The organism is Burkholderia sp. HI2500 (assembly GCF_002223055.1).
Classification (GTDB): Bacteria; Pseudomonadota; Gammaproteobacteria; order Burkholderiales; family Burkholderiaceae; genus Burkholderia.
This window is the reverse complement of the sequence record NZ_NKFL01000002.1, coordinates 1-228,432: the sequence shown is the minus strand read 5'-3', so window position 1 is coordinate 228,432 and position 228,432 is coordinate 1. Positions and strand designations below refer to the sequence as shown.

Annotated in this window: 214 protein-coding genes, 2 tRNA genes, 1 rRNA gene and 2 riboswitches (1 of these 219 only partly in view); of the genes, 116 read left to right on the top strand and 101 right to left on the bottom strand. The window is 67.3% G+C overall.

What is annotated here, in order from left to right:
* Positions 1-91, bottom strand: the 5' portion of a protein-coding gene (locus CFB45_RS01150) for a DUF805 domain-containing protein (protein WP_089424243.1). It extends 290 nt beyond the left edge of the window; the window shows 91 of its 381 coding nt (coding positions 1-91); it begins with the start codon at positions 89-91; the stop codon falls past the left edge of the window.
* 380 nt (positions 92-471) lie between these two features.
* Here CFB45_RS01150 and CFB45_RS01145 point away from each other — a divergent pair, with 380 nt between their 5' ends.
* Positions 472-876 carry a hypothetical protein gene (locus tag CFB45_RS01145; protein ID WP_089424242.1) on the top strand — a complete coding sequence of 135 codons (405 nt, stop codon included), beginning with the start codon at positions 472-474 and terminating at the stop codon, positions 874-876.
* Positions 877-954: 78 nt separating this feature from the next.
* Here CFB45_RS01145 and CFB45_RS01140 read toward each other — a convergent pair whose 3' ends face one another.
* The 16 genes from CFB45_RS01140 to flhD form a co-directional block, all read right to left on the bottom strand.
* On the bottom strand, positions 955-1,452 hold the full coding sequence (locus CFB45_RS01140; protein ID WP_089424241.1) for a VOC family protein: 498 nt from the start codon (positions 1,450-1,452) through the stop codon (positions 955-957).
* Positions 1,453-1,618: 166 nt separating this feature from the next.
* A complete protein-coding gene (locus tag CFB45_RS01135) occupies positions 1,619-2,863 on the bottom strand; it encodes a DUF3443 family protein (RefSeq protein ID WP_089424240.1) in 1,245 nt (414 codons plus the stop codon).
* A 16-nt stretch (positions 2,864-2,879) separates the two neighbouring features.
* Positions 2,880-3,383: a DUF2844 domain-containing protein gene (locus CFB45_RS01130; RefSeq protein ID WP_089424239.1), complete on the bottom strand. Its 504-nt coding sequence runs from the start codon at positions 3,381-3,383 to the stop codon at positions 2,880-2,882.
* A 261-nt stretch (positions 3,384-3,644) separates the two neighbouring features.
* On the bottom strand, positions 3,645-4,376 hold the full coding sequence (gene cheZ, locus CFB45_RS01125) for a protein phosphatase CheZ (RefSeq protein WP_089424238.1): 732 nt from the start codon (positions 4,374-4,376) through the stop codon (positions 3,645-3,647).
* A 1-nt stretch (position 4,377) separates the two neighbouring features.
* Positions 4,378-4,773, bottom strand: a complete 396-nt coding sequence (gene cheY / locus CFB45_RS01120) for a chemotaxis response regulator CheY (protein ID WP_039346818.1) — start codon at positions 4,771-4,773, stop codon at positions 4,378-4,380.
* A gap of 67 nt (positions 4,774-4,840) precedes the next feature.
* The gene (locus CFB45_RS01115) at positions 4,841-5,932 is read right to left on the bottom strand and encodes a protein-glutamate methylesterase/protein-glutamine glutaminase (RefSeq protein ID WP_089424237.1); all 1,092 of its coding nucleotides are present in this window, start codon (positions 5,930-5,932) and stop codon (positions 4,841-4,843) included.
* Complete coding sequence (gene cheD / locus CFB45_RS01110; RefSeq protein ID WP_089424236.1) at positions 5,929-6,654, bottom strand: chemoreceptor glutamine deamidase CheD; 726 nt, start codon at positions 6,652-6,654, stop codon at positions 5,929-5,931. The genes CFB45_RS01115 and cheD overlap by 4 nt, the downstream gene beginning before the upstream one ends.
* Entirely contained in the window at positions 6,651-7,634 is a 984-nt protein-coding gene (locus CFB45_RS01105; RefSeq protein ID WP_089424235.1) for a CheR family methyltransferase, read from the bottom strand. The genes cheD and CFB45_RS01105 overlap by 4 nt, the downstream gene beginning before the upstream one ends.
* A gap of 3 nt (positions 7,635-7,637) precedes the next feature.
* Positions 7,638-9,605 carry a methyl-accepting chemotaxis protein gene (locus CFB45_RS01100; protein WP_089424234.1) on the bottom strand — a complete coding sequence of 656 codons (1,968 nt, stop codon included), beginning with the start codon at positions 9,603-9,605 and terminating at the stop codon, positions 7,638-7,640.
* Between the two features lie 37 nt (positions 9,606-9,642).
* The gene (cheW, locus tag CFB45_RS01095; protein ID WP_043185043.1) at positions 9,643-10,158 is read right to left on the bottom strand and encodes a chemotaxis protein CheW; all 516 of its coding nucleotides are present in this window, start codon (positions 10,156-10,158) and stop codon (positions 9,643-9,645) included.
* Positions 10,159-10,209: 51 nt separating this feature from the next.
* Positions 10,210-12,453: a chemotaxis protein CheA gene (gene cheA, locus CFB45_RS01090; protein ID WP_089424233.1), complete on the bottom strand. Its 2,244-nt coding sequence runs from the start codon at positions 12,451-12,453 to the stop codon at positions 10,210-10,212.
* A 33-nt stretch (positions 12,454-12,486) separates the two neighbouring features.
* On the bottom strand, positions 12,487-12,864 hold the full coding sequence (locus CFB45_RS01085) for a response regulator (RefSeq protein ID WP_011350594.1): 378 nt from the start codon (positions 12,862-12,864) through the stop codon (positions 12,487-12,489).
* 24 nt (positions 12,865-12,888) lie between these two features.
* Entirely contained in the window at positions 12,889-13,914 is a 1,026-nt protein-coding gene (gene motB / locus CFB45_RS01080; RefSeq protein WP_039346832.1) for a flagellar motor protein MotB, read from the bottom strand.
* 13 nt (positions 13,915-13,927) lie between these two features.
* Positions 13,928-14,788 carry a flagellar motor stator protein MotA gene (gene motA / locus CFB45_RS01075; protein ID WP_011350592.1) on the bottom strand — a complete coding sequence of 287 codons (861 nt, stop codon included), beginning with the start codon at positions 14,786-14,788 and terminating at the stop codon, positions 13,928-13,930.
* Positions 14,789-14,956: 168 nt separating this feature from the next.
* On the bottom strand, positions 14,957-15,511 hold the full coding sequence (gene flhC / locus CFB45_RS01070; RefSeq protein WP_011350591.1) for a flagellar transcriptional regulator FlhC: 555 nt from the start codon (positions 15,509-15,511) through the stop codon (positions 14,957-14,959).
* Between the two features lie 92 nt (positions 15,512-15,603).
* Positions 15,604-15,924 (bottom strand): flagellar transcriptional regulator FlhD, encoded by a 321-nt coding sequence (gene flhD / locus CFB45_RS39325; RefSeq protein WP_254600254.1) that lies wholly within the window; start codon positions 15,922-15,924, stop codon positions 15,604-15,606.
* A gap of 663 nt (positions 15,925-16,587) precedes the next feature.
* On the opposite strand from flhD, the gene CFB45_RS01055 reads away from it, so the two are divergent.
* Complete coding sequence (locus CFB45_RS01055) at positions 16,588-17,652, top strand: glycosyltransferase family 4 protein (protein ID WP_046547453.1); 1,065 nt, start codon at positions 16,588-16,590, stop codon at positions 17,650-17,652.
* Positions 17,653-17,757: 105 nt separating this feature from the next.
* On the opposite strand, the gene CFB45_RS01050 is transcribed toward CFB45_RS01055, so the two are convergent.
* Positions 17,758-18,054 (bottom strand): H-NS histone family protein, encoded by a 297-nt coding sequence (locus CFB45_RS01050; protein WP_021162849.1) that lies wholly within the window; start codon positions 18,052-18,054, stop codon positions 17,758-17,760.
* Between the two features lie 300 nt (positions 18,055-18,354).
* On the opposite strand from CFB45_RS01050, the gene aqpZ reads away from it, so the two are divergent.
* A complete protein-coding gene (gene aqpZ, locus CFB45_RS01045) occupies positions 18,355-19,098 on the top strand; it encodes an aquaporin Z (RefSeq protein ID WP_089424232.1) in 744 nt (247 codons plus the stop codon).
* Positions 19,099-19,216: 118 nt separating this feature from the next.
* Here aqpZ and CFB45_RS01040 read toward each other — a convergent pair whose 3' ends face one another.
* Together CFB45_RS01040 and CFB45_RS01035 are read right to left on the bottom strand one after the other, a co-directional pair.
* Positions 19,217-20,041, bottom strand: coding sequence for a Cof-type HAD-IIB family hydrolase (locus CFB45_RS01040; protein ID WP_089424231.1), 825 nt, complete (start codon positions 20,039-20,041; stop codon positions 19,217-19,219).
* A 142-nt stretch (positions 20,042-20,183) separates the two neighbouring features.
* A complete protein-coding gene (locus CFB45_RS01035) occupies positions 20,184-21,065 on the bottom strand; it encodes a BadF/BadG/BcrA/BcrD ATPase family protein (RefSeq protein ID WP_089424230.1) in 882 nt (293 codons plus the stop codon).
* Positions 21,066-21,207: 142 nt separating this feature from the next.
* On the opposite strand from CFB45_RS01035, the gene CFB45_RS01030 reads away from it, so the two are divergent.
* Positions 21,208-21,810 (top strand): DNA-3-methyladenine glycosylase I, encoded by a 603-nt coding sequence (locus CFB45_RS01030; RefSeq protein ID WP_089424229.1) that lies wholly within the window; start codon positions 21,208-21,210, stop codon positions 21,808-21,810.
* Positions 21,811-21,940: 130 nt separating this feature from the next.
* On the opposite strand, the gene CFB45_RS01025 is transcribed toward CFB45_RS01030, so the two are convergent.
* Positions 21,941-23,176, bottom strand: coding sequence for a PepSY-associated TM helix domain-containing protein (locus CFB45_RS01025; RefSeq protein WP_089424228.1), 1,236 nt, complete (start codon positions 23,174-23,176; stop codon positions 21,941-21,943).
* Between the two features lie 226 nt (positions 23,177-23,402).
* On the opposite strand from CFB45_RS01025, the gene CFB45_RS01015 reads away from it, so the two are divergent.
* A complete protein-coding gene (locus CFB45_RS01015; RefSeq protein ID WP_089424226.1) occupies positions 23,403-25,526 on the top strand; it encodes a TonB-dependent siderophore receptor in 2,124 nt (707 codons plus the stop codon).
* Between the two features lie 164 nt (positions 25,527-25,690).
* On the opposite strand, the gene rpsU is transcribed toward CFB45_RS01015, so the two are convergent.
* The gene (rpsU, locus tag CFB45_RS01010) at positions 25,691-25,903 is read right to left on the bottom strand and encodes a 30S ribosomal protein S21 (RefSeq protein ID WP_006401410.1); all 213 of its coding nucleotides are present in this window, start codon (positions 25,901-25,903) and stop codon (positions 25,691-25,693) included.
* 544 nt (positions 25,904-26,447) lie between these two features.
* On the opposite strand from rpsU, the gene CFB45_RS01005 reads away from it, so the two are divergent.
* The 3 genes from CFB45_RS01005 to CFB45_RS00995 all read left to right on the top strand — a co-directional run bounded on the left by CFB45_RS01005 (position 26,448) and on the right by CFB45_RS00995 (position 29,207).
* Entirely contained in the window at positions 26,448-27,266 is an 819-nt protein-coding gene (locus tag CFB45_RS01005) for a flagellin domain-containing protein (RefSeq protein ID WP_011350581.1), read from the top strand.
* A 192-nt stretch (positions 27,267-27,458) separates the two neighbouring features.
* The gene (fliD, locus tag CFB45_RS01000; RefSeq protein ID WP_089424225.1) at positions 27,459-28,877 is read left to right on the top strand and encodes a flagellar filament capping protein FliD; all 1,419 of its coding nucleotides are present in this window, start codon (positions 27,459-27,461) and stop codon (positions 28,875-28,877) included.
* Between the two features lie 33 nt (positions 28,878-28,910).
* On the top strand, positions 28,911-29,207 hold the full coding sequence (locus CFB45_RS00995; RefSeq protein WP_089424224.1) for a flagellar protein FliT: 297 nt from the start codon (positions 28,911-28,913) through the stop codon (positions 29,205-29,207).
* Positions 29,208-29,465: 258 nt separating this feature from the next.
* On the opposite strand, the gene CFB45_RS00990 is transcribed toward CFB45_RS00995, so the two are convergent.
* From CFB45_RS00990 to CFB45_RS00980, 3 genes are all read right to left on the bottom strand, one after another.
* Positions 29,466-31,952 carry a tetratricopeptide repeat protein gene (locus tag CFB45_RS00990; protein ID WP_089424223.1) on the bottom strand — a complete coding sequence of 829 codons (2,487 nt, stop codon included), beginning with the start codon at positions 31,950-31,952 and terminating at the stop codon, positions 29,466-29,468.
* The gene (locus CFB45_RS00985; RefSeq protein ID WP_089424222.1) at positions 31,949-34,147 is read right to left on the bottom strand and encodes a tetratricopeptide repeat protein; all 2,199 of its coding nucleotides are present in this window, start codon (positions 34,145-34,147) and stop codon (positions 31,949-31,951) included. Before CFB45_RS00985 ends, CFB45_RS00990 begins: the two co-directional genes overlap by 4 nt.
* Before the next feature lie 241 nt (positions 34,148-34,388).
* The gene (locus CFB45_RS00980; RefSeq protein ID WP_089424221.1) at positions 34,389-36,176 is read right to left on the bottom strand and encodes an O-linked N-acetylglucosamine transferase, SPINDLY family protein; all 1,788 of its coding nucleotides are present in this window, start codon (positions 36,174-36,176) and stop codon (positions 34,389-34,391) included.
* 406 nt (positions 36,177-36,582) lie between these two features.
* Here CFB45_RS00980 and CFB45_RS00975 point away from each other — a divergent pair, with 406 nt between their 5' ends.
* Genes CFB45_RS00975 through CFB45_RS00950 form a run of 6 tightly spaced genes read left to right on the top strand, consistent with a single transcriptional unit; the run spans position 36,583 to position 44,715 of the window.
* Entirely contained in the window at positions 36,583-37,368 is a 786-nt protein-coding gene (locus CFB45_RS00975; RefSeq protein ID WP_089424220.1) for a TylF/MycF/NovP-related O-methyltransferase, read from the top strand.
* The gene (locus CFB45_RS00970) at positions 37,365-38,750 is read left to right on the top strand and encodes an NAD(P)/FAD-dependent oxidoreductase (protein ID WP_089424219.1); all 1,386 of its coding nucleotides are present in this window, start codon (positions 37,365-37,367) and stop codon (positions 38,748-38,750) included. Before CFB45_RS00975 ends, CFB45_RS00970 begins: the two co-directional genes overlap by 4 nt.
* A complete protein-coding gene (locus CFB45_RS00965; RefSeq protein WP_089424218.1) occupies positions 38,747-39,469 on the top strand; it encodes a WbqC family protein in 723 nt (240 codons plus the stop codon). The genes CFB45_RS00970 and CFB45_RS00965 overlap by 4 nt, the downstream gene beginning before the upstream one ends.
* A 10-nt stretch (positions 39,470-39,479) precedes the next feature.
* Positions 39,480-40,127 (top strand): class I SAM-dependent methyltransferase, encoded by a 648-nt coding sequence (locus CFB45_RS00960; RefSeq protein ID WP_089424217.1) that lies wholly within the window; start codon positions 39,480-39,482, stop codon positions 40,125-40,127.
* Positions 40,128-40,186: 59 nt separating this feature from the next.
* Entirely contained in the window at positions 40,187-41,344 is a 1,158-nt protein-coding gene (gene rffA, locus CFB45_RS00955) for a dTDP-4-amino-4,6-dideoxygalactose transaminase (RefSeq protein ID WP_089424216.1), read from the top strand.
* 2 nt (positions 41,345-41,346) lie between these two features.
* Complete coding sequence (locus CFB45_RS00950; RefSeq protein ID WP_089424215.1) at positions 41,347-44,715, top strand: glycosyltransferase; 3,369 nt, start codon at positions 41,347-41,349, stop codon at positions 44,713-44,715.
* Between the two features lie 70 nt (positions 44,716-44,785).
* Here CFB45_RS00950 and CFB45_RS00945 read toward each other — a convergent pair whose 3' ends face one another.
* The gene (locus tag CFB45_RS00945) at positions 44,786-46,330 is read right to left on the bottom strand and encodes a TIGR04222 domain-containing membrane protein (protein ID WP_089424214.1); all 1,545 of its coding nucleotides are present in this window, start codon (positions 46,328-46,330) and stop codon (positions 44,786-44,788) included.
* Between the two features lie 266 nt (positions 46,331-46,596).
* Here CFB45_RS00945 and CFB45_RS00940 point away from each other — a divergent pair, with 266 nt between their 5' ends.
* From CFB45_RS00940 to CFB45_RS00835, 21 genes are all read left to right on the top strand, one after another.
* Positions 46,597-48,504, top strand: a complete 1,908-nt coding sequence (locus tag CFB45_RS00940; protein WP_089424213.1) for a beta-galactosidase — start codon at positions 46,597-46,599, stop codon at positions 48,502-48,504.
* An 843-nt stretch (positions 48,505-49,347) separates the two neighbouring features.
* Positions 49,348-49,554 (top strand): tail protein X, encoded by a 207-nt coding sequence (locus tag CFB45_RS00930; protein WP_069246838.1) that lies wholly within the window; start codon positions 49,348-49,350, stop codon positions 49,552-49,554.
* A gap of 16 nt (positions 49,555-49,570) precedes the next feature.
* Positions 49,571-49,915: a putative holin gene (locus tag CFB45_RS00925; protein ID WP_069246837.1), complete on the top strand. Its 345-nt coding sequence runs from the start codon at positions 49,571-49,573 to the stop codon at positions 49,913-49,915.
* A gap of 1 nt (position 49,916) precedes the next feature.
* On the top strand, positions 49,917-50,183 hold the full coding sequence (locus CFB45_RS00920; protein WP_089424212.1) for a phage holin family protein: 267 nt from the start codon (positions 49,917-49,919) through the stop codon (positions 50,181-50,183).
* Positions 50,184-50,186: 3 nt separating this feature from the next.
* A complete protein-coding gene (locus CFB45_RS00915) occupies positions 50,187-51,032 on the top strand; it encodes an N-acetylmuramidase domain-containing protein (RefSeq protein WP_089424211.1) in 846 nt (281 codons plus the stop codon).
* Positions 51,029-51,469, top strand: a complete 441-nt coding sequence (lysB, locus tag CFB45_RS39320; protein ID WP_089424210.1) for an Rz-like lysis system protein LysB — start codon at positions 51,029-51,031, stop codon at positions 51,467-51,469. Before CFB45_RS00915 ends, lysB begins: the two co-directional genes overlap by 4 nt.
* A complete protein-coding gene (gene lysC / locus CFB45_RS39250) occupies positions 51,357-51,593 on the top strand; it encodes an Rz1-like lysis system protein LysC (RefSeq protein WP_226207559.1) in 237 nt (78 codons plus the stop codon). Before lysB ends, lysC begins: the two co-directional genes overlap by 113 nt.
* Complete coding sequence (locus CFB45_RS00900) at positions 51,586-52,035, top strand: phage tail protein (RefSeq protein ID WP_089424209.1); 450 nt, start codon at positions 51,586-51,588, stop codon at positions 52,033-52,035. The genes lysC and CFB45_RS00900 overlap by 8 nt, the downstream gene beginning before the upstream one ends.
* 581 nt (positions 52,036-52,616) lie before the next feature.
* Entirely contained in the window at positions 52,617-53,303 is a 687-nt protein-coding gene (locus CFB45_RS00895) for a phage baseplate assembly protein V (protein WP_089424208.1), read from the top strand.
* Complete coding sequence (locus CFB45_RS00890) at positions 53,300-53,662, top strand: GPW/gp25 family protein (protein WP_089424207.1); 363 nt, start codon at positions 53,300-53,302, stop codon at positions 53,660-53,662. The genes CFB45_RS00895 and CFB45_RS00890 overlap by 4 nt, the downstream gene beginning before the upstream one ends.
* Positions 53,659-54,573 carry a baseplate J/gp47 family protein gene (locus CFB45_RS00885; RefSeq protein ID WP_089424206.1) on the top strand — a complete coding sequence of 305 codons (915 nt, stop codon included), beginning with the start codon at positions 53,659-53,661 and terminating at the stop codon, positions 54,571-54,573. Before CFB45_RS00890 ends, CFB45_RS00885 begins: the two co-directional genes overlap by 4 nt.
* Positions 54,566-55,108, top strand: coding sequence for a phage tail protein I (locus CFB45_RS00880; protein ID WP_089424205.1), 543 nt, complete (start codon positions 54,566-54,568; stop codon positions 55,106-55,108). The genes CFB45_RS00885 and CFB45_RS00880 overlap by 8 nt, the downstream gene beginning before the upstream one ends.
* Before the next feature lie 6 nt (positions 55,109-55,114).
* Entirely contained in the window at positions 55,115-57,673 is a 2,559-nt protein-coding gene (locus tag CFB45_RS00875) for a phage tail protein (RefSeq protein WP_089424204.1), read from the top strand.
* Positions 57,674-57,688: 15 nt separating this feature from the next.
* Positions 57,689-58,375 (top strand): tail fiber assembly protein, encoded by a 687-nt coding sequence (locus CFB45_RS00870; protein WP_089424203.1) that lies wholly within the window; start codon positions 57,689-57,691, stop codon positions 58,373-58,375.
* A gap of 60 nt (positions 58,376-58,435) precedes the next feature.
* Positions 58,436-59,608, top strand: coding sequence for a phage tail sheath protein (locus tag CFB45_RS00865; RefSeq protein WP_089424202.1), 1,173 nt, complete (start codon positions 58,436-58,438; stop codon positions 59,606-59,608).
* Positions 59,609-59,636: 28 nt separating this feature from the next.
* Positions 59,637-60,146 (top strand): phage major tail tube protein, encoded by a 510-nt coding sequence (locus CFB45_RS00860; protein WP_048251463.1) that lies wholly within the window; start codon positions 59,637-59,639, stop codon positions 60,144-60,146.
* Positions 60,147-60,228: 82 nt separating this feature from the next.
* Positions 60,229-60,600: a phage tail assembly protein gene (locus CFB45_RS00855; protein ID WP_179255030.1), complete on the top strand. Its 372-nt coding sequence runs from the start codon at positions 60,229-60,231 to the stop codon at positions 60,598-60,600.
* Positions 60,601-60,608: 8 nt separating this feature from the next.
* Positions 60,609-60,722, top strand: a complete 114-nt coding sequence (locus tag CFB45_RS00850; RefSeq protein WP_006484104.1) for a GpE family phage tail protein — start codon at positions 60,609-60,611, stop codon at positions 60,720-60,722.
* Between the two features lie 15 nt (positions 60,723-60,737).
* On the top strand, positions 60,738-63,299 hold the full coding sequence (locus CFB45_RS00845; RefSeq protein WP_089424200.1) for a phage tail tape measure protein: 2,562 nt from the start codon (positions 60,738-60,740) through the stop codon (positions 63,297-63,299).
* Between the two features lie 24 nt (positions 63,300-63,323).
* Positions 63,324-63,755 (top strand): phage tail protein, encoded by a 432-nt coding sequence (locus CFB45_RS00840; RefSeq protein ID WP_069246823.1) that lies wholly within the window; start codon positions 63,324-63,326, stop codon positions 63,753-63,755.
* Positions 63,752-64,822, top strand: coding sequence for a phage late control D family protein (locus CFB45_RS00835; RefSeq protein WP_089424199.1), 1,071 nt, complete (start codon positions 63,752-63,754; stop codon positions 64,820-64,822). The genes CFB45_RS00840 and CFB45_RS00835 overlap by 4 nt, the downstream gene beginning before the upstream one ends.
* 173 nt (positions 64,823-64,995) lie before the next feature.
* Here the strand turns inward: CFB45_RS00835 and CFB45_RS00830 are convergent, their stop codons facing one another.
* Both CFB45_RS00830 and CFB45_RS00825 read right to left on the bottom strand, forming a co-directional pair.
* Complete coding sequence (locus tag CFB45_RS00830) at positions 64,996-65,292, bottom strand: hypothetical protein (protein WP_089424198.1); 297 nt, start codon at positions 65,290-65,292, stop codon at positions 64,996-64,998.
* Between the two features lie 314 nt (positions 65,293-65,606).
* Entirely contained in the window at positions 65,607-66,026 is a 420-nt protein-coding gene (locus CFB45_RS00825; protein ID WP_089424294.1) for a transcriptional regulator, read from the bottom strand.
* Between the two features lie 162 nt (positions 66,027-66,188).
* Between CFB45_RS00825 and CFB45_RS00820 the strand changes: the two genes are divergently transcribed.
* The 7 genes from CFB45_RS00820 (at position 66,189) to CFB45_RS00790 (ending at position 71,899) form a co-directional block, all read left to right on the top strand.
* Positions 66,189-66,404: a hypothetical protein gene (locus CFB45_RS00820; RefSeq protein WP_089424197.1), complete on the top strand. Its 216-nt coding sequence runs from the start codon at positions 66,189-66,191 to the stop codon at positions 66,402-66,404.
* Positions 66,405-66,584: 180 nt separating this feature from the next.
* Positions 66,585-66,833, top strand: coding sequence for an ogr/Delta-like zinc finger family protein (locus CFB45_RS00815; protein WP_048251455.1), 249 nt, complete (start codon positions 66,585-66,587; stop codon positions 66,831-66,833).
* A gap of 189 nt (positions 66,834-67,022) precedes the next feature.
* Positions 67,023-67,289, top strand: coding sequence for a hypothetical protein (locus CFB45_RS00810; protein WP_089424196.1), 267 nt, complete (start codon positions 67,023-67,025; stop codon positions 67,287-67,289).
* A gap of 7 nt (positions 67,290-67,296) precedes the next feature.
* Positions 67,297-70,089: a toprim domain-containing protein gene (locus CFB45_RS00805; protein WP_089424195.1), complete on the top strand. Its 2,793-nt coding sequence runs from the start codon at positions 67,297-67,299 to the stop codon at positions 70,087-70,089.
* Positions 70,086-70,457: a hypothetical protein gene (locus CFB45_RS00800; RefSeq protein ID WP_089424194.1), complete on the top strand. Its 372-nt coding sequence runs from the start codon at positions 70,086-70,088 to the stop codon at positions 70,455-70,457. Before CFB45_RS00805 ends, CFB45_RS00800 begins: the two co-directional genes overlap by 4 nt.
* A 9-nt stretch (positions 70,458-70,466) precedes the next feature.
* Positions 70,467-70,916, top strand: a complete 450-nt coding sequence (locus CFB45_RS39315) for a helix-turn-helix domain-containing protein (protein WP_089424193.1) — start codon at positions 70,467-70,469, stop codon at positions 70,914-70,916.
* Complete coding sequence (locus CFB45_RS00790; RefSeq protein ID WP_244115267.1) at positions 70,829-71,899, top strand: tyrosine-type recombinase/integrase; 1,071 nt, start codon at positions 70,829-70,831, stop codon at positions 71,897-71,899. The genes CFB45_RS39315 and CFB45_RS00790 overlap by 88 nt, the downstream gene beginning before the upstream one ends.
* Positions 71,900-71,914: 15 nt before the next feature.
* Here CFB45_RS00790 and CFB45_RS00785 read toward each other — a convergent pair.
* Positions 71,915-71,990 (bottom strand) — tRNA-Arg (locus CFB45_RS00785).
* A 251-nt stretch (positions 71,991-72,241) separates the two neighbouring features.
* On the opposite strand from CFB45_RS00785, the gene CFB45_RS00780 reads away from it, so the two are divergent.
* Entirely contained in the window at positions 72,242-73,132 is an 891-nt protein-coding gene (locus CFB45_RS00780) for a c-type cytochrome (protein ID WP_089424191.1), read from the top strand.
* Positions 73,133-73,243: 111 nt separating this feature from the next.
* On the opposite strand, the gene CFB45_RS00775 is transcribed toward CFB45_RS00780, so the two are convergent.
* On the bottom strand, positions 73,244-75,331 hold the full coding sequence (locus CFB45_RS00775; protein ID WP_046547468.1) for a UvrD-helicase domain-containing protein: 2,088 nt from the start codon (positions 75,329-75,331) through the stop codon (positions 73,244-73,246).
* A 287-nt stretch (positions 75,332-75,618) separates the two neighbouring features.
* Here CFB45_RS00775 and CFB45_RS00770 point away from each other — a divergent pair, with 287 nt between their 5' ends.
* From CFB45_RS00770 to CFB45_RS00735, 8 genes are all read left to right on the top strand, one after another.
* Positions 75,619-76,326 carry an SGNH/GDSL hydrolase family protein gene (locus CFB45_RS00770; RefSeq protein ID WP_089424190.1) on the top strand — a complete coding sequence of 236 codons (708 nt, stop codon included), beginning with the start codon at positions 75,619-75,621 and terminating at the stop codon, positions 76,324-76,326.
* 237 nt (positions 76,327-76,563) lie between these two features.
* Positions 76,564-77,616, top strand: coding sequence for an oxidoreductase (locus CFB45_RS00765; RefSeq protein ID WP_089424189.1), 1,053 nt, complete (start codon positions 76,564-76,566; stop codon positions 77,614-77,616).
* A 158-nt stretch (positions 77,617-77,774) separates the two neighbouring features.
* Complete coding sequence (locus CFB45_RS00760; RefSeq protein WP_011350564.1) at positions 77,775-78,137, top strand: hypothetical protein; 363 nt, start codon at positions 77,775-77,777, stop codon at positions 78,135-78,137.
* A 117-nt stretch (positions 78,138-78,254) separates the two neighbouring features.
* Positions 78,255-78,355: riboswitch (glycine riboswitch) on the top strand.
* Positions 78,356-78,389: 34 nt separating this feature from the next.
* Positions 78,390-78,523, top strand: a riboswitch (glycine riboswitch).
* A gap of 84 nt (positions 78,524-78,607) precedes the next feature.
* On the top strand, positions 78,608-79,726 hold the full coding sequence (gene gcvT, locus CFB45_RS00755) for a glycine cleavage system aminomethyltransferase GcvT (RefSeq protein ID WP_089424188.1): 1,119 nt from the start codon (positions 78,608-78,610) through the stop codon (positions 79,724-79,726).
* 117 nt (positions 79,727-79,843) lie between these two features.
* The gene (gcvH, locus tag CFB45_RS00750; RefSeq protein ID WP_089424187.1) at positions 79,844-80,224 is read left to right on the top strand and encodes a glycine cleavage system protein GcvH; all 381 of its coding nucleotides are present in this window, start codon (positions 79,844-79,846) and stop codon (positions 80,222-80,224) included.
* Positions 80,225-80,367: 143 nt separating this feature from the next.
* On the top strand, positions 80,368-83,295 hold the full coding sequence (gene gcvP, locus CFB45_RS00745; RefSeq protein ID WP_089424186.1) for an aminomethyl-transferring glycine dehydrogenase: 2,928 nt from the start codon (positions 80,368-80,370) through the stop codon (positions 83,293-83,295).
* A gap of 151 nt (positions 83,296-83,446) precedes the next feature.
* Positions 83,447-84,583, top strand: coding sequence for an alginate lyase family protein (locus CFB45_RS00740; RefSeq protein ID WP_089424293.1), 1,137 nt, complete (start codon positions 83,447-83,449; stop codon positions 84,581-84,583).
* A gap of 30 nt (positions 84,584-84,613) precedes the next feature.
* Positions 84,614-86,002 carry an L-serine ammonia-lyase gene (locus CFB45_RS00735; RefSeq protein ID WP_089424185.1) on the top strand — a complete coding sequence of 463 codons (1,389 nt, stop codon included), beginning with the start codon at positions 84,614-84,616 and terminating at the stop codon, positions 86,000-86,002.
* 10 nt (positions 86,003-86,012) lie between these two features.
* Here CFB45_RS00735 and CFB45_RS00730 read toward each other — a convergent pair whose 3' ends face one another.
* Both CFB45_RS00730 and CFB45_RS00725 read right to left on the bottom strand, forming a co-directional pair.
* Entirely contained in the window at positions 86,013-86,297 is a 285-nt protein-coding gene (locus CFB45_RS00730) for a type II toxin-antitoxin system RelE/ParE family toxin (RefSeq protein ID WP_089424184.1), read from the bottom strand.
* Positions 86,294-86,755, bottom strand: a complete 462-nt coding sequence (locus tag CFB45_RS00725) for an antitoxin PaaA2 family protein (protein ID WP_089424183.1) — start codon at positions 86,753-86,755, stop codon at positions 86,294-86,296. The genes CFB45_RS00730 and CFB45_RS00725 overlap by 4 nt, the downstream gene beginning before the upstream one ends.
* Before the next feature lie 326 nt (positions 86,756-87,081).
* Between CFB45_RS00725 and CFB45_RS00720 the strand changes: the two genes are divergently transcribed.
* Entirely contained in the window at positions 87,082-88,785 is a 1,704-nt protein-coding gene (locus CFB45_RS00720; protein ID WP_089424182.1) for a thiamine pyrophosphate-binding protein, read from the top strand.
* 7 nt (positions 88,786-88,792) lie between these two features.
* Positions 88,793-89,878, top strand: a complete 1,086-nt coding sequence (locus CFB45_RS00715; RefSeq protein ID WP_089424292.1) for an ADP-heptose--LPS heptosyltransferase — start codon at positions 88,793-88,795, stop codon at positions 89,876-89,878.
* Positions 89,879-90,012: 134 nt separating this feature from the next.
* Here the strand turns inward: CFB45_RS00715 and CFB45_RS00710 are convergent, their stop codons facing one another.
* The 3 genes from CFB45_RS00710 to exaC all read right to left on the bottom strand — a co-directional run bounded on the left by CFB45_RS00710 (position 90,013) and on the right by exaC (position 93,669).
* Complete coding sequence (locus CFB45_RS00710) at positions 90,013-91,047, bottom strand: helix-turn-helix domain-containing protein (RefSeq protein WP_089424181.1); 1,035 nt, start codon at positions 91,045-91,047, stop codon at positions 90,013-90,015.
* Positions 91,048-91,269: 222 nt separating this feature from the next.
* Positions 91,270-91,824 carry a hypothetical protein gene (locus CFB45_RS00705; RefSeq protein ID WP_089424180.1) on the bottom strand — a complete coding sequence of 185 codons (555 nt, stop codon included), beginning with the start codon at positions 91,822-91,824 and terminating at the stop codon, positions 91,270-91,272.
* 318 nt (positions 91,825-92,142) lie between these two features.
* Positions 92,143-93,669 (bottom strand): acetaldehyde dehydrogenase ExaC, encoded by a 1,527-nt coding sequence (exaC, locus tag CFB45_RS00700; protein ID WP_089424179.1) that lies wholly within the window; start codon positions 93,667-93,669, stop codon positions 92,143-92,145.
* 322 nt (positions 93,670-93,991) lie between these two features.
* Here exaC and CFB45_RS00695 point away from each other — a divergent pair, with 322 nt between their 5' ends.
* Positions 93,992-94,420: a pyridoxamine 5'-phosphate oxidase family protein gene (locus CFB45_RS00695; protein WP_089424178.1), complete on the top strand. Its 429-nt coding sequence runs from the start codon at positions 93,992-93,994 to the stop codon at positions 94,418-94,420.
* 112 nt (positions 94,421-94,532) lie between these two features.
* Here the strand turns inward: CFB45_RS00695 and CFB45_RS00690 are convergent, their stop codons facing one another.
* Positions 94,533-96,146 carry an MFS transporter gene (locus tag CFB45_RS00690; protein ID WP_089424177.1) on the bottom strand — a complete coding sequence of 538 codons (1,614 nt, stop codon included), beginning with the start codon at positions 96,144-96,146 and terminating at the stop codon, positions 94,533-94,535.
* Positions 96,147-96,301: 155 nt separating this feature from the next.
* Here CFB45_RS00690 and CFB45_RS00685 point away from each other — a divergent pair, with 155 nt between their 5' ends.
* A complete protein-coding gene (locus CFB45_RS00685) occupies positions 96,302-97,186 on the top strand; it encodes a LysR family transcriptional regulator (protein WP_089424176.1) in 885 nt (294 codons plus the stop codon).
* A 63-nt stretch (positions 97,187-97,249) separates the two neighbouring features.
* Here the strand turns inward: CFB45_RS00685 and eutC are convergent, their stop codons facing one another.
* From eutC to CFB45_RS00665, 4 genes are all read right to left on the bottom strand, one after another.
* Positions 97,250-98,044, bottom strand: a complete 795-nt coding sequence (gene eutC / locus CFB45_RS00680) for an ethanolamine ammonia-lyase subunit EutC (RefSeq protein ID WP_089424175.1) — start codon at positions 98,042-98,044, stop codon at positions 97,250-97,252.
* On the bottom strand, positions 98,041-99,438 hold the full coding sequence (locus CFB45_RS00675; protein ID WP_089424174.1) for an ethanolamine ammonia-lyase subunit EutB: 1,398 nt from the start codon (positions 99,436-99,438) through the stop codon (positions 98,041-98,043). Before CFB45_RS00675 ends, eutC begins: the two co-directional genes overlap by 4 nt.
* Before the next feature lie 89 nt (positions 99,439-99,527).
* Complete coding sequence (eat, locus tag CFB45_RS00670) at positions 99,528-100,940, bottom strand: ethanolamine permease (protein WP_039351387.1); 1,413 nt, start codon at positions 100,938-100,940, stop codon at positions 99,528-99,530.
* Positions 100,941-101,264: 324 nt separating this feature from the next.
* The gene (locus tag CFB45_RS00665) at positions 101,265-102,728 is read right to left on the bottom strand and encodes a mechanosensitive ion channel (protein WP_089424173.1); all 1,464 of its coding nucleotides are present in this window, start codon (positions 102,726-102,728) and stop codon (positions 101,265-101,267) included.
* Positions 102,729-103,005: 277 nt separating this feature from the next.
* Here CFB45_RS00665 and CFB45_RS00660 point away from each other — a divergent pair, with 277 nt between their 5' ends.
* A complete protein-coding gene (locus CFB45_RS00660; RefSeq protein WP_089424172.1) occupies positions 103,006-103,884 on the top strand; it encodes an AraC family transcriptional regulator in 879 nt (292 codons plus the stop codon).
* Between the two features lie 85 nt (positions 103,885-103,969).
* On the opposite strand, the gene CFB45_RS00655 is transcribed toward CFB45_RS00660, so the two are convergent.
* Together CFB45_RS00655 and CFB45_RS00650 are read right to left on the bottom strand one after the other, a co-directional pair.
* Complete coding sequence (locus tag CFB45_RS00655; RefSeq protein ID WP_089424171.1) at positions 103,970-104,341, bottom strand: zinc ribbon domain-containing protein; 372 nt, start codon at positions 104,339-104,341, stop codon at positions 103,970-103,972.
* 10 nt (positions 104,342-104,351) lie between these two features.
* A complete protein-coding gene (locus CFB45_RS00650; protein ID WP_256978053.1) occupies positions 104,352-106,460 on the bottom strand; it encodes a heavy metal translocating P-type ATPase in 2,109 nt (702 codons plus the stop codon).
* A gap of 27 nt (positions 106,461-106,487) precedes the next feature.
* Here CFB45_RS00650 and CFB45_RS39310 point away from each other — a divergent pair, with 27 nt between their 5' ends.
* The 3 genes from CFB45_RS39310 (at position 106,488) to CFB45_RS00640 (ending at position 108,162) form a co-directional block, all read left to right on the top strand.
* Entirely contained in the window at positions 106,488-107,030 is a 543-nt protein-coding gene (locus CFB45_RS39310; protein ID WP_256978052.1) for a hypothetical protein, read from the top strand.
* 59 nt (positions 107,031-107,089) lie between these two features.
* On the top strand, positions 107,090-107,521 hold the full coding sequence (gene cadR / locus CFB45_RS00645; RefSeq protein ID WP_011350541.1) for a Cd(II)/Pb(II)-responsive transcriptional regulator: 432 nt from the start codon (positions 107,090-107,092) through the stop codon (positions 107,519-107,521).
* A 68-nt stretch (positions 107,522-107,589) separates the two neighbouring features.
* A complete protein-coding gene (locus tag CFB45_RS00640) occupies positions 107,590-108,162 on the top strand; it encodes a PadR family transcriptional regulator (RefSeq protein WP_089424169.1) in 573 nt (190 codons plus the stop codon).
* Positions 108,163-108,207: 45 nt separating this feature from the next.
* Here CFB45_RS00640 and CFB45_RS00635 read toward each other — a convergent pair whose 3' ends face one another.
* The 4 genes from CFB45_RS00635 to CFB45_RS00620 all read right to left on the bottom strand — a co-directional run bounded on the left by CFB45_RS00635 (position 108,208) and on the right by CFB45_RS00620 (position 112,533).
* Entirely contained in the window at positions 108,208-109,638 is a 1,431-nt protein-coding gene (locus CFB45_RS00635) for an FAD-binding oxidoreductase (protein WP_089424168.1), read from the bottom strand.
* Positions 109,639-109,653: 15 nt separating this feature from the next.
* Positions 109,654-110,442, bottom strand: coding sequence for an ABC transporter substrate-binding protein (locus CFB45_RS00630; protein ID WP_089424167.1), 789 nt, complete (start codon positions 110,440-110,442; stop codon positions 109,654-109,656).
* 57 nt (positions 110,443-110,499) lie between these two features.
* Positions 110,500-111,654, bottom strand: coding sequence for a pyridoxal phosphate-dependent aminotransferase (locus tag CFB45_RS00625; protein ID WP_089424166.1), 1,155 nt, complete (start codon positions 111,652-111,654; stop codon positions 110,500-110,502).
* Positions 111,655-111,864: 210 nt separating this feature from the next.
* Positions 111,865-112,533: a TetR/AcrR family transcriptional regulator gene (locus tag CFB45_RS00620; RefSeq protein WP_089424165.1), complete on the bottom strand. Its 669-nt coding sequence runs from the start codon at positions 112,531-112,533 to the stop codon at positions 111,865-111,867.
* A 120-nt stretch (positions 112,534-112,653) separates the two neighbouring features.
* On the opposite strand from CFB45_RS00620, the gene CFB45_RS00615 reads away from it, so the two are divergent.
* The 7 genes from CFB45_RS00615 (at position 112,654) to CFB45_RS00590 (ending at position 118,947) form a co-directional block, all read left to right on the top strand.
* Complete coding sequence (locus tag CFB45_RS00615) at positions 112,654-114,306, top strand: acyl-CoA dehydrogenase family protein (protein WP_089424164.1); 1,653 nt, start codon at positions 112,654-112,656, stop codon at positions 114,304-114,306.
* 57 nt (positions 114,307-114,363) lie between these two features.
* Complete coding sequence (locus CFB45_RS00610) at positions 114,364-115,872, top strand: class I adenylate-forming enzyme family protein (RefSeq protein ID WP_089424163.1); 1,509 nt, start codon at positions 114,364-114,366, stop codon at positions 115,870-115,872.
* A gap of 241 nt (positions 115,873-116,113) precedes the next feature.
* The gene (locus tag CFB45_RS00605; RefSeq protein WP_089424162.1) at positions 116,114-116,773 is read left to right on the top strand and encodes a PAAR domain-containing protein; all 660 of its coding nucleotides are present in this window, start codon (positions 116,114-116,116) and stop codon (positions 116,771-116,773) included.
* Between the two features lie 10 nt (positions 116,774-116,783).
* On the top strand, positions 116,784-117,329 hold the full coding sequence (locus CFB45_RS00600) for a hypothetical protein (protein ID WP_089424161.1): 546 nt from the start codon (positions 116,784-116,786) through the stop codon (positions 117,327-117,329).
* 4 nt (positions 117,330-117,333) lie between these two features.
* The gene (locus CFB45_RS00595) at positions 117,334-118,059 is read left to right on the top strand and encodes a M35 family metallo-endopeptidase (RefSeq protein WP_089424160.1); all 726 of its coding nucleotides are present in this window, start codon (positions 117,334-117,336) and stop codon (positions 118,057-118,059) included.
* Between the two features lie 4 nt (positions 118,060-118,063).
* Complete coding sequence (locus CFB45_RS38115; RefSeq protein WP_144025151.1) at positions 118,064-118,543, top strand: hypothetical protein; 480 nt, start codon at positions 118,064-118,066, stop codon at positions 118,541-118,543.
* Positions 118,540-118,947, top strand: a complete 408-nt coding sequence (locus CFB45_RS00590; protein ID WP_089424159.1) for a hypothetical protein — start codon at positions 118,540-118,542, stop codon at positions 118,945-118,947. The genes CFB45_RS38115 and CFB45_RS00590 overlap by 4 nt, the downstream gene beginning before the upstream one ends.
* A gap of 226 nt (positions 118,948-119,173) precedes the next feature.
* Here the strand turns inward: CFB45_RS00590 and CFB45_RS00585 are convergent, their stop codons facing one another.
* From CFB45_RS00585 to hemE, 4 genes are all read right to left on the bottom strand, one after another.
* Entirely contained in the window at positions 119,174-120,313 is a 1,140-nt protein-coding gene (locus CFB45_RS00585; RefSeq protein WP_089424158.1) for a branched-chain amino acid ABC transporter substrate-binding protein, read from the bottom strand.
* Positions 120,314-120,397: 84 nt separating this feature from the next.
* Complete coding sequence (gene putA, locus CFB45_RS00580) at positions 120,398-124,330, bottom strand: trifunctional transcriptional regulator/proline dehydrogenase/L-glutamate gamma-semialdehyde dehydrogenase (RefSeq protein ID WP_089424157.1); 3,933 nt, start codon at positions 124,328-124,330, stop codon at positions 120,398-120,400.
* A 383-nt stretch (positions 124,331-124,713) separates the two neighbouring features.
* Entirely contained in the window at positions 124,714-126,975 is a 2,262-nt protein-coding gene (locus CFB45_RS00570; RefSeq protein WP_089424155.1) for a primosomal protein N', read from the bottom strand.
* Positions 126,976-127,429: 454 nt separating this feature from the next.
* On the bottom strand, positions 127,430-128,524 hold the full coding sequence (hemE, locus tag CFB45_RS00565) for a uroporphyrinogen decarboxylase (RefSeq protein ID WP_278190121.1): 1,095 nt from the start codon (positions 128,522-128,524) through the stop codon (positions 127,430-127,432).
* A gap of 149 nt (positions 128,525-128,673) precedes the next feature.
* Between hemE and CFB45_RS00560 the strand changes: the two genes are divergently transcribed.
* On the top strand, positions 128,674-129,474 hold the full coding sequence (locus tag CFB45_RS00560; protein WP_089424153.1) for a transporter substrate-binding domain-containing protein: 801 nt from the start codon (positions 128,674-128,676) through the stop codon (positions 129,472-129,474).
* Between the two features lie 12 nt (positions 129,475-129,486).
* Entirely contained in the window at positions 129,487-129,783 is a 297-nt protein-coding gene (locus CFB45_RS38895; RefSeq protein WP_179255028.1) for a hypothetical protein, read from the top strand.
* Between the two features lie 414 nt (positions 129,784-130,197).
* Here the strand turns inward: CFB45_RS38895 and CFB45_RS00550 are convergent, their stop codons facing one another.
* The 19 genes from CFB45_RS00550 to CFB45_RS00455 all read right to left on the bottom strand — a co-directional run bounded on the left by CFB45_RS00550 (position 130,198) and on the right by CFB45_RS00455 (position 151,396).
* On the bottom strand, positions 130,198-131,925 hold the full coding sequence (locus tag CFB45_RS00550) for an AMP-binding protein (protein WP_089424152.1): 1,728 nt from the start codon (positions 131,923-131,925) through the stop codon (positions 130,198-130,200).
* 252 nt (positions 131,926-132,177) lie between these two features.
* Positions 132,178-132,603 carry a F0F1 ATP synthase subunit epsilon gene (locus tag CFB45_RS00545; protein WP_006477288.1) on the bottom strand — a complete coding sequence of 142 codons (426 nt, stop codon included), beginning with the start codon at positions 132,601-132,603 and terminating at the stop codon, positions 132,178-132,180.
* A 151-nt stretch (positions 132,604-132,754) separates the two neighbouring features.
* Complete coding sequence (atpD, locus tag CFB45_RS00540; protein ID WP_039322510.1) at positions 132,755-134,149, bottom strand: F0F1 ATP synthase subunit beta; 1,395 nt, start codon at positions 134,147-134,149, stop codon at positions 132,755-132,757.
* Between the two features lie 66 nt (positions 134,150-134,215).
* Positions 134,216-135,091, bottom strand: a complete 876-nt coding sequence (atpG, locus tag CFB45_RS00535) for a F0F1 ATP synthase subunit gamma (RefSeq protein ID WP_039351431.1) — start codon at positions 135,089-135,091, stop codon at positions 134,216-134,218.
* 69 nt (positions 135,092-135,160) lie between these two features.
* Positions 135,161-136,702: a F0F1 ATP synthase subunit alpha gene (gene atpA / locus CFB45_RS00530; protein WP_021160444.1), complete on the bottom strand. Its 1,542-nt coding sequence runs from the start codon at positions 136,700-136,702 to the stop codon at positions 135,161-135,163.
* Positions 136,703-136,746: 44 nt separating this feature from the next.
* Positions 136,747-137,286, bottom strand: coding sequence for a F0F1 ATP synthase subunit delta (locus tag CFB45_RS00525; protein ID WP_011350524.1), 540 nt, complete (start codon positions 137,284-137,286; stop codon positions 136,747-136,749).
* A gap of 2 nt (positions 137,287-137,288) precedes the next feature.
* Positions 137,289-137,759, bottom strand: a complete 471-nt coding sequence (locus CFB45_RS00520) for a F0F1 ATP synthase subunit B (RefSeq protein ID WP_039351436.1) — start codon at positions 137,757-137,759, stop codon at positions 137,289-137,291.
* A gap of 129 nt (positions 137,760-137,888) precedes the next feature.
* On the bottom strand, positions 137,889-138,158 hold the full coding sequence (atpE, locus tag CFB45_RS00515) for a F0F1 ATP synthase subunit C (protein WP_006482730.1): 270 nt from the start codon (positions 138,156-138,158) through the stop codon (positions 137,889-137,891).
* 75 nt (positions 138,159-138,233) lie between these two features.
* Positions 138,234-139,085: a F0F1 ATP synthase subunit A gene (gene atpB / locus CFB45_RS00510; protein WP_039351439.1), complete on the bottom strand. Its 852-nt coding sequence runs from the start codon at positions 139,083-139,085 to the stop codon at positions 138,234-138,236.
* Positions 139,086-139,194: 109 nt separating this feature from the next.
* Positions 139,195-139,719 (bottom strand): ATP synthase subunit I, encoded by a 525-nt coding sequence (locus CFB45_RS00505; protein ID WP_089424151.1) that lies wholly within the window; start codon positions 139,717-139,719, stop codon positions 139,195-139,197.
* A 567-nt stretch (positions 139,720-140,286) separates the two neighbouring features.
* Positions 140,287-141,417, bottom strand: coding sequence for an SLC13 family permease (locus CFB45_RS00495; protein WP_089424150.1), 1,131 nt, complete (start codon positions 141,415-141,417; stop codon positions 140,287-140,289).
* A gap of 10 nt (positions 141,418-141,427) precedes the next feature.
* Positions 141,428-142,321, bottom strand: a complete 894-nt coding sequence (locus CFB45_RS00490) for a ParB/RepB/Spo0J family partition protein (RefSeq protein ID WP_027788713.1) — start codon at positions 142,319-142,321, stop codon at positions 141,428-141,430.
* Between the two features lie 31 nt (positions 142,322-142,352).
* Positions 142,353-143,132: a ParA family protein gene (locus tag CFB45_RS00485; RefSeq protein ID WP_089424149.1), complete on the bottom strand. Its 780-nt coding sequence runs from the start codon at positions 143,130-143,132 to the stop codon at positions 142,353-142,355.
* Positions 143,133-143,188: 56 nt separating this feature from the next.
* Positions 143,189-143,875: a 16S rRNA (guanine(527)-N(7))-methyltransferase RsmG gene (gene rsmG, locus CFB45_RS00480; RefSeq protein ID WP_089424148.1), complete on the bottom strand. Its 687-nt coding sequence runs from the start codon at positions 143,873-143,875 to the stop codon at positions 143,189-143,191.
* Positions 143,872-145,842: a tRNA uridine-5-carboxymethylaminomethyl(34) synthesis enzyme MnmG gene (gene mnmG, locus CFB45_RS00475; protein WP_089424147.1), complete on the bottom strand. Its 1,971-nt coding sequence runs from the start codon at positions 145,840-145,842 to the stop codon at positions 143,872-143,874. The genes rsmG and mnmG overlap by 4 nt, the downstream gene beginning before the upstream one ends.
* A gap of 589 nt (positions 145,843-146,431) precedes the next feature.
* Entirely contained in the window at positions 146,432-147,187 is a 756-nt protein-coding gene (locus tag CFB45_RS00470; RefSeq protein ID WP_089424146.1) for an ABC transporter ATP-binding protein, read from the bottom strand.
* On the bottom strand, positions 147,187-148,971 hold the full coding sequence (locus CFB45_RS00465) for a branched-chain amino acid ABC transporter ATP-binding protein/permease (RefSeq protein ID WP_089424145.1): 1,785 nt from the start codon (positions 148,969-148,971) through the stop codon (positions 147,187-147,189). Before CFB45_RS00465 ends, CFB45_RS00470 begins: the two co-directional genes overlap by 1 nt.
* 4 nt (positions 148,972-148,975) lie before the next feature.
* On the bottom strand, positions 148,976-150,031 hold the full coding sequence (locus tag CFB45_RS00460; RefSeq protein ID WP_089424144.1) for a branched-chain amino acid ABC transporter permease: 1,056 nt from the start codon (positions 150,029-150,031) through the stop codon (positions 148,976-148,978).
* Between the two features lie 207 nt (positions 150,032-150,238).
* Positions 150,239-151,396 (bottom strand): ABC transporter substrate-binding protein, encoded by a 1,158-nt coding sequence (locus CFB45_RS00455; RefSeq protein ID WP_089424143.1) that lies wholly within the window; start codon positions 151,394-151,396, stop codon positions 150,239-150,241.
* Between the two features lie 335 nt (positions 151,397-151,731).
* Between CFB45_RS00455 and CFB45_RS00450 the strand changes: the two genes are divergently transcribed.
* Complete coding sequence (locus tag CFB45_RS00450) at positions 151,732-152,016, top strand: hypothetical protein (protein WP_089424142.1); 285 nt, start codon at positions 151,732-151,734, stop codon at positions 152,014-152,016.
* Positions 152,017-152,522: 506 nt separating this feature from the next.
* Here the strand turns inward: CFB45_RS00450 and CFB45_RS00445 are convergent.
* From CFB45_RS00445 to CFB45_RS00420, 6 genes are all read right to left on the bottom strand, one after another.
* On the bottom strand, positions 152,523-153,497 hold the full coding sequence (locus CFB45_RS00445; protein ID WP_179255027.1) for a branched-chain amino acid ABC transporter permease: 975 nt from the start codon (positions 153,495-153,497) through the stop codon (positions 152,523-152,525).
* Complete coding sequence (locus CFB45_RS00440; RefSeq protein ID WP_089424140.1) at positions 153,497-154,381, bottom strand: branched-chain amino acid ABC transporter permease; 885 nt, start codon at positions 154,379-154,381, stop codon at positions 153,497-153,499. Before CFB45_RS00440 ends, CFB45_RS00445 begins: the two co-directional genes overlap by 1 nt.
* Before the next feature lie 128 nt (positions 154,382-154,509).
* Entirely contained in the window at positions 154,510-155,709 is a 1,200-nt protein-coding gene (locus tag CFB45_RS00435) for an ABC transporter substrate-binding protein (RefSeq protein ID WP_089424139.1), read from the bottom strand.
* Positions 155,710-155,786: 77 nt separating this feature from the next.
* Positions 155,787-156,542 (bottom strand): ABC transporter ATP-binding protein, encoded by a 756-nt coding sequence (locus tag CFB45_RS00430; RefSeq protein ID WP_089424138.1) that lies wholly within the window; start codon positions 156,540-156,542, stop codon positions 155,787-155,789.
* Complete coding sequence (locus CFB45_RS00425; protein ID WP_021160426.1) at positions 156,539-157,318, bottom strand: ABC transporter ATP-binding protein; 780 nt, start codon at positions 157,316-157,318, stop codon at positions 156,539-156,541. The genes CFB45_RS00430 and CFB45_RS00425 overlap by 4 nt, the downstream gene beginning before the upstream one ends.
* Positions 157,319-157,787: 469 nt before the next feature.
* Positions 157,788-159,473 carry a GMC family oxidoreductase gene (locus CFB45_RS00420; RefSeq protein ID WP_089424137.1) on the bottom strand — a complete coding sequence of 562 codons (1,686 nt, stop codon included), beginning with the start codon at positions 159,471-159,473 and terminating at the stop codon, positions 157,788-157,790.
* A 169-nt stretch (positions 159,474-159,642) separates the two neighbouring features.
* Between CFB45_RS00420 and CFB45_RS00415 the strand changes: the two genes are divergently transcribed.
* Positions 159,643-160,542 carry a LysR family transcriptional regulator gene (locus CFB45_RS00415; protein WP_089424136.1) on the top strand — a complete coding sequence of 300 codons (900 nt, stop codon included), beginning with the start codon at positions 159,643-159,645 and terminating at the stop codon, positions 160,540-160,542.
* Positions 160,543-160,778: 236 nt separating this feature from the next.
* On the top strand, positions 160,779-161,312 hold the full coding sequence (locus CFB45_RS00410) for a class IV adenylate cyclase (RefSeq protein ID WP_069246759.1): 534 nt from the start codon (positions 160,779-160,781) through the stop codon (positions 161,310-161,312).
* A 66-nt stretch (positions 161,313-161,378) separates the two neighbouring features.
* Here the strand turns inward: CFB45_RS00410 and CFB45_RS00405 are convergent, their stop codons facing one another.
* On the bottom strand, positions 161,379-161,864 hold the full coding sequence (locus CFB45_RS00405) for an Lrp/AsnC family transcriptional regulator (RefSeq protein WP_006408082.1): 486 nt from the start codon (positions 161,862-161,864) through the stop codon (positions 161,379-161,381).
* Positions 161,865-162,003: 139 nt separating this feature from the next.
* On the opposite strand from CFB45_RS00405, the gene phhA reads away from it, so the two are divergent.
* A complete protein-coding gene (phhA, locus tag CFB45_RS00400) occupies positions 162,004-162,897 on the top strand; it encodes a phenylalanine 4-monooxygenase (RefSeq protein ID WP_089424291.1) in 894 nt (297 codons plus the stop codon).
* Positions 162,898-163,044: 147 nt separating this feature from the next.
* On the top strand, positions 163,045-163,353 hold the full coding sequence (locus CFB45_RS00395) for a 4a-hydroxytetrahydrobiopterin dehydratase (protein WP_089424290.1): 309 nt from the start codon (positions 163,045-163,047) through the stop codon (positions 163,351-163,353).
* 92 nt (positions 163,354-163,445) lie between these two features.
* Here the strand turns inward: CFB45_RS00395 and CFB45_RS00390 are convergent, their stop codons facing one another.
* Entirely contained in the window at positions 163,446-163,676 is a 231-nt protein-coding gene (locus tag CFB45_RS00390; RefSeq protein ID WP_039351485.1) for a DUF3717 domain-containing protein, read from the bottom strand.
* A gap of 122 nt (positions 163,677-163,798) precedes the next feature.
* Here CFB45_RS00390 and CFB45_RS00385 point away from each other — a divergent pair, with 122 nt between their 5' ends.
* Both CFB45_RS00385 and CFB45_RS00380 read left to right on the top strand, forming a co-directional pair.
* Positions 163,799-164,491, top strand: a complete 693-nt coding sequence (locus CFB45_RS00385; RefSeq protein WP_006401494.1) for a response regulator — start codon at positions 163,799-163,801, stop codon at positions 164,489-164,491.
* Between the two features lie 118 nt (positions 164,492-164,609).
* Positions 164,610-166,094 carry a sensor histidine kinase gene (locus tag CFB45_RS00380; RefSeq protein WP_089424135.1) on the top strand — a complete coding sequence of 495 codons (1,485 nt, stop codon included), beginning with the start codon at positions 164,610-164,612 and terminating at the stop codon, positions 166,092-166,094.
* Between the two features lie 128 nt (positions 166,095-166,222).
* Here CFB45_RS00380 and CFB45_RS00375 read toward each other — a convergent pair whose 3' ends face one another.
* From CFB45_RS00375 to mnmC, 7 genes are all read right to left on the bottom strand, one after another.
* Positions 166,223-166,753 carry an SET domain-containing protein gene (locus CFB45_RS00375; RefSeq protein WP_089424134.1) on the bottom strand — a complete coding sequence of 177 codons (531 nt, stop codon included), beginning with the start codon at positions 166,751-166,753 and terminating at the stop codon, positions 166,223-166,225.
* Positions 166,754-166,933: 180 nt separating this feature from the next.
* On the bottom strand, positions 166,934-168,046 hold the full coding sequence (locus CFB45_RS00370) for an NADH:flavin oxidoreductase/NADH oxidase (RefSeq protein ID WP_089424133.1): 1,113 nt from the start codon (positions 168,044-168,046) through the stop codon (positions 166,934-166,936).
* A gap of 215 nt (positions 168,047-168,261) precedes the next feature.
* Positions 168,262-168,972, bottom strand: coding sequence for a glutamine amidotransferase (locus CFB45_RS00365; protein ID WP_089424289.1), 711 nt, complete (start codon positions 168,970-168,972; stop codon positions 168,262-168,264).
* A gap of 28 nt (positions 168,973-169,000) precedes the next feature.
* Positions 169,001-169,639 carry a MarR family winged helix-turn-helix transcriptional regulator gene (locus CFB45_RS00360; RefSeq protein WP_027788730.1) on the bottom strand — a complete coding sequence of 213 codons (639 nt, stop codon included), beginning with the start codon at positions 169,637-169,639 and terminating at the stop codon, positions 169,001-169,003.
* Positions 169,640-170,147: 508 nt separating this feature from the next.
* Positions 170,148-171,263 carry a YbdK family carboxylate-amine ligase gene (locus CFB45_RS00355; protein ID WP_006490006.1) on the bottom strand — a complete coding sequence of 372 codons (1,116 nt, stop codon included), beginning with the start codon at positions 171,261-171,263 and terminating at the stop codon, positions 170,148-170,150.
* A gap of 14 nt (positions 171,264-171,277) precedes the next feature.
* Entirely contained in the window at positions 171,278-172,492 is a 1,215-nt protein-coding gene (locus tag CFB45_RS00350) for a cation:proton antiporter (protein WP_089424132.1), read from the bottom strand.
* Between the two features lie 671 nt (positions 172,493-173,163).
* On the bottom strand, positions 173,164-175,110 hold the full coding sequence (mnmC, locus tag CFB45_RS00340; RefSeq protein WP_089424130.1) for a bifunctional tRNA (5-methylaminomethyl-2-thiouridine)(34)-methyltransferase MnmD/FAD-dependent 5-carboxymethylaminomethyl-2-thiouridine(34) oxidoreductase MnmC: 1,947 nt from the start codon (positions 175,108-175,110) through the stop codon (positions 173,164-173,166).
* Between the two features lie 388 nt (positions 175,111-175,498).
* Here mnmC and CFB45_RS00335 point away from each other — a divergent pair, with 388 nt between their 5' ends.
* Complete coding sequence (locus tag CFB45_RS00335) at positions 175,499-175,777, top strand: HU family DNA-binding protein (protein ID WP_006401505.1); 279 nt, start codon at positions 175,499-175,501, stop codon at positions 175,775-175,777.
* Positions 175,778-175,895: 118 nt separating this feature from the next.
* Here the strand turns inward: CFB45_RS00335 and CFB45_RS00330 are convergent, their stop codons facing one another.
* Positions 175,896-177,209 carry a GTP-binding protein gene (locus CFB45_RS00330; RefSeq protein ID WP_089424129.1) on the bottom strand — a complete coding sequence of 438 codons (1,314 nt, stop codon included), beginning with the start codon at positions 177,207-177,209 and terminating at the stop codon, positions 175,896-175,898.
* 159 nt (positions 177,210-177,368) lie between these two features.
* The gene (locus CFB45_RS00325; RefSeq protein ID WP_069246751.1) at positions 177,369-177,818 is read right to left on the bottom strand and encodes a lytic transglycosylase domain-containing protein; all 450 of its coding nucleotides are present in this window, start codon (positions 177,816-177,818) and stop codon (positions 177,369-177,371) included.
* A 366-nt stretch (positions 177,819-178,184) separates the two neighbouring features.
* Here CFB45_RS00325 and gspD point away from each other — a divergent pair, with 366 nt between their 5' ends.
* Genes gspD through gspF form a run of 3 tightly spaced genes read left to right on the top strand, consistent with a single transcriptional unit; the run spans position 178,185 to position 183,233 of the window.
* Positions 178,185-180,515 carry a type II secretion system secretin GspD gene (gene gspD / locus CFB45_RS00320; protein WP_089424128.1) on the top strand — a complete coding sequence of 777 codons (2,331 nt, stop codon included), beginning with the start codon at positions 178,185-178,187 and terminating at the stop codon, positions 180,513-180,515.
* Positions 180,512-182,011 carry a type II secretion system ATPase GspE gene (gene gspE / locus CFB45_RS00315; protein WP_039351516.1) on the top strand — a complete coding sequence of 500 codons (1,500 nt, stop codon included), beginning with the start codon at positions 180,512-180,514 and terminating at the stop codon, positions 182,009-182,011. Before gspD ends, gspE begins: the two co-directional genes overlap by 4 nt.
* Before the next feature lie 4 nt (positions 182,012-182,015).
* Positions 182,016-183,233 (top strand): type II secretion system inner membrane protein GspF, encoded by a 1,218-nt coding sequence (gspF, locus tag CFB45_RS00310; RefSeq protein WP_069246748.1) that lies wholly within the window; start codon positions 182,016-182,018, stop codon positions 183,231-183,233.
* A gap of 35 nt (positions 183,234-183,268) precedes the next feature.
* Here gspF and CFB45_RS00305 read toward each other — a convergent pair whose 3' ends face one another.
* Entirely contained in the window at positions 183,269-183,679 is a 411-nt protein-coding gene (locus CFB45_RS00305; protein WP_039351532.1) for a type II secretion system protein N, read from the bottom strand.
* A 175-nt stretch (positions 183,680-183,854) separates the two neighbouring features.
* Between CFB45_RS00305 and gspG the strand changes: the two genes are divergently transcribed.
* Genes gspG through CFB45_RS00265 form a run of 8 tightly spaced genes read left to right on the top strand, consistent with a single transcriptional unit; the run spans position 183,855 to position 189,831 of the window.
* Positions 183,855-184,307 carry a type II secretion system major pseudopilin GspG gene (gene gspG, locus CFB45_RS00300; protein WP_011350483.1) on the top strand — a complete coding sequence of 151 codons (453 nt, stop codon included), beginning with the start codon at positions 183,855-183,857 and terminating at the stop codon, positions 184,305-184,307.
* Between the two features lie 38 nt (positions 184,308-184,345).
* Positions 184,346-184,915 (top strand): GspH/FimT family pseudopilin, encoded by a 570-nt coding sequence (locus CFB45_RS00295; protein ID WP_089424127.1) that lies wholly within the window; start codon positions 184,346-184,348, stop codon positions 184,913-184,915.
* A gap of 2 nt (positions 184,916-184,917) precedes the next feature.
* Entirely contained in the window at positions 184,918-185,319 is a 402-nt protein-coding gene (gene gspI / locus CFB45_RS00290; RefSeq protein WP_046550081.1) for a type II secretion system minor pseudopilin GspI, read from the top strand.
* 7 nt (positions 185,320-185,326) lie between these two features.
* On the top strand, positions 185,327-185,986 hold the full coding sequence (locus CFB45_RS00285) for a PulJ/GspJ family protein (protein ID WP_039351910.1): 660 nt from the start codon (positions 185,327-185,329) through the stop codon (positions 185,984-185,986).
* 2 nt (positions 185,987-185,988) lie between these two features.
* Entirely contained in the window at positions 185,989-187,119 is a 1,131-nt protein-coding gene (gene gspK, locus CFB45_RS00280; RefSeq protein WP_089424288.1) for a type II secretion system minor pseudopilin GspK, read from the top strand.
* 26 nt (positions 187,120-187,145) lie between these two features.
* Entirely contained in the window at positions 187,146-188,507 is a 1,362-nt protein-coding gene (gene gspL / locus CFB45_RS00275) for a type II secretion system protein GspL (protein ID WP_089424126.1), read from the top strand.
* A complete protein-coding gene (gene gspM / locus CFB45_RS00270) occupies positions 188,504-189,010 on the top strand; it encodes a type II secretion system protein GspM (protein WP_069249188.1) in 507 nt (168 codons plus the stop codon). The genes gspL and gspM overlap by 4 nt, the downstream gene beginning before the upstream one ends.
* 32 nt (positions 189,011-189,042) lie before the next feature.
* Positions 189,043-189,831 (top strand): type II secretion system protein N, encoded by a 789-nt coding sequence (locus CFB45_RS00265; protein ID WP_089424125.1) that lies wholly within the window; start codon positions 189,043-189,045, stop codon positions 189,829-189,831.
* 22 nt (positions 189,832-189,853) lie between these two features.
* On the opposite strand, the gene CFB45_RS00260 is transcribed toward CFB45_RS00265, so the two are convergent.
* Together CFB45_RS00260 and CFB45_RS00255 are read right to left on the bottom strand one after the other, a co-directional pair.
* On the bottom strand, positions 189,854-191,425 hold the full coding sequence (locus CFB45_RS00260) for an efflux transporter outer membrane subunit (protein ID WP_089424124.1): 1,572 nt from the start codon (positions 191,423-191,425) through the stop codon (positions 189,854-189,856).
* A gap of 276 nt (positions 191,426-191,701) precedes the next feature.
* Entirely contained in the window at positions 191,702-191,986 is a 285-nt protein-coding gene (locus tag CFB45_RS00255; protein ID WP_011350474.1) for a multidrug ABC transporter ATPase, read from the bottom strand.
* A 174-nt stretch (positions 191,987-192,160) separates the two neighbouring features.
* Between CFB45_RS00255 and CFB45_RS00250 the strand changes: the two genes are divergently transcribed.
* Both CFB45_RS00250 and CFB45_RS00245 read left to right on the top strand, forming a co-directional pair.
* A complete protein-coding gene (locus tag CFB45_RS00250) occupies positions 192,161-192,652 on the top strand; it encodes a MarR family winged helix-turn-helix transcriptional regulator (protein WP_089424123.1) in 492 nt (163 codons plus the stop codon).
* Positions 192,653-192,829: 177 nt separating this feature from the next.
* A complete protein-coding gene (locus CFB45_RS00245) occupies positions 192,830-194,392 on the top strand; it encodes a DHA2 family efflux MFS transporter permease subunit (protein ID WP_089424122.1) in 1,563 nt (520 codons plus the stop codon).
* 39 nt (positions 194,393-194,431) lie between these two features.
* Here CFB45_RS00245 and CFB45_RS00240 read toward each other — a convergent pair whose 3' ends face one another.
* Positions 194,432-195,358 carry a LysR family transcriptional regulator gene (locus CFB45_RS00240; protein WP_089424121.1) on the bottom strand — a complete coding sequence of 309 codons (927 nt, stop codon included), beginning with the start codon at positions 195,356-195,358 and terminating at the stop codon, positions 194,432-194,434.
* 140 nt (positions 195,359-195,498) lie between these two features.
* On the opposite strand from CFB45_RS00240, the gene CFB45_RS00235 reads away from it, so the two are divergent.
* From CFB45_RS00235 to fliR, 9 genes are all read left to right on the top strand, one after another.
* Complete coding sequence (locus tag CFB45_RS00235) at positions 195,499-195,975, top strand: CidA/LrgA family protein (RefSeq protein ID WP_089424120.1); 477 nt, start codon at positions 195,499-195,501, stop codon at positions 195,973-195,975.
* Positions 195,976-195,988: 13 nt separating this feature from the next.
* A complete protein-coding gene (locus CFB45_RS00230; RefSeq protein WP_069246735.1) occupies positions 195,989-196,711 on the top strand; it encodes an LrgB family protein in 723 nt (240 codons plus the stop codon).
* Between the two features lie 293 nt (positions 196,712-197,004).
* Positions 197,005-197,541 (top strand): flagellar basal body-associated protein FliL, encoded by a 537-nt coding sequence (gene fliL / locus CFB45_RS00225; RefSeq protein WP_089424119.1) that lies wholly within the window; start codon positions 197,005-197,007, stop codon positions 197,539-197,541.
* A 22-nt stretch (positions 197,542-197,563) separates the two neighbouring features.
* The gene (fliM, locus tag CFB45_RS00220) at positions 197,564-198,562 is read left to right on the top strand and encodes a flagellar motor switch protein FliM (RefSeq protein WP_069246733.1); all 999 of its coding nucleotides are present in this window, start codon (positions 197,564-197,566) and stop codon (positions 198,560-198,562) included.
* Positions 198,555-199,046, top strand: coding sequence for a flagellar motor switch protein FliN (gene fliN / locus CFB45_RS00215; protein ID WP_069246732.1), 492 nt, complete (start codon positions 198,555-198,557; stop codon positions 199,044-199,046). Before fliM ends, fliN begins: the two co-directional genes overlap by 8 nt.
* Entirely contained in the window at positions 199,043-199,606 is a 564-nt protein-coding gene (gene fliO, locus CFB45_RS00210) for a flagellar biosynthetic protein FliO (RefSeq protein ID WP_089424118.1), read from the top strand. Before fliN ends, fliO begins: the two co-directional genes overlap by 4 nt.
* A gap of 36 nt (positions 199,607-199,642) precedes the next feature.
* Positions 199,643-200,404, top strand: a complete 762-nt coding sequence (fliP, locus tag CFB45_RS00205; protein ID WP_046550042.1) for a flagellar type III secretion system pore protein FliP — start codon at positions 199,643-199,645, stop codon at positions 200,402-200,404.
* A gap of 20 nt (positions 200,405-200,424) precedes the next feature.
* Complete coding sequence (gene fliQ, locus CFB45_RS00200; protein ID WP_039351961.1) at positions 200,425-200,697, top strand: flagellar biosynthesis protein FliQ; 273 nt, start codon at positions 200,425-200,427, stop codon at positions 200,695-200,697.
* A 23-nt stretch (positions 200,698-200,720) separates the two neighbouring features.
* Complete coding sequence (gene fliR / locus CFB45_RS00195; RefSeq protein ID WP_089424117.1) at positions 200,721-201,503, top strand: flagellar biosynthetic protein FliR; 783 nt, start codon at positions 200,721-200,723, stop codon at positions 201,501-201,503.
* A 132-nt stretch (positions 201,504-201,635) separates the two neighbouring features.
* Here fliR and CFB45_RS00190 read toward each other — a convergent pair whose 3' ends face one another.
* Both CFB45_RS00190 and CFB45_RS00185 read right to left on the bottom strand, forming a co-directional pair.
* Complete coding sequence (locus tag CFB45_RS00190) at positions 201,636-202,100, bottom strand: CPBP family intramembrane glutamic endopeptidase (RefSeq protein ID WP_256976493.1); 465 nt, start codon at positions 202,098-202,100, stop codon at positions 201,636-201,638.
* A gap of 19 nt (positions 202,101-202,119) precedes the next feature.
* Complete coding sequence (locus CFB45_RS00185) at positions 202,120-202,371, bottom strand: response regulator transcription factor (protein ID WP_179255026.1); 252 nt, start codon at positions 202,369-202,371, stop codon at positions 202,120-202,122.
* 316 nt (positions 202,372-202,687) lie between these two features.
* Here CFB45_RS00185 and CFB45_RS00180 point away from each other — a divergent pair, with 316 nt between their 5' ends.
* The 8 genes from CFB45_RS00180 to CFB45_RS00145 all read left to right on the top strand — a co-directional run bounded on the left by CFB45_RS00180 (position 202,688) and on the right by CFB45_RS00145 (position 214,445).
* Entirely contained in the window at positions 202,688-203,692 is a 1,005-nt protein-coding gene (locus CFB45_RS00180) for an ABC transporter substrate-binding protein (RefSeq protein ID WP_089424287.1), read from the top strand.
* Between the two features lie 121 nt (positions 203,693-203,813).
* Positions 203,814-204,611 carry an ABC transporter ATP-binding protein gene (locus CFB45_RS00175; RefSeq protein ID WP_039351969.1) on the top strand — a complete coding sequence of 266 codons (798 nt, stop codon included), beginning with the start codon at positions 203,814-203,816 and terminating at the stop codon, positions 204,609-204,611.
* A gap of 37 nt (positions 204,612-204,648) precedes the next feature.
* Positions 204,649-205,506, top strand: a complete 858-nt coding sequence (locus tag CFB45_RS00170) for an ABC transporter permease (protein WP_089424115.1) — start codon at positions 204,649-204,651, stop codon at positions 205,504-205,506.
* 88 nt (positions 205,507-205,594) lie between these two features.
* On the top strand, positions 205,595-206,962 hold the full coding sequence (locus CFB45_RS00165; protein ID WP_089424114.1) for a sensor histidine kinase: 1,368 nt from the start codon (positions 205,595-205,597) through the stop codon (positions 206,960-206,962).
* 13 nt (positions 206,963-206,975) lie between these two features.
* Positions 206,976-207,653 carry a response regulator gene (locus CFB45_RS00160; RefSeq protein ID WP_041492705.1) on the top strand — a complete coding sequence of 226 codons (678 nt, stop codon included), beginning with the start codon at positions 206,976-206,978 and terminating at the stop codon, positions 207,651-207,653.
* A gap of 281 nt (positions 207,654-207,934) precedes the next feature.
* The gene (locus CFB45_RS00155; protein WP_089424113.1) at positions 207,935-209,065 is read left to right on the top strand and encodes a porin; all 1,131 of its coding nucleotides are present in this window, start codon (positions 207,935-207,937) and stop codon (positions 209,063-209,065) included.
* 335 nt (positions 209,066-209,400) lie between these two features.
* Positions 209,401-211,419 carry a site-specific DNA-methyltransferase gene (locus CFB45_RS00150; RefSeq protein WP_089424112.1) on the top strand — a complete coding sequence of 673 codons (2,019 nt, stop codon included), beginning with the start codon at positions 209,401-209,403 and terminating at the stop codon, positions 211,417-211,419.
* Positions 211,419-214,445 carry a type III restriction-modification system endonuclease gene (locus tag CFB45_RS00145; RefSeq protein ID WP_089424111.1) on the top strand — a complete coding sequence of 1,009 codons (3,027 nt, stop codon included), beginning with the start codon at positions 211,419-211,421 and terminating at the stop codon, positions 214,443-214,445. The genes CFB45_RS00150 and CFB45_RS00145 overlap by 1 nt, the downstream gene beginning before the upstream one ends.
* A 256-nt stretch (positions 214,446-214,701) precedes the next feature.
* On the opposite strand, the gene CFB45_RS00140 is transcribed toward CFB45_RS00145, so the two are convergent.
* The 5 genes from CFB45_RS00140 to egtB form a co-directional block, all read right to left on the bottom strand.
* Positions 214,702-215,085: a hypothetical protein gene (locus tag CFB45_RS00140; RefSeq protein ID WP_089424110.1), complete on the bottom strand. Its 384-nt coding sequence runs from the start codon at positions 215,083-215,085 to the stop codon at positions 214,702-214,704.
* A 188-nt stretch (positions 215,086-215,273) separates the two neighbouring features.
* The gene (locus tag CFB45_RS00135) at positions 215,274-215,474 is read right to left on the bottom strand and encodes a hypothetical protein (protein ID WP_089424109.1); all 201 of its coding nucleotides are present in this window, start codon (positions 215,472-215,474) and stop codon (positions 215,274-215,276) included.
* Between the two features lie 43 nt (positions 215,475-215,517).
* The gene (locus tag CFB45_RS00130; RefSeq protein ID WP_046550033.1) at positions 215,518-215,820 is read right to left on the bottom strand and encodes a hypothetical protein; all 303 of its coding nucleotides are present in this window, start codon (positions 215,818-215,820) and stop codon (positions 215,518-215,520) included.
* Positions 215,821-216,116: 296 nt separating this feature from the next.
* Positions 216,117-217,130 (bottom strand): L-histidine N(alpha)-methyltransferase, encoded by a 1,014-nt coding sequence (gene egtD / locus CFB45_RS00125; RefSeq protein ID WP_089424108.1) that lies wholly within the window; start codon positions 217,128-217,130, stop codon positions 216,117-216,119.
* Positions 217,114-218,337, bottom strand: a complete 1,224-nt coding sequence (gene egtB / locus CFB45_RS00120; RefSeq protein ID WP_089424107.1) for an ergothioneine biosynthesis protein EgtB — start codon at positions 218,335-218,337, stop codon at positions 217,114-217,116. Before egtB ends, egtD begins: the two co-directional genes overlap by 17 nt.
* A 562-nt stretch (positions 218,338-218,899) precedes the next feature.
* Between egtB and CFB45_RS00115 the strand changes: the two genes are divergently transcribed.
* Together CFB45_RS00115 and CFB45_RS00110 are read left to right on the top strand one after the other, a co-directional pair.
* Complete coding sequence (locus CFB45_RS00115; protein WP_089424106.1) at positions 218,900-219,376, top strand: carboxymuconolactone decarboxylase family protein; 477 nt, start codon at positions 218,900-218,902, stop codon at positions 219,374-219,376.
* A complete protein-coding gene (locus tag CFB45_RS00110) occupies positions 219,376-220,257 on the top strand; it encodes a sigma-70 family RNA polymerase sigma factor (protein ID WP_089424105.1) in 882 nt (293 codons plus the stop codon). The genes CFB45_RS00115 and CFB45_RS00110 overlap by 1 nt, the downstream gene beginning before the upstream one ends.
* 108 nt (positions 220,258-220,365) lie before the next feature.
* Here CFB45_RS00110 and CFB45_RS00105 read toward each other — a convergent pair whose 3' ends face one another.
* Both CFB45_RS00105 and CFB45_RS00100 read right to left on the bottom strand, forming a co-directional pair.
* Positions 220,366-220,869, bottom strand: a complete 504-nt coding sequence (locus CFB45_RS00105; protein WP_089424104.1) for a DUF2628 domain-containing protein — start codon at positions 220,867-220,869, stop codon at positions 220,366-220,368.
* Positions 220,870-221,177: 308 nt separating this feature from the next.
* Positions 221,178-221,254 (bottom strand) — tRNA-Val (locus CFB45_RS00100).
* 588 nt (positions 221,255-221,842) lie between these two features.
* Here CFB45_RS00100 and CFB45_RS38100 point away from each other — a divergent pair.
* The 4 genes from CFB45_RS38100 (at position 221,843) to CFB45_RS00085 (ending at position 224,451) form a co-directional block, all read left to right on the top strand.
* Positions 221,843-222,028: a hypothetical protein gene (locus tag CFB45_RS38100; RefSeq protein ID WP_144025148.1), complete on the top strand. Its 186-nt coding sequence runs from the start codon at positions 221,843-221,845 to the stop codon at positions 222,026-222,028.
* 70 nt (positions 222,029-222,098) lie between these two features.
* A complete protein-coding gene (locus tag CFB45_RS00095) occupies positions 222,099-222,815 on the top strand; it encodes a hypothetical protein (RefSeq protein WP_144025147.1) in 717 nt (238 codons plus the stop codon).
* Between the two features lie 76 nt (positions 222,816-222,891).
* The gene (locus tag CFB45_RS00090) at positions 222,892-223,209 is read left to right on the top strand and encodes a hypothetical protein (RefSeq protein ID WP_089424102.1); all 318 of its coding nucleotides are present in this window, start codon (positions 222,892-222,894) and stop codon (positions 223,207-223,209) included.
* Positions 223,210-223,890: 681 nt separating this feature from the next.
* Positions 223,891-224,451 carry a hypothetical protein gene (locus tag CFB45_RS00085; protein ID WP_256978047.1) on the top strand — a complete coding sequence of 187 codons (561 nt, stop codon included), beginning with the start codon at positions 223,891-223,893 and terminating at the stop codon, positions 224,449-224,451.
* A 247-nt stretch (positions 224,452-224,698) separates the two neighbouring features.
* On the opposite strand, the gene CFB45_RS00080 is transcribed toward CFB45_RS00085, so the two are convergent.
* Together CFB45_RS00080 and CFB45_RS00075 are read right to left on the bottom strand one after the other, a co-directional pair.
* Complete coding sequence (locus CFB45_RS00080; RefSeq protein ID WP_089424100.1) at positions 224,699-225,457, bottom strand: anti-sigma factor family protein; 759 nt, start codon at positions 225,455-225,457, stop codon at positions 224,699-224,701.
* Positions 225,454-225,975: a sigma-70 family RNA polymerase sigma factor gene (locus CFB45_RS00075; protein ID WP_089424099.1), complete on the bottom strand. Its 522-nt coding sequence runs from the start codon at positions 225,973-225,975 to the stop codon at positions 225,454-225,456. The genes CFB45_RS00080 and CFB45_RS00075 overlap by 4 nt, the downstream gene beginning before the upstream one ends.
* Positions 225,976-226,131: 156 nt before the next feature.
* Here CFB45_RS00075 and CFB45_RS00070 point away from each other — a divergent pair, with 156 nt between their 5' ends.
* The 4 genes from CFB45_RS00070 to CFB45_RS00060 form a co-directional block, all read left to right on the top strand.
* Complete coding sequence (locus CFB45_RS00070; protein WP_089424098.1) at positions 226,132-227,226, top strand: catalase family peroxidase; 1,095 nt, start codon at positions 226,132-226,134, stop codon at positions 227,224-227,226.
* Positions 227,226-227,756 carry a cytochrome b gene (locus CFB45_RS00065; protein ID WP_174974674.1) on the top strand — a complete coding sequence of 177 codons (531 nt, stop codon included), beginning with the start codon at positions 227,226-227,228 and terminating at the stop codon, positions 227,754-227,756. The genes CFB45_RS00070 and CFB45_RS00065 overlap by 1 nt, the downstream gene beginning before the upstream one ends.
* A 213-nt stretch (positions 227,757-227,969) precedes the next feature.
* On the top strand, positions 227,970-228,152 hold the full coding sequence (locus CFB45_RS38095; protein WP_144025146.1) for a hypothetical protein: 183 nt from the start codon (positions 227,970-227,972) through the stop codon (positions 228,150-228,152).
* A 176-nt stretch (positions 228,153-228,328) separates the two neighbouring features.
* Positions 228,329-228,432 (top strand): 16S ribosomal RNA (locus CFB45_RS00060); the annotation flags it as partial.

The window sequence follows — 228,432 nt, the reverse complement described above, 5'->3', positions numbered from 1 at the left end:
GCACGAAATACCAGTATTCGGCACGACGCGCACGGCCTTCGAATGTCGCGTATTTATTGAGTACGGCACGAACGGCTTCGGAAAAATTCATTTTATTACCCTCCTGTTTTATATAGACGACCCCGGAAACAACGCCGGCATTATATGTTTGAATTTAGACGGACTCCATCTCTTTTCACATACCGGTAGTGCGCGCACCGGCCGTCTTGCCGGCCCGCACGGTGCGGGAATGGCTGCAATAGCGGAATCCGGCGCCATCGGCTTGCATGCCGCGTCATTTTAATAATCTTGAAGACCTGACAGAAACGACAGCCCCCGGATAATCCAGCATTTGATTACATCCGAATGAAATCGAGTGCGATCGATAATCGGCCGCGAGTGTGCCGCATTCGATTAACCGGCCGGCATTACGCGGGCGTGCAAAGCGCGCTACGCTTCGCCATGATTTGCCGATTCCGGTCGAACCGCACCATGCTCGGTCATCCGCTCGTTCCGTTGCTGTCGCTTGCCTGCGCGCTGGCCGCCGGATGCGCGGGCACGCCGGCCCTGCCGCCCGGCGCGCAGGCGCCTGATGCGCCGCATCCCGGCACGATCGCCCTGCGCGATGCATGGAACGGATCGACGCAACCCCTGCGCGCGCAGGATTTCCCCGCGAGCTTCATCTTCCGCTGCGTCGACACGCGCGGCGAGCCGGCGGAACGCGCCCGCGCGGCCTGGTGCGTGCCGGTCGTCGAGATCGAATCGGTGCCGGTCGATGCCGCCGGGCGCCCGGTCGCGCCGGCCGACGCCGTCCGGATCGAAAGCACCGCGTACGGGCCCGACCACCGCTTCCTCGACCACACGCGCCTGATGCGCGACGGCCGGCCGCCGGCCTAGCGCCCATTCCGGCCGCCCACGGGGCTTGCGCGGCCCGCCGGTTCGCCGGTTCACGCCTGCACCCCGCCACCCGGCCCCCTAACCCGCCGCCGCCCGCTGCAACGCGTCGAGATCGAGCTTCTTCATCGTCATCACCTGCGCCATCACGCGCTCCGCGCGCGCCGGATCGCCCGTCATCAGCTCGCTCATCTGCGCCGGCACGACCTGCCACGACACGCCGAAGCGGTCGCGCAGCCAGCCGCACTGCTGCGCACGCTCGTCGCCGCCTTCCGACAGGCGCGCCCAGTAGCGGTCGATTTCGTCCTGGTCCCGGCAGTTGACGACGAACGACACGGCCGGCGTGATCTGGAACACGGGGCCGCCGTTCAGCGCGACGAAGGCCTGCCCGTCGAGCTCGAACGCGACGGTCATCACCGCACCCTCCGCGCTGCCGGACGCATGCGCGCCGGCCTTGCCGTAGCGCGCGACATGCACGATGCGCGCGTTGTCGAACACCGATACGTAGAAACCGGCGGCCGCCTCGGCGTCGCGGTCGAACCACAGGAACGGCGTGATGCGTTGTATGCGCGGGTTCATGGCGCTGCCTCCTCGATGTCGTGCCGGCATGGGTGCCGGTATTACATCGTAGGCGCTGTGCCCGCGCGCGGCGGCGCGCCGGTCGGACCCGTCGTGCCGCGCACGGCCGTCGAATAAAAAAGGGGGCGATCGCTCGCCCCCTGGTCCTGCGTGTCGCCGTGCCGCGTCAGAACGCGACGAAAGGCGCCGCGCCGCCGCTCGCGGTCTTGTCCATCCCGAAGTAGATCGTCCGGTTGTAGAAGTGCGGCATGCCGATGTCGAGCCAGCTGGACGAACCAAACGGGCCCGCGATGTCGTTGAACGCGAACGTCGACGGGTTCGAGAACAGTGAATCCGCGTTCACGACGGGCATTGTCACCGTGCCGCTCACGCCGTTCTGGCCGGTCAGCGTCGCCGAATTGCTGGTCGTCGTCGACGGGCAGTAGAACTGCGTATTCTTCGGGCAGGCCGGCAACGTGCCCGACGTATCGTTGAAGAAGTACGCATTCGAACCCGTATCGAAGAACGCGGTCACGTTGCGCCCCTGGAACGTCGCGCTGACGTCGCCCGTCGTGGTCGACGTCATCACGGTCTTCCCGGTCAGGTCGGGCAGGCCGAACGTCAGCGTGCCGGTTGCGCTGGCCTGCCCGCTGTCCGAAATTTTCGGCATGCTCACGCTCACCCCGCTGCTGTCGGCGAAGCGATGCACCGGGTTGGCGACCTGCTGCGCCACCGGCACGAGCGCGACCGTGCAGTTCGCGTTGTTGCCGTTCGGGCACGCGTAATAGTTGTTGTTCGTCGACGTCGACGTCGCGCAGGTCGTGCCGCAGTCGACCGGCGCCGGCCCGATGCCGAGGATCCCGTTCGCGCCGAGCGCGCTTGCCGAGTTGGCCGACGCGCCGCCGTTCGTGCACGAGCTCGGCACGTTGGTCGTGCCGAGGTCGCCGATGATCTGCACGGGCAGCGAACTCGCCTGCTCGGAGCCGATCGACAGGTCGACCGTGCGCACCGACCCCCACGTATAGCTCGACACGAACTTGCCGCACTCGGCGACCGGCGCGCCGCCGCTCGTCACCTGCGGGAGGCTGCCGAGCACGCCCGACACGGCGCTGCCGACGAGCCGCAGCCCGTAGGACGCGGTATCGACGAGCACGTTGTTGACCACCTGGCAGTTCGACGTGCCCGGCGCGCAGACCTTCAGGCTGACGGTCGGGATGTTGATCACGTTCGCGACGCCGGCATTGACGGTGATGACGGCCGTGTTCCCGGAATTGCCGTCCGAGCCGCCGTTACCGTTGTTGCCGCCGTTGCCGTTGTTGCCCGAGCTGCTGCCGCCGCCGTCTCCGCCGCCGCATGCCGTCACGAGGACGGCCGTTGCCGCCGCAAGGCCCAGCACGCCGAGCCAGCGCTTGAATGTACGAGGAATTCTCAAGATCGCTCTCCCGCTGTCACTGGATGTCGGTGCCGGTCAGGCCGGCAGGCAGCGCCGCCGGCAGCCACGCCTGGCCCGAGAAGGCGCCCATGTGGCCGCCTGTCCGGATCACGAGGCCGCTGGTGTCGACGGACACGGGCGCGCGCCAGCCGCGCGCCTGGTGCGCCGCCTGGACGCCTGCGGTGTACTGCGGGAAATAGCTGCCGAGCAGCGACGCGAGATCCGGCATCGTCGGCCCTTGCCATGCGAGGCCGAACACGCTGCCGGCGGCCGACGTGTATTCGTGGATGACGGTGCCCGATCCGAGCGTGATCTCGCGGACGGTATAGGCGGCCGTGCTCGTCTGCATGCCGTCTGCCGAACGCATCGCGCGCTGCAGTGCGCGCACGGTTGCGGCCCGATCGTCCGCCGGCGGCGACATCGGCGCGCCGCCCAGTTCAGCGTATGCGTGGACACTCCACAGCACACCCATTGCAGCCGTCGCGTGCGCGACGGCCCAGCCCAAGCGTTTCAGCTTCACGTTCCCCCCAAGGGACTGGCTTCGTCGACGGCGGTGCGGCCATCGCGCCCGCGCCACCAGCCAACATATGAAATCGTACGATTGACGCTACGTTGCTGCTGACGCGTAGTATGCCTGCTGAGTGTGTCGAAGTGTCAATTTGACGCAGGATCGCGCTGCGCCACGCGGGGGCCGCGTGCGCGGTGAAGGAGTGCGGGGGACGGTGTGACGCGGGCATCGGGCGCCGCTGCGAGACGCGGCGCGCCGATGCCCGCGGCAGGGTCAGAAGCCCAGGCTGGCGAGCAGGTCGTCCACCTGCCCCTGGTCCTGGACCACGTCGGTCTTGCCTTCCGGCGCGATCTGCGGGCCGTTCAGCAGCGACTCGGGGCTGCCGGTCGGGCTGATCTGCTCGGCCGCGAGCAAAGCCGCGGTGGCCGCGAACTGCTCGCGCCGCTCGGGCGCGATGTTCTCGACGAGCACCGTGAGGAGCTGCTGCTCGATCAGGTAGACCATGTCCATGATCTTCTTGATCACCTGCCCGGTCAGGTCCTGGAAATCCTGCGCGAGCATGATCTCGAGCAGTTGCGCGCGGGTGGCCGAAGCCGATTCGGGCAGCGTGCGCAGGAACGTGCGCGTATCGTCCATCAGCTCGCGCACTTCCGCGTGCTCGATCGGTGCCGCATACCACTGGGCCCAGCGCGCGTCGAGCGCCTCGGCCTCGTTCTGGATGCGCTCCTGCATCGGCTTCGCGACCTCGATCGCGTTCAGCACGCGCACGGCGGCCTGCTCGGTCATCGTCGCGACGTAGCGTAGCCGGTCGCGCGCATCGGGCACGGCTTCCGCCGCCCGCTCGACATGCTTGTCGAGCCCGAGCTCGCGCATCGAATCGCGCAGCGTGCGCGTGACATGGCCGATGCGCGCGAGGATGCGGTCGCTCGCGAAATCGGCGCCTTCGGCCTGGCCGTCGGCGCTGAACCCGGCGCCGGTCAGCGCGGCATGGATCGGCTCGTTCACGTCAGCTCCCGGTCTTCGCCATCTTGTCGATGATCTTGTTCAGCTTCTCGTCGAGCGTCGCGGCCGTGAACGGTTTCACGACGTAGCCGCTCGCGCCGGCCTGCGCGGCCGCGATGATGTTCTCCTTCTTCGACTCGGCCGTGACCATCAGCACCGGCAGGTGCGTGAGCGTCGCGTCCGCGCGGATTTCCTTCAGCATCGCGAGGCCGTCGAGGTTCGGCATGTTCCAGTCGGAGATCACGAAGTCGAAACCGCCGCCGCGCAGCCGCGCCAGGCCGGCCGCGCCGTCCTCGGCCTCGTCGACGTTCGAATAGCCCAGTTCCTTGAGCAGGTTGCGGACGATCCGGCGCATCGTCGGGAAATCGTCCACCACCAGGATTTTCATGCTCTTGTCCATCGTCGTTCCTTTCCAGATTCGTTTCCGTCGGGACGCGTATCGTGGCACGCGCCCCGTGACATTCCATTCAAACGCGCTGCACGCGGTCGCCCATCGTCGCCAGGCGCGCCATCACGCGACGGCTCATCTCGGCGAGCGGCACGATCTCGTCCGCGCCGCCGAGCGCGATCGCCTCGCGCGGCATCCCGAACACGATGCAGCTTGCTTCATCCTGCGCGAACGTGTGAGCGCCCGCGCGTTTCATTTCCAGCAGGCCGGCCGCGCCGTCGCGGCCCATCCCGGTCAGGATCACCCCGAGCGCGTTCTTGCCCGCGTGCGTCGCCGCCGAGCGGAACAGCACGTCGACCGACGGGCGGTGCCGGTTCACCGGCGGCTCGTCCGACAGTTGCGCAATATAGTTCGCCCCGCTTCTCGCAAGCAACAGGTGCGCGTGGCCCGGCGCAATATATGCGTGGCCCGGCAGCACGCGCTCGCCGTGCTCGGCTTCCTTCACCGCGATCCGGCACAGGCCGTTCAGCCGCTGCGCGAACGACTTCGTGAAGCCCGGCGGCATGTGCTGCGCGATCAGCACGGCCGGCGCATCCGGCGGCAGCGGCGTCAGCACTTCGCGGATCGCCTCGGTGCCGCCCGTCGACGCGCCGATGATGATCAGCTTCTCGGTACTGACGAGCGGGTTGTTGATCATCGGCGCGGCCGGGTGGCTGTCCGTCGCGCGCGCGGCGGCCTGCGGCTGCGGCGCCTGGCGCACGCGCGCCCGCGACGCCGCGCGGATCTTGTCGGCGAGCTTTTCCGCGTAGTCGAGCATGCCGTCGCGAATCCCGACGCGCGGCTTCGTGACGAAATCGACCGCGCCGAGTTCGAGCGCACGCAGCGTGATTTCCGAGCCGCGCTCGGTCAGCGACGACACCATCACGACCGGCATCGGCCGCAGGCGCATCAGCTTCTCGAGGAAGTCGAGCCCGTCCATGCGCGGCATTTCGACGTCGAGCGTGAGCACGTCGGGGTTGTGCTGCTTGATGAGCTCGCGCGCGACGAGCGGATCGGGCGCGGTCGCGCACACCGTCATGTCGGGCTGGCTGTTGATGATCTCGGTCATCAGGCTGCGGATCAGCGCCGAATCGTCGACGCACAACACTTTGATCTTCTGCACTGCGGTCATGCCTCCTGCTTTCTTGATAGGTTCGCCGCCCGCACGCCGCCGGCCGGCGCCGCGCTGCGCGCGCCGAACAGCTCGATGCGCGGGCGCGCCGGTTGCGGCGGGGCCGGACGCTTGGCCGCGAACAGCTCGACCTGCGGACGCGGCCGTGCGGCGCGGGCGCGATCGGCCTCGCGGGCGAGCGCGGCTTCGCGCTCGGTGACGCCCGGCACCTGCAGCCGCAGCTTCTTCACCGCCGCGCGCCCCGTGGCCGCCATGAACGCGACCTTGCGCGGGTGCACGCCCTGCAGGTCTTCCGCCGTGATGCGGATGCGTTCGAGCGCGAGGTAGCGGCGCACGAAATCCGCGTTGCGGTCGCCGATGTTGATCGTCGTCATCCCGGCCAGCACGGCGGCGCCCCCGAACACCTTCGCCTCGAAGCGTTCGCGGCGCCCGCCGGCCTTGATCATCTCGTTGATCAGCACTTCCATCGCATACGCGCCGTAGCGCATCGATTCCGACGCGGCCGCGCCCGGGTCGGCGCCGTCGTCGGGCAGCATGAAGTGGTTCATCCCGCCGATGCCCGCGTACGGATCGTGCAGGCACGCGGCGACGCACGAGCCGAGCACGGTCATCAGCACCATGTCCTCGGACGTCGTGTAGAACTCGTTCGGCAGCAGCTTCACGCCGGGACGGCCGAAGTGGTTGTCGAAGTAGCGATTGGTGGCGATCGGCAAGGCGCTCATCCGCGCTCTCCCAGAGCGGATGCGGCGCCCGCGGCATGCATGCGCGCGGGAGACGGCATCGCGCTCGCCTGCGCGCCCCGCGGCCGCGCGCCCTGGGCGGCGTCGCGGGTCAGTTCGTACACCGTCTGCCCGCGCAGCCGGAACGCCTGCGTGACATACGTGAAGTTCTCCGAATGGCCGGCGAACAGCAGCCCGCCCGGCTTCACGAGCGGCTCGAAGCGCGACAGCACCTGCCCCTGCGTCGGCTTGTCGAAATAGATCATCACGTTGCGGCAGAAGATCGCGTCGAACGGCTTCGCGATCCCGTAATCCGCATCGGTCAGGTTCAGCTGCTCGAAGCGGATCATCGCGCGCAGCTCGGGGCGCACCTTCACGCGGCCGGCCTGCGCGCCCGTGCCCTTCAGGAAGAAGCGCTTCAGCCGCTCCGGCGCCAGGTGCTTGACCTGGTCGTACGTGTAGATGCCGGCCTCCGCCTTCGCGAGCACCTGCGTGTCGAGGTCGGTCGCGAGGATCGACGCGCCGCGCGCGGCCGATTCGCCGAGCGCCTCGATCAGCGTGATCGCGATCGAGTAAGGCTCTTCGCCCGTCGACGCCGCCGAGCACCAGACCGAGACCGGCGCCGGCCGCCCTTTCACGAAATCCGACAGGATCGGGAAATGGTGAGCCTCGCGGAAGAACGCGGTCAGGTTCGTCGTCAGCGCATTGGTGAACGCTTCCCACTCGAGCGGATCGTCTTCCTGCTCGAGCAGGTCGAGGTAGTCGCGGAACGTGTCGAGGCCGCGTGCCCGCAAGCGGCGCGCGAGACGGCTGTACGCCATGTCGCGCTTGTGCTCGGACAGCGAGATTCCCGCGCGTTGATGGATCAGCGCGCGAATGCGTGCGAAATCCGCGCTGGTGAACGCGAAATCGCGCCCCGGCTCGCCCGCGCGAGGCGAGGCATCCGGTGCATCGGGTCGAAACGGCGCGCGCGCATGCGGCATGGTTTAGAAGGTCTCCCAATCGTCGTCGGACGTGCCGGCCGTGGCCGCCGCCGGCTTCTCGCCGTTCAGCGCCGGGCGCACGAGCGCGGGCTTCGCGGCCGGCTTGTCGGCCGGTGCGGCGGTTTTCGCCAGACGCGGCCCGTAGCCGCCCGCGGCCGTGCCGCGGGAAGCCGGTGCATCCTTGTGCGCGTGCGCGCCCGTATCGGCTGCACGCTTCGTTTCATGGCCCGCACCCGATGCAGCCGCGGCGGCGGCACGCGGCGCCGGCGCGGCGCGCCGTGCCGGTTGTGCGGCAGCCTGCGGAGCCGGCAGCGCGGCGACCGGCGCCGCGTCGAAACGCGGCTCCGACGTCAGCGCCGGCGCGGGCTCGTGTGCGACCGGCCGCGCGACACCACGCGACGGCGCGAGCACGATGCCGCCCATCACGCGCCAGCCCGACACGATCGCCTTCATCTGGCGCGTCTGCTCCTCGAGCGACGCCGCCGCGGCGGCCGCCTGCTCGACGAGCGCGGCGTTCTGCTGCGTGACCGAATCCATCTGGCCGACCGCGCGGTTGACCTGCTCGATGCCGGTCGACTGCTCGTCCGACGCGGCGCTGATCTCGCCCATGATGTCGGTCACGCGGCGCACGGCCTGCACGATCTCGTCCATCGTCGAACCGGCGCGCGACACGAGCGCCGACCCGCTTTCGACCTTCTCGGCCGAATCGCCGATCAGCTGCTTGATTTCCTTCGCGGCGCTCGCGCTGCGCTGCGCGAGCGAGCGCACCTCGCCGGCGACCACCGCGAAGCCGCGGCCCTGTTCGCCCGCACGCGCGGCTTCGACCGCCGCGTTCAGCGCGAGGATGTTGGTCTGGAACGCGATGCCTTCGATCGTGCCGATGATGTCGACGACCTTGCCCGAGCTGGCCGCGATGTCCTGCATCGTCGACACGACCTGGCCGACCACTTCGCCGCCCTGCGTCGCGATGTCCGATGCGTTCACCGCGAGCTGGCTGGCCTGCCGCGCGTTTTCCGCGTTCTGCCGCACGGTGCCCGTCAGCTGCTCCATGCTCGACGCGGTTTCCTGCAGCGATGCGGCCTGCTCCTCGGTGCGCTGCGACAGGTCGGTGTTGCCGGTCGAGATCTCGCGCGCGCCGACGTCGATCGACTCGGTACCGCGATGCACGGCCTGCACCATCGTCGTGACGGCGTCCTGCATCCGCTTGATGCCGCCGAACAGGCGGCCGATCTCGTTGGTGCTGAACACGTTGACCGGCTGCGTGAGGTCGCCGCCGGCGATGCGCTCGAAGTGCGCGATCGCGTCTTCCAGCGGCTGCACGATCAGCCCGCGCAGCGCGAAGCGGATCGCGATCACGACGACGAACGCGATCGCGATGCCCGCCGCGATCAACCCGATCATCAGCGAGATCTGCGATTGCGTCGTGGCCTGGCGATCTTCCGCGCGCTTCTGCAGCGACGCGACCACGGCCGCCGCGGCCTGGTCGTACGCGACGAACATCGGGCTGATCTTGGTATCGGCGACCGCGTGGTACGCGGCCATGTCGCCCGCGCGCGCGGCCGCGAACTCGGGCTCGACGCCTTCCTTCACGATCGTCGCGTAGCGGGCGGCCAGGTCGTCGACGAGCGCCTGCTCGATACCGAGCTTCGGCGTCGCCTGGAACGCCTGCCAGTTCTGGTTCGACTTTGCGTACAGCTCCTGCGCGCGGTCGAGCACCTTGGCCGCTTCGGCCGTGTTGCCGGCTTCCGTCAACGAGCGGAAGCGGTCGAGCGACACGCGTGCGCGCAGCAGGTACGACGACGTATCGTCGAGCGAGTGGATCGCCGGCAGGTCGACGTGCGCGATCGCGTCGAGCGAGCGGCTCGCGTGATTCAGCGCGACCAGGCCGAGCCCGCCGACGGCTGCGGCCAGCGCCACGAGGATGAGTCCGACCGCCGTGAGCGTCGTGCGGATCGACCAGTTTTGCAACATTGCAGATTCTCCCGAAATTCCTGCGCGCGCGGCGCGCTTACCCGCCGAGCGTCTCGATCAGCGCCATTTCACGGCTCGACATCAGCTTCTCGATGTCCATCAGGATCAGCATGCGGCCGTCGACCGTGCCGAGGCCAGTCAGGTACTCGGTCGTCAGCGTCGCGCCGAATTCCGGCGCCGGCATGATCTGGTCGGTCTGCAGCGTCAGCACGTCCGACACGCCGTCGACCACCATCCCGACCACGCGATGCGCGACGTTCAGGATGATCACGACGGTCTGGTGGTCGTACTCGACGCGGCCGAGATGGAACTTGATCCGCATGTCGACGATCGGCACGATGATCCCGCGCAGGTTGATCACGCCCTTGATGAACTCCGGCGCGTTCGCGATGCGCGTGACGCTGTCGTAGCCGCGGATTTCCTGCACCTTCAGGATGTCGATCCCGTATTCCTCGTCGCCGAGCGTGAACACGAGGAATTCCTGGCCCGTCGCGTCGCCTTGTTCCGCGTCGCGGCGGCTCGTCGCCGCGTTCGCCGCGGCCGGATTGATCATTTGGACTTCAGCAGACACGTTTGCCCCCAATCGGTTGAATGGCGAGTGACATCAGAACATCGCGAGCTCGGCGCCGGCACGGGCGCCGTGCATCGCACGGGTTTCGCGGTTCAGCGCCGCGACGTCGACGATCAGCGCGACGCTGCCGTCGCCGAGGATGGTCGCCGCCGAGATGCCGTGCACCTTGCGGTAATTGGTTTCGAGGTTCTTCACGACCACCTGCTGCTGGCCGACCAGCTCGTCGATCAGCATCGCGAAGCGGCGCCCCTCGGTTTCCATGATCGTGACGATCCCTTGCGTCGGGTCGGTGCGCGCGTCGTCGACCGAGAACACCTCGTGCAGCGCGACCAGCGGCAGGTATTCGCCGCGCACGCGCACCACGCGCTCGCCGTTGCCGACCGTGTAGATGTCGTCGTTCGACGGCTGCAGCGACTCCATCACGAAGTTCAGCGGCAGGATGAAGATCTCGTTGCCGACCTTCACCGACATCCCGTCGAGGATCGCGAGCGTCAGCGGCAGCACGATCCGCGTGGTCGTGCCGCGGCCGGCCACCGACGTGATTTCCACGTGGCCGCCCATCGACTGGATGTTGCGCTTCACGACGTCCATCCCGACGCCGCGGCCCGACACGTCGGTCACCGTCTCGGCGGTCGAGAAGCCCGGCGCGAAGATCAGCTGCCAGACTTCGTCGTCACTGATGTTGTCGGACACCTGCATGCCCTGTTTCGCGGCCTTCGCGAGGATCCGCTCGCGGTTCAGGCCCGCGCCGTCGTCGCTCACCTCGATCACGATGTTGCCGCCGTGATGCGCGGCCGACAGCACGAGCTGGCCCACGGCGTCCTTGCCGGCGGCCACGCGCTTGTCGACCGTCTCGATCCCGTGGTCGAGGCTGTTGCGCACGAGGTGGGTCAGCGGATCGATGATCCGTTCGATCAGGCTCTTGTCGAGCTCGGTCGCCTGGCCGAACGTGACGAGCTCGACCTGCTTGCCGAGCTTGCCGGCGAGGTCGCGCACGAGACGCGGGAAGCGGCTGAACACGTAGTCCATCGGCATCATGCGGATCGACATCACCGCTTCCTGCAGGTCGCGCGCATTGCGCTCGAGCTGCGCCATCCCGTTGAACAGGCGGTCGTGCAGCGCCGGATCGAACGCGCTCGCGGTTTCCGCGAGCATCGCCTGCGTGATCACGAGCTCGCCGACCAGGTTGATCAGCTGGTCGACCTTCTCGACACCGACGCGGATCGAGCTGCCTTCGGCGCCCGATGCCGCCGCGGCGGCCGGGCGGGCGCGCTTGTCGTCGTGATGCGCGGCGGCCTGCGGCGCGTGGTCGGCGTGCGCCGCCGGCTGGGCCGGCTGCGGCGCTTGCGCGGCGGCGGCGGCCGGCTCGGCGGGCGCGGCCGGTGCCGATGCCGCCGGTTGCGGTGCCGCGGCCTGCGGCGCGAATACCTCGGCGCGCGCCGGTTGCGCGGCGGCGGCCGGTTCCGCGGCCGGCACCGCGGCGTCCTGCGCGGCCGCCGGTGCAGCCGGCGCCGTGCCGCGCCCGACGCGGATCTGGCTTTCGTCGATCACGAAGCAGCACACGGCGACGATGTCGTCGGACGGCACGTCCGATTCGACCCACAGCGTCAGGTCGGCGCCCACTTCCTCGCGGCCGACGATCCGGCCGAGGTTGCCGAGTTCTTCGGTGAGCAGTTCGCGATCCTTTGCATCGACGCCCACGAGCGTGATCTTCAGGTGCGGGCCGCCTTCGCCTGCGTCGCCCGCCGGATGCGCAGCCGCGACGGCCTGCTCGATCACGTGGTCGGGCACACGATCGTCGGCGGCAGCCGGTTCCACGGCCGGCGCAGCCGGTGCGACGACAGCCGCGACCGGCGCCACGGCGGCGGCAGCCGGCGCAGCCGCGCCGCTCTCGGCCTTCAGCCGTTCGAGCTTCGCGCAGATCGTCGCGGCGGCGGCCGCGTCCGGTTCGGCGCTCGCGCGGTAGTCGACGAGCTGGTCGGACAGCACGTCCTTGGTCTCCAGGAACGCGTCGACCATTTCCTTGGTCAGCGTCAGCTCATGGTTGCGGGCGCGGTCGAGCAGCGATTCGAGGATGTGCGTCGTATCGGTCAGCGCGGAAAAGCCGAACGTCGCCGCGCCGCCCTTGATCGAATGCGCGGCGCGGAAGATCGCGGCCAGATCCTCGGGGTCGGGCGAACCGACGTCGAGGTTCAGCAGCAGCTGCTCCATCTGTGCGAGCAGCTCGTCCGCTTCGTCGAAAAATGTCTGGTAGAACTGAGTGATGTCGAGAGTCATGCCCGGTCCCGGGTTGAATGCGTCGCGTGAATGTCAGGAGGCGGCCGGCTCGGACAGCGTCGCGACCAGGTCGACCAGCACGGCGGGGTCGATCGGCTTCTCGATCCAGCCGGTCGCGCCCGCGTCGCGTGCGGCGTCCTTGAACGCGTCGCTGCCTTCGGTCGTCAGCACGAGGATCGGCGTTTCCGTATAGGCGGTCAGCTTGCGCAGCGCGGCGATCACTTCCAGCCCGCTCTTGCGCGGCATGTTCTGGTCGGTCAGCACCAGGTCGTACGGCACGGTGGCCGCCAGGTCGAAGCCGGCCTCGCCGTCCGGCGCCACCGTCACGTCGTAGCCGGCCTGCATCAGCGTTGCCTGCAGCAGCGCACGCATGGTCGCGGAGTCGTCGATGGCGAGAATGGTTCGGATCATGTCTGTCTCGGAATCTCGTAAACGTCAGGGTTTCGGCACGGCGACGGCGGACGCCGCGAGCGCCGGGCGCACGGCCGGCGCCGGGGCCAGCTGCTGCGCGAGCTGCTGCGAGCCGGCCGCATCGGCCGACAGCGTCGTGGTCGTCGCATCGTCGCGCATCAGCGCCTCTTCGGATTTGCGGTTCAGCACGATCACGCTGATCCGGCGGTTTTCCGGATCGAGCGGGTCGGCCTTGTTCAGGTTCTGGGTCGACGCGAGGCCGAGCACGCGCAGCACTTTCGCCTCGCCCATGCCGCCCGCGATCAGCTCGCGGCGCGACGCGTTCGCGCGGTCGGCCGACAGCTCCCAGTTGCTGTAGCCGCCCTCGCCGCCCGCGTACGGCACGGCGTCGGTGTGGCCCTGGACGATGATCCGGTTCGGCACGTCGTTCAGCGTCTTGCCGATCTCGCGCAGGATGTCGCGCATGTACGGCTCGACGTGGTCGCTCGACATCGCGAACATCGGCCGCTTCTGCGAATCGACGATCTCGATGCGCAGCCCCATCAGCGTGGAATCGATGCGGATCTGCTGCTTGAACTGGCGCAGCGTCGGGTTGGCCTCGATCGCGGCCATCAGCTTGATCTGCAGGTCGTGCAGGCGCGCCTGCTCGAGCCGGTCCTGCGCGGCCTGCGCGTTCTGCGCCTGCGAGCGGGAATGCTCGTCGCCCATCTTCGCGAGACGTTCGGCGAGCTGCGTGGTGCCGTCGGTGCGGCGCAGCGTGCCGGCGTCGACGCTCGACAGGTCGCGGCCGCCGCCGTTGATGATGCTGGAATCCTGCGAGCTGCGGTCGCCGCTGCCGAACAGCGCGGCCTTCAGCGGCGTGTTGAAGTATTCGGCGATCCCCTTCAGCTGCACCGGCGTGACCGAGCTCAGCAGCCACATCAGCAGGAAGAACGCCATCATCGCGGTCATGAAGTCCGCGTATGCGAGCTTCCATGCGCCGCCGTGGTGGCCCTTCTTCGCCGGGGCCACCCGCTTGACGACGATTGCGCGATCCTTGCTCTTGCTCATTGGGCGCTCCGCGTCACTTCGCCTTCACGCGGCGCACATGTTCTTCGAGTTCGGAGAACGACGGGCGCTCGGTCGAGAACAGCACCTTGCGGCCGAACTCGACCGCAATCGCCGGCGCATAGCCGTTCAGCGTCGCGAGGATCGTCACCTTGATGCACTGGAACATCTTGGTCGACTCGGCGACGCGCTGCTCCGCGAGGCTCGCGAGCGGCCCGATCAGCCCGTACGACAGCAGGATCCCGAGGAACGTGCCGACCAGCGCCTGCGCGATCATCGCGCCGAGCACCGCGGGCGGCTTGTCGGCCGACGCCATCGTGTGCACGACGCCCATCACGGCCGCGACGATACCGAATGCCGGCATCGCGTCGCCGACACGCATCAGCGCATGCGCGGGGCCTTCGCCTTCCGCGTGGTGCGTCTCGATCTCCTCGTCCATCAGGCTCTCGATCTCGAACGCGTTCATGTTGCCGCCCACCATCAGGCGCAGGTAGTCGGTCAGGAATTCGACGATGTGATGATCGGCGAGGATCTTCGGGTATTGCGTGAAGATCGGGCTCTTTTCCGGATCGTCGATGTCGGCCTCGAGCGTGAGCGTGCCTTCCTTGCGTGCCTTCGCGAGCAGCACGTAAAGAAGCGCCATCAGCTCCATGTAGACATCCTTCGTGTATTTCGAGCCCTTGAAGAGCGTCGGCAGCACGCGCAGCGTGGCCTTGATGGTCTTGCCGCCGTTGCCGAGGATGAACGCGCCGACGCCGGCGCCCACGATCATCAGGATCTCGACCGGCTGGATCAAGGCGCCCAGATGCCCGCCTGCCAGCGCATAACCGCCGAAGACGGACAACAGCGTCACGAGTGTTCCCACGATAATCAGCACTGCCTGTCCCTCACGAATGACCGGCGGGGAGACCGCCGTTAATCAGGTTTACGGCAGTCGGCAGGAAAACTTTCGCGGGCGGCCAGGCGGCGGCCCGACGGTGTTTACCAGCAATTCGCAGACGATTCGCGCCATCCGGCGCGGCCTGAGCGCCCCGCCCGGCGCTGCTCAGGCCGCGGCAGCGGCCAGTTCGGCGCGCGCGGCGGCGGCCTTGCGGGTCTTGCCCGCGCGCGACGGCGGCTGGCAGAGGCCGCAGACGAAACCTTGATGCGGATCATGCGCATGCGCGACGAAGTGGCCGCCGCAGCGCGTGCACGGGGTCATCTGCAGCATCCCCGAATCGAAGAAGCGCACGAGCGTCCACGCGCGCGTGAGGCTCAGCGCGGCCTCGTCGCCGGACAGGTTCACGTGCTCCTGATAGAGCCGGTACGCCTTCACGATCGACTGGATCGGCTCGCAGCGGCCGTGGTCCTGCATGAACCGGTAGATGTTGTAGAACAGCGACGAGTGGATGTTCGGCTGCCACGTCATGAACCAGTCGGTCGAGAACGGCAGCATCCCCTTCGGCGGCGACACGCCCTTCAGTTCCTTGTACAGCTTGATCAGACGGTCCCGCGACAGGCTCGTCTCCGCTTCCAGCAGCTGCAGCCGGGCGCCCAGTTCGATCAGTTCGATGGCGAGGGTGATTTCCTTCACCTCGATCACGACGCTTTTGCTTGCCATGGTGATAACCGTCCGCTTGACGTTATTCGGATGGATGGCCAATACGCTGCCCACCGGCGCGGCACGCCGGGACAAACGCAAGGCGGGATGGATCAGCGGACGCCTTCGACCTGCTGCCCGGCCATCAGGATGGCCGAGTGGGCGTGCGCGACGACATCGCTGCGGCCCTTGTCGGCGAGCGACGAGAGCAGCGCGTGATCATCGAAGCGGAAGCGGCACAGCATCTGGTTCGACGCAGCCAGCTTCACGGTCTGTGCGAGCGTGAGGCTGGCGAGCACGTCGGCGAGTTCCTGGGAAATGCCCATGCGGAACATGCCCATCGCTTTGTCTTCCCGCAGCAGGCGTTGCGCGAGGAGGAGGTACGACAGGTTGACCTCTTTGATCTCACTGAGCATTTCGCTGGTAGCGCTCATGATTCCCCCGTTAAAGAGCTTTGCTTTGGCCATTCGTGTTATGAAAACGTTTGCTCGATCAGGGCGCTCTTGGCGCTCAGTCGGCTCGTTTATAGTCTTACAGGGCGAATTTTGGCCAAACGGCATGTGCGCCGGTATCAGCGAAGTGGCGTATGCCGCGCAGGATTTGTCTGTAAACCGTGTAGGAATTTTTCCGACAAAGCGAATTGAAAGACTCAATCGGGGAAGCGGCTGGCAGCGCGGATTCGGCTGTGATGTGTCCGATGGCCTCCGTGCAGTCCTGGAAGGCTTGCCGGCAAGGCTGCCAGCAATCGGATCGGTAAAAATTATAGTGCTTTTTCACGAAGACGCAACAATAGTTGCGTCTATCTCTATTTCTGTTTCCGCACCCTTTTTATCGGGGTTTTCGCGTATTTCATCGTGTAACAAGCCTTAAGTGTTTGAAAAAACACTCGAACCCCTCAGGGCGATATCGATAATGGACTCCAATGGGCGGCGGCGCGAGCCGTGCCGGCCCGCCCCGCAGCTTGCCGTCCGAAGCCCCGCGCACCCCGCCCAGGGCACGGCCACGTACCGCCAACCGCGTACGCCGGCGAGTTCCGCAACGTTGCACGGGACCCGCGTCGGCGCCACCGCGCCCCGGGTCGAAACAGGAGAACATCCATGCGAATTGCCCAGATCGCGCCGCTTTACGAAGCCGTTCCGCCGAAACTCTACGGCGGCACCGAGCGTGTCGTGTCCTACCTCACCGAGGCGCTCGTCGATCTCGGCCATGACGTGACCCTGTTTGCCAGCGGCGACTCCGTCACGTCGGCCCGACTCGAGGCGGCCTGGCCGCGCGCACTGCGGCTCGACCCGTCGATCCGCGATTCGATGGCGCCCCATATGCGGCTCCTCGAAAAGGTCGCCCGGGTCGCGCACGAATTCGACGTGCTGCACTTCCACCTCGACTACCTGCCGTTCCCGCTGATGTCGCGCCTCGACACGCCGTACGTGACGACGCTGCACGGCCGCCTCGACCTGCCGGAACTGCAGCCCGTGTTCGATGCGTTCCCGGACGCGCCGGTTGTGTCGATCTCGAACAACCAGCGCAAGCCGCTGCCGCAGGCCGCGTGGGCCGGCACCGTGTATCACGGGCTGCCCGACACGCTGCTCACGCCGCAACCGGGCGTGAAGCCCGAATACCTCGCGTTCCTCGGCCGGATCTGCCCGGAAAAGCGCGTCGACACCGCGATCCGGATCGCCGCGCAAAGCGGGCTGCCGCTGAAGATCGCCGCGAAGGTCGACAAGGCCGACGCCGACTACTTCAAGGAAGTGATCGAGCCGCTGCTCGACCAGGCGCACGTCGAATTCATCGGCGAGATCAACGAGGCGCAGAAGCCCGCGTTCCTGTCCGGCGCGAAGGCGCTGCTGTTCCCGATCGACTGGCCGGAGCCGTTCGGCCTGGTGATGATCGAGGCGATGGCCTGCGGCACGCCGGTCGTCGCGTTCAACCGCGGCTCGGTGCCCGAAGTGATCGAGGACGGCGTGACCGGCTTCATCGTCGAGGACGTGCAGGGCGCGGTCGGCGCGCTGCACCGGATCGACAGCCTGTCGCGCACCGCCATCCGCGAACGTTTCGATACGCGCTTCAGCTCGAAGGCGATGGCGCAGCGATATGTCGAAACTTACGAATCGCTTTGCACGGGAGCCCGTCAACCGGCATTGCGCCGGGTCGCCGGCGCCTGACACGGAATGCCGCAAGGAAATATGCCGTAATCCAATCCGCGCCGAAATTGGCGCGGATAACAAAAGAGCCGCATCTCGATGCGGCTCTTTTGTTTGGGCTTTCGGTCATTCGATGAGGAAACGATCGCGGTTTTTACCGACGATCCAATTCGGCGGCTTGCCACGCCCGCTCCAGGTCGCGCCCGACTTCGGATCGCGGTATTTCGGGGGCAGCGGCGCCTTCTTCGGCGGACGCCCGCGCTTCGCTCGCTCCGCGAAGCCCAGATCCTGGGCAGTCAGCCCATATTCGGCAATCTTTTGCTGGACTTCCGCAATCACCGCCGCCACTTCCTGGCGGCGCACATCGTCCGCCTGGGCCTGCAGATCGGCGATCTGCGCCTTGAGCTTCGCGTATTGAGACATTTTTTGACTCCCCTTTTCGATGATGCGGCCCCGGCGAATCCGGCCGGGACACCAACATCCGTTACGCCATCCGCACTGCCGCCCTGCCCTTTGAAATGAATGCTGTCATCTTTAACCGATTCGACTATATCGAGAATGCGGACTTATTCTAATAAAAGGCATTCGTCAGCTATTCAAATTTAACAATCGTTGACCCTCCCCGACCCGATTCATTTCCTATAATCCAGACCAATTCCGGGTGACGGTTTAAATCCGTCGCGTCGTCCGGTTGTCTTCAATCGACTTGAACGAGGTCCTTACATGAATCTTTCTCAGCGTCTCGCTGCAGAGGTATTCGGCACGTTCTGGCTGGTGCTCGGCGGGTGCGGAAGCGCCGTGCTGGCCGCCGCCTTTCCGGGCCTCGGCATCGGCTTTGCCGGCGTCGCACTTGCCTTCGGCCTGACCGTGCTGACGATGGCATTCGCAATTGGCCACATTTCGGGCTGCCACCTGAATCCGGCGGTGAGCGTCGGCCTGACGGTCGCCGGCCGCTTCCCCGCACGCGATCTCGTGCCGTACATCGTCGCGCAGGTGGTCGGCGCGACGCTCGGCGCGTTCGTGCTGTACCTGATCGCGACCGGCAAGCCGGGCTTCGACGTCGTCGGCAGCGGCTTCGCGACGAACGGCTTCGGCGAACGCTCGCCCGGCCACTACGCACTCAGTTCGGCGTTCATTTGCGAAGTCGTGATGACGGGCTTCTTCCTGTTCGTGATCCTGGGCGCCACCGACAAGCGCGGCGTGCCGGCCGGCTTTGCGCCGATCGCGATCGGCCTGTGCCTGACGCTGATCCACCTGATCTCGATCCCGGTCACCAACACGTCGGTGAACCCGGCCCGCTCGACCGGCCCCGCGCTGTTCGTGGGCGGCGATGCGATCGGTCAGCTCTGGCTGTTCTGGGTGGCACCGATCATCGGCGCGGTACTCGCCGGGATCATCTATCCGCTGGTCGCGGGGCGTGACGACGCCGTCGACCTGCTGCCGGCATCGGCTCGCACAAGCGAATAAAACACTACGGGGTCAAGCGAGCAGAGCAGCGAGCCTCACGCTGTCGAAGAAGATCGAGGCAGGTCATTTCGACGGGCGCCACTGGCGCCCGTTTTTCATTTCCGCGCCGGCAGCGCGCTCAGGAGGCGGCGACGTTGTCTTCGAGCGAGAACAGCGTGCGCAGGTGACGGGCGACGCCCGAATCGAAGTTGTTGCCGATCCGCGGGATGTGCGGGAGCCGCGCGATCAGGTCGGGATTCGCGTTGTTCATCATGAACGCGTGGCCGGCGGTTTCGAGCAGGTCGATATCGTTCATGTTGTCGCCGAACGCGATGCAGTGGCCGGTGTCGACGCCGAGCCGTGCGAGCACCGAGCGCAGCGCGCGGCCCTTCGACACGTTCGCGGTCATCACCTCGAGGCAGTCGGGCAGCGAGTACGTGACGTACAGCGCATCGCCGAAGCGCACGCGCATCTGCTCGGCGACGACCGCCAGATCCGCCGGATCGCCGATGTACAGCACTTTCGCGATATCCGCGCCGTCATGCGCGGGCATGTCGATCACGTCGTAGCGGAAGCCCGAATCCTGGTGGAATTCGAGCAGGTGCGGCGCATCGCGGTCGATCAGCCAGCCCTGGTCGGTGAACAGGTTGACGATCACGCGGCCATGCGCGCCGACGACATCCGGCTGCACGAGGCCGCGGACGATCGCCGGATCGATGTCCTGCGCGTGGATCGTCGTGTCGTCCGGTGCATGCACACGCGCGCCGTTCGACGTGATCAGGTACGGCCGGATGCCGAGCACGTCGCGAATGCCGGCGACGTCCGCGTAATGGCGCCCGGTGGCGATCACGAACTGCAGGCCGTCGCGGTCGAGCCGGCGGACGGTGTCGATCGTGTACGGATCGAGCTGGTGGTCGCTGTTCAGCAGGGTACCGTCGAGATCGGTGGCGATGACTTTGTACATGGGACGGAAGAATGGCGCTCAGGGCTCTGCGGAACGGCCATTCTAACGTCGTGCCCGGTTGCCCGCCGGACGGTTCCCGGTCGATTGCCGCCAGCGGCGCGGTTGCGGTGCGCCTCCATCCCCCCCCCCCCCCGAAACGCCGTCAGCCCCCTTCCGCCGCCCGCAACGCCTGCAGCGCGAGCCGCAGCGCGCCGTGCGCGGAATCGTCGAGCGGCGCGCGCAGCCGGACGGCATGGCGTGCCGGCACGGCCGGAGCGAGGGCGTCCGCCAATCCGCCGCACAGCGCAACCGGCAGCGCCCGCTGCGGATCGAGCGCGTCGATCATCTTGCCGATCTCGTCGCCCGCCTGCGCGATCAGCGCGGCCGCGACCGGATGCGCACGATGCGCGAACACGATCGGCGCAAGCCGCGCGTAGATCGTCTGGTTCGCATCGCACGACCACTGGACGAGCGCGTCGCGATCCTGCGCGCCCGTTTCCGCGAGCAGCGCGGTGGCGAACGCATCGCGCGGCACGCGGCCGTCGAGCGCCTGCTGCGCATACGCGAGCGCGCGCACGCCGAGCCATGCGCCGCTCGCCTCGTCGCCGGACGGGAAGCCGAAGCCGCCGGCGATGCGGCACGCGCCGGCCGCATCGAGCGCCGCGGCGATGCTGCCGGTGCCGAGCGCGACGATCAACCCCGGCGCGCCGCCGTGCGCGCCGACGACGGTCGTATACGCGTCGCTCTCGACCGCGAGCGCGCCGAGCGGTGCCTGCGCGCGGAACGCGGCCAGCCACGCCGCATTGTTGACGCCCGCGAGCCCGCAGCCGAGCGCGCACTGCGACCAGTCGAATGCATGACCGGCCTGGGTGAATGCATCCGCGCAGGCTGCGCCGATCGACGCCCACGCGCGCTCGATGCCGAGCCCGAGCCCTGACGGGCCGCCGCGCCCCTGCGCGAGCTCGCGCCCGTGCCGGTCGGCCAGCACCGCGCGCGTGCCCGTGCCGCCGCCGTCGATGCCGATCGCAAAAAGTAATGCCGCCATGCCTTCATCCCGCTGATTCGAACAGGCGCCAAGCTTAACCGGATCGGCGCCGCGCGCCCATCTGCCGTTCGGCCGGCTGTTCCGTGAAAAGGGCTTCCGCTATGCTGACGCGATCGAATCGATACGAAATGCGAGGCAGACGATGTCGCAGCGGTGCAACTGGGTGAAGACGGAAGCGGATGCTCACTATCACGATACCGAGTGGGGCGTGCCGTCGCACGACGATCGCCACCTGTTCGAAATGCTGATCCTGGAAGGCGCGCAGGCCGGGTTGTCGTGGTCGACGATCCTGAACAAGCGCGCGGGCTATCGCGAAGCCTTTGCGGATTTCGACGTCGATGCCGTCGCGCGCTTCACGCCGAAACGCATCGAGAAGCTGCTGGAGAATCCCGGCATCGTGCGCAACCGCGCGAAGGTCGAATCGGCGGTCACCAATGCGCGCGCCGTGCAGCGCATCCGCGAAGAGCATGGGTCGCTCGCCGCGTTCCTGTGGTCGTTCGTCGGCGATACGCCGGTCCAGAACGCGTGGCAGTCGTACCGCGACGCGCCCGCGTCGACCGAACAGTCCGACGCGCTCAGCAAGGCGCTGAAGGCGTACGGCTGCAAGTTCGTCGGTTCGACCATCTGCTATGCGCTGATGCAGGCCACCGGCATGGTCAACGATCACGAGGTCGGTTGCCCGTGCCACGGGCAATGCGCGGCGCTCGGCGGCAAGCCGCCCGCACGCCGGCGCAAGGCGGGCTGACGGCACGAGGCGGGCCGACGGCGCGAGGCAGGCCGACGGCGCGGGCAGCTGCCGACCGACCGCCGGTCCCCGCGGCCCAACGCGGGTTACGCCGCCCGCTCACCGCTCACGAAGCGCTGCGCGCCACCCCTCACCTTGCGGCGCGCGACGCCGCCGGCGCAACCGAGCGCGTGCTGCGCGCGGCCCGCACGCGGGCGCTGCGCTTCTTCACCCAGATGCAGATGCCCGTCACGCTCAGCATCGCGATGACGATACCGAGCGCGCTCACCGCGGCACGCCCCGCGACGCCGGCGATCCGCCCCGAGTGCAGCGGAAACTGCGCCTGCATGAACAGGTCGCCGGCCGAGCCACGGCCCGGCACCTGGGCGGCGACGGGCTTGCCGGTCACAGCGTCCCAGTAAAGCCACGCATTGCCGAGCCCGACGTCGCCGTGATCGTTGCCGGGCGTGAAGAACCCGACCGCATAGGCATTCATCGCCGGCGCGAACAGCAGCGCGCCGGGCGGTGCGGCGAAACCCGCGTCGCGCCCGGCCGCACGCGCGATCTCGACGATCCGCTCGCGCGGCAGGATCGTGCTGCCCGGCGCGGCGGGCGGGAAATGTTCGGGATTCGTGTACGGCGTCTCGGCCAGCGGCGACACCAGCGATACCAGCGGCCGCACGACGGGCACGGCGAGGTTCATCGAGATCGACGTGACCGCGACGACCAGCAGCAGCCCCCACACCCACACACCGCCCGAGCGGTGCAGGTCGAACACCAGCGGATAGCCGCCGCGGCGCACGCGGAACGCGAACGACTTGCGCCAGCTCTTCGGGTTCGGAAACGCGAGCACGAGCGCGATCAGGCAGTCGATCGCCCACACGATGCCGACGACGCCCATCACCCAGAACCCGAAGTTGATCCCGCCGTACACGGGCAGGAACAGCGAATAGTGCAGCCGGTAGATGAACGGCATCAAGTCGAGCCGCGCGACCGACAGCGCGCCCCATTCGCGGCGGCCCTGCACCGCGCCCGTCGCGGGATCGACGGCGATCTGGCTGAAGCCGAGCGCGTACGGCTGGCCCGTTGCCGGGTCGGTGCGCGGCATCACGCCCGCCTGCAGTGTGTGGCCCGGCTCGATCGCGAGCGGCAGATAGGTCACCTGCACGCGCGGGTCGGCGGCCTCGATGCGCGTCGCGAGCGCGAGCGGATCAAGCGGCGCCGCATCGCTGCGGGCGGTGTAGAAGTCCGGGTTCAGTGCCGCGTCGAGCTCGTGATCCCACGCGATCAGCGCGCCGGTAAGGCCCGCGACGAACAGGAACAGCGCGATCGCGAGGCCGAACCAGCGGTGCAGGCGGACGAGAAACGGTCGCAGGAACGCGTTCATCGCGCGCCCTGGGAAGGGAAAGCGGGCCGGCACGAGCGGCCCCGGTTCAACGGGATGCAGGTCATTTGCGGTCAGGCGCCGCGCCCGAGCCGGCCGGCCGCCGCTGGCGAGGCCGGATGCCCTTGCACGCGGCATGGAATTGTTGCGCGTTCGACGGGTTTTGATACGATGCGCAACATTTTATCGCAATGCGAATGATTCTTACTTGCATTTTTACTTACCCGTCATGACCGTCAGCCTCGCCCGTCCTCCTGTCCGCCCACGTCGTGTGGCCGCCGCCCTTGCCTGCCTTGCCGCGTCGCTCGCGCACGCGGACGATTCGCCCGGCGGCGCCACGGCGCTGCCGGCCATCAACGTCACCGCTGCGCATGACTCGCCGCAGCACCTGACCGACACGCTCTCCACCGGTGCGCTCGGCACGCGCCGCCAGCTCGACACGCCGTTCTCGACGACGATCGTCACGTCGGAGGAGCTCGAGGCACGCCAGCCGTACAAGCTCGGCGACGTGTTCGCGAACGACGCCTCGGTGTCCGACAACAGCGGCGCGTACAGCGCATGGGCCAGCTACATGACCGTGCGCGGCATGCAGCTCGACTGGCAGAACGGCTACAAGATCGACGGGCTGCCGTTCGTCACGTACGGGATCACGATGCCGTACGAACAGCTCGACCGCGTCGAGCTGCTGAAGGGGCTCGGCGGGTTTCTGTACGGCTTCGTGACGCCCGGCGGCGTCGTCAACTACGTGACGAAGCAGCCGGGCGTCGAGCCCGTGCGCAGCGTCGACGTCGGCTACCGGAGTACCAACGTGTGGACCGAGCACGTCGATCTCGGCCAGCGCTTCGGGCCGAACGGCATGTTCGGCGCGCGGCTGAACGCGACGCACGAGGAAGGCAAGACGTACAACGACGGCAACATCCGCCGCGACAGCGTCTCGCTCGCGCTGCAGGCGAACCTGACGCGCGACCTGTCGGTGACGCTCGGCGCGCTGTACCAGGACCGCCGCACGACGGGCCAGACGCCGTCGATCTTCACCGGCAGCTACCCGGGCGGCGCGCTGCCCGCGACGATCAGCGGCGGCACGACGAACCTCGGCGGCAAGGACCAGTACCTGAACACGAACCTGCAGCTCTACACGGCCGGGCTGCAATACCAGCTCGCGCCCGACTGGCAGCTCGACGTCGCGTACAGCTACAGCAAGGCGACGCGCCGCCGCAACGAAAGCACGCTGTACCTGCAGGACGCGGCCGGCAACTACACCGACAGCCGCTACGTCGGGATGGAGGATCACCGCTTCAGCCAGTGGCGCGCGATGGTCGAGGGCAACGTGCGCACGGGCCCGTTCAGCCACCAGATCGTGCTCGGCGCGTCGTGGCAGAAGCAGGCGAACGACTATTCGGCGAACAGCGTGTTCGTGCCGCTCGGCGCCGGCAACCTGTATGCGCCGAACCCATACCGCTACGACAGCCCGCATGGCTTCATCCAGTACCGCACGAGCGAGATCGTGCAGAAATCGCTGTTCGCGAGCGACACCGTGCAGCTCACCGAGCGGTGGTCGGTACTCGCCGGCGTGCGCTACATGAACTACGAGCAGCGCTCGTTCCAGGCGAGCGGCGCCGAGGATCCCGGCTACCGCCAGAACGGCGTGGTCACGCCGACGTTCGCGGTGATGTTCAAGCTCGCGCCGACCACGACCGCTTACGCGAGCTACGCCGAATCGCTCGAGCCCGGCAGCCGCGTGAACGACGTCTACGCGAACGCCGGCCAAGTGCTCAAGCCGCTGCGCAGCAAGCAATACGAGCTGGGGATCAAGAGCGAGCACGCGCGCTGGAGCGCGACGGCCGCGCTGTTCCGCATCCAGCGCAGCGCCGAATATGCGAACGCCACGAACGTCTACGTGCAGGACGGCGAATCGATCATCCAGGGGATCGAGTTCGGTGCGCGCGCGAAATTCGGCGCACGCTGGAACGCAGGCGTCGACGCGATGCTGCTCGACGCGTGGTACGCGAACGGGATCGGCAACAACGGCAACCGTGTCGCGGGCGCGCCACGTTTCGTGCTCGCCGGCGACCTCGGCTATGCGGTGCCGGGCGTGCCGGGGCTGATGCTCGGCGTCGACGCGAAATTCACCAGCGCGACGCCGCTGCGCGCGGCCGGCGGCCTCGACGCGCCGGGCTTTCTGGTCGTCAACGCGGGCGCGCGCTACCTGACGCGGGTCGGCCGCCACGACGTGACGCTGCGCGCGTCGATCGACAACGTGCTGAACCGCCGTTACTGGGAATACCAGTACGCGGACTACGTAAAGCCGGGCGACCCGCGCACGGTGAGCCTGAGCGCGAAGATCGACTTCTGAACGGCGAGCCGGCGGCCGCAAACCGCGGCCGCCGGCCGCCAGCCATTGGCCGGAACGGCCGCCCCGCCACAGCATCGGGAGTTTCCCGGCCCCCAAAAGCAAAACGGCGGAGCGGCTTCTTTCGAAGCACGCTCCGCCGTTTCGCGGCGAACCGTAAGACGCTCTTAGTGGAGCTTCTTCGGCAGCATCTGGCTGCGCAGGCGCTTGTGCAGGCGCTTGACGGCTGCTGCCTTCTTGCGCTTGCGGACTGCGGTCGGCTTTTCGTAGGACTGGCGTTCGCGCAGTTCAGCGATCAGGCCATTTTTTTCGATAGCACGGCGAAAGCGGCGAATCGCCACTTCGAACGGCTCGTTTTCTTTCAGAAGAATCGTCGTCATGTCGTTCCTAAATTGCTTAAACGGTCAAAAACGTAGCGGCCAAGCGCCACGCACCGGCCATCCGAGCGTCCCCACAAACAGGCGAAACGAGCGGAAATACGGCCTCGGAGGCCGGAAAAGAGAGGCGGAAAGCACCGCGAGTACGCTTCACAACCGCGTGCAGCGCCGCGTTTGACTGCCAGCAGACATGCCGAAAACGGCAGAGGCGTGACAGAAATCTCAATTCAGCCCGCCATCATAGCAGAGAATCACAGACAAAACTACCCTTTTGCATCCCCCGGTTCGCCGCTCCGCGTCGCGCGGTCGCTCACCCCGTCGAACGGGGCCGGGTGCCGCGCCTGCCCGCGGCCCGGCCGGCCAAGCCGGGCGGGCCTTTCGGCCGACAGCCATCCTTCCGTCCCGAATTTACCCAAACATCCCTCTAAAGTTTTCGCCGGGTGCCGCCGTCAACCAGGAAAGGCGGGGCAGCGCCAGTCGCGATAAAGCGCAACGCCGAAATCAGAACCTGTCTGTATCCCAGCCATTTTCCAAAACGAGGAAGCAAATGCTGAACATCAACACCAACATCCTTTCGCTGACGACGCAGACGAATCTGTCGGGCTCGCAGAGCGCACTGTCGCAAGCAATCAACCGCCTGTCGTCGGGCAAGCGCATCAACACCGCTGCTGACGATGCAGCCGGCCTGGCGATCTCGACGTCGCAAACGGCGGCAATCAACGCGCTGACGCAAGGTGTTGCAAACGCGAACAACGGCATCTCGATGATCCAGACCGCCAACGGCGCGCTGCAATCGACGGTCGACAACCTGCAGCGTATCCGTACGCTGGCGCAACAAGCCGGCGACGGCTCGCTGGATTCGAGCGCTCGCGCGAACCTGCAAGCTGAAGTGACGACGCGTCTCGGCGAAATCGACCGTGTCGCATCGCAAACGACGTTCAACAGCCAGACCATCCTGGGCGGCACCGGCAGCGTCACGTTCCAGATCGGCGCAGCAGCGAACCAGGTCGTCACCGTCGACTTCGGCACGGCGAACTGGAACAGCACGGGCATGAGCGTGAACACCCTGAGCGTCGCCACCCAGTCGGGCGCGCAATCGGCGATCACGGCGATCGACGCGGCACTGAAGCAAGTCAACACGTTCCAGGCAACGCTGGGCGCAGCACAGAACACGTTCCAGGCTGCGATCTCGACGACGCAAACCCAGGCAACCAACATGACCGCCGCTCGCTCGCAGATCACCGACGCGGACTTCGCGACGGAAACGGCGAACCTGAGCAAGGCGCAAGTGCTGCAACAAGCTGGTATCTCGGTTCTGGCGCAAGCGAACTCGCTGCCGCAGCAAGTCCTGAAGCTCCTCGGCTAATCGAGCAGCACCCGCGGCGGGCCACGCGCCCGCCCGCCTCCGGGCCGGCGGCGTCGCCATGCGATGCATCGCGACGCCGCCGACACCGCCCGGATCAGAATTCTCCAGGGAGGCACGCCTCCCTCTTTGCATTGAACCGCGGCGCCCCGCCGCATCGCGCACGTTGGTTGCGCGGACGACCGGAGCAACGGCATGGCCACCACGACCCCCGTCAGCAGCACGGACATCAGCAGCATCCTGGCGAATGCAGGTCAATCGATCATCAGCGGCGCGACCAATTCGTCGCTCGACGTCAATACGCTCGTCACGACGCTGGTGAACGCGAAGACGGCCGGGCAATTGCAGACCCTGCAGACCCGCCAGACGAACGACAATACGCAGTTGTCCGCGATCGGCCAGCTGAAGGGTGCGCTGTCCGCGCTGCAGACCGCGCTCACCGGCCTCTCGGACGGCACCGCGCTCGGCAGCCTGGCCGCGACGGCGAGCGGCACGGGCATCGCGACGACGATCAAGAGCGGCAGCGGCGCGGTGGCCGGTTCGTATTCGGTCAATGTCACGCAGCTCGCGACCGCCAACAAGCTGTCGTCGGCCGGCGTGACGTCGGCGGACACGATCTCGGCCGGCTCGCTGAGCATCACCTTCGGCAGCAACCCGGCGTTCAACGTCAACGTGGCGGCCGGCGCGTCGCTGTCCGACATCGCGTCGTCGATCAACTCCGCGTCCGGCAATGCCGGCGTCACCGCGTCGGTCATCACCGGTTCGGACGGCCAGCATCTCGTGATGCAGTCGAACGCCACCGGCGCGGCCAACACGATCTCGATCACGGGCACGGGCGTCAACTCGAAACTGACGTCGGGGTACACGACGGTCACGCCGGCCGCCGACGCGAAGCTGACGATCGACGGCACGCCGGTGTCGAGCGCGTCGAACAACGTGTCGGGCGCGCTGACGGGCGTCACGCTGGCGCTGTCGCAGGCCGCTGTCGGCACGACGCAAACCGTCACGCTGTCGCAGGACACGGCCGCGGCGACGACCGCGATCAACAATTTCGCGACCGCGTATACCAACTTCGTGAATACCGCGAAATCGCTGACGAGCTACGACCCGACGGCGAAGACCGCCGGCCCGCTGCTCGGCGACGCGATGATGAACACGATCAGGAACACACTCGCGACGACGCTCAGCAGCGGCGTCACGACGGGCGGCACGACCTATGCGCTCGGCAGCATCGGCATCAACGTGGACTCGACCGGCGCGATGTCGGTCGACACCGCCGCGCTGACCACCGCGCTCAAGTCGAACAGTTCCGCGGTGACGGCGATCTTCAACCAGACGAACGGCATCGCCCAGGCGCTCAATGCGAACATCAACACGTACACGCAGACGTCCGGCCTGATCGACCAGCGCACCAACGCAATCAACGCCGATCTGAAGAGCGTGCAGAGTCAGGCGACGCAGCTGCAGACCTACTCGGACCAGTTGACCAAGCAATACAATGCGCAGTTCACCGCGCTGAACACGCTGATGGCGACGATGGCGAACAACACCCGCTACCTGACCCAGCTGTTCGGCGGCCAGAACAGCGCCGGCGCGATGGCCAACAACAAGTAAGCCTTCGCCACACCGCCCCTTCGGAGCCGAACCATGACGAACGACACCCTGTCCCGCGCCTTCGACCTGACCCGTGCCATGCAGTCGGCGGCCGACGCACGCGACTGGGTGCGCGTCGCGGCCCTCGTCGACGAACGCTCGCCGCTGCTGATGAACCTGTCCGGCGAGCAGACCCCGGACGTGCTGGACCAGGTGCGGCAGATCATGGCGATCGACGCGTCGATCACGGAGCATGCGCAGACGGACCGTGACCGCCTGGCTGCGGAATTTGCGCAGTCCCAGGAGCGGATCAAGGCCGCGAGCCAGTACCAGAAGGCCGGCTTGCTGTGACCGGCCGGGCGTCTCGCCCGCCGCGCAGGTCGAATTAAAAGACGCCGCCAGTCGAGCGGACCGTTGTCGCCGTACCGTCGAGCCGCTTCAATGCGGCTTTTTTTCGCCGGCGGGCGGAAGCGCGAGCCGGATCGCGCCGGCTACGCCCGCATCGCCCGCGTCGCCCGCGTCGCCCGCTCGACGGCCGCGCCGATCATCTCGGGCGGCCGGCCCGACGATGCGCGAGCGCGGCTTCCAGCCGTGACGCTATCCTGCTCGTCACGCGTCCGGGGTCGCCGTCTCGCCGGACGCGTAGCAGGCCCACATACCGTGTAGCGCGTTTTCCAGGTTGCGCGCGAAGCGCGACGCGTCGCACAGCGGCGACGCGAGCAATTGCGCGCGCAGCGTTGCCCGCAACGTCGCCAGCCGGTCACGATCGCGTGCGAACGCGACGGCCTTCGTCAGGTACGCCTCCTCGTCCGTCGCGATCCAGTCGCCCATGCCCGCCGCGTGCAGCACGCTTTCGCAAATGTGCGTGACGAACCGGCCGCCCTTCATCCCGAGCACCGGCACGCCCATCCACAGCGCTTCGGCCGTGGTCGTGCCGCCCGGGTACGGAAACGGGCTCAGTGCGACGTCGATGCGGTTATACGCGGCAAAGTATTCCGCACGCGGCGACCCGCCTTCGAGAATCAGCCGATCCGCGCCGATGCCGTGCCGCGCGAAGCGGTCGAGCGTCGCCTGGTTCACGTCGTCGGCGCCGAGCTCATGAGCCTTCAGCAGCAGGCGCGCGTCCGGCAGCGCGTGCAGGATGCGCGACCACAGCGCGACGACCTCGTCGCTGATCTTGACCAGCTTGCCGAAGCAGCCGAACGTGACGCCGCCATGAGCCACCATCGGCAGCGGGCCGACCGCGACATCGTACGGTGGCGGCGTGAAGCACAGGTAGCTGTCCGGCAGCCGCCACGGCCGCTCGGTGAAGTGATGCGCCTCGTCGGCGGGTAGCGTATGCGCATCGCCGATGAAATAGTCGATCGCGCGGCAACCGGTCGTCGCGAAGAAACCGAGCCAGCTCGCCTGCACCGGTGCGGGCTTGTGTCCGAAGATCGGCAGGCCGCTCCAGTCGGTATGGCCTGCCATGTCGATCAGGATGTCGATGCCGTCGTCGCGAATCAGTTTCGCGGCCTCCTCGCGGCCCAGGCTGACCACCTTCTTCCAGCTCGCGAAGTTCGGCTTGAGCCGCGCGGTCACGTCGTCCTCGCCGATGAACGTCACATAGGCATGTGGCTCGATGCGCGACCGGTCGATCCGCGCCAGCACGCTTTCCAGAAAAATGCCGACCGGATGCTGGCGCAGGTCGCCCGACACGAAGCCGACGCGCAGCGGCCGCCCCTGCGCCTGTGCGACGCGCTGCGCGCGGTCGTGCTCGAACGGAAGCGCATCGCGCTCGAGATGTTCGCCGTAGCGGCGCGCTTCAGCGACCCACTCCTGCGGCTCGAACGCGGGCGAACTCGACATGTTGAACAGCATCCGCGAGTACGCGCGATGCAGGTCGTAGCGGATCGCCGTGCGGAATGCGTCCAGCGCGCCGGCGAGATCGCCTTTCGCCCACAGGATGTCGCCGAGCGTCATCTGGAGCTTCAGCGGATCGATGCCGAGTTCCCGCGCGATCTCCGTGTGCTTCATCGCCTCGTCGAGCTTCTCGAGCCGCAACAGCGCGGCGGCGAGGTTCTGATGGGCGTCGGCATCGTCGGGGTTCAGGTCGATCGCGTGCCGGTAGCTCAGCTCCGCCGCCGCCAGCCGGTTGAGGTTGTGATACGCGTAGCCGAGGAAATTGTACGCATCGGCCAGTTCGGGATCGAGCTCGATCGCGTGCCGGCACGCCTGCACGGCCTGCCCGTATTCGCCCTGCTGGTTGCGCAGGTCGCCGAGCCAGGCCCATGCCCGCGCATGCGCGGGATCGATCGCGATCGCCCGCTCGAGCAGTTCGACCGCCTTGCCGAACTCGCTCATGCGCTGCAGCAGCCTGGCCAGTACGCAGTGCGCGTCCGCGTCTTCCGGATCGAGCCCCTCGCGCGCATGGTCGACCGCACCTCGCAGGTCACCTGCCGCGCGCAGCGTCGCGCTCAGCCCCTGGTGCGCGACGTGGAAGCCCGGTTGCAGCGCGATGGCGCGACGATAGGCCTCCGCGGCATCGTCGAATTTCTCCTGCGCATGCAGCGCGTTGCCGAGATTGCAGTACGCATCGGCGTATTGCGGCTGGTGCGCGACCGCCTTGGCGTAGCTCGCCGCCGCCGCCTCGTGCTCGCCCAGATCCTGCAGCGCGTTGCCGAGGTTGTTGTATGCCTGCGCGTAACCGGGCCGCAGCTCGATCGCGCGCGCGCAGCTCTGCATCGCAGCCGCCGGCTCGCGCGCGTCGCGCAACGCGTTGCCGAGGTTGTTGTGCGCCTCCGGATAGTCCGGCCGCAGCCCCACCGCGCGACGGTAGTGCGCGATCGCGTCGTCGAGCCGGCCGCTTTCGCGCAGCATGTTGCCGAGGTTGTTGAAGTACGACGCGTCCGGCCGCTCGACGAGCGATTGCTCCATCAGCGCGATGCCCGCGTCGTACTGCTTCAGCTGGCACGCCAGCAGCCCGAGAAAATGCAGCGCGTCCGGCTGGCCCGGCTGCGCGGTGAGGATCGCGTCGTACAGCGTCTTCGCTTCCGCGAGACGCCCCGCCTGGTGATGCGCCAGCGCGGACTGCAGCGTGTCGTGAATATCGTTCATGCTTCGTGTTCCGAGTTCGTATAGCGTTGCCACATGCCGATGAACGCCGCTTCGAGATGCGCCGCGAACCGGCGCGCGTCGCACAGCGGCGACGCGAGCAGCTGCGCGCGCAGCCCGGCGCGCAGCGTCGCGAGCCGCTCGCGGTCGCGCACCGCCGCGATCGCCTTCGCGACGTAGGCGTCCTCGCCGTCAGCGACCCATTCGCCCATGCCCGCCGCGTGCAGCACGCTTTCGCAGATGTGCGTGACAAAGCGCCCGCCCTTCATGCCGAGCACCGGCACGCCCATCCACAGCGCTTCCGCGGTGGTCGTGCCGCCCGGGTACGGGAACGGGCTCAGCGCGACGTCGATGCGGTGATAGGCGCCGAAGTATTCCGCGCGCGGCGAACCGCCCTCGAGGATCAGCCGGCTCGCGTCGATGCCATGCCGCGCGAAGCGCGCGGCGGTCGCGTCGCGCACGCCGTCGCGGCCGAGCTCGTGCGCCTTGAGCAGCAGCCGCGCGTCCGGCAGCGTGTGCAGGATGCGCGACCATGCGCGCACGACGTCGTCGCCGATCTTCACGAGCTGGCCGAAGCAACCGAACGTCGGATGGCCGCGCGCCGCCATCGGCAGCGGGCCGACCTCGACGTCGCAGGCCGGCGGCGTGAAGCACAGGAAGCTGTCCGGCAGCCGCCACGGCTGCTCGACGAAGTGATGCGCTTCGGCGTCCGGCAGCGTGTAGCGGTCGCCGATGAAGTAGTCGATCGCGTCGCAACCGGTCGACGCGAAAAAGCCGAGCCAGCTCGCCTGCACCGGCGCGGGTTTCCAGCCGAACACGGCCAGCCCGCTCGACTGCGTATGGCCCGCGAGGTCGACGAGGACGTCGATTTCGTCGTCGTGAATCATCCGCGCGGCCGCCTCCGGACCCAGCGCGGCGATCGAGCGCCAGTTGCTCGCGTGCGGCTTCAGTTTCGCGGTGATCGCGTCCTCCTCGTCCGTGGTCACGTACACGCGCAGGTCGATGCGCGTGCGCTCGAGGTGCGCGAGCACGCTTTCCAGGAAGATGCCGACCGGATGCAGGCGCAGGTCGCCGGACACGAAGCCGACGCGCAGTGGCCGCCCCTGCGCGCGCGCGGCCCGCTCGCGCGGATCGTGCGCATGGCGCGTCGAACGCGCGGCCAGGTGCCGGCCGTAGCGCCGCGCGTCGGCCAGGTAGTCGGCGGGGGTCACGCAGGCGGACGCCGCCGCGCTGAACAGCAGCCGGTTCAGCACGGTCGCCGCGACGTCGTCGGCGTCGTCGCGCACCAGCGCAAGCGCGTCGCGATACGCGTGGACCGCGGCATCGACGTTGCCCTGCGCGCGCAGGATGTCGCCGAGATTGACGTGCATCAACACGGCCGGCGGGCCGGCCTGCAACGCCTGCCGGCAATACACGAGCGCCTCGTCGAGCCGCTGCAGCTTCAGCAGCACGACGGACAGGTTGTGGCACGCGCCGGCGTCCGCCGGATTCAGTGTGACGGCCGTGCGATGGCTGGCCTGCGCCGCGTCGAGCCGGTCCAGTCCGTGATACGCGTTGCCCGCGTGGTTGTGCGCTTCGGCGAGGGTCGGCGCGAGCCGGATCGCGTCCTGCGCATGCGCGAGCGCTTCCGCGCAGCGCAGCTGCTTGTGACGCACGGCGCTCAGGTTCGCGTGGGCCATCGCCATCGACGGGTCCAGCTCGATCGCGCGGCCATAGTGCGTGGCGGCGCCGTCGAGGTCGCCCAGATCCTGCAGCGCGTTGCCGAGGTTGTTGTAGGCCTGCGCGTAACCGGGCCGCAGCTCGATCGCGCGCGCGCAGCTCTCCATCGCAGCCGCCGGCTCGCGCGCGTCGCGCAACGCGTTGCCGAGGTTGTTGTGCGCCTCCGGATAGTCCGGTCGCAGCCCCACCGCGCGCCGGTAGTGCGCGATCGCGTCGTCGAGCCGGCCGTTTTCGCGCAGCATGTTGCCGAGGTTGTTGAAGTACGACGCGTCCGGCCGCTCGACGAGCGATTGCTCCATCAGCGCGATGCCCGCGTCGTACTGCTTCAGCTGGCACGCCAGCAGCCCGAGAAAATGCAGCGCGTCCGGCTGGCCCGGCTGCGCGGTGAGGATCGTGTCGTACAGCGTCTTCGCTTCCGCGAGACGCCCCGCCTGGTGATGCGCGAGCGCCGTCTGCAATGCCTGTCCTGTTCCGTCCATCTCGTCTGCTCTGCTCAATAGCGATGCGGTTCGCGTCCGAAGTCGATCAGCCTGCGGCCGTGCCCGATCATCACGGCCGACGCCGCCATCCCGTCGCGTGCCATCCCGACGACGGTGTCGCGCACGCGCCACCGGCCGGAATGACGATCACACCGGCCGGCGCGGCGTTCAGCGCGCGGGGCACCATGTTGCGCTTGCCGCCGGCGTGGAAATGCCCGCGCACGTCACGTCGTGAGCGGCCTCACACGGTTGCGCCCGACGCGGCTTCGACGTGCTGCGCCCACATGCCGTGCAGTGCGTCCTCGAAGTGGCGCGCGAAGCGGGGCGCGTCGCACAGCGGCGACGCGAGCACCTGCGCGCGCAGCGTCGTGCGCAGCGCCGCCAGCTCGGCGGGCTGGCCGACCTGCGCGACGGCCTTCGCGACATACGCGTCGTCGTCGTCCGCGATCCACTCGGACAGCCGCGCCGAATGCAGCAGGCTCTCGGCGATGTGCGACAGGAAGCGCTCGCCGCGCCGGCACAGAACGGGCACGCCCATCCACAGCGCTTCGGCGGTCGTCGTGCCGCCCGGATACGGGAACGGGCTCAGCATCAGGTCGACGCGCCGGTACGCGGCCAGGTATTCGGCGCGCGGCGAGCGGCCTTCGAGGATCAGGCGCCGCGTGTCGATGCCGTGCGCCGCGAAGCGCGCGGCAAGCGCCTGCTGCTCGCGCGGATCGTCGAGATGCTCCGCCTTCACGAACAGCTTCGCGCCCGCGACCGATTGCAGCACGCGCGACCAGACCGCGACGACGTGCTCGGTGATCTTCGCGAGCTTGCCGAAATAGCCGAAGGTCGGATGGCCGTTCGCGAGCATCGGCAGCGCGCCGACGTCGACAGGCTCGGCCGGCGGCGTGAAGCACAGATAGCTGTCCGGCAGATGCCACGGCCGCTCGGTGAAATGCGCGGCCTCGGCGGGCGGCAGCACGTGACGGTCGCCGATCACGTAGTCGATCGCCCGCACGCCGGTGCTCGCGAAATAACCGGGCCAGCTCGCCTGCAGCGGCGCCGGCTTCCACGCGAACAGGGGCAGGCGGTTGTAGACCGTGTGGCCCGCCGCGTCGAGCAGCACGTCGATGCGGTCCGCGCGAACACGCGCGGCCGCCGCTTCGTCGCTCAGCCCGGCAATGCAGGTCCACGTCGCGAAGGCCGGCTTGAGGCGGGCGGTCACGTCGTCCTCGACGTCGCGCGTCGGGTACGCATGCATCTCGATCCGGTTCGGGTCGAGATGCTTCAGCATGCTCTCGATGAAATAGCCGACCGGATGCGCCTTCAGGTCGCCCGACACGATGCCGACCTTGAGCGGCCGCCCGGCGCAGGCGGTCAAGTCGACGAGCCAGTCCGTCCACGGCGTCGCGCACCGCGTGACGACTGCGTCGTAGCGCGCGGCCTCGGCGAGATAGGCGTCGTGGTCGAACGCCTCGCTGCAGTGGCTCGCGAACAGCAGGTTGCTGCGCGGCTCCGGCAGTTCGGGGCGCAGCGCGACCGCGTGCCGGTACGCCTCGAGCGCGGCCGGAATCTCGTTCAGGTCGAACAGCGCATTCGCAAGGTTGTTGTAGGCCTGGCCGTTGTCCGGCTTCAGCGCGATGGCCTGGCAGAACGCATCGACGGCCGCGCGGGCGTCGCCGGCGAGCCGCAGCGCGTTGCCGAGGTTGTTGTACGCATCGACGTAGTCGGGTCGCAGCTCGATGGCGAGACGAAAGCACTCGGCGGCGGCGGCGTGACGGTTGTCCGCCTGCATCACGTTGCCGAGGTTGTAGTAGTACATCGCGTCCGGCCTGATCTCGATCGCCGCCATGATCAGGTCGGATGCCTCCCGATAGCGCCCGTGCTGATGACCAATCAGGCCGAGGAGGTGAAGCGCGTCCGCGTGCCGGGGATCGGTGTCGAGGATCTGCCGGTACAGCGTCTCGGCCTCGTCGAACCGTTCGGCCTGATGGTGCGCCAGCGCCTGTTCGATCGTGGCGGCGGCGGGGGAGGTGGGCATCATGAGCTAAGTCGTCCTGGTAGCCAATACGGGATTCGAATCGCGGCCGGCACCCCTGCGCCGGCGCACGCCTTCGCCCGCGGACGCACGCACCGACGGTCTCCGACGTGTCCGAATTCTCCTCGCGCACGCCGCGTTCCAATCCGGCGAGCAGGTGCTGGAATTGGTCGCTATTCCCGCGACTGCAAGCCGCACCCGCGGGCGCGCCGAATGCGCGCCGGACACCCGCGCATCCATCGAAATGCGGGGTGAAACCACCCGCTAATCCGACATTCGATCCTGGCGACGCTCGCTAGACTTGATCGTAGAAAGATGTCCGACCTGCGACGTTCGGACGGTTGCGCATTCCGATGCCACCGCGCCGACACGCGCTCGTCCGGCCACACCCTTTGTGCCTGGAGCCCTGTGTATGCACGAATCAGCGATCATCACCAACGCAGATGGCGATCAGCTCGCGGCGCGCCGCGAACTGTTCGACCTGATGCAGACCTACCCCGCGACGCGCGAGGAACTGGAACGGTCGCTCGGCCTGTTCGTGCGCGGCTCGCTCCTCGCACGCATTCTCGCGACCTTCGAGATTTATCAAAAAATCGTGCCGCTGCCGGGCGCGATCCTCGATCTCGGCACGTGGCGCGGGCAGACCGCCGTGCTGTGCGAGAACTTCCGCGCGATTCTCGAGCCGCTGAACTTCCAGCGCCGCATCCACGCATTCGATACGTTCACGGGCTACACGGGCTTCGCCGAGCACGACACGCGCGACCGCAAGCTGTTCTCAGACGGCACGTACTCGCTGTCCGGCGAGTACGCCGACCTGCTGCGCAAGCTGCTGAACCTGCACGAGCGCAGCAACGCGATGGGGCACGTGCATGACAAGCACCACGTGTGGGAAGGCGATTGCCGCGACACGCTGGCGGCATTCGGCGAAGCGCATCCCGGCGAGATGGTCGCGCTCGCGTGGTTCGACCTGAACGTGATCGAGCCGACCCGGCACGCGTTCGACGCGGTGATGGAGCGGCTGGTGCCCGGCGGCATCGTCGCGTTCTGGCAGCTCACCCGCGGCGGCCAGCTGCCCGCGGAAGGCGTCCATTACCTGCGCGACCTGCTCGGCAACCGTCCGCACCAGATCCACAAGGCGGCGGCCTATCCGTCGCTGTGCTACCTGTCATTCCCCGAGGGTGGAGGCACACGCAAATGAAAATCGCGATCCTCGGCAACGGCATTCTCGGCCTGATGACGGCCCGCGCATGGCAGCGGGCGGACCCGGGCGTCGAGCTCGTGATCGTCGGCCACGCGCATCGGCCCGGCTCGGCCACGCGCGCCGCGGCGGCGATGCTCAATTCGTTTACCGAACTGGAAGGCGATTCGCTCGGCACGCCGATCGACCGCTTCAAGTTCGAGCTGAGCCGCGGCGCGACGGCGGCCTGGCCCGCCGTATTCGCTGAAATCTGCACGCCGGCGCACGCGATCGCGCACGGCTTCGGCACCTTCGTGCTGAACAACGCGGCGACCGACGCGCTCGACGACGAGAACTTCGCGGCCATGCAGCGGTTCTGCCGCGAATTCGAGGAGCCGTGCGAGGCGGTCGATCCGTCAGGGATCCCGAACTATCATCCGGACCCGCGCTATCGCGCGCTGAAGGCGGTCTTCCTGAAGCGCGAAGGCTGGGTCAATCCGAAACAGTTTCTCGACGCGCTGACCGAGTCGGTCGCGCAAGCCGGCAACGTGCGCTTCATCGACGCCGAGGTCGAGCGGCTCGACACCGCGGCCGGACGCGTCACCGGGGCGCGCCTGTCCGATGGCAGCGTGCTCGGCGCGGACCGCTTCATCCTCTGCAACGGCGCCAACGTGACGCGCGTGCTGCAGGCGAGCCTGCCCGAGCTGCCGGTGCAGCGGATGTTCTACGGCGTCGGCATGTCGATCGAACTGCAGAGCGCGGAGAACGTGCACACGCACTGCGTGCGCACGACCAACCGCGGCCTCGCGTGCGGCGTGTATTCGGCGCCGCACGGGCCTGACCGGACCCTCGTCGGCGCCAGCAACTACATCAGCCCGGTGCCGCACGAGCACGGCCACGCCGGCAGCGCGTACACGCTGCTGAAGTCGGCGATGGACCAGATCAACACCCGCTTCTCGCGCGCGAGCCTGGTCAACGTCAACGTCGGCTGGCGGCCGACGACGTCCGACCTGTATCCGCTGTTCGGCGAAACCAGCGTGCGCGACCTGTGGATTCTCGGCGGCACCAAGCGCGACGGCTTCCACCTGTCGCCGGTGCTGAGCCGCGATCTCGTCGCGGCGATGCGCGGCGAGCCGATCGACCCGCGCTACGCGGAACTCGCGCCCGAACGCAAGCTGATCCGCAACATGACGCGCGAGGCCGCGATCGCGAAGACGGTACGCCATCAGATCAATGCCGCGTACCAGCACGACTTCGTGCCGGCGCGCAACCGCATGGTCGAACAGCTCCAGAACGCGATCCGCGCGGACCTGGAGGCGCTGCACGACAAGCTGGGCGCGACGGACTGGGGCATTCCGCCCGAGCTCGTCGACATGTACCGGTACGGCCACATTCCGGCATGAGCGGTGCGACCATGAACCGCGACGCGAAGCGGGTGGCGATCGTCCAGTCCAACTACATTCCGTGGAAGGGCTACTTCGACCTGATCGCCGCCAGCGACGAGTTCATCCTCTACGACGACGCGCAGTACACGCGCCGCGACTGGCGCAACCGCAACCAGATCAAGACGCCGCAGGGCGTGCAATGGCTGAGCGTGCCGGTGAAGGTGAAGGGCAAGTATCACCAGTCGATCCGCGAAACCGAGATCGACGGCGCCGACTGGGCGCCGCTGCACTGGAAGGCCCTGCAGCAGAACTACGCACGCGCGCCGCACTTCGCGCGCTATGCGGGCGAGCTCGAAGCGCTCTACACCGGCCGAACCTACGGGATGCTGAGCGAGCTGAATGCCGCGATGCTGACGTGGGTCCTCCGGCAACTGGAGATCGGCACGCGCGTGTCGTCGACGTCGGACTATGCGCTGCACGGCGACCGCACCGAGAAGCTGCTGAACCTGTGCGTGCAGGCGGGCGCGACCGAGTACCTGTCCGGCCCGGCCGCGCGCAGCTACCTCGACGAGAACCTGTTCGCCGATGCCGGCGTCGCGGTGCGCTGGTTCGACTATCCGGCCTATCCCGAGTATCCGCAGCAGTGGGGCGACTTCGTCCACGGCGTGACGGTGCTCGACGTGCTGTTCAACTGCGGTCCCGAAGCGCGCCGGTACGCGCTGACCTCGAAAGACTGAGGTGATGCCCATGAGCGAATCCCGGCATGCGAGCCTGCTGGAAGAAGTGGCCGCGTACTACAGCGCGCGGCTGGCGGAGCACGGCGCGACCGCGCGCGGCGTCGACTGGAACGGCGAAACCGGCCAGTTCCTGCGCTTCGAACAACTGACGAAGATCCTGCCCGCGTCCGGCGGCCACTCGGTGAACGACATCGGCTGCGGCTACGGCGCGCTGGTCGATTTCCTGAAGGCGCGCGCGCTGCCCGACGGTTTCGCGTATGCAGGCTACGACATCTCGTCCGACATGGTCGACGCCGCGCGGCAGCGCTACCGCGACGACGCGAACGTCGCGTTTCATGTCGGCGCGGTGCCGCAGGCCGCGTCGGACTACGGGATCGCCTCCGGCATCTTCAACGTCAGGCGTGGTCACGACGACGACGCGTGGCTCGACTACATCCACGCGACGCTCGACACGCTGCACGCGACGAGCCGACTGGGCTTCTCGTTCAACTGCCTGACGTCGTATTCCGATCCGCCGTTCATGCGCCCGGACCTCCTGTACTACGCGGACCCGTGCGCGCTGTTCGATCGCTGCAAGCGCCGCTATTCGCGCCACGTCGCGCTGCTGCACGACTACGGCCTGTACGAATTCACGATTCTCGTCCGCAAGGACACCTGAGCGGCGCCGCGCGCGAGCCGCGCGGCCGGACGTCCCACCCCTTGACGCGGAGCCTGACCATGTTCGGCCCACCCAACCTCGACTGCATTCCGTTCGGCCGCCCGTTCGTGGTCGGCAAGGAGCTCTACTACATCGCGAAAGCGGTCGAGCAGGGCGGCCTCGCCGGCGACCAGGCGTTCACGAAGCTCTGCCACCGCTGGCTGGAAGCACGCATCGGCTGCCAGCGCGCGCTGCTCACGCACTCGTGCACGGCCGCGCTCGAGATGGCCGCGCTCCTCGCCGACGTGCAGCCCGGCGACGAAGTGATCATGCCGTCCTACACGTTCGTGTCGACCGCCAACGCGTTCGTGCTGCGCGGCGCGACGCCGGTGTTCGTCGACATCCGCCGCGACACGCTGAACCTTGACGAGACGCAGATCGCCGCCGCGATCACCAAGCGCACGCGCGCGATCGTGCCGGTGCACTACGCGGGCGTCGCCTGCGACATGGACGTGATCGGGCAGCTCGCGGCGGACCACGACCTGTGGGTGATCGAGGACGCCGCCCAGGCACTGCAGTCGACGTGGAACGGCAAGCCGCTCGGCAGCCTCGGCCACCTCGCGTGCCTCAGCTTCCACGAGACCAAGAACGTGATCTCGGGCGAAGGCGGCGCGCTGCTGGTCAACGACCCGCGCCTCGTCGAGCGCGCGGAGATCATCCGCGAGAAGGGCACCAACCGCAGTCAGTTCTTCCGCGGGCAGGTGGACAAGTACACCTGGGTCGACGTCGGCTCGTCGTTCCTGCCGGGCGAGCTGATCGCGGCGTTCCTGTACGCGCAGTTCGAGCACGCGGACGTGATCACCGCGCAGCGGCGCGCGACCGTGCAGCGCTACCAGGACGCGCTGCAGCCGCTGCACGCGGACGGGCTGATCGAGCTGCCCGCGATTTCGCTCGCCGAGCGCGGCAACGGCCACATGTTCTATTTCCTCGCACGCGACCTCGCCGAACGCACCGCGCTGCTGCAGCAGATCCGCGCGGTGGGCGTGAACGCGGTGTTCCACTACGTGCCGCTGCACAGTTCGCCGGCCGGCCAGCGCTACGGGCGCTGCGGCTCCGGCATGGCGGTGACGGACCTCGTCGCCGACCGGCTCGTCCGGCTGCCGCTGTACCACGACATGACCGAAGCCGAACAGGATCGCATCCTCGACGTGGTCTTCGATTTCTACCGCACCCGATAACGATGACGACTCCCACACCTGGCCTGGCGCACGGCGGTTCGCGCATCTTTACGCGACTCGACCACCCGTACTACATCCTCGCGCCGAATTTCCGGCAAACCTCCGGCGGGATCCGCGCGATGCACTACCTGTGCCACGTGCTGAACCTGCTCGGCCACGAAGCGTACGTCTGCACGGCGGTCGTGCATCCCGAGCTGCGCACGCCGCCGCTGACCAACGACATCGCGCAGGCGCACGCCCGCGCGAATCGCAGCCCGATCGTCGTCTACCCGGACGTCGTCACCGGCAATCCGTTCAACGCGCGCTGCGTCGTGCGCTACCTGCTGGCCGAGCCCGGCCGCATCAACGGCGAACCGATCAGCCTGCAGCCGAACGACCTCATCTTCACGTTCGGGCCGTCGCTGGTGCCCGAGGAATGGCAGGCGGACCTGCTGCGCATACCGCTGGTCGACACGCGCATCTTCAACAGCGACGGGGTCGACGACGCCCGCCGCAACGGCACGGCCGTCTTCATCAATCGCCACCTGCGGCGCGGCGGCACGCTGCACCCGGTCACCGCCGAGTCGATCGAAATCTCGACCCGCGTGCCGGAACGTTCGGCGCACGAACTCGCGGCGCTGTTCCGGCAGGTCGAGTGCGTGTACATGTACGAATGGTCCACCGCCGTGTTCGAAGCGCTGCTGTGCGGCTGCCCGGTCGTGTGCATCATGAATGACGCGTCGCTGTCGGAGCCGACCCGGTGGGTGATGGACGGCAAGGGCATCGCGTGGGGGCTCGACGAACACGAGATCGCCCACGCGAAGGCCACCGTTCACGAAGCGCGCGGCGTCTACCTGAAGGAAGAGGAGACGTTCTGGCAGCAGTTGCAGCACTTCGTCGAGCGGACCCAGGCCCACGCGGACACGCTGGATGCGCAGGCCGTCGCGACGGGCGCCGCCGCCCACGGACAGCCCGCGTCCGCGCCGCGCTCGTGCATCGCGGTCGTCACCGCCGAACCGGCCGACCACGCGCGCACCAGCCTGCGCTTCGCGCAGCCGTTCGCGCGGCTGGACCGCGAATGGGCGCTGACGTTCCCGGTCACGCCAGCCGGCATCGATCCCGACGCGCTGCAGCGCGCAGACCTGATCGTGCTGCAGGGCGACACGCCGGGCCTGCTGTCCGCCGCCACGCTGGAACACCTGTTCTCGCTCGGCAAGCCGGTCGTCCTCGACATCGACGTGCCGCTCGACACGCTGCTCGCCGACCTCCCCGGCGCGGCCGACAACGCGCGCCGCAAGGCGGGCATCCGCAGCGCCGTGCAGCGCGCGCATGCGATCGTCGTGCCATCGGAAACGCTGGTGCGGGAGTACCGTCATGTCAACGCCTCGGTGCACGCGCTGCCGACCGGCGTCGATCTCGAACGTCTGCACCGCGCGGCGCCCGGCGTGCGCGACCACGTGAACCTCGCGGTTTCCGGCACCGGTCTCGACGACGTGCGTCTCGAGCAGGTCCGCCATGCGCTGGCCGAGCTCCGCCGCCGGTTTCCGGGGAAGCTCCGGGTGTCGCTCGTCGGCGCGGCGCTGCCGGCCGGCTGGGATCGCGAACCGGACGTCACGCTGATCGCGGAGCCTGCCCCTTACGACCGCTACGCCGACGCGCTGAAGCGCGCGGACCTCGACATCGCGCTGGTCGCGGCGCCCGTCACGTTGCGCGACGATGCGCCGCCGCGCGCATGGCTCGAATGCTCGGCGGCCGGCGCGGCCACGGTGCTCGTCGCCACGCCGGCGCAAGGCGGCCCGGTTGTCCACGGCAGCACGGCCTGGCTCGTCGCCGACACCGCCGACGCGTGGGTCGACGCGATCGCGCACCTGATCGAGCATCCGCACACCCGCGCGCAGCTCGCCGCGGCCGCGCAGGATGCGATCCGCGCGCAGCACGACATCGGCCGCAACGCCGCGCGCCACGGTGCGCTGTACGCGCGGCTGCTGGCGGAGAACCGGACGCTGGCGCCCGTCGCCGCGACTGCGGACGCCGCACCGCGCGGCAAGCGCCTGGTCGTGTATTCGATCGATCCGGACGCATGCGCGTCGTCGCGAATTCGCCTCACGCTGCCGTTCGGTCTGCTGAACGATGAATGGGAACTCGTCCCGGGCTTCCGGGACGGCCAGCTCGACAGCAGCGTGCTGGCCACGGCCGACGCCATCCTGCTGCACCGGCTGGCGCCCGGCATGCTGACGGGCAACGACCTGTATACGATCTTCAAGCATGAAAAGCCGGTGATCTACGAGACCGACGACCTGCTGACCGACCTGCCGGCCGCGCATCCGCTCGCCGCGCAAGGCGGGATGGCCCGCGCGGGGATCGAGCTCGTGCTGCGCAACGCGGACGCCGTGATCGTATCCACGCCGTTCATCGCCAGCCGCTACCGGCTGTCGCATCCGCGCGTTCACGTGCTGCCCGACAGCGTGGACTTCGACCGGTTCTACCGCCCCGTGACGGCGCGCGGCGACGACTGCGTGACGATCGGCATCGCCGGCGCGTCGCTGCGCGCCGACAACTTCGCGCTCGTCGACGCGGCGCTGCAGGCGATCTGCGCGCGCCATCCCGGCAAGGTCCGGGTGAGTTTCGTCGGCGCGGACGTCCCGCCGGGCTGGGCCGGCCACCCGGCCGCCGGGTGCGAGCCCGAGCTTCACGACTACGACGCGCACGCGCAACGCCTGCCGGAACGGCGCTGGGACATCGCGCTGCTGCCGCTCGCCGACCACGACTACAACGCCGGCACGAGCACGATCCAGTGGCAGGAATACGCGGCGGCCGGCATCGCGTCGATCGTCAGCGACCGACCCGCCTATCGCTTCGCGCTGCACGACGGCTGCGACGGCCTGCTGGTTCCGGATGCGCCGCAGGCCTGGGTCGACGCGCTCGAGCGGCTGATCGCGAACCCGGCGCTGCGCCGCGGGCTCGCGCGCACGGCGCAGGCGAAGGTCCGCAAGCATCACGCGCTGCAGCAGGCGCTGCCGCGCTATCGCCACGTGTATCAGCAGTGCATCGACAAAGGCGCGATCGGCAACCCGCCCGGCCACCCCGATGCGCCGATCCCCGGCGCGCTGATCCTGGACGCCGAGGGCGACCTCGACCAGGTCCGGCTGAGCCTGCAGGACATCGCACGGCGGCCGGAGCAGGATCTGCTGGCGGTCGTGGTGACCACGTCGCAGGCGCCGCTGCCCGAATGGACCGACAAGGTGCGCTACCTGCACGCGCCCGCGCACGAGTACACGGCCACCGTCGAGCAACTCTGCGCACTGCCGGCGTTCGACTGGACGCTGATCGTCGAGGCGGGCGACGGGCGTGCCGCGCAGGCACGCACGCACGCCGATGCCGCGCTCGCGTAAGTCTGTGCGCGCCGTGCCGCCTGCCTGACGCTGGCGGCGCGGCGCGCTATCCCGGCAGCGCGCGCTGTGCTCAGGTGCTCGAACAGCCGCCGCAACTGCTCGAGCTGCATGAGCTCGACGAACTGCACGAACTCGAACTGCTGCTGTCTCCGGCGCCCGAGTCGAACGAACCGCTCGACCCGCCGGTTTGCACGGCAACGGGCGGCGGCGCCATCAGCACGTTCGAATGCGCGGCCCACACGGTGCCGGCGAGCGCGCCGGCGCCGAACAGCGCGGCCGTCCACAAGAGCCCGTCCGGCGTCGCGCGGTCGCCCCGGCGTTGCTCGCGGTGCGCGTCGAGCGCCGCCTCGCCGCCGCGCGTCATGCCGCCGCGCCCGACGCCGGGCAGGCGTTCGACCATGAAGTGGTACGCGACCATGAACGCCGCCATGACCATCATCAGCAGCAGCACGGGCCGGCCACGGCTCAGGCCGACCGCGAGCTTCGCCGCGCCCGCGCCGAACACGAGCAGCAGGATCGCGCGCGCGGCCATCCGCGTCGCCCGCATCTCGCCCGGCGCCCAGAGCCAGCCTTTGCGCTGCAACGCCGCGGCGCAGTCGGCTTCGCGCCACGCGAGACGCTGACGAAACGCGTAGCAGCTCGTCTCGCCGCCGGGTTGCCGCCGCAGCCATTCCCAGTCGGCGCCATACACGCCTGCGTGTCGCGGATCGTCGATCCGCACCCGCGCGTCGTGACCCTTGCTCATCCGCAGCTCGATCGCACCGGCATGCGCGAGCGACAGCATCACGACCTGCGCCATCCGCGCACCGCCGCCCGCGAGATACGCCGCTTCCTCCGCGCTCAGGTCAGGCGACGATTCGGGGGCGCGCGTTCCCCACACCCGGTGGCGGTATTCGATCCACTGCAGGCCGGCGATCAGCAGCAGCGCGGCGGTGCAGAGCGGCACATAGAACAACCCGAGAAAGTCCGGCCCCGAGAAGTCCAGCACATTGAAATCGCTCGCGCTCGCGCAGGTCGCCGCGACGCTGATCGCCGCCGTCGGCCACGCGAACTTCGCGATGCGCCGCCAACGTCGCGGGCGCGCGGCGGGCGCGCTCGACGGGCCGTCGCGCCGTTCCGCGCGCTGCACCGGGGCGTCGGCGGGCACGGCCTCGGCGACGGGGCGCGGCCAGATCGCTTCGGGCGGCTCGCAGCCGAACAGCCTGCGATAGCTGTCGAGCGTGTCGCGATAGCGCTGCGCGTACACGGCGGCCTCGTCGGGCGCGCCCGTGCCGGGCATGTGATGCAGCCGCGCGCGCAGCACGCCGGCGCAGAAGACGTCCCAGTATTCGAGCGTGTACTGCAGGTGGAAATGCCACGCGGCATCGACCGCGACCGACGGCGTGACCGGATGCCCGGCCGCCTGCGCGAGGAACGCGAAGCGCTTGTATTCGTCGATCACGGCCAGCGCATGCGCATGCGACCAGCCTTCGGCTTCGGCAAGGCGCCGGCTGTACGGCAGGGGCGCGGTCGGATCGTCGGGGGAATAGGCGTGCAGACGCGCGAGCAATGCCTGCTGCGCATCGGTCAGCGCGCGGGCATCGACTGCGGTCGGGGTAGACAGGATGGCAGCCATCGGGAGTCGGCGCGATGCGCGGACGGCCGCCGCGATCGTCGCTTGGAGTTGTCGTTGCGGGCGATTCTCGCACAACGGCGAGGCAACTCGACATCGGCACGCCCGCTACGGCCGGCGCCCGTGGTGCGGCCGGTAACGGCTCCCGATTCGACCCGAAGATTGGATTCGTAAGATAATGTCGTGCTACTGAAAGGCGAGCCAAGGGCCAGGCTCGGCGAATCCCAAAAAAGAACCGGAACACAAGTTTGAACAGGCGAAACTTTTTGATGGCGGCAGCGTTGGTGCCGCTTCTCGGGGCATGCAGTCGTGACAAGAAGTCCGTGACATTCGAGCCACGGCAAATCCTGACCGGCCCCACGCCGAAAAACGGGGGCAGCCACATCCTGACGTTCGGCGACGACGGCATCACCTTCCTGCTCGACGGTGCGCCATTCCAGATTCGTAGCGGCGAGATGCATCCCGCACGCATCCCGCGCGAGTACTGGCGCCACCGAATCCAGATGGCAAAGGCAATGGGGATGAACACCATCGCCGTCTACGTCATGTGGAATTTCCACGAGACGGCCGCGGGCAAATTCGATTTCGAGTCAGACGAACGCGACGTCGAGACTTTCATGCAGCTCTGCCAGGACGAAGGCATGTGGGTGCTGCTACGCCCCGGCCCGTATATCTGCGGCGAGTGGGATCTCGGTGGCATCCCTTCACGCCTGCTCGCACACGATGACATTCAATTGCGCGTGGGCTCGCACCGTGACCCGCGCTTCATGGAAGCGGCGCGCCAGTACATTGCCGAGCTGGTGCCGCGAGTACGCCCGTTGATGTCGGCAAACGGCGGCCCGATCCTGCTGATCCAGATCGAAAACGAGTATGCGACCTACGGCGACGACATCGCCTATCTGGAGGAAATACGGCGCGCATGGGTTGACGGCGGCATCACGGGGCCGTTCTTTACCGACGATGGTGTCAAGCAATTGCGGGAAAATCGAACTGCGCTTGACGGCTGCGCGATCGGCCTCAGTGGGCCGAAGGCGCACGACATCGATCGGATACGCGAAGAATTCCCCGGTTCTACCGTCATGGGTGGCGAAGTCTATCCGGGCTTCTTTACCCATTGGGGCGACCGGAAATTCCAGGGGGACGATTCCGATATCTCGCGCGAGCTATCGGATTTCATGCGCTATGGCCTGTCGTTCAGCATTTACGTGATCCACGGCGGCACGAGCTTCGGCTTCACGGCCGGCGCGAACCGCGACCACAAGACAGGCGACTATCAACCTGACATCACGAGCTATGACTACTTCGCGCCAATCGACGAACAGGGACGTGCAGCGGCCAGCTTCACGCGCTACCGCGACCTGATTCAGGCGCACCTGTCCGAACCGCTCCCGCCCGTACCGGCTGCACCGCCTACGATCGAGCTCGCCGGCGATCATTCGCTACGGCCGTTTCTTTTCGCTTCGCTATGGGACAACCTGCCGGCACCGATCGCGACAAGCGACGCGCCGCGGCCGATGGAAATGCACGGCCAACAGGCCGGCTTCGTCCTTTACCGCCACGCGGACATCGGCGGAGCCGGCGGCCCGCTATCGGCGGGTGACGTTCACGACTATGCGACAGTGTTCGTCGACACTGAATATGCTGGCGGCATGACGCGCACGAAAATGCCGCGATATCTCGCGGAAGGGCTGCGCGTCGTACCAAACAGCGAGCACGTCACACTTCCGACCGGTGGCAAGGTGCTCGATGTGCTCGTCGAAGGCATGGGCCGCGTCAACTACGGTGACGACCTGATTGATCGAAAGGGGATCAACGGGGACGTGACGGTCGGTGCGAAGCCGTTGCGTGAATGGACAACGTACGCGCTCCCGATGGACGCCGAGTACATCACGAGTCTGCGACAAGTCTGCACAAATCCGCTGCGACCCGGCCTGTTCTTCAAGGCTGCTCTCATGCTCAACCAGGTAGGCGATACGTTCCTGGACATGCGTGGTTGGATCAAAGGCATTGTATGGGTCAATGGGCGCAACCTCGGCCGCTACTGGAACGTCGGCCCTCAATATCGACTGTTCTGCCCCGCCCCGTGGCTGCGAACCGGGTACAACGAAGTGGTGATCTTCGACATGCATCAAATCACGCCGGCACCGATCGACCTTCGTTCAACGCTCACCGGCTGATCCGCCGCCGCGCCGCAGCAGCCTTGGCATTCCGCTCGACCACCCCACCGGGGGCGGTCCGGTCTTACAAGACAGCACCAACACCCGCAGCCAAGCTGCAGGCCCAGGCGTTCCACGACCGGCTGAAGGTCGAGCTATGGAACCACGCGAGGCTCGACCAAACGCCGCGCCACGCCCGGAACGCTGCTGTCATCCGCTAAGTCGGCGATCGCGAGGGGTTGCCGGGCCTGGAAACGTCGAAAACGTACCTGCCCGTTGTGCAGTGATCGGTCGCCGCCGGCCGCCGCGCCGGCAACAGCGTAAACACGGCCAACCGGCGCCGGCTAAACGCAATTTCATCGTAGTCAGGGGCAACGACGAAGTAACGAAACCGCCGAGAGCCTGACCCGGTTCGACCCGCCCGGCTGGGATCGAACCAGCAACCCCTGCCTTCGGAGTTTTACCTACGTTCCCCCCGCCCTTGCCCGGCAAGGGCTCGACACGCGTCGCACAGCGCAAAACCAAGGCTGCACAAGGTCAATCAAGGCCGCCCCGGCTCACGCCAGCTGCAATCCGGCTGCACGGCTCGCGCCGCATCCGCCCGTGACGTGCCCGTCGAGCGCCCATCAAGCCCCCCACGGAAAGCGTAAGGCCCGATGCACGTCGCGACACGCGCCGCGCTGCGTCTCCGCACAGGCGACGCATGCGTGTCGTTGAACGCCGCCCGGCGAAGCTCGACCATGGGAACCCTCTCCACTGCCTCACTGCCCGGGACCTCGCCATGGCAAGCAGCACGACATCGACAAGCCTCCACCCCGCGCCGGCCGGCGACTGCGACGCGCTCCCGCATCGGGAGCGCCGGCCATGATCGTACGCACCTTGCAGGGCGACACCGTCGACGCGCTGTGCTGGCGCCACTATGGCCGCACGGACGGCACCGTCGAAACGGTGCTCGAAGCCAACACCGGGCTCGCCAGCCTCGGCGTCGTGCTGCCGGCCGGCACGCCCGTCCATTTGCCGCCGCTCGACACCGCCACGCGCGCCCGGCCGTTGCTGCAACTGTTTGACTGACCCTGGAATCGCCCGCATGGCCGAACCGAACCTCACCACCGCCGCGATGCTGTCCGCCGCGATCGGCGTCGCCGGGCTCGCGCCCGGCATCGACGGCAACGCGCTGATCGGCGCGTTCACGGGCGCCGCGCTCGTGGTCGTCACGTCGAAGGAAATCGGCGTCGCACGGCGCGCCGCGTACTTGCTGATCTCGCTCGTGATGGGCTATCTCGCCGCACCGGAAATCGTCGGCGCCACCCCGATCCATTCGACGGGCGTCGCCGCGTTCTTCGCGGCCGCGCTCGTCATCGCCGTCACGCTGCAACTCATCGAACGGGTCAAGACGCTGGACCTGCTCGCGCTGTTCCGCAAGGGGGGATGACATGCCGCTCCCGCTCGTGCTGATCGCGCTCTGCGCCCACGTCGCCGTGCTCGTGCGCGTGCTCACCTACCGGCGCAACGGCGCGCGGCACCGTCATCGCGCGTCCTGGTTCGCCTGGATCGTCGTGGCGGTCGCCGGCGGCGCATCGATCGAATTGCTGCTGCATGCCGGCTCCGTCGGCTTCTTCGAAGCGGCTACCGCCGTGCTGCTGGCGATGTCCGTCTGCGGCACGCGCGGCAACGTCGCCCGCCTGCTCAGGAGTGAATGAATCATGAAGACCCGCCGCCTCGGCGACCACGGCGACGACGTCGGCCTGCTGCAACGCCGGCTGATCCGCGCCGGCTATCCGGTGCAGGTCACGCACCTCTACGACGCGGCGACCGAAGCCGCCGTGATCGCGCTGCAACGAAACACCGGCCTCGTCGACGACGGCATCGCCGGCCCGAAGACCTGCGCCGCGCTGGCCACCGGCCGGCGCGATCCGACCCACCTCGCGCTCGCCGATCTCGAACGCGCCGCACGCACGCTCGACGTGCCGCTCGCGTGCATTCGCGCGGTCAACGAAGTCGAGTCGCGCGGCGCCGGGTTCCTGCCCGACGGCCGGCCCGTGATCCTGTTCGAACGCCACGTGTTCTGGAAGCGGCTGCAGGCACGCGGCATCGATCCCGCACCGTTCGCGGCGCGCCAGCCGGACATCGTGTCGCGCACGCGCGGCGGCTATCGCGGCGGCGCCGCGGAATACACGCGCCTCGCGACGGCCGAGTCGATCGATGCCGGCGCCGCGTGGGAATCCGCGAGCTGGGGCGCGTTCCAGGTGATGGGCTATCACTGGGCGCGTCTCGGCTATCCCGGCATCGACGAATTCGTCGCGTGCATGGAAAGCGGCGAAGCCCGGCATCTCGACGCCTTCGTCCGTTACATCGCGGCCGACGACGCGCTGCGCCGCGCGCTCCGCGACCGCCAGTGGGCCGCATTCGCACGCGCGTACAACGGCCCCGACTACGCGGCGAACCTCTACGACGTGAAGCTCGCGCGCGCCTATGACCGCTATGCGTCGCAACCGGCCGCGTCGACGCCGGGCGGATCCGCATCGACCGGCGCCCCGTCCGCCGCATGAACGGGCTCGCCGCGAAATTCGCCGCCTGCGTCGCCGCGCTTGCCGCGTGCGCCGTCGCGGCGCTGGTCGTGCATGCGCTGCGCGCCGACCTGGGCGCCACACGGCAGCAACTCGTCGAGGCACGACAGGCGCTCGCCGGGCGCGACGACGTCATCGCGCGCATGCGGCAGGACACCGCCGAGCGCGCCCGACAGCAGGCCCGGCTCGACCGCTCGCAGGCCGCGATCGCGTCGAAGCTCGACGCCACCCGACTTGAAAACCGGAGATTGACCGATGAAAACGCCGCGCTTCGCGCCTGGGCTGGTACTCGTCTGCCTGACGACGTTGTCCGCCTGCAAGCCAATCCCGCTCTCACCGGCGCCGACGCTTACGTCGAATACGTGCCAGGCGGTGAGCCCCTGCACGCTGCCGATGCTCGCGCCCCGCACCAACGGTGAGCTCGATGCCGCGCTCACGCTCGCGAAGGCGGCCTGGGCGACCTGCGCGGCGCAAGTCGACATGATCGCGGCATGCCAGGCCGGCACGCCCGCAACCCGCCACGGAGCGCATCCGCATGATTAAGCCAGACAGCCTGCGGCAGGCGCTCGTCGCCGCCATCCCGTCACTCGGAACCGAACCGGGCGCGCTGACCGTGCTCGTCGAGCAAGGATCGATTGCGACCACCGGCACGCTGACGCCGTCGTTCGAATACCGGTACACGGCCCACGTGCTCGCGATGAATTTCTCCGGCGACACGGATCCGGTGTTCGTCGCGGTCGTCGAATGGGTCCGCAAGAACCAGCCGGATCTCGTGACGAATCCCGCCGCGCGCACGAGCGGCATCACCTTCGAGGTCGGCGTTCGCGACCCGGCGGCAATCGACCTGTCGATCCGGCTGGCGCTGACGGAAAGCGTCAACGTCGCAATTGGGCCGGACGGCCGGCACGTGATCACCCACGTCGACGACACGCTGGTCGATCCGGCCAACACGCTCACCTGGGTCGCGCTGCCGCAGATCAGGTAAGCCCGGTAAGCCCATCTTCACGCACACGGCATCGGAGTCGCGTGCGGCCGAGAGAACGCCGTGCGCCGTGAGTACGCGGTGTTCTTCCGCATACATTCGCCCCGGCAACGGCTGCGCGCGGCAGCCGGCCATCTCGTTTCGGCCGCCTCGTTTCGGCCACCGTAACGAATCCTCGCGCCGCGATCGCAACGCCGATCGCCCGCTTTCCCGCTCGCGCATTGCCGTCGAATCAGCCGGTGCAGGCAATGCGAGCTGCATTGACAGCATCACCTGTGGCGGCACTTCCATGTGCCCCTTGCACCAACGTCCCGTCTATGCGGCTCTCCGCCGCGACAACCCCATCTGCATTTCGTCGCCACGCAACCCGTCGCATCGCCGCGGAGTCGCCGCTGCGCCGTCGCTCCGCTCACGCATTCCAGCCCCGCCACCCCATCGCCAGGGCGCACGACGCCATCCTCACGCCAACCGGTGATGCGATTTTCGACGCGCGCGTTCGTGCCGGCATCCGGTGCGCGCTGTCCTCGTCGCGACGACACAGGCCATCACTCGCGCCGTGGCTGCCCGACCGTCACCATGGCTGCATGGACGCAAATGAAATTCAACGGCAGGCACGCAACGCGGTGCGCAAGGGAACGATCCTCGCGGTCGACCATGCGGCCGCGTTGTGCCGCGTCTCGGTCGGCGACGCCGACTCCGACGGCAGCGGCCTGCAGACCAACTGGATTCCGTGGGTCGCCGGCACCGCCGGCGGCACGCGCGACTGGCTGCCGCCAACGCCGGGCGAACAGGTCGTGCTGCTCTGCCCGATGGGCGATCCGGCGCAGGGCGTCGCGCTGCGCGGCGTGTATTCGAATGCCGCGCCGGCCCCTGCCTCGAGCCCGGACACCCACGCGCGCGTCTACCCCGACGGCGCGAGCATCACGTACGACCACGCCGCGCATGCGCTCACGGCCGAGCTGCCCGCCGGCGCGACCGTGCGCATCGTCGCGCCGGGCTCGGTCGTCGTGCAGACCCGCGACGCCACGGTGAAGGCCGAGCGCATCACGTTCGACGCGCCACAGACGACCTGCACCGGCGCGATGACGGTCAAGGGCCCGTTCGCATTCGAATCGGGCATGACCGGCACCGGCGGCGCCGGCGGCGGCGCCACGATGCAGATCGACGGCGCGGCCACCTTCACCCGCGAAGTGACATCCCAGGGCATCAGCCTCCCGCATCACACGCATCGCGAACAAGGCGATGGACAACTCGTGAGCGCACCGCAATGAAAGGCATGAACGCGAACACCGGCCGCTCGATCTCGGGCCTGGACCACTTCTACCAGTCGATCGGCAGGATCGTGACGACGCCGCTCGCGTCGTGCGTGAAACGCCGCACGTTCGGCTCCGAGCTGCCCGACCTGATCGACGCACCCGGCAACGGCACCGTGCGCACCCGGCTGTACGCGGCCGTCGCGACGGCGCTCATGCGCTGGGAGCCGCGCCTGACGCTCACGCGCGTCGTGCTCGCCGCCGACGACGCGAATGCGGCCGCCGGGTCGGTCTATCTCGACATCGAAGGCTGGACCGGCGAGAACGGCACGATCGTGTCGACCCGCGTGCCGATGACGAACGGGAGCCCCGCATGAGCGTGACGCCGATCGACCTCTCGCAGCTGCCGTCACCCGACGTCGTCGAAACGATCGACTACGAAACCCTGCTTGCCGCGCGCAAGGCCCGCTTCGTGTCGCTCTACCCGGCCGACGAGCAGGCCGAAATCGCCGCGACGCTCGCGCTCGAATCGGAGCCGGTCGTGAAGCTGCTCCAGGAGAACGCGTACCGCGAGATCGTGCTGCGGCAGCGCGTGAACGACGCCGCGCGCGCCGTGATGCTCGCCTACGCGGTCGGCACGGACCTCGATCATCTCGCCGCGCTGTTCGGCATCCGGCGCCTGACGATCACGCCCGCCGATCCGGAACACGACGTCGCGGCGGTCATGGAAAGCGATACCGACCTGCGCGCCCGCACGCAGCTCGCGCCGCAGAGCCTGTCCGTCGCCGGCCCCGAAGGCGCGTACGTTTCGCACGCACGCAACGCGGACGGCCGCGTGCTCGATGCGTCGGCGGTCAGCCCGGCGCCGTGCGAAGTCCTCGTCTCGGTGCTGGCGCGCGATGGCGACGGCACGGCGGACCCGGCGCTGATCGCCGCGGTGGCGGCCGCGCTGCAGGCCGACGACGTGCGGCCGCTGACCGACAAGGTCACGGTGCGCGGCGCGGAAATCCTGCGCTACCAGGTGCGCGCGCGGCTCGTGTTCTTCGCCGGCCCGGATCGCGCGGTGGCGCTCGCGGAAGCCAACCGCGCGATGAAGAAATACACCGAATCCATGCACCGCCTCGGGATGGAGGTCACGCTCGACGGGATCTACGCGGCCGCCCGCGCGGCCGGCGTGCAGAAGGTGATCCTCGAAAGCCCGTCCGCCGGCCTGCCGGCGACGAAGCAGCAGGCGCCGTATTGCACCGGGATCGAACTGATCGACGGCGGGGTGTACAGCAATGAATGACGTCCTCCCGCCGAATGCGACGCGGCTCGAACGCCGGCTCGCCGCGACGAACGCGCGCATCGACGACGTGCCGACGCCGCTCGCGACGCTGATGAATCCGGACGCGATCCGGTCCGACCTGCTGCCGTGGCTCGCATGGCACCTCGGCGTCGATGCGTGGAAGGACTACTGGCCCGAGTACGTGAAGCGCGCCCGGGTCGGACAGGCGATTCCGATCGCCCGCCGCAAGGGCACCGCCGCCGCGGTGCGCGAAGTCGTCGCGGCCTTCGGCGGAAACATCGTCCTGCGTGAATGGTTCGAGCAGCGCCCGCCGGGCCAACCCGGCACGTTCGACCTCGTGATGACGGTCAGCGGCCAGGAAGGCCAGCCGCCGACCGCCGAATACGTCGCCGACATCCTCGCGGAAATCGACCGGACCAAGCCGGTACGGGCGCACTACACGTTCACGCAGGGCTTCGAGATGCGGGGCCGACAACCGGTCGGCGCCGCCGCGCGCGTGGCGGCCTATCGCCGCCTGAACCTCACCGACTACTGATCGCACATGGCAACCCAGATCATCATCACCGACGCCGGCCGTGCCGCGCTCGTAGCCGCCGGCAACGGCGGCACGAACACCCACCAGGTCGTGGAAATCGGCCTGGCGAACGCGCCGTTCGTCGCCGACAAGGGGCTCACGAAGCTGCCGAACGAGCTGAAGCGGATCAAGTCCTTCGGCGGCGCCAACGTCGCGCCGGACACGATTCATACGACGCTGAAGGACGACACCGCGGACCAGTACTCGCTGTACGGGTTCGGCCTCTATCTCGAGAACGGCGTGCTGCTGGCCAGCTACGGCCAGGCGACGCCGATCATGGAGAAGTCGCCGGCCGCGATGCTGCTGCTGTCGTCCGACCTGCAGTTCGCGACGATCGACGCGACGCAACTCGTGTTCGGCGACGCGTCGTTCCTCAATCCGCCGGCGACTACCGAGCGGCAAGGCGTGGTCGAGCTGGCGACGCAGGCGGAAGTGAACGCCGGTGCGGACGATGCGCGTGCAGTGACGCCGAAAACCGCGGCGTCGCGTTACGCGGCGTTGACCGGGGCGAAGTTCACCGGGCCGGTCGTCACTGAGTTCGATGCGGGTCCGGATACGGCGCATGTCACGGTGCGTCCGCCGACCGGCAAGAACGGGCGGGAAAGCCGCGTGCGCCTGCACGGCACGTTCGGCGGCAACATCGCCGATACCGGGACGCGCCTGATCGCGACGGTACGGGCAGGCTTCGACAATGGTGCGTGGGGACGCGAGTACGTCGATCTGTGGGTCAACAAGACCGGCAACGATGCCGAGACGGACGCGAACCAGGGGCGCGCATTGCGCATCACGTACGGCGGCCGGATGCTGGTCGGCGACGTCAAGAATGACGACGGAGGCTCGCGGCTGCAAGTCGACGGCAACTCTCGCACGTATGGCACGAGCATTTCGGGAGGCCCAAACACCGTCAAGGCCTGGGTTGCTGCCGACGAGGTAAATGGCTACTTCCGCACGGCTGGCAACGCAACCATCGGTTCGGATAACGTCGACGGCTCCTGTGAAATCGTCGCGGGCAATGCGGCCCGCGTTCGCGTACTGCCTTCTGGCCGCATGTTGATCGGGACGTCTGCTGACGACGGCCGCAATGTGATCCAGGCGGCAGGGGGGGCCACGTTCAAAGGCGGTGTGATCTCGCGCGATCTGGACGCAGGTGGTGGACATTTCCGGGCGACCTACGGTGATTACGGTACGTTCTGGCGCAACGACGGCACGAACGTCTATCTGCTTTCGACGAAGAAAGGCGATCCGGACGGCACGTTCAACGACTATCGGCCATTCACGCTGAATCTCGCGACGGGTCGCGTCACGATCGACGACCAGGGCGCCGGTACGCTGATGGGCGGAGAAACCACCATTCGCGGCGACCTCATAGTCGGAAAGACTACGGACGAAGGACGCATCAGAGTCGGCCCCACCGACGGCTACTTTTATGCAAATGCCCAGTCGGTCGGCTGGTGGAGAAACAACGACTCGTTCCAGTACTTCATGGAAGACCGCACCTTCCGCGTAAACGGCAAGCGGGTGTGGCACGCCGGCAACCTCACGCCGCTCGATCGCGTGACGGGCGGCACGATGGCGGGCGATCTCCAGTTCGACCCGGGCAAGCGGCTGTTCCTGTCGGAAGGCAGCGTTGGGACGCCGTCCCTCACGTTCAGCAACGACGGCATCCCGGACACCGGCCTGTATCACATCAACGACGGCTCGTTCGGCGTGACGTGCAACTCGACCGCGCAGGTGACGTTCTCAACGGGCGGCACCGTCTTCCAGACACCCGTGCAAGGTCCCACGCCCGCGGCAGGCGACCGATCGACCGCGCTCGCCACGACCGAATGGGTGCTGGCCGCGCTATCGATGACGTCTGTCGGCCAGATCATCTTCGAGCCGCGCACGTCAGTTCGCGCCGGCTTCCTGAAAGCCAACGGCGCGCTCCTCAAGCGCGCCGACTACCCCGCGCTGTGGGCGTACGCGCAGGCCAGCGGCGCCCTGGTAACGGAAGGCGAATGGCCGAAGGGCCTCTGGGCCAACTTCTCGTCCGGCGACGGCTCGACGACGTTCCGGCTGCCGGAGCTGCGCGGCGAATTCATCCGATGCTGGGACGACGCCCGCGGTGTCGACACCAACCGCATCCTCGGCTCGTGGCAGGACAGCGCGAACCGCTCGCACGGCCACGTCGCCAGCGCGGCCGAAGTCGGCGATCACGCGCACTCGGCCTGGACCGACGGGCAGGGACAGCACGGCCACGGCGTCAATGACCCCGGTCACGCACACGGTGTCCGGATGGGTCGTGTCGGCGTCGTCGCCACCTCCTACGGCCAAGGGTGGGGCCCGTACAACTGGGACCGGCAGGACATGCACGGCACCGAGGGCGCAGGTACCGGCATCTGGTTGAGCGAAGCCGGCAACCACGGCCACAACGTCGGCATCGGCGGCTCCGGTCGTCACAGCCACGCCATCACCGTCAACCTCGACGGCGCCAACGAATCGCGTTCGCGCAACGTCGCGCTGCTCGCGTTGATCCGCGCTTATTAACCTGGACCCCGAAACATGCTGATCCACCACTACAACCAGTCGACCGGCGAATACCTGAGCAGCGGCCAGCCCGACGCCGATCCGCGCAACCCCGAACGCTGGCTCGTGCCGTCATGGGCGACGTTCGACGAGCCGCCGGCGCGCACGCCGACGACCTGGCCGTTCTACCGCGACAACGCGTGGACGCTGCTGCCGGACTTCCGCGGCCGCCTCTGCTATCGCACCGACACGGGCGAACCGGTCGAAATCGCGACTGCCGGCAAGACGCCCGACGAACTCGGCCTCACGACCGAACCGCAACCGTCGCCTCGCCATGCATGGATCAATGGCGCGTGGGCCGTTCCGGCTGCGCTGCTCGAGCGCGAAAAACGCGACGCCGCGATGGCCGAGTTCGAGCGACGCCTCGAAGCCGCACGCAAGGCGAACGCCGGCAAGGCCGATGCCTACGCCGCGGGCCTGCTCGACGACGAAGGCGTCTACTACTTCAAGGCCTGGTCGGCCTACCAGATGGCACTCGTTTCGGTCGTCCAGTCCGACACGTTCCCCGATGCGGTGACGTGGCCGACTACGCCGGCGCCGTACGTACCGCCTCCGCCTCCGCAGCCGGAACCGCAACCGCAACCGCAACCGGAACCGGAATCGAAGCCCCAGCCCGACGAACCCAGCGCACCTGCAGCTCCGGTCGCGGACCCCGCGGCCTGATCCGCACGGGATTTCTCCCGTTCTCTTTCATCTGATCTGCACACACAGGAGCCACACACCATGCCGCAGGATTACCACCACGGCGTACGCGTCATCGAAATCAACGAGGGCTCGCGCCCGATCCGCACCGTGTCGACGGCCGTCGTCGGCATCGTCTGCACCGCGTCCGACGCCGATGCCACCGCCTTCCCGCTCGACACGCCCGTCCTGCTGACCAACGTTGTCGCCGCGCTCGGCAAGGCCGGCACCCAAGGCACGCTGCGCCGCACGCTCGACGCGATCGGCCGGCAGACCAAGCCCGTCACGATCGTCGTGCGCGTCGCCGAAGGCAAGGACGCCGCCGAGACGGCGACCAACGTGATCGGCACCGTCACCGCCGACGGCAAGTACACCGGCATGAAGGCGCTGCTCGGCGCGCAAGCGCGCTTCGGCGTGAAGCCGCGCATCCTCGCGACGCCGGGCCTCGACACGCAACCCGTCGCCGCGGCGCTCGCGTCGATCGCGCAGTCGCTGCGTGCGTTCGCCTACGTGTCGGCCAACGGCTGCAAGACGAAGGAAGAAGCCGTCGCCTATCGCAAGCAGTTCAGCCAGCGCGAACTGATGGTCGTCTGGCCGGACTTCCTCGCGTGGGACGACACGACCAGCAAGACGATCGTCGTGCCGGCCACCGCGTATGCGGCCGGCTTGCGCGCGAAGATCGACAACGACACGGGCTGGCACAAGACGCTGTCGAACGTCGGCGTGAACGGCGTCACCGGCATCAGCGCCGACGTGTCGTGGGACCTGCAGGATCCGGCGACGGACGCGGGCTTCCTCAACGAGCAGGACGTGACGACGCTCGTGAACCGCAACGGCTTCCGCTTCTGGGGTTCGCGCACGTGCTCGGACGATCCGCTGTTCGCGTTCGAGAACTACACGCGCACCGCGCAGGTCATCGCCGATTCGATCGCCGAAGCACAGATGGCCATCATCGACGGCCCGCTCAACCCGTCGCTGCCGCGCGACATCATCGAAACGATCAACGCCAAGTTCCGCGAATGGATCTCGCAGGGCTACCTGATCGGCGGCTCGGCCTGGTACGACCCGGAGCCGAACACGACCGACGTGCTGAAGTCCGGCAAGGCGTATCTCGACTACGAATACACGCCGGTTCCGCCGCTCGAAAACCTGATGCTGCGCCAGCGCATCACCGACCGTTACCTCGCCGATTTCGCCGCGCGCGTCAGCGCGTAACGACCGGCCTCACCAGGAGTCAAACACGATGGGTATGCCTCGCAAACTCAAGGGATTCAACCTGTTCCAGAACGGCGAGAACTTCGTCGGCCAGGTTGTCGAAGTCACGCTGCCGAAGCTCACGCGCAAGATGGAGGACTACCAGGGCGGCGGCATGAGCGGCCCGATCAAGGTCGACTTCGGGCAGGAAGGGATCCAGCTCGAATGGACCTGCGGCGGCTTCATGCGCTCCGTGCTCGGCCAATACGCGATCACGAAGCACGACGGCGTGCTGCTGCGCTTCGCCGGCGGCTACCAGTCCGAGGATTCGACCAACGTCGACGCGATCGAGATCGTCATCCGCGGCCGCCACAGCGAAATCGACCCGGGCACCGCGAAGTCGAAGGAAGACACCGCGTTCAAGGTCACGACCGTCGCCAGCTACTACAAGCTGTCCGTGAACGGCCAGGACGTGATCGAGATCGACTTCGTCAACATGATCGAGAAGGTCAACGGCAACGACCTGTTCGCGGCGCTGCGCAACGCGATCGGCCTGTAATCCGCCGCCCGGCCGGTTACGCCGGCCGGGCCCTTCCTCGCCCTTCCCCCGCTTGATCACCGACAGGACCACCATGAATCCGATGCAACCCGACCCGGCCGCGAACGACTCGCAGGCCGATGCGTCCACCGTCGCCGTCGTCGCCGCGCCCGACCAGGACGATCCGGCCACGCACACGCTCGACACCCCGCTCGTGCGCGGCAACCAGACGATCACGTCGATCACGCTGCGCAAGCCGAAATCGGGCGAACTGCGCGGCGTATCGCTGTCCGACCTCGTCAGCCTCGACGTCGTCGCGCTGTCGAAAGTACTGCCGCGCATCAGCTCGCCGATGCTGACCGAAGCCGACGTCGCCGGCATCGACCCCGCCGACCTCGTGCAGCTGGGAGGCATCTTCGCCGGTTTTTTGATGCCGAAGGCCGTGAAATCCCGACTGGCCTCCCAGACCGCGTAGAAGACCCGATGGCAGACATCGCGACGGTGTTCGGCTGGACACCGCCCGTGATGGATGCCTTCAGCCTGGCCGAGCTGATGGACTGGCGCGAGCGCGCCCGAGTACGCGCCGGCGCCCAATGAGCGAAACGATCGACGATGGACAACACCACGAAACTGCGCGTCATGTTCGACATGGTCGACAACATGACGAAGCCCCTGCAAATGATGCTGACCGGCAACAAGGGGCTGGCCGATTCGCTGCGGGCGACCCGCCGCGAGCTGGATGACATGGCGAAGACGCAGAAGCGCATCGGCGAGTTTCGCGAGATGCGCAAGGGCCTCGCCACGACGGCATCGGACCTCTCGGCGGCACGCGCACGCGTCGACACGCTCGCCCAGTCGCTGCGCGCGACCCGCTCGCCGTCGCAACAGATGATCAGCGACTTCAACAAGGCGCAACGCGCGGCCGAGAATCTGGCGTCCGCGCACCACTACCAGGCCGGCCGCGTACAAGCCATGCGCACCCAGCTCGCCGGCGCGGGCATCGACACGCGCAACCTGTCGCGGGACGAGCGCAACCTCCGCGCGACGATGGCGTCGCGTGCGTCGATGATCGACGCGGGGGTGCGCGGGTACGACACCCGGCGCCAGCAGCAAGCCGACGCCCGGCGCGCCAGGATCGACGCACTGCGCGGCGTCGGCGAGAAGTGGGCGAAGCGCGGCGAGACGGTCAAGGGCGCCGGCAAGAACATGCTCGGCATGCTGTCCGATCCGCTCGACGCCGCGAAGCAGGCCGAAAGCGAAACGCTGCGCATGCGTGCGGCGGGTGCGTCGGCCGACGCGGTGAAGTTCGCGCGCGCGCAGCAGGCCCCGGGGCTGTCGACCATCGACAACCTGGCGCTGATGCGCGAATCGCTGACCGAGTTCGGCGGCGACGAACAGCATGCGCGGGTCGCGCTGCCGTTGCTGTCCTCGATGAAATTCGCGAACGAGGCGCTGTACGGCAAGGAAGACGCGAAAAAGAACGTCGACCAGTTCATGAGCATGCTGAAGGTGATCGACCTGCGCGGCGGCACGAAGAGCGAAGCGGCGTTCGGCGCCGAAGCGAACATCGTGCAGAAGATGCAGACCGCGACCGGCGGCAAGGTCAGCGGCGACGAGTGGAACAACTTCGCCGAATCGGGCGGCAACGCGGCCAAGAAGTTGCGCACGGACGCGTTCTATTACCAGATGCAGCCGCTCATCGAAAAGCTGGGCGGCAAGTCGGCCGGCGCAGGCCTGGCCGCCCTGTCCGGCAGCGTGCTCGAGGGCAAGGCGTCCGCACTCGCCGCGCGACGGCTGGCGGCGCTCGGCCTCGTCGATCCGAAAGGGCTCACGCACCGGAAGAACGGTGCGATCGCCGGGCTCAAGCCGGGCGCGCTGGCAGGCAGCGACATGCTGCAGGCGTCGCCGTTCGAATGGCTCGAAAAGGTGCTGCTGCCGAGGCTCGCCGCCAAGGGCATCACGAGCCCCGACAAGGTCAAGGCCGAGTTGGCGAAACTGTTCCCCGACAAAGCCGCCGGAAGCCTGCTCACCACGATGTATGACCAGCGCGAGCAGATCCACGACACCGAGCGGCAGAGCGCCGCCGCCGACGGCGTCACCGGCATGCGGGCGAAGGCCGCGGATTCGACCGCGGGCCGCGAGCTCGTCGTCCTCGCGCGGTTGCGTGACCTGAAGCTCGAGATCGGCGAGAAGATCACGCCGATGTACAACGCGGCGCTGGACGTCACGGCCACCGTGCTCGAGAAGATCGTGAAGTTCGTGCGCGAACACGGCACGGCCACCCGCATCCTCGCCACGGCTTTCGCCGGGCTGGGCGGCGTACTCACGGTCGTCGGCACGCTGGCGAGCGTCTTCGGCAACGTGCTCGGATCGGTGAACGTGCTCCGCTTCGCGACGTCGATGGTCAGCGCGTTCAGGCTCGTCGGGCAGGCGTTCATGGTGCTTGGCCGGCTCGCGCTGGCGAATCCGGTGATCGCCGTGATCAGCCTGATTGCAGCGGCCGCCATCTACGTCTGGCAGAACTGGGACACGCTCGGCCCGAAGTTCATCGCGCTGTGGGAAACCATCAAGGGCGCGTTCGGCGCGGCCGGCGACTGGATCACCGCGAAATGGGACGCCACCGTCGAGTGGGTGAAGACCGCGATCGGCGGCATCGGCGACTGGTTCGGCGACATCGGCACGCGCTTCCAGGAAATCGGCGCCAGCCTGGTGTCGGGGCTCGTCGACGGCATCAAGAGCCGCTTCGTCGCGGTGAAGGAGACGGTCGGCGGCCTGGGCAGTTCGATGCGCGACTGGGCCAAGGAGAAACTCGGCATAAAGGCGTCGACCACGCCCGACGACGCCACGGCCGGCGCCCCGTCGCTCATGGCCCGCACCGCCGCCGCCCTCACGACCACCGCCGCGCTGGTCGGCCCGCCCGCGTTCGCCGCGAGCCCCGCGATCGCCGCCGCCGCCCCGCTCGAGCGCTACAACCTGTCGCTCGACTACCGTGCACCGCTCACGGCGCCGGCCGTCGCTGCCGCCAGCGCCGCGCCCGCGAGCGGCCCCGTCACCATCAACATCGCGCCGCCGCCCGGCGCCGATGCGGCGGAGATCGCCCGCATGGTGCGCGCCGAGCTCGAACGCGCCGAACGCGCGAAGGCGTCGCGCGCCGGCTCGCGCCTGTCCGATTGATCGTTCGTTGAAGGAAACCCGCCCATGATGATGTCGCTCGACCAGTTCGTTTTCAGCCTGGCGACCACGCCGTACCAGGAGCTCCAGCGCCAGCGCAACTGGAAGCACCGCACCAGCTCGCGCATCGGCGTGCGCGATGCGAGCCAGTTCACCGGCGCCGGCGACGACACGATCACCCTGTCCGGTATCGTCGCCCCCGACAACGGCATCGGCGAGATCGCGTCGATCGAGGCGCTCGCCCGGATGGGCGACGCCGGCGATGCCTACGTGCTCGTCGACGGGAACGGCAACGTGTACGGCGCGTACGTGATCGACAGCCTCAACGAGACGGCCACGTATCACACGAAGGAAGGCATCGCGCGCAAGATCGCGTTCACGCTGACGCTCAAGCGCGTGGACGACGGCGTGCTGGCCGAGCCGCAGCAGGACGACGAAAGCGGAGCGGACGAGCAATGAGCACGCTGGAACGCAAGCCGGGCGACGCGCAGGCCCGCGCGGGCCGCGTGCAGCCGCAGGCCGACTATCGGATCACGCTCGACGGCCGCGACCTGTCGCGCCTGATCGCGCCCAACCTCATCAGCCTGTCGCTGTCGGAGTCGCGCGCGGACGAGGCCGACATGCTCGACCTGGTGCTCGACGACGCGCGCGGCACGTTCGCGATTCCGAAGCGCGGCGCGAGCATCAAGCTGTCGATCGGCTGGGTCGGCGAGCCGCTCGTCGACAAGGGCGCGTTCACGGTCGACGAGGTCGAGCACGGCGGCGCACCGGACGTCATCACGATCCGCGCGCGCTCGGCATCGATGACGAAGGGCATGCACGAGCGCCGCGAGAAAAGCTGGCACCGGCAGACGATCGGCGCGATCGTGCGCACCATCGCGACGCGCCACGGGCTCACGGTCGCCGTCGACGCCACGCTCGCCGCGACGCGGATCGACCATGTCGACCAGACGCAGGAATCCGACATGTCGTTCCTGACGCGCCTCGCCAGGCGCTACGACGCGGTGATGACCGTGAAGGACAAGCGCCTGCTGTTCACGCCGATCGGCAGCGGCAAGACCGTCAGCGGCAAGCCGCTCGACGTGCTGGCCCTCACCCGCGCGAGCGGCGACCAGCATCGCTACCACATCGCGCAGCGCGACGATTACACGTCGGTGCGCGCGCACTATCACTCGAACGGTAGCGCGCGGCGCCTGTCGGTGGTCGTCGGCGACGCAAAAGGCAAGAACGTCAAGGTGCTGCCCGAGGATTACGCGACGGAAGCCGAGGCCCGGGCGGCCGCGCAAGCCGACTATGCGCGCACGCAGCGCGGCCAGTCGACGCTGAGCTACACGCTCGCACTGGGCCGGCCCGAACTGTTTCCCGAAATGCCCGTCACCGTGACAGGGTTCAAGCCGGAAATCGACGAGACGCCGTGGCTCGTGAAGAAGGCCACGCATACGATCGGCGACGGCGGGTTCACGACCGCGCTCGAGCTCGAGGTACGAGATGCGCCGAAGCAGTCGGGTCGAACCGACAAGCGCTGACGGGTGAAGTAACGGCCAGGGCCGCGATGCCCGGCACGCGATCGCGTGCCGGCGATCGCGGTGGCGAACTCAGGATCCCGGTGGGCGGGGCGAGGCAATGCGCGGGGTGCGCGGCTCGGATTCGATGCAGCGGCCGGAGCGAATGCCGGCCGGCGGGAAGGCGTGGTGGCGGTTCAGCTCGATTGCTGACGCCCGCCGAGCGCCATGCGCGTGTCGCGCGCGTCGCCGCATTGCTGCAACGTGGCACGCGCATCGCGCAAATTGGCCATCGCCTGCAGCGCGGCCTCGAGCACCTGCCCGACCGACAGCATCGCGCTGTCGATCTTTGCGTGCGCGTCGGCCCGTTCGTCTTCGGTCAGGTCCGGACGATATCGCGGCGGGCCCATCGTCGATCCGCGCGGGTCCGCGCGATGGTCGGCGCGCGCCGACGCGCCGATCGTCCCGATGTCGTGCTTCCTGTTGGTGTCCATTTTTCCGGTCTCCGCAAACTCAGTCATCCACCGGGGGCCGCCTGACACGACGGGTCGCCTCGGAACGCCCCGCCGCCAGCTCACCGGCTTTCAGAATGCTAAACCAATACTGTATGGATATACAGTGATTCGTCCGATTTTATCCGATGCGCTTGCGCGGCGCGCTCGGCACACCGCCGTGGAATCGGGGAAACGGAAAGGGGATGGGCCGCCCGCGCCGCCGCATGCGCTGCGGCCCGGATCGGGCAGCGCGTGGCCGCATGCAGCGCGCTGCCGGCATGCGCGGCAGCGCGTGCGCCGGGCCGCGCGGCCCCTTACTTCTTCGGTTGCTTCGCCGCGCGCTCGGACTTCAGCCGTTCGACCTCGGCCATCGCGCGCTCGACGTTTTCCGCCGTGCGCTGATCGAGTGCCGCACGGCGATTCTCCGGCAGGCGCTTCGCGCGTCGCGCCGGCGTCGCCTGCACCATCGCGCCCGTGCTGATGCAGCTGGCGAGAAACGCGTGCAGCGATGCCTTGCCTGCGTCGTTGAGCTGCCGGTACATCGCCAGCACGTCGGCTTCGTCCGCGTCGCGGCCGCCGGCCTCCGACGCCGGTTCGCCTGCCGTGGACCGTTCGCCGGTCAGCACGTAGCCGATATCGACACCGATCTCGCGAACGGCCAGCAGATAGGACGCGTCGGGAGAGCGCTCATCCGACTCGTACGCCGACTGCGAGCGCCTCGCGACACCGCCCACGGTCGCAAACTCATCCTGGCTGAGCCCGATCCGCAAGCGCTCGTCCCGCAAGCGACTCCCGATTTGTGTCATAAATTACCCATTAACAATTGACGCGCTGTTTTTTGCTCATTACACTGGCCTTACCGTAACGCAAGACTATCTCGACAAAGTATACCGACCATGACTACTCCCAAAGGCCCGCGCCGTTCGCCGCGCGGCACGATGTCGGACAAACCCGTCTACGTGGGGCTGACGCCGGTCGAACGCGGCGAGCTCGAGCAGCTCGCCGCGCAGCGCAACCGCTCGATCTCCAGCATGGCGCGCGAACTGATCCGCATCGGCGCGAGCCACCTGCGCTCAATCGCGGCGCCGCGCTCGCGCACCGCCGGCCGTTGAACCGGGCGCTGTCATGTTCCGCACCGTCGAACGCGCCCGACCGTCCGTGCCCGCAACGTCGATTGTGAACCGCGCGCACGCCCGCAACCATCCGCCGATCGGCCAGCGATGCAGCCGGATCGCCCGCGCAGCCCGCTGCCCGTCCGGCCCTGCGCAGACTCTCGCCCGGAGCACGACCCCATGCGAATCCTGAACCGTTGCCCGCACTGCCGCACCCGCGCCACCGCGCGCAGCAGCCGCGAAATGTCGCTGACGTTCCGCGAAATCACTTTCCAGTGCGCGAATCCGGAGTGCGGCCACACGTACGTCGTCAACATGGAATTCGCCCGCACGCTGTCGCCGTCCGCCGTCCCGAACCTCGCGTTGCAGTTGCCGCTTTCGCCGCACGTCCGCGAACGCCTGGCCGCGCAACTCGAGCTGCCGGTCTGACGCCCTAACCCCTCGTTCCCGCGTTTCCCTCGCATCGTGCCTGAACGGCGCGAGGGATCGCCTTTGCCATTGAAAAGGACACCTCATGATCCCGATCCAAGCGGGCCGCGCCGTCCAATGCCCCGCCGGCCCGGCGATGGTCCGCCACCCCGCGCGATGCGCACCGGTCGATTACCAGGAGGCGCGCCCATGAACCGCTACGCCACCGAACCCGCGCCGCACGACGCCGCGCTGCGCGCCGCCATCGCGGCGGCCGCCGACACGCTGAGCTTCGACGCCCCGCCGGACAGCCCCGAGCGGCAACGCACGCTCGGCCGCTTCGTGTCGGCGCTCGCTGATCGCCTCGCGCTCGGCTTTCCGCAATCCGCCGCCGCGCTGCGCGCGCTCGCCCATTCACCGGCCGCGACGGGCCATCCCGCGCCGCCCGCATCACCGCAACCCGAACGGCAGCAATGACGAAGATATGGCCTCGATCGACGAACTGAAACGACACATCGACCTGCATGACCTCGCCGGCCGCCTCGGCCTGAAGCGCGGCCGCGGCGGCGACCGCGCGCTCTATCACTCGCCGCAGCACGCGGACCGGAGCCCGTCGCTGTCGATCTATGCGAATCACCCGAAGTACGGCACCGGCTGGCGCGATCACAGCGCCGACGCCGGCGGCTCGTGCATCGACCTCGTGATCCACGCGCGCGGCGGCACGGTGGCCGACGCCGTCCGCTATCTCCACGACGCGTATGGCCTCCCGTCCGAGCGCCCGGCCCCCGCCGAGCGCCGCGAGAAATCCACCGTCGAATACATCGCCGACCGCTGCACGGCCGAGCGCGATCGCGTGCGCGACTACCTCGGCGGCCGCGGCATCTCCGCCGCGGCGCTCGACGCGGCGTTCGCGGCGCGCACGCTCGGCTTCAATTCGTGGACGAGCCCGAAGATCGCCGCCGGCGACGTCGGCCACGGCGGCCCCGCCGCCGCGTTCGTGGTGCGCGCGCCGGGCGATGCGCGCGTCGTCGCGGTCGACATGCGCTACGTCGACCCCGCGCTCAACGGCGGCGTCAAGACGCAGACCCAGGGCGACAAGGCCGGCTACGGCTGGACCGCCGACGCGCGCCGGCTCGAGCGCGCGAAACGCGTGATCATCGTCGAAAGCGCGATCAACGCGCTGTCGATCGACACCTGCGCGCTGCCCGGTACGGCCGCGCTGGCGCTGCGCGGCCTCGCGAACGTCGAGCGCATCGACTTCGCGTTCCTGCGCGGCAAGCAGGTCACGATCTGCCTGGACAACGACGAGCCGTTCGCGGAAGGCCACCCGCGCGCCGGGCAGCGCCCCGGCCCCGAGGCCGCGTGGGCGCTCCATGAACGGCTGACCGCGCTCGACATCAGTGCGGTGCTGGTCGACCAGTCGGACTGGCTGGCGGATCTGGCGGACGGCGACGCCAAGCGCACGCCGATCAACGACGTGAACGACTACCTGCAGCTGCGCGGCCCGGCCGACCTCGCGCGCGCGCTCGACCAGCTCGAGCCGTGGCTCGTCGCCGGCCTGCCGGGCGACGCCTCGCGCCGCGGCCGGCCGCGCATCTTCCTGCCGGCGCACGATTTCGCGCAGTACTGGCGGTTTCGCGTGCGGCCCGACTTCACGAACTACATCACCAAGATGGATCGCAACGAGGAATCCGGCGTCGAGACGCCCGTGATGACCGACCTGTGCGGCTTCCGCATCGCCGGCATCAGCCGCGTGGCCGTCGCGAGCGCGACGTCGACGATGACGGGCGACGCCGACCAGGCGCCCACCGTCTACTTCGCCGTGTCGGTGCAGGCGCCGCGGCACGGTGCGCAGCTGATCCGCCGCGTGATGCTCGACGACCAGCTGCACAACGTCGACCAGTGGAGCAAGTTCGGCCCGATCTGGGCGCCGGCGCCGTTCAAGCGGATGGTGAACATCCTCGAGCGCGGCGCCGATCTCGGCGCGCGCCGGGCCGCGAACTTCGTCGGGCTCGCGTGGCGCGACGGGCGGCTGATCGTCAACGAAGGCCCCGACTGCTACTTCACCGAAGCGGACAAGCAGTGCCCGTATCACAACCTCACGTTCCCGGGCGGCCCAGTGAGCGACGCGCGCCGCGTGATCGCCGCCTACCAGACGACGTTCCGGCAGAACGCCGCGACGATCCCGCTCGTGTGGGCGCTCGGCGGCCACCTGAAGGCGCTGCTCGGCTTCTGGCCGCATCTGACGGTCCAGGCGAACAAGGGCGCGGGCAAGTCGACGCTCATCAAGCGGCTCGAGCGCTCGCTCGCGTTCACGATGTTCTCGGGGCAATCGCTGCAGACCGAATTCCGCCTGCTGACCAGCATCAGTCACACGAGCCACCCGGTCGGCTGGGAAGAGCTGTCGGCACGGCGGCAGGACGTGATCGACAAGGCGGTCGGGCTGCTGCAGGAGAACTACCAGTACACGGTGACGCGGCGCGGCACCGACATGACTGAATACCTGCTGTGCGCACCGGTGATGCTCGCCGGCGAGGACGTGCCGGTGCGCAGCCTGCTCGGCAAGCTCGTGCGCACGACGCTGACCGGCAAGCGCGGGCCGCTGCTGCCCGACGACCTGCCGCGTTTCCCGGTCCGCCAATGGCTCGAGTTCCTGACCGGCCTCGACCGGCGCACCGCGCTCGACCAGTACGCGACGCTGCGCGACCAGGCACTCGCCGGCTGCCGCGCGAGCGGCGAGGACGACGGCGCGCGGCGCATGGCCGGCAACTACGCGGCGATCGGGCTCGCGTGGCGCTACCTGTGCGAATTCGCCGGCATGGACCCGAGCGAAGGCGAGTTCCCGCGCGACCTGATCGCCGAGATGAACGGCCACGTCGCCGAAACCAGCGCCGACCGCGAGCCGTGGGTCTGGATCATGGAAACGGTGCTGTCGGAAATCGACGGCGGCAACTACAAGCATCCGTACACGTTCGACACCGTCGACGGCGAATTCTGCCTGCTGCTGCGCACCGGGCACGTGATGGATCACCTCGCGCACACGAGCGCGCTGCGCGACAAGTGGAACGGCCTGCCGGTGAAGTCCGACCGCGTGTTCAAGGCGCAGCTCAAGCACGCCGGCGTCGTGGTCGGCGAGAAGGAGGTCGAGCGCCGCATCTACATGCGCCGCGTGCCGTACCTGACGCCGGTGTCGCTCGAGCGCCTGGCCGCATTCGGCCTGCACGTGTCGGTGCGGGAGGACCTGGCGACCGACGCGCTGCAGGGAGGCCGCGCATGAGCCGCGCCCTGTCCGGCCAACCACCGCACGGCGGAACCCGCCGGGAGTGGGCAGGCAGCGCACGCGAGTCGTGGTTGTCGCGGGTGACGGCTCGCAAGTCCTTGATTCCTGAGGAAACTGCCGCCCTGCCTCACGCCGGGTTCGCCACGTGTCATGCCGCTTTTGCCATGAGTCCGGCCGGTGCGCCGGCGGCGGCCCCTTCTTCTTTCTCTCTCTTCAACTCATTGAAGAAAAAGAAGAAAGAGAACCGGGAAGCCACGGCGACGAGCCGCCATCGCGCGCCACGAGTCGGCGCCGCATTGCCATCGGTCGCCGGCGATGCAGCGATTTCGCGCCACGGGTTCCACGCGCTCGACACGCCTGAATGATGGCAACCGATGGCCAACAAAACGCTTGAACATCAACGTGTTATGCACTCTTCACACGCGAACCATCCTTCCACGAGTTGCGCTGCGTGCCCGCCCGGCGGGCGGCCTGCCGACAGCGCGCATCCGGCCACCGTCGACCTGGCCGGCGCCGCGGCGCTGCTCGGCGCCCATCCCGAAACGGTGCGCCTGAAGGCCAGGGCCGGCGCGCTGCCCGGCCGCAAGGTCGGCAAGCGCTGGATCTTTTCCGTCGCCGCCCTGCAGCGCTACCTCGCCGGCGAATGGCTCCCGCCCGTCGCCCATCACGATCAGCAAGAGGAAACCCGCCCATGTCGCTCTACAAGCGCAAGACCAGCCCGAACTGGCAATACAAGCTGTACCCCCCTGGCGGCGGACCGCCGGTACAGGGAAGCACTGGCACCCGCGACAAAGCGCAGGCCCAGGAATTCCACGACCGGCTGAAGGTCGACCTGTGGAACCAGGCGCGGCTCGGCACGAAGCCGCGCCATTCGTGGAACGACGCGGTCGTGCGCTACGTCGGCGAACGCGCGGGCCTCGCCAGCCTGGAAACGTCGAAGATTCACCTGCGCTGGCTCGACCGGCACCTGTCCGGCGTCGCGCTCGCCGATATCGACCGCAACCGCGTCGACGCGATCGCGCTCGCGAAGCGCCAGGAGCCGCGCACGGTGCGCACCCGGCACGGCATCGTCGAGACCGACCGGGCCGTCAGCGACGGCACTGTGCGTCGCGTGATCGGCGTGCTGAAGTCGGTGTTGAATGCGGCGGTCGAATGGGAATGGCTGGAGCGCGCGCCGGTCACGAAACGCGCGAAGATCGTCTCGAAACGCATCCGCTGGCTGACCCCGGCCGAAGCGGAACGGCTGCTCGCCGAACTGCCCGCGCATCTCGCCGACATGGCGCGTTTCAGTCTGGAGACCGGCCTGCGCCGCGCCAACGTGACGGGGCTGCGGTGGTCGCAAGTCGACCTCGCGCGGCGCGTCGCGTGGATCCACCCGGACCAGGCGAAGGCCCGCAAGGCCATCACGGTGCCGCTTTCGGAAACCGCGATCGCCGTGCTGCGCCGCCAGCACGCGAACCCGCGGGCGCCGGAGTGCGCGGACAGCGTGTTCACCTATCGCGGCAGGCCGGTCTACCAGACGGCGACGGCCGCCTGGGCCAAGGCGCTGCAGCGTGCCGGCCTGAGCGATTTCCGCTGGCACGACCTGCGTCATACGTGGGCGAGCTGGCACGTGCAGCGCGGCACGCCGCTGCAGGTGCTCAAAGAGCTGGGCGGATGGGAGACGATGGAAATGGTGCAGCGGTACGCGCACCTGTCGGCCGATCACCTCGCGCAATGGGTCACGCCGCTGACGGCCGAGCCCGTGCCGGTGCCAGCTGCAATTCAGCTGCAACGAGACAGTGCGACGAACGGAGAAAACCGCTGAGAGCCTGACTAGGCTTGGCGCGCCCGGCTGGGATCGAACCAGCAACCCCTGCCTTCGGAGGGCAGTACTCTATCCATTGAGCTACGGGCGCCTGTGACAGTGAAGCGACCCCAATATACAGGCCGCCCACGATTGGCAAGACGGCAAGGATACCCGGTTTCCCATGACGCGTCCACCTTGCCCGACGAATCCCCGCCGGGCCGGGCCGCGTGCGGGTAAACACGCGCCATCGCACCGCTCGCCGTGATGTAAACGTTCCGTCTATAATCGACCGGGCTTCATTGGACTGCCATTTGCCGTTGCACCGCGCTCACAATTCCTAATCACGGAGACGAGGCAAGCATGAGCGAAGCACCCCACGAATCTCCCGTCAAAACCCCCGGGCAGCTGATTGCCGTCATCATCGCGTCGTTCGCGATTCCGATCATCCTGATCGTCCTGTTCGCCAACTATGCGAACCATGCGTTCCGTGCCGGCGCCGGCACGGACGCGCTATCCGACGAACAGGTCGCCGCACGTGTCGCCCCGCTCGCGAAGGTCGACGTGAAGGACGCCAACGCGCCCCGCACGTACAAGACCGGCGAGGAAGTCTACAAGGCCGTCTGCGTGACCTGCCACGGCACGGGCGCCGCCGGCGCGCCGAAGTTCGGCAACAAGGACGACTGGGCGCCGCGCATCTCGCAAGGCTTCGACACGCTGCTGAAGACGGCGCTGGCCGGCAAGGGCGCGATGCCGCCGCGCGGCGGCACGAGCCCCGACGACGTCAGCGACTATGAAATCGCCCGTGCGATCGTCTACATGGCGAACAACGACGGCGCGAACTTCCCCGAACCGGCCGCGCCGGCCGCCAACGCGGCGCAATCCGCCAGCGGCGCCGCAGCCGCGTCGGGCACGGCGGACGCCGCCAGCGCGCAAATCGCCGCGGCCCAGGCGGCAATCGCCGCGCTCCCGAAGGCCGGTGAAGCGCCCGCGGCAGCGGCCGCCCCGGCCGGCGCCGACGCCGGCAAGGCGCTGTACACGTCGACCTGCCAGGCCTGCCACGCGGCGGGCGTGCTCGGCGCGCCGAAGTTCGGCAGCAAGGAAGACTGGGCGCCGCGCCTGAAGGACTCGATGGACACGGTCTACAACTACGCGCTGCACGGCAAGGGCGCGATGCCGCCGAAGGGCGGGTCGAACGCGTCGGACGCCGACGTGAAGGCCGCCGTCGACTACATGGTCAACGCGTCGAAGTAATCCCAACCGGCCGTCAGTAAAAAACCCCCGCGATGCGTGTGCGTCGCGGGGGTTTTGTTTTGCGGGCGAACCTCTGGAGCGCCGGAGCGCCATGCGCCCGGCGCCGCCGCGTCACTTCTGCAGCAACGCCTTCAGGCTCGCGAGCCGATCCTTCGGCGACATCGGCGCCTCTTCCGGCGTCGGCGGCGGCGCGTCGTCGAGCCCCATCTCCGGGATGAAGCGCGACGGTTCGCACACGACCGTCTCGCGCGCCCGCTTGCGCTTCTTGCACCAGTTCAGGTGCAGGCTGCGCTGCGCGCGCGTGATCGCGACGTACATCAGCCGGCGCTCCTCCTCGATCCGCTCGTTGTCGATCGGGCCGTCGTCCTCGGAGCCGCCGCGGTGCGGCATGATGCCTTCCTCGACGCCGACCAGGAACACGTGCGGATACTCGAGCCCCTTCGACGCATGGACCGTCGACAGCCGCACCGCATCCGGATCCTCGTCCTTGCCCTCGAGCATCGACATCAGCGCGACGGTCTGGATCAGGCCGAGCAGGTTCTTGCCGGTATCGGCGAGCCCGTCCGCGTTGTGGAAGCCTTCCGCCTCGCCGTCGACCGCTTCCGTCTCGGGCTTGGTGCCCTTGCGCTTCAGCCATTCGAGGAATTCGAGCACGTTCTGCCACTTCGACTGCGCCTGCCGTTCGTCGAACGCGTCGTACAGGTACGCCTCGTAGTGGATCGCCTCCATCATGTCGTCGAGCACGGCGGTGGCGGGATCCTTGTCCGCACGCTCGGTCAGGCGCTGAATGAAGTCGCAGAACATCCGCAGCGGCTCGACCTGGCGCGCGGACAGCCGCGCCTCGATCCCGCCCATGTACACGGCCTCGAACAGCGACACCTTCGCCTGGCCCGCGAACGAGCCGAGCGCTTCGAGCGTCGTGTTGCCGATCCCGCGGCGCGGCGTGGTGACGGCGCGGATGAACGCGGGATCGTCGTCGGCGTTCGCGATCAGCCGCAGGTATGCGCACAGATCCTTGATCTCGGCCTTGTCGAAGAACGACTGGCCGCCCGACAGCACGTACGGAATCCGCTCGCGGCGCAGCACCTGCTCGAAGATCCGCGCCTGGAAGTTGCCGCGATACAGGATCGCGTAGTCGCGGAACTGCGCGCGCCGCTCGAACTTGTGCGCGGACAGCCGGAACACGACCGATTCGGCTTCATGCTCCTCGTCGTTGCACGGCGTGACGGTGATCGAGTCGCCCATCCCGTGCTCGGACCACAGCTTCTTCTCGAACAGCTTCGGGTTGTTCGCGATCACGTTGTTCGCGGCGGTCAGGATGCGCACCGTCGACCGGTAGTTCTGCTCGAGCTTGACGAGGTGCAGCTTCGGGAAATCCTTGCCGAGCTGCGCGAGGTTCTCGAGCGTCGCGCCGCGCCAGCCGTAGATCGCCTGGTCGTCGTCGCCCACCGCCGTGAACGCCGCGCGCGGGCCGGCGAGCAGCTTCAGCAGCTCGTACTGGCACGCGTTGGTGTCCTGGTATTCGTCGATCAGCAGATAGCGCAGCTTGTTCTGCCAGCGGTCGCGCACCTGCTCGTTCTTCGCGAACAGTTCGGCGGGCAGGCGGATCAGGTCGTCGAAGTCGACCGCCTGGTACGCATGCAGCGTCGCGACGTAGTTGCGGTAGACCAGCGCGGCCTGGTGCTCGTCCTCGTTGGCCGCGATCGTCATCGCTTCCTCGGGCATGATCAGGCCGTTCTTCCACAGCGAGATGGTGCTCTGGATCTTGCGGATCAGGCCCTTGTCGGTCGTGCCGATCTGCTCCTGGATCATCCCGAAGCAGTCGTCCGAATCCATGATCGAGAACTGCGGCTTCAGGCCGACGTGCTCGGCCTCCTGGCGCAGGATCTGCACGCCCAGCGAGTGGAACGTGCAGACGGTGAGCTGGTTGACGGGCACCTTGCGGCCTTCCTTGCCGGGCGTGGTGAGCGTCTTGCCCTCGAGCAGCTTCGACACGCGCTCGCGCATTTCGGCGGCCGCCTTGTTCGTGAACGTGACGGCGGCGATGTGGCGCGGCTCGAAGCCTTTCGCTTCGATCAGGTGCGCGATCTTCTGCGTGATCACGCGGGTCTTGCCGCTGCCCGCGCCGGCGAGCACGAGACAGGGACCGTCGAGGTAGCGCACCGCTTCGTTCTGGGCGGGATTCAGGCCTGCGGACATGATGGCGGATGGTGTTGCGGTTGACGGCGGAACGCCGGGAGGATGCCGTGCGCGGCGGGCTGGCGAAGCAGGCGGACACGCGGGCAGGACGCGCATGTTAACACGTCGGCGGCGCGCTTTTCGGGAGCGCCGCCGGGCGGGGCTGCGCGGGCCGACCGGCCGGGCACCCCCTGTCCGTTCGGCCAATCCGGCCCCTTTCGCGCACCGATCGGCCACAATATGGCCACTTCGGCGCCGCCCCCGCGCCGGCCCGTTTGCGTCACCTGTACCGCCACCGGATCGACATCATGGGATACCCGTTCGCCACCGCCGCCCTCGGCCCGCTGCTGTTCGCGCAGGGGCGCTACGTGCGCCGCGTCACGCCGCGGCTGCCCGAGGCCGCCGGCCCGCGCGACGGCGTGGCGGGCGACGGCCCGCCGCTGCGCGTGCTGGTGGTCGGCGATTCGGCCGCCGCGGGCGTCGGCGTCGCGACGCAGCGCGACGCGCTGTCCGGGCAACTGGCGAGCGCGCTCGCGGCCACCCATCGCGTGAGGTGGAAACTGCTCGCGCGCACCGGCCTGACCACACGGGAGCTGGTCGACTGGCTCGCCGCCGAGCCAGCCGAGCCGTTCGACGTGGCCGTCACGTCGCTCGGCGTCAACGACGTGACGGGCGGCGTGCCGCCGGCCCGCTGGCTGGCGCAGCAGGCCGAGCTCGTCCGGTTGCTCGCCGCGCGCTTCCGGGTCGGGCACGCGATCCTGTCGGCGGTGCCGCCGATGGAGCGCTTTCCGGCGCTGCCGCAGCCGCTCGCGTGGTATCTCGGGCTGCGCGCGAAGCGGCTCAACACGGCGCTCGCCGGGTGGGCCGCCACGCAGCCGCACTGCACGTTCCTGCGCGTCGAGCTGCCGCTCGAGCGCCACCTGATGGCCACCGACGGCTTCCACCCCGGCGCAACCGCCTGCGCGGTGTGGGCCGCGCAGGTCGCCGCCGCCGTGCTGCGGCGGGCAACCGTATGACGCCGGGCGGCGCCCCCGCGGCAGCCGTTCATTGCACGGGCGTAGGCGGGCAAACCCCGCTCGCGCGGCCCCCCGGCCCGCGCAAAATGCCGGCTTTCCTTGCGCAAGCGCCGCATCGCATCGCGCATTTCGCCCGAACGCGCCGGTGCAAGCGGCGGCGCCATGCCAAAATAGCCGGTCGTCTTCGCGCCGTCCCGGCGCGCCATCCTTTAATTTCCTTCGCAGCCAGGAATTGCCATGTCGTCATTGCTCAGGATTGGTTTGATGGGTTTCGGTTTCGCCGGCGCGACGTTCCACGCGCCCGTGATCGCCACGAGCGGCCGCACTGAAGTCGCCGCGATCGCGACGGGTCAGCCCGATCGCGCGCAGGCGGCGTATCCGGGCGCGCGCGTCGTCCCCGATCTCGACACGCTGCTCGGCCTCGACGACATCGAGTGCGTGGTGATCGCCACGCCGAACGACACGCACTTCGCGCTCGCGCGCCAGGTGCTCGAAGCGGGCCGCCACGTGGTCGTCGACAAGCCCGTGACGCTCACCGCCGACGAGGCGCTCGCGCTCGCGCGGCTCGCGAACGCGCGCAGCCGGCTGTTCGCGCCGTTCCACAACCGCCGCTGGGACGGCGATTTCCTCACCGTGCGCGACATCGTCAAATCGGGCGAGCTCGGCCGCATCACCAGTTTCGAGTCGCACTTCGACCGCTTCCGCCCGACGCCGCGCACGCGCTGGCGCGAGGAGCCGGCTCGCGGCGGCGGCCTGCTGCTCGACCTCGGCCCGCACCTGATCGACCAGGCGCTCGCGCTGTTCGGCCTGCCGGAAACGGTGAGCGCGACCGTCAAGACGCGCCGCGACAACGGCACGGCGCCCGATTTCGTGCACCTGCAGCTCGGCTATCCGGACAAGGACGTCACGCTGCATGCGAGCGCGCTGTCGGCGATCGAACCCGCGCGCTTCACGCTGCACGGCACGCGCGGCAGCTACCAGAAGTTCGGGCTCGACACGCAGGAAGACCAGCTCAAGGCCGGCCTCACCGCCGACGACGTCGAATTCGGCGGCGGCAACCCGCCCGGCCTGCTGCGCGTGCTCGACGGCGAAGTCGAGGTCGAGCGCCCGGTGCCGACGCTCGATGGCCAGTACGCGGAGTTCTACCGCGCGCTCGCCGCGTCGATCCGCGACGGCGCGCCATTCCCCGTCACCGCGCAGGACGCCGTCGACGTGATGACGATCATCGAGCTCGCCGCGCAGAGCGAGCACGACGGCCGCCGGCTGCCGTTCGTGCGCCGCACGATCTGACACCGCGCGCCGGCCGGTCGCGGCCGGCCGGCGCCGGTGCAGCGGGATCAGCCGGAACATTCGGTTACAAATGCCGGGGGAACGAAAGTCAGCGGCAGACTGGTCTGATGCGTTTCTCGAAAAAGTCGATCCGACACCAATCCGTCAGGAGAATGTTGATGCAACGGTTGATTCGCGCAGCAGCGTGCTGCGTCCTGGTTTCCTCGCTTGCGGCCTGTATCGTGCAGCCGCAGCAGCCGGTCCGCCCGGCGCCCCCGCCGCGGCCGAATCCGCAGGTCGTCGCGAACGAGCGGATGCAGCAGATCCAGGGCCGGATCGACAATCTGCACCGCCGCATCGATGCGCGCGTGAACGGCGGCTACTACCCGCCGCCGTACGGCGCGCAGCTTCATCATCGCCTCGACGTGATCCGCCAGGAATCGAACGACATGTCCGCGCAGCACAGCGGCGGCCTGTCAGGCGACGAGCAGCGCGTGCTGAACCAGGAACTCGACACGGCCGCGCGCGCGATCGGCGAGTAACGCACCGGCCGGCGCCCGCCGGAGCGGAAAAAGCGGCGGCACCGGTTGCCGCCGCTTGTCGCGAAGCGACATTCTTTTGCTCAAATTGACAAGGCCCACCCGCTCGCGTACAGTCGCCCGCACGCGTCGGGAGAGCGTGTAACCGGGCTGTTTCAGCCGGTTGCGCCGCCGAAGGGGCACACCCGCAAACTCTCAGGCAAAAGGACCGACCGCGTCGGGGAATCCCGTCCGCGCATTGCGCGGGCCACACTCTCCCCGCACTCTGGAGAGCGGCAGTAGCCCGCAGCGCATCCGCTGCGCGGGCAAGCTGCCCACCGAAGGGGCGCGCGTTCGCCAGGCCTGGCCGGCAGCGCAATCTCTCAGGTATCGAGGACAGAGGGGCATGTACCGGATCGCTCGCAGGCCATCGGCCGCGGTGGTCGGCACATGGCCGTTCTGATCCGCGCGCAAGCGCCTTGCCTGAGGCCTCGATGACTGCACTGAATCACACCCCGCTCAACGCCGCGCACCGCGCGCTCAATGCCCGCATGGTCGATTTCGGCGGCTGGGACATGCCCGTCAACTACGGCTCGCAGATCGAAGAACATGAAGCCGTGCGCACCGACGCCGGCATGTTCGACGTGTCGCACATGTGCGTCGTCGATTTCACCGGCAGCCGCGTGCGCGCGTTCTTCGAGCATGCGATCGCGAACAACGTCGGCAAGCTCAAGACGCCCGGCAAGGCCCTCTACTCGTGCCTGCTCAATCCGCAGGGCGGCGTCATCGACGACCTGATCGTCTACTACTTCACCGAAGAATTCTTCCGCGTCGTCGTCAACGCCGGCACGGCCGAGAAAGACATCGCGTGGTTCAACCAGCTGAACGAGCAAGGCGGCTTCGGCGTCACGATCGCGCCGCGCCGCGATTTCGCGATCATCGCCGTTCAGGGCCCGAACGCCCGCGAAAAGACCTGGGCGACCGTGCCCGCCGCGCGCGCCGCCACCAGTGAGCTGAAGCCGTTCAACGCCGCGCAGGTCGCCGGCACGCCGTTCGGCGATCTCACCGTCGCGCGCACCGGCTACACCGGTGAAGACGGTTTCGAAGTGATCGTCCCGGCCGTGCACGTCGAAGCGCTGTGGAACGCGCTGCAGCAAAACGGCGTGCGCCCGTGCGGGCTCGGCGCGCGCGACACGCTGCGCCTCGAGGCCGGCATGAACCTGTACGGCCAGGACATGGACGACACCGTGTCGCCGCTCGACGCGGGCCTCGCGTGGACGGTCGACCTCTCCGCGCCGCGCGACTTCGTCGGTCGTGCCGCCCTGGAAGCCAACGGCACCCGCGCCGCGTTCGTCGGCCTGATCCTGCAGAAGGAAAACGGCAAGGCCGGCGGCGTGCTGCGCGCGCACCAGAAGGTCGTCACGCCGCACGGCGAAGGCGAGATCACGAGCGGCACGTTCTCGCCGTCGATGCAGGAATCGATCGCGTTCGCGCGCGTGCCGGCGGCCGTCCAGATCGGCGACCTCGTCCAGGTGCAAATTCGCGACAAGAATCTTCCCGCGCGCGTGGTAAAACTGCCGTTCGTGCGCAACGGCAAGGTCCTCGCTGCGTAACGGCCGGGAGGCCCGCCTCCCGGGAAGCCGGGAGATGGCGCCCGGCGCAATACCATACCCGGCGCGCCCCGGCGGCGCGCCAGCAAAACGAACACACCCTTTTACCAGGAGCATCCGATGAGCAACGTCCCGGCCGAGCTGAAATACACCGACGAACACGAATGGATCCGCACCGAGGCGGACGGCACGCTGACGGTCGGCATCACCGATCACGCGCAGAGCACGCTCGGCGACATCGTCTTCCTCGAACTGCCGCAAGTCGGCAAGTCGGTGACGGCGGGCGACGCCGTCGGCGTCGTCGAATCGGTGAAGGCCGCATCCGACATCTACTCGCCGGTATCCGGCGAGGTCGTCGCGATCAACGAAGATGCCGCCAATTCGCCGGAAGAAGTGAACAGCGACGCGTACGGCGTGTGGCTGTTCAAGATCAAGCTCGCGGCCGGCGCGTCGACCGACAAGCTGATCGACGCTGACGCGTACAGCAAGCTGATCGACTAATTTCCCTGAATCGCGCGGGACGGGTCAGCCACCCTGCCCCGCGCGGAACCCGGGCCGGCGTCAACGCGCCGCCCCGGGTCGACCGCAAAGCATGGGGCCCGGGCGAACGCTGCATCGCTCGCCCGGGCCGACCAAGGAACGCCATGAAGCTCGAACACCCGGACCGCCTGATGAACCGCACGCCACTCTCGCTCGCCGCGCTCGAAACGCACGACGCGTTCGCCGAACGCCACATCGGCCCCGACGCCGCCAGCCAGCAGGCCATGCTCGACACGCTCGGCTTCCCGACGCGCGCCGCCCTGATCGACGCCGTGATCCCGGCCTCGATCCGCCGCGCCGAAACGCTGCCGCTCGGCCCGTTCGCGCAGCCGAAGAGCGAAGCCGAAGCCCTCGCCGCGCTGCGGGTTCTCGCGGACAAGAACCAGGTGTTCCGCTCGTATATCGGTCAGGGTTACCACGACACGCACACGCCGGCCGTCATCCTGCGCAACGTGCTCGAAAACCCGGCGTGGTACACGGCCTACACGCCGTACCAGCCCGAAATTTCCCAGGGTCGCCTCGAGGCGCTCCTGAACTTCCAGCAGATGGTCGCCGACCTCACGGGCCTCGCGATCTCGAACGCGTCGCTGCTCGACGAAGCCACCGCCGCCGCCGAAGCGATGACGCTGCTGCAGCGCACCGGCAAGCCGACGTCGAACGTGTTCTACGTCGCCGACGACGTGCTGCCGCAAACGCTCGAAGTGATCCGCACGCGTGCGCTGCCGGTCGGCATCGAGGTCAAGACCGGCCCGGCCGCCGACGCCGCGCAAGCGAATGCGTTCGGCGTACTGCTGCAATACCCGGGCGTGAACGGCGACGTGCGCGACTACCGCGCACTCACCGAAGCGATCCACGCGGCCGGCGGCCACGTGGTCGTCGCGGCCGACCTGCTCGCGCTGACCGTGCTCACGCCGCCGGGCGACTGGGGTGCGGACGTCGCGATCGGCAACACGCAGCGCTTCGGCGTGCCGATGGGTTTCGGCGGCCCGCACGCCGCGTATCTCGCGGTGCGTGACGAATTCAAGCGCCAGATGCCGGGCCGCCTCGTCGGCGTGACGGTCGACGCGCAGGGCAAGCCCGCGCTGCGCCTCGCGCTGCAGACGCGCGAACAGCACATCCGCCGCGAGAAGGCGACGTCGAACGTGTGTACCGCGCAGGCGCTGCTCGCGATCATGGCCAGCATGTACGCGGTCTACCACGGCCCGCACGGCCTGAAGACGATCGCGCTGCGCGTGAACCGCATCGCGGCGCTGCTCGCCGCCGGCGTGAAGCAGCTCGGCTTCGCGACCGTCAACGACACGTTCTTCGACACGCTGACGATCGACACCGGCGCGCGCACCGCACAGGTCCACGAATTCGCGAAGGCGAAGCGCATCAACCTGCGCCGCGTGAGCGACACGCAAGTCGGCGTATCGGTCGACGAAACGACGACGCGCGACGACCTCGCCGATCTCCTCGCCGTGTTCGCGCAAGCCGCGGGCGGCACCGCACCGGCCGTCGACGCGCTGGACGCGGGCGCAGCCGGCGTCCCCGCACTGCCGGCCGGCCTCGAGCGCACGAGCGCGTACCTGACGCACCACGTGTTCAACCGCCACCATTCCGAAACCGAAATGCTGCGCTACCTGCGCAGCCTGTCGGACAAGGATCTCGCGCTCGACCGCTCGATGATCCCGCTCGGCTCGTGCACGATGAAGCTGAACGCGACGTCGGAAATGCTGCCCGTCACGTGGCCCGAGTTCGGCCGGATCCACCCGTTCGCGCCGGCCGACCAGACCGTCGGCTACCGCGAGATGATCGACCAGCTCGAGCAGATGCTCGTGGCGGCCACCGGCTACGCGGCCGTGTCGCTGCAGCCGAACGCGGGCTCGCAGGGCGAGTACGCGGGCCTGCTGATCATTCACGCCTACCACGCATCGCGCGGCGAAGCCCATCGCGACGTGTGCCTGATCCCGGCGTCCGCCCACGGCACGAACCCGGCATCCGCGCACATGGCCGGCATGAAGGTCGTGGTCGTTGCATGCGATGCACAGGGCAACGTCGACATCGCCGATCTGAAGGCGAAGGCCGACGCGCACGCGAAGGACCTCGCTGCAATCATGATCACGTACCCGTCGACGCACGGCGTGTTCGAGCAGAACGTCCGCGAGATCTGCGAGATCGTCCATGCTCACGGCGGCCAGGTGTACGTCGACGGCGCGAACATGAACGCGATGGTCGGCCTGACCGCGCCGGGCCAGTTCGGCGGCGACGTGTCGCACCTGAACCTGCACAAGACCTTCTGCATCCCGCACGGCGGTGGCGGCCCGGGCGTCGGTCCGGTCGCGGTCGGCGCGCACCTCGCGAAGTTCCTGCCGAACCAGCGTTCGACCGGCTACACGCGTGAGGAAGACGGCATCGGCGCAGTATCGGCCGCGCCGTACGGCTCGGCGTCGATCCTGCCGATCTCGTGGATGTACATCGCGATGATGGGCGCGAAGAACCTGACCGCCGCGACGGAAACCGCGATCCTCAACGCGAACTACATCGCGAAGCGCCTCGCGCCGCACTACCCCGTGCTGTATTCGGGCCCGGGCGGGCTGGTCGCGCACGAGTGCATTCTCGACCTGCGTCCGATCAAGGAATCGAGCGGCATCACCGTCGACGACGTCGCGAAGCGCCTGATGGACTACGGCTTCCACGCGCCGACGATGAGCTTCCCGGTGCCGGGCACGCTGATGGTCGAGCCGACCGAATCGGAATCGCAGGAAGAACTCGACCGCTTCATCGCCGCGATGATCGCGATCCGCGACGAAATCCGCGCCGTCGAGGAAGGCCGCGCCGACCGCGAGGACAATCCGCTGCGTCACGCACCGCACACCGCGGCCGTCGTCACCGCGAACGAATGGCCGCACGCGTACTCGCGCGAGCAGGCTGCGTACCCGGTGGCGTCGCTGGGCACGAACAAGTACTGGCCGCCGGTCGGCCGCGCGGACAACGTCTACGGCGACCGCAACCTGTTCTGCTCGTGCGTGCCGATGTCGGAATACGCATAACGCGCGCCAGGCCAGGAGCCGCCCGATGGTGACCGCACCGCACGCAACCCGGAGTTGCGTGCGGTTTTTTTGTTCGCCGCTCGAACCGGTTCACGTTCGTCCGCCAATCCGGCTAACATCACACGCGATCCAGCCAATGAAGGAGTTCCGCATGGTGCGTCCGATGTTTCCGGGCCATGGTGCAATGCAAGGGCGGCCGCGCGCGCGCCGCGTCGTGCCGATGCTCGTCGCGTCGCTGTCGTTTGCCGCCGCCGGTCTCGGCGCGTCCGGCAGCGCGCGCGCGGCGATGAATTTCTGCGCGGCGCCGGCACTGCAGGCGAGCGAGACGACACAGGCCGAGCCGGGCATCCAGGCGCTGATCCGCAGCGTCGACGCGCGCATCGGCGAGCAGCCGAAGGCGATGGCGCGCGTGCACACCGAGGGCACGCTGCCGCACGAAGGCATCTACGACCAGAGTGCCGCCGCGCTGAAGGATCTCGACCTGATGCGCGATGCCGCGCTCGCGTGGCGCGTGACGAACGCGCCGCGCTACCTGCAGCTCGTCGACCGCTTCCTGTCCGCGTGGGTCGCGACCTACCAGCCGAGCTTCAACCCGATCGACGAGACGCGCTTCGACAGCCTGATCGTCGCGTACGACATGACCGCGAGCGCGCTGCCGGTGAAGACCCGCAACGCGACGGCCGCGTTCATCGCGAAGCTCGGCGCCGGCTACGTCGCGCAGATCGACGCGCAGAAGCGTCCGCTCACGGGCACCTGGCGCAACAACTGGCAGAGCCACCGGATCAAGCTGATCGCGCTGTCCGCGTTCACGCTCGGCGACCGCAAGATGATGAACGCCGCGCAGCGGCTGTTCGTCGAGCATCTCGCCGACAACATCGGCCCGGACGGCAAGACCTGGGACTTCGAGGAACGCGATGCGCTGCATTACGCGGTCTACGACCTGCAGCCGCTGGTGACGGCCGCGCTCGCCGCGCGCCGCTTCAACCGCAACTGGCTGCGCGAGCGGGGCGCGAACGGCGCGACGCTCGCGGCCGCGCTCGACTGGCTCGTGCCGTACGCGCTCGGCGAAAAAACGCACGAGGAATTCGTGAATTCGCCGGTGCCGTTCGATGCGAAGCGCCGCGAGGCCGGCCTGCCGGGCTACACGGGGCAGTGGGACCCGAAAAACGCTACCGAACTCTTTCATCTGGCCGCGCGGCTCGACGGGCGCTACGCCCGCGTCGCGCAGCAGCTTTCCCCAACGCCGCCCGCATGGCTCGCCGCGTGCCTGCCATTGCAGGCGCGCTAGCATTATTCTTAAAGCAAGGCAGAAATCACTATGGCAGTCAGCGTCTTTGACCTTTTCAAGATCGGCATCGGTCCGTCCAGTTCGCATACGGTCGGGCCGATGCGCGCGGCGCTGATGTTCGTCCAGGGACTCGAGCGTGACGGGCAACTCGCGGCGACGGCCCACGTGAAGGTCGAGCTGTACGGCTCACTCGGCGCAACCGGCAAGGGCCACGGCACCGATCGCGGCGTGATGCTCGGCCTGCTCGGCGATGCGCCCGACACCGTCGATCCCGACACGATCGACGCGCGGCTGGAAGACATCCGACAATCGAAGCAGCTCGCGCTGCTGGGCACGCATCCGGTGCCGTTCGTGCTGAAGGAGAACATCGCGTTCTACCGTCAGGCGCTGCCCGAGCACCCGAACGGGATGAAGCTGCGCGCGTCCGACGCGAGCGGCAACGTGCTGGTCGAGCGCACCTACCTGTCGGTCGGCGGCGGCTTCGTCGTGACGGCCGGCGCACCGAACACGAAGGTGCTGAGCGCGGCCGAGCAGATGACCCACCCGTTCCGCACCGGCGCCGAGCTGCTCGCGCTGACCGAGTCGACCGGCAAGTCGATCGCGCAGCTGATGTGGGAAAACGAGCGCGCATGGCACACCGAGGAAGAGACGCGCGACGGCCTGCTGAAGATCTGGGCCGTGATGCAGTCGTGCGTGTCGCGCGGCTGCGGGATCGGCAACCCGGAAGCCGACGGCAACCTGCCCGGCCCGTTCCAGGTCAAGCGCCGCGCGCCGCAGCTGTACCGCACGCTGACGGGCAGCCCCGAGCGCGCGCTGCAGGATCCGCTGTCGATGATTGACTGGATCAACCTGTACGCGATCGCGGTCAATGAGGAAAACGCGGCCGGCGGCCGCGTCGTCACCGCGCCGACCAACGGCGCGGCCGGCATCATCCCGGCCGTGCTGCACTACTACACGCGCTTCACGCCCGGTGCGAACGAACAAGGCGTGATCGACTTCCTGCTGACGGCCGCCGCGATCGGCATTCTTTACAAGCTGAATGCGTCGATCTCCGGCGCGGAAGTCGGTTGCCAGGGCGAAGTGGGCGTGGCGTGCTCGATGGCGGCCGGCGCGCTCGCGGCCGTACTCGGCGGCACGCCGCAGCAGGTCGAGAACGCGGCCGAGATCGGGATGGAACACAACCTCGGCCTCACCTGCGACCCGGTCGGCGGGATGGTGCAGATCCCGTGCATCGAGCGCAACGCGATGGCGTCGGTGAAGGCGGTCAACGCGGCGCGCATGGCGCTGCGCGGCGACGGCTCGCACTACGTGTCGCTCGACTCCGTGATCAAGACGATGCGCGAGACGGGCGCCGACATGAAGACGAAGTACAAGGAAACGTCGCGCGGCGGGCTGGCGGTGAATATCGTCGAGTGCTGAGCGCGGCGCGTCACGGCCACTGCCGGCGCGCATGCAGCACACGGAGAATCTCCACGATGCCGTCGGCTGGCCGAATGCGATACACCAGTACATAGTTCGGCGCGATCACCAGTTCGCGCGTGTCCGGCACGCGCCCCAGTCGATACAGCTCCGCGCGCGCCGGCAGCGACGCGGCCTTTGCCTCCAGCAGTTCGTCCAGTTCCAGCGCGGCCAGTGGATTGTCCTGACCGATATAGTCGAGGATCGCAACGCGATCCTCGTACGCCTTCGGATGCCAGTGCAGTGCGAGGGTCAAGAAGCATCACCCTGCTTGCCGGCAATCCTCCGACGCAGCGCATCGCGACGTGCCTCGAACCCGGCCCTGACTTCTGCGTCGGGAATCGAGGGGCGCGGGTCGTCCAGCACCTGCTGCACCTGCTCGCGAAACCAGCGATCGTGAGCGGCCGCTTCGTGGGCCACTTTCAGCGCCTCGGCACGATCGGGCCGGGTCGTCCGGCCGGGCGCCTCCGGATCGAAGCCGGCCGCATCGACATCGAACCGGCTGATGCCGATGTCGCGCAAAAAGCCCACCAGCGTTTCAAAGCGACGGAACACGCGCACATCGCCGCGTTTGGCCGACAGGAAGCGTTCGTTCGCACCACAGCGGGCCGACAGCGCCCAGCCGTTGCCGCAGCCGACCACTCGCGCCGCACGTACGGCGCCCGCTTCGACGAGCTGGGTGAGCGTCTTCTGGTCGATCGTCTCGGTTGTCATGCCGTTCCTTGATTTCGTCAGTCGTTTCGACGGAAATTTTACTATTGAATGAGTTCCCATTTTATTGTTAATTGGGCGACATATTCGCGGAGGGTGAAACGGAAATTTGGCTGGATCCTTGTTGCCCCCAACTTTCCATCATCGGGCTATCGCCCACAAGCCGGCCTTTTGGCCATCGCGCACCACCGGCGATCCAGCATGCCTTCCCTTCTCCACGGCCGCCCGATCTATTCCCCCTTGTTCCGACACTTTTCAGCAGCCGGCGTACCGGCGCCCCGCCAACGGGCGTAAGCTGTACGTCCCGCTACCCAGGGAGACGGCAGCCCATGTCGCATTCCAAGGATCTCGAGCAGCCCGCCACCACCGGCGCGCGACTGCTCGTCGATGCGTTGCTCGCCAATCACGTCGAACGCGTGTTCTGCGTGCCGGGCGAGAGTTTCCTCGCCGTACTCGATGCGCTGGCGGACGACACCGCGCGCATTCAGACGGTCGTCTGCCGCCACGAGGCGGCCGCCGCGAACATGGCCGAGGCCGTCGGCAAGCTCACCGGCCGCCCCGGCATCGCGTTCGTCACACGCGGCCCCGGCGCGACCCATGCGTCGATCGGCGTGCACACCGCGTTCCAGGATTCGACGCCGATGATCCTCTTCGTCGGCCAGTGCGCACGCGAGCACCTCGACCGCGAAGCCTTCCAGGAAATCGACTACCGGCGGATGTTCGGCCAGATGGCGAAATGGGTCGCGCAGATCGACGACCCGCGTCGTATCCCCGAATACCTGAGCCATGCGTTCCACGTCGCGACGTCCGGGCGCCCCGGCCCGGTCGTGCTCGCGCTGCCGGAAGACGTGCTGTCCGAAGCGTGCGCGCCGCAGCCGGTCGTGCCGGCCGCGAAACGCGTCGCGGCCGCGCCGTCGGCCGCGCAGCTCGACGAGCTGCGCGAGCGGCTCGCGCGCGCCGAGCGGCCGTTCGCGATCGTCGGCGGCAGCGGCTGGACACCCGACGCATGCGCGAACCTGCGCACCTTCGTCGAGCGCTGGCAGCTGCCGGTGGCCTGCGCGTTCCGCTACCAGGACACGATCGACAACGCGCACCCGAACTACGCGGGCGACGTCGGGCTCGGGATCAACCCCGCGCTCGCGAAGCGCATCCGCGACGCCGACCTGCTGCTCGTGATCGGGCCGCGCCTCGGCGAAGCGACGACCGGCGGCTACACGCTGCTCGACATCCCGAAGACGCGCCAGACGCTGATTCACGTGCATCAAGGTGCGGACGAGCTTGGCCGCGTGTATGCGGCTGATCTGCCGATCGTGTCGGGCATGCCCGAAATCGCCGCGCCGCTCGCCGCGCTCGAGCCGCCCGAGCACCCGGCGTGGGCCGGCACCGCTGCCGATGCGCATCGTGCGTATCGCGAATGGCATGCGCCGCTGCCGATGCCCGGCGACGTCCAGCTCGGCGACGTGATGGTGCAGCTGCGCGAGCGCCTGCCGCATGACGCGATCCTCACCAACGGCGCCGGCAACTATGCGATCTGGCTGCATCGCCACTTCGCGTACCGGCACTTCCGCTCGCAGCTCGCGCCGACCAGCGGCGCGATGGGCTACGGCGTGCCGGCCGCGCTTGCCGCGAAGTCGCTGTACCCGTCGCGCGCCGTCGTCGCGCTCGCGGGCGACGGCTGCTTCATGATGGCCGGCAATGAGCTCGCGACCGCGATGCAGTACGGGCTGAACATCGTCGTGATCGTCGTCAACAACGGGCATTTCGGCACGATCCGCATGCATCAGGAGCGTAACTACCCGGGGCGCGTGCATGGCACGGGGCTCACGAATCCCGATTTCGCCGCGTATGCGCGTGCGTTCGGCGCACATGGCGAGACCGTCGAGCGCACCGCCGATTTCGCGCCCGCGCTCGGGCGCGCACTGACCTGCGGGCTGCCCGCGCTGATCGAGATCCGAATCCCGCAGGACGCCAGCACGCCGGCCGCGACACTCGAACAGATCCGCGAACAGGGCCGCCGCGCACGCGGTGGGTGACGGGGACATGCACGCCGCGCCGCACGCCGTCGCGCTGTCGCACGACGCCGCACTCACGTACCCCGGCACGCTGCTCGCGCCGGACGGCACGCTCGTCGCGCCTTACGATCTGGAGCACGGCGGTGCGCGTGCCGTCGGCCACGTGCCTGCCGCGCCCCGACGCGGCCTGCTGCACGCCGCGCACCGGCCGTTCCGGCTCGACTACGACCGTGCACGGCACGTACACGTGATCAACGGGATGGGTGTCACGCTCGGCGATTCGGTGATCGGGCTCACGGCACTCGCCGCGTTGCGCGCCGCGCACCCGGGCCTGCACTTCACGCTGTATCGACCGGCCTGCGCGCCGGGTTATGTCGAGGCGCTGTATGCGCTCGCGGCCGACAGCGTCGCGCCGTCGCGCGCACTGCCGTACCCCGCCGGCGCGCTGCCGGCGGACGCGCCGTGCATCGACGTCGGCAATCACCTGTACTGGCCCGCGTTCGCGCGGCTGCCGATGATCGATTTCTTCCTCGACGCGCTCGGCGTGGAGCCCGCGTCGGTGCCGGCGTCGGCCAAGCGCAACCGCTGGCTCGCGCAGTTGCCGCTGCCTGCGTTGCCTGCGCAATGGCAACGCCCGTACGTGCTGTTCTGCGCGACCGCGAGCACCGCGTTGCGCAGCGTGCCGCCGGCACTGCAGGCGACGATCGTCGAGCAGCTCGTGCAGCGCTACGGGTTGCCGGTAGCCGGGTTCTGGCCCGTCGCGCATCCCGCCTATGTCGACGTGAGCGCCGATGCGGCCGGCGGTACGGCCCGGTTCATGGCATGGATCAAGGGTGCCAGCGTGCTGTTCGCGCCCGACACGGCAGCGCTCCATCTCGCCGACGGTTTCGACGTGCCGACGCTCGCGTGCTTCACGACGATCGGGCCGACGCTGCGCGTGCGCGACTATCCGCATTGCGTGCCGATCGCGCTCGACGTGCCCGCTGAATTGCGCGGGATGCATCGCAGCGAACGGCCGGCCGATCTCGCGGCGGTCGAGGCCGCCTATCGCGCGATCGACTGGGATGCGCTGGCGTGGCCCGCGCCGCGCGAAACGGCGGCTACGGCCGAATAGGGACACAAGGTGCGGCGGCCAGTTGCGAGGCCGAAAGCGTCGCCGCCTGAGCATGAGCCTGAGCCGGTGCCTGAACCTGAGCAGGTGCCGAAGGCGGCGTCTAAACCAAAACCACTTCGACTACCGCCCCGCGCTCACCCCGCCGCCACCATCACCGCGCGCTCGCGCAGCGTCTCCGACGGCCGCTTGCCGAACAGCCGCCGGTAATCCGTCGCGAACTGGCTGAGATGCCAGAAGCCCCACGCCTCCGCCACGTCCTGCACCGAGCCGGCCGCGCGGCCGCACAGGTCACGCCGCGCGCCGTTCAGCCGCAACGTGCGCAGATAGGTCGCGGGCGCCATGCCGAGCACGTCCTGGAAGCAGTACTGCAGCGTGCGCCGGCTCACGTGCAACTGCTCGCACAGCTCGGGCACGCCGACCGGGCGCGTGCGGTGCGCGAGCACGTAGTCGCGCGCCTGTTCGACGATCCAGCGGCGCATCGACGGCGCACGGCCCGAATCGTCGTCGGCCGGCTGCGCGCACGCGTCGAACAGCGCGGCCAGCACCTCGCCCTGCAGGTCGTCGCGCTGCGCATCGGCCAGCGGGCCGGCCATCGCCATCGCGCCGTCGAGCCGGCGGCCGAGCAGCGCGCACAGGCGCGCGAGCCGCGCATCGCCAACCTGCATCACGCGCTGCGTGAACAGCCGCTCGTCGAGCGCACAGTGCTCGACCTCTTCCGCGTAGCGGCGCAGCACGTCGCCGCGCACGACGACACCGTAGATCGAGAACTGCGCGGGCGTCACCAGTTCGAATTCGACGTTGCCGGGCCGGAACGCGAGCGCACCCGGCCCGATGCGGCACGCATCGACGCGCGCGGTGCCGTCGCTCACGAGCGGAATGCCGAACCAGTACGCATCGCCGCGCACCTCACACGCCTGGCGCAGCAGGTGGCTCGTCGATTCGCGAAACAGCTTCATCGTGTCGAGCGGCAGCTCGGTCAATGTGCCGACGAATCGGCCGGCCGCGAGCTGGTCGTAGGTCTGCCGCCAGCCGATCAGGTTGCGCGCCTGCTCGTCGGCATCATGCGCGACGCTGACGACCGCCTGCCCGGCCAGCGCGTCGTCGCCCTGCGCGTTGCGCCGCGTGTCTTCGGCCGTCGGTTCTTCGCTGCACGCCACGTATTGGTCCATCGTGTCCTCCCTCACCTGCCCGGAACCGCACCTGCCACGCAAGTCCCGTGCCGAACAGCGCGCGCCCCGCGCAAAGTCCGTCATTCGACGCTGCGCGGCACGGACGCGCCATGCGGGCATGCCCGAACGCCTTGTCGCACGCACCCCGTCGGTGCGGCACGCGCCGCGCCGGCGCATCCGCATCCGGTACGCGCCGCGCGCCCGGCAATGCGCGACGGCCGGCTAGCCACCGTTCGCGGGCCGCAACCGCACGACGCGCGTGCCGCAATTGCCGTACGCCTGCGCGACCGCCAACTCGACGATCGCGCTGCCGGCCGGCCACGGCGCCGCGTCCGCCTCGGACAGATCCGTCCGCAGCGTCGCGCGCCCGTTGATCCGGTAACGGATACCGCGCACGAAGTCGACGAACAGCAACCCGACGCCGCTGCCGTTACACCGCGCCGCGTCAATCCGGCCACCGTCGCTCTCGCCGTACACCGGCAACACGAAGCGCAGCGTCTTCGTATCGATCACGCGCACGACCGGCAGCAGGTCGCCGTTCGCGTCGCGCCGGCTCTGCACGATGTCGCAGCTCACGCCCGCCTGCCCGCCGCACGCCGTGCCGACGAACAGGAATGGCTGCGTCTCGATGAACTGACGCACGCCCATGCTCAGCCGCGTCGTCACGACGTCGCTCATCCGCTCGGCCTCGTCGGCGACGCCGAAGCGGTGATGCGCGTCGAGTTCACCGGCGTGGAACACGGGATGGCGCGGATAGGATCGGGGCGGTTCTGACATGGAGTTTTACGTCCGGTGCGCCGGCTCGACTTGCCGCCGCGAGCAAACGACCATCGGTATCGTTTCCGGCGAAGACCGCGACAATCCGCGGCCGGAACCAGATTGCAAATGCGAATGGGCGGAAACGGTCAATCTCCGGATCGCCGGTCGGCCGCGCGGCACGCATCCGCGCACCGGTCGTCGGCCAGGCAGCCACCGCCGCCCGGCGCGACACGCGTTCAACGACCCTCCGGTATCCGAAGCTTTACCGCTCGAGACGGCGCCCCGACCGGCCGACGCATACCGCGCCGCCGGCCGGCCAGGACGCCCACACTCGGATCAGAAGAACCCGAGCGCCTCGGCCTGGTAGCTCACCAGCAGGCACTTCGTCTGCTGGTAATTCGACAGCGCCATCTTGTGCGTCTCGCGGCCGATCCCCGACTGCTTGTAGCCCCCGAACGCCGCATGCGCGGGATACAGGTGGTAGCAGTTGGTCCACACGCGGCCGGCTTCGACCTCGCGGCCCATCCGGTACGCGCGCGTGCCGTTGCGCGTCCACACGCCCGCGCCGAGCCCGTAGAACGTGTCGTTCGCGAGTTCGATCGCGTCCTGCTCGTCCTTGAACGTCATCACCGACGCGACCGGCCCGAAGATCTCTTCCTGGAACACGCGCATCTTGTTGTTGCCGAGCAGCATCGTCGGCTTCACGTAATAGCCCGTGCCGAGCTCCGCCGCCGGCGCCGTGCGCTCGCCGCCGGTCAGGCATTGCGCGCCTTCGCCGCGACCGATGTCGATGTACGACAGGATCTTGTCGAGCTGCTGCTGCGAAGCCTGCGCGCCGATCATCGTCTGCAGGTCGAGCGGATGGCCGGCCTTGATGCGCTCGACCCGCGCGACCGCCTTCTCGATGAACTTCTCGTAGATCGATTCCTGGATCAGGATCCGCGACGGGCACGTGCACACTTCGCCCTGGTTCAGCGCGAACATCGCGAGCCCTTCGAGCGCCTTGTCGAGGAACGCGTCGTCCTGGTCGAGCACGTCGGCGAAGAAGATGTTCGGGCTCTTGCCGCCCAGTTCGACCGTCGACGGGATCAGGCTGTCGGCCGCCGCGCGCAGGATGTGCTTGCCGACCGGCGTCGAGCCGGTGAACGCGATCTTCGCGATGCGCTTGCTGGTCGCGAGCGCTTCGCCCGCTTCCTTGCCGAAGCCGTTCACGATGTTGATCGTGCCGGCCGGGAACAGGTCGCCGATCAGCTCCATCAGCACCAGCACCGACGCGGGCGTCTGCTCAGCCGGCTTCATCACCACGCAGCAGCCGGCCGCGAGCGCCGGCGCGAGCTTCCATGCGGCCATCAGCAGCGGGAAGTTCCACGGGATGATCTGGCCGACGACGCCGAGCGGCTCGTGGAAGTGGTACGCGACGGTGTTGTCGTCGATTTCGGAGATGCCGCCTTCCTGCGCGCGGATGCAGCCCGCGAAATAGCGGAAGTGGTCGATGGCGAGCGGCAGGTCGGCCGCCATCGTCTCGCGCAGCGGCTTGCCGTTGTCGATCGTCTCGGCCACGGCCAGCAGCTTCAGGTTCTTTTCCATCCGGTCGGCGGCGGCGAGCAGCAGGTTCGCGCGCTCGGCGACCGACGTCTTGCCCCACTTGCGGCGTGCGGCGTGCGCGGCGTCGAGCGCGAGCTCGATGTCGTCGGCGCCCGAGCGCGGGATGCGACAGAACGGCTGGCCGTTGATCGGCGATACGTTCTCGAAGTACTCACCTTTCACCGGCGGAACCCACTTGCCGCCGATGTAGTTGTCGTATTGCTGACGGTACGGGTATTCGACGTCGAGGCCCAGTTGCTTCAGGTCAAACGGGTTCATACATGTCTCCTGTTCATCGTGCTTGTGTGAGTACAGCGCCGGTTGGAATTGCGCTGCACTCGCTTACGCAACATGCGTGCCAAACAGGACCGAAGCACGGCAACCGCGGCCGGCCCGCGTGCGCACCGTGCCGTGTTCACCGACGCAGCATGGCGGGTGTGCCGATTCTGAACAGCATGGTTGCGCAGCGCGCCGGGGCGGTGTTCGAAATTTCAACAGTGCGCGAGCGCAGCTGCGCGCGGAGGCAGGCCGCGCCGCGTGGCATGTCGCTTGCGTGCGCCCTGTGCATTCCTACGCAACGGCATGTGCGCCGAACCACACCATGAACGATCGCGGCCCCCTGACCGACGACGCCATCGCGTTCATCCGCGAGCAGGCGTTCCTGATCGTCGCGACCGCCGACGCGGCCGGCAACAGCGACTGCTCGTACCGCGGCCGCCAGCCGCGTGCGGACGGCTCGTTCGAGCCGCTCGTCGACCTGCCCGACCGCCGCACGCTCGTGCTGCCCGACTTCGCGGGCAACCACCTGTTCAACACGATCGGCAACCTGCTGGTGAATCCGGCCATCGCGCTGCTGTTCGTCGACTTCGTGCGGCAGACGACCTGGCTCGTGCAGGGCCATGCGACGATCGACGAGGAGGCGGGAAGCCGTGCGCATCTGTGGCCCGATGCGCGGCGCTATGTGGTGGTTGAAGTGGCACATGCCCAGGCACGGGCGGATGCGACGCTGCCGCCGCTGGTGCTGGCTTGAGGGGCAAGGCGGATCGTCAGCGTGCGAATGCGGCGATGACGAAATCGATGACGAAATAGGACGACGCTCCGGCCACCGTGGCCGGAGCCGCCCGTGCGCGACGACGCGTGGCTCAACGCGCGTGCGTCTCCGCACAAGCCGGTTCGATCCGGTTGCGCACCGGCACGTCGGCATGCGCGTGCTCGTCGGTATCGTCGCCCGTTTCGGTAGCCGCCGGTCGCCCACCAAGAAACGCAAACACCACCCCCGCACACAGCACCGTCACGACCGCCAGCCCGATCAACAACCGATCGAACGCATGCGTGTAACTCGCGAGCAGCGCCGCATGCCCGACACCCGGCAGCGCAACCGCCGCACCCGCAAGATCACCGGTCGCGAGCCGCGCCGCCGCACGCAGCGTCGCGTCGGGCGTGCCGGCGGCACCCGCCGCCTGCGTCAGCCCCGTCCGCGCGAGCCCAGCCAGCACCGCACCCACGATCGCGAGCGCGATCCCTTCGCCGGCCACGCGCGTCGTGCTGAAGATCCCCGTCGCCATCCCCGCGCGCTCCTTCGGCACGACGCTCACCGACAGCCCGTCCATCAGCCCCCACGGCATCCCGGCGCCGACGCCGATCGTCACCATCGGCGCGATCGCCGCGGCCCCCGCGCCGCCGCGCAGCGCGATGCCCAGCCACACGAGCCCGGCCGCCGCGATCAGGAGCCCGAACCCCGAGATCACGCCGGCCGACAGCCAGCGCGTGAGCGTCGCCGCGATGAACGGCACGATCAGCATCGGCGCGGAAATCGCGAGCATCAGCCAGCCGGCGTCAATCTCGCTGAAGCCGTCGATGCCGATGAAGCGCAGCGGCAGCACGACGAGCAGCACGATGTAGCAGCAGCAGGTCGACACCGGCAGCACCTGCACGCCGACGAAGCGCGCGATCCGGAACAGCGACAGATCGAGCATCGGCCGCGCGACGCGCGTCTCGATCGCGACGAACGCGCCCGCGCCGAGCGCCGCGCCTGCCAGCAGCGCGATCACCAGCGGGCTCGTCCAGCCGCGCGCGGGCGCCTCGATCACGCCGAACGTGAACAGCGTCAGCGCGGTGGTGAACGCGGCCGTGCCGGGCCAGTCGAGCCCCGTCGCATGCGGGTCGCGCGACTCGTGCATGCGCGGCAGCCCGAATACGAGCGACAGCCCGCCGGCCACCGCGCTCGTCACGAAGATCGCGCGCCAGCCGTAATGCCCGATCAGCGCGCCGGCGAGCACCGGCCCGAACGCGAGCCCGATGCCGAAGGTCGTGCCGAGCAGGCTGAATGCGCGCGTGCGCGCCGCGCCGTCGAACTCCTGCGCGAGCGCGGCCGTGCCGCCCGCGAGCGCCGCGGCCGCCGCGAGCCCTTGCGCGGCGCGCAGCAGGTCGACCGCGAGCATCGACGGCGCGAACGCGAGCGCGACCGACATCAGCGTGAAGCCGCCGACGCCGACCGCGAACAGGCGCTTGCGGCCGAACTGGTCGGCCAGCGCGCCGGCCGCCATCAGGAAACTGCCGAACGCGAGCATGAACGCGTTGGTGATCCAGTTCATCGCGACCGTCCCGCCGTGCAGGTCGCGGCCGATCGCGGGCGTCGCGACGGCGCCGCCCGAAAACGACAGCGGCAGCGCGACGGCGGCCAGGCAGACGGCGGCCAGCACCCATGCGCGCCGGCGTGCCGACGGGTCCGAAGCGGCTGAAAAAGGGTGATCCATCATCGCTCCTCGAAAAGCCGGCGCGGATGCGCCGTCAGAGCGACAGATGATAAATCCGATTCAATCGGCGAAAAACCACGCAAAGCTCCGTATATAACGGACTAGAATTCCGCAATTGACCCGCTCGCGTGCGTCGCCGCACGTCCTTCGATTCGATGGAAAACCTCACCGGCATCGTCGCCTTCGTCCGCACCGCCGAAGCCTTGAGCTTCGTCGCGGCCGGCCGCGCGCTCGGCATCTCGGCGTCGGCGGTCGGCAAGACGATCGCGAAACTCGAGCAGTCGCTCGGCGTGCGCCTGTTCAACCGCACGACGCGGCGCGTCACGCTCACCGAAGAAGGGCGGCACTTCTATGAACGCTGCCAGCGGATCCTCGAGGATTTCCGCGACGCGGAAGCGACCGTGACGGCCTCCGCGCAGCGCCCGCGCGGCAAGCTGCGCGTGAGCCTGCCGGTGATCGGCTACCGCTTCCTGCTGCCGGTGCTGCCCGAATTCCGGCAGCGCTACCCGGACGTCGAGCTCGATCTCGATTTCAACGACCGGATGGTGGATGTCGTCGAAGGCGGCTTCGACGCGGTGATCCGCAGCGGCCCGCTGTCGGATTCGAGCCTGATGTCGCGGCGGCTCGGCCCGTTCGCGTTCGTGCTGTGCGCGACGCCCGCGTATCTCGCGCAGGCCGGCACGCCGCGCACGCCGCGCGATCTCGAAGCGCACGAATGCGTGCGCTACTGCTTCCCGACCACCGGCAAGCTGCAGGACTGGGCGCTCGCGGCCGACGACGGCACGCCGCTGAAGCTGCGCACCGCGCTGACCTGCAACAACATGGAGGCATTGCGCGGTACCGTGCTCGCGGGGCTCGGCATCGGCTACATGCCCGACTTCCTCGCGCGCGATGCGCTTGAGCAGGGCGCACTCGTCACCGTGCTCGACGACTACCGGATCGCGCCGGGGCAATTCTCGATCGTATGGCCGTCGAGCCGGCAGTTGTCACCGAAGCTGCGCGTGTTCGTCGATTTTCTGTGCGAGCGGCTGTTCAGATAGCCGCCCGTCAGGCCGCTCGAACGGCTCGAACACCGCCACGCGGCGGCCCGCGCATGGCCCTTTTCACTCCGCCCCGATCCGCTCCGCCTCCGCCTGCGGCAGCAACGCATCACTGTCGTCCTTCAACCCGACGCCCGTCAGCCCGAGCCGTCGCGCGTGCGTCATCAGGTAATGCAGCTTGTGCGCGGCCCCCGCGTACGGCAGCCCTTCAGGCCGCACGTTCGAGATGCAGTTGCGCAATGCGTCGTGGCAGCCGACCTTCGGCGCCCACGTCAGGTACACGCCGAGGCTGTCCGGCGAGCTGAGCCCCGGCCGTTCGCCGATCAGCATCGCGACGACTTTCGCACGCAGCAATTCGCCGATCTCGTCGCCGAGCGCGACGCGCGCCTGCGTCGCGACCACCACCGGGCCGATCCGCCAGCCATCGGCATCGAGCCGCGGCCGCACGGCCTGCAGCAACGGCAGCGCCTGCTTCGCGGCTGCAAACGCCGACAGCCCGTCGCCGACCACGAACACGACGTCGGGCCCGTCGCCCGTCACCGCGTCGCCGTGCGCCGCCAGCAGCGCGCGCCCGTCATCCGACAGCTTGCGGCCGAGGTCGGGCCGGCGCAGGTAATGCTGGCGATCGGGCGCGGCACTCTGCACGCCGAGCGTCGCGAAGCCGGCCGCGTCGAGCTCGCGCCGCAGCGCGTCCGCGTCGAGCGGCTGGTGCACCGCGTCGCGCGCCTGCGCATGCGACAGGTTGAACGCAAGCAGCGGCGCGGTCGGCAGGCTGTTGCCGGCGCGGCCGAGCGCGATCCGCGCGTTGGTGAACGACTTCAGCTGCGCCCACGGGTTCTTTTCGACGGCGTCGCTCATGCCGAAATCCCCATCCAGTCGTTCGCGCCCGCGAGCAGCGGCACGCGCGACGTCGCCGCGCGCAGCGCGCCGTGCGCGTCGGCGATCTCCATCGTCTCCAGCCACTCCTCGAATTCCGGCGCGCGGCGCAGGCCCAGCACCTCGCGCACGTACAGCTGGTCGTGGAACGACGTGCTCTGGTAGTTCAGCATCACGTCGTCCGCGCCCGGAATCCCCATGATGAAGTTGATGCCGGCCGCACCGAGCAGCGTCAGCAGCGTATCCATGTCGTCCGAGTCAGCTTCCGCGTGGTTCGTGTAGCAGATGTCGCAGCCCATCGGCACGCCGAGCAGCTTCCCGCAGAAGTGATCCTCGAGCCCCGCACGGATGATCTGCTTGCCGTCGTACAGGTATTCCGGCCCGATGAAGCCGACCACCGTGTTCACGAGGAACGGCTCGAACTTGCGCGCCACCGCATACGCGCGCACTTCGCAGGTCTGCTGATCGACGCCGAAGTGCGCGTTCGCCGACAGCGCACTGCCTTGCCCCGTCTCGAAGTACATCAGGTTGTTGCCGACGGTGCCGCGCTTGAGCGACAACGCGGCCTCGCGCGCCTCGCCGAGCAGCGCGAGCGAGATCCCGAAGCTCGCGTTCGCCTTCTCGGTGCCCGCGATCGACTGGAACACGAGATCGACCGGCGCGCCCTTCTCGACCGCCGCGATCGTGTTGGTCACGTGCGTGAGCACGCACGACTGCGTCGGCACGCCGTAGCGTTCGCGGAAGCCGTCGATCATCGCGAGCAGCTTCACGATCGCCGCGAGGCTGTCGGTGGCCGGGTTGATGCCGATCATCGCGTCGCCGCAGCCGTACATCAGCCCGTCGAGCATCGAGGCGGCGATGCCCTTGACGTCGTCGGTCGGGTGGTTCGGCTGCAGCCGCACCGACATCCGGCCCGGCAGCCCGACCGTGTTGCGAAAGCGCGTGACCACGCGGCGCTTCCGCGCCGCCGCGATCAGGTCCTGGTTGCGCATCAGCTTCGACACCGCCGCGACCATCTCGGGCGTGAGGCCCGGCGCGACCCGTTCGAGCGCCGCGCCGTCGGCGGCCGGCGACAGCAGCCAGTTGCGGAACTCGCCGACGGTGAGGTGCGAGATTTCCGCGAAGGCCGCCGCATCGTGATCGTCGACGATGAGGCGCGTGACCTCGTCGTCTTCATACGGGATCACCGCTTCGTTCAGGAATGCCTTCAGCGGCACGCCCGCGAGCGCGATCTTCGCGGCGACGCGCTCCTCCTCGCTCGCCGCCGCGACACCGGCGAGCTGGTCGCCGGAACGCAGCGGGCTCGCCTTCGCGAGCAGCGTCTTCAGGTCCGCGAAACGGTACGTGCGCGAACCGATCGTCTCCGTATAGGACATCTGCGAATCTCCTTGCCAAAAGCCGACGGCGCGCCCGTTCGACGGGGCGCGCCGGATGCCGTCAGGAACGGCCGTTCACCTGCACCTGCTCACTCCTCCAGCAGCACGTCGCCGGGCGCACTCGCACGCTGCGAACGCGTCGCGAGGAAGTACGCGTAGCCGAACGCGAGGAAGCCGAGGAACACCAGCGCGACCAGCCCGTTGAAGTAAATCATCGTACCGAGACAGACGAGCGCGGCCAGGATCGCGAACGCCGGGAAGATCGGGTACAGCGGCGCGCGGAACGGCCGCGCCATGTTCGGCTGCGAGCGGCGCAGCTTGAACAGCGACGCCATGCTCACGATATACATCACGATCGCACCGAATACCGACATCGTCACGATATTCGCGGTCAGCGTCTGCCCGCCGAACTGGATCAGCTCGTCGCTGTAGATCGCCGCGATGCCGACCACGCCGCCCGCGAGAATCGCGCGATGGGGCGTCTTGAAGCGCGGATGCACCTTCCCGAGCCATTCCGGCAGGTAGCCTTCGCGGGCCAGCGCGAAGATCTGGCGCGAATAGCCGAGGATGATCCCGTGGAACGACGCGACCAGCCCGAACAACCCGAGCCACACGAGCATGTGCATCCAGCCGCTGTTCGCGCCGACGATGTACTTCATGGCCTGCGGCAGCGGATCGTTGATGTTCGCGAGCTTGGTCCAGTCGCCCGCGCCGCCGGCGAACACCATCACGCCGATCGCCAGTGCAACGAGGGTCAGGATCCCGGCCACGTACGCGATCGGGATCGAGCGCTTCGGGTTCTTCGCTTCCTCGGCGGCCATCGCGACGCCTTCGATCGCGAGGAAGAACCAGATCGCGAACGGGATCGCCGCGAACATCCCGTGGAACGCGCCCACGCTGAAATGATCGGCGCCCGACCAGCCGCCTTTCATGAAGTTGCTCCACGCGAAGCCCGGCGACACGACGCCCATGAACACCAGCAGCTCGAAGATCGCGAGCAGCGTGACGACCAGCTCGAAGGTCGCCGCGATCTGCACGCCGACGATGTTCAGCGCCATGAACACGAGATACGCGCCCATTGCCGCATGCTTGGGCTCGAGGCCCGGGAACTGCACGTGCAGGTACGCGCCGATCGCGAGTGCGATCGCGGGCGGTGCAAACACGAACTCGACGAGTGTCGCCGCACCGGCGAGATAGCCGCCGGTCGGGCCGAACGCCCGGCGCGCATACGCGAACGGGCCGCCCGCATGCGGGATCGACGTCGTCAGCTCGGTGAAACTGAAAATGAAGGTGGTGTACATCGCCGCGACGAACAACGCGGTGACGACGAAGCCCAGCGTGCCGGCGCTCGCCCAGCCGTAGCTCCAGCCGAAGTACTCGCCGGAAATCACGAGGCCGACCGCGATGCCCCACAGTTGCCAGGTCCCGAGCGTCTGCTGCAGCGCGGGCTGGCCGGACGACTTGGCGCCGGCGGCGGGCCGGCCATTCGACTCTGCTTTCATCGGACTCTCTCCTCAAAGGCGCCGTGCCTGCCGGCCTGCGCGACTGAGAATCGATGCTAGAGAGTCATTAAACGACGTGTTATCGAAATTCGGCAAAGATCGCGGCTGACATTTCGCTTGCGGAAATGCCGACACGGAACGCGTGACGAAGCCGACACGCCGCAGGCGGCACAGCGACAGCCTTCGCCGAACGCCGACAGCCGGGCGCTGGCGGCGCCGCCCGAGCGGACGCTGTCGCGTGGCGTTCCCGCCCGACCGGATACATACGCGGCCGCAGCGCCGTCCGGCCATGCAGCGCGGCCGGACGGAGGCGCGACGGTGGCGTTACTGGCCGCCGCCGCGCTGGTTGAACCAGCGGTCGAGCAGCTTGCCGGCCGCTTCGCGGCCGCCGAGGCCGAACGACAGCGCCACCGCCACCGCGATCGCGCCGAGCACGAGGCCAAAGGCAAGCTGGACGATCTCGTTCGCGATGCCCATCGCGCGCAGCCCCATCGCGAACACGAGGCCCAGGATCGCGAACTGCGCGATGCGCGCGAACAGCACGCTGTGCTCGCGGTCGGCCTGCTCGATCACGCGGCGCGCGAGGCCCGCGAGCCACACACCGATCACGAGGATCACGCCGCCCATCAGCACGTGGCCGCCGAATTCGATGAACAGCGTGACGACGTCGCGCACCTGCGAGAAGCCGAGCCGGTTCGCGGCTTCGACCGACGCGAACAGCATCGCGAAGAACACGATCAGCCGCGCGACCAGCACCGACGGCTGCAGGATCCCCGAGAACACGCGCTCGACGCCGAGCACGGCCGGCAGCCCGTCGGCGCCCGCGGCCTCCAGCAGCTTCTGCGCGAGCGACGCGACGAAGCGCGCGAAGTAGAACGTCACGAGCACGATCACGATCGCCGCGACGATGTCCGGCACCGCGCCGAGGAACTGGTTCAGCATGTTGGTGGCCGGCACCGAGATCGCGTCGATCTTCAGCGCGTCGAGCGCGGAGATCAGTGTCGGCACGAACACGAACACGTAGACGATCGTGCCGATCAGGCTCGACACGCGCACGGGCGTCGGGCTGTCGAGGCGCTGCGTGAGGCGGTCGGCGCCGGCGGCGACGAGCAGGTTCGTCACGAGGCCGCGCAGCACGCGCGCGACGATCCAGCCGACGATGCCGATCACCGCGGCCGCGAAAATGTTCGGCACGATCGCGAGCAGCTTGTCGACCATCCCCTGCACCGGCGACAGCAGCCCCGACAGCGCGAACGACGCGAGGATCGCCGGCAGGAACATCAGGATCACGAGCCAGAACAGCACGTCGCCGAGATAGCCGGTCATCGGCTGCATGCCGGCGCCTTCGGACAGCTTGTCGTCGATCTTGCTCGCCTTCAGCGCGCGGTTCGCGAGGCTGCGCAGCAGCGACGCGATGAGCCACGCGATCAGCGTCAGCGCCGCGCCGCCGATCAGGTTCGGCAGGTAGTTGACGATGTGGGTGACGAGCAGCGAGAACGGGTTGGACACCGCATACAGGTTGAGCACGTTGAAGATGCCCACCGCGGTGACGAGCAGCACGAGCCAGAACAGGCCGCCCGCGATGATGCGCTCGACGCAGGCGCCCTGGCCGGTGCTTTCGTTGATCCGCTGATCGACCTTCAGCGCACTGAGCAGGCGCATCGCGCCGGCCCGCACGACGACGGCGATCAGCCAGCCGATCACCAGGATGCCGATCGCGCCGGCGATCTTTGGCAGATACCCCCCTAGCGTGGTCTGCAGCGACGTGATGAAGCTGGAAGCATCCATTTCTTCTTCTCCCGAAAACGTGGTGTTGCGATTGAACATCGACGAACTACCTGCGTACTTCGAAAAACGTGCTGCCCCGACGGAGCAACTTACCCGAGAAAAATGACGCGATCACCCGATTTCACCGTCTTTAACTTTAGTCATAGATCGCAGGGGGGCAAGACCCCATTTCGCCAAAATAAAATGGGGCTCGACTCGTTGGCCTCCTACGCATTTCCGCAAGATTTATCAAATCGGGCCGTGCTACCGTGACGTCGGTTCCTGCCCTGACACGCCGATGACCATCGAAACGAAACCCGACCCGCCCGCCTGGCTTCGCTATGCGGCGAGCGTGGCGCGCGTGCACGAGTACATCCGCGCACACCTCGACGGCCCGCTCGACCTGAACCGGCTCGCCGAAGTTGCGTGCCTGTCGCCGTATCACTGGCAGCGTGTCTATCGCGCGCTGTATGGCGAGTCGATCGTGCTGACGGTGCGGCGGATGCGGATCGTGCGCGCGTCCGAGGATCTCGTGTGCACGGCGCGGCCGATCGACGAAATCGCGCGGCGCGCGGGCTACGGTTCGACGCATGCGTTCGCGCGGGCGTTTCGCGACGCCTACGGCGTGCCGCCCGTGCAGCACCGTCGCACGGGCAGCCACCGGCCCATCTATCCGTTACAGCGAGGAGAAGCAGACATGTTCAAGCATGAAGTCGAGATTCGGCGGCTACCGGAATTACACGGCTATGCGGTGGCGCACACCGGGTCGTACTTGAAGGTCGGCGACGCGTTCGCCCGGATCGGTGCGTGGGCCGGTCCGCGCGGGCTGATCGGCCCGGGCGCGAAGATGATCGGGATTTTTTACGACGATCCGGACACGACGCCCGAAGCGCAGTTGCGCGCGAAAGCGTGCTTCATGCCGGCCGACGGTGCGCCTGACATCGAACCCGCGCCGCCGGTGGAGCGTGCGACGGTCGCGGGCGGCGAATATGCGGTGCTGCTGCATACGGGGCCGTATGCAGACCTGAAGACGGCCTACCAGTGGCTCTACGGCGACTGGCTGCGTCACTCGGGCCGTGAAGCCGCCGACGCGCCGCCGTTCGAGCTGTACCTCAATACGCCGATGGATGCCGCGCCGGCCGACCTGCGCACCGAGATCTACCTGCCGCTGCGCTGATCGAACGGCCTGCGCGGCGGCCCTGAAACGAAGCGCGCCGGCTGGCGTTCACACACCGCCGGCGCGAATGCGCGGACCAACCGGCTTACGCAGCCTGCGTCCCGCACCCGGGGCAAAACCGCGCGTCGTCCGCCAGCGCCGAGTGGCAGCGGCTGCAGGACTTGCCGCGTTGCGCGGCACCGCACTGCGCGCAGAAGCGCGCATCCGCCGCATTGAGTGCGCCGCAGCCCGCGCAGGCGAGCTGAGTCAGCGGCACGTTGCCGCCGGCCTGCCCGCTTCGACTGTCAGCCGGCGCCTGCCAGCCCCAGCCGTGGCGATCACGGCCGCGCGCATCGTGGCCGTCGTGCCCGTCCCGGCGCTGCCCGCCGTGATGCCCGCCACCGTGGCCGCTATTGTTGCCGTGCCCGCCGCCATGGCCACCGCCATGGCCGCCCAGGATTCGTTTCAGAAAGCTCATCGCCCGCTCCTCAACGCTTGGCCTGCGCGCCGCCGAACGCCCCAGAGGACGACAGCAGCCGCAAACCGTTGGCCACGACGATCAGGCTTGCGCCCGCGTCGGCGAAGACCGCCATCCACATCGTGCCGAGCCCCGCGACCGTGAGGCCGAGGAACACGATCTTCACGCCGAGCGCGAAGCCGATGTTCTGCACCAGTACACGATGCGTCGCACGCGACAGCCGCACGAACGCGGGGATCTTGCGCAGGTCGTCGTCCATCAGCGCGACGTCGGCCGTCTCGATCGCCGTGTCGGTGCCCATCGCGCCCATCGCGAAGCCGATGTCGGCGCGCGCGAGCGCCGGCGCGTCGTTGATCCCGTCGCCGACCATCCCGACCGCGCCCGCGCCGCCGGCCGACAGCTCCTCGACCGCCGCGAGCTTGTCTTCCGGCAACTGGTTGCCGCGTGCGTCGTCGATGCCGGCCTGCTGCGCGATCGCCTGCGCGGTATGCGGGTTGTCGCCGGTCAGCATCGCGGTGCGGATGCCGAGCGCATGCAGATCCGCGATCGCTTCACGGCTCGTCTCCTTGATCGTGTCGGCCACCGCGAAGATGCCAAGCACACGCGCTTCGTCGACCAGCACCACGACGCTCTTGCCCTGCCGCTCGAGCGCATCGAGCTTCGCTTCGAGGGCCGTCGAGCAGCGCTCGAGTTCCTCGACGAGCCGATGGTTGCCGAGCCAGTAGCGCGTGCCGTCGATCGTGCCGCGCACGCCGCGCCCGACGATCGCTTCGAAGTCCTGTACATCGGCGAATGCCGTCGTGCCGCCGTCGCGGGCAGCCGTTGCGATCGCCTGCGACACCGGGTGATCGGAGCGCGCCGCGAGGCTCGCGCCGAGGTGCCGCACGCGTGCCTCGTCGGCGTCGGTCGCGTGCAGGTCGAAGTCGGTCTGCACCGGCTTGCCGTGCGTGATCGTGCCGGTCTTGTCGAGCGCGAGCCACGCGAGCTTGCGCCCTTCTTCCAGGTACACGCCGCCCTTCACGAGAATCCCGCGTCGTGCGGCGGCCGCGAGCCCCGACACGATCGTCACCGGCGTCGAGATCACCAGTGCGCACGGGCATGCGATCACGAGCAGCACCAGCGCGCGGTAGATCCAGTCGTGCCACGCACCGCCCATCACGAGCGGCGGCGCCACTGCGACCAGCAGCGCGACCGCGAACACGATCGGCGTGTAGACGCGTGCGAACTGGTCGACGAAGCGCTGCGTCGGCGCCTTCGCGCCTTGCGCTTCTTCAACTGCGTGGATGACCCGCGCGAGCGTCGAGTTGGCCGCGACGGCCGTCACGCGATAGTCGAACGAACCCGATTCGTTGATCGTGCCCGCGTACACGGCGTCGCCGGTCGTCTTTTCGACGGGCAGGCTCTCGCCGGTGATCGGCGCCTGGTTCACCGTCGAGCGGCCCGCGACGACTTCGCCGTCCAGCCCGATCCGCTCGCCCGGCTTCACGCGCACGACTGCACCGAGCGCCACCTGCGCGGCCTCGATCGTGCGCCACGACCCGTCGGCGTCCTGCACGGTCGCGGTGTCCGGCGCGAGCTGCATCAGGCCCTGGATCGCATTGCGTGCCCGGTCGAGCGACTTCGCTTCGATCAGCTCGGCGATCGTGAAGAGCACCATCACCATCGCGGCTTCCGGCCACTGACCGATCGCCATCGCCCCCGTCACCGCGATGCTCATCAGCGCGTTGATGTTCAGGTTGCCGTTGCGGATCGCGATCCAGCCCTTCTTGTACGTGGTGAGCCCGCACGCGAGCACCGCCGCGAGCGCAAGCGCCGCCGCGAGCCACACGGGCAGGCCGGCCCAGGTCGCGCCTTCGGACGCGATCGCGGCGACACCGGCGAGTGCCAGCGGCCACCACGGCTTCGGGGGTGCGTCAGCGACGCGCGCGGCCGGTGCGCCGGGCGCTGCCGCCTCGGGCGTCATCCCGAGCGAGCGGATCGCGCTTTCGATCGCCGGCTGGGCGTCCGGCACGTGCTCGACCGTCAGCATCCGCTGCATCAGGTTGAATTCGAGCGCCGACACTTCGCTCATCCCGCCGAGCTTCTTGCGGATCAGCGTTTCCTCGGTCGGGCAGTCCATTTGCATGATCCGGAATGCGGAGCGCACGTGACCCGACGCGGTCGCCTGCGCGACCGGCAGCGGCGCGAGCGTCAGCGCGGCGGGCGCGCAGCAATCGCCGGCCGCGTGGTCGTGGTCGTGGTCGTGGTCGTGGTCGTGGTCGTGGTCGTGGTCGTGGTCGTGGTCGTGGTCGTGGTCGTGACCGGCATGGTCGTGCGCGGCGCTGCCGTGTGCACAGGGGGCGCCATGGACATGCCCGTCGCCGTGCTCGTGTGCATGCTCAGGACCGTGGTCGTGGTCATGTTCCTCGCCGCTGCCGTGGCTGCAACCGGCGCCGTGGACGTGACCCTCTTCACGACCCGCGTGCCCGTGATCATGTTCAAGATCGTGGCTGCGCGCATGCGGCTGCGCGCCGCGCGCTGCAGCGACCTCACCGTGCGCGTGCTCGCCGGCCACCGGCGCCGCATCGGCGACGGTGGCCGTATCCGTATCGTGCGCGTCGGCGCAGCACGGGGCGGCGCCGCCGGCATGACGGTGTCGTGGGTCGTGGGTACGCTGGGCGTCGGTCATGACAACCTCCTCAATGGCTAACGGTGTAGAGTTAACACCCTGAAGCCACTACAAGGTCAACCCTTGCACGGGAGAAAGGTATGAAGATCGGCGAACTGGCCAAAGCGGCCCGCTGCACACCCGAGACGATCCGTTTCTACGAGAAAGAGGGTCTGATGCCGGATGCGGAGCGCACCGACTCGAACTACCGCAACTACACCGACGTGCACGTCGAACGGCTGCGCTTCATCCGCAACTGCCGCGCGCTCGACATGGCGCACGACGAAATCCGCGCGCTGCTGCAGCTCACCGACACGCCGGCCGACCCCTGCGACTCGATCAACTCACTGCTCGACGAACACATCGGGCACGTCGATGCGCGCCTCGCGGAACTTACACATCTACGCGACCAGCTCACCGAATTGCGCCGCCAGTGCGTCGGCGAGCATTCGGTCGAGGATTGCGGCATCGTGCACGGTCTCGCGACGATGGAAACCGTCGCCCCGGCCGCGAAGCGCTCGCACCTCGGCTGAAACCCTTGTGAAATATGATAGTCTGGTTGAGAATAGTTATATTCTTACTAGATATTGAATAACTATTCATGTCCACCAGTCGCCCGTCCCCGCTCGCGCTGGCCGTCCTCGCGACGCTCACCGAAACGCCGATGCATCCCTACGGGATGCTGCAGCAACTGAAGGCACGCGGATACGACGAAGTCGTCAACGTGCGCCAGCGCACCAGCCTCTACCAGACGATCGACCGGCTGCTGCGCGACGGGCTGATCGCCGTGCATGACACCGAGCGCGACGGCGCGTTTCCGGAGCGCACGCTGTATGCGCTGACCGAGGCCGGCCACACGGCGGGGCAGGCGTGGCTGCATGCGCTGCTCGCGGAACCCGCGCGTGAATTCCCGGCGTTCGGCGCCGGTCTCGCGTTCCTGCCGCTGCTCGATGCCGAAGACGCCCGCCACCAGCTCGAGCTTCGGATCACACGGCTCGACGCGGAGCGCGAACGCCTCGAAACGCTGCGCGCCACTGCGCAGGCCGACCAGGTGCCGCGCCTGTTCCTGCTGCAGAACGAGCATGCGCTCGTCCTGCTCAATGCCGAACTCGACTGGGCGCGCAGCGTCGTCGAGCACCTGAAGATCGGTGCGCTGCGTTGGGTGGACGGCTGACGCGTCACGCAGGCCGATTCGCGCCGGCAACGTGCGTCGCCCCGATCAAAGCACCTTGCCGGGATTCAGGATGCCGAGCGGATCCAGCGCGGCCTTCAGGCGTCGCATCAATCCGATTTCCGCGTCGCTGCGCGTATGCGCGAGATAGGGGCGCTTGAGCACGCCGATCCCGTGCTCGGCCGACACCGAGCCGCCCATGTCCCGCACCACCGCGTACACGCAATGATCGAGCGCATCGAGGTCCGTGTCGGTCATCCCGGCCAGCGACACGCCGATATGCACGTTGCCGTCGCCGACATGGCCGAAGAACAGGCACGTGACGTCCGGCCAGCGCGCCCGCAACGCCGCCTCGCAGTGCTCGGCGAACGCGCCGAGTTCGCCCGTGGGCAGGCTCACGTCGAAGTTGACGAGTTGCGGCAGCGCGTCGATCGCGAGACCTTCGCGCAGCGTCCACAAGTCGCGCGCCTGCCGCTCCGACGTCGCGAGCACCGCATCCTCCACGAGCCCTGCGTCGAACCCCGCCGCGAGGCCGGTTTCCAGCGCCTGGTGCGCATCGCCGCCAGGCGCGCTCGTCGCGCATTCGATCAGGACCGCGAAGCCATCGTCGCCGACGAACGGCGCCGAAACACCCGGCGTATGACGCGCGACGTAGTCGTAGAACGCCGGCCACATCGCCTCGAAACTGACGACCTCCGGCAACATGCGCACGCGGTTCCACAGCGCGACCACCGCGTCGTAGTCGCGCACGCAGCAAAGTGCCGTGGCCGGCGCGGCCAGCAGCGGATGCAGCCGCAGCACCGCACGCGTGACGACGCCGAGCGTCCCTTCGCTGCCGATGAACAGCTGCTTGAGGTCGTAGCCCGCATTGTTCTTCAGCATCCGGTTCATCGACGACACGACCGTGCCGTCCGCGAGCACCGCCTCGAGCCCGAGCACCTGCTCGCGCATCATCCCGTAGCGGATCGCGCGCGTGCCGCCCGCATTGGTCGCGAGCATGCCGCCGATCTGGCATGAGCCGCGTGCGCCGAGATCGACGCCGAACGTGAAACCCGCCGCTTCCGCAGCTTCCTGCACCGTCTGCAGCGGCGTTCCGGCGTGTACCGTCATCGTGCCGGCCGCCGCGTCGAGCGCCTCGATGCCCGCGAAGCGCTCCATCGACAGCACCACCTCGCCGCCGAGCGCGACCGCGCCGCGCGCGAGTCCCGTCAAACCGCCCTGCGGCACGACCGGCTGGCCGAGCCGCGCGCACAGCGCGAGCGTGCGCGACACGTCGTCGACACTGCGCGGTCGCACCAGCGCGCGCGGCCGCACGCCGGCCGGCTCGTTGTACGCGGTGAAGTAACGCGGATCGATGTCCGCCGAGCGCGTGACGAGCGCATCGCCCAGTTCGGCGACGAGCATGGCTTCGACCGCATCACCCGACAACGATGCGCCGCCCTGTTCGCCACCCGCGGCGGCCGTGTTCCGGTTCTGCATCGCGCGCGGCTCCGCTTACTTCGCCGAGATGTCGATATCGCCGAAATACTTCAGGCCGAGCGACTTCACCGTGCCGTCCGCCTTCAGCTTGTCGATCGCCGCATCGAGTTTCGCCTTCAGCGCGCTGTCGCCTTTACGCAGCCCGAATGCGATGCCATTGCCGAGAATCTTGTCGTCGCGCACGGGCTGGCCGACGAACGAGAAGCCCTTGCCGTCCGGACGCGACAGGAAGCCGCGCTGGCCGGACGGTGCGAGCACGAGCGTCGCATCGAGACGGCCGGCCACGAGGTCCGCGTACGCCTGGTTCTGGTCCTGGTACGCGACGACCGCGACGCCCGCCGGCTCCCAGTGCGCCTTCGCGAAGGTTTCCTGGATCGATGCCTGCAGCACGCCGACGCGCTTGCCCTTCAGCGATTCCGGCGTCGGCAGCAGGCCGCTGCCGGTGCGGGCGATCAGCTGGGTCGGCACGCGATAGATGATCGTCGTGAAGTCGATCGCCTGGCGCCGCTGCTCGGTCGCGTTCATCGCCGAGTTGATCGCGTCGAACTTGCGGCCCTGCAGCGCGGGAATCAGGCCGTCGAACGACGTCTCGACCCATTTGCACGACAGCTTCGCCGTCTGGCAGACGGCATTGCCGACGTCGATGTCGAAGCCCTGCAGGTCGCCGTTCGGCGCTTTCGATTCGAACGGCGGGTATTGCGCTTCGAGGCCGAAGCGCAGCGTCTGCGCATCGGCGAGCGCCGCGCCCGAGCCGATGGCGCACGCGAGTGCGAACGCGAGTTTCAGGGTGGTCGTGTGATTCATCGTGATCTCCTGTGTCTGGTCGGTGCGACGCTCCCGTCGCCGGTTGACGTACGGGCTTTACAGCGAACGCAGCCGCCGCGCGCCTTCGACCAGCGTCGCGTCGTCCTTCGAAAAACTGAGCCGGATCACGCCGGCGTCGGTGCCGTCGGTATAGAACGCCGACAGCGGAATCGTCGCGACGCGTGCATCGCGGATCAGGCGCAGCACGAAATCACTGTCGCTTTCGTCCGAGAAGTGCCGGAAGCGCGCGAGCATGAAGAACGAGCCTTCGCTCGGCAGCAGCTCGAAACGCGAATCGGCCAGCTCGCGCGCGAGCAGGTCGCGCTTGGCCTGGTAGAACGCCGACAGGCCGAGATAGCTGTCCGGCCGCGCGAGGATCTCCGCGAACGCGACCTGCATCGGCGTGTCGGCCGCGAACACCATGAACTGGTGCACCTTGCGGATCTCGTCCATCAGCTCGGCCGGCGCGAGGCAATAGCCGACCCGCCAGCCCGTCACGTGGAACGACTTGCCGAACGACGACACGATCACGCTGCGCTCGGCCAGCTCGCGATGGCGCGCCATGCTCTGATGCTGCGCGCCGTCGAACACGACGTGCTCATAAACTTCGTCGGACAGGATCACGATGCCGGTATCGCGCGTGAGCTGCGTGAGCCGTTCGAGATCGTCGGCCGAAAACACCGTCGCGGTCGGGTTGTGCGGCGTGTTGACGATGATCATCCGCGTGCGCGGGTTGATCGCCGCGGCGACTTCGTCCCAGTTCACGCGGAAATGCTCGGGCGACAGCTTGATCGCCACCGGCGTCGCGCCCTGCAGCCGCACGATCGGCGCATAGCTGTCGAACGACGGCTCGAAGTAGATCACCTCGTCGCCCGGATGCACGAGCGCGCTGATGGCCGCGTAGAGCCCTTCGCTCGCGCTGGCGATCACCGTGATTTCCGTGGCCGGGTCGTAGTGTGGGCCGTACAGCGCCTCGGTCTTTTCGGCGAGCCGCTCGCGCAGCGCCATGACGCCGGCCATCGGCGCGTACTGGTTGTGCCCGTCGCGCATCGCGCGCGCAACGCCTTCGACGAGCGCCGGATCGGGCGCGAAATTCGGCGCCCCCTGCGACAGGTTCAACGCATCGTGCCGGGCAGCCAGTTGGCCGATCACCGTGAAGATCGTCGTCCCGACGTCGGGCAGTTTCGAACGGGGCGCGGTCGCGCTTCGCATGACTCCTCCTTCTGATGTCCTTCGGGCGGCCGCGCGCGACACGCGCGGCCTGCATCTGTCGCACGATTTAGCCCGAGCCAATATCGGTGGACAATCGAAAGTTCGTCATGGCGGCCATGCATTTTTCTCATGGCCCGTGGGAAGGGGTACGCAGCGGCAAGGCTAGCCTGCCGGGGCGACATGCGAATCAGGCATTTCCCCTAGGGCCTGTTACCGGCCGGCCGCCGCCAGGTAGGCGAGCAGCACGGCCCGCAGTTCACTGCGCAGCGCGGCGATGTCGAACGCGGGCCCGAGCGTCAGCAACGCCTGCGAAAGCCCGCCGTAGCAGATCGTGTGCGCCATCCGCGCGAGCCCATCGAGCCGCGCGGCCGGCGGCGGATCGGCCGCGTGCGCGAGCGCGTCACGCCACAGCGCGACATACGCGTCGTAATGCCGGCGGTAGGCGGTGAGCGGCGACACTTGCCGCTCCAGCGCGAAGAGTGCGCCCCACAGCGCCGCGTCGGCGCCGATCGCGTCGACCTGCAGGTCGACGAGCGCGGCGGCGAGTTCGGCCCGCGGCGCGCCGTGCAACCGCGCGATGGCATCGCGCAGCCGGTCGGCCATCGCCTGTACGTGCCGGTGGATGCAGAGCGCCGCGAGGCTCTGCTTGTCGCCGAAGTATTCGTAGAAGGTGCCGATGCTCACACCCGCGACCGACGCGATCTCGCGGATCGTCGCCTTCGCGTAGCCGCGTTCGAGCAAAAGCTGAACGAACGCCTGCTGCAGCGCGTCGGAACTCGCCTGTGCGCGCGACTGGCGCGGCCGGCGGCGCAAGGCGGGCGCGGGTTGCGCCGCCGGCTGGCCGGGCGGCGCCGGAACCTGAACATGTCGCGGCGGCATATTTGCTACTCTGGGAATCAGCAGGGAATGCGTTTTACCGGGGGTCGGAGCCGGCGCCGAAGCGTCATCCGTGCGGCATGACGCCGGCCGCCCGCGCAGCATGAGACCGGAGACACCTCGATGACCGAATCGACTCACGCCGTCACGAACCAGTTCGACGAACTGGTCGACTATAACCTCTTCGCGACGGACATCGCGCTGCGCGACGCGCTCGCCCGCGCGGGCGCCGACTGGGCCGTGCCGCAGCTCGACGCCTACGGCGCGCGGCTCGGCAGCGCCGACACCGCGCGCCTCGCCGACGAAGCGAACCACCACACGCCGGAACTGCACACCTTCGACCGGCGCGGCCGGCGCATCGACCGCGTCGACTTCCACCCGGCGTGGCACACGCTGCTCGGCCAGTACCGCCACGAAGGCTTCGTGTCGCTCGCGTTCCGCGACACGCGTCGCGGCCGCTGGGCCGCGACCGCGGCCGGCTTCTACCTGCATGGCCAGATCGAGGCCGGCACGCTGTGCCCGGCGACGATGACGCAGGCCGCGATTCCCGTGCTGCAGAAGGAGCCCGCGCTGTGGGACCTGCTGCGCGACAAGCTCTACAGCAACGACTACGATCCGCGCGACGTGCCGGTCGCCGACAAGCGTTCGATCTGGTTCGGCATGGGCATGACCGAGAAACAGGGCGGCTCCGACGTGCGCGCGAACACGACGCTCGCGACCGCCGTCGGCGCGGGCGGCCGCGGCGGCGAATACCGGCTGCGCGGCCACAAGTGGTTTTTCTCGGCGCCGATGTGCGACGCGCACCTCGTCGTCGCGCGCACCGAAGCCGGCAGCCCGTCGTGCTTCTACGTGCCGCGCTGGCGGCCGGACGGCACGAAGAACGCGGTCGAGATCCAGCGGCTGAAGGACAAGGTCGGCAACCGCAGCAACTCGAGCAGCGAGATCGAGCTGAACGACGCGTGGGGCATCATGCTCGGCGACGAAGGCCGCGGCATTCCGACCATCATCGAGATGGCCACCACCACGCGGCTGAACTGCGTGCTCGGCAGCGCGGCGATGCTGCGTCAGGGCGTCGTGCAGGCGATCGCGTACACGCGCCAGCGCCATGCGTTCGGCCGCGCGCTCGCCGAGCAGCCGCTGATGCGCACCGTGCTCGCCGATCTCGCGCTCGAGAGCGAAGCCGCGCTGTCGCTGTCGATGCGTCTCGCCGACGCGTTCGAGCGCGACGACTCGCCGCGCGAACGCGCATGGAAGCGGATCGTCACGCCCGCGGCGAAATTCTGGGTGTGCAAGCGCGCGGTCGAGTTGACCGGCGAGGTGATGGAAGTGTTCGGCGGCAACGGCTACGTCGACGACGGCCCGATCGCGCGGCTGTTCCGCGAGGCGCCCGTCAACTCGATCTGGGAAGGCTCGGGCAACGTGATGTGCCTCGACGTGCTGCGCGCGATATCGCGCGAGCCCGACGCAGCCGCCGCGCTGTTCGCCGAACTCGCCGATCTCGGCGCGGGCGAACCGCGCATCCGCACGGCGCTCGATGCGCTACGCGCGATGCTCGCGGCGCCGGCCGACACGCTCGAGGCGTCGGGCCGCGTGTTCGCGCAGCGGCTCGCGGTGGTCGCGCAGGCGTGCCTGCTGCGCCGCGATGCGCCGGCGGCCGTGGCCGACGCATTCGTCGCGACGCGGCTCGCCGCGCCCGACTGGGGCCGCATCGCGGGCGGCTTCGATCCGCACGCGATCGACGTCGCCGCGCTGCTGCAGCGCGCGTACCCGGCCTGATGCCCTTTGGATAGCTTGGTAAGGCCCAGCGCCTTCGTTCGCCCGCCCGGAGTCACGATGAACCTCGTCGCCGCCCTCGACCGCGCCGCCCGTGCGACGCCCGACCAGCCGTTCCTCGTCAGCGAATCCGCGACGATCACCTATGCCGCCGCACGCGAGCGCTCGCACCGCGCGGCAGCCGTGCTGAGCGCGCTCGGCGTCGCGGCCGGCGACCGCGTCGCCGCGATGTGCTTCAACACGCCGGGCTTCGTCGACCTGATGTTCGGCGCGTGGCGGCTCGGCGCGACGTTCGTGCCGGTCAACCACAAGCTGCAGGCACCGGAAGTCGACTACGTGCTCGAACACAGCCGCAGCAAGGCGCTGCTGTTCGACGTGGCGCTCGCGCCGGTGGTCGAACGCCTCGTGCATCCCGCGCGGCGGCTCGTGACCGAAGGCGAACTCGACGGCGTGCCGTGCTTCGACACGCTGTGCGCGACGATGGACGGCCTCGCGGGCATCGAGCCCGCCGACGGCGACATCGCGCAGATCCTCTACACGTCCGGCACGACCGGCCACCCGAAAGGCTGCGTGCACAGTCACCGCACCGTGACGCTCGCGGCGATGCAGGCGGCGCTCGCGACCGGTATCGGCCGCAACGAGCGCACGCTGATGGCGATGCCGATCTGGCATTCGTCGCCGCTCAACAACTGGTTCGGCGGCACGCTGTACGCGGGCGGCACCGTCGTGCTGCTGCGCGAATACCATCCGCTGCGCTTCCTGCAGGCCGTCGAGCGCGAGCGCGTGACGCTGTATTTCGGCGCGCCGGTGTCGTACCTGCTGCCGCTCGACACGATCGACGGCTTCGCGGCGTTCGACCTGTCGAGCGTGCGCGCGTGGCTGTACGGCGGCGGCCCGATCGGCCCCGCGCAGGCCGAACGTCTCACGCGTGCGTATCGCAGCAACGCGTTCTTCCAGGTGTATGGCATGACGGAAGCCGGCCCGGCCGGCACCACGTTGTATCCGGACGAGCAGATCGCGAAGGCCGGTTCGATCGGCCGCACCGGCGGCCCGGGCGTCGACCTGCGCGTCGTGCGGATGGACGGCCTCGACGCGCAGCCGGGCGAGACCGGCGAGATCTGGCTGAAGACCGACAGCATGATGCTCGGCTATCTCGACGATGCGGCCGCGACGCGCGCCGCGTTCGCGCCGGACGGCTGGTATCGCACCGGCGACATCGCGCGGATCGATCAGGATGGCTACCTGTTCATCGTCGACCGGCTGAAGGACATGATCGTGACGGGCGGTGAGAACGTCTATTCGAAGGAAGTGGAGGACGTGCTCGGCGCGCATCCGGACATCGCCGAGGCGGCCGTCGTCGGCGTCCCGCATCCCGACTGGGGCGAGACGGTCGTCGCGCATGTGGTGCTGCGCGCGAACGCGGCGCCGGATGCGGACGCGCTGCGCGCGTTCTGCGGTGAACGGCTCGCCGCGTACAAGATTCCGCGCGAGTTCGTGTTCGCAGAAACGCTGCCGCGCACGCCGACGGGCAAGCTGCAGAAGTTCCTGCTGCGCGGGCGCAGGGAATGAGCATCCCCGATTGAGCCGGCACACTGCTAACTCGCACACTCGTATTGCGGGATACGGCACCCATGCCTATCCGCGACACCCGATCCCACGCATTCGCGCACGCAACGCCAATGCAACAAGCGGAACGGAACAAGTAATAGAAGTTACCCGCACTGAATCATATTCGTCCGATTGATCCACGTTTCTTATCTGGAATAGCGTCTCTAGGCAGCCATTCCATCTACAGAGACAAGGAAGCCGGATGAAAAACGAACATCAAGCACCGACCCATCTTTTCGCCACCGTTGGCGCACTCACGGAACGCGGTGGACGCGTCACCACCGCAACCAGCGGCCTGACATTGGCCGGATTGGAAGTCGCCTGCGTCGGCGATGTAGTGACCTACGACGACGGTAGCGAGGCCGCGATTATCGACGGCGCGGGAAACAACCATAGCGGAGGCAAGCCATTCGCGTTAGTGGGCAGCCGGTTGAGCAACGGCGACCGCATTACCGAAACGCTGCGCACTTCGTGGGGCATTCACGCAGGGGATGGGCGATGCGTTTCGGGCCTGTTCGATCCGACCTATGTGCCGCCACCCGCACCGCCTGCCTACAGACTGGCGGTACGTGGCGCGACAACAGCGCGCGGCGGTGCATTACGCGAACCGTCCGGCACATGGGAAGTAGCGCCGCACTTGGGCAAAGCTGCCACGGTGGGCGACCTGATCCTCTATCCCGACGGCTCAACCGCGCGCGTTACGACCGGTCTGGGTTTGGCCGACCGGGCCGACTTCGCGCCGCTCGCCTTCGTTGGCAGCGAACTCGATAACGGCGACACGATCACCGATAGTCCCGAGCGACAAGGCGTGGCGTCGTCCGTTGTATTTGGCATCGTCACCCGCTCGTCCATGCCCCGCTGAGGTAGCGCTCATGATCCGCTACTTTCTTGCCAAAGGCGACCGCGCCGGGGAAGCGGTCATTGTCGAAGGCCTCGACCGCGTGACCTGTTCCAATCCGCCGCCGATGGTTCATATCGCCACGCTGGATATGAAGACCTACTGTTCGGCCTGTAAGCGTGAAGGGTATATCGCACCGCAAGGGCCGCGCTGGCCAGGCACCGGCCCGAACGGCAAACAGTGGGCATTGAGCGGGGATATCAATGTCTGCGGATGCAACCCACCGCCGATCTTCTACGCTGAGCGCGGCATGCGGATGACTTTTACTGCGGGCGAAATTTTGACGCTGGATGGGCGCAAACCTGGTGCAGCCCATCTGCCGTTTGCCTCATCGGATGCCGTACATGACGAGCAATTTACCTTGCTCGATGATGCACACCGCCCGCTCGCCAACGTTCGCTATCGAATCATCACCGACACCGGGCAGATCTTCGCAGGCATCACGGACGCGGCCGGGCAAACAGATCGAATTGCCACCGACGCCGCAGCATCTCTGAAAATCTATACGAAGGGGCATTGACGCGATGAGCGGTTTTTCGGGAAATAAATACGACTTCGAAGCTCAGGAAAACGAAGAATGGGTCCTCGTCCATTCGGGGGCCGTCACCAACACCAATCCGGGGTCCATGGTCTATATATCAATCAACACGATGCCAATTTGCCCCAACATGAGTAACAAGGCGTTCAGATCGCTAATAATGCGACTACGGGACACCGCGGTGATCTTAATTGAGGAACGCATATCGGATCTGGCACGATGGGATAAAATTGCCCGAGATAGAGTGCAATTCTGGTTTGGCCGAAGCGACGAAGCGATACGTCAAAAACTCTGTTTCGGCCTCCCCAGGCTCGCTGCGGCTATGTGCGAACTACAGCCCGAGAAGATCATCAGATGGGACGAACAAAGCCAGCGGCAACTTACATGCTCAGTGGCCCCTGATACTGGCGCAAATGACGCGGCTGTATGCAAGCCCGATTCGGCACGTCGAATAATCGCGATTTACCCGCATTTCTGCACTGTCGAGGATGTTTACGTTGCCGGAAACTGCAAATTGAAAATTCTCATTCACGAATGTTCCCATTACATTGACACATTCGATGCGGACGACGTCAACTATGGGTTTGCTCGAGGGATCGGGTATTGGGCACAAGCCCATCCAGAAGGTGCACATAGGAATGCAGACAGCATTGCATGCTACATCGCGCACTTTGATGACATAAGTGAATTCTTAAAAAAGAATATTTGGTGATTGAATGATAAAATTTCTGATTCCCGTTGCCGCGCTTGCTAGTACCGTTTTTATTCAACACGCAAGCGCTTGTACGATATCGGAACACATGCTCGAAAGCGTGCCTCTGAATTATCCCGGCATTCCAAATACATATCGAATAAAGATAGTCGATATGGTTTTGGCTGCGCGGCAATGGCCCGATGTTGAAGTGCAGGCGCAAATCATCGCCAGCGCATATGTCGGCGAACGCAACTCCTTGAATCTGGCAAAGTCAAGAGGTGACCAGCTGAAAGACTTCCTGATACAGCTTGGCATCAAGCCTCAATATATCTATGTTGACACGCACGTCAATCGAATTACATACCCAATCGATAGCACCGGCCATGGAGGATACTTGCAGCTCGGCGTGAGTCTTCTGCCTTTCTGCAAAAATGGATGTGGAAACTTATGCGATGCTCCGGCGTCTCGCCGACAACAAAACTCACCAAATAATAAACTATGAAATTAATTGCTGGCCTATGCGTCGTCGCGTCTAGCCATGCATCTGCGTGTGTCCCAAGCGAAAATTTCGATATCCATTTTCCGAAAAACAGTTCATATGTATCGAATTCTGAAATCGTCCGCACTGCAAACTGGACAGCAAACCAGAAAATCGCCTACGCACGTCACGTAACCAAGGAAACAACGCTGATTAGCGGCCATGCCGAGGAAAGCGAACAGAGCGCACTGCCCCTTGCACAATCGCGAATGCAAACCGCGTATGCGCTGCTGAAGCAATTCGGTTTTCTACGCGGAACCATTAAGACGAGCGCCCGCGTCTATTCGCATGGGGACGTGGATAATGGGCGGCGTGTGGAAATTTCCTTCCTGCCCGATTGCCCCAACAAGTGCTGTGAAGATAAGTAACCTCGCACTGCCGCCAGTCGCATCGATGAGGCATTGACGTACACACGCGGCGCCCCCCCTCGGAACATACCCAAACCGTTGAATCATCGCCGGCAAGAGCCGTATGTACTACCTGGCCGTGCACCGCCAAAGAAAAAGCCACCCGGCCCGACGGCCAGGTGGCTTTTTCGCATGATCGACGGGACGGCGGCATGCGCCGCCGCCCGTTCGTCACGTCAAAGGCTGCTTACTTCCCGCCGATGCTCTTCAGCGGCTTCCACTCGCCCTTCTCGACCTTGTACATCGTGATGCCGCCGTTCTTCAGGTCGCCCTTCGCGTCATACGCGACGTGCGTCGACGTCACGCCGGCCATGTCGGTCTTCGCGAGCAGCGGCAGGTACTTCGCCGGATCGGTCGAATCGGCCTTCTTCATCGCGTTGAACAGCGCCATCGCGCCGTCGTACGCGTACGGCGAGTACGTCTGCACGTCTTCGCCGAAGCGCTTCTTGTACTTGTCGGCGTACGTCTTGCCGCCCGGCATTTCTTCCAGCGGCAGGCCCGCCAGCGAAGCGATCGTGCCGTCGGCCGCGTTGCCCGCGATCTTCAGGAACGTCGGCGTCTTCACCATTTCGCCGCTCATCAGCGGGGCGGTGATGCCGAGCGCCTTCATCTGCTTGACCATCGGTGCCGCCTGCGAATCCGCGCCGCCGTAGTAGACGAGATCCGGCTTCGCCGCCTTCAGCTTGGTCAGGATCGCCTTGAAGTCGACCGCCTTGTCGTTCGTGAATTCACGGTCGACGATCGATGCGCCGCCGGCCTTCGCGGCCTTCTCGAACTGGTCGGCGAGACCCTGGCCGTAGGCCGTGCGGTCGTCGACGATCGCGATCTTCTTCATGCCGAGATCCTTCGACGCGAACGTGCCGGCCACCGAGCCCTGCTGCGTGTCGGACGTCATCATGCGGAAGGTCGTCTTGTAGCCCTGCTGCGTGTATTCCGGTGCGGTCGCCATCGCGATCTGCGGAATGCCCGCGTTCGCGTAGATGCGCGAAGCCGGAATCGTCGTGCCCGAGTTGAAGTGGCCGAGCATGCCCTTGATGCCGTCGTCGACGAGCTTCTGCGCGACCGTCGTGCCGGTGCGCGGGTCAGCCTGGTCGTCCTGCGTGTCGAGCACGAACTTCACCGGCTTGCCGCCGATCTTCGGGCTCGTCGCGTTGAAATCCTCGATCGCGAGCGCGATCCCGTTCTGCATATCCTTGCCGTAGTGCGCCTGCGCGCCCGTCATCGGCCCTGCGTAACCGATCTTCACGTCATCCGCATGGGCCGTCCCCGCCAGCGACATGACCGCGACAAACGTCGCGCCTGCCAGCTTTTTCATCGTGTGTTGCATAGCATCTCCTTGGTACCAGGGTAAATGGAGCGGCTTCGGGATCGCCTTGCCGCTTCCTATGTTTGATCCGAACGGCAAGGATGATCAGCCGATCGTCATCAAATTCGCATTGCCACCCGCCGCGGCCGTGTTCACGCTCACCGAGCGCTCCGTCAGCAGCCGCTCCAGCGCGTAATCTTCCGCATCGCCGTTCTCGAACGCGCCCACCGACACGCCCTGCACCGACACGATCGGGCCCGGCCGCTGCGCGACGTCCTTCACGAGCGTCTGCAGTTCGTCGCTGTCGCCTTCGAACAGCACCGCGTCGAACGGCGCGTCGGCCTGCTTGCGCACGGTCGCGTGCGCCTTCAGCGATGCCGGCAGCGCGGCCACCAGCGCCTCGCCAGCGGCACCCGCGAACAGCGCGCGGTTACCGGTCGCCAGCACCGCCGCGAACTGCGCGCGCGCACCGCCCGGCGTCGCCGCGACACACAACACCGTGCCGCGCGGGCCGAGTGTATACGTGTTTCGCTCGCCCGTCGGACCGGTCAGCACCGCGGTCGCACCGGCCGGCACCTGAGCCAGATAGCCGTCGCAACGCGCAGCCAGCGCCGGCTCGCGCTGCTCGATCAGCCAGTCGCGCAGCGTCGTGAGCGCCGCCGCCGGGTTGCCGCGTGCGTCGCCTTCCACCGCGCCGTCCGCGATCAGCGCCTGCGCGAGCGAACGCGGCAGGCCCGACGGACGCGTCGCGAGCAGGCGCTGCAGGTACAGCGCGCCGCCGGCCTTCGGGCCCGTGCCCGACAGCCCTTCGCCGCCGAACGGCTGCACGCCGACCACCGCGCCGATCACGTTGCGGTTCACGTAGATGTTGCCGACGTGCGCATTCGAGATCACGTGCGCGATCGTCTCGTCGATCCGCGTGTGGATGCCGAGCGTCAGGCCGTAGCCGGTCGCACGGATCTGTTCCAGCAGCTTGTCGAGCTGGCTGCGGCGATAACGCACGACGTGCAGCACCGGGCCGAACACCTCGCGCTTCAGCTCGTCGATGCTGCCGATCTCGATCAGCGTCGGCGGCACGAACGTGCCGTGCGCGCAGGCCTCGGGCATCGGCAGCTGCGTGACGCCGTGGCCCTTGTCCTTCATCGCCGCGACGTGCGTGTCGATCGTCTGCTTCGCTTCGGCGTCGATCACCGGGCCGACGTCGGTCGACAGCCGGTCGGGGTTGCCGAGCGCCAGCTCGTGCATCGCGCCCTTGAGCATCGTCAGCGTGCGGTCCGCAACGTCGTCCTGCAGACACAGAACGCGCAGCGCCGAACACCGTTGACCGGCCGAGTCGAACGACGACTGCATCACGTCCGCGACGACCTGCTCCGCGAGCGCCGACGAGTCGACGATCATCGCGTTCTGGCCGCCCGTTTCGGCGATCAGCGGAATCGGCTTGCCGTCCGGGTCGAGGCGCGCGGACAGCGTCTTGTTGATCAGGCGCGCGACTTCGGTCGAGCCGGTGAACATCACCGCACGCGTACGCGCATCGGCCACCAGCGCCGCGCCGACGGTTTCGCCCGTGCCCGGCAGCAGCTGCACCGCACCGGCCGGCACGCCGGCCTCGCGCAGCAGGCGCACGGCCTGCGCGGCGATCAGCGGCGTCTGCTCGGCCGGCTTCGCGAGCACCGTGTTGCCGGCGGCGAGTGCCGCGGCGACCTGGCCCATGAAGATCGCGAGCGGGAAGTTCCACGGGCTGATACAGACCACGGGGCCCAGCGGGCGGTGCGTGTCGTTCGAGAATTCGTCGCGGATCTGCGCGGCGTAGTAGCGCAGGAAGTCGACCGCCTCACGAATCTCGGCGATCGCGTTCGGCAGCGACTTGCCGGCTTCGCGCACGATCAGGCCCATCAGCGTGTGCATCTGCGCTTCGAGCAGGTCGGCCGCGCGCACCAGGCAATCGGCACGCGCATCGACCGGCGTCGCCTGCCAGATCGGCGCGGCGGCCACCGCGTGCGCGAGCGCCGCGCTCACGTGTTCGGCCGTCGCTTCGCTGACCGTGCCGACCAGGTCGCGCTGGTCGGCCGGGTTGCGCACGTCGCGGGCCGGCGCGTCGGCGAGCGTGTCGTCGGCGAGCATCGGCGCCGCGCGCCACGGGAAATGCGCACTCGCGAGCAGCGCGGACGACAGCGACGCGAGACGGTGTTCATTCGACAGGTCGAGGCCCATCGAGTTGGGACGCTCGTCGCCGTACAGGTTGCGCGGCAGCGGGATCTTCGTATGCGGCGCGCCGAGCGGCACGACCTTCGATGCCTCGTCGACCGGATCGGCGACCAGCTCCTTCACCGACACGGTCTTATCCGCGATGCGGTTCACGAACGACGTGTTCGCGCCGTTCTCGAGCAGGCGGCGCACCAGGTACGCGAGCAGCGTCTCGTGCGTGCCGACCGGCGCGTACACGCGGCACGGCCGGTTCAGCTTGTCGCGGCCGGTGACTTCCTCGTACAGCGGCTCGCCCATCCCGTGCAGGCACTGGAATTCGTACTGGCCCGGGTAATAGTTCTGGCCCGCGAGCTGGTAGATCGCGGCCAGCGTGTACGCGTTGTGCGTCGCGAACTGCGGGTACACGGCATCCGGCGCCGCGAGCAGCTTCTTCGCGCACGCGAGGTACGACACGTCCGTGTAGATCTTGCGCGTATAGACCGGATAGCCTTCGAGGCCGTCGACCTGCGCCCGCTTGATCTCGGTATCCCAGTAAGCACCCTTCACGAGGCGGATCATCAGGCGGTGACGGCTGCGGCGCGCGAGATCGATCAGGTAGTCGATCACGAACGGGCAGCGCTTCTGGTAGCCCTGCACGACGAAGCCGATGCCGTTCCAGCCCGCGAGATCCGGATCGAAGCACAGCGCCTCGAGCAGGTCGAGCGACAGTTCGAGGCGGTCGGCCTCTTCGGCGTCGATGTTCAGGCCGATGTCGTAGCGGCGGGCGAGCAGCGCGAGCGCGCGCACGCGCGGCAGCAGCTCGCTCATCGTGCGGTCCTGCTGCGAGCGCGAGTAGCGTGCGTGCAGCGCGGACAGCTTGATCGAGATGCCCGGGCCTTCGTAGATGCCGCGGCCGCCGGCCGCCTTGCCGATCGCGTGGATCGCCTGTTCGTACGACGCGTAGTAGCGCTGCGCGTCCTCTTCGGTCGTCGCCGCTTCGCCGAGCATGTCGTACGAGTAGCGAAAGCCGCGCGCTTCGTACTTGCGGCTGTTCGCCAGTGCTTCGGAAATCGTTTCGCCGGTGACGAACTGCTCGCCCATCAGGCGCATCGCCATGTCGACGCCCTTGCGGATCAGCGGCTCGCCGCCGCGGCCGATCAGGCGCGTCAGCGCCGACGACAGCCCGGCTTCGCTGTTGGTCGTCACGAGCTTGCCGGTGATCATCAGCCCCCACGTGGCCGCGTTCACGAACAGCGACGGCGCGTGGCCGACGTGCGAGCGCCAGTCGCCCTTGCTGATCTTGTCGCGGATCAGCGCATCGCGGGTCGCGCGATCGGGAATGCGCAGCAGCGCTTCGGCGAGGCACATCAGCGCGACGCCTTCCTGGCTCGACAGCGAGAACTCGTGGATCAGCCCTTCGACGCCGCCGCCCGAGCTCTTCTCGCGTAGCGCCTCGACGAGCTTCGTCGCGAGCGCCTGCACGTCCGCCTGCAGGTTCGCGGGCAGGCGCGCCTGGCCGAGCAGGAACGGCACGCATTCCGGCTCGGGGCGGCGGTACGCCGCCGTGATCGCCGCGCGCAGCACCGATTGCGGTTGCACGTTCTGCGCGAACTCGAGGAACGGATGCGGCGAGTTGTCGTCGTCGCCGTCCGTGGATTGACCGTCGGCGAGCTCCGTCACGCCGCTGTGGCCCGACAGCTCGGGCGGCAACTGGCCGTGCTCGATCCGCTCGAGATACGCGAAGATCGCCTGCTTGATCAGCCAGTGGGGAGTGCGCTCGAGACGCGCGGCGGCGTCCTTGAGGCGCGAGCGGAGAAGGTCGTCGACTTTGACGCCGAGAGTCGTGCTTGCCATGGTGGGTTCGTGCGCCGGTGCGAGCCCGGCAATGTGGTGTGAGAGGATGCGCGAAATCCTACGGCACGCAATAAAAAGGTGCAACCAAATTACGAGACAGGTTGCACCCAGAGGTTACTCAATATAATCAGCCACTTATGCGGTTGCAACCTAGGAGTTGCCCGTGGTCGGAGGATCGGTGTTTTCCCTGAGCGGGCCGGTTTGACGGGCGTGCGCAACCTTCCGCGCGGGTCGCGGCGGACGAAAACGGGTTGCACTGGGTGCGGCGGAAGGCGGGACGCCCGGGCGCGGCCGGGCGGCAAGAGACGATTCAGGGGTACCCGGCCCGGTGGCCGGGGGTGCAACGCAGCGGCACGCGGCCCGGCAGCCGCATGCCGCGCCGCTCAGATATCCAGCGGATCGACCTCGACGCTCCACCGCAACACGCCTTTCAACGCGCGCAGCTCCGGCTGCCATGCGCGCAGCGCATGCTGCAGCGCCGCCCGCGATGCACTTTCGAGCAGCAACTGCGCGCGATGCACGTTCGCGACCTTGACGATCGTCATCGGCACCGCGTCGTAGACGGTCACGCGATCGGCGCCCGGCAGCCCCGGCAACGCGGCCGCGGCTTGCAGCAGGAACGCGAGCGCAGCGTCCAGCGTGCGCCCTTCGGCGCGTAGCAGCGCCTGGTAGACGAACGGCGGCAGGTGCGCGTCGCGGCGCTCGCCGAGCGTCGAATTCGCGAAGCCGACGTAGTCCTGCCGCCCGAGCGCGTGGTACAGCGCGTGGCGCGGGTAACGCGTCTGCACGAGCACTTCGCCCGGCAGCCCGGCGCGCCCCGCGCGGCCGCTCACCTGCATCAGCTGCGCGAACAGCCGTTCGCTCGCGCGGAAGTCGTGCGAGAACAGCGCGGTATCGGCATTGAGCACGCCGACGAGCGACACGCGCTGGAAGTCGTGCCCCTTCGCGATCATCTGCGTGCCGACGAGGATGTCGACCTCACCCGCATGCACATCGGAAAAGAGCGCCTGCGCGCTGCCCTTGCGGCGCGTGCTGTCCGCGTCGATCCGCAGCACGCGCGCGCCCGGCACGGCCTCGGCGAGCGCCTCCTCGATGCGCTGCGTGCCGCGCCCGAGCGGCGCGATGTCCACGTTCCCGCACTCGGGACACGACCGCGGAATGCGCGATTCCCAGCCGCAGTGATGGCAGCGCAACGCGTGCTCGGGCTTGTGCAGCACGACGTACGCGCTGCAGCGCGGGCAGCCGGCGACCCAGCCGCAGGCGTCGCACGCGAGCTGCGGCGCATAACCGCGCCGGTTCAGGAACACGAGGCTCTGTTCGCCGCGCTCGAGCCGCGCCTTCAGCGCCGCGACGAGCGGCCCGGACAGCCCGCCCATCGACGCGCGCCCGCGCCGCCGTTCCTCTTCGAGATCGATCAGCCGCACGGTCGGCAGCGTCGCGTCGGCCACCGCGCGGCGCGACAGCGTGAGCCGCGTGTAACGGCCCTGCTCGGCCTGCCACCAGCTTTCGAGCGACGGCGTCGCCGAACCGAGCACGACCGTGATGCCGAGCTGCTTCGCCCGCCACACGGCGAGGTCGCGCGCCGAATAGCGCAGCCCTTCCTGCTGCTTGTACGCGGGCTCGTGCTCTTCATCGACGACGATCAGCGCGAGCGTCGGCATCGACGCGAGCACCGCGAGGCGCGTACCGAGCACGATCCGCGCGCGGCCCGTATGCGCGGCGAGCCAGTTGCGCGCACGCTCGCCCTCGGCGAGCCCGCTGTGCAGTGTGACGATCGCGTCGTCGGCGAGCGCCCCCGCGAAGCGCGCGCGAAACGCGGCCTCGAACTGCGGCGTCAGGTTGATTTCGGGAACGAGCACGAGCGCCTGCGCATCCGGTCGCGCGTCGAGCAGCGACGCGAGCGCATGCAGATAGACCTCGGTCTTGCCGCTGCCCGTCACGCCGTGCAGCAGGAACGGCGCGAAGCCCTGCGCGGCGCGGATCGCGTCGAGCGCCTCGGCCTGCTGGTCCGTGAGCGCCGGCGGCACAGTTCGTCCACCGGCTGCCAACAGGTTATCCACAGCTTTGGGCACAGGCGCATCGGCCCAGCCGATCTCCTCGACGTCGACCCAGCCGCGCGCCGCCCAGTCGTCGAGCGTGGCCGCCGCCTTCGGGTGCAGTGCGCGCGCCTCGGGCAGCGCCAGCGAGCCGCTGTCGACCAGCGCCTGCGCGAGCCGACGCAACGCGGCACCGCGCGCGGGCAATGCATCGGGCAGCGCCGCGCGGCCCGCTTCCGTCGGCCGGTAACGCACCTCCGGCGCGAGCAGCCGCCCCCAGCGCCCGGCATCGCGCAGCGCCTGCGGCAGCGCCGGCAACGCGACCTCGCCACGCCCGCGCTGGTAATAATCCGCGGCGAACGACACGAGCGCGAGCCAGTCCGGCGACAACGGCGGCAGGTCGGTGCAGATTGCGTCGACCGTACGCAGCCGCGACGGCGGCACGTCAGTGTGAGTCGTCACTTCGCAGACGAGCCCGACGGCCTGCCGCTTGCCGAACGGCACCTGCACGAGCGTGCCGGGCCCGGGCGCCGGTTGCGCGTCGCAGCGGTAATCGAACAGGGTGGCGAGCGGATGGTCGAGCGCGACGCGCAGATAGGTGCCGCTCATCCCGGCGCTCCGGTGGCGGGATGCGCCGCATGGGCATGGACGGCCGACATCCGCGCCCGCCTCGGGGCAGCGAACTTAAAGTAAAACTTCAGTTTCGGCGCTAAGTTTTGGATTCGCATTAGGAATCGCCGTATACCCTGCCCAGCCTGTGGATAACTTTGTTGAGAACTCGCCGCTCGATGGCCGCAACGCGCGCGGGGCCGCGCTTTCCGCTGATTTTCACCGCTTGCTACGGTGCCCCGCGGAGCCTTATGCCATAAGGCTGCTATTCAAATTACCGAACCATAGCGAGACAGATTGACCGATACAGGGCTCTACCGCGCTGCAACGTGGAAAATGTGTATAAGTCAAGTCTTGACAAGCACTGAATCGGCAACCGGTGCGGGGTTGCGCCCTGTTTAGTGCCAATAGCGAAACGCTGTCACGCGGCAGTGCAGCATGACAGCGCTTGCGTTCAGCCGGCGGCTCCGCTACGGATCGCGCGGCTGTGGCGATGCACTTCGTCGACGAGTTCGGCGACGTGATCGGGCGACGTGAATTGCGAAATGCCGTGCCCGAGGTTGAATACGTGGCCCGGATGGTTGCCATAGCTGTCGAGCACCGCACGCGCCTGCTCGCGCACCGCGGCCGGCGGCGCAAACAGGATCGTCGGGTCGAGGTTGCCCTGCAGCGCGACCTTGCCCGCAACGCGCTCGCGCGCCTGGCCGAGGTTGACCGTCCAGTCGAGCCCCACCGCGTCGACGCCGGTCGCCGCGATCTCCTCGAGCCACAGCCCGCCGCCCTTCGTGAACGTGATCACCGGCACGCGCTCGCCGTCGTGCTCGCGCTTGAGCTGCGAGACCACGCGGCGGATGTAGTCCAGCGAGAAGCGCTGGTACGCGCCGTCCGCCAGCGCACCGCCCCACGTATCGAAGATCATCACGGCCTGCGCGCCCGCTTCGATCTGCGCGTTCAGGTACGCGGCCACCGCCTGCGCGTTCACGTCGAGGATCCGGTGCATCAGGTCGGGGCGCGAATACGCCATCGACTTTACCGTGCGGAAGTCGTCCGACCCGCCGCCTTCGACCATGTAGCACGCGAGCGTCCACGGGCTGCCCGAAAAGCCGATCAGCGGCACACGCTGGCGGCCCTGGCCGTCGGTGAGCGCGCGACGGATCTCGCGCACGGCGCCCGTCACGTAGCCGAGCGTTTCCTCGATGTCCGGCACCGCGAGCTTCGCGACGTCGGCCTCGGTACGCACCGGATGCGCGAACTTCGGCCCTTCGCCCACCTGGAAGTCGAGGCCGAGCCCCATCGCGTCCGGAATCGTCAGGATGTCCGAGAACAGGATCGCGGCGTCGAGCGGAAAGCGCTCGAGCGGCTGCAGCGTCACTTCGGTCGCGTAGTCGGGATGCTTCGCGAGACCGAGGAAGCTGCCGGCGCGGGCGCGCGTCGCGTTGTATTCGGGCAGGTAGCGGCCGGCCTGGCGCATCAGCCAGATCGGCGTGTAGTCGGTCGGCTCGCGCAGAAGCGCACGCAGGAAGGTGTCGTTGAGCAGGGTATGGGCCACGGTAGGAGCGACGATGCGAGGGCAAAGCGGCATTTTACCGGACAGCCGCCCTCACGCTGCGCATGCCGACGCGATGGCGGCCATATGACGCGCGCGATGGCTCCGTTATGATCGGACGCTCATATCGAACGAAACGAAGGAGGAGACCGATGAAGACACTCGCCACGCTCGCCGCCACCGCGCTGCTTTGCTGCGCCGCCGCGCACGCGCAGACCGGCGCGCTCGCCGCTGCCGCCGCACCGGGCGCCGGCTCGCGGCTCGACGACGTGCTCGCGCGCGGCACGCTGCGCGTGTGCACGACGGGCGACTACAGGCCGTATTCGTACTACCGCGCGGACGGCCGCTTCGAGGGCATCGACATCGACATGGCCGAATCGCTCGCGAAGTCGCTCGGCGTGAAGACCGACTACGTGAAGACGAGCTGGCCGAACCTGACCGGCGACTTCGTCGCGAAATGCGACATCGCGGTGGGTGGCGTGTCGACGACGCTCGAGCGCCAGAAGCGCGTGTTCTTCACGCAGCCGTACGTGGTCGACGGCAAGACGCCGATCGTGCGCTGCGCGGACGTCGACAAATACCAGACCGTCGCGCAGATCGACCGGCCGGAAACGCGCGTGATCGTGAACCCGGGCGGCACCAACGAGCGTTTCGCGAAGCAGTATTTCACGCACGCGAACCTCACCGTCTATCCGGACAACGTAACGATCTTCAAGCAGATCCTCGCCGGCAAGGCGGACGTGATGGTGACGGATGCATCCGAGACGCTGCTGCAGCAAAAGCTGAATCCGGGCCTGTGCTCGGTGCATCCGGACAAGCCGTTCCAGTTCGGCGAGAAGGCGTACATGGTGCCGCGCGGCGACGTCGCGTTCCAGCAGTACGTCGATCAGTGGCTGCATCTCGCGCTGTCGACCGGCGAATACCAGGCGATTTCGGATAAATGGCTGAAGTAAGCAGGCTCGTGCGTGGCGGCCGATAGCGGGCACCGACCGCGCATCAGCCGCCTGCAAAAGTCGCTGCGCGGCGGTGGCCCCATCATCGCCGTTACACTTCGCTGCAGCGTGCCGACGCCCGGAAAATCGGCGCGAAGCCACCGAATTGGCCGAACGGCCGACTTCCGCGCCTGCCAATCACGTTTCAAAATCTTTCTGACGAATGAATCGTCATGCGCGGTATCGGCCGGACGGCGCATTTTCTCGCGTGCAAATCGGCAATTCGTCGCGCCTGATACGCATGAAAAACGCATCGTGCGCATGTGCTGAAAACGCTGCGGAAAATATGGGTAAAAATGACCTTTTTCGACCCCTCAAAAACAGCAAAAAATCCCGGAAAGCCTTATCTGGCGGGCGTTACAACCTGAAACACTTTGTTACCGCGACGGGTCATTAATTCGCCCACAATGGCCTCAACGGTTTCAACACGGATGCGGTCTCGTGTGCCAAGTGTGAGCGGACGCGAAGCGCTGCGAGCCAGTCGGTCACGTACCGAAGCCCTTCCGAGGGGCATCCCTGTTGGAGTCGTTTCCGGCCCCCCCGCCGGACTCGGTTTCATCTTTGGTCTCCTCGCGCTAACCCCGTAGCGTGTGGTTTTTAGCGGGCTAATAAGCCCGCTTTTTTTCGTCCATCGAAAACGCAACGGCCCGCAGGCCGCCGCGTTTTTCCCGCCTTCATGCCGCGCTAGGCGGTCTTCTGCACGTCGAGCTTCAGCTCCTCGATCATCCGGTCGCGCATCACGAACTTCTGCACCTTGCCCGTGACCGTCATCGGCAGCTCGTCGACGAAGCGAATGTAGCGCGGGATCTTGTAGTGCGCGATCTGCCCGTTGCAGAACGCACGCACGTCGTCCTCCGTCATCTGCTCGTCCGCGCGCAGCACGATCCACGCGCACAGCTCCTCGCCGTACTTCGCATCGGGCACGCCGAATACCTGCGCGCTCTGAATCTTCGGATGCCGAAACAGGAATTCCTCGATCTCGCGCGGATAGACGTTCTCGCCGCCGCGAATCACCATGTCCTTCAGCCGGCCGACGATGTTGCAGTAGCCGTCCGCATCGAGCGTCGCGAGGTCGCCCGTATGCATCCAGCCGTCCACCAGCACCTCGCGCGTCTTGGCGTCGTCGTCCCAGTAGCCGAGCATCACCGAATAGCCCTTCGTGCACAGCTCGCCCGTCACGCCGACCGGCACGATGGCGCCGCTCGGATCGACGATCTTCACTTCCAGATGCGGCTGGATGCGTCCGACCGTCGTCGTGCGCTTCTCAAGCGGATCGTCGGTCGAGCTCTGGAACGACACGGGGCTCGTTTCCGTCATCCCGTACGCGATCGTGATCTCCGACAGGTGCATCTGCGACACGACGCGCTTCATCGTCTCGATCGGGCACGGCGAGCCGGCCATGATCCCGGTGCGCAGCGTCGACAGGTCGAATTTCGCGAACTCGGGGTGATCGAGCTCGGCGATGAACATCGTCGGCACGCCGTGCAGCGCGGTGCAACGCTCGTCGGCCACCGCCGCGAGCGTCGCGACCGGGTCGAACGCTTCGCCGGGGAACACCATCGTCGCGCCCTTCGACACGCATGCGAGCACCGCGAGCACCATCCCGAAGCAGTGATACAGCGGCACCGGGATGCACAGCGTGTCCTGCTCGGTGAAACGCATCGCTGTCGCGATCGAGCGCCCGTTGTTGACGACGTTGCGGTGGGTGAGCGTCGCGCCCTTCGGGCTGCCGGTCGTGCCGCTGGTGAACTGGATGTTGATCGGCTCGCCGGCCGAGAGCGTCGCGCCGATCGCATCGAGCAATGCGGGATCGACGGCCTGGCGGCCGCGCGCCATCAGGTCCGCGAAGCGGAACATGCCGGCCGGCGCGACGTCGCCCATCGACACGACCGTGCGCAGGCTCGGCACGCGCGCTGCATGGAGATCGCCCGGCGTCGCGGTCGCGAGCTCCGGCGCGATGGTCTGCAGCATCTCGACGTACGCGGACGTCTTGAAGCGCTCGGCGGCGATCACGGCCTTGCAGCCGACCTTGTTCAGCGCGTATTCGAGCTCCAACAGCCGGTAGGCCGGATTGATGTTGACGAGCACCGCGCCGATCCGCGCGGTCGCGAACTGCGTGAGCAGCCATTCGCTGCGGTTCGGCGACCAGATGCCGACGCGATCGCCCTTCACGATGCCGAGCGCGGCCAGGCCCGCGGCCAGCACGTCGACCTCGTTCGCGAACTCGCGCCAGGTCCAGCGCACCTGCTGCTCGCGGAACACGACGGCCGGACGATCGGGAAAGCGCCCGGCCGTGTCGAGCAGGAACCGGCCGATCGTCGCTTCGGAGAGCGGCACATCGGTCGTGCCGCGCACGTACGACAAGCCGTTTTCGGGCGCGATCAGCGCGCCCACGCCAAGGTCTGCTGCCATGAATGTCTCCGTCCTTTTTGTCTGATCGGCCTGCGCGCTTCCTGCGCCCGCCTCCGCCGCGCACTCGCGACGAATGGCCTCAACCCGGATGATGACGCGCGCGGCTGACGATACTCTGACAGCAAATCACGGCGAACGGATGAAATAGCACGACCGGACGGAATGATCCGGCCCGCAAAAATCAGACGAACACGACGGACGAAAAAAAAGCAGCCCGAAGGCTGCTTTCTTTCGCGGGATACGCGGCGCGGCTCAGTGCCGGCTGCGAATCTTCGCCAGACGCTGGATCGCCTCGAGCTGCGCCATCGCGGTCGCGAGCTCGGATTGCGCCTTCGCGAGGTCGAGATCCGACTTCGCGTTCTGCAGCGTTTCCTCGGCACGCTTGCGTGCTTCCTCGGCTTTCGCCGCGTCGAGGTCCTTGCCGCGGATCGCGGTATCGGCGAGCACCGTCACGGCGCCCGGCTGCACTTCGAGAATGCCGCCCGCGACGAACACGAATTCGTCGTTGCCGCCCTCGACTTCGATGCGCACCGCACCCGGACGAATCCGCGTGATCAGCGGCGTGTGGCCCGGCAGAATGCCCAGCTCACCCGTTTCGCCCGGCAGCGCGACGAATTTCGCCTCGCCCGAGAAGATCTGCTCTTCCGCGCTGACGACGTCTACTTTGATGGTTGCCATATCGACTCCTGTCGATCGGAGCGGGCGCTAAAACGCCCACTTCGATCCCATGCACGGCGGATTGAGCATATTGCGTGGGTGCCGTGTCCCCTATCGCCAGTGCTATAGGAGAATCAACGGCCAACGGCACCCGCTGCGTTACGCCCGACCCTTACGAGATCTTCTTGGCCTTTTCGAAGGCTTCGTCGATCGTGCCGACCATGTAGAACGCCTGTTCCGGCAGGTGGTCGCACTCGCCGTCGACGATCATCTTGAAGCCGCGGATCGTTTCCTTCAGCGGCACGTACTTGCCCGGCGAGCCCGTGAACACTTCAGCAACGTGGAACGGCTGCGACAGGAAACGCTGGATCTTACGCGCGCGCGCGACCGACAGCTTGTCTTCCGGCGACAGTTCGTCCATGCCCAGAATCGCGATGATGTCGCGCAGTTCCTTGTAGCGCTGCAGCGTCTGCTGAACGCGACGGGTGATCGAGTAGTGCTCTTCACCGATCACGTTCGGGTCGATCTGGCGCGACGTCGAGTCGAGCGGGTCGACCGCCGGGTAGATACCCAGCGAAGCGATGTCACGCGACAGAACGACGGTTGCGTCCAGGTGGCCGAAGGTCGTAGCCGGCGACGGGTCGGTCAAGTCATCCGCAGGGACGTACACGGCCTGGACCGACGTAATCGAGCCCTTCTTGGTCGACGTGATGCGCTCTTGCAGCTTGCCCATTTCTTCAGCCAGCGTCGGCTGATAGCCCACTGCCGACGGCATACGGCCGAGCAGTGCCGACACTTCGGTACCGGCCAGCGTGAAACGGTAGATGTTGTCGACGAAGAACAGCACGTCGAGGCCTTCGTCACGGAAGTGCTCGGCCATCGTCAGGCCGGTCAGCGCGACGCGCAGACGGTTGCCCGGCGGCTCGTTCATCTGGCCGTACACCAGCGCGACCTTGTCGAGAACGTTCGAGTCCTTCATTTCGTGGTAGAAGTCGTTCCCTTCACGGGTACGCTCGCCCACGCCCGCGAACACGGAGTAACCGCCGTGCTCCTTCGCGATGTTGTTGATGAGCTCCATCATGTTGACGGTCTTGCCCACGCCAGCACCGCCGAACAGGCCAACCTTGCCGCCCTTTGCGAACGGGCAGATCAGGTCGATGACCTTGATACCCGTTTCGAGCAGTTCGGTCGACGGCGACAGTTCGTCGAACGCCGGAGCCTTCTGGTGGATCGAACGCGTCACGTCGCTTTCGATCGGGCCGGCTTCGTCGATCGGACGGCCAAGCACGTCCATGATTCGGCCGAGGGTCGGCTTGCCAACCGGCACCGAGATCGGCTTTGCCGTGTTCTTCACGGTCAGGCCGCGGCGCAGGCCGTCGGATGCACCCAGACAGATGGTACGGACAACGCCGTCGCCCAGCTGCTGCTGGACTTCGAGCGTCAGTTCCGAGCCATCGAGAATGAGCGCGTCGTAGATCTTCGGCATGCTGTCGCGCGGGAATTCCACGTCGATAACGGCGCCGATGCACTGTACGATCTTGCCTTCTACCAAAGCAGCAGTACTCATCGCTTTTCCTTTAAATACCTGATTCTTTACTCGCGCAAAGGCGCAGTTGTCGTCCCGGGCGCGCGCTTAAACAGCGGCTGCGCCGCCGACGATCTCCGACAGTTCTTTCGTGATCGCGGCCTGACGGCTCTTGTTGTATACGAGCTGCAGTTCGCTGATCACCGTCTTCGCGTTGTCGGACGCGGCCTTCATCGCGACCATGCGCGCCGATTGCTCGGACGCCATGTTTTCCGCGACGGCCTGGTACACCAGCGCCTCGACGTAACGCACGAGCAGTTCGTCGACGACTGCCTGCGCGTCCGGCTCGTAGATGTAGTCCCACGACGTGGCCGGCGTACCATCATCGGCTTCGAAGTGTTCCGACGACAGCGGCAGCAGCTGCTCGATCACGGCTTCCTGCTTCATCGTGTTGACGAAGCGCGTGTAAGCGATATAAACCGCCGACAGCTTGCCTTCCGAGTACAGGTCGAGCTGCGTCTTCACGGCGCCGATCAGCTTGTCCAGATGCGGGGTGTCGCCGAGGTGCACGACCTGCGACATCACCTTCGCGCCGAAGCGGTTCAGGAACCCGAGGCCCTTGCTACCGATCGCGGTGGCTTCGACCTTCTGGCCCTTCTCTTCCAGCTCCTTGAACTTCTGCACCGTCGCACGCAGCACGTTGGTGTTCAGACCGCCGCACAGACCCTTGTCCGTCGTGACAAGGATGATGCCGGCCGTCTGCGCGCCTTCGTTCGCCACCATGAACGGGTGGCGGTACTCCGGGTTCGCGCGGCTCATGTGCGCGGCGATGGCACGGACCTTGTCCGCATACGGACGAGCGGCGCGCATGCGTTCCTGCGCGCGGCGCATCTTCGATGCGGCCACCATTTCCATCGCCTTCGTGATCTTGCGCGTGTTCTGCACGCTCTTGATCTTGCCGCGAATTTCCTTCATTCCAGCCATAGCTTGCTCCTTGACCGAAGCGGCGCGGGCGCATCAGCACCCGCGCGGCCTCAGTGTGTCACTCGCGGATCAATAGGCACCGGACTTCTTGAAGGATTCGATCGCCGAGCGCAGTGCGCCTTCGTCGTCCTTCGAGAGATCCTTGGTGTCTTCGATGCGCTTGATGAGGTCAGCGTGGCTGGTCTTCAGGTTTTCGCGCAGGCCCTTCTCGAACGACAGCACTTGCTTGACGTCGAGGTCGTCGAGGTAGCCGTTGTTTGCGGCGTACAGCGACACGGCCAGTTCCCACACCTGCAGCGGCTGGTACTGCGGCTGCTTCAGCAGTTCCGTCACGCGGCGGCCGCGCTCGAGCTGCTTGCGGGTCGCTTCGTCGAGGTCCGATGCGAACTGCGCGAATGCCGCCAGTTCACGATACTGCGCGAGGTCGGTACGGATACCGCCCGACAGCTTCTTCACGACCTTCGTCTGAGCGGCGCCACCAACTCGCGACACCGACACGCCGGCGTTGATTGCCGGGCGGATGCCTGCGTTGAACAGGTCGGTTTCCAGGAAGATCTGGCCGTCGGTAATCGAGATCACGTTCGTCGGAACGAACGCGGTCACGTCGCCAGCCTGCGTTTCGATGACCGGCAGTGCCGTCAGCGAGCCGCTCTTGCCCTTCACTTCGCCGTTCGTGAACTTCTCGACGTACTCTTCCGACACGCGAGCAGCACGCTCGAGCAGACGCGAGTGGAGATAGAACACGTCGCCCGGGTACGCTTCACGGCCCGGCGGGCGGCGCAGCAGCAGCGAGATCTGACGGTATGCCCAAGCCTGCTTGGTCAAGTCGTCATAGATGATCAGCGCATCTTGGCCGCGGTCGCGGAAGTATTCGCCCATCGTGCAGCCGGCGTACGGTGCGAGGTACTGCATCGCTGCCGAATCCGAAGCCGAAGCGGCGACGACGATCGTGTATTCCATCGCGCCCGTTTCTTCGAGCTTGCGAACCACGTTCATGATCGACGAAGCCTTCTGGCCGATCGCGACGTAGATACAGATCAGGTCCTTGCCCTTCTGGTTGATGATCGCGTCGAGCGCCACCGCGGTCTTGCCGCACTGACGGTCGCCGATGATCAGCTCACGCTGGCCACGGCCGATCGGCACCATTGCGTCGATCGACTTGATGCCCGTCTGCACCGGCTGCGACACCGACTTACGCCAGATCACGCCCGGGGCGATCTTTTCGATCGCGTCGGTCAGCTTGGCGTTGACCGGGCCCTTGCCGTCGATCGGGTTGCCGAGCGCGTCGACCACGCGGCCGACGAGTTCCGGACCAACCGGGACTTCGAGAATGCGGCCCGTCGTCTTGACGATGTCGCCTTCCGAGATGTGTTCGTATTCGCCGAGAATCACCGCGCCGACCGAGTCGCGCTCGAGGTTCAGCGCGAGGCCGAACGTGTTGCCCGGAAACTCGAGCATTTCGCCCTGCATCACGTCCGACAGGCCGTGGATACGCACGATACCGTCGGTCACGGAGATCACGGTGCCCTGGTTGCGAACGTCTGCGCTCGCTTCAAGGCCCTGGATCCGGCTCTTGATCAGCTCGCTGATCTCAGAGGGATTGAGTTGCATTATTCGCTCCTGATAGTCAATTCTGTTGCGTGCCGGCGTGGCGCTCAGGCGGTCAACGCAGCCTGCATCGATGCGAGGCGCGCGCGAACCGAGGTGTCGAGCACTTCGTCGCCGACCGTCACGCGCACGCCGCCAATCAGCGACGAATCGACTGCGACCGTCGGTTTCAGCTTGCGCTTGAACTTGCGTTCGAGGCCCGAGACGAGACTCTCGAGATCCGCGCCGTTCAGCGGGAACGCGCTCACGATCTCGGCGTCGGCTGCACCTTCACGTTCGTTCTTGAGCGCCTCGAACTGCTCGGCGATTTCCGGCAGCAGCGCGATGCGATGATTGTCGACCAGCATCTGCACGAAGTTCTTCGCTTCGGCGCCAGCTCCGAGCGGTGACTTCACCGCAGCAAGCAGCAACTCGGCTACTTGCGTGCGCGTCACCTTCGGGCTCGACGCGACCGACAGGACTTCCGGCAGACGCGCAACCTGGGCCAGCTCTTGCACGAGCGTGGACCAGGCGGCGATGTCACCGCCCTCGGCCACGCGGAACAGCGCTTCTGCGTAAGGGCGGGCGATGGTTGCAAGTTCGGCCATGATCAGAGCTCGGCTTTCAGTTGATTCAGCAGTTGGGCGTGGGCCGTTTGATCGACTTCGCGCTTCAGGATCTGCTCGGCGCCCTTCACGGCCAGCGTAGCGACTTCACCACGCAGCGCTTCGCGCGCCTTCACGATTTGCTGTTCTGCTTCCGCCTTCGCCTGGGCGATGATGCGGGCGGCTTCAGCCTGGGCGTTGGCCTTGATTTCCTCGGCGACCGCCTGGGCACGCTTTTCAGCGTCGGCGATGCGTTGCTGGCCGTCATTGCGGGCCTGCGCGAGTTCCTGGTCCACGCGCTTGTGCGCTGCGTCGAGTTCTGCCTTGCCCTTCTCGGCGGCGGCGAGGCCGTCGGCGATCTTCTTCGAACGTTCGTCGAGGGCGTTGATCAACGGCGGCCACACGAATTTCATCGTGAACCACGCGAGGACCAGGAACACGACCATTTGCGCAAACAGAGTTGCGTTGAGATTCACGGTGTTTCCTTATCTGCTATTCCGGAAAAATGAAACGGTAAGGCGCTCATCGAGTTGCATTCGATCAGCGCCCCAAGTCTCCGTTCCGCCCTGCGCCGGCTCACGCCGGACGCAAATTTCCGTGGAACCTTAGCCTGCGAGCTTCGACAGGAGCGGGTTCGCGAACGCGAACAGCATTGCAACACCCACGCCGATCAGGAATGCCGCGTCGATCAGACCAGCCAGCAGGAACATCTTCGTTTGCAGCGGGTTGATGAGTTCCGGCTGACGTGCGCAGGCTTCGATGTACTTACCACCCATCAGCGCGATACCGATACAGGCGCCGATTGCACCCAGGCCGATGATGATGCCGATACCGATGGCGGTCAGACCCTGGATGTTGGCGATGTAAGCTTGCATGATCACTCCTTTGTGAAAAGACTTGGAACTGAGATTTAAAAAACTAAAACGGAAACTCTTTCTTGCACGCCGCGCTTAGTGCTTGTCGTGCGCCTGGCCGAGATACACCAGCGTCAGCATCATGAAAATGAATGCCTGCAACAGAACAATCAGGATGTGGAAGATTGCCCAGACGCTACCCGCGATCACATGGCCAACGAAGCCGAGGAACGTTGCGTCGCCACCGAAGCTCCACATGCTGCCGAGCAGGGCGATCAACAGGAACAACAGCTCACCCGCGTACATGTTGCCGAACAGCCGCATACCGAGAGAGACGGTCTTCGCGAGATATTCGACGATGTTGAGCGCGAGGTTCGGGATCCACAGCAGCGGGTGGGCGCCAAACGGTGCCGACAGCAGCTCATGCACAAAGCCGCCCGCGCCCTTGATCTTGATGCTGTAGTAGATCATCAGGACGAACACGCCGAGCGCGATGCCGAGCGTGCCGTTCAGGTCGGCCGTCGGGACGATGCGATGGTGGGAAATCACGTCCGACAGACCGAGCAGGCCGATCACGCGGCCCGGCAGGTCGACCGGGAGGAAGTCGAGGGAGTTCATCAGCGCGACCCACACGAACACCGTGAGCGCGAGCGGAGCGATGAAGGTACGATTGCCGTGAACGATGGCCTTCGATTGGTCTTCGACCATCTCGACGAGCATCTCGATCGCGCACTGGAAACGGCCCGGCACGCCCGACGTCGCCTTGCGGGCGGCCAGACGCAGCAGGAGGATCGTCACGATGCCGCAAACGATCGACCAGAACAGCGTGTCGAGATTCCAGACGTGGATGTCGAAAATCGACGTCTGATGCGAGGTGGAGAAATTCTGCAAGTGGTGCGCAATGTACTCGGACGGATCCGGACCGCGCGTGCCTTCGCTAGCTGCCATATCGTTAATGCCACCCAAATTGTCGAAAATCGTTTTGCCCGTTCCGCAACACGCTATTGCGGGAACGGGCTGGTGCGGTTCGTTGTCGAAACCGCACGCTGCTTGTTCCTTACCGCCAGGCCAGCGCGATCCAGTACGTCTTCAGCACGACGAGGTACGTGACGAGGAACGGCACCCAGTGCACGCCGGACCAGCCGAACGCCACTGCAGTGAACATCCCGATCGTCAGAGCGAGCTTCAGGGCTTCGCCCATCACCCAGCTCATCACGGTGGCCGAGCCACCTGCCTTCAGTCGTGCCACGAATACCGCACTGGGCACCCAGCCGATCGCTCCGCCCAGAAACGCGGATTGCGCAGCGGCGCCCGGCGACTTTGAAAACAGCCACCACGCCAGCGTTGCAACCAGGGACAGAACCACTTGCGCGAATACCACCTTATAGGGGGTCACGCGCGAGGGCTTGCTCACGTTCGGGCCGAACAGCTTTTCGGCGTCTGCCCGCGTGAGCGGAACGATGTTGTTATCTTGTTGCTCGGCGTCCCAGTCATCGTCGAATTCGCGCCGCTCGCCGGCCGCTGAAGCGGTGCGTTGCGTGCGCTGATCATCGTGCCTGTCGTCCGGCGCCTGACCCGCCATCGCAATCTTCCGCAAAATCCTTGAACCCGGCCCCAAGCTTTCTGAAAGCTTTCAGGGGTGCCTAGCTAACAAATCCGGGCGATTGTAAGCGATAGTTGCAAGTGATTCAAGGCTTTAGACGCGACAAAAACCTGCGTAAAACGACGCCTCATCATGTGAAAAAACGGGCGATTCGACGACGTACGATGACAGTTGTAAGGTCGCTTTTTTGCACCGGTATTTCTTGCTCGAAAAAATCCGGCGACGAGGAAATGGCGAGGAAACGATGCCCGGCGCGGGTGCCGTCGGGGCGGCACGATCACCACCTGGAGCCCGCGCTGTGACGCGGCTCCGGGCCCGAGCTCAGCACGAAACCCCGAACAGACGAAACACTGTGATCACCCGGCCGCGCCGGAGGCGCGAAATCCGGACTGATGCTGACGCAACGAATTATCCAATCAGTTGTCATGCCACCACAGTCGATCGACTGTGGATTGCGGCACTTATCAACAACCCCGCACCAGCGCGAATGCTGTGCACCCTCCCCGCCGCCCGAATGGCACGCCTGTACCACACGCACCACATCGTTCAACCATGAACGAGCAGCCACGCACCGAGTGCCGCGCTGGCGAGCGCGAACGGAATCGAGACCAGGTGGAACGGCAGCCACATGCGCGGCTCCTTCGCGAGACGCACCGCGATCAGGTTCGCAAGCGAGCCGATCGCGAAACCGAATCCGCCGACCGATACGCCGAACGCGAGCGCGCGCCAATCATGCGTGAACTCGGACAGCAGGATCGCGGCCGGCACGTTGCTGATGCCCTGTGACAGCACGGCACCGGCCGCAAAGATGCGCAGCGGTGAATCGAGATTCGCATGCGCAATCGTGTCATGGATGACGGGCAGCGCAGCCGCGCTGCGCAGCACGACGAACATCAGCACGAAGATCAGCAGCAACAGCCAGTCGATCTTCAGGACTGCGTCACGTTTGGCGACGAGCAGCACGATCGCGACGGCAAGCAGGCCCGGCAGCGGATGGTGCGCATCAGCGAGCAGCACGAAGGCCGCGAACAGCACTGCGGCGATCAGCGCGTGCAGGCGTTGTACGGGAATGGCGACGACGTCGCCGGACAGGTCGAGCGGTTTCGCACGAAACGCGCACGCGGTCAGCACGAGCAGCAGCGCCATCAGCGCGATCGCGAGCGGCCCGAGCGTGACCACGAAGCGGCCGAACGACACGCCGCTCAATTGCCACAGGAAAAGATTCTGGGGATTGCCGAGCGGCGTCGCGACGGACCCTGCGTTGACGGCCAGCGCGACGACGATCACGAGCCGCCGGAACGGCAGTGGCGTCAGCGCACGCAGCGATACCATCAGCGGCACGACGACGAACAGCGCGACGTCGTTGGTGAGCCACATCGACAGCAACGCGGCGAACCCGACGAGCAGCATCGCGAGCCCGCGTTCGGAGTGCACGTGATGCACGATGCGGTGTGCGAGCCACATCAGGCAGCCGGACAACTCGAGCGCCTTGGTCAGCATCAGCAGGCCCGCGAGCGTCGCGACCGTCTGCCAGTCGACGCGATCGGCCAACACCGAAAATGGTTGCGGACGCACCCATTGCAGCACGATCAGCCCAAGCACGAGCACCGATAGCACGGGCTCCTGCGCAAGCCACCCCAACCACCGGCGCGGCGCCGGTGCGTCCGTCTCCGCCATGCGCCGCCCTTTACTCTTCGGTTGCGACGTTGCCGCGCAGTCGCACGAGAATGCCTTCGAGCGCGTCGAGGTTGCCGAAGTCGATCGTCACCTGCCCTCGCCCGCGGCGGCCAAGCTTGATCTTCACCGTCGACGCGAGCAGGTCGGACAACTCCTCCTCGAGACGGCGCGTATCGCGACCGCCGTCGTCCTTCGCGCGCGCCTTCACCGCCGGCGCTTCCTTCGTCGTGTGCGTGACGAGCTTTTCGGTCTCGCGCACCGACATGCGCTTGTTGACGACCTGATGGGCAAGCGTGATCTGCGTGGCCGCATCGACGGCGAGCAGCGCGCGCGCATGCCCCATGTCGAGATCACCGGCCAGCAGCATCGTCTGCACCGGCGAAGCCAGGTTCAGCAGGCGCAGCAGGTTCGATACCGCGCTGCGCGAACGGCCGACCGATTCGGCCGCCTGTTCGTGCGTGAAACCGAACTCATCGAGCAGGCGCTGGATGCCGTGCGCTTCTTCAAGCGGGTTCAGATCCTCGCGCTGGATGTTCTCGATCAGCGCCATCGCCGCGGCGGCCTGATCCGATACGTCCTTCACGAGCACCGGCACTTCATCGAGGCCCGCCAGGCGCGCCGCACGGAAACGGCGCTCACCCGCGATGATCTCGTATTTGTCTGATGAAATAGGCCGTACCAGGATCGGCTGCATCACGCCCTGCGCGCGGATGCTTGCCGCGAGCTCCTGCAGGCTGCCTTCGTCCATCCGCGTACGCGGCTGGTACTTGCCGGCCTGCAGCTTGCCGAGCGCGAGCGTGTTCGGTGCCCCTTCGATCTTCACCGCTTCGGTGATATCGGCACTGCCGCCGAGCAGCGCTTCGAGGCCACGTCCCAAGCCCTTCTTCTTTGGTACCGCGTTCATGTCTTTCTTCCTCGCTTCGCTCATGTCCGGATCACGACACCTCGAACGCGCGAACGCGGTCGATCATTTCGGCACCGAACTGGAGATACGCTTGCGCACCGCGCGAGCTGCGGTCGAACACGACGCCCGGCAACCCGTAACTCGGCGCTTCCGCCAGGCGCACGTTACGCGGAATCACCGCGTCGAACACCTTGTCGCCGAAGTGCGCTTTCAGTTGATCGGAGACTTGCTGCTGCAGCGTGATGCGCGGATCGAACATCACGCGCAGCAAGCCGATGATCTTCAGGTCGCGGTTCATGTTCGCGTGAACCTGCTTGATCGTGTTGACGAGGTCCGACAACCCTTCCAGTGCGAAGTACTCGCACTGCATCGGAATCACGACGCCGTGCGCCGCGCACAGCCCGTTCAGCGTCAGCAGCGACAGCGTCGGCGGACAGTCGATCAGCACGAAGTCGTAGTCGTCGGACACGCGCTCGAGCGCAGCCTTCAGCCGGCGCTCGCGGTTGTCGATGCTGATCAGTTCGATCTCGGCACCGGACAGCTCGCGATTCGCGGGCAGCACGTCGTAGGTGACGCCGTCCGGACGGATGCGCGCATCGGTCACCGACACGCCGTCGACCAGCACCTCGTACACGGTCGCTTCGCAAGCAGCCTTGTCGATCCCGCTGCCCATCGTCGCGTTACCCTGCGGGTCGAGATCGATCAGCAGGACTCGTTGCTCCTGCGCTGCAAGGCTTGCGGCGAGATTGACCGATGTCGTCGTCTTGCCGACGCCCCCCTTCTGGTTCGCAACGCAGAAGATCTTTGCCATCGTTGGTGTGTTCCCTTTACCTTCAAACAAACGGCGCGCTACTGCGCGCCTGCCCTTCAATTCGCTTCGTCGACGGCCACTTCGATCAGATGCCGTTCGGCATCGAGCATCGGCACCGCCAGCCGTATCGTCTGCTTCACGCGGCTGCCTTCCGGCAATCGCGCAATCTCGTCGTCCGGATGGACGCCCTTCATCGCCCAGATCGATCCGCCCGGCGCGACCAGATGTCGAGCAAGTTTAACGAAGTCGGACAGATCCGCGAAAGCGCGGGATACGATCATGTCGAATTTTTCCGGCACTTCAACACCCGGCTGCAGCGATTCGACCCGACCGGTGACCACCGACAGGTTCGCGAGCTTCAGCTCCGCGCGCATCTGAGTCTGGAAGGCAGACTTCTTCTGCACGATATCGTTCAGCGTGACCTGCCAATCCGGCTCGACGATCGCCAGCACGATACCGGGCAACCCGCCGCCCGAACCGACGTCGAGCACGCGGGCCGATGCACGGCCGCGCAGATGCGGGACGATGGAAAGCGAATCGAGGATGTGCTGGATCAGCATCTGCTTCGGGTCGCGGATCGCGGTCAGGTTGTAGACCGCGTTCCACTTGCCGAGCAGCGCGACGTAGTCGAGCAGCTGGTTGAGTTGCGCATCCGTCAGGGTGAGGTCGAGCGCCGTCGTGCCTTCGACGAGCATCTGCTCCAGTACGTCCCGATTAACCGCCGGCGCGCGACGCGCCGTCATTGTTGCGTCGGGACGGCGCCGTCCCCCTGCTCCGTTGCCTCTGCGGCACTGCCATTACGGCGCCCGAGGCCGCGGCGCTTCAGGTGCACCATCAGCAGCGAGATCGCTGCCGGCGTGACACCCGAGATGCGCGATGCCTGCCCGATCGTCTCCGGCCGGAACTCGTTGAGCTTCTGGCTCACCTCGAACGACAGGCCGCGGACTTCGCGGTAATCGATACCGTCCGGCAGGCGCGTATTCTCGTTTGCGTCGTTGCGTTCGATCTCGGAGGCCTGGCGCTCGATATAGCCCTGATACTTGATGCCGATCTCGACCTGCTCCTTGATCTGCTCGAGCATCACCGGATCGTCGGCCAGCGGCTCTGCGGGGCCGCACTCGCCGCCCTTCAGTCCACACACCCCGTCGTAGCTGATACCCGGGCGGCGCAGCAGCTCGGCGAGGCTGTATTCGTGGTCGATCGCCTTGCCGAGGAGCGCGGTCGCCTCTTCCGCCGGCAACGTCTTCGGCGTGACCCACGTCGACTTCAGGCGTTCGGTTTCACGTGAAACAGCGTCGCGCTTCCGGCTGAATGCGTCCCAGCGCGCGTCGTCGACGAGGCCCAGTTCGCGGCCGATCTCCGTCAGACGCATGTCGGCATTGTCTTCACGCAGGCTCAGGCGATACTCGGCGCGGCTCGTGAACATCCGGTACGGCTCGGCCACGCCGCGCGTCACGAGATCGTCTACCAGCACGCCAAGGTAGGCCTGGTCACGGCGCGGGCACCACGCATCCTTCTCCTGCACGTAGCGGCCCGCATTGAGGCCGGCCAGCAGGCCCTGCGCGGCCGCTTCTTCATAGCCGGTCGTCCCGTTGATCTGGCCCGCAAAGAACAGCCCGTTGATCGCCTTCGTCTCGAGCGACGCCTTCAGCGCACGCGGATCGAAGTAGTCGTACTCGATCGCGTAGCCGGGGCGCAGGATATGCGCGTTCTCGAGGCCGCGCATCGAATGCACGAGCTCGAGCTGGACATCGAACGGCAGGCTCGTCGAGATCCCGTTCGGGTAGAACTCGTTGGTCGTCAGCCCTTCCGGCTCCAGGAAGATCTGGTGCGATTCCTTCGACGCGAACCGGTGAATCTTGTCCTCGATCGACGGGCAATAGCGCGGCCCGACGCCCTCGATCACGCCTGTATACATAGGCGAACGGTCGAGACCGCCACGAATGATGTCGTGCGTGCGCTCGTTCGTGTGCGTGACCCAGCACGGCAGTTGCTGCGGATGCTGCTCCGCGCGGCCCAGGAACGAGAAGACGGGAATCGGATCGAGATCGCCCGGCTGCTCGGTCAGCTGCGAGAAATCGATCGAGCGGCCATCGATACGCGGCGGCGTACCGGTCTTCAGGCGGCCCTGCGGCAGCTTCAGCTCCTTCAGGCGCGACGACAGCGACACGGCCGCCGGATCGCCCGCGCGGCCGCCCGTGTAGTTGTTCAGGCCGACGTGGATCTTGCCGTCAAGGAACGTCCCGGCGGTCAGCACGACCGCGCGAGCGCGGAAGCGGATGCCGATCTGTGTGACGGCACCCACCACACGGTCGCCTTCGACCATCAGGTCGTCGACGGCCTGCTGGAACAGCCAGAGGTTCGGCTGGTTCTCGAGCCGATGGCGGATCGCGGCCTTGTACAGGATACGGTCGGCCTGCGCACGCGTCGCGCGCACGGCCGGCCCTTTCGACGAATTGAGGATCCGGAACTGGATACCACTCTCGTCCGTCGCGGCTGCCATTGCGCCGCCCAGCGCATCGACTTCCTTGACCAGATGGCCCTTGCCAATGCCGCCGATCGACGGATTGCAGCTCATCTGCCCAAGCGTTTCGATGTTGTGGGTCAGCAGCAGTGTCTTTGCGCCCATGCGGGCGGACGCCAGCGCGGCTTCGGTGCCGGCATGACCGCCACCGACGACGATGACGTCAAATTCTGTGGGAAAAAGCATGGTGGATTCCGCACGCAGGGCTGCGCACGAACCTATCAGAGAAATGTATGGGGCGAATTATAGCGGGTTCGCTTTTCACCCGAATGCCGTCCGAATGGTAGGGTCTGTGCATTTCGACGATTTTTCGGCGTTGGACCGATGAATCTGTGGTTCCGCGCCTACGCCTGCGAATAATCCGGCCCGCCCGCCGCACATCGTTACGCCTGTGCAGGGATCAATGGGTCGAGAAATTTCACGTGGAACATATAACCCGTTCGAGGCCTGTGTCCCGCCCAATACCTAGGCGGAACACCCTGTGCCCCCTTCCTCACAGAATTTCCGTCGGTACGCTCGACACTTATCCCCTGTGACCCGGCACATCATCATTCTGTGGAACGAGTGGCAGCCAACTCCGATCGACAAACCGGATCGCCATTTGCGCTTGAGATACCTCCCCCACCGCCACTGCACAGAGCTTTTGATTGTTCCTCCGGTACTTATCCCCTGGCTGTTAACCGCCGATGCATGGGAGTCAGACCTCCACCCAAAAACAAAAGCGGCGTGTTTCACGTGAAACACGCCGCCCGTTCCCCACCCACCGCGCCTCCGATCAAGCCGTTTTCTTCGCTAACCCGAGGTAGGTTTCGATCACACGTGGATTCTGCGCGAGTTCCGCCGCCGGCCCTTCCAGCGCAAACTCGCCCGTCTCCAGCACGTAGCCGTAGTCCGAGATCTGCAGCGCAGCCCGCGCATTCTGCTCGATCAGCAGCGTCGCCACGCCCGTCCCGCGCAACGCGCTGATGATATGAAAGATCTCCTTCACGATCAGCGGCGCCAGCCCGAGGCTCGGCTCGTCGAGCATCAGCAGGTCGGGCTTGCCCATCAGCGCGCGGCCAACCGCGAGCATCTGCCGCTCGCCGCCGGACAGCGTGCCGGCCGCCTGCCTGCGCCGCTCCTTCAAACGCGGAAACAGCGCGAACACGTGATCGAGCTGGTCGAGGAAGTTCGCTTCACCCGCCAGCTTGCGTCGATACGCGCCCAGCACGAGGTTGTCCTCAACCGTCATCGTGCTGAACAGCTCGCGCTTTTCCGGCACGAGGCACATCCCGCGTGCGACGCGCTGCTCGACCGGCAATGCACCGACATCGTGACCGCGATACACGACCGCGCCCGACGCATGCCCGGTCACCGGCAGCGCGCCCATGATCGCGTTCAGCAGCGTCGATTTGCCGGCCCCGTTCGGCCCAATCACGCTGACGATCTGTCCCGCACCAACCTTGATCGCCGCGCCGTGCAGCGCCTCCACCTTCCCGTACCGGACCGCCAGCCCGCGCACGTCGAGAATCGGCATCGTCGTGTCCGTCATCACTCCACCCCGCCCAGATACGCTTCGAGCACCGCCGGATCCTGCTGCACGTCTTGCGGCAGCCCTTCCGCGATCCGCGTGCCGAATTCCATCACCACCAGCCGGTCGGTGAGATTCATCACGAAATCCATGTCGTGTTCCACGAGCAACACGCTCATGCCTTCCGCCTTCAGCCGCCGCAGCAGGTCGGCGAGTTGCTGCTTCTCCTGGTAACGCAGCCCGGCGGCCGGCTCGTCGAGCAGCAGCAGCGTCGGGTCGCAGCACAGCGCCCGCGCGATTTCGAGAATCCGTTGCTGGCCCAGCGCGAGGCTGCCCGCTTCGTCGTACATGTGCTTTTCGAGCCCGACGCGGCGGATCTGCTGTGCAGCCTCGGCCAGCAACTGCGCTTCCTCGTGGGCATTGAGCCGCACGACGCTGCGCCACACGCCCGTATGGCCGCGCAGGTGCGCACCGATCGCAACGTTCTCGAGCACCGTCATCGCCGGCAACAGCTTCACGTGCTGGAACGTCCGGCCGATGCCGCGGCGGACGATCTGGCGCGATGTGAGCCCGTCGATGCGCTCGCCACGGAACGTGATCGTGCCGCCCGTCGGCTTCAGCACGCCCGTCACGAGGTTGAACGTGGTCGACTTGCCGGCGCCGTTCGGGCCGATCAGCCCGATGATCTGCCCCGCTTTCACGTCGAAGCTGACGTCGTTGACGGCCACGAGGCCGCCGAACTGCTTGCGCGCGTTGTCGACGACGAGCAGCGGCTCGCCGGCCGCGGGCTTCGCGCGTTGCGGCAACGGGTCGGCGTGCTCGGGTACATGCGCACGCGGCCCGCGCGGGAACAGCCTGGCGACGAACGGCCATACGCCCTGGCGGGCGTACTGCAGCAGCAGCACCATCAGCACGCCGAACACGATGATCTCGAAGTTGCCTTCCGAACCGAGCAGCTTCGGCAACAGCGTCTGCAGGTAGTCCTGCAGCACGGTCAGGATCGCCGCGCCGAGCACGGCGCCCCACACGTGCGACACGCCGCCGACCACGGCCATGAACAGGAACTCGATCCCGTGGTTCAGCCCGAACGGTGTCGGGTTCACCGCACGCTGCAGGTGTGCGTACAGGAAGCCCGAGATGGCCGCGAGCACGGCCGCATAGACGAAGATCACGACGCGCATCCACGCGGTGTTCACGCCCATCGCCTCGGCCATCACGCCGCCGCCGCGCAGCGCACGGATCGCGCGACCCGGGCGGCTGTTCAGCAGGTTCTGCACCGACACGATCGCCGCCAGCACGACGGCCCAGATCAGGAAATACAGGCTGCGGCCGCTGTCGAGCGTGATGCCGAACAGGTTCAGCGCCGGAATCCCGTTGATCCCGTCGTACTTGCCGAGCAGTTCGAGATTGCCGAACAGGTAGAACAGCGCGAGGCCCCACGCGATCGTGCCGAGCGGCAGGAAGTGGCCGGACAGCCGCATCGTGACCGCGCCAAGCACGAGCGCGACGAGCGCCGTCAGCACGACACCGACGATCAGTGCAAGCCACGGTGACACGCCGTAGCGCGTCGTCAGGAGCGCGGTCGCATACGCGCCGATGCCGACGAACGCGGCCTGCCCGAAGCTCGTCATCCCGCCGACGCCCGTGAGCAGCACGAGCCCGATCGCGACGATCGCGTAGAGGCCGATGTAGTTCAGCAGCGTGATCCAGTATTCCGGCACCTGCAGCGCGCCGGGCAGCACCGGCAGCGCGAACAGCACCACGAGAAACACCCAGAAGGTCTTGTTGCGTACCATCGTCTTCATCGTGTCACTCCTCTTCCTCTTCCGCGTGCGGCGTGGCGAAGCTCCGCCACAGCAGCACCGGAATGATCAGCGTGAACACGATCACCTCCTTGTACGCGCTCGCCCAGAACGACGAATACGATTCGAGCACGCCGACGAGCAGCGAGCCGGCGGCCGCGAGCGGATAGCTGACGAGCCCGCCGATGATCGCGCCGACGAAACCCTTCAGGCCGATCAGGAAGCCAGAGTCGTAGTAGATCGTCGTCAGCGGGCCGACGAGGATCCCGGACAGCACGCCGAGCCCCGCCGCGAACGTGAACGCGAGCCGCCCGGCCTCGGTCGTGCCGATGCCGACGAGCCGCGCGCCGAGCCGGTTCACCGACGTCGCGCGCAGCGCCTTGCCGGCGATCGTGCGGCCGAAGTACACGTAGAGCGCGCCGATCAGCACGAGCGCCGTCACGACGACCAGGATGCTCTGCACCGACACGGTCATGCTGCCGATCGACAGCGACGCATCCGAGAAGCCGTTGGTGCGCGAGCCTTCCGCGCCGAACATCACGAGCCCCAGGCCGACCATCGCGAAGTGGACGGCGACCGACACGATCAGCAGCAGCAGCGTCGTGCCTTCCGCGATCGGCTGGTAGACGAGCCGGTAGACGAACGGCCCCATCGGCACGACGATCGCGAGCGTCAGTGCGATCTGCGCGAGCATCGGCAGCGGCTGCACGGCGAAGCTGCGTGTGATCGCGAACACGGCGAGCGGCAGCAGGATGTAGCGGCTGCCGAGTGTCGCGAGCGTGCGGCCGAGCTGATGGCGCCGTTCGCGATGCCGGATCAGGCCGCCGACTTCGAGCAGGAAGCACGCGATGCCCATCACGAACAGCAGCCAGCAGGTGGCGGGGAATTTCTGCGCCTGCAACGCGGCAAGCGTCAGCGCACCGTAGGCGACGAATTCGCCCTGGGGAATGAAGATCACCCGCGTGACGGAAAACACCAGTACGAGCGCCAGCGACAGCAATGCATATATGGCGCCGGTCGTGATGCCGTCTTGCGCGAGGATCGCTGCAATCGAGAGATCCATACGTTTCGTGTATCGAGAATGCTGCGGTGAAACGAAAGACAGGAACGGCCGGGGCGCACGAGCCGCAAGATCGACACGTCAGGCGCCATGCAGCGAGCCCCTGCGGTTCCACACGACATGGGCATGGTCGCGGCCCGTCGGGCCCGGCGCCCTGCCGACGGCATGCACGGCGCCATTCGCGCCGCGCACGCCGGTTTCACGTGATGCTTACTCGGCCTGCAGCTTCCACTTGCCGTCGACGATCTGCACCATCACACGCGCACGCGTGTCGAAGCCGTTGTGGTCGGTCGCCGTCATGTTGATCACGCCGTGCGACACCGGCAGGTCCTTCACGTTCTCGATCGACGCGCGCAGCGCCTCGCGGAACGCCTCGGTGCCCGGCTGGCCCTTCTTCAGCGCTTCCGGAATCGCACGCTGCAGCAGCAGCCCGGCATCCCACGCATGGCCGCCGAACGTCGCGAGCGAGCCCGCGCCGTACGCCTTCTCGTACGCGGCCTTGTAGCCGAGCGCCGGCTTCTTCACCGGGTTCGAATCGGGCAGCTGGTCGGTCACGAGCACCGGGCCGGCGGGCAGGATCTCGCCTTCGCAATCCTTGCCGCACACGCGCAGGAAGTCGTTGTTCGCGACGCCGTGTGTCTGGTACACCTTGCCCTTGTAGCCGCGCTCCTTCAGCGTCTTCGCCGGCAGCGCCGCCGGCGTGCCCGAGCCGGCGATCAGCACCGCATCCGGATTCGAGCCCATCAGCTTCAGCACCTGCCCCATCACCGACGCGTCGGTGCGGTTGTAGCGCTCGTTCGATACCACCTTCAGCCCGTTCTTCGCGGCCGCCGCATCGAACGTCTTGTACCAGCTGTCGCCGTACGCATCGGCGAAACCGATGAAGCCGACCGTCTTCACGCCGTGCTTCGCCATGTAGCCGGCGATCGCGTCGGCCATCAGCTGGTCGTTCTGCGGCACCTTGAACATCCATGCGCGTTTCGCGTCCATCGGCGAAATGATCTGGGCGCTCGCCGCGAGCGAGATCGTCGGCGTCTTGCCCTGCGACACGGGGTCGAGCATTGCCAGCGAGTTCGGCGTGACCGACGAGCCGATGATCGCGTCGACGTGATCTTCATCGATCAGCTTGCGCACGTTCTGCACCGCGCGGCTCGTGTCGGATGCGTCGTCGAGCACGATGTACTGCACGCTCTTGCCGGCGATTTCCTTCGGCAGCAGCGCGATCGTGTTCTTTTCCGGAATCCCGAGCGACGCGGCCGGCCCGGTGGCCGACAGCGTCACGCCGATCTTCACCTGCGCCGACGCCGTTGCCGCCGCGCACACGAGGCCCGCGGCGAGCGCGGCCTCCATCCATCGATTCATCTTCATTTACGTTGTCTCCAAACGCTGCTCGAAAAAGCCTCGGGTCGCTCGGGCGGCTCCCGGTCCCCAAACAAGTTAATAAATTAACTATCTCGCCATACCGCGTCTACGCTCGTTTTCCCGTGAAACAGCCCATCTTCAACGGCACCCGGACGGCACCACGCGCGGACGCACCGGCCGGCGGTCGAAACGGTCGTTCGACCGTCACGATGCGCAGCGGCGGTGTCGTCTGGATGAAGAAAGCGGAGAAAGGCGGAATCGTGCGCGCAATCGATGCATGCACAACGATCAACGAAAGGCACGTCGATCCGGCCTGATGCGGCCAGGCCCGCGCGCGGCGCATGATCGGGAAACCGGCCGCTCATGCGAATGCGGATGCGAATATCGACACGGATGCGCACGCAACGACCGGCGATGAAGCCGGAACGCGCCTACAGGCCGCAGAACGGCTCGGGAAGGCCGCGGCGACAGCAGCCCAACCCCACGACGAACGAACGGCACCCGCCGCCCTTTCTGCCCCGATCCATCGTCCTGCGCTGCTCATCCAACCGTACTCCCTCTTCTGCATTCTGCTTGTAGGAGAACTGCCGACCGATTTTCCCGACCGCGCGGTCGGCGAAAGCTGAGTGTAACGGACGCGTTTTGCGCACGCCAACCGGGTTAGCCCGAACGGCCGGCGCACGGCTGCGCATCGTTGGCGAACGAATCGTGGGAAAACGGGAATCTGGAAAACGGGGGGACGCGGCGAAGCGCGGAAGAAGCGCGGTGCGAACGCAAGCGCGGAATACGGCCACCGCGCAGGCCGCTGCACCAACAGCGCAAATCCGTGCACGCAAATGAAAAAGCGCTGTTGGATTCCGTCCAACAGCGCTTTGGGGTCCGGGCACTTTGTGCCTCGATTGTCTCCTCGTTCTCCACCTGCAAATTCGTTTCGCGGTGCATCAGAACTAGGGTGAATCTTAAAGAGGCTTAAGCACCACGACAACTTAGCATTTACCCCTATGGTGCATCGCCGCACGAAAATGGGGCACTAGTCTGCCGCACGGCGCCGGCCCGAGCCCGCTCCTGCGCCCTTCCGGAGCATGCCGGATGGTGCTTCGCATCAACGCCCGGGGACGCGCGCCGCACGCATTCAGGACGCCCTGAGCGGCTTGATCCGCGCGACCATTTCACCGACGATGCCGCGCCGGAACGCGAGCACGCATGCGATGAAGATCAGTCCGGTGACGATCGTCGCCGATTCGCCGAGCGAATGGAACCACCCGACGCCCGTCGTCGACGCGAGCCATTCGCCGATGTCGCCGAGCCGGTCTTCCAGCGCGACGATCAGCGCCGCGCCCAGCAGCGGCCCGAACAGCGTGCCCATCCCGCCGACGAGCGTCATCAGCACGACGAGGCCCGACATCGTCCAGTAGGCGTCCGACAGCGTCTCGAAGCCGAGCACGAGCACCTTCAGCGAGCCGGCCAGCCCCGCGATGCCCGCCGACAGGATGAACGCGAGCAGCTTGAAGCGGTCGGTGTCGTAGCCGAGCGAGATCGCGCGCGCTTCGTTCTCCTTGATCGCGACGAGCACCTGGCCGAACGGCGAATGCACGACCCGCACGATGAACGCGCACGCGGCGACCACCACGGCCAGCACGACGTAGTACAGCGCGACGTCGTTCGACAGGTCGAGCAGCCCGAACAGGCGGCCGCGCGGCACGCCCTGCAGCCCGTCCTCGCCGTGCGTGAACGGCGCCTGCAGGTAGATGAAGTAGACCATCTGCGCGAACGCGAGCGTGATCATCGCGAAGTAGATCCCATGCCGCCGGATCGCGAACAGCCCGACGACGAGCCCGAGCAGCGTCGCGGCAACGGTGCCGACCAGCACGCCGAGCTCCGGCGTGAAACCGAGCGTCTGCATCGAATAACCGGTCGCATAGCCGGCGGTCGCGAGGAACATCGCATGGCCGAACGACAGCAGCCCCGTATAGCCGATCAGCAGGTTGAACGCGGCCGCGAACAGCGCGAACGTGAGCACCTTCATCACGAACACCGGATACGCGCCGATGAACGGCGCGGCGAGCAGTGCGGCGAGCAGCACGCCGTAGAGCACTTTTCTCTGCATCATTTTTCCTTGCCGAAGAGGCCCGCCGGGCGGAACAGCAGCACGATCGCCATGATCACGAACACGACCGTGGCCGACGCTTCGGGGTAGAACACGCGCGTGAAGCCCTCGATCACGCCGAGCAGCAGGCCCGTGACGATCGAGCCGAGGATCGAGCCCATCCCGCCGATCACGACCACCGCGAACACGGTGATGATCATCGGCTGGCCCATCAGCGGCGACACCTGGATCACCGGCGCGGCCAGCACGCCCGCGAACGCGGCGAGCGCGACGCCGAAACCGTAGGTGAGCGTGATCATCATCGGCACGTTCACGCCGAATGCCTCGACGAGCTTCGGGTTCTCGGTGCCCGCCCGCAGGTACGCGCCGAGGCGCGTCTTCTCGATCACGAACCACGTCGCGAGACATACCGCGAGCGACGCGACCACCACCCACGCGCGGTAGTTCGGCAGGAACATGAAGCCGAGGTTGGTGGCGCCGGACAGCTGCGACGGCACGTCGTACGGCTGGCCGGACGAGCCGTAGATCGACCGGAACACGCCTTCGACGACCAGCGTGAGCCCGAACGTGAGCAGCAGCCCGTACAGGTGATCGAGCTTGTACAGCCAGCGCAGCATCGAGCGCTCGATCAGGATCCCGAACGCACCGACCAGCAGCGGCGCGATCACGAGCATCGCCCAGTACGGCAGCCCGAAATACGACAGGCCCATCCACGCGAGCATCGCGCCCAGCATGAACAGCGCGCCGTGCGCGAAGTTGATCACGTTGAGCAGCCCGAAGATCACCGCGAGCCCGAGGCTCAGGATCGCATAGAACGAGCCGTTGACGAGCCCGAGCAGCAACTGGCTCAGCATCGCCGGCAACGGAATGCCAAAGATTTCCATCGACTTAGCCGTCAGAATGAGTTTCGTTGCGCGCGCAACCTTCATGCAACGCGTGCGCGGGCGGCGCAGCGGGCACATCGCTGCGGCCGCCACCGAGCGGCGCGCCCGCGCGCGCCGCTACGTCCTGCCTACTTCCACAACGCGCAGCGCGTTTCCTGCTTGGTCCCGAACGCCTGCTCGCCCGGAATCGTCGCGAGCACCTTGTAGTAATCCCACGGCTCCTTCGATTCCGCCGGCTTCTTCACTTCCATCAGGTACATGTCGTGGATCATGCTGCCGTCCGTGCGGATATAGCCCTTTGCGTAGAAGTCGTTGATCTTGATCTTCTTCAGCTCGGCCATCACCTTGTCGGAGTCGGTCGTACCGGCGGCCTGGACTGCCTTCAGGTAGGTCGTCACCGACGAGTAATCGGCCGCCTGCAGGCTCGACGGCATCTTCTTCATCTTGCCGAAGTAGCGCTGCGCCCACTGGCGCGACGCCGCATCGCGGTTCCAGTACCAGCTGTCGGTCAGCACCAGGCCCTGCGTCGTCTCGAGGCCGAGGCTGTGCACGTCGTCGATGAACATCAGCAGCGCGGCGAGCTTCATCGTCTTCGTGATGCCGAATTCCTTCGCGGCCTTGATCGAGTTGATCGTGTCGCCGCCCGCGTTCGCGAGGCCGAGGATCTGCGCCTTCGACGATTGCGCCTGCAGCAGGAACGACGAGAAATCCGATGCCGACAGCGGGTGGCGCACCGCGCCGAGCACCTGGCCGCCGTTCGCCTTCACGACGTCCGACGTGTTCTTCTCGAGCGCCTTGCCGAATGCATAGTCGGCCGTCAGGAAGAACCACGACTTGCCGCCCTGCTTCACCACCGCCGAACCGGTGCCCTTCGCGAGCGCCATCGTGTCGTACGCGTAGTGGACCGTGTACGGCGTGCACTGCTCGTTGGTCAGCGTGTCGGCGCCCGCGCCGATGTTGATGTAGACCTTCTTCTTCTCGGCCGCGACCTGGTTCATCGACAGCGCGGTGGCCGAGTTCGTGCCGCCGACCAGCAGGTCGAGCCCGCCGCGGTCCATCCATTCGCGCGCCTTCGACGCGGCGATGTCGGCCTTGTTCTGGTGATCGGCATAGACGACCTCGATCGGCTTGCCGAGCACCTTGCCGCCGAAGTCGGCCACTGCCATGCGGATCGCCTCGAGGCCGCCCTGCCCGTCGATATCCGCGTAAAGCCCCGACATGTCGGTGATGAAGCCGATCTTCACGGTATCCGCCGCGTGTGCGGCGCCGGCGGTGAGCGCGGCGGTCGCGAGTGCGAGACAGGCCTGTGCGAGGGTCTTCATTTTCATTGACGTCTCCTGTTGTTCTGATGCGTTGTGGTTGTTCGAGGGCCGCCACGGCTAGCGGCAAGGGAAACGGGGCGGCGTCACACCCCGAGCAGGTCGTGCAGGGTCGGCATCTTGCTTTCCAGTTCGGCCGCCTGGAAATGCTCGACGATGCTGCCGTGCTCCATCACGTAGAACCGGTCGGCGAGCGGCGCGGCGAACCGGAAATTCTGTTCGACCATCACGATCGTGTAGCCGCGCGCCTTCAGCGCGACGATCATCCGCGCGAGCGCCTGCACGATCACCGGTGCGAGGCCTTCGGAGATCTCGTCGAGCAGCAGCAGGTTCGCGCCGGTGCGCAGGATCCGCGCGACCGCGAGCATCTGCTGCTCGCCGCCGGACAGACGCGTGCCCTGGCTCTGCCGGCGCGACGCGAGGTTCGGGAACATCGCGTAGATCTCGTCGATCGGCATCGCGTGCTCGCGCGGCCCGATCAGCGGCGGCAGCAGCAGGTTCTCCTCGCACGACAGGCTCGAGAAGATCCCGCGCTCCTCCGGGCAGTAGCCGATGCCGTAATGCGCGATGCGGTGCGTCGCGAGGCCGATCGTCTCGTTGCCCGCGACCTTGATCGACCCGCTGCGGCGGCCCGTGAGGCCCATGATCGCGCGCAGCGTCGTCGTGCGGCCCGCGCCGTTGCGGCCGAGCAGCGTGACGACTTCACCGCGATGCACCGTCAGGTCGACACCGTGCAATATGTGGGATTCCCCGTACCAGGCCTCCAGGCCCGTGATCTCCAGCGCGGGCGTACCGCTTTCGACGCCGCTCAATTCGCGTTCCTCCCGTTCGCTGTGCTTCATGCGTGCGCCCCCGCGAGCGCCGCGTCGGCGCTGCCCATGTAGGCCTCGATGACGAGCGGATTCTTCGACACTTCCGCATACGAGCCTTCGGCCAGCACCTCGCCGCGTTGCAGGACGGTGATCGTGTCGGAGATGCCCGCGATCACGTTCATGTTGTGCTCGACCATCAGGATCGTGCGCCCGCTCGCGACCTTCTTGATCAGCGCGGTCACGCGATCGACGTCCTCGTGGCCCATCCCCTGCGTGGGCTCGTCGAGCAGCATCAGTTCGGGCTCCATCGCGAGCGTGGTCGCGATCTCCAGCGCGCGCTTGCGGCCGTACGCGAGCTCGACGGTCGGCACCTGCGCGAAATCGGTGAGGCCGACCTGCGTGAGCAGGTCCATCGCGCGGTCGTCGAGCCGCTTCAGCGTGCGTTCGCTGCGCCAGAAATGGAATTCGGTGCCGAGCGCGCGCTGCAGGCCGATGCGCACGTTCTGCAGCGCGGTCAGGTGCGGAAAGACGGCCGAGATCTGGAACGAGCGGATGATGCCGCGCCGCGCGACCTGCGCGGGCCGCTCGTCGGTGATGTCGATGCCGTTGAAGACGATCTGGCCGGCCGTCGGCGTCAGGAATTTGGTGAGGAGGTTGAAGCAGGTGGTCTTGCCCGCGCCGTTCGGTCCGATCAGCGCATGGATCGCACCGCGACGCACACGCAGGTTCACGCCGTTGACGGCCGTGAAACCCCTGAATTCCTTGGTCAGTCCGCGTGTTTCCAGAATCGTGTCGCCGAGAATCATGTTCCCTTCCGTACGAAGTCAGGCGAAGCACCGGGAAGATTCGCGAGAAGCGTCCGCGAAACAGGTCAGCGGATGAGCGGGCTGCCCCGGGCGCCGTGTTACGCCTCGAGGGTGGTCTCCCGCGCCGACGCGTATGCACACTGCGCCACATTGTCTCGCCGTTGGTGCAGTGCAATCATCGGGATTTGCACTTATAGGGCTGGCCGCCCTGTCGCACGCGGCTGTGCACGGTTTTGCACGCTGTTTTTTTGACACGTGCATCATCGTGCGTTGACCATCCGCACGGCCCGGCACGCATGCAACAAAAAAGCCGTGCGGCTGCACGGCTTGCATGGATCTTGCGGGACGAACCGACGGTATTCGCTGCTATCGGCACCCTCGGCACCGCTGCTGCAACAGCAGTTTGTTTCGCATATCGAATCAGCGGGCGTCATCATGACAGCCCGCCGTCGTGCGTGTCAGCGTTCCGTCACGCGGCTGTCACCGCCTGCTCCGTGCGCACCGGCGTCGCTTCGCGCGCCGCGCGGCGATCGGCACGAATCATGTCGCTCGCGCGCTCGGCGATCATCAGCGTCGGCGAATTAGTGTTGCCCGACGTAATGAACGGCATCACCGATGCATCGACGATTCGCAGCCCGGCGACGCCACGTACGCGCAGCCGGCTGTCGACCACCGCGCGCTCATCGTCGGCACGCCCCATCCGGCAGGTGCCGACCGGATGGAAGATCGTCGTGCCGACGGCGCCGGCCGCCTCGATCAGCTCGGCTTCGCTTCGATACTGCAGGCCCGGCAGGATTTCCGCCGGCCGATAGCGCGCGAGCGCCGGCGCGGACGCGATCCGGCGCGTGAGCCGCAGCGCGTTCGCGGCGACGTGGCGATCGTGATCGGTCGACAGATAGTTCGGTGCGATCGCGGGCGCCGCGCCCGGATCGGCGCTCGCGATATGCACGCTGCCGCGCGACGTCGGCCGCAGATGGCACACGGACGCCGTAAACGCGTTGAAGCTGTGCAGCGGCTCGCCGAAGCGCTCGAGCGACAACGGCTGCACGTGGTATTCGAGATCGGGGCGCGTGAGCGCGGGATCGTCGGGATCGGATTTTGCGAACGCGCCGAGCTGCGACGGCGCCATCGACATCGGCCCGCGCTGCAGCAACGCATATTCGGCGCCGATCATCAGCTTGCCCCACCAGTGCGCGGACAGCGTGTTGAGCGTGCGCACGCCTTCGACGCGAAACGCCATCCGCAATTGCAGGTGATCCTGCAGGTTTTCGCCGACGCCCGGCAGATCCTGCACGACGTCGATGCCGAGCGCCTGCAGCCGCCGGCCATCACCGATACCCGACAGTTCGAGCAGCTGCGGCGAATTCACCGCGCCGGACGTCAGCAGCACCTCCGAACGCGCCCGCGCGACGTAATCCGTGCCGCCGCCGTGGTATTCGACGCCGACCGCGCGCCGCCCGTCGAAGATCACGCGCTGCGCCTGCGCGCCGGTGATCACGGTCAGGTTCGGGCGCGCCATCGCGGGCCGCAGGAACGCCTTCGACGTATTCCAGCGCACGCCGCGCTTCTGGTTCACCTCGAAATAGCCGACCCCGGCATTGTCGCCGCGGTTGAAATCGTCGGTTGCCGGGATGCCTGTCTGCTGCGCGGCCTGCGCGAACGATTCGAGGATTTCCCAGCGCAGCCGCTGCTTCTCGACACGCCAGTAGCCGCCCGCGCCGTGCGCGTCGCTCGCGCCCGCATGGTGATCCTCGCTGCGCTTGAAGATCGGCAGCACGCTGTCCCACGACCAGCCGGCGTCGCCGGTTTCCTGCGCCCAGCTGTCGTAATCCTCGCGCTGGCCGCGCATGTAGATCATTCCGTTGATCGACGAGCAGCCGCCGAGCACCCGGCCGCGCGGATACGACAGCGCACGGCCGTTGAGCGCGGCTTCGGGTTGCGTCTTGTACAGCCAGTCGGTGCGCGGGTTGCCGATGCAATACAGATAGCCGACCGGGATGTGGATCCAGTGATAGTCGTCCTTGCCGCCCGCTTCGAGCAGCAGCACGTGGATGTCGGGATCCTCGGTCAGGCGGTTCGCGAGCACGCAGCCCGCAGTGCCCGCGCCGACGATCACGTAATCGAATTCGCCTTCTAGCGTGCGTTGGGTAGTCACGGTTTGTCTCCTGTCACGCGGCGCAACGCCGCGCGTCATTTTCAGCATAGTGCGCCGCGAGCCGCGCTTGCGGCCCCGCGCCACGACCGATGAAGCGTACTCCGGCCGCCGGCCGCCGATCCAATGAGTTATGCTGAACTGCGTTATAAGCTGCGCTCATATCACGACGATGGATCTCACCCTGCTCCGCGCGTTCGCGACGGTCGCGCGCGAAGGCAACCTGACGCGCGCCGCCGCGCAGCTGCACCTGACGCAGCCGGCGGTCAGCCTGCAGATCAAGCATCTGCAGGAAACGCTCGGCGTCACGTTGTTTACACGCACATCGCGCGGCCTCGCGCTCACGCGCGACGGCCAGACGCTGCTGCCGCATGCGGAACGTGCGCTCGCCGCGGCCGCCGACGTGCAGCGTGCCGCCGCTGCGCTGCGGCACGAGGTGCGCGGCCGGCTGCGGATCGGCACGATCCTCGACCCGGGCTTCCTGCGGCTCGGCGGCTTCCTGCGCGCGCTCGTCGAAACCCATCCGCAGATCGAGACGGCGCTGCGGCACGGGATGTCGGGCTGGGTGATCGAACAGGTGCGCACGCAGGCGCTCGACGTCGGCTACTACATCGGCCGGCCGGGCGAGGACGATCCGCTCGACGGCGCCCTGTTCCACACCGTCACGCTCACGCATTTCCAGTACCGTGTACTCGCGCCGGCCGGCTGGAAGGAGCGCGTGCAGCGCGCACACGACTGGCGCGCGCTTGCCACGCTGCCGTGGATCTGGACGCCGCCGGCGTCCGCGCACCACCGGCTGCTGTCGCGGCGCTTCGCGGAGGCCGGCGCGCAGCCGCTCAAGGTGGCCGAGGTCGACCAGGAGCAATCGATGCTCGACCTCGTCAAATCGGGGATCGGATTGACCCTCGCGCGCGACTCGACCGCGCTGGCCGAAGCGCACGCGCATGCGCTGACGATCGTCGAGCCCGTGACGGTGCCGACCGAACTGACGTTCGTGACGCTCGCCGAGCGGCGCGACGAACCGGCGATCGCGGCGGCGCTGCGACTGATCGAAGCGCAGTGGGCGATATGAGTGCTGCTGATAGCGCTGCGGCTGGCCGCGCACCGGGCGTCAACACCCGACACATCGCTGGTCGGCAGCCGGCGACCGTGCAGGCCCTCACGCGTGCATGAATGGGGAAATCACGGGGGCCGAGCCTCCCGGCCGCGGCGTGTCGCCGCGTCCCGCCGGTCGTCACGCCACCTTCGCGGGCTTTTTGCTAGATTGTGCGTTCGCACACCGCGAGACCCCGATTGAAGGAGACCCGCATGGCCCGCAACATCGAGATCAAAGCCCGCGCCCGCGAATTCGACCAGCTGCGCGAACAGGCGGCCAGGCTCGCGACCGAAGCGCCGCTGTTCTATCGCCAGCAGGATTTCTTCTATGACGTGCCGCGCGGCCGGCTCAAGCTGCGCCGCTTCGAGGACGGCACGCCGGCCGAACTGATCTTCTACCAGCGCGACGACCGCGACGGCCCGAAGGCGTCGTACTACACGCGCAGCCCGGTGACGAACCCCGACGCGATGCACGCGCTGCTCGCCACCGCGCTGACCACGCGCGGGATCGTGACGAAGGAACGGCACGTGTACCTCGCGGGCCGCACGCGCATCCACCTCGACCGCGTCGACGGCCTCGGCGATTTCATCGAGCTGGAAGTCGTGCTCGGCCCCGATGACGACGAAGCCGGCGGCGAAGCCGAAGCGCACGACGTGTTCGCGAAGCTCGGCGTGTCGCAGGACGACCTCGTCGCCGTCGCGTACGTCGACCTGCTGAACGCCGACACGCCGCACGAAGCGGCCTGATCCGGCCCTGCCCCGAGGCGGCGCAACCCGCGCCGCCTTAACCCTTGCCGCCGCGCGGTGGCCGCGTCAGGCGGCGCCGGGCGCCAGGTGCGCGAGCGGTAGCGCGCCGTTGCGCTTGAAGGTCGTCAGCACGATGTTCGAGCGCACGCTGTCGACACCCGGCACGCGCATCAGCTTCTTCATCACGAACTGCGACAGCGCGTTCAGGTCGGGCGCGACGATCCGCAGCAGGTAGTCGGCATCGCCCACCACCGCATGGCATTCGAGCACTTCGGGCAGCACGTCGATCTGCTGCTGGAACTGCTCGATGATCGAGTCGCCGTGGTGCTTGAGCTTGAGGCTCGTGAACGCGGTGACGCCGAGCCCGAGTTTTTCGGGGCGCAACATCACGCGGTAGCCTTCGATCACGCCGGCCGCCTCGAGCCGCTGCAGCCGCCGGCCGATCTGCGACGGCGACAGCGGCACCTCCTCGCCGAGCTGCTGATGCGTCGCGCGGCCGAAGCGCTGCAGCACGTCCAGCAGCGCGAGATCGAAGTGATCGAGTTCCAGCATGAGCATTCTCCGCATTGATTCGTGATTTGATGCGCGATTATCGCATCATCGAGCGAATCAACGCCAACTATGCGCCCATTCCGCGCGCAGCCCGCTCTACACTTGCATGGTTCCCAACCGCCACGTGCAGAGCCAGATCATGTCGACCGTCGTCACCGCGAAACTGCAGGAGCAGTTCGATGCGGGCCTCGAAACCCGCGCCGATTTCACCATCGACCAGCCGCTCGCGCGTTACGGCCAGGTCGACCACGCGGTGTGGAAGCAGCTCTATGCACGCCAGTCGGCGCTGCTGCGCGGGCGCGCCTGCGACGCATTCGTCGTGGGGCTCGGGAAAATCGACCTGCCGGCCGATCGCGTGCCGTCGTTCGCCGACGTGAACCGACAGTTGAAGCCGGCAACGGGCTGGCAGATCGTCGCGGTGCCGGGCCTCGTGCCCGACCGCGTGTTCTTCGAGCATCTCGCGAACCGGCGCTTCCCCGTCACCTGGTGGATGCGCCGTCCCGACCAGCTCGACTACCTGCAGGAACCCGACTGCTTTCACGACCTGTTCGGCCACGTGCCGCTGCTGATCGACCCGGTGTTCGCCGACTACATGCAGGCGTACGGCCGCACCGCGCTCGCGGTCGCCGACGATGAAGCGGCGCTGGCGCGCCTCGCGCGGCTCTACTGGTATACGGTGGAATTCGGGCTGATCCGCGATGCGCGCGGCACGAACGGGCTGTCGATCTATGGCGCCGGGATCGTGTCGAGCAAGGGCGAAAGCCTGTACAGCCTCGAAAGCGCGGCGCCGAACCGGCTCGGCTTCGACCTCGAGCGCGTGATGCGCACGAAGTACCGGATCGACACGTTCCAGAAGACCTACTTCGTGATCGACGATTTCGCGCAGCTGTTCGCGCTCGCCGACGTCGACGGCCGTGCGCTGGCTGACCGGCTGGCGGCACTGCCCGAGTTCGCGGCCGGCGCGGTGCTCGAGACCGATCGCGTGCTGCATCGCGGCACGGGCGACGGCTGGCCCGACGACGCGGACGCGTGACGCTCGAGGGGGCCGGAACCAGCCTCTGCCGGCCTCCCGATCGCCTTCCCCGGATGCCCGTCGCACAACTATGAAACAATGACCGATGCCGGCTTCGCCGCGCGGCACAGCCGCGCGCGGGCGCCGTTACCGACCGAGAGGTGCAAGATGATCCACAAGCTCACATCAGAAGAACGCAAGACCCGGCTCGAAGGCCTGCCGCTCTGGACGGCCGTACCGGGCCGCGATGCGATCCAGCGCAGCCTGCGCTTCGCCGATTTCAACGAAGCATTCGGCTTCATGACGCGCGTCGCGATCAAGGCGCAGGAAATGAACCACCATCCGGAATGGTTCAACGTGTACAACCGCGTCGACATCACGCTGTCGACCCACGATGCCGACGGCCTGACCGATCGCGACATCGAACTGGCGCTGTTCATCGACCGTGCCGGCGCGCACGCGCAACCGGCCGCCTGAGGCCTTCCTCTACCGCCGCGCGTCTTTCGATGCGCGGCGCGTCAACTTTTCATTTCGATGAACGTTTTCTAGGATGTAGTCAGCGAAAGCCTTCAGCTTTCCAAGCCATCCTTAAGGCGCACGTAAGTCTCGTACGCATTCCGTGCCTTGGGGTCCAATCCTTCCAGTTGTAGCGCGCTTTCGCGCTGTACAATCAGCAGCGCATACGGCTTGGAGAGCGCGCTGGCCTCTTCGCAGAGTTTGAGTTCGTCGCCGCTCGACGGCGAGCGGGCGCGCCAGAAATTGATCGCGGCTTCTAGGTCGTTGATCGAAATATCGGACATGTTTGGATTTAATCGTTCGCTGGCCGCCATGCTTGATGTCAGGTGTTGCGGCGCCCCTGTGGAAACGGCGTCGTGCTGTCCGCGTGCCTGAACCGCCAACCCATTGTACTTGAGCGAACTTCATGCGACTCCTTCTGATCGAAGACGACCGCCCCATCGCACGCGGTATCCAGAGCAGCCTCGAGCAGGCTGGCTTCACCGTCGACATGGTGCATGACGGCATCTTTGCCGAACAGGCGCTGGCACAGAACCGCCACGAACTCGTGATCCTCGACCTCGGCCTGCCGGGCATCGACGGGATGACGCTGCTCACGCGCTTCCGCCAGACCAACCGCCACACGCCCGTCATCGTGCTGACCGCACGCGACGAGCTGAACGACCGGATCCAGGGCCTGAACTCCGGCGCCGACGACTACATGCTCAAGCCGTTCGAGCCGGCCGAGCTCGAAGCGCGCATCCGCGCGGTGATGCGCCGCAGCGGCCCGCACAGCGACATGCCGCGTCCGGAAGTGTCGCTGGGTGGCGTCCGCCTGTCGGGCGTCGACCGTCGCATCTTCAACGACGACAAGCCGCTCGAACTGTCGCCGCGTGAATTCGCGGTGCTCGAGATGCTGCTGCTGCGTCACGGCCGCGTCGTCAGCAAGGCCCAGCTGCAGGATCACCTCACGCACTTCGGCGGCGATCTCGGCGACACCGCGATCGAAGTCTACGTCCACCGCGTGCGCAAGAAACTCGAGCAGTGCCGTGTCGAAATCGTCACGGTGCGCGGCTTCGGCTACCTGCTGCAGGAAATCCGCCAGACGGCGAGCGTCTGAGCGGCACCGCACGCCGGGCGGCCGCGTGCCGCCCGCGTGTGCGCGCTGCTCCGCGTCGCCGCCCGGCGCACGACCGCGCCGCTCCTCGTGAGCGGCGCTTATCCATTTGCCCGTCGAAATGTCTCCTGATCCGGCTGTGACCACCAGCCTGCGCCGCTCGCTGCTTCGGCGCCTCGCCGCCCCGCTGTCGATGCTCGCGCTGATGAGCGGCCTGATCGCCTACTGGCTCGCGTGGCAATACACGCAGCACGTGATCGACCGCTCGCTCGCCGATCTCGCGACCGCCATCTCCAAACAGATCCAGATCGCCGGCCCCGACGCGCCGTTCACGGTGCCGCCGCTCGCGCAGGCGATGTTCTCCGATCCCGCCGAAGCACTGATCTACCGGATCAGCGACGGCGAACAGGAACTCGCCGGCGATCCGAAGCTGCCGCTGCAGGGGATCAACGTGCGCCGCATGCATCACGCGTACGTGTTCGAGGCCGAATACGACAACCGCGCGGTGCGGGTGGCGCAGGTGCGCGTCGACGACGTCGAAGGCGGCAAGCCGATGGTCGTCGAGGTCGCGCAGCCGGTGCGGCACCGCTACCGGATCGCGGCCGAATTCCTCGTCGCGATCATGATGCCGCTGCTGCTGCTGCTGCTCGCGGGCTGGGGCATCGTGTGGCGCGTCGTCAACCAGCAGCTCGGCCCGCTCACGCACCTGGCCGATTCGCTGAACCGGCAGACCCACACGTCGCTGGAACCGGTCGACGAAACCGAGGTGCCGCTGGAAATCCGGCCGCTGACGAGTGCGATGAACGCGCTGCTCGGCCGCCTGAAGACCGCGCTCGACGCGCAGCGCAAGTTCATCGCCGATGCCGCGCACCAGTTGCGCACGCCGCTCACGGCCGTGAAGCTGCACGCGGAGCAGGCAGCCGTCGCGCGCGACCCGCACCAGACCTTCGCCGCGGTGCGCGAACTGCGCGCGGCTGCCGACCGCGCGGTGCGGCTGTCCAACCAGTTGCTGTCACTCGCCCGGGCGGAGCCAGGCGAACAGGCCGCGCGATTCGTCGACGTCGACCTCGCGGCGATGGCGTTCGAGACGGGTGCCGAGTGGGTGCCGCGCGCGCTTGCATCGCACGTCGACCTCGGCTTCCAGCGCACCGACGATCCGGGTGACGACGAGAAGCTGGTCGTGCGCGGCAACCCCGTGCTGTTGCGCGAGGTGATCGCAAACCTGCTCGACAATGCGCTGAAGTACGTCCCGCTCGCGCGGCCGGACGGCGCACGGATCACGGTGAACGTTGCGCGCGGCGCACTCGAGGACGGCCAGCCGGCCGCCGAGATCGTCGTCGAGGACAACGGCCCCGGCGTGCCCGCCAATCAGCAGGCCGACCTGTTCAAGCGCTTCTTCCGCGGCGACGCGCAAAGCGGCAACGGTGTCGAGACGGGCGCCGGGCTCGGCCTCGCGATCGTGCACGACATCATCGCGATGCACGGCGGCACCGTCTCGTACGAGGATGCATCGGAAGGCGGCTCGCGCTTCGTGGTGAGGGTGCCGCTGGTTGCGCACACCGAGAAGCCGGCCAGCGAAACACCGGCCGCCGCGTCGACGCACTGAGGGACTCGCGGCGGGCGGCCGCCGAGCGGGCCGCACGCCGGATGAGGAAGGCGGAAAACACGGCTGCGCGACGCGCGCAGCCATCCGCTGAAACAACAACGGCAGCGCACGATGCGCCGCCGCCTGCGTCACTTCTTGCTTTTCTTGTCCTTCGACCGGGACTCGGACTTGCCGTCCTTCTTGTCCTTCTTCTTTTTCTTCTTGCCGCCCTCGTCGGACGTCGCGAGCAGCGTGCCGCGGCACGACGCCGCGCCGCAATGGCACGCGTACTCGCGCTTGAGCGTCTTCGTCAGCTTCGCGTCGATCACGAGGCCGTAGTCGTAGAACAGTTCCTCTTCCGGCCCGATGTCGCGCAGCGCGTGGATGTACACGCGGCCTTTGACTTCCTCGGCTTCGCAGTTCGGCGCGCACGAGTGATTGATCCAGCGCGCGCTGTTGCCGTCGATCTTGCCGTCGATCACCCCGCCCTCGTCCAGTGCGAAGTAGAACGTATGGTTCGGTTCGCTCGGGTCGTGCGGGTGGCGGCGCAGCGCCTCCTTCCACGAAATTCGTTCGCCCTTGTATTCCACTACGCGCTCGCCGGCCTTGATCGGCGCCACGGCGAACACGCCCTTGCCGTGTACTCCCGAGCGGCGCACCGCGATCCTGCGTGAACTCATCGAACGAATCCTTGTGAAGACGACTTGAATGGAAGACGGCCGTGGTCACGGCCTGGCGTCGCGCAAAACGAAAACGCGGCACCGGTGGGTGCCGCGTCGGGGCATGCGGCGAATCACTCGCATCCTACACGTTCACGATTGCTTCGTTCAACATCACACGCAATATTGCGCGCGCGGTGCTCAACGCTGACCGAATGCGATGTCGCCGAACAACGCCTTGTGCTCGCGCGGCTGCGAGCGCCAGTATTGCGGCGGCGCCGTCACCTGCGCGCCGAGCTCGGCCGCCGCATGCCACGGCCAGCGCGGGTCGTACAGCATCGCACGCGCCATCGCGACGAAATCGGCATCGCCTGCCTCGATGAGCCGGTTCGCATGCGCGGGCTCGTTGATCAGGCCGACGGCGATCGTCGGCATGCCGACCGCGCGCTTCACCGCCTGCGCGAACGGCACCTGGTAGCCGGGCGACAGCGGAATCTTCTGCAGCGGCGACACGCCGCCGGACGACACGTCGATCCAGTCGCAGCCGCGGCGCTTCAGCTCGTGCGCGAACGCGATCGTATCGTCGAGCTCCCAGCCGCCTTCGACCCAGTCGGTCGCGGACACGCGCACACCGACCGGCCGATCCTCTGGAAACGCCGCGCGCACGATCTCGAAGATCTCGAGCGGAAAGCGCATGCGGTTTTCGAGCGAGCCGCCGTATTCGTCGGTGCGCTGGTTCGCGAGTGGCGACAGGAACTGGTGCAGCAGGTAGCCGTGGGCCGCGTGCACCTCGATCGCGTCGATGCCGAGCCGTGCAGCCCGCTTCGCCGACGCCGCGAACGCTTCGCGGATCCGGTTCAGGCCCGCAGCATCCAGTGCGAGCGGCGGCGTCTCGCCATCCTTGTGCGGCACGGCCGACGGCGCGTGCGGCAACCAGCCGCCGTCGGCGACGGACACGAGCTGACCGCCCTGCCACGGCACGTTGCTCGACGCCTTGCGCCCCGCATGCGACAACTGCATCGCGATGCGGATCGGCGAATGCTTGCGGATCGCGGCCAGCACCGGCTTCAGCGCGGCTTCGGTCGCGTCGTCCCAGAGGCCGAGGTCGCCATGCGTGATGCGCCCGTCGGGTTCCACCGCGGTCGCCTCGATGCAGAGCAGCCCCGCGCCCGACAGCGCGAGATGGCCGAGGTGAATCATGTGCCAGTCGGTCGCCTCGCCGCGTTCGGCTGAATACTGGCACATCGGGGAGATCACGATCCGGTTCGGAAAGGTCACGCCACGCAGCGTGAACGGGGAAAACAGCGCAGTCATGGAAGCCGCTCGCCAGGAAGGGAAAGAGCGAACGAGCGTAGCACGCAGGCGGCCAGCGTGCAGATGGCGCGTCCGGCAGTAAGCGGATGGTCAGGTACGGCACGCGGCAGGTGGCCGGCAATGGAGATAAGGCGGCGCATACGGCGATGCGCCGGCCTGCAACGCATGCGGGCCGGGCATCCTGTTCGCGGCCAGCGGCGGCGCCGCTGGCGGCGTCAGAGTCCGACGCTGTCGAGCCACTCCGCGAACATGCGTCGCGCGGCCGCCTCGAGCGCGGGGCCGTGCTGCGCGGTATCGGCGCGCAACTGGCACGCGTCGATGCCGGGCGTCGCCGCGATTTCGCCGGCGTTCGCGATCAGCCACGGTTCGAAACGGTCGGTGCGGATTTCCGGATGGCATTGCAGCGCCAGCACGTGCTGGCCCCATGCGAATGCCTGGTGACGGCAGGCCGCGGTCGAGGCGAGATGAATCGCCCCGCCCGGCAGGTCGAACGTGTCGCCATGCCAGTGCAGCATCGACGTCGCCGCACCATCGAGATGGCGCAGCGGCGATGCGCGGCCGGCATCGGTGAGCGTCAGCGGCGTCCAGCCGAGTTCGTGCTGGGCAGCCGGATAGACGCGCGCGCCGAGCGCCCGGGCGATGAACTGCGAACCGAGACAGATCCCGAGGATCGGCAACCCGGCGTCGATGCGCTTGCGCACGAGCGCCGCGAGCGGCGCGATCGTCGGATATTGCGCATCGTCGTACACGCTGATCGGCCCGCCGAGCACGACGAGCAGCGACGGCTCGAGCACGTCGAGCACCTCGACCCGCGACGACCCGACGTCGACGTAGCGCACCCGCCGGCCCCGTTCGCCGAGCACCTGCTCGAAGCTCCCGAGGTCCTCGAAATGCACGTGGCGGATCGCCACGACTTCAGCGTTCATCATCGGCCTCCCGGTCGATCGACGGACGTCAGCCGGCGAAAATCTTCCAGGTCTTCTTCTGCGTCGCCGCGTCGGCCTCTTCCTGCACCGAGCAGTCGAGACGCAGATCGCTGTCGGACATCGAGATGTCGAGCGCCGCGCAGTGATGCACGGTCTTCTTCGACAGCTTGCCCGGCTGGAAGTGAGCGCACGTCAGGCACATGCGCTGCGGCGGCGTCGCACCGGCCACCTGCAGTTCGCGCAGCGTCTTCAGCAGCGCGCGATACAGTGCGCCCTGCTCGTCCGCGCCGAGCTTGCCGACCGCTTTCGTCAGGAATTCAGGCCATTGCAGCGCCTTCTTCGCGGCCGTCCGGCCACGGGCCGACAGGCGCACGGCCAGTGCGCGGCCGTCGTCCAGCGCACGGCGCTTCTCGACGAGACCCTTCGTTTCGAGCGTGCTCACCGCATCGCTCGTGGTCGCCGCGGTCAGCTGCGTCTCGCGCGCGATCTCGCCGAGCCGCATCGGGCCCTTGCGCTGCAGCAGCAGCACGAGAATCTCGCCCTGCGTCGGCGTGAGGCCTGCGCCTTCCGCCCAATCCCATGCCTGGCTTCGCATGGCCGTACTCAACCGCAGCAGGCTGTGGGTCACACGTCCCGAAGCCTGATTCCCGTAAACGCCTTCGCTCATAGTCTTTTCGCTTTGCCGCCGCCCGGTTTGCCGAGCGGCCGTAGTGTGGAGATCGAATGTCTATCTCAAAACAGACATGCTCTTGCGAGTATGTCAGCACGGCCGTCGCGAGGGCACACGCGGCGGTCGCGTTCGCGGCGACCGGTAAGACACTCGACGTTCCGGTGTCCGCAAAGCCGACATTCTAAGCGAGAGCGGAAAATCGCACAGCTAAGTTATCCCCTTCATTCTGTGGAAAATCACTGGATAACCAAGATTTTTCGTTGTGCCAGCAATGTCGAACGACCGCCAAACGGTGCGCAACGGCATTTTCCTGTTCGGATCGGCCATCGGGCCCACCGCAATGATCCACCGGGTTATCCCGTGCACAGATCGTTGACTTTGCAGCGGAATATCCGGTTATCCACAGATTTTCGGGACAACCGGCAACGATTTCGGCGGCAATCGGGGCCGCCGGTCATTCAGTGAATCGCGACTCGGTCGACCCCGTAATCTGCAAAACATTTTTTCACTCGCGCCAACGTAAGCACTGCTGGCGGACCGTCTCATTGAGCGATTTTTCCTGTTTGAAAACGGTTCTCAACCACGATGCGTCGTTCACGCGCGCCTTCGCGAGCGCGCCGATCTCGTCGAGCGCCGCGCGCGAACCGAGCGCGGCCGCATGCGGCGCGATCCGGTCGAGCGTGTCGAGGATGTCTTCGGCGATCGTGCGGCGCTCACCCGTCTGAGGATTCACGCAGGTGCCCTCGAGCCCGAAGCGGCACGCCTCGAAACGGTTGAACGTGTACACGAGGTAGTCGTCCTCGGACAGCTTCAGCGGCCGGTCGGTCAGCAGGTAGCGCGCGAGCGTCTGGATGTAGCAGGCGATCGCCGCCGCGCGGTCGACCGACAGCGGCGTGTCCATCACGCGCACCTCGATCGTCCCGTAGCCGGGCTTCGGCCGGATGTCCCAGTAGAAGTCCTTCATCGAGTTGACGACGCCGGTGTTCACCATCTTCGTGAAGTACTCCTCGAAGCTGTCCCAGGTCAGCACGAACGGCGCGCGTCCCGACAGCGGGAACGCGAACACCGAATTCAGGCGTGCCGAATGGAAGCCGGTGTCGACGTTCTGCACGAACGGCGACGACGCGGACAGCGCGATGAAGTGCGGAATGAAGCGCGACATCGAGTGCAGCAGGAACAACGCGCTGTCGGGATCGGGGCAGCCGATGTGCACGTGCTGGCCGAACACGGTGAACTGCTTGGCGAGATAGCCGTACAGCTCGGAGATGTACTGGAAGCGCGGCGCATCGTAGATCTGCCGGTCGCTCCATTGCTGGAACGCATGCGTGCCGCCGCCGGCCAGCCCGACGTTGAGCTGGTCGGCCGCCTTCACCAGCACGTCGCGGATCGCATGCAGCTCGCTCACCGCCTGCTCGTGCGAATGGCAGATGCCGGTCGACAGCTCGATCATGCTCTCGGTGATTTCCGGCGTGATGTTGCCCGGGAAGGTCTCGCCCTGGATCAGGCGCATCAGGTCGGAGGCCGCTTTGGTCAGGTCGTAGTTGTGCGTGTTGACGACCTGGATCTCCAGTTCGACGCCGAACGTAAACGGCTCGGAATTGACGAAGGTTTCGAGTGCCATGGCAGGTTCCGGAATCAGTTGCCGTCGCTGCGTTCACCGACCGCCGACAGGCAGCGGTACACGATGAACGGGCTGACGAGCTGCAGGATCACGATCGTGCACATCACGATCGCGCGCAGGTGCGGGTCGAAATTCGGATAGAGCTGGTAGGTGTCATCGACGAGCAGGTACGACAGCGCGGACATCGGCGTGAGCGCGATGCCGAGCGCGACGCCCTGCTTCATGCCGATGCCGCTCGGCTTCGCGAACGCGACGACGCCGGCCAGCTTCGCAACGAGCCGCGTGACGATCAGCACGATCGCGAGCAGCCCGCCGAGCGCGATGTCGCCCCACGTGAACGACGTGAGCGTGAGCACGAACAGCGTCACCGTCAGCAGCCAGCCGGCCGTGCCGAAGTGCTCGGGCCACAGTTGCGGGCGCGCCTCGAGGTTCTTCACGATGATGCCGGCGAGCAGCAGCGTGAGCAGCGTCGACAGCTTCAGCGCCTGGGCGACGGCGATCGCGAGCATCACGAGCCCGAACAACGCGACGAACGAATGCTCGTCGCGCATCGTCGCGGTCATGTGGCGGAACAGGTAGTTGCACGAACGCGCGACGACATACGCGACGATGAACGAACCCGCGAGCAGGTAGAGCGGCTGCAGGATCGTCGCGAACACGTTGCCGTACGCTTCCTGGTGGAGCCAGCTCGTCACGAGCTTGGTCAGCACGATCGCATAGACGCTGTTGAGCGCGGTGAGCGTGATGAGGCGTTGCGACACCTGCCCTTCCGCGCGCAGTTCGGTCTTCAGCTGGATCACCATCGACGGCGACGTCGCGATCGCGATCGCCGACAGCACCAACGCGACCATCCCCGACACACCGAGCGCAAGCATCACGAACAGCACCAGCACGAACGTCAGCGTGGCTTCGGCGAGGCTCGACGCGACGAGCCACGGATTGCGCCGGATCCAGCGCAGGTCGAGACGGCTGCCGAGCTCGAACAGCAAGAGGCCGAGCGCGACGTCGATCAGCAACCGCGAAGTTTCGTCGGTGCTTGCATCGATCACGCCGAAGCCGAACGACCCGGCAATGAGACCGATCACCGCATAGCCGGTGATGCGAGGCAGACGCCATGCGCGATAGCAAAGCTCGCCACACAGGCCGGCCGCGAACAACGCGAGCCCGGCCCAGAACACGGCATCCGGCGTAAGCGGCCAGTTGGGCAGGAATGAGAACGCCGACTTCATCGTGGTGACTTCTCCTTTGGAAGCGACCGCCAGCGACACGGGGTCAAGCGTCAGAAATGGATGCGCGCCGGCTGGGTATCGCCCCGAATGTGATTGTTGTGTCGACGACGGCGGGACATGGGATCCGCCTTTTCCACCACAGGGCGGAAAGTCGTTCAGGTTGCCGATCTGGATTGTCGGCCTGGTGTGTGAACGGACTGCGCAGTCTCGATGATTCAGATTCGAAATCGTGCCGACCGTTCCATTGAAGCATGTCCGGCGCCTGGCCGGATGAACGCGAAGGAAACCGATTGTGCCACAGCTTTTTCGGTCTGGAACCCATTGAATCGACTCGCGGCGCTGTGCGGCACCGCAGGTCTTTGGTTTCAAAGGTTTACTTGTATATATACGTAGTAGAAGTTAACAAAGGACGCACAGTTCTGTGGATAACTTCGGTTTACGTCGACAGATCAAGGCGTTGCAGAACCCATAACCCGTTGCACAGGCTGTTCGCGCACAGAGGTTTGAGTTGAGCAACTTTCGGGCCGCCTCACAGCTGTGCTGAGTTGCCCAGTTTACGTCCACTGTGATTACACACGAAGTGCGCGTGGATTTCGCGCGGTTATCCACAGCGTCGAGTGGATAACCTTGCGCGAAAAAATCGGGAAACTGTGAGCGGCTTGGGTGAACGGTCAGCCGGGCTGGCCGACGCGGCGCGCGCGCAACGCGCGGATCAGGAAGCGTGCAGGGTCGACGGCATCGGCAAGTTCGCGCTCGAGCGGCCAAGGCTCGCCTTCGAGTTGCGACGCGATCAATTCGGCGCCGAGCGCCGCCCATACGAGGCCGCGCGAGCCGAAGCCGAATGCGCCGTAGAGCCCGGGCATGCGCGGCAGGTCGCGTGCCTGCGCACCGCTCAGCGCGCGGGCATTGGCGATGGCGCTTGCTTCATCCGCGAGCGGGCCGAGCAGCGGCAGGCGGTCGCCGACGACCCAGCGGAACGCAACGCGGCCGCGCAGTGTGTCTGGGTCCGGCAGGTCGCCGATCAGGCCCGGTAGCAGATGCCGTACGCGCTCGATGTTTTCGAGGTGGCCGGCCGCGCGCATCGCGGGATCGACGTCGTCGGGTTCGAACGTCGCGCCGATCAGCAGCGTGCCGTCGTCGAGCGGCACCGCGTAACCGTCGCCGATCGTCGGGCACGGCAGCGGTGCCGTGCTGCCGGCCGGCAGCAACGTGAGCTGGCCGCGCACCGGCTGCAACGCGACATGGTGCAGCCCGGCGAGCCGCGCGGCGTCGCCGGCATTCGCGAGCACGACGACGGGCGCTTCTGCCAGCGTGTTGCCCGCATCGTCGAGTGCATGCCATGCGTCGCCCCGCCGTTCGAGCTTGGCAACGCGGGTGGACGCGAGCAAGCGCACGCGCTCGCCGGCCGCCGCATATTGGGCCGCGCACAGGCCGGCCGGCCAGACGGCGCCGCCGTGCGGAAACAGCAGGCCGCCCTGCGCGACCGGCAGGTTCAGATGCGCACGCGCGGCCTCGACGTCGAGCAGCGAGACATAGTCGGACGGCGCACCGAACGCATCGAATGCTTCGCGCATCCGTTCGAAGTCGCCGGCCGATTCGGCGAGATGGATCATCCCGTGCGTGCTGCGCGCGAATGCGTGGCCCGCGCGTTCGAGTGCGCGCCAGCGTGTAATCGCATGCAGGAAGCCGCCGCGCGTGAGCCGGCTCGCGACGTTGTCGTCGCGTGTCATCAGCGGATGAAAAACGCCGGCCGGATTGCCCGATGCTTCGCTCGCGATCCGCTCGTGCCGCTCGATCAGCGTGACTTCCCAGCCGCGCGCGGCCAGGCGTTCGACGACCGCGCAGCCGGCCAGGCCCGCACCGATCACGATCGCGCGGCGCGTCGCAACGGGCAGCGCGAGCGGCGGTTCGTGCCGGCGCGCGCGCCAGCGCGGCGCATATTCGCCGACGAGCAGATCGTCGACCTCGCGATACGTGAAACCCGATTTGTCGAGGGCGTGTTTCAACGCATCAGAACTCGCATGCGCTGCAAAGGTGGCGTGTTCCCCGGCGATTTTCGACAGCGCGCGGATCACGTCGGCCGATTGGAGATCCGCGTCGTTCGATGCCGCGAAGCGGTCGAGACAGAACGCGTCGGCGCGCGCGACGATCTTCCCCAGCATGTCGATCGCATCGCCGAACGCCAGCGTGAGCACCACGCGTCCTTCGTCGAATTCGAGCCGGTGCAGGCCCGGTACGCGCATCGGCCACGCGTCGGCCAGTGCATCGACATCTGCCGATATGGTTGTGTCCGCAACGATGTGCGAAGCGGCGCGGCGCAGGTCGTCGCGCGAGAACGGATGCGGTTCGACTGCGACAAAATGCAGCCGCTCGCAGCGCGCGGGATCGTCGCGCCAGGCGGCCCAGGCCGCGAGAAAGCTGCCGCCCGCGCCGAATCCGGTCGCCACGATCGTGAACGTGCGGCGGCCCTGCCAGCGTGCCGGCAGCCCATTGCCCGCGACGAACACGCGATGCGCGAGCGCGCCTGATGCGCCGCGATGGAGATCGCCGAACTCGGGCGAGACGAGCGTGCCGTCGTCGCGGCGCGCGAGCGTGGCGGGAACAAGTCGGTCGGTCATGCGAAACAAAAAACGTGGCAGCCAAGCCTGGCAAGGGATTGCGCGGGGCCGTCCGACCGGTCGTTGGAAAAAGCCAACGGCGCGGCGCACGGGCGGACCGCGCTGCGTATCCTGTCCGGTTGGCGCTGGTCAAAAAACGGGCAGTCGATGATTCATTCGGCGAAATACCGATGAAAATCTTTGAAACCCTTGTCGTTATTGGGTTTGCGCTGCGCTATCATAGCAACGCCGTACCGCGGGGTGGCCACCGGCTCACCGGAGGGCGCGTCGCGCGGGCCAGGATTCGGCGCTGTGTCGTCGGAGTCTGACTCTCGACGGCACGGTTCGCGCACGTATAATCGGCGCGTTCGCGCTGTTCGTGTCAACCTAACCTGATAAAGGAACCTTAATGAACAAACAGGAACTGATCGACGCCGTCGCCGCCCAAACGGGCGCCAGCAAGGCTCAAACCGGCGAAACGCTGGACACGCTGCTCGAAGTCATCAAGAAGGCCGTGTCGAAGGGTGATGCGGTTCAGCTGATCGGCTTCGGCAGCTTCGGTTCGGGCAAGCGCGCAGCACGTACGGGCCGCAACCCGAAGACCGGCGAAACCATCAAGATCCCGGCAGCCAAGACGGTCAAGTTCACGGCTGGCAAGGCGTTCAAGGACGCCGTCAACAAGCGTTAAACCAGCGCCTGTTCCAAGAAAAACCCGCCTTTCGGCGGGTTTTTTGTTGGGCGCGCGCAGCATTTTCGCCACAGTCCGCGCCCCTCTTGCAAGATTTAACGGTTGTTTTTACAACGCGTTACGCGTGCACGATCTGCGTGTCGCCGTGATCGTCGTCGTCGTGCGAATCGACGTCCCACGCCGGGAACGGATCGTCGAACGCGTGCCATCCGGCCGCGCCGAGCGCGAATTCCGCATCGGTCAGCAGGCACGCATCGAGCTTCTCGCGCCATGCATCCGCGTCGAGCGCGATACCGATCAGCACGAGTTCCTGCCGGCGATCGCCCACTGTGCGATCGTCGATGTCGCCGTGCCATTCGGCGCGGATTTCACCGAGCAGCTCGTCGTCGTCCGGCCATTCGGCGCGATCCTGCGCCGCCCACCAAAGCCCCGCCGGGCCATGTCGGCATACGCCGCCCGCCTGCGACAGCGAACCCGCGATGTCGTTGCGCGTCGCGAGCCAGAAGAAGCCCTTGCTGCGCAGCACGCCCGGCCACTCCTGATGCAGCAGCGCCCAGAGTCGCGCCGGATGAAACGGCCGGCGCGCGCGATAGACAAAATTGCCGATCCCGAATTCGTCGGCTTCGCCGTGCACATGCGCATGATGTTCGTCATGGCAGTCGGGGTCGTCGCAATGCGTGTGATCGTGATCGAGCGACGCGAGCCAGCCCGGAGCGTTCGCGGCCTCGTCGAAATCGAAGCGGCCCGTGTTCAGCACTTCGTCGAGCGGCACGTTGCCGAACGTCGACACGACCTGGTGCGCGCGCGGATTGAGTCGCGCGAGGATGTGCTGCAGGCGGGCAAGGTCGTCCGCGGCGACGAGGTCGGCCTTGTTGATCACCAGCACGTCGCAGAATTCGATCTGCTCGATCAGCAGCTCGACGAGCGTGCGGTCGTCCTCTTCCGATGCGGCGATGCCGCGCGTCGCGAGTGCATCGTCCGAGCCGTAGTCGCGCAGGAAGTTGTACGCGTCGACCACGGTGACGAGCGTGTCGAGCCGCGCGATGGTCGACAGCGACGTGCCGTCATCGTCGACGAACGTGAAGGTTTCGGCGATCGGCATCGGCTCCGCGATGCCGGTCGATTCGATCATGATCGCGTCGAAGCGGCCTTCCGACGCGAGCGTGCGGATCTCGACGAGCAGGTCGTCGCGCAGCGTGCAGCAGATGCAGCCGTTCGACATCTCGACGAGGCGTTCCTCGACGTGCGACAGTGCCTGCGCGTCGCGCACGAGCGACGCATCGATGTTGACCGCCGCGAGATCGTTGACGATCACGGCGACTTTCAGGCCCGCGCGGTTCGCGAGGACGTGATTGAGCAGCGTGGTCTTGCCGGCGCCGAGGAAGCCGGACAGCACGGTGACGGGCAACGGCTGGTTCATTGCCGGATTCATAGCGATATGCACCAACGGAAAAATTGAAAAAGCGGCCGCGACGCCCTTCCGGGGCGCGATCGTCCCGCGGACGGGCGAAATTGCGGCGTGAGATCCGCATTGTGCATCAAACGCGCGCCGGCCGGCCGGTACGGCATCAGGCCGCGCTGCGGCGCGGCGTCACTGCACGGGCGGCAGCAGCTTCCACTGCGTCAGGATGCCGGCGATCTGCCGTGCATACTTGTCGCGCAGCGACGGGGTTTCCGAATGATAGGCGCCGACCGCCTGCCACGTGTTGCCGTAACGGTTCATCTTCTGCTTGAGATGCCACGCGGCGATATAGACGTTCTTGCACGGCTCCATCAGCGTGTCGCGGCCGATTCCATAGCGCGACAGCGTGGGCAGGTGGATCGAATTGATCTGCATCAGGCCGTAGTCGACCGAGCCGTTCGTGTTCTTGTTCAGCGCGCCGGGCCGGTTGCGCGATTCCTGCCACGCGATCGCGCGCAGGATCAGCGGATTGACCTGCTGATATTTAGCGGCCTCGTCGAAACAGTCCGCGCGAGCGTTCGCGCTGGCGAAATACCCGCCGGCGGCGATCAACACGATCGAAACGAACCGTCTGTTCATGGTGCGAAATCGACAAGAAAATGCGTGAGGGTCGGGAAAACCCGTGCCTGTTACTCGTGCGACGAGAATCGTGCCGCCCGTATCATACCGACAGTCCGTCAGCTTGCGACAGTCAGGAATACGGCCGCCCGGTTATACCGCATTTCCGTGTCGGTTCATCGTGAAACGGGAGCGATGGCCGCATGCCGAGAATAATGCAGAATCTTACAGATTGCATACGGTTCGCCGGATACATGTCGTATGTGAGACAGTCCTCGGATCAATGTGATATTTCGGACATGAAAAACTGCTAATGTCGCCTCTTTCGGACTTGGATCCCAGCACTACCGCCGGAAGTGGCCTGAGCCGGCATCGACCCATTCATCCATGACAAGAAATCGCTTCGTTATGCGGCGTGTCGCCACGACCCTGATCGTCGCCGGCATCATCGTCTCGCAGGCCGCCTACGCTCAGGTCACGCTCAATTTCGTGAATGCGGATATCGACCAGGTCGCCAAGGCGATCGGCGCCGCAACCGGCAAGACCATCATCGTCGACCCTCGTGTGAAGGGGCAGCTCAACCTCGTGGCCGAACGGCCGGTGCCGGAAGACCAGGCGCTGAAGACGCTGCAGTCGGCGTTGCGCATGCAGGGCTTCGCACTCGTGCAGGACCACGGCGTGCTGAAGGTCGTGCCCGAGGCCGACGCGAAGCTGCAAGGCGTGCCGACCTACGTCGGCAATGCGCCGCAGGCGCGCGGCGACCAGGTGATCACGCAGGTGTTCGAGCTGCACAACGAATCGGCGAACAACCTGCTGCCCGTGCTGCGGCCGCTGATCTCGCCGAACAACACGGTTACCGCCTATCCGGCGAACAACACGATCGTCGTGACCGACTACGCGGACAACGTGCGGCGCATCGCGCAGATCATCGCCGGCGTGGACAGCGCCGCGGGCGCGCAGGTGCAGGTCGTTCCGCTGCGCAACGCGAATGCGATCGACCTCGCCGCGCAGCTGCAGAAAATGCTCGACCCGGGCGCGATCGGCAACAGCGACGCGACGCTGAAGGTGTCGGTCACGGCCGACCCGCGGACCAACTCGCTGATGCTGCGCGCGTCGAGCGCGTCGCGCCTCGCGGCCGCCAAGCGGCTCGTGCAGCAGCTCGACGCGCCGAGCGGCGTGCCGGGCAACATGCACGTCGTGCCGCTGCGCAACGCCGATGCGGTGAAGCTCGCGAAGACGCTGCGCGGGATGCTCGGCAAGGGCGGCGGCAGCGAGAGCGGCTCGTCGGCGTCGTCCAACGATGCGAACAGCTTCAACCAGAGCGGCGGCTCTTCGTCGAGCGGCAACTTCTCGACCGGCACGTCCGGCACCCCGCCGCTGCCGTCGGGCGGCCTCGGCGGCTCGTCGTCCTCGTCCGGGTATGGCGGCGGCTCGTCCGGCGGTGGCCTCGGCACCGGCGGCCTGCTCGGCGGCGACAAGGACAAGAGCGGCGACGACAACCAGCCGGGCGGGATGATCCAGGCCGACTCGGCCACCAACTCGCTGATCATCACCGCGTCCGATCCGGTGTACCGGAACCTGCGCTCGGTGATCGACCAGCTCGACGCACGGCGCGCGCAGGTCTATATCGAAGCGCTGATCGTCGAGCTGAACTCGAATACGTCCGGCAACCTCGGCATCCAGTGGCAGGTCGCGAGCGGCCAGTTTCTCGGCGGCACGAACCTGAGCCCCCAGCTGGGTATGGGCAATAGCATCGTCAATCTGACGACGGGCTCGGCGGGCACCACCGGGGCCGGCCTGGCGGCCAACCTGGCTACGCTGACCCCAGGCCTCAACATCGGCTGGCTGCACAACATGTTCGGCGTGCAGGGGCTCGGCGCGCTGCTGCAATACTTCGCGGGCGTGAACGACGCGAACGTGCTGTCGACGCCGAACCTGATCACGCTCGACAACGAGGAAGCGAAGATCGTCGTCGGCCAGAACGTGCCGATCCCGACCGGCTCGTATTCGAACCTGACGAGCGGCAATACGAACAATGCGTTCAATACCTACGACCGTCGCGACGTCGGCCTGACGCTGCACGTGAAGCCGCAGATTACCGACGGCGGGATCCTGAAGCTGCAGCTCTATACCGAGGATTCGGCGGTCGTCAGCGGCACGACGAACGCGCAGACCGGCCCGACCTTCACGAAGCGCTCGATCCAGTCGACGATCCTGGCCGACAACGGCGAGATCATCGTGCTCGGCGGCCTGATGCAGGACAACTACCAGGTATCGAACAGCAAGGTGCCGCTGCTCGGCGACATTCCGTGGATCGGTCAGCTGTTCCGTTCGGAATCGAAGCTACGCGCGAAAACCAACCTGATGGTGTTCCTGCGCCCGGTGATCATCTCCGACCGCAGCACCGCGCAGGAAGTCACGTCCAACCGCTACGACTACATCCAGGGCGTGACGGGCGCGTACAAGTCGGACAACAACGTGATTCGCGACAAGGACGATCCGGTCGTCCCGCCGATGCCGATCGGCCCGAGCCAGGGCGGCACGGCCGCGGGCAACCTGTTCGACCTCGACAAGATGCGTCGCCAGCAGCTGCAGCGCCAGGTGGCGCCGGTGCCGGCCCAGCCGTTGCCGGAAGCGACGCCCGCGCAGCCGCAGAGCGTGCCGCAGCAGGCCGTGCCGCAACAGCCGCTGACGGCCACGCCGGGAGCGTCGCAGTGAGCGACGTGCACGCCTCTTCCACCCACGACGGCGCGCCGGGCGAACGGCAGCCGCCGTCGCCGCTGGCCGCGCGACTGTTGCCGTACGGCTTCGCGAAGAGCGGCCAGGTGCTGATCGCGCATCAGCTCGACGACACGCTCGAGGTGTGGATCAGCGAACGCACGAGCGACGCCGCGCTCGCGGAAATCGCGCGCAACTTCGGCTCGATCTCCGTGCATCGCGTGCCGGCCGACGAGCTCGCGCAGGCGATCAACCATGCATACGCACGCCAGGACGGCAGCGCCGCGCAGGTGGTCGGCGAAGTCGAGGGCGAAGTCGACCTGTCTCGGCTGATGCAGGACATCCCCGAAGTCGAGGATCTGCTCGAATCGGAAGACGATGCGCCGATCATCCGGATGATCAACGCGCTGCTCACGCAAGCGGCACGCGAACAGGCGTCGGACATCCACATCGAGCCGTTCGAGAACGCGTCGGTCGTGCGCTTTCGCGTCGACGGCACGCTGCGCGACGTCGTGCGGCCGAAGAAGGCGCTGCACGGCGCGCTGATCTCGCGGATCAAGATCATGGCGCAGCTCGACATCGCCGAGAAGCGCCTGCCGCAGGACGGCCGCATCACGCTGCGCGTCGGCGGGCGGCCGGTCGACGTGCGGGTGTCGACGCTGCCGACCGGGCACGGCGAGCGCGCGGTGCTGCGTCTGCTGGAAAAGGATGCGCAGCGCCTGAATCTCGAGGCGCTCGGAATGGGCCGCGACACGCTCGTGCAGTTCGACAAGCTGATCGCACGCCCGCACGGCATCGTGCTCGTCACGGGCCCGACGGGTTCGGGCAAGACGACCACGCTGTATGCGTCGATGTCGCGGCTCGAAACCGCGACGACGAACATCATGACCGTCGAGGACCCGATCGAATACGACCTCGGCGGCATCGGCCAGACGCAGGTGAACGAGCGGATCGGGATGACCTTTGCCCGTGCGCTGCGCTCGATCCTGCGTCAGGATCCGGACGTGATCATGATCGGCGAGATCCGCGACCTCGAAACCGCGCAGATCGCGGTGCAGGCATCGCTGACGGGCCACCTCGTGCTCGCGACGCTGCACACGAACGATGCGGCCTCGGCCGTCACGCGGCTGACCGACATGGGCGTCGAGCCCTACCTGCTCGCGTCGTCGCTGCTCGGCGTGCTCGCGCAGCGGCTGGTGCGGCAGCTCTGCCCCGTCTGCAAGGAAGAACGCCAGGAAGAAGGCCGCACCGTGTGGCATCCGGTCGGCTGCGACAAGTGCGGACATTCGGGGTATTCGGGCCGGCGCGGCGTATACGAACTGCTGCTGGTCGACGAGTCGATCCGCTCGCTGATCCACCGCAATGCCGCCGATGCGGAGATTCTCGCCGCCGGCCGGGCGGAAGGGATGCGCACGCTGCGCGACGACGCCGAGCGCTGGCTCGCGTCCGGTGCGACGTCGCTCGAGGAAGTGCTGCGCGTGACGGGAGGCGCATAGCGCGATGCCGGCATTCCGTTTCGAAGCAATCGATTCGGCGGGACGCGCGCAGAAAGGCGTCATCGATGCCGACAGCGCACGTGCCGCGCGCGGCCAGTTGCGTACGCAGGGGCTCACGCCGCTCGTCGTCGAGCCGGCCGCCAGCGCGACGCGCGGGGCGCGCTCGCAGCGGCTCGCGTTCGGCCGCAAGCTGTCGCAGCGCGAACAGGCGATCCTCACGCGCCAGCTCGCGAGCCTCCTGATCGCCGGGCTGCCGCTCGACGAGGCGCTCGGCGTGCTGACCGAGCAGGCCGAGCGCGACTACATCCGCGAACTGATGGCCGCGATCCGCGCCGAGGTGCTCGGCGGCCATTCGCTCGCGAATGCGCTGGGCCAGCATCCGCGCGACTTTCCGGAAATCTACCGCGCGCTCGTCGCGGCCGGCGAGCACACCGGCAAGCTCGGCATCGTGCTGTCGCGCCTGGCCGACTACATCGAGCAGAGCAACGCGCTGAAGCAGAAGATCCTGCTCGCGTTCACGTATCCGGGGATCGTCACGCTGATCGCATTCGGCATCGTCACGTTCCTGCTGAGCTACGTCGTGCCGCAGGTCGTCAACGTGTTCGCGAGCACGAAGCAGCAGCTGCCCGTGCTGACGATCGTGATGATGGCGCTGTCGGATTTCGTGCGCCACTGGTGGTGGGCGATCCTGATCGCCGTCGTGCTCGTCGTGTGGTTCGTGAAGGCGACGCTGTCGCGCGACGGGCCGCGCCTCGCATTCGACCGCTGGGTGCTCACCGCGCCGCTCGCGGGCAAGCTCGTGCGCGGCTACAACACGGTGCGCTTCGCGAGCACGCTCGGCATCCTCACCGCGGCGGGCGTGCCGATCCTGCGCGCGTTGCAGGCGGCCGGCGAGACGCTGTCGAACCGCGCGATGCGCGCGAACATCGACGACGCGATCGTGCGTGTGCGCGAAGGCTCCGCGCTGTCGCGCGCGCTGAACAACGTGAAGACGTTTCCGCCGGTGCTCGTGCACCTGATCCGTTCCGGTGAAGCGACGGGTGACGTGACGACGATGCTGGATCGCGCGGCCGAAGGCGAAGCGCGCGAGCTCGAGCGTCGCACGATGTTCCTGACGAGCCTGCTCGAGCCGCTGCTGATCCTGGCGATGGGCGGCATCGTGCTCGTGATCGTGCTGGCCGTGATGCTGCCGATCATCGAGCTGAACAACATGGTGCAGTGACGGCCTGACCGCGGGGCGGGCCGTCGCCTTCGGCTTCAGCGCACGTAGATCGCCGGGGACGGCGTGTTGGCGGGCAGCTGGACTTCGGTGCGGGCGCCGTTGCGCTCGACGATGATCGAGCGGGGGCGGACTTCGGCGAGCTTCGCGCCGGACGTGACGTCCGCGCCGAGCGACACGGCACGCGGCGGTTCGCCACCGACACCGATGATCGCGGCGCCGCCGTGGTCGAGCGCGAGGATGCCGAACAGGTGGATGTCCTGCACGGCATTCTTGTCGAGCTGACCGCCGAAGAGCGCCGCGGCGTCCTCGGTGCGGATCGGCAGCCGCGCGGCGGCGGCGGGCAGCGGCGCTTCGCGGGCGGACAGCGTGACGACCCAGTAGGTGGCCGTCGCGCACAAACCCGCGAAGAGGGCTAGGGAGAGGATCCGGATCGAGAGCGCGTTCATGCGCGCTATTGTACGGATGTATATGAAATTTGCGTTGGGTGAAAGCCCTCGGCAATGCGCGCCTTACAATGCGTGCTCCGCGCCCGCGGGTTCGGAAGGTTGCCGTCAGGCAATCGTCCGGCGCGCCGGGTGCGTCACCCGACCAACGACATTTTTTGGAAAGAGGTAGTCAGTCATGCAAACGTGGATCACTCGCCGCAACGCGGCCGTGCGTCGCCAGCGCGGTTTCACGCTGATCGAGATCATGGTGGTGGTCGCGATCCTCGGGATCCTGGCGGCGCTCATCGTGCCGAAGATCATGAGCCGCCCGGACGAGGCACGCCGCATCGCCGCGAAGCAGGACATCGGCACGATCATGCAGGCGCTCAAGCTGTACCGTCTCGACAACGGCCGCTACCCGACCCAGGATCAGGGCCTGAACGCGCTGATCCAGAAGCCGTCCACCGATCCGATCCCGAACAACTGGAAGGACGGCGGCTATCTCGAGCGCCTGCCGAACGATCCGTGGGGTAACGGCTACAAGTACCTGAACCCGGGCGTGCACGGCGAGATCGACGTGTTCAGCTACGGCGCCGACGGCAAGGAAGGCGGCGAAGGCAACGACACCGACATCGGTTCGTGGCAATAAGCGCTCACTGACCGGCCCGACGCTTCGTCCCCTTCTTCATGCTCGCCACTCGCACGACCTTCCGCTGCGGCCGCGATTGCCGTGTGCGTCGCGGCGCGGCTTCGTCCGCACCGGTGCGTGCCGACGGCGGGCAGGCGTTGCATGAGGCGCGGCGTCATCGCGCGCGCGGCTTCACGCTGCTCGAAATGCTGGTCGTGCTCGTGATCGCGGGGCTGCTCGTGTCGCTCGCGTCGCTGTCGCTCACGCGCAATCCGCGCACCGACCTGCGCGAGGAAGCGCAGCGCATCGCGCTGCTGTTCGAGACGGCCGGCGACGAAGCGCAGGTGCGTGCCCGGCCGATCGCGTGGCAGCCGACCGCGCACGGCTTCCGTTTCGACGTGAGCTCGCCCGACGGCTGGCGCACGCTGCGCGACGACCTGCTGCGCCCGCGCGACTGGGACGGTGGCGTCACGGGCGCCGACATCGATTATCCGGGGTCCGACACGCATGCGAACCGCGTCGTGTTCGGCACCGAGAGCATCGACACGCCGGTGCGCGTGACGCTGCATTCGGCGGTCGGCAGCGCGACGATCGTCGGCACCGGCAACGGCCGCTACGAGGTGCAATGACGATGCGTCGTCGCCTGCCCTCTTCCGTTTCTTCATCGCGCGGTTTCACGATGATCGAGGTGCTGGTCGCACTCGCGATCATCGCGGTCGCGCTCGCCGCATCGATCCGCGCGGTCGGCACGATGGCGACCAACGCGTCCGATCTTCATCGCCGCCTGCTCGCCGGCTGGAGCGCCGACAACGCGCTCGCGCAGATGCGGCTCACGCACGCGTGGCCGGAGATCGGCGAACAGAGTTTCGACTGCTCGCAAGGCAACGTGCAGCTCGTCTGCACGCAGCGCGTGAGCACCACGCCCAACCCGGTGTTCCGGCGCGTGCGGATTTCGGTGAGCATGCCCGGGCACACCGGCGTGCTCGCGCAAATGGTGACGGTGGTCGCGAATGAAACCAGCCGTCCGCTCTGACGCGCCGATGCGACGCCCGCTCGCCCGCCCCGCCCGCGGCTTCACGCTGATCGAGCTGATGATCGCGATCGCGATCCTCGCGGTGGTCGCGATCCTCGCGTGGCGCGGGCTCGACCAGATCATGCGCGGTCGCGACAAGGTCGCGGCCGCGATGGAAGACGAGCGCGTGTTCGCGCAGATGTTCGACCAGATGCGCATCGACGCGCGGCTCGCCGCGACCGACGACGAAGCCGGCCAGCCGGCGATCGGCGTGGCCGGCAATACGCTGCAGATCGTCCGCGAACTCGAGGTGCCGGGCGTGGCGCCGCGGCTGCAGGTGGTGCGCTACCGGATCGCCGGCGGGCGCGTCGTGCGCTATGCATCGCCGCCGATCGACGACGCGAACCGGCTGCGCAACATGCTGAAGGACAGCAGCGTCGAAGGCTGGAGCTGGGTCGCGCTGATGGGCGGCGTCGGCGCGATCGACGCGAAGCTGTACGTGCCGCGCGTGGGCTGGACCACCAACCTGCAGACGGCCAACGACGCGCTCGCGCAGAACAACGATGCGCTCAAGGTGCCGCAGATCGGCAACGCGCCGCCTGCCCGTGCGGTGACGGGGCTGCAGGTCAGCATCGGCGCGACGTCGCTGCGCGTGCCGGTCACGCGCATCTTCCTCGTCGGGGAATGACGATGCGCGCGCGCCCTCTCCGCTCATTATTGGTTGCCCGTGCCGCCGGTCGCGCACGGGCACGCGGCCGCCAGCGCGGCGCGGCGATCATCACCGCGCTGCTGGTCGTCGCGCTGTCGGCGATCCTCGTCTCGGGGATGCTGTGGCGCCAGCAGGTGCAGATCCGCCGGATCGAGAACCAGCGCGTGATCGCGCAGGCGCAGTGGGTCGCGCGCGGCGCGCTCGACTGGACCCGGATGATCCTGCGTTCCGAAGGCGATACGGCGCCCGGCATCACGTATCTCGGCGGCATCTGGGGCGTGCCGATCGCGAAGACGAAGCTGTCGGACTTCCTCGGCCGGATCGGTGCGCCCAACGACGCCGGCGGCGAAGACACCTATCTCTCCGGCTCGATCGAGGACGCGCAGGCGAAGTTCAACCTGCGCAACCTCGTGGCGTCGCCGGCGCCCGGCGTGCTGCAGTTGAACGTCACGCAGGTCCAGGCGTTCCAGCGCCTGCTGACGACGCTCGGCTACGACGGCGCGTTCGCGAAGCGCATCGCGCTGCAGGTGCGCGCGAGCCTGCTGAATTCGGCGACGCGTTTCCAGATGCCGACGCTGCCGGGTGGCGGTACGGCGCCGCCGGTCACCGCGCCGGTGACGACCGATCAGCAAGGCGGCGGCGGCTTCACCGACGATCCCGGCATGACGGGCGGCGATCGCGGGCCCGCGCCGCTGATGATGACGGGCGTCGACAGCCTGCTCGACGTCGACGGCGTGACGCCCGAGATGGTCGCGCGGTTGCGCCCGTTCGTCACCGTGCTGCCGACTACCACGCCCGTGAACATGAACACCACGCCGGCCGAGGTGATCGCGGCGCTGATGCCGGGGATGAGCGTGTCGTCCGCGCAGGCGCTCGTGTCGCGCCGCGAGACCGTGTTTTTCCGCAACGTCGGCGACGTGCAGCTCGCGCTGCGCGGCGCCGGTGCGCCGAACGTGACGCTCGACTCGAGCGTCATCGACGTCAATTCGAGCTATTTCATCGTGCATGGCCGGATCCAGCATGACCGGGCGGAGGTTGATCGCACCTCGCTCGTGTATCGTGATCCGACCACGCACTCGACACGGGTCGTGCGCATTCGCGACCAGCTATAACGACGCCAATCGGGAGAGGAGCTCTTGTGAGCACGTTGATTGTTTCTTTGCCGCCGCGCGAGCCTGCCGTGCCGTTGCAGGAATGGCAGTGGCCCGAGCTGCCGTTCACGCTCGTCGACAAGGCCGGCCACGTGCAGCGCGCCGGACGCGCCGCGCTTGCGTTGCTGCCGCGCGCGAATGCGACCGTGCTGATCGTCGCCGCGCGCGACGTGCTGCTGCTGGCCGCGACCGTGCCGCCGCTGAAGGGACCGAAGCTGCGCCAGGCGCTGCCCAACATCGTCGAGGATCAGCTGATCCAGGATCCGCTCGGCTGCCATATCGCGCTCGATCCGGACGCGCTGCCCGACGGGCGCCGCGTGCTGGCCGTCGTCGATCGCGCGTGGTTCCGCACGATCTGCGACGCGTTCACGGCGGCCGGCCACCGGCACCTGAGCGCGGTGCCCGCGACCCGCTGCCTGCCGGCGCCGCACGTCACCGCCGCGCCGGCCGACAGCGAAGTCGATGCCGCCGCGGTTGCTGCCGACGCCGTCGAGGCGCCGCCCGCCCGTCCGGCGACGGTGGCCGCGGTGCTCGGCCTCGCGGCAGCGGTCGAGCCGGTGCTCGTCGAAGCCGGCGCGCTGCCGGCTGCGGCCGGTGCGCCGCGCCTCGAACTCGCGGTCGCGCGCGGTGCGCTCGGCGAAGGCTTCGCGGCGCCCGCGTCGCGTGCTGCCGGCACACTGGCTGCGCTGGCAGGCGGCGGCGACGTCGAACTGTACGAACTCGGCGAACCGGGCGCGGAGCCGCGCCTGGCATCGGTCGGACGCACCGACGGCGGCCCGCTGCTGCCGGGCGCCGCGCCGCTGTCGTTCGACGCGTTCGCGCGGCGCGCGCTGACCGAGAAGTTCGACCTGTGCCAGTTCGAATTCGAATCGCAGCCGTGGCGCTTCGACCGCGCGACGGTGAAGCGCCTGCGCGTGCCGCTCGCGCTCGTCGCGGCGACGCTCGGCGTGGCGGTGATCGGGATGAACCTGCACTGGTGGAAGCTGTCGCGCGAGCGCGATGCGCTGTCCGCGCAGATCACCGAGACGCTGCTGTCCGCATTCCCGAAAACGACGACGGTGCTCGATCCGCCCGCGCAGATGCAGCGCCAGCTCGACCAGTTGCGTCTCGCGGCCGGCGAACTGTCGCCGAACGATTTCCTCGCGCTGGCGAGCGGGCTGTCGCGCTCGATGGGCGCACTGCCGCTGAACGGCATCGCGTCGCTCGACTATCACGACCGGCGGCTCGACGTCGGCTTCAAGCCCGAGGTCAAGGTCGATCCCGATTTCACGCAGCGCCTCGCGCGTAACGGACTGTCCGGCGAAGTCGACAGCAACACGGGCAAATGGACGATCCGGAGCCGCTCATGAAGACGGAACAACTGAACCAGACGCTGGCCCAGTTCTGGGGCGAGCGCTCCCAGCGCGAAAAGATGCTGCTCGGCTGGGGCGGCGCCGTGCTGGCGGTCGCGATCGCGTATTCGGTGCTGTGGTCGCCCGCGCAGGAAGGCCGCGCGCGGATCCAGCGCGAGCTGCCGACGATGCGCCGCGAGCTGGCGCAGATGACCGCGCAGGCGAACGAGGCGAAGTCGCTGACGGCCGCCGCGCAGGGCGTGGCGCCGACCGGCCTCGCGCTGAAGGACGCACTGACCGCGTCGCTGTCCGATCACGGGCTGCAGGGCGCGCAGGTGCAGATCGTCGGCAACGGCGTGCAGATCCAGATGAAGAACGTGTCGTTCCCGGCGTGGACGCAGTGGCTCGACGATGCGCGCCGGCAGTTCAAGGTGCAGGTCGGCGAGGCGCATGCCACCGCGCTGAAGGACGATGGCCAGGTCGACCTGACGGCCGTGATGCAACCGTCTACGCAGAAATGACGCAGTTGGACGACGCAAGTGGCGGTCGGCCGATGAGGCCGGGGATCAAGCGGCTCGCCACCGCATTGCCGTGGGTACTGGCGGGCGGCCTGGCGACGGCGGTGACGCTCGTCGCACTTGCGCCGGCCGCGTGGATCGCGCCGCAGTTCGCGCGCGCGACCGGCGGGCACGTGAATCTCGTCGATCCCGACGGGTCGCTGTGGCACGGCTCGGGCACGCTGATGCTCGCGCCGGGGGCTGACCAGAGCGCGGCGACGCTGCTGCCCGGCCGGGTCGAATGGACCACGCGCTTCTGGCCGCTGCTGACCGGGCGCGTGCAGATGCGCATGCGGCAGACCGAGGCGATGCCCGACGCGGTCACGCTCGATGCGACGTGGCGCGGCGCGGTGCTGTCGGCGGGCACGATGGCCGTGCCCGCGTCGCTGCTCGCGGGGCTTGGCACACCGTTCAACACGCTCGACCTGCAGGGCGACGTGCGGCTCGGCTGGAGCGACTGGCGCCTGATCGGCAACAACGCGTTCGGCCAGCTGACGGTGACGATCGAGTCGATGAGTTCGCGCGTCTCGCGCGTGAAGCCGCTCGGTTCGTACCGCGCGGTGCTGCAGGCGAAGGGGGCCGCCGCCGATCTCGACCTGTCGACGACGCAGGGCCCGCTGTTCCTCGACGGCCACGGCACCTTCGGCCCGGGCCAGGGCTCGTTCCGCGGCACCGCGCACTCGGCGCCCGAGCAGCAGGCGAACCTCGCGGGGCTGCTGAACCTGCTCGGTCACCCGATCGGCAACAACGAGGTATCGCTGATCTTCGGCGACGCGCAGCGCTGACGCGCGCGTCGCCCTTCCCTTCCTACTTCTGCGCGAGCGGCGCGGCGACCGCCGGTGCGGTGGCCGCGGGCGCGGCCGCACCGGACGCCGGCACCGGTGCAGGCGCCGCAACGTCGCCGTTCTCGCGCGCCATCTCCGCGACGTTCCAGCCGCCGCCGAGCGCCTTCACGAGCCCGACCGACGACGTCATCCGCTGCCCGGCGATCGTCGCGAGCTTCTGCTGCGCGGTGAACGCGGTGGTCTGCGCGGTCAGCACGTTCAGGTAGGCGACCGTGCCGGCCTTGTACTGGTTCGTGACGATCGCGAGCGAATGCTCGGCGCTGTCGACGGCCTGCCGCTGCACGTCGATTTCCTGCGCGAGGATGCGCTGCGACGCGAGGTTGTCCTCGACGTCCTGGAACGCGGTGAGCACCGCGAGGCGGTACGCGGCGACGTCCTGGTCGTAGGTCGCACGCGCGGCGTCGGTCTGCGCGGCGCGCAGGCCGGCGTCGAACAGCGTGGCCGCGAGCTGCGGGCCGACCGTCCAGAAGCGCGCCGGCAGCGTGAACAGCTGCGACCACACCGAGCTCTGGAAGCCACCGGTGGCCGACAGCGTGAGCGTCGGGAAGAACGCGGCGATCGCGACGCCGATCTGCTCGTTCGCGGCCGCCGCACGGCGCTCGGCCGCCGCGATGTCGGGCCGGCGCTCGAGGATCGCGGACGGCACGTCGACCGGCGTGATCGGCGGCTCGGCGGTGAGCGGATTCGGCGGCAGCGAGAAAGTGGACGCCGGTTCGCCGATCAGCGTCGCGATTGCATGCTCGTACTGCGCGCGGGCCACGCCGTTGTCGATCGATGCGGCCTGCGCGCTCTGCAGCTGCGTCTGCGCCTGGATCACGTCCGCACGTGCGGCGACGCCCTGCGCGTACTGGTTCTGCGTGAGTTTCAGCGACTGTTCGTACGACTTCACGGTGTCGTCGAGCAGCTTCTGCAGCGTATCGGACGTGCGCAGCTGGAAATAGGTCTGCGCGAGCAGCGCCTGCTGCGACAGCCGCGCGTTCGCGAGATCGGCCGCGGCGGCCGCTTCGCCGGCACGCTGCGCGCTGACGGTGCGACTCACCTTGCCCCACAGGTCCGGTTCCCAGCTCGCGTCGAGGCCGACGCTGTAGCTGTTGTTGATCGAGCCGGACGAACCGCTGCCGAAGCTCGACGACGAACCCGACGACACCGACGTGCGCGGCGTGCGGGCGCGCGAGCCCGACGCGGTCAGCCCGACGGTCGGGAAATACGCGGCCCGCGCCTCGGTGACGAGCGCGCGCGCCTGCCGGTACGCGGCCGCCGATTGCGCGATGGTCTGGTTCGACGCGTTGAGCCTGCCGATCAGCGCATCGAGCTGCGGATCGTTGTAGACCGTCCACCACGCACCGCGGTCGGTGCGGTCGGCGGGCTGCGCGACCTTCCAGCCGGCCGGCGCTTCCTTGTAGGCGGCGGGGATCGACGTGTCGGGCCGGTGATAGTCGGGCCCGACGGCGCAGCCGGCGAGCAGCACGGCCGTCGCGACGGCGACGGCGGCGCTCAGCGGGCGAAGGGCGCGCGGGAGGGAGGCGTACGGCATGGTGGTTTTCCTGTCTGGGCGCGACGTCCGGCGAGCGGCGTCGCGCGATGCGGTCGTCGTGCCGCTGGCGGACAAATGGTAACTGACGGCGGGAAAGCTGCGCAGCCCCAAGGGTACGGTGCACAAGGACAGGAATGTGTTACCGGCGCGAGCGGCCGGTTTACCGGCCATTACGGCCAGCTGACGGGAAGACAGGGATGCGACGCCGGCCGTGCGGGGCGCGGTCGGCGCTCAGGCGGTGCAGCCAGGAAGGCGGGGGACGCGCACGGTCAGCGGTCAGTGGCAGCGCGCGGGCAGCGGGAGCGGCTCGGCGGCGGACCGCCATGTCGACGGCTCCGTCGCGGCCGGCTGGCCCGTGCGGCGAGCGCCGTCTTTCGCGTTGCGCTGCCGGCGATGATCGAACCATGCGAACCCGAGCGCCGCGAGCGAGCCGCCCGGTACCACCAGCATCGTCACGTACAGCGCGATCTTCCAGCCGCGGTGCGGCCCGGAGAACGCATGATGAGCGGTATCGGTCAGGTTGCGGCGCAGCGCGCCGGCGGCATTTTTCAGGAACAGCATCGCGAACATCCTCGGGGTGCCCGCAGCGCGGGCGCATCGGTCAGAACATAGTCTCCGGCAGTGCAACATGCACGTCGTAACTGGTTGCCTCAAATAATATTGACTATGCAATCAATTTTCAAGATACTGGGCGCGTTTAAATCTGAAACGCACTATTGCTGCGTGCGCAATCGCATGACCGGCGGCCTCTACGATCCCGAGAACATCGCGCTGGAAACGAGCCTCGGCTATTACCTGTCGAAGGCGAAGCAGGCGCTCGTCGAGCGGATGGACCGTGCGCTCGAGCCGCTCGACCTCACCGCGCAGCAGATCGGCGTGATCCTACTGCTGTCGCGCGGCTATGCGCGCACGCCGTTCGAGCTGTCCCGCAAGATGTCGTACGACAGCGGTTCGATGACGCGGATGCTCGACCGCCTCGAACGCAAGGGGCTGGTCGCCCGCTCGCGCAGCGAGCAGGACCGTCGGATGATCGAGCTGACGCTGACCGAACGCGGCGCCGAAGCCGCGCGTGCGCTGCCGTCGCTGATCGCGACCGCGCTCAACGCGCAGCTCGACGGCTTCTCGGCCGACGAGCTCGCGACGCTCACCGGTCTGTTGCAGCGCTTCATCGCCAACGGGCCCGGCTCGGCCGGGTGCCCGAAACCCGACGACGAAGCGGACAGCTGATGTGCGCGGAGGCCCTATGTCTAGGTTAAACACTCGCTTATTTATCTGTCTGGGCAGAAGATGACAGGGCACGCGCTCCCTTTTTCCGTTGATCCGTTCCACCCGGCCGGGTTGCGCTGCGGCGCACACCCGTGCGTTGTGCCGGCGCGTCGCGCGCGCCGCGTCTAGGAGATTCCGATGTCCGCCACCACGGCATCCACCGCCGCCCCCGCCGCCGAACCCGCGCCGTTGTCTGGCGGTGCGCTCGCGCTGCTCACCGTCGGGCTCGCGCTCGGCACCTTCATGGAAGTGCTCGACACGTCGATCGCGAACGTCGCGGTGCCGACCATTTCCGGCAGCCTCGGCGTCGCGACGAGCGAAGGCACCTGGGTGATCTCGTCGTACTCGGTGGCGTCCGCGATCGCGGTGCCGCTCACCGGCTGGCTCGCGCGGCGGGTCGGCGAGGTGCGGCTGTTCACGCTGTCGGTGCTCGCGTTCACGGTCGCGTCGGCGCTGTGCGGCCTCGCGAGCAACTTCGAGACGCTGATCGCGTTCCGGCTGCTGCAGGGCCTCGTGTCGGGGCCGATGGTGCCGCTGTCGCAAACGATCCTGATGCGCAGCTACCCGCCCGCGAAGCGCGGGCTCGCGCTCGGGCTATGGGCGATGACGGTGATCGTCGCACCGATCTTCGGCCCGTTGCTGGGCGGCTGGATCAGCGACAACTACACGTGGCCGTGGATCTTCTACATCAACCTGCCGATCGGCATCTTCTCGGCGACCTGCGCGTATTTCCTGCTGCGCGGCCGCGAGACGAAGACGTCGAAGCAGCGGATCGACGCGATCGGCCTGGCACTGCTCGTGATCGGCGTGTCGTGCCTGCAGATGATGCTCGACCTCGGCAAGGACCGTGACTGGTTCAACTCGACGTTCATCGTCGCGCTCGCACTGATCGCGGTCGTGTCGCTCGCGTTCATGCTCGTGTGGGAGGCGACCGAGAAGGAGCCGGTGGTCGACCTGTCGCTGTTCAAGGACCGCAACTTCGCGCTCGGCGCGATGATCATCTCGTTCGGCTTCATGGCGTTCTTCGGCTCGGTCGTGATCTTCCCGCTGTGGCTGCAGACGGTGATGGGCTACACGGCCGGCAAGGCCGGCCTTGCGACCGCGCCGGTCGGGCTGCTCGCGCTCGTGCTGTCGCCGCTGATCGGCCGCAACATGCACCGGCTCGACCTGCGGATGGTCGCGAGCTTCGCGTTCATCGTGTTCGCCGGCGTGTCGATCTGGAACTCGACGTTTACGCTCGACGTGCCGTTCAACCACGTGATCCTGCCGCGGCTCGTGCAGGGGATCGGCGTCGCGTGCTTCTTCGTGCCGATGACGACGATCACGCTGTCGAGCATCTCCGACGACCGGCTCGCGAGCGCGTCGGGGCTGTCGAACTTCCTGCGCACGCTGTCCGGCGCGATCGGCACCGCGGCGAGCTCGACGTTCTGGGAGAACGACGCGATCTACCACCACGCGCGACTGTCGGAATCGGTGAGCGTGTATGCGCAGAACACGACCGACTACCAGGGCGCGCTGTCGCAGCTCGGCATCGTCGGCCAGACGGCCAATGCGCAGCTCAACCAGCTCGTCACGCAGCAGGGCTTCATGATGGCGACCAACGACTTCTTCCTGCTGTCCGCGTTCATGTTCGGCGCGCTCGCGGCGCTCGTGTGGGTCACCAAGCCGAGGAAGGGGGCGGGGCCGGCGATGGGGCATTGACCGCGCGGCGGGCGGCTGTTGCGCCCGCCTCGGCGGGCCTCACTCCCTTGCCCGCAACCCACCAAACGCCAGATCGTCACCCGGCGCGATCGGCAGCGTCGCCCGCGCCACGTCGAGCCACGCGCGCGCCGCGTGCGACAGATACCCCTTCTTCAGCCAGCCGAGCGCGATCGCCCACGTGATCTCCGGCTCGACGATCGGCCGGCACGTGAACTGGCCTGCGTCGAGCCGCCGGCAATACGGCTCGGGCAGCAGCGCGATGCCGACCCCCGCATGCACGAGCGCGGCCATGAAATCCCAGTGGCCGCTGCGGCTCACGATCGACGGCGTGAAGCCGGCCTGCCGGCACGCATCCAGCACCGCGTCGTGCAGCGCGAGGCTTTCCGCGTAGAACACGAACGACTCGCGCGCGAGATCCGCGAGCAGCACGGCCGCGTGATCCTCCCAGCGCGATTCGCGCGGCGCGACGAGCCACAGCGGCGCGCGCACCATCGGCAGCCGCTCGAAGGTGCCGGGATCGACCGGCTCCAGCAGCCCGCCGAGTTCCAGCTCACCCGACGTCAGCGCGGCCTCGATCATCCGCGCGCCCTGCTCGAACAGCTTCAGCTCGATGTTCGGATAGCGCTGCTTGTACGCGGCGATGATCGGCGTGAACAGCGAGCCGCCGAGCGGCGGGATGCCGATCGTCAGCTCGCCGCGCCCGAGCGTGCCGAGATCGTTCAGCTCCGACTGCAGCTGCGCCTGCGCGGCGAGCACGTCCTGGCCGCGCTGGAACACGATCCGCCCCGCGTCGGTCAGCACCATCTGCCGGCCGTCGCGCAGCAGCAGCGGCGAGCCGATCTCGTCCTCGAGCGCCTTCACCATCTTGCTGATGGTCGGCTGGGTCACGAACAGCTTGTCGGCGGCCGCCGTGAAACTCTGCTGGCGAACCACCTCGACGAAGTACCGCAACGCGCGCAATTCCATCGATGACTCCCCAAAGTGGTGCGGCGATCAGAAAGCGAATTCCGAATTGGAATGACAAGGATAGAGACAAGTCATTTTATTTATGGTTAGGGGAAACCCTATACTCCCACCATCAACGGAATATCTGTAGGGAGCCCGCCATGACCAAGCCGACCGCCGCACTCGCCGCCCGCCCCGCCGCTTCGGGCAGCCTGGCCCGCACGGGCCGGATCGCGCTGCAGGCCGCCGCGCTCGGTGCGCTGTGGATGGCGGTCGACTGGGCCGTGCGCAAGATCGGGCTGCCGATTCCGTCCGGCGTGATCGGCCTCGCGGTGCTCCTCGTGCTGCTGTTCTCGGGCCGCGTCGCGCCCGCATGGGTGAAGGACGGCGCGAACTGGCTGCTGTCCGACATGCTGCTGTTCTTCGTGCCGGCCGCCGTCGCGGCCGTGCAGTACGGCGGGCTGTTTCGCGAGGACGGCTGGCGCATCGCGCTGGTGATGCTCGCCGGCACCGCGTTCGTGATGGTCGCGGTGGCCGTCGCGGTCGATCTCGCCGCGAAGCTCGAGCGCCGGCTCGCCGTGCAGCGCGTGTTCGCCGAACGCCGCCGCACGCGCCTCACCGCCGCGTCCGCCCACTGAGCCGGAGCCTGCCATGCTTGCCGCATTGTCGAACCTGTCCGCCGACCAGGCGAACACCGCGATCTCGTTCGGCTGCTTCGTGCTGACGGTCGTGCTGTATTTCGCGTCGAAGCGGCTCTACGCATACAAGAAGACGCTGCTGTTCTCGCCGCTCGTGTTCGTGCCGGGCGTGCTGGTGCTGCTCGTCCTGCTGACCGGCATCCCGTATTCGGTCTACTTCCACGACACGCGCTGGCTGATGTGGCTGCTCGGCCCGGCGACGATCGCGTTCGCGGTGCCGATCTACGACTATCGCGACCTGATCCGTCGCCACTGGCTGTCGCTGTCGGTCGGCGTCGCGGTCGGGATCAGTGCGGGCGTGTGCGGGTCGCTGCTGCTCGCGAAGCTGCTGCACCTGTCGCCCGAGCTGCAGCGCTCGCTGATGACGCGCTCGGTGTCGACGCCGTTCGCGCTCGCCGTGTCGGACAAGATCCACGCGCCGAAGGATCTCACCGCGCTGTTCGTGATCGCGACCGGCATCTGCGGGATGCTGCTCGGTGAGCTGGTGCTCGCGCTGGTGCCGATGCGCACGCGGCTCGCGCGCGGTGCGCTGTTCGGCGCGGCCGCCCACGGCGTGGGCACCGCGAAGGCGCGCGAGATCGGCAGCGAGGAAGGCGTCGTGTCGAGCCTGACGATGATGATCGCGGGCGTCGCGATGGTGCTGATCGCGCCGCTCCTGACGCTGCTGCCGATCTGACCGGGCGCCGGACGCCCGCCAGGCGCCGGCCCGGCCTGGCGCAATCGTGCCTGCCGCCAGCGGCGCGGCAGGCGCCGCGCGGCGGGTACGGCGCTCACGCCCCACCCACCCACCCACCCACCCACCCACCCACCCACCCACCCACCCACCCCACCCGCTTCAACCGCCCGCCCCGGCGGCCCTTTCCGCCCCCACTTACCCTGCATCGAGCCGACACCCGGCCGACAATCGGCTGAGATAGCCGCAAATCCCCCCTCTTTTCCGCCCATCGGGCTCGGCCCGGATGCCGAACAATGCATGCTACGAGACATCACGCACGCATTCACATGGCCTCCACGACCGCAAACCCGACCGCCGACAAGCCGGCTTCCTCCGGCAAGTTCAAGCGCATCGCGCTGATCGCCGTCATCGCGCTGGGCGCGGCAGCCGCCGCAGCCGGCGGCATGTACGTGTTCCTGAGCAAGGAAGGCGTCGGCCATGCGAGCAAGCCCGCCGAGCCGGCGCCGCTGGCCGCGCCGGTGTTCTTCCCGCTCGACCCGCTGACCGTGAACCTGCAGTCCGACGACGGCGCGCAGCACTACCTGCGCGTCGGCCTGTCGCTGAAGCTCACCGACTCGAAGGCGCAGGAGCAGCTGACCGCGCGGATGCCGGAGATCCGCAGCCGGATCCTGCTCGCGCTGTCGAACAAGCATCCCGAGGAACTCGCGACGCCGGACGGCAAACGTTCGCTCGCGAAGGAACTGCGGGAGCTGATCGAGCAGCCGACGCAGCCGGGCAACCAGCGCGCGAAGGTCGACGACGTGCTGTTCACCGAGTTCGTCGTCCAGTAACGCGGCCGCGAAAGGAGCGCGTATGGGTCACCAGGAGTTCATGTCCCAGGAGGAGGTCGATGCCCTCCTCAAGGGCGTCACGGGCGAAGCCGATTCAGTCGACGAACAGCGCGACACATCGGGCGTCCGCCCCTACAACATTGCGACGCAGGAGCGGATCGTCCGCGGCCGGATGCCCGGCCTCGAGATCATCAACGACCGTTTCGCGCGCCTGTTGCGGATCGGCATCTTCAACTTCATGCGGCGCACGGCGGAAATCTCCGTCAGCCAGGTGAAGGTGCAGAAGTACAGCGAGTTCACCCGCAACCTGCCGATCCCGACGAACCTGAACCTGGTGCACGTGAAGCCGCTGCGCGGCACGTCGCTGTTCGTGTTCGACCCGAACCTCGTGTTCTTCGTCGTCGACAACCTGTTCGGCGGCGACGGGCGCTTTCACACGCGCGTCGAGGGCCGCGACTTCACGGCCACCGAGCAGCGGATCATCGGCAAGCTGCTGAACCTCGTGTTCGAGCACTACACGACCGCCTGGAAGAGCGTGCGGCCGCTGCAGTTCGAGTTCGTGCGCTCGGAAATGCACACGCAGTTCGCGAACGTCGCGACGCCGAACGAGATCGTCATCGTCACGCAGTTCTCGATCGAGTTCGGGCCGACGGGCGGCACGCTGCACATCTGCATGCCGTACTCGATGGTCGAGCCGATCCGCGACGTGCTCGCGTCGCCGATCCAGGGCGAGGCGCTCGAAGTCGACCGCCGCTGGGTGCGCGTGCTGTCGCAGCAGGTGCAGTCCGCCGAGGTCGAGCTGACCGCGAACCTCGCCGAGATCTCGTCGAACTTCGAGAAGATCCTGAACCTGCGCGCGGGCGACGTGCTGCCGCTGGAGATCGAGGACACGATCACCGCGAAGGTCGACGGCGTGCCGGTGATGGAATGCGGCTACGGAATTTTCAATGGTCAATATGCGTTGCGCGTGCAGAAGATGATCAGCGCGGGCGATTCGATGAAGGAAGGTGGATATGAGTGAGCTGAACCAGACGCCCGAGGACGACGCACAAGCGATGGCCGACGCGGCCCTCGCGGCATCGGCCGCCGCCGCACAGGCGGCACCGGCCGCGGCGGAGGAAGATCCGGGCATGGACGACTGGGCGGCCGCGCTCGCCGAGCAGAACGAGCAGCCGGTGCCGGCCGGTGCGACAGGCGCCGGCGTGTTCCAGCCGCTGTCGAAGGCCGCGGCAAACACGACGCACAACGACATCGAGATGATTCTCGACATCCCGGTCAAGATGACCGTGGAGCTCGGCCGCACGAAGATCGCGATCCGCAACCTGCTGCAGCTCGCGCAGGGTTCGGTCGTCGAGCTGGACGGCATGGCCGGCGAGCCGATGGACGTGCTCGTGAACGGTTGCCTGATCGCGCAGGGCGAGGTCGTGGTGGTCAACGACAAGTTCGGCATCCGCCTGACCGACATCATCACGCCGGCCGAACGCATCCGGAAACTGAATCGATGAACGTAGTAAAGCCCGGCCGCCGCGAGCGCGTCGCAAGCGTGGCAGCGGCTGCCGCGGCCCTTGCGGCGTCGCTTGCCTGCGTACCGGCCGGCGCCGCCGACATGAACGCGGTGAACCACCCCGGGTCGATCGCATCGAGCGTGATGGTCGGCTCGGCCGCACCGTCGCTCGGCTTCGGCGCGGTGCTGCAGACGCTGGTCGGGCTCGCGGTCGTGATCGGTCTCGTGTTCGCGTGCGCGTGGCTCGCACGCCGCTTCGGCTTCCAGCATGCCCGCCGCGGCGGCCCGCTGAAGGTCGTGTCGAGCGTCGCGGTCGGCGCGAAGGAAAGCGCGACGATCGTCGAGATCGGCGACACCTGGCTCGTGCTCGGCGTCGCGCCGGGCAACGTGCGATTGCTGCACACGCTGCCGGCCGGTTCGGCGGCGGCCCCGGTTTCCGCTGACGCGCCCGCCGGCGCCGCCCCGTCCGACGGCGGCCTGCCCGGCACGTTCGGCTCGCGGTTTCGCGACGCGCTCGCGGGCGAAGCCGCGAAGCGCCTCGGTCGCGGCAAGGACCGCTGACATGGCGCCGCGCCCTCTTTCCGACCCCGCATTCCGATGAAACACGCCTTCCTGCATCGCGCGGCGCGCTTCGCGCCCGTGCTGATCCTCTGCCTCGCCCCCGCGCTCGCGTATGCGCAGGCGAACGGCCTGCCCGCGTTCAACGCGAGCCCGGGCCCGCACGGCGGCACCACGTATTCGCTGAGCGTGCAGACGATGCTGCTGCTCACGATGCTGTCGTTCCTGCCGGCGATGCTGCTGATGATGACGAGCTTCACGCGCATCATCATCGTGCTGTCGCTGCTGCGCCAGGCGCTCGGCACCGCGACGACGCCGCCGAACCAGGTGCTCGTCGGCCTCGCGATGTTCCTCACCTTCTTCGTGATGTCGCCGGTGCTCGACCGGGCGTACAACGACGGCTACAAGCCGTTCTCCGACGGCTCGATGCCGATGGAGCAGGCGGTGCAGCGCGGCGTCGCGCCGTTCAAGACCTTCATGCTGAAGCAGACCCGCGAGACCGATCTCGCGCTGTTCGCGAAGATCTCGAAGGCCGCGCCGATGCAGGGGCCCGAGGACGTGCCGCTGTCGCTGCTGGTGCCGGCGTTCGTCACGAGCGAGCTGAAGACCGGCTTCCAGATCGGCTTCACGGTGTTCATCCCGTTCCTGATCATCGACATGGTCGTCGCGAGCGTGCTGATGTCGATGGGGATGATGATGGTGTCGCCGTCCACCGTGTCGCTGCCGTTCAAGCTGATGCTGTTCGTGCTGGTCGACGGCTGGCAGCTGCTGATCGGCTCGCTCGCGCAGAGCTTTACGTAAGCCGCGGAGGAACACGCACGATGACGCCCGAACAAGTGATGACGCTCGCGCACCACGCGATGATGGTCGGCCTGCTGCTGGCCGCCCCGCTGCTGCTGGTCGCACTCGCGGTCGGCCTGGTCGTGAGCCTGTTCCAGGCCGCGACGCAGATCAACGAGGCGACGCTGTCGTTCATCCCGAAGCTGCTCGCGGTCGCCGCGACGCTCGTGATCGCCGGCCCGTGGATGATGACGACGATGCTCGACTACCTGCGGCAGACGCTGCTGCACGTCGCGACGCTCGGCGTCGGCTGAGCCGCGCGCACCACCCGGCGACGATGTTCTCGGTTACCTACGCGCAGCTCAACGGCTGGCTCACGGCGTTCCTGTGGCCATTCGTGAGGATGCTCGCGCTCGTCGCGACCGCGCCCGTCGTCGGCCATGCGGCGGTGCCCATCCGCGTGAAGATCGGCCTCGCCGCGTTCATGGCGCTGGTCGTCGCCCCCACGCTCGGCGCGATGCCGGACGTCACCGTGTTCTCCGCGCAGGGCATCTGGATCGTCGTCACGCAGTTCCTGATCGGTGTCGCGATGGGCTTCACGATGCAGATCGTGTTCGCGGCGGTCGGGGCGGCCGGCGATTTCATCGGGCTGTCGATGGGGCTCGGCTTCGCCACCTTTTTCGATCCGCACACGAGCGGCGCGACGCCCGCGATGGGCCGCTTCCTGAACGCGATCGCGATGCTCGCGTTCCTCGCGGTGGACGGTCACCTGCAGGTGTTCGCCGCGCTCACCGCGTCGTTCCAGTCGCTGCCGGTGTCGGCCGACCTGCTGCACGCGCCCGGCTGGCGCACGCTCGCGTCGTTCGGCACGACGGTGTTCGAGATGGGGCTGCTGCTCGCGCTGCCGGTGATCGCGGCGCTGCTGATCGCGAACCTCGCGCTCGGCATCCTGAACCGCGCGGCGCCGCAGATCGGCGTGTTCCAGGTCGGCTTTCCCGTGACGATGCTCGTCGGGCTGTTGCTCGTGCAACTGATGATCCCGAACCTCGTGCCGTTCGTGGCGCACCTGTTCGACATGGGGCTCGACGCGATGGGGCGGGTGCTGACGGGCTGGCGCTGAGCGCGGGTCATTCGTCCCGACGTACAGGCGTTGCCTCGACCGAGTCATCAAGATTTCGTGTGGGTTCAGGGGCCGTTCATCCGGCCAATTGGCGACGAATCTACGGATTGACCCGGAAACAATGCGTTCGCGTTAGATGAGGATACTTGCCAGCGTGTTGCGGGCGGCATGGGCGGTGGCGACGACCAAAAAGGGACGACCACCAGGGTAATCACGCAGCACGAAGACCGTTGCGAAAATCAGCCCGCCCCATAAAGCGACTGCCACGTACAGGATGCTGTAGCCGTGCGTTGCACCGAACACAAGAGTGGAAACACCGATCGCTGACCAAACGTTCCCTCCGAATGTGCGGCGAAGCAACCGAATGGGAAGCCACTGGAAGAGAAATGTTTCCACTATTGGTGCAGCGAGCGAGCCAACAAACAGGCGCATCAATAGGTCGTACTTCACTATCTCAGGCAGCGCACCGGAGGACGGGCTGAATGGTAATCCGAACACAAATTGGCCACCCCAGACAAAAACACCAGCGACGTATGTGAGAACGCAAGTCAGAAGCGCGGAAACGAGTACCGGGCTATGCGAGATAGTGCGAATCACGCTGTTATCAGGGCAGTCTTTAATAGTCGACGACGATGAGATCGACCGGGGAGCGAGTCAATGCGTCAATCAGCCCCTCCCCGCTATTGCAGCAATGCGAGATGAGGAAATCCGGTTCCCATTGAGGCAGACGCTTCAGCATTTCGATTACGACCGGATGGTCGTCGGCAATGGCGATGGTGGTTAGACTCATTGGATCGTCGAAATGAAATATCAAGTCAGAAAGCGAACCGAACAGATTATGAGAAATCAGAGGCGGCACGTTGCGCAACGCGATGCGTCCTCGTCGACCAAGGCTATTGTCGTGATGTCATGCTTCCGTAGTTGATCTGGGCGCAATGGATGATCCTCTTCGTGCTTGCCAAAGCGTAATGCCGAGAAATCAGCATAGATAGGCCTATTGCCATTCCAACCTCCGGCGCAATCCGGCTGGGGGGCGCTCTTCGAGCATTCGCGTCGGATTCGTGGAAAACCCCTAAAGGAACCGCCAACCCGCGAAAGGTTGCAGAAGGTTTCGCCTCCCTATACTCGTCGTGACGATGCAGCACGCATCGCGCCATACGAATACAACGAAGGAGACGATCCCGATGCGACCCATCCTGCGCACCCTCGCCGTTGCAGCCAGCCTCAGCTGCGCGCTCGCCGCTCACCCCGCTTTCGCCGACGACGGCGGCAAGATCACGATCATGGTCGGCGGGATCGCGAAGCTGATCTACCTGCCCGCGCGGCTCACGCAGGAACTCGGCTACTTCAAGGCCGAAGGGCTCGACGTCGAGCTGCTGTCGCAGCCGGCCGGCGTCGACGCCGAGAACGAACTGCTGGCAGGCGCCGTGCAGGGCGTGGTCGGCTTCTACGACCACACGGTCGACCTGCAGAGCAAGGGCAAGGACGTGAAGGCGATCGCCGTGCTCTGCCAGGTGCCGGGCGAAGTCGAGATGGTGTCGACCAAGGCCGCGCCGACCTTCAAGTCGATGGCCGACGCGAAGGGCAAGACGCTCGGCGTGACGGGCCTCGGCTCGTCGACCAGCTTCCTCACCCAATACCTTGCGCTCCAGCACGGCGTGCAGTCGACCCAGTACACGATGCTGCCGGTCGGCGCCGACGCGAGCTTCATCGCAGCGATCAAGCAGGGCCGTATCGACGCCGGCATGACGACCGAGCCGACGGTGTCCGCGCTCGAGAAGATGGGCGACGCGAAGGTGCTGGTCGACCTGCGCACGCTCGAAGGCACGCGCGCCGCACTCGGCGGCACCTACCCGGCCGCGAGCCTGTACGTGCAGTCGGCGTGGGCCGATTCGCACAAGGATCAGGCGACCAAGCTCGCGCACGCGTTCGCGAAGACGATGCAGTTCATCCACACGCACAGCGCCGACGAGATCGCCGCGAAGATGCCGGCCGACTACCAGAAGGACAAGGCGCTGTACGTGAGCGCGCTGAAGGCGTCGCTGCCGATGTACACGGCCGACGGCAAGATGCCGGCCGATGGCCCGGCCACCGTGCTGAAGGTGCTGTCGGCGTTCAACCCGTCGGTGAAGGGCAAGCACATCGACCTGGCGCGCACCTACACGAACGATTTCGTGAACGCGAAGTAATCGAACTCGGCAGTCGCGCCGGCGGCGGCGATCCCGCCGCCGTGCGCGCCCCGTTCCGGCCCGGTTGACCGGCCCGGCGCCGCCACGCTGCGACGCTCTCCTCACCCGCAGGATCAATGCGATGAACCAGGCAGTCTCCCCGAGCACACCGGCGATCGAGTTTCGCAACGTGTCGTGCCGCTTCATTTCGCCGGAAGGCAAGGCCACCGTCGCGCTGCGCGACTTCAGCATGAGCGTCGCGCGCGGCGAGTTCATCGCGATCGTCGGCCCGACCGGCTGCGGCAAGTCGACGACGCTGAACCTGATCACCGGGCTGCTCAAGCCCGCAACGGGCGAAGTGCGCGTGATGGGCCGTCCGGTCGACGGGATCGACCCGCGCATCGGCTTCGTGTTCCAGGCCGACGCGGTATTCCCGTGGCGCAACGTGATCGACAACGTCGCGGCGGGCCCGCTGTTTCGCGGCCGCTCGAAGGACGTCGCGTACACGCAGGCCGAGGAATGGATCCGCAAGGTCGGCCTCGACAAGTTCACGAAGCACTACCCGCACCAGCTGTCCGGCGGGATGAGAAAGCGCGTCGCGCTCGCGCAGACCTTCATCAACCAGCCGGAAATCCTGCTGATGGACGAGCCGTTCTCCGCGCTCGACATGCAGACGCGCACGCTGATGCAGGACGAGCTGCTGCAGCTCTGGTCGGCGAACAAGGGCTCGGTGGTGTTCGTCACGCACGATCTCGAGGAGGCGATCGCGCTGGCCGACCGCGTGTTCGTGCTGACCGCGCGGCCCGCCACGCTCAAGCGCGTGTACGAGATCGACCTGCCGCGCCCGCGCGTCACGTCGGAGATCCGCTACGACACGCGCTTCATCGAAATTTCCAAGGACATCTGGCACGACCTGCGCGAAGAAGTGCAGATCGGCTGACGCATACGCTCAAGGCAAGGACCGCAAGGACAGGAGCATGACCGACATGACGCTTCCCCCCACCGCCATTCCGGCAACGACGCTCGAGGACGAGTCGCGCGCCGCTCAAACCCGCCTGCGCCGCCGCCGGCAACTGATCATCGGCCTGCGGATCGCCGTACTCGTAATCGTGCTCGGCGGGTGGGAACTCGCCGCACGGCTGAAGTGGATCGATCCGTTCTTCTTCTCGCAGCCGACGCTGATCTTCGCGCAGATCCAGGACTGGTTCGTGAACGGCACGTCGCAGGGCCCGCTCCTCACGCAGGTGTGGGTCACGCTCGAGGAAACCGGCATCGGCTTCGTGATCGGCTCGGTGGCCGGCGTGATCTGCGGGATCGTGCTCGGCCGCAACAAGCTGATGGCCGACGTGTTCGGCCTGTACATCCAGATCGCGAACTCGATTCCGCGCGTCGTGCTCGGCTCGATCTTCGTGATCGCGCTGGGCCTCGGGATGGCGTCGAAGATCGCGCTGGCCGTCGTGATGGTGTTCTTCGTCGTGTTCGGCAACGCGTTCCAGGGCGTGCGCGAAGCCGACCGCTACCTGATCGCGAATGCGCAGATCCTCGGCGCGTCGCGCCGGCAGATCACCACGTCGGTCGTGATCCCGTCCGCGCTGAGCTGGATTCTCGCCAGCCTGCACGTGAGCTTCGGCTTCGCGCTGGTCGGGGCGGTCGTCGGCGAATTCCTGGGTTCCAAGCAGGGCATCGGCCTGCTAATCTCCACCGCCCAGGGCGCGTTCAACGCGAGCGGCGTGTTCGCGGCGATGATCGTGCTGGCGGTGGTAGCGCTGGCCGCCGACTACCTGCTGACGTGGCTCGAGAAGCGGCTGCTGAAGTGGCGCCCCGCGGCGTTCTGAACGCCGCAGACGGACGCCTGACATGACACACCCAACCGCGCCGGCGCTCCCGGCGCGGTTCGGCATTTCGGAGAAGGAGCGCAACAGGATGGCGCACAGCCTGCGCGGACGGCTGCTGTGGTGGCTGCTGCTGCCGCTCGCGGTGTTCGTGCTGATCGCCGGCGCGATGTCGTACGACACCGCGCGGACCACGGCCGCGCTCGTGCAGGACAGCGCGCTCGTCGCGTCCGCGCGCACGATCGGCGAGGACGTCGAATGGCGCAACGGGTTGCCGGTCGCCGACGTGCCGCCGGCCGCGCTGGAGATCTTCGAATCGCCGTCGCGCGATTCGGTGTTCTACAAGGTGATCGACGGCCACGACCGCCTGCTCGCGGGCACGCCGGCGCTCGACGTGCCCGCGCGGCATGGCGTCGAGCCGACGCTGTACGACACGTCGCTCGACGGCGTGCCGTTGCGCGCGGTGGCCTACGATCGCCAGCTGTACGACGAGGGGCAGATCGAGACGGTGACGGTGGTCGTCGCGAAGACGACGCGTTCGCACGGCGCGATGGTCGCGACGATCTGGCGGCCGCAGCTGGTGCGCCTGTCGCTGATGCTGGTGCTCGCGATGGGGCTCGTGTACCTCGGCCTCACCTTCGAGATGCGGCCGCTGATGAAGCTGAAGGACGACGTGGCCGACCGCGGGCCGATGGAGCTGGAGCCGATCCGCCCCGAGCGGTTGCAGCACGAGCTGCGGCCGATCGTCGACGCGATCAACCAGTGCATCGCGCGGCTCAACACGCACACGGCCACGCAGCGCCGCTTCATCGCGGATGCCGCACACCAGCTGCGCACGCCGATCGCGGTGCTCGATACGCAGATCCAGTACGCGCAGCAGCGCGGCAACGACGATCGTGAGCTCGCGTCGGTGCTCGACAGCATGCAGCGCAGCAGCCGCAAGATGGCCGACGTGACCGACAAGCTGCTCCTGCTCGCGCATGCGGAGGCGACGCCGTCGACGCTGCTGACCCATCGCGTCGATCTCGCGGCCGTGGTGTCGAGCGTGCTCGAGGAAACGATCGTGCTCGCGCAGCGACGCGATATCGATCTCGGGGCCGACCTCGGCGAACGGCTCGACGTCGCGGGCAGCGACAGCCTGCTGACCGCGCTGGTGATGAACCTCGTCGACAACGCGGTGCGCTACACGCAGCCCGGCGGCTGCGTGACGGTCTGCGGCCGCCGCGACGGCGACGCGATCGTGCTCGACGTGGTCGACAACGGCCCCGGCATCCCGGCCGAAGCGCGCCCGCACGTGTTCAAGCGGTTCTACCGCGTGTCGGCCGACACCGAAGGCTCGGGCCTCGGGCTCGCGATCGTCCGCGAGATCGCGCAGGCGCACGGCGGCAGCGTGTCGCTCGCGCCGGGGGCCGGCAATCGCGGTATCGTCGTAACCGTGCGGCTGCCCGCCTACGATTGAAGAGAACGCCGTCATGAAACTCCTGCTGGTCGAAGACAACGCCGAACTCGCGCACTGGATCGTGAACCTGCTGCGCGGCGAGGATTTTGCGGTCGATTCCGTCGGCGACGGCGAGCGCGCCGACACGGTGCTGAAGACCGAACGCTACGACGCGGTGCTGCTCGACATGCGCCTGCCCGGCATCAGCGGCAAGGAGGTGCTTGCGCGGTTGCGGCGCCGCAACGACAACGTGCCGGTGCTGATGCTGACCGCGCACGGCTCGGTGGACGACAAGGTCGACTGCTTCGGCGCGGGCGCCGACGATTACGTGGTGAAGCCGTTCGAATCGCGCGAGCTGGTTGCGCGGATTCGCGCGCTGATCCGCCGGCAGGCCGGCGTCGGCACGACGCAGCTCGTGTGCGGCGATCTCGTCTACGCATTCGGCACGCGCGAATTCCGCTGCGGCGAAACGGTGCTCGCGCTGCGCCGCCGCGAGCACGCGATCCTCGAAACGCTGATGCTGCAGCAGAACAAGACGGTGTCGAAGGCGCGCCTGATGGACAGCGTGTTCGCGCTCGACGACGAACCGAGCGCCGACGCGATCGACATCTACATCCACCGGCTGCGCAAGCATCTCGCGGGCAGCACGGCCGAAATCATCACGCTGCGCGGGCTCGGTTACATCCTGCGCATGAAGAGCACGCAGGACTGACGGGCCGCGTAGCGAGCCCTGAATACCGATTCGTAGCACGAAACGTCATCGATGCATGCCGGCGCCCCCGGCTTGCCGGCTTCCGCCTGCCTGCCCGATCCGTGATGGTTGCGCGTTCGGTGTTTTCACCGATCCGATTCTTTCCTCCGGGAAAGCGTCGTGAAGGATTGCCCCCTCTACGATGCTATGCGTCGGCCCTCTCGCTGTGGCCGGCAAGAGTCGGCATACATTGCGTACTGCCAACGACCAGATTCCAATGCGGCAGCTCGGAGGAGACGATCTTGAAACGAAAAACCCTTGCCCTTTCCATCGCGGCGGCTGGCCTGTGCGCCGGCACCCAGGCGCATGCGCAGTCGAGCGTGCAGCTCTACGGCCTGATGGACCTGAGCTTTCCGACCTACCGGACCCACGCCGACGCGAACGGCAAACACGTGATCGGCATGGGCAACGAAGGCGAACCGTGGTTCAGCGGCAGCCGCTGGGGCCTGCGCGGCGCTGAAGACATCGGCGGCGGCACGAAGATCATCTTCCGCCTCGAAAGCGAATTCGTGGTCGCGAACGGCCAGATGGAAGACGAAGGCCAGATCTTCGACCGCGACGCGTGGGTGGGCGTCGAGGACGAGCGCTTCGGCAAGCTGACGGCCGGCTTCCAGAACACGATCGCCCGCGATGCGGCCACGATCTACGGCGATGCGTACGGTTCCTCGAAGCTGACGACCGAGGAAGGCGGCTGGACCAACTCGAACAACTTCAAGCAGATGATCTTCTACGCGGCCGGCCCGACCGGCACGCGCTACAACAACGGCGTCGCGTGGAAGAAGCTGTTCAGCAACGGCATCTTCGCGAGCGCCGGCTACCAGTTCAGCAACTCGACCTCGTTCGCGACCGGCTCCGCGTATCAGGCCGCGCTCGGCTACAACGGCGGGCCGTTCAACGTGTCGGGCTTCTACAACCACGTGAACCACAACGGCTTCCGGAACCAGACGTTCTCGGTCGGCGGCAACTACACGTTCGACATCGTGCGCCTGAATGCCGGCTACTTCCGCTACAACGGCGACCAGGGCCCGCTCGGCCAGCGTCACGACGATTCGTGGACGGTGTCGATGAAGATCGCGCCGAAGGGCGCGCTCGACTACGAGCTCGGCTACCAGCAGATGCGCATCAAGAACGCCGCGAACAACGCGGACGGCTTCACGCCGAACGCCAACCTCGGCGCGTTCAGCCTGACCAACGGCGTCGCCAACGGCTTCAAGGAGACGATCTACGGGTCGGTGTTCTACCACCTGAGCAAGCGCACCGAGGTGTACCTGGCCGGCGACTACATGAAGCTGCATGGCGGCTACACGGTGTCGTCGACGTTCGGCGCGAAGAACCAGCTCGAACTGACGTCGGGCATCCGCACGCGCTTCTGACCTGAAACGGGGCCAGACGGGCCCCGCCGCACCTCCGTCCGGGATTCTCCACGCGGGCACGCCGGCGCTTGGCGCCGACCGTGCCCTTTTTTTCGTCCTTTCCGGTGCGCCCCGGGGATGCCCGCCAGGCGCCCGCCCGCCAGCCATGCGACAACCGGCCCGAAGCCGCTGGCGGCCCGTCCGGCGGGCAATCGCGGCCGATGCCCGCACGCTCGCCCCACATCGGCGCTTGACCTCGGCCGGGTGACTCGATAGCGTTTCGGGTTTGCCCGGGCGGCCGTTGCCGCCGCTGCCGTGAGTGCGCCCGATGTCCTGGCGCGCGCGGCCGGGCTCCGATGGAAAAGACGATGCAGAAACTCGATGCGGCCAGCCCGCAGGCGATGTCGACGGATTTCACCGCCGACAACGTCGCGCGCCTGAAGGCGCTGTTCCCCGAACTCGTGACCGAAGGCCCGGACGGCGCGTCGGTCGACGTCGACGTGCTGAAGGCGCTGGTCGGCGACCGCACGGTCGGCGACGCCGACGAGCGCTACGGCTTCCACTGGCACGGCAAGCGCAGCGCGCGCCAGGCCGCGCTCACGCCGTCGACGGGCACGCTGCGGCCCTGCCCCGACGACAGCGTCGCGTGGGACGACACGCGCCATCTCGTGATCGAGGGCGACAACCTCGACGTGATGAAGCTGCTGCACAAGAGCTACGCGGGCAAGGTGAAGCTCGTCTACATCGACCCGCCGTACAACACCGGCAGCGATTTCGTCTATCCGGACGACTTCAGCGACAGCATCCGCCACTACCTGGCGATGACCGGGCAGACCCACGGCGGCGTGAAGCGCAGCACCAACACCGAAGCGAACGGCCGGTTCCACACCGACTGGCTGAACATGATGTATCCGCGCCTGAAGCTCGCGCACGCGCTGCTGTCCGACGAAGGGCTGATCGCCGTGCACATCGACGAGCATGAGGTGCACGCACTGGTGCTGATGCTGCGCGAGATCTTCGGCGAGGAGAACGAGCTCGGCGTCGCCGTATGGGACAAGCGCAACCCGAAGGGCGACGCGCGCGGCGTCGCGTACCAGCACGAATCGCTGGTGCTGTTCGCGCGCAACGCCGAGACGCTGCTCGAACAGGCGCCGCTCAAGCGCCCGAAGCGCAATGCGCAGCGCATGCTCGACGCCGCGCATGACGCCGTGTACCGCAGCGGCAACGCGAAGGACGCGCAGAAGGCGTACCGCGCATGGATGAAGGCGCAGACCAACCTGTCCGGCGGCGAGGTGATGTACGACCGGCTGTCGCCGGAAGGCCGCGTGTACCGCCTCGTGTCGATGGCCTGGCCGAACAAGAAGAAGGCGCCCGAAGAGTATTTCACGCCGCTGATCCACCCGGTCACCGGCAAGCCGTGCGCGATGCCGGCGCGCGGCTGGCGCAACCCGCCCGCGACGATGCAGGCGCTGATCGAGCGCGGCCAGATCGAATTCGGCGCGGATGAAACCACGCAGCCGCAGCGGATCTACTACCTCGACGAGAACATGTACGAGAACGTGCCGTCGGTGCTGCCGTTCGCGGGCTCCGACGACGCGTTGCTGAAGACGCTCGGCATCCCGTTCGACCTGCCCAAGCCGGTCGATTTCGCGGCGGCCGTGATCGGCTGGTGCACGCGCGGCGACGACATCGTGCTCGACTGCTTCGCCGGCTCCGGCTCGACCGGCCACGCGGTGATGCAGGTGAACGCGACCGACGGCGGCGCGCGCCGCTACATCCTCGTGCAGCTGCCCGAGGCGCTCGACCGCCGCGACAAGACGCAGACGGCGGCCGCCGACTTCTGCGCGAAGCTGAAGAAGCCGCTGACGCTCGCCGAAATCACGAAGGAGCGCCTGCGCCGCGCCGCGCAGCAGGTCGCGCGCGACTATCCGGAAAGCTATGGCGACCTCGGCTTTCGCGTGTACCGGCTCGACACGACCAACGTGATCGAGTGGGACCCGCGCCGCGACGACTTCGACCACGCGCTCTTCGCGTCCGTCGAGCACGTGAAGACCGGCCGCACCGAGGACGACCTGCTCGCCGAGCTGACGCTGAAGCTCGGCCTCGACCTGTGCACGCCGGTCGAGCATCACCAGGTGGCGGGCAAGACCGTGCACCTGATCGGCCGCGCGATCGTCGCGTGCTTCGATGCGCGCATTTCGCGCGACGACGCGGGGCCGCTGGCCGACGGCATCGTCGACCTGCTCGATGCGACCGGCACGACGCACGACGTCACGTGCCTGTTCCGCGACAGCGGCTTCATCGACGACGTCGCGAAGCTCAATCTCGCCGCGCTGCTCGAACAGCACGGCGTGAAGCGCGTGCGGAGCCTGTGATGCGGCTGCATTTCGAAGCGGATCTCGACTACCAGCGCGAGGCGATCGACGCCGTCTGCGACCTGTTTCGCGGCCAGGAATCGTATCGCGGCGACTTCAGCGTGCTCGCGAACGCCGCGCCCGGCACGACGGCCGCCGCGCAAGGCTCGCTCGGCTTCGCGGTGTCCGAGCAAGGCGTCGGCAACCGGCTGTCGCTGACCGACGACGCGCTCGCGCGCAACCTCGCCGACGTGCAGCTGCGCGGCGGGCTGCCGCCGTCCGGCCTGCCCGGCTCGCGCGACTTCACCGTCGAGATGGAAACCGGCACCGGCAAGACCTACGTGTACCTGCGCACGATCTTCGAGCTGAACCGCCGCTACGGCTTCACGAAGTTCGTGATCGTCGTGCCGTCGATCGCGATCAAGGAAGGCGTGCACAAGACGCTCTCGATCACCGAGGATCATTTCCGCGCGCTGTACGCGGGCGTGCCGTACGACTATTTCCTGTACGACTCCGCGAAGCTCGGCCAGGTGCGCCACTTCGCGGCGAGCGCGGCGATCCAGATCATGGTGATGACGGTGGCCGCGATCAACAAGAAGGAAATCAACAACCTCTACAAGGACAGCGAGAAGACCGGCGGCGAGAAGCCGATCGACCTGATCCGCGCGACGCGGCCGATCGTGATCGTCGACGAGCCGCAAAGCGTCGACGGCGGGCTCGAAGGCCGCGGCCGCGAAGCGCTCGCCGCGATGGCGCCGCTCTGCACGCTGCGCTATTCGGCCACGCACGTCGACCGCCACCACATGGTGTACCGGCTCGACGCGGTCGACGCGTACGAGCGCAAGCTCGTCAAGCAGATCGAGATCGCGTCGGCGATCGTCGAGGATGCGCACAACAAGCCGTACGTGCGGCTCGTGGGCGTGTCGAACCGGCGCGGCGCGATCAGCGCGCGCATCGAGCTCGACGTCGCGACGACGGCCGGCGTGAAGCGGCAGATCGTGTCGGCCACCGACGGCGACGATCTCGAACGCCTGACCAAGCGCGCGCTGTACGCGGGGCTGCGGATCGGCGAAGTCCATGCGGTGAAGGGCGCCGAATACGTCGAGCTGCGCCATCCGGAAGGCGAGGCGTTCCTGTCGCTCGGCGAGGCGTTCGGCGACATCGACACGCTCGCCGTGCAGCGCGAGATGATCCGCCGCACGATCCGCGAGCATCTGGACAAGGAACTGCGCCTGGCCGAACGCGGCGTGAAGGTGCTGTCGCTGTTCTTCGTCGATTCGGTCGAGCGCTATCGCCGCTACGACGAAAACGGCATGCCCGCGAAGGGCGACTACGCGCTGATCTTCGAAGAGGAATACGCACGTGCGGCACGCGTGCCGGCCTACCGCGCGCTGTTCGACGGCGTCGACGTCGCGCTCGAAGTCGGCCGCGCGCACAACGGCTACTTCTCGATCGACCGCAAGGGCGGCTGGACCGACACGAGCGAAAGCAGCGCCGCGGCGCGCGAGAACGCAGAGCGTGCGTACGGCCTGATCATGCGCGAGAAGGAAGCGCTGCTGTCGTTCGACACGCCGCTGAAGTTCATCTTCTCGCACTCGGCGCTGAAGGAAGGCTGGGACAACCCGAACGTGTTCCAGATCTGCACGCTGCGCGACATCCAGACCGAGCGCGAGCGCCGCCAGACGCTCGGCCGCGGGCTGCGCCTTGCCGTCGACCAGGACGGCGAACGCGTGCGCGATCCGGGCGTGAACACGCTCACCGTGATCGCGACCGAGCGCTACGAGTCGTTCGCGGAGAACCTGCAGAAGGAAATCGAGGCCGACACGGGCATCCGGTTCGGGATCGTCGAGGAACACCAGTTCGCGGCGCTGCCCGTGCAGGAAGGCGACGGGCCCGCGCATGCGCTCGGCGTCGAGCTGTCGCGCGTGCTGTGGAACCACCTGCACGAGCAAGGCTACGTCGACGCGCAGGGCAAGGTGCTCGACCGGCTGAAGGATGCGCTGCGCCAGAGCGCGCTGGTGCTGCCGGAGGCGTTCGAGATGCTGCGCGCGCCAATCGTCGCGACGCTGCGCAAGCTGTCGGGCCGCTTCGCCGTGCGCAACGCGGACGAGCGCCGTGCGATCGCGCTGCGGCGCGATGCGTCGGGCAAGGCCGTCGTGTTCGGCGAGGATTTCCGCGCGTTGTGGGACCGCATCCGCCATCGCACCGTGTACCGCGTCGAGTTCGACAACGCGAAGCTCGTGCGTGACTGCGCGGCCGCGCTGCACGACGCGCCGGACATCGCCCGCGCACGACTGCAGTGGCGCAAGGCCGAGATCGACATCGGCAAGGCAGGCATCGAGGCGATCGAGGTGGCCGGCGCCGGCACGGTGCTGCTCGACGAAGGCGAGCTGCCGCTGCCCGACCTGCTCACCGAACTGCAGGACCGCACGCAGCTCACGCGCCGTTCGCTCGCGACGATCCTGGCCGACAGCGGCCGGCTCGAGGATTTCCGCGTGAATCCGCAGCAGTTCATCGCGGTCGCGGCCGATGCGATCAACCGCTGCAAGCGGCTCGCGCTCGTCGCGGGCATCGCGTACCACAAGCTCGGCGAGCGTCATGTGCATGCGCTCGAATCGTTCGAGAGCGAGGCGCTGACCGGCTATCTGCGCAACCTGCGGCCCGATGCGCAGAAGTCGATCCACGAGGCGGTCGTATGCGAGACGGACGCGGAGCGTGCGTTCGCCGATGCGCTCGAGGCGCACGAGGGCGTGAAGCTGTACGCAAAGCTGCCTGCATGGTTCCGCGTGCAGACGCCGCTCGGCAGCTATCACCCGGACTGGGCCGTGCTCGCGGAACAGGACGGCGGCGAACGGCTGTACTTCGTCGTCGATACGCCGAATGCGGACGGCCACGTGCCGAGCGAGCACGAGCGGGCGAAGCTCGCGTGCGGCGAGGCGCATTTCCGGGCGCTGGTGGACGGCGACGGCGCGGCGCGCTTCGTGCGCGTGACGCAGGCGGACGCGTTGTTTGAACCTGCAGTGCCCCTGGCGAGCGCCGGGCGCTGAAACGAAGGGCGGCGATGAGCCGCCCTTTTTTATCGGCTTTTTCGACGCGGCCCGGCGCGCTCGCCATGCGCGCGCCTTGCGCCGATTTCCGGTCTGTTACCCGCGTGTAAGCGATCCGTATTCGCGCCCGTTCGCGGCGCGGTTACGGCTGGTTGCAAATCGGGTCGGCACGATGTTTTCGCGCGACAGCCGCGTTGCATTCCCGCCATGAAAAAAGGGCGCCGAAGCGCCCTTCCGTCACGATTGCGCGCCGCGCTTAAAGCGTGCGGCCCAATGCGTGGTGATGCGAATGATGCGTGGCCGTCGACGCGTGCGTCGTGTGGCCATGCGCGTGTGCGTGCGTGTGACCGCGGCCCGGCTGCGCGCCGGCGCGATCGGCGATCGTGTCGGAGCGGTCGGCCGCGCGCGACAGGCCCTTGTCGCGGTCGCCCGCGTGCATGCCGTTCGAGTTGCTCAGCGCGTGGCCACTCATATGGCCGGCGGACATGCCGCCTGCATTGCCGCCGCCTGCACCGTGACCTCCGCCACCGCCGCCACCACCGTTTCCACCGCCATTGCCGCCGGCTGCGGCATACGCGGACACCGTGCCGAGCGCGAGCAGCGCGGCCGTCAGTACGGACAGATATCGTTGCTGTTTCATCTTGTGCTCCCTGGAGCGCGTTCGTGTGACTGCATTCTATGAACGCGCCGGATTCGCGCCATGCGACGTTGTAAATGATCGTAACGAGGCGCGCGGCGCGCATTCGTCAGATCAATCCGGATCGTGCTTGAGCGGGGAACGAGGCAGGTGGGCGCGGCGCCGCAGCGCCGCCCCGGTGACGATGATGCTTACTGCGCCGGCTGCATGCCCTGCGCGGCGGCCCTGTGTTGCGCGGCCTGCTCCTGCGCCTGCTTCTTCGCCATGTGGTGGCCGACGATACAGCCGCCCACCGCGCCCTTCATGCAGCCCGCCGCGTGCGCGCTGCCGATCGTGGCAAGCGCCACGATGGCCGCGGTGGCACCCAGCCTGATGTGTCGAATGGGCATCATGTTTTCATTCTCTTCGTGTGGAGATCAAGTCGAGCCGCTTCGCTCAATCCCAGCGGCCGCCACGCCAGCCGCCGCGATCGCGCCACTCGTGCTCGCGCCATTCACGGCGGCGCCACTCGTGTTCGCGCCATTCGCGCTGACGCCAGCCGTCGCCACGCCAACCGTCGTCGCGATAGCCGACCGGCGCGTACATGACGGGCGGAGGCGGCGCCACGTAGACGGGCGCCGGCGCCGCATAGGCGGGTACGCCGATGCCGACCGACAGGTCGACGTGGGCCGAGGCGACGCCCGAAGCTGCCAGCGCCGCTACACCGAGAACTGCACCGAGAATGAGTTTCTTGTTCATCTCGCAACTCCCTGCACGTGTCGTGCGTCATGTGAATACGGTTCGGAGTCTAGGCACCGGACACAGACACAGGTGAAACGGGTATGCGAGACAGGTAACGGACGTTTACGGGTTCCCGCAAAGCCTTGCGGGACAAGGAAGAGGCCGCATTCCAAACACCGTTGCAGCGGTGCATCGGAGCGGTAAAAAAGGGATTTTCGGCACGAAACCGGGCGATCGGCACGCGCCGGCGAGCATTGGAAAGCGCCGAAAGCGAACCGCCCGCACCGCACGCGAGCGGTTCGCAAGCACGTGCATCACGCGCGAATATCGTCGACGCTGCGCAGCCAGTGCACGCTGAACAGGTTGTCCGCGTCGGTCCACACGGTATCGGGCACGAATCCAGCGCGGCGCGCGATCGCATGGAAACCGTCGATCGTGAACTTGTGCGAATTCTCCGTGTGGATGCGCTCGCCGGCGTCGAAGCGGAATGCGTGGCCGCGCACGTGCACGATCTGCGCGACGTCGCTGACGAGATGCATCTCGATGCGCTGCCGTGCGCTGTCGTAGAACGCGCAATGCGAGAACGCATCGACGTTGAAATCCGCACCGAGCTCGGTATTCGCGCGCACCAGCAGGTTCAGGTTGAACTGCGCGGTCACGCCCTGCGCATCGTTGTACGCGTCGTGCAGCGTGCGCTCATCCTTCACGAGATCGGCGCCGACCAGCAAGCCGCCGCCACGCAGCAGCCGCGCGGCATCGCGCAGGAACGCATCGGCTTCGTCCGGCGCAAAGTTGCCGATCGTCGAGCCGGGAAAGAAGCCGATGCGCCGCGCCGGTGTCGCGGTCAGCTCGGCCAGTTGCTCGGCCTTCGTGTAGTCGGCCGCGATCGGCGCGACGTCGAGCCACGGATACGCGGCACGCAACCGCGCGGCGGCATCGTGCAGGTAGTCGGCCGAGATGTCGACCGGCACGTAGCGCGCCGGCGCGTTCGCATAGTTGCCCGCGAACGCGTCGAGCAGCACGCGGATCTTCTCGAGCGAGCCCGCGCCGAATTCGACGAGTTCCGCATGCGGGCCGACGCGCCGCACGATCTCGGCCGCGCGATCGCGCAGGATGCCGAGCTCGGTGCGGGTCGGGTAATACTCGGGCAACTCGCAGATGCGATCGAACAACGTGGAGCCGGCCGCATCGTAGAAGTATTTCGGCGGAATGCTGCGCGGCGTACGCGACAGTCCGTCGATCAGGTCGCGCTCGAACGCGCTCGGCCGCGAATCGCGGGCGGGTTGCTGGCCACCGCTCGTGGCCGTCTGGTCAGACGTCTCGCGCAAGTCGCACTCCCGTGAATTGCCAGCGCGCGGCCGGCGGAAAGAAATTGCGGTACGTCGGCCGTTCGTGCCCGGGCGGCGTCGCGATGCTGCTGCCGCGCAGGACCTGCTGGCCGACCATGAACTTGCCGTTGTATTCGGCCGCTACCCCGACGAGCGGCCGAAAGCCCGGATACGGCTCGTAGGACGAGCGCGTCCATTGCCACACGTGCCCGAGCATCTGCCGGATGCCTTCGGCGGGGAACGCGGCTTCCCATTCGAATTCGGTCGGCAGGCGCGCGCCGGCCCATTCCGCATACGCGGCCGCTTCGTAGAAGCTCACGTGGCACACCGGCGCGTCGGGTGCGAGCGGCTCGACGCCGTGCAGGCCAAACGTGCGCCGTACGCGCGTGGCGGCCGCATCGTCGTCGTCGGGCATCCAGTACGCGGGCCCTTGCCACCCTTCCCGCTGCACGGCGGCCCAGCCGTCCGACAGCCAGAACTCGGGGCGCGTATAGCCGCCGTCGGCGACGAACGCAGCGAATTCCGCATTCGTCACCAGGCGGCTCGCGATCTCGTACGGCCGCACGAGCGCCGTATGGCGCGGCCGTTCGTTGTCGAACGAAAACGCCTCGCCGTCGTGGCCGATCTCGACGAGCCCGCCCGGCTGATGCAGCCAATGCTGCGCGCCGGCGTCGCCCGCGGCCATCGCGCCCGCGTCCGTCCCGTTGCGCGGCCGGAACGCCGGCTTCAGCGGGTTGCACGAGAACGCGTGCAGCATGTCGGTGACGATCAGCTCCTGATGCTGCTGCTCGTGATGGAGCCCGAGCTCGACCTCGGGCGCGATCGTCTCGAGCAGCGCCGCGTCGGCGCCGGCCAGCGCGCGCAGCATCGCGTCGTCGACGTATTGCCGGTACGCATGCACCTCGTCGAGCGACGGGCGCGTGAGCAGCCCGCGTTGCGGCCGCGGATGGCGCGGGCCGAGCGCTTCGTAATAGGAATTGAAGAGGAACTGGAATGCCGCGTTGAACGGCGCGTAGCCGGGCACGCGTCGCATCAGCACGACGGTTTCGAAGAACCAGGTCGTGTGCGCGAGGTGCCATTTCGTCGGACTGGCGTCGGGCATCGACTGCACGGCCTGGTCCTCGGCGGACAACGTCGCGGTCAACGCGACGCTATGGGCGCGCACGTCCTGGTAACGGCGCTGAAGCTGTGATGCAAGGAGGCTCATCGGTTTACCGTCCACGTCGCGATTCGCTGCGTTGCGTGTTGCCGGAAAAAGGAAAGCCTTGCGCGTGATGCGCGCGGCTGACGTGCGACCTGCTGCTGCGTCGTCGGGCAGCCGGCGCGCGCGCCGGGCCGCGGATGCGGCGTCACTTCATCTGCCCGTGCAGAACAGTATGGGCCAGAAATGTGAATGTTGCTGACCGAGATGCGGATGAAACGCCAGATAAATGTAAATGAAAGCAACCGATCAGTTGCCAATTGCTGACAACGGCGCGCATCGAGGGGCATGTGGAGGCCCAGGCGTCGGCCGTTGTGCTCGATTCATGCCGCGGGCGTTCGCGGCCGTGATCGTCTCCCTGATGTGAATGCGAAATCGTCTGACCAGCACTTGCGCGCGAAGCATGCTCGCCGCGTTTGTTGCATTCGACGAGCACCCTGCCCGCCCTTCCCCCGCGGCCTTCCACGCCGATCCGCTCACCGGCTTCAAAAAAAATTTCGCGTCGATGTCACATACGCGGGGGGCTCGCTCGTCATATCCCCGGAACCCACACCAAAGGAGAAGGACCATGACTGCGAAACTCAACCCGTTTGCCGCCGCGCCGGCCCTGATGAAGCACTGGATGACCGTCTCGGTCGCCGCCGCGCAGAGCCTCGAGCCGACGCTCATCGAGCTGGTCAAGATCCGCGCATCGCAGATCAACGCATGCGCGAACTGCATTAACATGCACGCGGCCGAAGCCCGCGAGCAAGGCGAGACCGAGCAGCGCATCTACCTGCTGTCCGCGTGGCGCGAAGCGCCCTGCTACACCGACCGCGAACGCGCGGCGCTCGGCTGGACCGACGCGCTCACGCGACTGTCGGAGGGCCACGCGGCACACGATGCGGCCTACGCGGCGCTGAACGACCACTTCAGCCAGGAGGAACAGGTGAAACTCACGCTGATGATCAACGTGATCAACGGCTGGAACCGGCTCGCGGTCGGCTTCGGGCTGTGGATCGAACCGGCCGATGCAAAGGCCGCCGCCGCGAAGATGGTGGCCTGATGCCGACCCTCGATCCGGCCAACGGCAGCGCCGAAACACGGGCCGATGCGGCGGCGAGCTTCGACCCGCTGCGCCGCACGCTGATCCGCGTCGCGTACCGGATGCTCGGTTCCGTCGCGGATGCCGAGGACATGGTGCAGGAGGCGTTCATCCGATGGATGGACGTCGACCGCACCGAGGTGCGCGTGCCTGAAGCGTTCCTGCGCCGCATGGTGATGCGCATGTGCCTCGACCAGCTGAAGTCCGCGCGGCACCAGCGCGAGACCTATGTCGGCCCGTGGCTGCCCGAGCCGGTCGTCGAGGAAGACGAACAGGAAGACGTCACGCTGCCGCTGCTGCTCGCGCTCGAACGGCTCTCGCCGCTCGAACGCGCGGCGTTCCTGCTGCACGACGTATTCGGCCTCGAGTTCGACGAAGTGGCCACGACGATCCAGCGTGACCCGGCCGCGTGCCGGCAGCTCGCCGCGCGGGCCCGCACGCACGTGCGCGAGGCGCGGCCGCGCTTCCATGTCGAGAAGCAGCGCGGGATCGAATTGGCGGAGGCGTTTTTTGCGGCGTCACGCAGCGGCGACATGCGCGCGCTCGGCGCGATGCTCGCCGAGGACGTGAGCCTGCACGCGGATGGCGGCGGCAAGCGCCCGGCCGCGGGCACGCCGGTGTTCGGCTTCGAGCGTGTGATGAAGGTGCACGCGTACCTGGCCGAGCTGTTCGCCACGCACGCGTCGACGTTCGTGCGTGCGGGGTTCATCAACGGGTTGCCGGGTTTCGTCACGCAGGAAGCGGACGGCGAGCTGCAGACCACGGCGCTCGAGATCGAGGACGGGAAAATCGTCGCGATCTATGTCGTGCGGAATCCTGACAAGTTGAAGCATCTGCATTGAGTGCGGCGGAATCACGCGTCGGGTGCCGTGCGCATGCGCGGCCGCGATGCGCCCTTTTCTTCGCCCTGCCGCCCTGCTTTACCGGCTGCCGGCCGCTGGCTCCTGCAATCAATACGTCCCGGCCACGAGGTAGATCAAGACACCGAGCAACGGCGTTGCAATCGCAAAACCGGCTGCTGCGAGCCAGTTCGTGCCGCCCTGCGCTTCCAGCAGCGCGAGCAACGATTCGCGGGACGTCGCGCTCGGGCGCAGCTTTTCGATCCTGCGTTCGACGTGCGTCCTGTAGAGGCTGTTCCCGCACCAGCCGAGCGTGACCGCGATCCCGATGGTGACCGGGTCGAACGTGGTCGATTCGAAGTAACGCGGGAAGAACAGCAGCTCGACCAGCGTGATCGCGAGCGTCGCGCCAAGGACGGCGGCCGCCTGCCAGTACATGCATCGGTACGCCATCCACACCGGGCCGAGGAAACAGGCTGCCCAGTTCCACGACTGCCGGTTCTTTCGCGATGCGGCGATCTCCCACTTCCTTTCGAACCAGGCGGCTTTCTTGCCGACGTAAGCGGCGATCTCGTCGTTGCTCGCGGATGACGTGGCGGTCGTGACGTCGGACATGGTCGTGTGCTCTCAGTCGCGCGGATCGCGCGTCGTTGTTTTGATGTGCTGGAGGTCGGGCGACGGTCGGAACCGCTGCTTCGATGCGCACACAATTCTACGCGCGGCACAGTGGCCGTTGTATGGCGGATCGAGGTGTCGGTGAGGAAGGATGCGATGCCGCGGATCGCGCAACGCATCGGGGCGACATGCGTTGTTTCGGCCGGAAAAAGAAAAACGCCACGCGATGTTGCCGCGTGGCGTTTGTATGTTGGCGAGCCGCATTGCCTGTAGGCAAGTTGTGCTGCCAGACCCCTTCATTTGTTCGTTGGTAGGCTCGATTGGATTCGAACCAACGACCCCCACCATGTCAAGGTGGTGCTCTAACCAACTGAGCTACGAGCCTAAGAAGCCGCGAATTATAGAGAGGGTTTTTGAGGAGCACAAGCCCCTTCGTGAAAATTTTTTGAATCAAGGTGCGCGGAGGCCGACGATCGATGTTGCGTGGCGATGCCGGGAACGTTGGCTTCACCTGTTCGCATCACAGCAAAACGCGTCGATGCGCTGTGGTGTTATCCACATAGCCCTCTGGATAACCCTCCGGCAAGCCTCTGGATTCACAGTGGAACGATTGAGGATATGTCGCCGCGGCTGTGAATCGACGAAAAGTTGTTCTGTGCTGCCGGGAGCTGTTCACGTCGCGCACCCAGGGTTATGCATTCTGCTTCCCGTCGAGAATTCATGGGGTTAGGGACGTTATCCACTGTGAGGCACAGGGTTTGTTAACTATCACTACGTATGTATACGAACTCTGTTAACACCTTTGGATAAGCACAGTCCGCCGACTGTGATCCGCGCAGGATATGCACTGCGTGCAGTGATCGGATAAACGAAACGGCAAGCTATGAGGGCATCGGCGCGATGCGCGAGCCGCTGTGTCTGTAGAATCGCCGGCATTCAGGATGCGAAGGACTGGCGCACAGGTTCACGACAGATGAGTATTTCTTCGTTGGCCCGGCTGGACGCACTCGAGATCGATGCCGTCGTACGCCGGTTGCAACAACACCCGAGCGACATCGTGTTCGAGCAACGCGTGTCGATGCCGGAAGCCGATGTCCTGTGTTTCTGCTACAAAGGCGAGCGATTCAACGTGAAGTTCGATCTCGACTACAGGGAATGATGACGACCGACACGATGAAACCGAAGCAAGACTTGGGCAACGCGAGCGCTGCCCGCAACCGGAGCGGGTAATGGGCCCCATGCACTGCGGTCGGCACGGACGCGACAACGGCATCACGACATCGAAGGGCATCGCCGCGCGCATCCGGCAGCGCGGGCAGTTCATGTCGGGCGAGCTCGTGAAGGTTTCGCTCGACCGACGGAAATACAGCCTGGAAATGTGGATGCTGCGTGCTGAACTTGCCGAGCACGAGGTCGATGCGACCTTTATCGACAACGTTGCGCACGTGACGGCGTTTCCGAAGATCGCGGCGCTGGAGCGCTTGCGGGAGCGTCTGTGTTCGGCATGCCTGGACGAGCTGCTCGTGCGTTCCGGCGAGGTGCCCTATAAACCGACGACGAAAGAGCAGGCGTTCGACACGTCCGTCGTCGCGGCGAATGCGAATTGGCCCCGCGGCTTCGCGCGCTGCGAGTTGCACGGGTTGATCCGACCGACGCGAACCTCACCGGATATCGAGGCCGCTATCTTGTCGATCGACGTGATCCGCGATTGTCACGTCGTGCGGGTGATCAATGCCAGCGTGGAGCATGGGGCCACGCATTGGTTCGACGAAGCGTTCTTGCGCAAGGTGCTCGGGCCGGACATCGACATCGTTGAATCGACGTTTCGCATCGGTGAGCGGGCGACGTTCGTGCAGATGTGGGACGCCGGTGAGCTCGTGTGTCCGGTGTGCCTGCGAGAGGTGCTGGAACGTAGCGGTCTGCGCAGGGACGACACGCGGACGTGAACGCAACAGGGCAATCGTGATGGGCATGATCGCGCAGTACGACATCGGCCCTAACCCGTGATATCCGGAGAACACCATGAGCGAGCTGAATTTCGGCGTGGTCGATCGATGTTCCGTCCGGCTCAATACCGCGACGTTGCTCGGCCTGAAGTCCGCCTATGAGGATTTTGCGAAGACCGGTCAGGACCTGCGCAACTTCGAGATCTGCATCGAAGACGAAAGTGAAGCCACGGCGAATCCGACGCCTGAGGATCAGGTCATCAGCGTGACGTTCATGGCGAAGATGCCGCCGGGCATGCGCGGGCTCGGCAACGCGAGTCCGCTCGGGACGTCGATCCAGTACGTCGTTTCTCCGGAAACCGGCGAGATTCTCGGGGTTTATCGAACCAAGTGACTTCGGAGACGATGAAGGTAGTCAGCCTTCATATGTGGATAACAGCGGCATAAAACGATGCGAAACGCTGTGCCGACAAAAGGTGAGCGCTTGCCCGGATCACAAGCCGCGCGCGGATCTCGGCGAATGTTGACCTCGACAAGCCGATCAGAATGTTCGAGCACGCAACTGGACGGAGGGAAGCAAGCCCTGAGAACGGGGTGCATGCGGAACGTGCATCGAGTTTCGTGCGCTTGTCCACAGCGCGTATGTGGACAACTCACACACCCAACGAGTCGAATCGCTGTGCGTCGGACAGGTGAGCGCCATGCATTCGACCATGCGAATCAGCCCGAACGTCTTGTCTGACATGGGTTTTCCGGAATAGCGCAGGCGATGTGGAGCCTGCTGGCGCGATCCGTCATGATGGAATGCCTTGTGGATATCGATCAGCCAACGCACTCGAAATCCTGTGCATTCAACGGGTGAGGGTACGCGAATTCGGCGAGGATGTTCGCGTTACCTCACGGGTCGTGGATATCGCACTTTCATACAACTCGACTCCACGATTCGCGGTGCGGTTCAGGCACCGACTCGGCGAGCGTCGCGAGAGAAGGCGGCATATGCCAGGACAAAGTCGCCCAGCGAGGGTGACCGTTCGCTATGCTGCCCGTGACACCGCACCGATTCCCGCCGATACACATGAGCGCAACTGCACGGACCATTCTCAAAGCCATTCTGAGCATCCCCATTGCCTTTGGGCTCGCCTATCCCCTTGTCCATCCCTCCGAAGACGGAGGCGTTCTCGGCGAAATAGCGGTGCTTGGGGCGATCGGCAGCATCGTCGTCATCGCGGGTTTCCTGGCGCTGGTCTATGCCTACGCGAGCGACCTCAGGACGACCCTGAAATCGGTCAACCGAGGATCGCGTGCGGCCGAACCCAACAGCGTCTGGCTGATGTTCCTCTTGCCCTACAACTTCATCGAGGACTTCTTCATTATTTCCAACGTTGCGAAGTCCCTGGAAGCGGAGTCTCGTATCAATCCGGCTCTGTCGGGGTTGCGCTCGTTCGGCCGGATCAGCGGCATCGGGTGGTGTCTTGCCCAGGTTCTTTCGTTGATACCCAATACCATTGGCTCGATCGCTGGCGGCGTCGCGGTTTTCCTCTGGGTTTGGCACTGGGTGTTCGTGCGCCGGACGAACAAGATGCTTGCCGGCAGCCAGGTCTCGGTGACGACTCTATCTGGACGGACAGAATCGTAGCCCGCCTTGGAAGCCAGATCGCTTACCCGTGATCGATGTGGATATCCCGTTGCACGGCGACTCGAAACCCTGTGATTCCAAAGGTGAGGGCGCTGGCGCGGCGCGATGTGCATAACAGCCAGGGAAAGTCAGTCGAAACGCTGTGCAGTCGAATGGTGAGCGGGCGCCCGTTCAAGCCCGCCGGGCCGCCCCACCAAAGGCGCCGGCGGCTGCCACCAATCGCCAGCCGGGCGCGCATCCTGCCACTTCAAGTCTGCTGATCGAGCGCCTGCACGACCGCTTTCTCCGCGAGACTCCCGGCCGGCCCGACCACCGCATAGTTGAGCCCGTTCACCGATCCATATCGCGCGAGCAACGCACCATCCACGCGTTGCCCGGCCGGCAGCAGCCGATGTTTCGATTCCGCCGGCCGCATATAGAAGCTCAGCGTCCTTCCGGCCTCGTCCTCATAGAGCACCATTGCAGCCGTGGCGCCGCTATCGGTCGTGAACAACCGCCCGCCGACCGGCGTGAACCCCGCCGCGCTCAAATCCGGCAGCTTCGCCGAAGCCCCCACGCGCCGGGTGAGCCACCCCTGCAAATCTCCCGCACCGGTCGGCCGGTAATCCACCTTGGCCGTTTGATCGACCACCATCATCCGGTAAGCCTCGACCGCATCGCTCATCGGCGCGATGGGCGGCGGCGCGTTCCACCCGCGCGCCTGCCAGCCGCCGAACGTCCCGAGCCCGACGCAGAACACGAACGAAGCCGCCATCGCGAACCGCATCCGCGTGCGCTCCATGCGCCGTCCGCGAATCGCCGCCGGGTCGAGCGCGGGGTTATCCGCCGGCATCCGCACGCTCTCGAGCGCGGCCCGCAACCGCTGCGCATCCTGCTGCCATTGCTTCACCTGTTCCGCGCGCGCCGGATGCAGCGCGAGATAGCGCTCGACCGCGGCGCGCGCATCGTCGTCGAGCTGGCCGTCGACGTAGGCCTGGAGGTCGTGTTCGTTCGGAGGCGTGTTCATTTCTTCATCAACCGGAGAGAAGGAGCGGGAAGCTCGCCGTCGCTGAGCTGGCGCAGCGCCTGGCGCGCGCGGGAGAGCCGCGACATCACGGTGCCGATCGGCACGTCGAGCAGGTCGGCGACTTCCTGATAGGTGAAGCCCTCCACCGCGACGAGCAGCAGCAGGCTGCGCTGCTCGTCGGAGAGCCGGCCGAATGCTTCGAGCGTCGCGCGCGCCGCGAATTCGCGTTCGGCGGACGGCCAGTGCGCTTCGTCGTCGTCGCGGATGCGCCCAAGCAGCCACGCGTAGCGCTTCGCGCTGCGCTTGCCGTCGAGAAACTGCCGGTACAGGATCGTGAAGAGCCAGCTGCGCAGCGACGCGTCGTCGCGGCGGCTCGACCAGCGCGACAGCGCACGCTCGAGCGTCGACTGGACGAGATCGTCGGCCGCGTGGACGTCACGCGCGAGCCAGAGCGCGAAGCGTCGCAGCCTGGGGATGAGTTCGCGCAGTGCTTCGTCGTCGAGGGCGGTGGAGGGCATGGCCGGGCCGGTTGCCGAATGGGTCGAGATGCCACGTAGGACGCCGGTCGGCGCCGCTTATTCCACCAGCATACGAAAAAACTTTTCGTGGAATAAAGCGGCGTGGGCGGCGTCCTACGCGGATTCGACAATGACCTGATGGTCGGGAGTCTATATATGGAGCGATCTTCTTCCTCTTCTTCACCGCGGCGCGAGCCCGGGCGCGGGTGGTGGCGCTGGGCCGCGATCGGCGGCGCGGTGGCCGGCGTGGCCGTAGCGTTCGGGTATGTCGGCGGCTGGCTCGCGCCGGCGCGTCTGACCCCGCACCGGATCGTCGACGCGTTGCAGACGGCCGGCGGCGGCATTCACCCGGGCTTCCGGCGCAATCACGCGAAGGGCGTGTGCGTGACCGGTTACTTCGAAGGCAACGGTGCGGCGAGCGCGTATTCGGTCGCGCCGTTCTTCAAGGCGGTGCGCACGCCGGTGGTCGGGCGGTTCGCGTTGCCGGGCGGGAATCCGTATGCACCCGACAGCAGCGTGCCGATCCGCAGCCTCGCGCTGAGGCTCACCGCGCCGGACGGCGAGCAATGGCGCACCGGGATGAACGCGATGCCCGTGTTTCCGGTGGCGACGCCGCAGGCGTTCTACGCGCAATTGATGGCGACCCGGCCCGATCCGAAGACGGGCAAGCCCGACCCGGTGAAGGTGAAGGCGTTTTTCGGCGCGCATCCGGAGACGGCCGCGTTCCTGCAGTGGATCAAAGGTGCGAAGCCGAGCGCGAGTTACGTCACCGAGAGCTATTACGGGTTGAACGCGTTCTACTTCGTCGACGCGGCGGGCAAGCGCCAGGCGGTGCGATGGCGCGTCGTGCCGGAGCAGACGGCCGGCGCCGGCGACGTCGCGACGGCGGCGGACCCGAACGTGCTGCAGCAGGACGTGACGCAGCGGATCGCTGCCGGTCCGCAGAAGTGGAAGCTGCTGGTCACGCTGGCGGAGCCAGGCGACCCGGTGGACGACGCGACGAAGGTCTGGCCCGCGCAGCGCACGACGATCGATGCGGGCACGCTCGTGCTCGACCACGTGGAGGCGCAGGACAGCGGGCCGTGCCGCGACGTGAATTACGACCCGACGGTGCTGCCGCAGGGGATTCAGGTGTCGGGAGATCCGTTGCTGCCGGCGCGGTCGGCGGCTTACGCGGATTCGTATCTGCGCAGGACGAGTGAAGAGGCCGGGGTAGCGGGCGTGGCGCGATTGAGTGGGGAGGGACGGTGATGAAGGCTTCGACGACGTTTAGCTTGCCGGCGCGGGTGCTGCACTGGGTGATGGCCGCGATGATCATCGCGATGCTGTTCATCGGGGTGGGGATGGTGGCATCTGTCTCTGAGCGGCATGCGCTTCTGGTGGCGATCCACAAGCCTTTGGGTATTGCCGTGCTCGTGCTGGTTTGCGTGCGGATCGTGGTGCGGGTTCTGTCGAAGCCGCCGGCATTGCCCGAGGATCTGCCGTGGTGGCAGAAGGTTGCTGCGCACGGCTCGCATCTCGTGCTGTATGCGCTGATGCTTGCGATGCCGCTGATCGGATGGGCGATGCTGTCGGCGGGCGGGTATCCGGTGACGTTGGGCGGTGGTGTGCAGCTGCCGGCGCTGGTGTCGGCTGATCCGGTGACGTTTGCCTGGCTCCGGGTCGCGCACCGGGTGCTGGCGTATCTGTTCTTCGCGACGTTCCTCGCGCACTTTGCCGCGGCGCTGTATCACGGGCTGATTCGACGGGACGGCGTGGTGAGGGCGATGGTGGGGCGGTGAGCGACGGTGGGTTGCGTTCGATGCGGCGGGGCTGTTCACGGGCAACCGGGGCGGCTCCTGCCGTGCCGCTTATATATGACTAATAGAGCCGTTCAGGGCCTCCGGCACCCCATGTCAAAATAATTTCACAAAAGGGGTTGCGGAGACTGGGGCGGGTGCTTAGAATCACGCCTCTTTCGCGCTAACGGAAACGCAGCGCGGGGGAAAAGAGAAGTGCTGCTGTTGATGTCGGTTTTAACAACTCCAGCGCAAATGGAATTAAACCGCAGTCGTCGCAACGAAGTAGTTAAAAAAGTTGTTGACGGATTTAAAAAAACGGTTCATAATCTCGCTTCTCTGCTGCTGAAAACGCAGCGCTGCCGGGAAACACGAAGTTCCTCGCAGAATGCTCTTTAAAAATTAACAGCCGATAAGTGTGGGCGCTTGATGAAAGCGAGCTGATCCTCGGATCAGATAGCGAAAGTATCAAGAGTCTCACACTAAAGTAAGTCAGGTTTATGAAGCAATTCATATTCCTGTCAGCTTTGAGTGAGCGACCGGTTCTTAACTGAACCGAAAACAGTAACAGGTTTAAACTGAAGAGTTTGATCCTGGCTCAGATTGAACGCTGGCGGCATGCCTTACACATGCAAGTCGAACGGCAGCACGGGTGCTTGCACCTGGTGGCGAGTGGCGA

Coding starts and splice junctions, on each gene's coding strand:
- CFB45_RS01145 (WP_089424242.1), top strand. CDS start 472: ATGCTCGGTCATCCGCTCGTTCCGTTGCTGTCGCTTGCCTGCGCGCTG.
- CFB45_RS01140 (WP_089424241.1), bottom strand. CDS start 1,452: ATGAACCCGCGCATACAACGCATCACGCCGTTCCTGTGGTTCGACCGC.
- cheY (WP_039346818.1), bottom strand. CDS start 4,773: ATGGACAAGAGCATGAAAATCCTGGTGGTGGACGATTTCCCGACGATG.
- CFB45_RS01115 (WP_089424237.1), bottom strand. CDS start 5,932: ATGACCGCAGTGCAGAAGATCAAAGTGTTGTGCGTCGACGATTCGGCG.
- cheD (WP_089424236.1), bottom strand. CDS start 6,654: ATGAGCGCCTTGCCGATCGCCACCAATCGCTACTTCGACAACCACTTC.
- CFB45_RS01105 (WP_089424235.1), bottom strand. CDS start 7,634: ATGCCGCATGCGCGCGCGCCGTTTCGACCCGATGCACCGGATGCCTCG.
- CFB45_RS01100 (WP_089424234.1), bottom strand. CDS start 9,605: ATGTTGCAAAACTGGTCGATCCGCACGACGCTCACGGCGGTCGGACTC.
- cheW (WP_043185043.1), bottom strand. CDS start 10,158: ATGATCAATCCGGCCGCGGCGAACGCGGCGACGAGCCGCCGCGACGCG.
- cheA (WP_089424233.1), bottom strand. CDS start 12,453: ATGACTCTCGACATCACTCAGTTCTACCAGACATTTTTCGACGAAGCG.
- CFB45_RS01085 (WP_011350594.1), bottom strand. CDS start 12,864: ATGATCCGAACCATTCTCGCCATCGACGACTCCGCGACCATGCGTGCG.
- motB (WP_039346832.1), bottom strand. CDS start 13,914: ATGAGCAAGAGCAAGGATCGCGCAATCGTCGTCAAGCGGGTGGCCCCG.
- flhC (WP_011350591.1), bottom strand. CDS start 15,511: ATGGCAAGCAAAAGCGTCGTGATCGAGGTGAAGGAAATCACCCTCGCC.
- flhD (WP_254600254.1), bottom strand. CDS start 15,924: ATGAGCGCTACCAGCGAAATGCTCAGTGAGATCAAAGAGGTCAACCTG.
- CFB45_RS01055 (WP_046547453.1), top strand. CDS start 16,588: ATGCGAATTGCCCAGATCGCGCCGCTTTACGAAGCCGTTCCGCCGAAA.
- CFB45_RS01050 (WP_021162849.1), bottom strand. CDS start 18,054: ATGTCTCAATACGCGAAGCTCAAGGCGCAGATCGCCGATCTGCAGGCC.
- aqpZ (WP_089424232.1), top strand. CDS start 18,355: ATGAATCTTTCTCAGCGTCTCGCTGCAGAGGTATTCGGCACGTTCTGG.
- CFB45_RS01040 (WP_089424231.1), bottom strand. CDS start 20,041: ATGTACAAAGTCATCGCCACCGATCTCGACGGTACCCTGCTGAACAGC.
- CFB45_RS01035 (WP_089424230.1), bottom strand. CDS start 21,065: ATGGCGGCATTACTTTTTGCGATCGGCATCGACGGCGGCGGCACGGGC.
- CFB45_RS01030 (WP_089424229.1), top strand. CDS start 21,208: ATGTCGCAGCGGTGCAACTGGGTGAAGACGGAAGCGGATGCTCACTAT.
- CFB45_RS01025 (WP_089424228.1), bottom strand. CDS start 23,176: ATGAACGCGTTCCTGCGACCGTTTCTCGTCCGCCTGCACCGCTGGTTC.
- CFB45_RS01015 (WP_089424226.1), top strand. CDS start 23,403: ATGACCGTCAGCCTCGCCCGTCCTCCTGTCCGCCCACGTCGTGTGGCC.
- rpsU (WP_006401410.1), bottom strand. CDS start 25,903: ATGACGACGATTCTTCTGAAAGAAAACGAGCCGTTCGAAGTGGCGATT.
- CFB45_RS01005 (WP_011350581.1), top strand. CDS start 26,448: ATGCTGAACATCAACACCAACATCCTTTCGCTGACGACGCAGACGAAT.
- fliD (WP_089424225.1), top strand. CDS start 27,459: ATGGCCACCACGACCCCCGTCAGCAGCACGGACATCAGCAGCATCCTG.
- CFB45_RS00995 (WP_089424224.1), top strand. CDS start 28,911: ATGACGAACGACACCCTGTCCCGCGCCTTCGACCTGACCCGTGCCATG.
- CFB45_RS00990 (WP_089424223.1), bottom strand. CDS start 31,952: ATGAACGATATTCACGACACGCTGCAGTCCGCGCTGGCGCATCACCAG.
- CFB45_RS00985 (WP_089424222.1), bottom strand. CDS start 34,147: ATGGACGGAACAGGACAGGCATTGCAGACGGCGCTCGCGCATCACCAG.
- CFB45_RS00980 (WP_089424221.1), bottom strand. CDS start 36,176: ATGATGCCCACCTCCCCCGCCGCCGCCACGATCGAACAGGCGCTGGCG.
- CFB45_RS00975 (WP_089424220.1), top strand. CDS start 36,583: ATGCACGAATCAGCGATCATCACCAACGCAGATGGCGATCAGCTCGCG.
- CFB45_RS00970 (WP_089424219.1), top strand. CDS start 37,365: ATGAAAATCGCGATCCTCGGCAACGGCATTCTCGGCCTGATGACGGCC.
- CFB45_RS00965 (WP_089424218.1), top strand. CDS start 38,747: ATGAGCGGTGCGACCATGAACCGCGACGCGAAGCGGGTGGCGATCGTC.
- CFB45_RS00960 (WP_089424217.1), top strand. CDS start 39,480: ATGAGCGAATCCCGGCATGCGAGCCTGCTGGAAGAAGTGGCCGCGTAC.
- rffA (WP_089424216.1), top strand. CDS start 40,187: ATGTTCGGCCCACCCAACCTCGACTGCATTCCGTTCGGCCGCCCGTTC.
- CFB45_RS00950 (WP_089424215.1), top strand. CDS start 41,347: ATGACGACTCCCACACCTGGCCTGGCGCACGGCGGTTCGCGCATCTTT.
- CFB45_RS00945 (WP_089424214.1), bottom strand. CDS start 46,330: ATGGCTGCCATCCTGTCTACCCCGACCGCAGTCGATGCCCGCGCGCTG.
- CFB45_RS00940 (WP_089424213.1), top strand. CDS start 46,597: ATGGCGGCAGCGTTGGTGCCGCTTCTCGGGGCATGCAGTCGTGACAAG.
- CFB45_RS00930 (WP_069246838.1), top strand. CDS start 49,348: ATGATCGTACGCACCTTGCAGGGCGACACCGTCGACGCGCTGTGCTGG.
- CFB45_RS00925 (WP_069246837.1), top strand. CDS start 49,571: ATGGCCGAACCGAACCTCACCACCGCCGCGATGCTGTCCGCCGCGATC.
- CFB45_RS00920 (WP_089424212.1), top strand. CDS start 49,917: ATGCCGCTCCCGCTCGTGCTGATCGCGCTCTGCGCCCACGTCGCCGTG.
- CFB45_RS00915 (WP_089424211.1), top strand. CDS start 50,187: ATGAAGACCCGCCGCCTCGGCGACCACGGCGACGACGTCGGCCTGCTG.
- lysB (WP_089424210.1), top strand. CDS start 51,029: ATGAACGGGCTCGCCGCGAAATTCGCCGCCTGCGTCGCCGCGCTTGCC.
- CFB45_RS00900 (WP_089424209.1), top strand. CDS start 51,586: ATGATTAAGCCAGACAGCCTGCGGCAGGCGCTCGTCGCCGCCATCCCG.
- CFB45_RS00895 (WP_089424208.1), top strand. CDS start 52,617: ATGGACGCAAATGAAATTCAACGGCAGGCACGCAACGCGGTGCGCAAG.
- CFB45_RS00890 (WP_089424207.1), top strand. CDS start 53,300: ATGAAAGGCATGAACGCGAACACCGGCCGCTCGATCTCGGGCCTGGAC.
- CFB45_RS00885 (WP_089424206.1), top strand. CDS start 53,659: ATGAGCGTGACGCCGATCGACCTCTCGCAGCTGCCGTCACCCGACGTC.
- CFB45_RS00880 (WP_089424205.1), top strand. CDS start 54,566: ATGAATGACGTCCTCCCGCCGAATGCGACGCGGCTCGAACGCCGGCTC.
- CFB45_RS00875 (WP_089424204.1), top strand. CDS start 55,115: ATGGCAACCCAGATCATCATCACCGACGCCGGCCGTGCCGCGCTCGTA.
- CFB45_RS00870 (WP_089424203.1), top strand. CDS start 57,689: ATGCTGATCCACCACTACAACCAGTCGACCGGCGAATACCTGAGCAGC.
- CFB45_RS00865 (WP_089424202.1), top strand. CDS start 58,436: ATGCCGCAGGATTACCACCACGGCGTACGCGTCATCGAAATCAACGAG.
- CFB45_RS00860 (WP_048251463.1), top strand. CDS start 59,637: ATGGGTATGCCTCGCAAACTCAAGGGATTCAACCTGTTCCAGAACGGC.
- CFB45_RS00855 (WP_179255030.1), top strand. CDS start 60,229: ATGCAACCCGACCCGGCCGCGAACGACTCGCAGGCCGATGCGTCCACC.
- CFB45_RS00850 (WP_006484104.1), top strand. CDS start 60,609: ATGGCAGACATCGCGACGGTGTTCGGCTGGACACCGCCCGTGATGGAT.
- CFB45_RS00845 (WP_089424200.1), top strand. CDS start 60,738: ATGGACAACACCACGAAACTGCGCGTCATGTTCGACATGGTCGACAAC.
- CFB45_RS00840 (WP_069246823.1), top strand. CDS start 63,324: ATGATGATGTCGCTCGACCAGTTCGTTTTCAGCCTGGCGACCACGCCG.
- CFB45_RS00835 (WP_089424199.1), top strand. CDS start 63,752: ATGAGCACGCTGGAACGCAAGCCGGGCGACGCGCAGGCCCGCGCGGGC.
- CFB45_RS00830 (WP_089424198.1), bottom strand. CDS start 65,292: ATGGACACCAACAGGAAGCACGACATCGGGACGATCGGCGCGTCGGCG.
- CFB45_RS00820 (WP_089424197.1), top strand. CDS start 66,189: ATGACTACTCCCAAAGGCCCGCGCCGTTCGCCGCGCGGCACGATGTCG.
- CFB45_RS00815 (WP_048251455.1), top strand. CDS start 66,585: ATGCGAATCCTGAACCGTTGCCCGCACTGCCGCACCCGCGCCACCGCG.
- CFB45_RS00810 (WP_089424196.1), top strand. CDS start 67,023: ATGAACCGCTACGCCACCGAACCCGCGCCGCACGACGCCGCGCTGCGC.
- CFB45_RS00805 (WP_089424195.1), top strand. CDS start 67,297: ATGGCCTCGATCGACGAACTGAAACGACACATCGACCTGCATGACCTC.
- CFB45_RS00800 (WP_089424194.1), top strand. CDS start 70,086: ATGAGCCGCGCCCTGTCCGGCCAACCACCGCACGGCGGAACCCGCCGG.
- CFB45_RS39315 (WP_089424193.1), top strand. CDS start 70,467: ATGGCCAACAAAACGCTTGAACATCAACGTGTTATGCACTCTTCACAC.
- CFB45_RS00780 (WP_089424191.1), top strand. CDS start 72,242: ATGAGCGAAGCACCCCACGAATCTCCCGTCAAAACCCCCGGGCAGCTG.
- CFB45_RS00775 (WP_046547468.1), bottom strand. CDS start 75,331: ATGTCCGCAGGCCTGAATCCCGCCCAGAACGAAGCGGTGCGCTACCTC.
- CFB45_RS00770 (WP_089424190.1), top strand. CDS start 75,619: ATGGGATACCCGTTCGCCACCGCCGCCCTCGGCCCGCTGCTGTTCGCG.
- CFB45_RS00765 (WP_089424189.1), top strand. CDS start 76,564: ATGTCGTCATTGCTCAGGATTGGTTTGATGGGTTTCGGTTTCGCCGGC.
- CFB45_RS00760 (WP_011350564.1), top strand. CDS start 77,775: ATGCAACGGTTGATTCGCGCAGCAGCGTGCTGCGTCCTGGTTTCCTCG.
- gcvT (WP_089424188.1), top strand. CDS start 78,608: ATGACTGCACTGAATCACACCCCGCTCAACGCCGCGCACCGCGCGCTC.
- gcvH (WP_089424187.1), top strand. CDS start 79,844: ATGAGCAACGTCCCGGCCGAGCTGAAATACACCGACGAACACGAATGG.
- gcvP (WP_089424186.1), top strand. CDS start 80,368: ATGAAGCTCGAACACCCGGACCGCCTGATGAACCGCACGCCACTCTCG.
- CFB45_RS00740 (WP_089424293.1), top strand. CDS start 83,447: ATGGTGCGTCCGATGTTTCCGGGCCATGGTGCAATGCAAGGGCGGCCG.
- CFB45_RS00735 (WP_089424185.1), top strand. CDS start 84,614: ATGGCAGTCAGCGTCTTTGACCTTTTCAAGATCGGCATCGGTCCGTCC.
- CFB45_RS00725 (WP_089424183.1), bottom strand. CDS start 86,755: ATGACAACCGAGACGATCGACCAGAAGACGCTCACCCAGCTCGTCGAA.
- CFB45_RS00720 (WP_089424182.1), top strand. CDS start 87,082: ATGTCGCATTCCAAGGATCTCGAGCAGCCCGCCACCACCGGCGCGCGA.
- CFB45_RS00715 (WP_089424292.1), top strand. CDS start 88,793: ATGCACGCCGCGCCGCACGCCGTCGCGCTGTCGCACGACGCCGCACTC.
- CFB45_RS00710 (WP_089424181.1), bottom strand. CDS start 91,047: ATGGACCAATACGTGGCGTGCAGCGAAGAACCGACGGCCGAAGACACG.
- CFB45_RS00705 (WP_089424180.1), bottom strand. CDS start 91,824: ATGTCAGAACCGCCCCGATCCTATCCGCGCCATCCCGTGTTCCACGCC.
- exaC (WP_089424179.1), bottom strand. CDS start 93,669: ATGAACCCGTTTGACCTGAAGCAACTGGGCCTCGACGTCGAATACCCG.
- CFB45_RS00695 (WP_089424178.1), top strand. CDS start 93,992: ATGAACGATCGCGGCCCCCTGACCGACGACGCCATCGCGTTCATCCGC.
- CFB45_RS00690 (WP_089424177.1), bottom strand. CDS start 96,146: ATGGATCACCCTTTTTCAGCCGCTTCGGACCCGTCGGCACGCCGGCGC.
- CFB45_RS00685 (WP_089424176.1), top strand. CDS start 96,302: ATGGAAAACCTCACCGGCATCGTCGCCTTCGTCCGCACCGCCGAAGCC.
- eutC (WP_089424175.1), bottom strand. CDS start 98,044: ATGAGCGACGCCGTCGAAAAGAACCCGTGGGCGCAGCTGAAGTCGTTC.
- CFB45_RS00675 (WP_089424174.1), bottom strand. CDS start 99,438: ATGTCCTATACGGAGACGATCGGTTCGCGCACGTACCGTTTCGCGGAC.
- eat (WP_039351387.1), bottom strand. CDS start 100,940: ATGAAAGCAGAGTCGAATGGCCGGCCCGCCGCCGGCGCCAAGTCGTCC.
- CFB45_RS00665 (WP_089424173.1), bottom strand. CDS start 102,728: ATGGATGCTTCCAGCTTCATCACGTCGCTGCAGACCACGCTAGGGGGG.
- CFB45_RS00660 (WP_089424172.1), top strand. CDS start 103,006: ATGACCATCGAAACGAAACCCGACCCGCCCGCCTGGCTTCGCTATGCG.
- CFB45_RS00655 (WP_089424171.1), bottom strand. CDS start 104,341: ATGAGCTTTCTGAAACGAATCCTGGGCGGCCATGGCGGTGGCCATGGC.
- CFB45_RS00650 (WP_256978053.1), bottom strand. CDS start 106,460: ATGGACTGCCCGACCGAGGAAACGCTGATCCGCAAGAAGCTCGGCGGG.
- cadR (WP_011350541.1), top strand. CDS start 107,090: ATGAAGATCGGCGAACTGGCCAAAGCGGCCCGCTGCACACCCGAGACG.
- CFB45_RS00640 (WP_089424169.1), top strand. CDS start 107,590: ATGTCCACCAGTCGCCCGTCCCCGCTCGCGCTGGCCGTCCTCGCGACG.
- CFB45_RS00635 (WP_089424168.1), bottom strand. CDS start 109,638: ATGCAGAACCGGAACACGGCCGCCGCGGGTGGCGAACAGGGCGGCGCA.
- CFB45_RS00630 (WP_089424167.1), bottom strand. CDS start 110,442: ATGAATCACACGACCACCCTGAAACTCGCGTTCGCACTCGCGTGCGCC.
- CFB45_RS00625 (WP_089424166.1), bottom strand. CDS start 111,654: ATGCGAAGCGCGACCGCGCCCCGTTCGAAACTGCCCGACGTCGGGACG.
- CFB45_RS00620 (WP_089424165.1), bottom strand. CDS start 112,533: ATGCCGCCGCGACATGTTCAGGTTCCGGCGCCGCCCGGCCAGCCGGCG.
- CFB45_RS00615 (WP_089424164.1), top strand. CDS start 112,654: ATGACCGAATCGACTCACGCCGTCACGAACCAGTTCGACGAACTGGTC.
- CFB45_RS00610 (WP_089424163.1), top strand. CDS start 114,364: ATGAACCTCGTCGCCGCCCTCGACCGCGCCGCCCGTGCGACGCCCGAC.
- CFB45_RS00605 (WP_089424162.1), top strand. CDS start 116,114: ATGAAAAACGAACATCAAGCACCGACCCATCTTTTCGCCACCGTTGGC.
- CFB45_RS00600 (WP_089424161.1), top strand. CDS start 116,784: ATGATCCGCTACTTTCTTGCCAAAGGCGACCGCGCCGGGGAAGCGGTC.
- CFB45_RS00595 (WP_089424160.1), top strand. CDS start 117,334: ATGAGCGGTTTTTCGGGAAATAAATACGACTTCGAAGCTCAGGAAAAC.
- CFB45_RS38115 (WP_144025151.1), top strand. CDS start 118,064: ATGATAAAATTTCTGATTCCCGTTGCCGCGCTTGCTAGTACCGTTTTT.
- CFB45_RS00590 (WP_089424159.1), top strand. CDS start 118,540: ATGAAATTAATTGCTGGCCTATGCGTCGTCGCGTCTAGCCATGCATCT.
- CFB45_RS00585 (WP_089424158.1), bottom strand. CDS start 120,313: ATGCAACACACGATGAAAAAGCTGGCAGGCGCGACGTTTGTCGCGGTC.
- putA (WP_089424157.1), bottom strand. CDS start 124,330: ATGGCAAGCACGACTCTCGGCGTCAAAGTCGACGACCTTCTCCGCTCG.
- CFB45_RS00570 (WP_089424155.1), bottom strand. CDS start 126,975: ATGAGCGGCACCTATCTGCGCGTCGCGCTCGACCATCCGCTCGCCACC.
- CFB45_RS00560 (WP_089424153.1), top strand. CDS start 128,674: ATGAAGACACTCGCCACGCTCGCCGCCACCGCGCTGCTTTGCTGCGCC.
- CFB45_RS00550 (WP_089424152.1), bottom strand. CDS start 131,925: ATGGCAGCAGACCTTGGCGTGGGCGCGCTGATCGCGCCCGAAAACGGC.
- CFB45_RS00545 (WP_006477288.1), bottom strand. CDS start 132,603: ATGGCAACCATCAAAGTAGACGTCGTCAGCGCGGAAGAGCAGATCTTC.
- atpD (WP_039322510.1), bottom strand. CDS start 134,149: ATGAGTACTGCTGCTTTGGTAGAAGGCAAGATCGTACAGTGCATCGGC.
- atpG (WP_039351431.1), bottom strand. CDS start 135,091: ATGGCTGGAATGAAGGAAATTCGCGGCAAGATCAAGAGCGTGCAGAAC.
- atpA (WP_021160444.1), bottom strand. CDS start 136,702: ATGCAACTCAATCCCTCTGAGATCAGCGAGCTGATCAAGAGCCGGATC.
- CFB45_RS00525 (WP_011350524.1), bottom strand. CDS start 137,286: ATGGCCGAACTTGCAACCATCGCCCGCCCTTACGCAGAAGCGCTGTTC.
- atpE (WP_006482730.1), bottom strand. CDS start 138,158: ATGCAAGCTTACATCGCCAACATCCAGGGTCTGACCGCCATCGGTATC.
- atpB (WP_039351439.1), bottom strand. CDS start 139,085: ATGGCAGCTAGCGAAGGCACGCGCGGTCCGGATCCGTCCGAGTACATT.
- CFB45_RS00505 (WP_089424151.1), bottom strand. CDS start 139,719: ATGGCGGGTCAGGCGCCGGACGACAGGCACGATGATCAGCGCACGCAA.
- CFB45_RS00495 (WP_089424150.1), bottom strand. CDS start 141,417: ATGGCGGAGACGGACGCACCGGCGCCGCGCCGGTGGTTGGGGTGGCTT.
- CFB45_RS00490 (WP_027788713.1), bottom strand. CDS start 142,321: ATGAACGCGGTACCAAAGAAGAAGGGCTTGGGACGTGGCCTCGAAGCG.
- CFB45_RS00485 (WP_089424149.1), bottom strand. CDS start 143,132: ATGGCAAAGATCTTCTGCGTTGCGAACCAGAAGGGGGGCGTCGGCAAG.
- rsmG (WP_089424148.1), bottom strand. CDS start 143,875: ATGACGGCGCGTCGCGCGCCGGCGGTTAATCGGGACGTACTGGAGCAG.
- mnmG (WP_089424147.1), bottom strand. CDS start 145,842: ATGCTTTTTCCCACAGAATTTGACGTCATCGTCGTCGGTGGCGGTCAT.
- CFB45_RS00470 (WP_089424146.1), bottom strand. CDS start 147,187: ATGACGGACACGACGATGCCGATTCTCGACGTGCGCGGGCTGGCGGTC.
- CFB45_RS00465 (WP_089424145.1), bottom strand. CDS start 148,971: ATGAAGACGATGGTACGCAACAAGACCTTCTGGGTGTTTCTCGTGGTG.
- CFB45_RS00460 (WP_089424144.1), bottom strand. CDS start 150,031: ATGGATCTCTCGATTGCAGCGATCCTCGCGCAAGACGGCATCACGACC.
- CFB45_RS00455 (WP_089424143.1), bottom strand. CDS start 151,396: ATGAAGATGAATCGATGGATGGAGGCCGCGCTCGCCGCGGGCCTCGTG.
- CFB45_RS00450 (WP_089424142.1), top strand. CDS start 151,732: ATGATCGGGAAACCGGCCGCTCATGCGAATGCGGATGCGAATATCGAC.
- CFB45_RS00445 (WP_179255027.1), bottom strand. CDS start 153,497: ATGCAGAGAAAAGTGCTCTACGGCGTGCTGCTCGCCGCACTGCTCGCC.
- CFB45_RS00440 (WP_089424140.1), bottom strand. CDS start 154,381: ATGGAAATCTTTGGCATTCCGTTGCCGGCGATGCTGAGCCAGTTGCTG.
- CFB45_RS00435 (WP_089424139.1), bottom strand. CDS start 155,709: ATGAAAATGAAGACCCTCGCACAGGCCTGTCTCGCACTCGCGACCGCC.
- CFB45_RS00430 (WP_089424138.1), bottom strand. CDS start 156,542: ATGAAGCACAGCGAACGGGAGGAACGCGAATTGAGCGGCGTCGAAAGC.
- CFB45_RS00425 (WP_021160426.1), bottom strand. CDS start 157,318: ATGATTCTCGGCGACACGATTCTGGAAACACGCGGACTGACCAAGGAA.
- CFB45_RS00415 (WP_089424136.1), top strand. CDS start 159,643: ATGGATCTCACCCTGCTCCGCGCGTTCGCGACGGTCGCGCGCGAAGGC.
- CFB45_RS00410 (WP_069246759.1), top strand. CDS start 160,779: ATGGCCCGCAACATCGAGATCAAAGCCCGCGCCCGCGAATTCGACCAG.
- CFB45_RS00405 (WP_006408082.1), bottom strand. CDS start 161,864: ATGCTGGAACTCGATCACTTCGATCTCGCGCTGCTGGACGTGCTGCAG.
- phhA (WP_089424291.1), top strand. CDS start 162,004: ATGTCGACCGTCGTCACCGCGAAACTGCAGGAGCAGTTCGATGCGGGC.
- CFB45_RS00395 (WP_089424290.1), top strand. CDS start 163,045: ATGATCCACAAGCTCACATCAGAAGAACGCAAGACCCGGCTCGAAGGC.
- CFB45_RS00390 (WP_039351485.1), bottom strand. CDS start 163,676: ATGTCCGATATTTCGATCAACGACCTAGAAGCCGCGATCAATTTCTGG.
- CFB45_RS00385 (WP_006401494.1), top strand. CDS start 163,799: ATGCGACTCCTTCTGATCGAAGACGACCGCCCCATCGCACGCGGTATC.
- CFB45_RS00380 (WP_089424135.1), top strand. CDS start 164,610: ATGTCTCCTGATCCGGCTGTGACCACCAGCCTGCGCCGCTCGCTGCTT.
- CFB45_RS00375 (WP_089424134.1), bottom strand. CDS start 166,753: ATGAGTTCACGCAGGATCGCGGTGCGCCGCTCGGGAGTACACGGCAAG.
- CFB45_RS00370 (WP_089424133.1), bottom strand. CDS start 168,046: ATGACTGCGCTGTTTTCCCCGTTCACGCTGCGTGGCGTGACCTTTCCG.
- CFB45_RS00365 (WP_089424289.1), bottom strand. CDS start 168,972: ATGAACGCTGAAGTCGTGGCGATCCGCCACGTGCATTTCGAGGACCTC.
- CFB45_RS00360 (WP_027788730.1), bottom strand. CDS start 169,639: ATGAGCGAAGGCGTTTACGGGAATCAGGCTTCGGGACGTGTGACCCAC.
- CFB45_RS00355 (WP_006490006.1), bottom strand. CDS start 171,263: ATGGCACTCGAAACCTTCGTCAATTCCGAGCCGTTTACGTTCGGCGTC.
- CFB45_RS00350 (WP_089424132.1), bottom strand. CDS start 172,492: ATGAAGTCGGCGTTCTCATTCCTGCCCAACTGGCCGCTTACGCCGGAT.
- mnmC (WP_089424130.1), bottom strand. CDS start 175,110: ATGACCGACCGACTTGTTCCCGCCACGCTCGCGCGCCGCGACGACGGC.
- CFB45_RS00335 (WP_006401505.1), top strand. CDS start 175,499: ATGAACAAACAGGAACTGATCGACGCCGTCGCCGCCCAAACGGGCGCC.
- CFB45_RS00330 (WP_089424129.1), bottom strand. CDS start 177,209: ATGAATCCGGCAATGAACCAGCCGTTGCCCGTCACCGTGCTGTCCGGC.
- CFB45_RS00325 (WP_069246751.1), bottom strand. CDS start 177,818: ATGAACAGACGGTTCGTTTCGATCGTGTTGATCGCCGCCGGCGGGTAT.
- gspD (WP_089424128.1), top strand. CDS start 178,185: ATGACAAGAAATCGCTTCGTTATGCGGCGTGTCGCCACGACCCTGATC.
- gspF (WP_069246748.1), top strand. CDS start 182,016: ATGCCGGCATTCCGTTTCGAAGCAATCGATTCGGCGGGACGCGCGCAG.
- CFB45_RS00305 (WP_039351532.1), bottom strand. CDS start 183,679: ATGAACGCGCTCTCGATCCGGATCCTCTCCCTAGCCCTCTTCGCGGGT.
- gspG (WP_011350483.1), top strand. CDS start 183,855: ATGCAAACGTGGATCACTCGCCGCAACGCGGCCGTGCGTCGCCAGCGC.
- CFB45_RS00295 (WP_089424127.1), top strand. CDS start 184,346: ATGCTCGCCACTCGCACGACCTTCCGCTGCGGCCGCGATTGCCGTGTG.
- gspI (WP_046550081.1), top strand. CDS start 184,918: ATGCGTCGTCGCCTGCCCTCTTCCGTTTCTTCATCGCGCGGTTTCACG.
- CFB45_RS00285 (WP_039351910.1), top strand. CDS start 185,327: ATGCGACGCCCGCTCGCCCGCCCCGCCCGCGGCTTCACGCTGATCGAG.
- gspK (WP_089424288.1), top strand. CDS start 185,989: ATGCGCGCGCGCCCTCTCCGCTCATTATTGGTTGCCCGTGCCGCCGGT.
- gspM (WP_069249188.1), top strand. CDS start 188,504: ATGAAGACGGAACAACTGAACCAGACGCTGGCCCAGTTCTGGGGCGAG.
- CFB45_RS00265 (WP_089424125.1), top strand. CDS start 189,043: ATGAGGCCGGGGATCAAGCGGCTCGCCACCGCATTGCCGTGGGTACTG.
- CFB45_RS00260 (WP_089424124.1), bottom strand. CDS start 191,425: ATGCCGTACGCCTCCCTCCCGCGCGCCCTTCGCCCGCTGAGCGCCGCC.
- CFB45_RS00255 (WP_011350474.1), bottom strand. CDS start 191,986: ATGCTGTTCCTGAAAAATGCCGCCGGCGCGCTGCGCCGCAACCTGACC.
- CFB45_RS00250 (WP_089424123.1), top strand. CDS start 192,161: ATGACCGGCGGCCTCTACGATCCCGAGAACATCGCGCTGGAAACGAGC.
- CFB45_RS00245 (WP_089424122.1), top strand. CDS start 192,830: ATGTCCGCCACCACGGCATCCACCGCCGCCCCCGCCGCCGAACCCGCG.
- CFB45_RS00240 (WP_089424121.1), bottom strand. CDS start 195,358: ATGGAATTGCGCGCGTTGCGGTACTTCGTCGAGGTGGTTCGCCAGCAG.
- CFB45_RS00235 (WP_089424120.1), top strand. CDS start 195,499: ATGACCAAGCCGACCGCCGCACTCGCCGCCCGCCCCGCCGCTTCGGGC.
- CFB45_RS00230 (WP_069246735.1), top strand. CDS start 195,989: ATGCTTGCCGCATTGTCGAACCTGTCCGCCGACCAGGCGAACACCGCG.
- fliL (WP_089424119.1), top strand. CDS start 197,005: ATGCATGCTACGAGACATCACGCACGCATTCACATGGCCTCCACGACC.
- fliM (WP_069246733.1), top strand. CDS start 197,564: ATGGGTCACCAGGAGTTCATGTCCCAGGAGGAGGTCGATGCCCTCCTC.
- fliN (WP_069246732.1), top strand. CDS start 198,555: ATGAGTGAGCTGAACCAGACGCCCGAGGACGACGCACAAGCGATGGCC.
- fliO (WP_089424118.1), top strand. CDS start 199,043: ATGAACGTAGTAAAGCCCGGCCGCCGCGAGCGCGTCGCAAGCGTGGCA.
- fliP (WP_046550042.1), top strand. CDS start 199,643: ATGAAACACGCCTTCCTGCATCGCGCGGCGCGCTTCGCGCCCGTGCTG.
- fliQ (WP_039351961.1), top strand. CDS start 200,425: ATGACGCCCGAACAAGTGATGACGCTCGCGCACCACGCGATGATGGTC.
- fliR (WP_089424117.1), top strand. CDS start 200,721: ATGTTCTCGGTTACCTACGCGCAGCTCAACGGCTGGCTCACGGCGTTC.
- CFB45_RS00180 (WP_089424287.1), top strand. CDS start 202,688: ATGCGACCCATCCTGCGCACCCTCGCCGTTGCAGCCAGCCTCAGCTGC.
- CFB45_RS00175 (WP_039351969.1), top strand. CDS start 203,814: ATGAACCAGGCAGTCTCCCCGAGCACACCGGCGATCGAGTTTCGCAAC.
- CFB45_RS00170 (WP_089424115.1), top strand. CDS start 204,649: ATGACCGACATGACGCTTCCCCCCACCGCCATTCCGGCAACGACGCTC.
- CFB45_RS00165 (WP_089424114.1), top strand. CDS start 205,595: ATGGCGCACAGCCTGCGCGGACGGCTGCTGTGGTGGCTGCTGCTGCCG.
- CFB45_RS00160 (WP_041492705.1), top strand. CDS start 206,976: ATGAAACTCCTGCTGGTCGAAGACAACGCCGAACTCGCGCACTGGATC.
- CFB45_RS00150 (WP_089424112.1), top strand. CDS start 209,401: ATGGAAAAGACGATGCAGAAACTCGATGCGGCCAGCCCGCAGGCGATG.
- CFB45_RS00145 (WP_089424111.1), top strand. CDS start 211,419: ATGCGGCTGCATTTCGAAGCGGATCTCGACTACCAGCGCGAGGCGATC.
- CFB45_RS00140 (WP_089424110.1), bottom strand. CDS start 215,085: ATGAAACAGCAACGATATCTGTCCGTACTGACGGCCGCGCTGCTCGCG.
- CFB45_RS00135 (WP_089424109.1), bottom strand. CDS start 215,474: ATGATGCCCATTCGACACATCAGGCTGGGTGCCACCGCGGCCATCGTG.
- CFB45_RS00130 (WP_046550033.1), bottom strand. CDS start 215,820: ATGAACAAGAAACTCATTCTCGGTGCAGTTCTCGGTGTAGCGGCGCTG.
- egtB (WP_089424107.1), bottom strand. CDS start 218,337: ATGAGCCTCCTTGCATCACAGCTTCAGCGCCGTTACCAGGACGTGCGC.
- CFB45_RS00115 (WP_089424106.1), top strand. CDS start 218,900: ATGACTGCGAAACTCAACCCGTTTGCCGCCGCGCCGGCCCTGATGAAG.
- CFB45_RS00110 (WP_089424105.1), top strand. CDS start 219,376: ATGCCGACCCTCGATCCGGCCAACGGCAGCGCCGAAACACGGGCCGAT.
- CFB45_RS00105 (WP_089424104.1), bottom strand. CDS start 220,869: ATGTCCGACGTCACGACCGCCACGTCATCCGCGAGCAACGACGAGATC.
- CFB45_RS38100 (WP_144025148.1), top strand. CDS start 221,843: ATGAGTATTTCTTCGTTGGCCCGGCTGGACGCACTCGAGATCGATGCC.
- CFB45_RS00095 (WP_144025147.1), top strand. CDS start 222,099: ATGGGCCCCATGCACTGCGGTCGGCACGGACGCGACAACGGCATCACG.
- CFB45_RS00090 (WP_089424102.1), top strand. CDS start 222,892: ATGAGCGAGCTGAATTTCGGCGTGGTCGATCGATGTTCCGTCCGGCTC.
- CFB45_RS00085 (WP_256978047.1), top strand. CDS start 223,891: ATGAGCGCAACTGCACGGACCATTCTCAAAGCCATTCTGAGCATCCCC.
- CFB45_RS00080 (WP_089424100.1), bottom strand. CDS start 225,457: ATGAACACGCCTCCGAACGAACACGACCTCCAGGCCTACGTCGACGGC.
- CFB45_RS00075 (WP_089424099.1), bottom strand. CDS start 225,975: ATGCCCTCCACCGCCCTCGACGACGAAGCACTGCGCGAACTCATCCCC.
- CFB45_RS00070 (WP_089424098.1), top strand. CDS start 226,132: ATGGAGCGATCTTCTTCCTCTTCTTCACCGCGGCGCGAGCCCGGGCGC.
- CFB45_RS00065 (WP_174974674.1), top strand. CDS start 227,226: ATGAAGGCTTCGACGACGTTTAGCTTGCCGGCGCGGGTGCTGCACTGG.